Origin of the sequence: Curtobacterium sp. Leaf154, assembly GCF_001424595.1 — a bacterium.
Lineage (GTDB): Bacteria > Actinomycetota > Actinomycetes > Actinomycetales > Microbacteriaceae > Curtobacterium > Curtobacterium poinsettiae.
In genome coordinates, this window is the sequence record NZ_LMOS01000004.1 from 340,918 (window position 1) to 566,515 (window position 225,598).

The following is a 225,598-nucleotide window of genomic DNA, read 5'->3' on the forward strand; positions in this document are numbered from 1 at the left end:
GGTCTTGCCGGAGCCGTTGCTGCCGAGCAACCCGAACGTCTCACCGGGGGCGACGTCGAACGACAGCCCGTCGACCACGGTGCGGTCCCCGAACCGCATCACGAAGTCCTGCACGCCGATGCTCGCCCCGCTCATGCGGCGACCCTACCGGCAGCGGCTGACGTCTCGGATGCCGGTCGCGGCCCGAGATGGTGACCTCACGGCGGACGGGAGGCACGGTGCCCGCCTGCACCGCGCCTCCCGTCCGCCACCTGGTTCCGTCAGGAACGCAACCAAGCCGTCCCCACGCCCGACAGGGCGCCGTCGACCACCGGGGCCGAGGCGAGCAGCAGTTCGCCGGCCGGCAGCGCGAAGGGCTCGTCGCCGAAGACCGTCACGCTGGTCCATCCGTTCGGCCGACGGAACGCGAGCACGTCGTCGCGGCCGGTCTCGATCCACTCGAGCTGTTCCTCGGACTGCAGCTGGCCGCGCAGGCCGAGCGCCTTCCGGTACAGGTGCAGGGTGGAGTCGGGGTCGGCGTCCTCGGCCTCGACGCTGGAGTCGGCGAACCACGCCGGCTGCGGCAGGTGCGAACCGTCCGGACCGAAGCCGAACGACGAGCCGGTGCGCGTCCACGGGATCGGCACGCGGCAGCCGTCACGGCCGACGTCGACGCCCGGGTTGCGGAAGAACGCCGGGTCCTGGCGGTCGGCGTCCGGGATGTCGCCGACCTCGTGCAGGCCGAGCTCCTCGCCCTGGTACAGGTAGGCGGAGCCGGGCAGGGCGAGTTCGAGCAGTGTGGCGGCCTGTGCGCGGCGCAGGCCGAGCGACCGGTCGAGCGCGTCCTGCGAGCCGCCGGCGAGCAGCCAGGCGCTGCCCTGCTTGTCGGTGCCGCCGGCGCGCGGCGGCAGGGCGTAGCGGGTGGCGTGCCGGACGACGTCGTGGTTGGAGAACACCCACGTGGTCGACGAGCCGGACTGCTCGGCGAGGCCGAGGTTGAACTCGATGATCGTGCGGAACTGGCCGGCGTCGAAGTCGGCCTCGAGCAGGTCGAAGTTGAACGCCTGGCCGAGCCCCTCGGCGCTGGCGTAGCGGGCACGGCGGTGGGCGGGGACCCAGGCCTCGGCGACCGCGGTGCGGGCCGGTGTGTACTCGTTGAAGACCGTCCGCCACTCGGCGTAGATCTCGTGCACGTCGTCGCGGTCCCACAGCGGGTGCGTGCCGTCCTTCGGCATCTCGGCGAGCTCGGCCCAGGTGGGCAGGGTCTCGCCCAGGTCCTTCGCCAGGCCGTGGGCCACGTCGATGCGGAACCCGTCGACGCCGCGGTCGGACCAGAAACGCAGGGTGTGCAGGAAGTCGTCGCGGACCTCGCGGTTCGCCCAGTTCAGGTCGGGCTGCTCCTTCGCGAAGCTGTGCAGGTACCACTGGCCGTCGCCGACGGCGGTCCAGGCCGGCCCGCCGAAGATCGAGATCCAGTCGGCGGGGGCGTCCTCGCCGGACGGTCCACTGCCGTCGCGGAACACGTAGCGGTCGCGGGCGGGGGAGCCCTTCGGCGCTGCGAGCGCCTCGCGGAACCACTCGTGCCGGTCGCTCGTGTGGTTCGGGACGACGTCGACGATCACCCGGATGCCCGCGGCGTGCAGTGCCTCGACCATCCGGTCGAAGTCGTCGAGGGAGCCGAGGCGCGGGTCGACGTCGCGGTAGTCGTCGACGTCGTAGCCGCCGTCGGCCAGGGCGGACGGGTAGAAGGGGCTGAGCCAGACGGCCTCGATGCCGAGTGAGGCCAGGTACGGCACCCGCTCGGTGATGCCGGGCAGGTCGCCGATGCCGTCGCCGTTCGCGTCGGCGAACGAGCGGGGGTAGATCTGGTAGACGCTGGCCTGGCGCCACCAGGTCTCGTCGTTCGTGGTGGCGGCGGGCTGGGCGAGGGTGTCGGTCACGTCGGGCCTTTCGTTCGAGGGGTGTGTGTCGGTCACTTGATCGCGCCCTGCGTCACGCCCGCCATCACCCACCGCTGGGTGACGAGGTAGACGATGATCGCCGGGGCCATGGCCATCAGGTACGAGGCGAACGACACGTTGTAGTTGTTGCTGAACTGCGTCTGGAACATCTGCTGCAGCACCGGCAGGGTCTGCAAGCCCGGGTCGGAGGTGATCAGCGACGGCATCACGAAGTCGTTCCAGGACGCGAGGAACGCGAAGATGCCGACGGTGGCGCTCATCGGTGCCAGCAGCGGGAACACGAGTCGCCAGAACACCTGTCCCGTGCTCGCACCGTCGATGCGTGCACTCTCCTCCAGTTCCGCCGGGATCGAACGCAGGAAGGCCGTGAAGAGCAGCACGCTGAAGGACAGTTGGAACATGACGTGCAGGATCGCGACGCCGAGCGGGTTGTCCAGGTGCGCGAGCCCGGTGAGCTTCACCTGCGACAGCGCGAGCACCGGGAACGGCAGGAACATCGCGGCGAGCAGGTAGAAGAACGACCAGCGGAACAGCCGGCGGTCCCAGTTCCGGGCGATCGCGTAGGCCGTGAACGAGGCGAGCAGGATCGTGCCGACGACGGTGATCGCGGCGACGAACACCGAGACCCCGAACGCCCGGGGGAAGTCGGTCAGCTGCCACGCCTGCACGAAGCCGTCGACGCTGAACGGCGCCGGCAGAGAGAACGCGTTGCCGTCGACCGCCTGGCCGGTGGTCTTGAACGCCATCGTCAGGGTGACGTAGAGCGGCACGAGGACGGTCAGTGCGCAGAGGACGAGGACGACGGTGACGGGCCAGTTGGCGGTGCCGCCGCGCCGACCGGCGGATCGTCCGCCGGCGGATCGGTCGGCGTCGACGGACCGGATGCTGCCGGTCGCGGTGGTCCCCGGTCGCAGGGGTGCTTGCAGGGACATCAGAGCGCTGCCTTCCCGCGGGTCGCCCGCAGCTGGATCACGGCGATGACGACCGCGATGACGAAGAAGATCGTGGCGTTCGCCATCTGGTAGGCGTAGTCGCCGCCGTTGAAGCCCTTGAAGATCGACATCGCGACACTGGTGGTCGAGGTGCCGGGGCCGCCGTCGGTCAGGCCGACGATGATGTCGTACGAGTTCAGGAAGTTCTTGAACCCGATGACCAGGTTGATCAGGATGTAGCCCGCGGTCAGCGGTGCGGTGATCGAGACGAGTTGGCGCCAGGCACTGGCACCGTCGAGGGCCGCCGCCTCGTACACCTCGCCCGGGATCGAGAGCACCCCCGCGATGTAGATGAGGAGCGTCGAGGGGATCGCCTGCCACGCGGTGACGACCACGATCGCCAGCCAGGCCAGGTCGGGGTCCGCCAGGATGCTCTGCTCGAGCGGGCCGAACCCGATCGCCGTGGCGAAGGCCGGCAGGCTGTTCGCGAACAGGAACGAGAACACGTACGCGATGACGATGCCCGAGATCACCATGGGCAGCACGAACACCGCGCGCAGGGCGATCTTGCCGCGGATCTTCGACGTCAGCGCGATGGCGAGCAGGAACGCGATCGCGTTGACGACGATCACGGTGACGAGCGAGAACCCGAGCGTGAACAGGTACGCCTGCAGGATCGCCGGGTCGGAGAACACCGCGATGTAGTTGGTGAGCCCGGTGAAGCGGAACTCGCCGAAGCCGACGGAGTTCGTGAAGCTCAGCACGATGCCCATCACGGCCGGCAGCGTGATGGCGAGCGTGAAGAGCACCAGCGTGGGCAGCAGGAACGCCAGGAACAGTGGGTCGACGCGGGGCTTCCGGCGTCCGTCCCGCAGTCCCTTCCGTCGTCCGGCCTGGAGGCCCGGGGCGGCCCCGCCACGGCGGCGGCGGTCCGCCGTCGTGATCGATTCGGTGGTCGTGGTTGCCATTCGGACGTCTCCTTACGCGGCCGTGCGGAGCGCGAGACGCGCCCAGTCGGCGTCGAGGGTGCGGAGCTGGCGCTGCGGGTCGCCGCCGAAGGCGATCGACTGCGCGTAGTTCGCGACCGGGATCTCGGCGGGGATGAGCTGCGAGGCACCGAGGTAGAAGGCTGCGTCGTCGTAGTACGACTGCATGCCGCGCAGGGCGGGGTTCGACGCCGGGGGAGCGTCCTTGCGCACGCCGAAGCCGTTGTTGTCCGCGTTGTACTGGTCGTTGACCTTCGACTGCATCAGGAAGGTCAGGAACTCGCGGGCGGCCTCCTGCTTGCGCGACGCCTCCGGGATCCAGAGGGCCAGGTCGACGTTCACGCGCACCTTCCGGTCGGCCGGGTCGTCGGTGACGGGCAGCGGGAAGGTGCCGAGGTCCATGTCCTTGTTCGTCTTGGCGATCTCACCGAGCGCCCACGGTCCCTGCAGGTACATGCTCGCCTTGCCCTGGGCGAAGGCGAGGTTGCCGTCGCCGTACCCACGGCTCGCGGCGCCGTCCTGGTGCCAGGCGCGGAGTCGCACCATGCGCTCCATCGGCTCCCGCAGGTCGCGCTCGAACGAGACGGCCGATCCCGTTCCGACGTTCGTGCCCTCGCGCCGCAGGGCCTCGAAGGTCGCCGGGGTGTCGATCATGCCGCCGATCGAGTAGTCGAACATGCCCTGGGCGATCGTCCAGTTGTCCTTGAACGTGCCGTAGATCGGCGCGATGCCGGCCTTCGTCAGTCGTTCGCACACGTCGGCGAACTCGCTCCACGTCGTCGGGACCTCGAGCCCCTGCTCCGCGAACAGTGCCTTGTTGTAGATCACCGACGCCGCGGTCACCGAGTAGGGCAGGGCGCTCTTCCGGCCGGGGTAGTCGGCGGTCTGCTCCATGAGCGGCCACAGGTCGGGGTTGATGGTGTCGGCCTGCGGCAGGTCGGACAGGTCCGTCAGCGCACCGTGCTCGACGAACGGCACGACCGAGAAGTTGTAGTTCCAGCAGCCGAGGTCCGGCGGTCGGTTCCGGACGAAGTTCGCGGACATGCTCGAGGTCGAGTCGCGGACGACCCGGATCTTCGACTGGGTCTGGTGGAACCGTGCGATGAGCTCGTCGAAGTAGCCGATGACCTCGGGCTTCGACACGTAGAACGTGATGGTCTCCGGCCTGGCGCTCGAGGACCCGATCGGGGCGCACCCGGCGAGCGCGAGGCCCGCCCCGATGCCGCCCGCTCCCAGCAGGAACGAGCGTCGGCTGACCGAGGCTGCGTTCCCGGCGGTGGCGTGTGCTTGCACGTCGTCTCCGTCCGTCCGGACCCGGCGTCCCTGCCGTTCCGTCCCGCGAGCGGCTCCGATGCAGCCCGCGGAACTAAATGTAGCGAGAAAATCTAATTCTGCAAGGAACTCGTCGCACGATAGGGTCACGGCATGCCGCCACCCCGTGGAACGAGCGCAGAGACGCTGCTCGCGTACGCCTTCGACTCCGCGGCGTTCACCGCGACCGAGGCGATCGACGCCACCGGGCTGACCCGGTCGACCGTCCTGGGTGCGGCCGAGGAACTCGTCCGGCTCGGCTGGCTCCGCGAGCTCGACGACGCCCGTGCCGCGGGGGAGTACCGGATGGGACGCCCCGCCCGGCGCTACGAACTCGACACCGTCGCCGGGGTCGTCGTCGGCGTGGACGCCGGCCAGCACCGGGTCACCACCTTCGTCGCCGACCTGCGCGGCACCGTCCTGGGCCGTGCCGAGGGGGCGCTCGGTGCATCTGGCCTCGACGTGCCCGTGCGGCTCCGGGTCATCGCCGACACCGTGGCCGCTGCGCTCGCTTCGGCAGGCGTCGACCGCACCCGGGTCCTGGTCACCGTCGTGGGTGTCCCCGCACCGGTCGACGCCGCCGGTGCCTCGCCCGACGACGGCGGCTTCTGGGTCCGGATGAACCCGGGGTTCGACGGCACCGTGCCGGGCGGGATGGTGCTCGTCGAGAACGATGCGAACCTCGCCGCGCTCGCCGAACGGCCGTCCTCGGGTGACGCGTCCTTCGCGGCGCTGCTGTCCGGCGAACGCTACGGCGCGGGCCTCGTCGTCGACGGGGTCCTGCTGCGCGGCGCCCACGGCGGAGCGGGGGAGATGCGGGTGCTCGAGCTCGTCGAGGGCGTCGGTTCGTCCGCCGGCATCGGCGCCGTCGCCCGAACCTTCGTGGCCGACGCCGTCGCCGCGGGGCGCATCCCCGCGGACGCCGCGCTCGCCGCGGACGCCGCACTGGTGTTCGCGGCCGCACGGAGCGGTGATCCGGTCGCGCGCACCATCGTCGACCGCCTGGGCGACCGCCTGGCCCGGGTCTGCGTCCTGCTCGCGAGCCTGCTCGACATCGACCGCGTGGTGGTCGCCGGCGCGATCGCCCAACCGGCGGTCGCCGTCATTGACCGTGCCCGCGACCTGCTCGCCGAGGGGCACTTCGACCCGGTGCCCGAACTCGTCGCGTCGTCGCTCGGCGCCGACGTCGTCGTCATCGGGGCCGTGGCCCACGCGGTCGATGCGGTGCGGGCCGACCCGCTGTCCTTTCCGCTGCTCAGCCGGGCAGCGGCACCTCGTGGTCCCGGTCCCACGGTTCCGTCCAGCCGAGTCGGTCGAACAGTGCATCCAGCAGCATCGCGGTGAAGCCCCACACCAGGTGGTCGTCGCCGTCGGCCTCGATGGTGAACGCTGCTCCGCGCCACTCCTGACCACCGCGGCGGATCACCGTCACGCCGCGGTTCGCCGGGTCGAGCAGATCGGCAACGGGTACCCGGAACACCGCGGCCGACTCGTGCTCGTCGACGACGCGGATCGGTGACGGGTCCCGCCACCAGCCGATGACCGGCTGGACCAGGTGGTTCGAGAACGCCAGCGGTACGGCGGGCAGGGGGCCGAGCACCTCGACGCCAGCGGGATCGAGGCCCGTCTCCTCCTGCGCCTCGCGCAGTGCGGCGGCGACGGCGTCCACGTCGCCCGGGTCGATGCGCCCGCCGGGGAACGCGACCTCGCCGGCGTGGGCGCGCAGGGTCGTGGCCCGGGCGAGGAGCAGGACGTCGAGGTCGCGCGGGACCCCGGGTGCCGTCGCGGGTCGGTCGCTCGGGATGCGATCGAGGACGCCGAAGAGCATCAGGACGGCCGCCCGTCGCGGGGTAGACGTCCCGCCGGGTTCGCCGATCGGCCCGGCGTCGCCCCAGCCGTCCGCAGCGACCGCGGCGAGTGCTGCCCGTGCTGATCCGTCGTGCGTCACCCGTTCACCATAGATGCGGCCACCGGGAGCTCCGGTGACGCTGGCGCGCAGGAAGCTTCACTGGGGATTGTTCGGGCGTCTCCTGGGAGCGGGGCAGGTGGGAACTGTGGGAACCGGAAGCGCCTCGGTGCCCCGTTCGCAGCGGGCCACCGCCACGATGGCAACGTCCGCCGGGAGGCCCCATGTTCCACGATCTGCTCCGACCCCTGTTCCACATCGCCGTCGTCGCACCGTCCGTGCTCGTCCCGGTCGACGTCATCGCGGTGCTCCTCACCGTCGCCGCGCTCCTGCCCGCGTTCGGTCGTCGCTCCCGGCACCCGGTCCGGGGCCTGGTCTGGCGGCTCGGCGCCATGGCCGTCGGAGCCGTGCTCGGCTTGGTCGCGGTGTGGTGGTTCGGCGACGTGCAGGACCTGTACGGGGTGTCGTTCACGCCGGTCACCCGGATGTGGGTGGCCTTGGCCTTCGGCGGTGTCGGCCTGCTCGTCGTGGTCGTCGTCCAGGGCGGCTGGCTGCGCCGCGTCCTCGGCCTGCTCGCGGCGGTGGCGGTGGCGCTGGCCGCCGTCCTCGGCGTCAACGTCGACTTCGGCGCGTACCGCACGATCGAGCAGGCCGTGACGACGGATCCGTACCCATCCGGTCCGCTGGGACACGAGACGGGGGTGGGGCGCGCCTCCAGTCCGGTGGTGGACCCGGCCACCTGGCGGGCACCCGCCGGCATGCCGCGGCGTGGGAAGGTGCTCTCCGTCGACATCCCGTCGACCGTCTCCCACTTCCACGCACGGCCGGCGGTCGTGTACCTGCCGCCCGCAGCACTGACCGAACGACCGCCGACCCTGCCCGTCCTGATCAGCCTCGCCGGGCAACCAGGCCAGCCGAGCGACATGTTCCAGGCCGGCCGGCTCGGCGCGGTGATGGACGCCTTCGCTGCGGCACACCACGGGCTCGCCCCGATCGTCGTCGCACCCGACCAGCTCGGAGCGCCGGACCGCAACCCGATGTGCGTCGACTCGTCCCTCGGCCGCTCCGCGACGTACATCATGACCGACACCACGAACTGGATCCGGCAGCACCTGCGCGTCGGAGCGTCCCCCTCCGCCTGGGGCATCGTCGGGTTCTCGCAGGGCGCGACGTGCGCCATGCAGTTCTCCACCGCACACCCCGGCGTGTTCGGCACGACCTTCGCCATCTCGAGCGAGCTCGCACCCCTGAACGGCTCCGTCCAGCACAGCATCCAGTACGGGTTCGGCGGCTCGGCCTCGCGGTACGCCGCAGCGGCACCGCGGGCGATCATGCGTGCGCACGGTCCCTACCCCGGGCACCTGACGGTGTTCGCCTACGGCAGCGACGACGCCCCCTACGTCGCGTCGACCAGGGCACTCCGCGCCGCCGCGAACGCCGCCGGCATGCAGACCCGGCTGTTCGTGTCCGAGGGCTCCGCCCATGACTGGAACACCGTCCGCTACGCCCTGCGCGTCGGGATGCCCGGCGTCATCGCGCACCTGGGCCTCCGGTGAACGCGATGGCCGCGGCCTTCGCGTGGGCGAGACCGAAGCGTCTCGTGCCGGTGGCCCGTCGGTACCCGCTGACGAGCGTCGTCTCGGCCCTGACGGTCGTCGCCGGCATCGCCGCCGTGGTGCTCCGCTGCATCGGTGCGCACGACGGCCGGACGCCCGACTCCCTGGGCGGGACGATGGGTCCGCTCGGCGTGGTCGCGGTGACGAGCAGCGTCGTCGGGTTCCTCGTCACCTTCGTCGCCGTCGTGGTGTGCACCGGGGCGTCCGAACGGCTGCTCGGCTGGCGGCGCACCCTGCTCGCGATGGTCGTCACGACCGTCGTGGGGACCGGCCTCGGCGCCGTGCTGCAGCTGTTCGACGGCGCCCCGGCGAACCGCGGTTTCCTCGTGCACCTGGGGCACGTCGGACCCTGGACGTGGATCGTCGGCACCATCGTCACCGCGAGCGCGTTCGCCGGCGCCCTGTGGCGACGCCGGATCCGGGTCGTGTCGATCGCCGTCGTCGCGGCACTGCTGCTCTACGCCGGACACGCGTCCGACCTGCACGCGGCGCTCGCCCTGGTCGTCGGCCTGGTGCTCGGTCGCGTGCTGCGACGGTCCCCGGTGCGGAGCGGCTGGACGCGGAGCTCCTCACGCGAGACCCGGGTGCTGCTGGTGGCCGCGGTGACGGTGTCGGCGGTCGGACCCGTGCTCGCGCTCGTCACCGGCGCACAGTTCGGACTGCTCGCCCCGCTCGCCGTGGTGCTCGACACCGGGCCGACCGGGAGGATGCCGCACTGCTCGGTGACCGGGGTGACCGCCAGCTGTGTCCGGGCGCTCGCCGCGGTGCACCCGCACGGCCTGTTCCAGTCACTGCTGGCCGTGATGCCGCTCGTGGTCCTGGCGGTCGGCGCCGTGGGACTCCGGCGTGGCAGCCGGTTCGCGCTGTGGCTCGTGGTGACCGTCGACCTGATCACCGGCATCGCGACCGCCGTGTCGTACGGGGTGCTGCCCGAGCGGCACCACGCCGTCGTGCAGCGTCTGGCATCGGACCACCTCGCGGTCTCGCTCTCGCTCGTCGCATCGGTGCTGGTCCCGATCGCCACCGCCGTGGTGCTCGTCCTGCGCCGCGCCGACTTCCCGGTCCGGACCGACCGGCGACGACTGCTGACCTTCGCGATCACGGTCGCCGGCTCGGCCCTGGTGCTCGCGGTCGTCGTCGTCGGCGTCGCCGTTGCCTCGGGCGACAGCGTGCGGGAGCCCCTGCACCTGGCGCTCGCCGTGCTCGGCCCGATCGCCCCCGTGACCCTGCCCACACACCTGGCACTGGCCGAGCCGGCGCTGCGGTTCGTCGTGGGCATCTCGGGCCCACTCCTGTGGCTCGCGGTGGCGATCGCCGCGGTCCGGCCGACCGGTGCCGGACGCTCGGACAGCGACCTCGACGGGCAGGACGCCGACCGGGTGGCCGCTCGTGCCCTGCTGGTCGCGGGCGGTGGCGACACCTTCGGGTGGATGACGACCTGGCCCGGCAACGAGTACTGGTTCACCGAGGACGGCCGCGCCGGGGTCGCGTACCACCGCACCGGCAGCGTCGCCGTGACGACCGGCGGCCCCTTCGGCCACGAGGACGCACGGCTCGCAGCACTCGAGGGCTTCGCACGGGCCGCGGACGACCACGGTTGGACGCCCGTCTTCTACGGCATCGACGCCACCCTCGGTGCTGCACTCGCACGACTGGGCTGGACGACCCTTCCCGTCGCCGAGGACGCCGACCTCGACCCGCGCACCTGGACGACCACGGGCAAGCGCAAGCAAGACGTCCGCACGGCCGTCAACAAGGCCGCACGCTCCGGCACCACCGCGCTCTGGTCGGACTGGGCCTCGCTGCCCGGCTCGGTCACCCGCCAGATCGAGGCGATCTCGGAGGAGTGGGTCGCCGAGCGCGAACTGCCCGAGATGGGGTTCACCCTGGGCGGGATCGACGAGATGCGCGACCCCGCCGTCCGCACGCTCGTCGCTCTGGGCGAGGACGGCACCGTGCTCGCCGTCACCAGCTGGCTGCCCGCCTACCGCGCCGGCCAGGTGGTCGGCTGGACGCTCGACGTGATGCGCCGCGCCCCGGACGCCCCGAACGGCGTCATGGAGTTCCTGGTCGCGAGTGCGGTCGACCGGATGCGCGCCGACGGGGCCGAGCGGCTCAGCCTGTCCGCGGCACCGCTCGCGTCCTCGGCGGAACCGCAGACCGGCGGCCGGAGCGGCGTCGAATCGGTCCTCGACGTCGTCGGCGGAGCCCTCGAACCGGTCTACGGGTTCCGCTCCCTGCTGCGCTTCAAGGCGAAGTTCGGCCCCGACCTGCACCCACTGGTGATGGCGTACCCGGACCCGGTGGCGCTGCCCACGATCGGCGTCGCCATCGTCCGCACCTACCTGCCGGGGCTGTCGCTCCGCCAGGCGGTGGCGATCATGCGCGAACGGCGTCCGGCGCCCGCAGCCCGGGCCGAGCAGCCAGCCGCGCGCGTCGGCTGAACCGGACGGCTCCCCAGCGCCGTCGGTACGTTCGGTGCATGGGAACCGAACGCGCCGACGGACCGGCGGTGGACGAGCACGATCCGTACGAACGTCGCCCCGGCTACGTCACGAGCGTCGACGGCCGGACCGACCGGATGACCACGGACATGTTCGCGGGCGTCGTGGTCGGGTTCGTCCTGCTGCTCGTCTTCGGGTTCTTCCAGCTCGTCGAGTGGATCGCGATCGGAGCGGCCGTCGTCATCGGTGCGGCGGTGTGGTTGGTCCTGCGCAGCCGTCGACGGCGTGCAGATCGTCGCGCGGGTCGGTCCCCCGACGCCGTCCCACGTGCGCGTGACCGCGCCATCGCCGAGGCGAACGGTGGCCGCCGGTTCTTCGTCGCCCAGAACCCGGTCGTCGTCATCGTGATGGGCGCGATCTTCATCGCTGTTGCGGTCGCCCCACTGCTGTTCGGCGGGTTCTCCGTCGGCCGGATCGTGACCGGGGTCATCGTCGTCGCGAGCGGCGTCCTGTGCATCGTGCAGGGGATCGGCACGCTGCGGGTGCGCCGCCGGGAGCGCAGCGGCGGCTGAACCGCGGTCGGCGGCCCGCCCGAAGTGGGCGCATCGGCGTGGCCCGAAGGCCAATAAGCTCACTTCCGTGACTGCAGTGCAGACCGGTCGACGCTTCGGCGCGACCCGAGGCGAATTCGCGCTCCTGATGACCGTGACCGTCGTCCTCGGACTCGTGGTCCCGGCAGGCGGGCTGCTCGCCGCCTTCGGCTCGCTGCTGACCGGCGTCCGCGACGACCGTCGCCGCGTCCGCGCCCTGTTCATCGTCGGCCTGGGCATGTTGGTGCTACAGGTGGCGTTCGTCGCCGTCGCACTCTGGGGCCCGGTGCAGGTGTGCAACTCGACGAACGGCAGCCCCGAGACCTGCCAGACGTACTGGCCCTGGGAAGGCTGACGCGTCTTCGACGCGACCACAGGGCGGACGGGAGGCCCGGTGCCAGCTGGCACCGTCCCTCCCGGCACGGCCGTCGCCCCGCTGGCGCGGTGCGCCGGTACCGACACCGTGTCAGGATCGGCCGTCGCACGACATCTCTCAGTGAGCGACCCTGCTCCCACCGAAGGAGAGAACCGATGAACACACGAACCCGCTTCAGCCTCACCGCGGTGGCTGCCTGCGTCGTGGTCGCCGCCCTCAGCGGTTGTGCTGCGAGCACCCCGACTCCGGCGCCGTCCGCCACCACGGCGATGACCGGGGACAAGACCCCGCTCCCGTCCCCGTCCCCGACCGCGACGGACGCCGCGACCACGGACAACCAGACTCCGTCGACTCCGCCAACGTCCCCGTCGAAGGCCCCCGGGACGTCGGCGCTCGCGCAGCACATCTACGACGAGTGCAGCAAGGGGGCCGCGGACGCCGGGGTCACCCTGACCTTCACGGACGACCCGTCGGGGTACCCGGGCAGCGACGGGACCTACCAGCTCGTCTACCCCTTCACCTTCGACGACGGGCACACCGATCCGTACGCCGTCTACAACTGCACGCTCACCGACGACACGGTGGACTCCTCGTACGTCAGCAGCGGGATGACCGACAGCCACTGACCACGTGGAGGTCGCTCCGGACCTCGGACGTCAGGGTGACGACGCGGGGATCCCCCAGCGTGCCGGGCAGTCTGACGAACGGCGCGGGGCCCAGCGTCGTCGGCAGTTCGGCCGCGCGCACGCCCGGCAGCGGCTGTACGAACACGAGCGACCAGCAGCCGCTGTCCGGCCACGATCGCAGCCCGGCGGCAGCTCGGGCGCCCCGGCGTCATGCCGTCGAACCCGCTGGCACGGTGATCGAGCGGCGTTCCATGAGCCGCCACGATCCGCCGAGCAGCGGCGTGAGCGTCACGACGGTGTACACGACCGCGACGACGGCGAAGGTGGCCTCGACCCCCACTCCGTCGGCAGCGAGCCCGGCGAGCAGGCCGCCGACGGGGATGCCCGCCCACGCGCCGGCACCGAGCAGGCCGAACACCCGCGCGCGCATGTGCTCCGGGATCCGCTCGAGCTCGACGGCTCCGAGGATCGGGTTGATCGAACCGGCCGCGAGCCCGGAGAGTGCGGCGGACGCGAGCATCCACGGCAGGCCGAGCCCGAGCGCCGGAACGACCAGTGACGGCCCACCGGCGAGGACGAAGCACAGGGCGAAGACCACCCGTCGCGGCACGCGGTGCGCCACGTACCCGAAGGCGACGGAGCCGAGGAACGCCGCACCCCCGAAGACGCCGGTGACGAGCCCGAGCGCCTGCGCGCCGCCGAGCCGCTGGTCGGCGTAGAGCGGCAGGAGCGTGGTCGAGCGTGCGGCGTCGAGCAGGTTCGTCACGAGCACCAGCGCGACCACGAGCCGGAACAGGGGGTCGCGGACGCAGAACCGGAACCCGTCGGCGATGTCACGCCAGTACCCCTGCGACGCCACCGGCTCGGCGGATTCGACCGGTGCCGCTGCGCCACGGACCGTGACCGCCATCAGCAGCGCGGCTGCCCCGAAAGCGATCGCCACGCAGGCGAGGCCCGGCATCGGACCCGTGACGGCGACCAGGGTCCCGCCGAGCGGGGCGCCGATCAGCACCGACAGCCGTGACGACGCCTCGAAGTGGCCGACCGCGCGTTCCAGCGGCACCCCCGCCGTCGTCGCGAGCCCCGGCAGGAGCACCCGTCGCGCGGACTCGCCGGGGGTGTCGAACAGGCCGCTGACGAAGACGAGCGCGAGGAGTGCCCAGAACGGCAGCCCGATGGTCCAGGCGAGCACCGGCATCGCGAGCAGCGTGAGCCCACTGATGAGGTCGGAAGCGACGCTCGAGCGGACGAAGCCCACCCGCTCCACGAGGGCACCACCGAACGGGCCGCCGAGCACGATCGGGACCGTCGCCATGAACGCGGCGATGCCGACGTCGGTGGCGGAACCGCCGCGCGCCAGGACGGCGAACGGCACGGTGATGGTGGTGACGACGTTCCCGATCCGTGACACCACCTGCACCGCCAGCAGCGCGCGCAGTTGTGCGCGGGGGCTCAGCTGCGCGGCCATCGGTACGCCTGGTTCAGCACGAAGACCTGCTCGGAACCGTCGTCGGCGCTGTGCTCGGCGGCGACATCGGCCCAGCGGTCGACGACCTGACGGAGTTCCTCGCCCATGTCCTGGAGTTCAGCCGCCGTGAGCCGGAGCACTCGGTCGGTGCTCGAGGACGCCGCCACCCACTCGCGGCCGAACGTCGGCGCGTGGTCGACGAAGGCCTCGTAGTTCGCCGCGTACACACGGGCGACCGCGTGGTCGAGGGCGTTCGTGGCGAGCAACCGCTCCGGGTCGTCGAGCGCGTCGGCGAGCTCCCACACGGAGGCCTCGTGCGCGGCTCGCCACCAGCGCTCGCGGCGGTCCGTGCCGGCGTCCGGAGCGGGTTCGATGAAGCCTGCAGCCGCGAGTCTGGTGCAGTGGTAGCTGATCGTGCCCGGAGCCTCGTCGATGACGTCGCCCAGCGTCGCGGCGGTCTGCGGGCCGTTTGCCCGCAACAGGCCGAGGATGCGCAGGCGCGTCGGGTGGGCCAGGGCGCGCATCTGGGCGGGGTCGTCGATCCGTCCTGCAATCATGGTGCGACCCTACATGCACAAGGAGTGTTGTGGAGTTTCCCGGGGCGTATCCGTTCCCGAACCGTGAGGATTGCGGCGACGTGGAGCTCGAGACCGACGGCGCGCTCCCGGCTGAGAGTCTGCAGTGCCTGACGGACGCGAGCGGAGCCGGCAACGTGGCGTCACTCGCCTGGGTGCGGCGGACGACCGAGGGCGATCCGACCCCGTACTTCGTCCAGACGGACGGGGCAGGGGCGACGGTCGCGTCGACGGCGGCCTACGACACCTACGGCCAGGGCGGGTGGCGCGAGTACGGGCGTCCGCACAGTGGGTCGCACGAGCGGAGCGATCTGAACACCGTGTGAACGACCAAACCGGTCACCACGGTGGCCCCGAACGACTCCACGGTGGCCGAAGTCCGGCCGCCGACAGTCGACGAGGAGCTTCCCGTGAAGAAGAACACCCGCATCCTGAGCACCGCGACCATCGCCGTGGCGCTGACGCTCGGCGGTCTCGCAACGAACGCGACCGCTGCGAACGCCGCCGAAGACACCTCCACGAACGCGACGTCCCCGGCACTCATCCAGGGCCCCCTCGTCCAGGGCCCGCTCATCGACATCGGCGGGATCCTCGACTCGCTCCGCATCGGTCAGTTCCAGTAGCGCCCAGAGGAACCGGAACCAGCGGAACCGCGATCCGGCCCGGTAGCGGCCGCGTCCCGACAGGAAGAGTCTCTCTGTGACGAGCAAGCACCACCATGGCGACCGGGACGAGCAGGAGGCCGGCATCCGCGTCCCGTTGACCTCCGCGCAACGAGGCATCTGGTACGCCCAGCAGCTGGACCCGTCGAACGCGACGTACCAGATCGGGCAGTACCTCGACCTCCGGGGCGCGCTCGACCAGCGGCTCGTCCGGATCGCGCTGAACACGGTGGTCGCCGACCTCGACGCGCTGTCCATGCGCGTCCGGTCGGACGCGGACGGTCCCTACGGGGTCATCGTCCGTCCGCGTCCGACCGACGACGTCGTGCAGGTCGTCGATCTGCGTCACCTCGATCCGGAGGCGGCGCTCTCCGAGGCGATGGCGTCCATGGACCGGGCGATGGAGACCCCGCGCGATCTGCAGGGTGACGACCTATTCGGCGCGGTCCTGTTCCAGATCACGGACACCCGGTCCCTGCTCTTCCAACGGGTGCACCACCTGCTGCTCGACGGCTACTCGGCGGTCATCGCGCTGCGGTACATGGCCGAGGTGTACACGCGTCTTTCTCAGCCCGCACCGTCGAGCCGGGGCCTCGACGTCGCTGCCGAGCCCCGCGCACACCTCGCCGCCCGGCAGCCGTCGGTGCTTCCCGGGTTGGACGACCTCCACCGTGACATCGCCGAGTACGAAGCATCCGCGCAGCGTGACGCCGACGAGGCCTACTGGCGCAGCGCACTGGACGACGACGCAACGGTCGCCGGCCTCGAGGGCACCGCGAGGTCGGCAGCGAGCTCCATCGTGCGGGTCGCCGTGCCCCTCGACGACGCGCGTGCTGCACGCCTCACGGCACTCGGCCGGGACCTCCCCAAGACCGTCGTCGCCATCGTCGCCCTGTACATGGCGAAGATCACGGGGGAGGAGCGTGTCGCGCTCGGCCTCCCGGTCACCGCCCGACGGGGAAGAGTGGCGAAGAGCACCCCGTCCATGCTCTCGAACATCCTGCCGCTGCGGATCGACGTCCCCGCGAACGCCGAGATCTCGGACGTCATCGCCCATGCTGGCGACGTCGTCCGGAGCGCGGTCGGACACCAGCGTTTCCGCGTCGAGTCCCTCGCCGGGGCACCTCGGCATGCTGGGCCTTCGGTGAACCTGTTGCCCGTCATCGACGAGATCCGCTTCGGCGACGCCGTCGGCGCGGTGAACATCCTCTCGACGGGTCCGGTCCACGACCTCTCCATCGTCCTGTCGGGGCTGTCGAGCGACGCTGCCACCGCAACCCTGCAGCTCGAAGGCGACGCCGAGCTCCACACGACGGCGAGTCTCGCCGAGCACGCGGACCGGTTTCTCGCGTTCGTCGACCGTGTGGTCGGCTGCCCCGAGGGTCTCACCGTCACGGGCGCGACGATCCTCGACGAGGACGAGGTCCCGCTCCTCCTCGGCCAAGGCGCCGGGGAGACCGTCACCCTCGACCCGGAACCGGTCATGGAGGCGTTCGCCGACGTCGCCCGTCGACGCCCGGACGACCTCGCCGTCGTCGCCGAGGACGGCACGACGACGTTCGCGGCGCTCGACGCCGACGCGACACGACTCGCGCACCACCTGATCCGCGAAGGCGTGGTTCCCGGGAGCCGGGTGGCCGTCCGCATCGAGCGCAGTGCTCTCCTGCCGATGCTCGTCCTCGCCGTGCTGCGCGCCGGCGCGGTCTACGTCCCGCTCGACCCGGAGTACCCGACCGACCGGGTCGCCGGGATGATCGAGGACGCGAGTCCGACGCTGGTCCTCACGAGCAGCGCGCAGCTCGTCCGTGACCGGGCCGCCGGCGCCTCCTGGCAGGTTCCCTCGCTCCCTGTCGACGCCGACACCACGGTGTGGCGACGCCGGACGGACGACCCGAGTGCTCTGCCAGCGATCGCCCCGGACGCGCTCGCCTACATCGTCTTCACCTCCGGGAGCACCGGGCGCCCGAAGGGCGTCGGCGTGAACCGGGCCGCCCTGCGGAACCTGTTCCAGCACCACCGGGCCGAGATGTTCGACCCGGCCGAAGCGCGGCTCGGCCGGCCGCTCCGCGTCGCGCACACCGCTGGCCTGTCGTTCGACGCGGCGTGGGATCCGCTGCTCTGGCTCTTCGCCGGACATGAGCTGCACGTCGTCGCCGACGACGTGCGTCGTGACCCCGAGCGACTCGTCGAGTACTTCGTCCGCCACCGGATCGACGCCATCGAGACCACCCCGTCCTTCGCGGAGGCACTGCTCGCCGCGGGCATGCTCGACGCCGATGTCCACCCCACGGAGATCGCCGTCGGCGGCGAAGCGGTCGGCCCGGCCCTGTGGGACGCACTGGCCCACCGCGACGACGTGCACGCCATCAACCTCTACGGCCCCACCGAGGCCACGGTGGACAGTCTCACCGCAGTGCTGGAACCGGGACGCCCGCCGCACATCGGCTCGTCAGTGCGGAACACGCGGCACTACATCCTCGACGCTGCCCTCACACCGGTACCCGACCGCGCCGTCGGCGAGCTCTACCTCGCCGGGGCGAACGTGGCAGAGGGCTACGTGGGACAGCCCGGGCTCAGCGCCGAGCGGTTCGTGGCTGATCCGTTCTCCGCCGACGGTTCCCGCATGTACCGCACGGGAGACGTGGTCCGTCGTCGCCGTGACGGGTCCCTGCGGTTCGTGGGACGCATCGACGACCAGGTCAAGATCCGTGGCTACCGCGTGGAGCTCGCCGAGGTCGAGGCCGCGATGATCCGCCACCCCGGGGTGGACCTCGCAGCGGCCGTCGTGCTGGGCGAGGGTCCTTCCAGTCGCATCGTCGGCTACGTCACCTCCGACGGCGACCTCGGGAACCTCCCGGCGGCGGTCCGGGAGGGCATGCGCTCCGACGTCCCCGACTACATGGTCCCCTCGGTCGTCGTCGCGCTCCGCGAGATGCCCGTGACACCGAACGGCAAGCTCGATCGTCGCGCGCTGCCAGCACCGGAGCTGTCGGGTTCCGGCACGGTGCTGCCGCCACGGAACGACGACGAGCGCGTCGCCGCTGCGGTGTTCGCCGAGGTCCTCGGGGTCTCCGCGGTCGGGATCGACGACGACTTCTTCGCAGCGGGCGGCCACTCCCTGCTGGCAACCCGGCTCGCCGCGCGTCTGTCGGAACAGTTCGACCGGACGATCACCGTGCGGGACGTGTTCGAACGGCCGACCGTGGCTGCTCTCGTCGGAGCACTCGACACGGGCACGCCGACCGATCGCGCAGCCCGCCTGGCACGGAGGACGCGCCCGGACACGATGCCGTTGTCGCTCACGCAGCGGCGACTGTGGTTCCTGAACCGCCTCGAACCGGACTCCGCCGCCTACAACATCCCCGTCGTGCTCCGCCTCGACGGTCCCTTGTCCGCCGAGGCACTGCGCGCAGCGTTCGTGGACGTCGCGATGCGGCACGAGCCGCTCCGGACGATCGTCCCGTTCGTGGGCGACGGGCCGGTGCAGCAGGTCCTCGAGGGTGCTGCCGCCGAACCGCCGTTCCTGACGGTCACGGTCCCCGAGCACCGCATCGACGACGTCGTCCGCGCCGAGGCGACGCGTGGGTTCGACGTCACGAGCGAGACGCCACTCCGCGCGGTGCTGCTCCGCATCGACGACGACCACCACGTGCTCGTCGCGACGATGCACCACATCGCGTCGGACGGGTGGTCGCTCGCACCCTTCGCCCGCGACCTCGGGACCGCGTACGCGGCCCGTGTCGCCGGGACCGAACCAGCGTGGCTGCCGCTGCCGGTCGACTACGCCGACTTCACACTGTGGCAGCGGGAACAGCTCGGCGACGCCGAGGACCCCTCGAGCGAGCTCGCCCAGCAGCTGGCGTTCTGGCGGATGGCACTCGCGGGCGCGCCGGACGAGATCTCCCTGCCCCGGAACCGCGCACGTTCCGTCGACGACGGAACCGTCCGACAGGCCGTCGGTGCGGTGGAGCTGACCCTCGACCCCGCGCGGCACGCCGAGCTCCGCCGCTTCGCCGGGGACCACCGCACCAGTCTGTTCATCGTGCTGCACGCGGCCGTCGTCGCCGTGCTCCAGCAGCACGGCGCGGGTGAGGACGTCGTCATCGGGACCCCGGTCGCCGGACGGACGGACGCGCAGCTCGACGACCTGGTCGGTTTCTTCGTCAACACCGTCGCGCTCCGCACCTCGCTCGACGGTGATCCGAGCGTCGAGGACCTGCTCGAACGGATCCGATCGGGCAACTCCGCGGCGTACGCCCACCAGGATGTCCCGTTCGATGCTGTCGTCGACGCCGTCCGGCCACCCCGGTCGGTCGGTCGTCACCCGGTGTTCCAGGTGATGCTGACACTGCAGAACACCCGGCCGGCGGCCCTCGATCTCGGCGACGTCGCGGTGACGGTTCCCGCCCAGTCCACCAGTGCCGGGGTGAAGACGGACCTGCTCCTCGACGTGACGACCCCCGGTGGTGACGACGGTGGACTCGTCGTCACGTTCGGGTACGACGCGACACTGTTCGACGAGACGACCGTCACGCGGCTCCGCGACGCGCTCGACCGCGTGCTCACCGCCTTCGTCGAGGGTCCGCACCGTCGCCTGTCCGACATCCCGAACGTGGACGCTGAGACCGCCCTCGAACTCGACCACCAGTCGCGTGGCCGGACGTTCGTCGTGACGGGGACCGTGCTCGACCGCCTCGACACCACGGTTGCGAGCTCGCCCGACGCAGACGCACTCGTCGACACCGCCGGGACGGTGTCCTTCGCCGACCTGGCAGTGCAGACGACCGCGGTCGCGACCAACCTGGCGCGCCTCGGCGTGCGTCGGGGTGACCGCGTCGCCGTCGCGCTCCGGCGCAGTTCCGACGCGATCGCGGTGGTGCTCGGCGTCCTCCGGGCCGGTGCGGTGGCGGTGCCGATCGACGTCGCCTACCCGGACGCGCGCATCGGTCAGATCCTCGCCGGGGCGGAACCGACCGTCGTGGTCGCCCACGACGCGGAGCGCACCTGGTCGGTCGCCGACGCGGCAGGGGTGCCCGTGCAGGTCGTCGCGCCCTCGGCGCTCAACCGTGACGTCGGCGACGCCGCAGCTCCGGTCGCCCCTGCACCGGAGGACGTCGCCTACCTGGTCTACACGTCGGGGACCACCGGGGAGCCGAAGGGCGTGCAGGTGTCCCACGCGGCACTCGCCAACGTGCTCGCGCAGCACGAGGACGCGATGATCCGTCCGGTCCGCGACCGCGTCGGTGGTCGAGCCCCGCGGATGCTGCACCTGTCCGGGCTCGGCTTCGACGCGGCGTGGGACCCGATCGTGTGGCTCGTCGCCGGCACGACGCTCGAGGTGGCCGACGACGCCACCCGGACGAACGCGGAGACGGTCGTTCGAGACGTGGTCGAGCACGGCATCGACGTGATCGAGACCACGCCGTCGTACGCCCGTCAGCTGGCCGCGGTCGGACTCTTCGACGCCGTCGCGGAGCACGACGGTCACCTGACCGTCGCGGTGGGCGGAGAAGCCGTCCCCGCGGACTTCTGGAACGAGGTCGCCGAAGCCGACCACATCGACGGTTGGAACCTCTACGGACCGAGCGAGAGCACGGTCGACGCCGTCGTCGCGCGGATCGAGCCCGGCGCCGTCACCATCGGACGGCCGATCGCGAACGTGACGGCCCGCGTCCTGGACGACTTCCTGCAGCCGGTGCCGCCCGGAGTCGAGGGAGAGCTCTACCTGTCGGGCAGCTCCCTCGCGCACGGCTACCGCGGACGGTCCGCCGAGACCGCCAGCCGCTTCGTCGCCGACCCCCAGGGAGACGGCACCCGGATGTACCGCACCGGCGACGTCGTGCGTCGCCGCGTCACCGGGGAACTCGACTTCCTCCGCCGTGACGACGACCAGGTCAAGCTCCGCGGGTACCGGATCGAGCTGGCCGACGTCACCCAGGCCCTCGAACGGATCGACGGCGTCGAGGCTGCCGTTGCTCGTGTCGTCGTGCCCGGCGGACCGGACACCGCACGGCTCGTCGCGTGGGTCGTCGGGACCGTCGACGAACAGGGTGTCCGCCGATCCGTCGCCGCCGATCTCCCCGACTACATGGTCCCCTCGGCCATCGCCGTCGTCGACGCGATCCCGCTGACCCCCAACGGCAAGGTGGACACCGCCGCGCTGCCCGAACCGACCTCGACCGGCGGCGACGGCCAGCCCGTGAGCGACGACGAGCGGACGATGTCGCGGGTGTTCGGCGAAGTGCTCGGTGTGCGCGACGTCGGCATGCACGACGACTTCTTCGCGCTCGGTGGACACTCGCTGCTCGCGGTCGGGCTGATCGGGCGCGTCCGGGACGAACTCGGTGCCACGCTGCCCCTCCGCAGCATCTTCGACGCCCCCACCCCGGCAGGTCTCCTCGCCGCGGTCGGATCCGCGGGAGCCGCCACCCAGCAGGGCGACCGGCAGACCGACCCGGCGCTCCGCGCGTGGGCCGCGCAGCACCCGCGACGGGAAGGCGAGCAGCTGCCGCTGTCGCCGAACCAGGCGCGGCTGTGGTTCCTCAACCGGCTCGACCCCACCTCCACCGACTACTCCGTGCTGTTGCAGGCGACGTTCCGCGGCGATCTCGACACGGACGCGTTCGCCGACGCCGTCGACGACGTGGTCGTCCGGCACGAGATCCTCCGGACGACGTACCCGGAAGTCGACGGTCAGCCGGTCCAGCGCATCCACGACGTGGTGCCGGGCATCGTCACCAGCGCCGCGGTCGACACCTCAGCGGGCTTCGACCTCACGGTGGACCTGCCTGTCCGGGCCGGGCTCGTGGCGACGGGAGACCAGCAGTGGCGTCTCGACCTGTTGATCCACCACATCGCCACGGACGGGGCCTCGCTCGGCCCGCTGGCGCGCGACATCGCCACCGCGTACGCCGCGCGGACCGGGAGCACGGCGCGTGCGCAGCGTCCGCTCGAGGTGCAGTACGCCGACTTCGCGCGGATGCAGCGCGCCCTCCTGGAATCCGACGGTGGACGGCACGACGCGTCGTTGTCGGCGTGGGTCGAGCAGCTCGCCGGCATCCCGGACGAGCTCGCCCTGCCTGCTGACGGACGTCGGCCGGAGTCGGCGACCCGAGCTGCCCGGCAACTGCGATTCACACTGCCCGAGGACGTCGTCTCCGCGGTGCACGCCGCTGCCGGACAGGCGCAGGCCAGCAGCTTCCACGCGTGGCTCGCCGGGCTCGCCGGCTACCTGCACCGCATCGGTGCCGGTGACGACGTGGTGATCGGATCACCGTCCGCCGGGCGGTCCGACCCGGACACCGCTGACCTCGTGGGCTTCTTCGTGAACACGTTGCCGCTGCGCATCGGGATGACCGACGCACCGGACCTGGTCGCGACCATCGAACGGGCCCGAGCCGCAACACTCCACGCCATCGAGCACGAGTCGGTGCCGTTCGAGCGCATCGTCGAGGCGATGGCCCCCGAACGTCGACTCGGACGACACCCGCTCTTCCAGACCATGCTCTCGGTGGAGGAGGACAGCGGGGTCTCGATCTCGCTGCCCGGCGTGACGACCGACCGACTCGAGCCCGACAGCACCGGAGCAGCCAAGGTCGACCTGTCGTTCGTCCTGCGCCCGCGTTCCTCGGGAGAGGTCGACGGCGTCCTGGAGTACGACGCGTCGATGTTCAGCGATCGCGCGGCGCGAGGGTTCGTCGAACGGTGGACGGCGTTCCTGGCAGCAGCGGCCACCGCCCCCCGGCGGCCGCTCCTCGACGTCCCCGTGCAGGCCGGCACCGGGCGCCTCGATGCCTGGCCGGCCGCGACCGACCACCGGCAGCAGTCGATCCTCGAGGCGTTCGCCGACTCCGTCGCCGCCCGCCCGACCGCACCCGCCGTCGTGGCCGGAGGCGTCTCGCTCACCACGGCGGAACTCGACGCTCGCGTCGACGGGATCGCGGCCCGGATGATCGCCGCCGGGCTCCGACGCGGCGACGTCGTCGCGCTGCCCCTGGGCCGTGGCGTCGACACCGTCGCCGCGCTCCTCGCGGCGTGGCGCGCCGGCGCGGTCGCCGCTCCGATCGACGTCGAGCTGCCCCGCGACCGGATCGCCACGATGCTGCGGAGCGCCGACGTGCGTCTGGTGCTGCACCACGGCGTCGGCGGCGGGACGACGGACACCACACCTGCGGACGTGGCGACCCTCGCAGCGTCCGACGCGGGCGTGCCGTCGGACCGGCTGCTCCGGATCGACGACGATGCGGCATCGGGGCCCGCCGTGCCGGCGCGCGTCGAGCCGCCGCGGCTCGACGACCCCGCCTACCTGGTGTTCACGTCCGGTACGACGGGCGAGCCGAAGGCCGTGCAGGTGCCGCACCGCGCGCTGGCCGCGCTGTTGTCGAGCCACCGTGCGACGCTCCTGCCCGACCCCGAGGAACGACGCGTCCGCGTCGCGCACACCACCGGCGTCGGGTTCGACGCGGCGATGGACCCCGTGGTCTGGCTCGCAGCAGGCCACGAGGTGCACGTCGTCGACGACTCCACCCGGCGCGACCCCCAGGCCCTCGTCGCGCTCCTCGCCGAGCGTCGGATCAGTGCGTGGGAGACCACGCCGAGCTACGTCACCGCCCTCGCCGGACAGACGGAGCTCGAAGCGCTGTTCGATGACCGCGACGAGGCCGACCCGTTCGTGCTCCTGCTCGGTGGCGAACCGCTCGACGCAGGTCTCTGGTCGTGGCTGCGCGACCGGCCGGCCGTCGCAGCGTGGAACCTGTACGGTCCGACCGAGGTCGGCGTCGACTCCATGGTGGCGAGGGTGGCCGACAGCCCCGCCCCGGTACTCGGCGCGACGACGGTCGACACCGTCGGGTACGTCCTCGACTCCCGCCTGCGCCCGACCCCGGTCGGCAGCGTCGGTGAGCTGTGGCTGGCGGGCGAGCAGCTGGCGCACGGCTACCGCGGCCGGCCCGGCTCGAGCGCCGAGCGGTTCGTGGCCGACCCCTTCGCCTCGGACGGATCGCGGATGTACCGGACCGGTGACCTCGTCGTCCGACGAGACGCCGACGGGGACGAGCGTCCCGGCGTCGTCTCCCTGGGCCGCAGTGACGGGCAGGTGAAGATCCGTGGCCACCGTGTCGAACCCGGCGAGGTCGAGGCGGTCCTGCGCGGTGCCGGCGGCGTCACGCACGCCGTGGTCCGTCCGGTCGACACCGCACGCGGCACGGAACTCGGCGCCTGGGTCGTGACGGACGGAGTCGCCTCCGATGCGTTCCTCACCGCACTGTCCGACCGTCTCCGCTCCCGTGTACCCGACTACATGGTGCCCGCTGGGATCGCGGCGATCGACGCCGTCCCGCTGACGCCGAACGGGAAGGTCGACGTGCGGGCACTCCCCGAGCTCCGGATCGGTGGCGGTGCCGGGGCGGCTCCGAGCGGACCCGCGGAACTCGCGATCGCCGCGGCGTTCGCCGCGACACTCGGTGTCGACGGCGTCCGCGCCGACGATTCCTTCTTCGCGCTGGGCGGTCACTCGTTCGTCGCGCAGCCGACGATCCAGGCGGTCAACGAAGCCCTCGACGCGGACCTGCCCGTGCAGGCGCTCTTCCAAGCGCCGACCGTGGCCGGACTCGCCGCCTTGGTCGAGTCCGGCGGTGCGGACGTGGCGGAGTCGCTCCGGACGATCCTGCCCCTCCGGCCCACCGGGCAGGGTGCCCCCGTGTTCGCGGTGCACCCTGCGAGCGGCGTCGCGTGGAAGTTCTCCACGTTCGTCGCTCGTCTGGCCACGACCCGACCGATCCTCGGCGTCCAGATGCCCGGGATCGCGCCGGACCGTCCGGAACCCGCGACGGCCGGATCGTTGGACGAGCTGCTCACCGAGTACGTCACCGCCATCCGCGGCGAGCAACCCCACGGCCCCTACCTGCTCACCGGGTACTCGTTCGGCGGCCGGCTTGCGCACCACATCGCGGCGCGGCTGCAGGCCGAGGGCGAAGAGGTGGCGCTCCTCGCGGTGCTCGACGCGTACCCGACCGAAGCATCAGCGTTCGACGGTGTGGCCGACACCGATGACATGTGGCGCGGTTTCCTCGACGCGAACGGTGTGACGCCTCCTGCTGGCCACCTCGACGGCGAACGGGTGCTCTCCCTCCTCGCTGAGGCTGGCAACCCGCTGGCCGACGTTCCGGGCCCCGTCGTCGACCGCATGGTGCGGCGGTTCCGCCGGCTCGGGGAGCTCCTCGACGACGCTCCGGTCCCCGTCGTCCACGGTGATCTCCACGTGTTCGCCGCGACCGAGGACGTCCCCGCGAACCGTCCGGCCCCCGCGGTGTGGGAGCAGTTCGTCACCGGGACGGTGACGTCGAGTTCCGTGGGAGCCCGTCACCAGGACATGCTCACCGACCGGGCACTCGACGACGTCGCACCGGTGCTCGACCACCTCCTCGAGAACGTCCGACACACCGACGCACGCAGAGCGAACCGACTCGGCGCCGGCTCCGAAGACCCAGGTGGGAACACCCCTGCAGCTGACCCAGAGGAGCATCGACCGTGACGAACCCGTTCGACGATCAGGACGGCACCTTCCGGGTGCTCGTGAACGAAGCCGGACAGCACTCGCTCTGGCCCGAGTTCGCCGACGTTCCCCGAGGGTGGGTCGCCGTGTTCGGTCCCGCCGTCAAGACGGCGTGCACCGACTACGTGTCGGAGCACTGGCACGACATCACACCGTCCTTCGAGAGCACCCGCGTCGCGTCGTGATCTCCGTACGAGGGATCACGAAGCGGTTCGGGACCCACCAGGCGCTCGACGGCGTCGAACTCGAGGTGCCCGAGGGCACGGTGCAAGGGCTCCTCGGGCCCAACGGCGCCGGCAAGACGACGACCGTGCGCGTCCTCACGACGCTGCTGCAGCCCGACTCCGGCGACGCGTTCGTCGCCGGACGATCGGTGTTGACCGAAGGCCACGCCGTGCGACAGCGTCTCGGCGTGTCCGGCCAGTACGCAGCGGTCGACGAGAAGCTCACCGGCTTCGAGAACCTGACGATGGTCGGCGAGCTGTACGGCATGCGTCGGAAGGACGCGAAGGCTCGAGCACGTGAGCTCCTCCGGGAGTTCCGCCTCGACGACGTCCCCGACGACAAACGTGCGGGCACGTACTCGGGGGGGATGCGCCGCCGGCTCGACCTGGCCGGGGCGATCGTCGCCCGGCCCCCGGTCGTCATCCTCGACGAACCGACCACCGGGCTGGACCCCCGCGGTCGTCGCGACACCTGGGACGCGATCGAGTCGCTGGCATCAGGTGGGACCACCGTGCTCCTCACCACCCAGTACCTCGAGGAAGCCGACCAGCTCGCTGACTCCATCGCGGTGATCGACGGAGGACGCATCATCGCAGAGGGCACGGCCGCGCAACTCAAGGCCCAGACCGGCGGAGCACGGCTCGACATCGTGCTCGCCCCCGGTAGCGACATCGACCTTGCCGTGGACGCTGTCCGTCGGGTGGGTCACGAACCCGCCGTCGACAGGCGAGTGGGTCGCCTCACCGTCGGTGCCGGCGGAGGCAGCAGTGATCTCCTCGACGTCGTCGGCGCACTCCGAGCCGTCGGGCTCGAGACGTCCGAAGCGGCACTCCGGCAGCCGACGCTCGACGAGGTCTTCCTGCAGCTGACCGGGACGCCAGCTGATCCGGACGCGCCCGTCGCAGCGGTGGGGGCGAGGTCCTCCGAGCCCGACCCGGTGATCGCCGGGGGACCGACGGAGGCGAGCCGATGAGCATCGCGAGCGTCCTCCGCGACGGCCGGGTCATCGCCCGACGGAACATGCTCGGCGTCCGCCGAACGCCCGGGGCGCTGGTGACCGGTGTCGCGCAGCCCATCATCTTCGTGCTCATCCTCGGGTTCGTGTTCGCCGACGCACTCGGCGGAGACGACTACCGCGAGTTCCTCATCGGCGGTGTCCTCGCGCAGACGCTGACCTTCAACTCGTCCTTCACCGCCGTGTACCTGGCGAAGGACCTGCAGACGGGCCTCATCGACCGGTTCCGGGCCCTGCCGATGTCGCGGGTCGGGGTCATCCTCGGGCGCACGACCTCGGACCTCATGACGAACGCCATCTCGATCGTCGTCGTGATCGCGTGCGGCCTGGTGATCGGCTGGCGTGTGCACTCCGACATCGGGTCCGTGGTGCTGACGTTCGGGCTGCTGCTGCTCTTCGCGTTCGCGACGTCCTGGATCGGGGCGTTCATCGCGCTGACCGCTCGCAGCGTCGAGGTCGCACAGTCCCTCGGCCTGCTCTGGCTGTTCCCCGTGTGCTTCGTCTCCGGAGCGTTCGTGTCCGCCGACATGCTCCCCGGTCCGCTCCGGGTGGTCGCCGAGTGGAACCCCGTCACCGCCGTCGCCACCGCGGTGCGGCGGGGCTTCGGGAACGAACCGCCGTCCGGGTTCGCCGTCGGGCACGGATGGCCGGCCGACAACGCGCTGCTCTACGCGTCCTTGTGCTGCGTCGCCATCATCGCTGTCTTCGCACCCATCGCCGTCGTGCAGTACCGACGCATCAGCAAGCGGTGATCCATCTCCTGCTGACCACCGTCGACGACGTCCTCGCCACCGGGGATCGCCTGCTCGGATCGACGGGCGGCGCGGGTGCTGCCTCGCTCGTCAGCGCAGCCGATCGTGCCGCTGCCGACAGCAGGCGAGCAGACCTGGATCGACGGCGGACCCTCGCCGGGCGACTCGCGCTCCGGTTCCTGGCCTGCGCCGTGCAGGGCCGTTCGTGGTCCGACGCCGCGTCCGTCCCGGTGGACCGGACCTGCGAGCACTGCAGCGCGCCGCACGGTCGCCCTCGTATCGCTGGGTCCTCCGCGTCCACCTCGACCTCTGGACGACTGGTGCTCGTTGCTGTCGGCGATGACGCGGCTCGGCTCGGGGTCGACGTCGAGGAGTACCCCGAGACCCTGTGGGACGGGTTCGACGACTACGCGCTGCACCCGTCAGAGCGGGCGGCGATGCCGACCGGACGCGATGGCCTCGTCCACCGGGTCCAGGTGTGGACCGACAAGGAGGCACTCCTCAAGTCAGTCGGTGTCGGCTTGCGCGGCGAACCGTCGGGGCTCCGCGTCGCCGCGGCATCGGCCGGCGTCACGACGGCAGCTCCCCTCCTCGGATGGCGCCCCGTGGCGCAGTCAGCCGACCCGCGGCTCGCGACGGCGTGGACCGTCACCATCAACGCCGGTCGCCGGGCGGCTGCCTCGATCGCGGCGGCGCACCCGACCCCGATCCGCCCCTGGAGGATGGACCGACAGGGGGCCGAACCGGTGCAGCCGGACGTCCGCCGCGACACGGCAGCCAGCGTCCCTGCAGCGACAGCGTGAGCAGCCGGGCCTGGAGGGACGGTGCAAGCTGGCACCGGTCCTCCCGTCCGCCTCCTGGCGCACTCCACGACGGCAGCCCGCGCGCTCGTCACGTCGAGAGCACGGAATGCAGTTGCGGCTCGACCGCTGCGGCGAGGGCGGCGTGGCCGTGGTCGTTCGGGTGCACGCCATCGGAGCAGAGCAGCGCGGGGCTGCGGTTGATCGCCGTGGCGAGCCCGGGAACGAGCGAGAGACCCACTCGTCGGGTCTCCTCGTCCAGGATCCTCCTGACCGCCCGCCACCCCGGCGGGTAGTCCGTCCCGTACGGCGAGTACAGGTCCAGAACCGCGAGCCGACCGCTGGGGAATCGCCCGTGGAGAGCTTCCAGGTCCCGGGCGATCGCCGCGCGCACGTCGTCCTCCCGACCGAGAACGATCACCGAGTCGTTCACGCCGAGCGCGACGACACACGCGTCCGCGCCGGAGGCCAGGACATCGGAGAGCAGCCCGAGCGTCGCTCCGTCGTCCGATCGGTCGATCCCGCGACGTCGCACGAAGCCGACACCGTCGATCGCGAAGTGCAGCGCACCCCACCCGAGACGCTTCGCGACGATCGTCGACCACCGGTTCTCCGTCCTGCTGATCCCGCGCCACCCCGTGACGATGGAGTCTCCGTAGAACGCGACTGTCGGCACGACTGCAGCGTAGAGCGCAGCGTCGACGCCACGCGGAAACGTGACACCGATGCAGGCCCGGACGTCCACCGAGGGTCGTGCGTGCCCTGCGCGAATAGCCCCCTGGTCGTCCTCTCATGGCGCGGGGCGTCGTACCGACCTACCGTCTACTTGTCAGACGATCGTCTGTCGAATAGGCCCTCTGGAAGGAACCTGCTCCATGCGTCACGCTCCTCGCCTCCGCCGGACCAACGCGCTGCTGATCACCAGCGGTGTCCTCACGGCGGCAGCGCTCGCTGTCGGGGCAGCCGGGCCCGTCTCCGCGGCCAACGCCGACGGTACGGCGCCCACCCAGTCCGTGGCCGCCGCCAGCGGTGGGAACTACGTGGCCCTCGGCGACTCGTACGCGGGCGGCTTCGGCGTCGCCCCCTACAGCTCGGGTCCGGCGGCCGGCTGCTTCCAGTCCACCACCGACTACCCGCACCAGGTCGCAGCGTCGCTGGGACTCCAGCTCGACGACCGCGCCTGCGCCGGTGCCACCACCGGCAACATCTCCCGGGTCGCGCAGAAGACCGGAGCCGGAAGCGCCACTGCGCCCGTCCAGGCCGATGCGCTGTCCAAGGACACGGACGTCGTCACGGTGTCGATCGGCGGGAACGACCTGGGGTTCGCCGGAGTCATCGCGAACTGCGTCGCGCTGGACAAGGCCGGCCCGGTGTTCGCGGAGATCCACGGGAAGACCTACAACCACTGCAAGGACTACTACGCACCGGTCGTGCACGGGGTCGAGCGGGACCGTCTCGCAGCGCGCGTCCGCACCGTCGTGGCACCTCGGCTCGCGCAGACGTTCCGCGTGATCGCGCAGCGCGCGCCGCAGGCGAAGGTGTTCGTCGTCGGCTACCCGATGCTCGCGCCCGGCACGGCGCAGGCCCCGAAGGGATGCTTCTCGAGCCTCCTCGGTGACTCCGGACTCGAGCCGCCGTTCCCGCAGAACGCGTTCCCCTTCACCCCGACCGACACCGCTTACTTCCACCGCACCCAGAACGCGCTCGACGGAGCGGTCAAGGCTGCGGCGAAGGCTCGTGGGTTCACCTACGTCTCGACGCTCCAGGGCTCTGCTGCGCACACCCCCTGCGCTGCGTCGGGCTCGGCATGGATGTCGGGACTCACCCTGACCGATCGCGGTACCGCTGCGGACAGCACCCCGCTGGCCGGGACGAAGTACTCCATCCTGTTCGGCGCACTCCACCCGAACGCTGCCGGCATCGCGTACCTGCGTGACCAGACCAAGGCCGCGATCGTCGGATCGCGCTGACACTCCGACGGCGGATCTGGTCGCGTCGCTGACGCGACCACGAGACGGACGGGAGGAACGGTGCCAGCTGGCACCGGGCCTCCCGTCCGTCTGCTGGATGCAGCTTCCGTGCCCTCCTGACCGTCAGCACGGGTGGCGGTCGGTCTTCAGGCCGCCCGCGTGGCAGCGATCAGTCGGTGCGCTCGAAGAGCGCTCAGGCCGTCGCGGACACGGGTCTTGGCCGTCCCGACGGTGATGCCGAGCTGACTGGCGACTTCTGCGGTGCTCCGTTCGCCGAAGTACCGCAACACCACAGCGTCCCGCTGTTTGTCCGAGAGGTCAGCCAGAGCGATGCGCAGGGTGGGGCGGAGGAACAACGCGTCGCGCTGGTCGTCGTCGCGGTCGACGCTGTGGTGGTCACGAGTGCCGATGCGGAGCTCGCGTTTCCGCAGGGCTTCGAGACTGCGGATCCGGTCGATCGCCCGACGATGCGCCACGGTGCGCAACCACGACTGCAGATCGGCTCGGTCCGGATCGTACCGATCCGGGTGCTGCCAGAACTCGAGGAACGCTTCGTGCACGACGTCCTCCGCGAGGTGTCGGTCGACGATGACGGTCCCCACGAATCGTCGCAGTCCCGGAGCGTGCTGCTGGTACGCAGCGATGAAGGCGGCGGGTTCGGACTGATCGGCACTGTGTGTTCGACACATGTTGCCCCCTTGCGTTGCTTCAACGTAGATCGTTCTGGACGGATCCGTCTCCCCCCTTTCGGGGCGTGCGAGCAGGCGACGAAGCGCCGTGGGTGATCTGATCGTGGGGCGCGGGGGCGCGGGGGTGACGGCCGAGACGGGAGGCACGGTGCCAGCTGGCACCGTGCCTCCCGTCAGGTTCCGTGTGGGCTTCCGGGCCTCGGACTGCCCGCGCTCAGGCGGACTGGCCGAGGAGGCCTCCGGTGAACTCGCGCAGGGCCCGGGTCGCACGCTGCGACAGGGTTGCCTCCGGCATCATGCTGGTCGACCCGTGGAACGCTCCCGGCCAGACGTGCAGTTCCGCCTGGACACCAGCGGCCCAGAGCGCGCTGGCGTAGGCGACGGTCTCGTCGCGGAACACCTCGGTGCTGCCGCAGTCGACGTACGCGGGCGGGAGCCCGGCGAGGTCCCTCGCGCGGCCGGGGGCGGCGTAGATCGACACGTCCTCGCCACCCCGCCGGTCACCGAGGTAGGCGTCCCAGCCGAACCGTGTCATCTCCCGGTCGGCGACCCCGACACCGTCGAACTGCCGAGCCGACAGGGTCGCGTCGCGGTCGTCGAGCATGGGACTCACGAGCACCTGGCCGATCACGGTCGGCCCCTGTCGGTCGCGGGCGAGGAGGGCCGTGCCTGCGGCGAGACCGGCACCGGCGCTCTGCCCGACGAGGACGATGCGCTCCGGGTCGATGCCGAGTTCGTCGGCGTGCTCGGCAGCCCAGACGAGTCCGGCGTAGCAGTCCTCGACCGGGTAGGGGTCCGGGTGCTCCGGAGCCAGGCGGTAGTCGGGGCTGACCAGGACGACGTCGTGCACGAGCAGCCACTCGTCGTAGGAGTCGAGGTTGCCGAGGTGGTGGCCGAACATCATGCCGCCGCCGTGGATCGCGTAGGCCAGGGCGGCCGTGCCGGTGCGGCCGGTGCGCTGGATCACGGCGAGGTCGATCGGGTCGCCGCGGTGCCCCGGGACCGTGACGCTGCGGCGCTCGAGGCCGCGAGCACGCAGTCCTTCGTCGAGCTGCGCCTCGGTCATGTCCAGCTGTCGCATCTGCGGCAGCATCTGGGTCGTGAGGTGGAAGCGGCCGCGCGCGTCCATGGCGGTGAGGAAGGGGACGAACTCAGGATCGAACGGCGGGCGGGGGAGGGCGATGGTGTCAGACACGGGAGGGCTCCTCGGTGATGGTGGTCTGGTCGGTGTGTGCGGGGGTGGGGTCGGCGCGGATCGGACTTTCCCGGTCGTCGCTCGTCCGGGCTCGGAGCATGCCGACCACGACGAGCAGGGCTGCGATCACGGCGAGGCCGAGACCGGCGATGGTGAGAGCGTCCTGGAACCCCTCGAGCCGGGCGGCGGTCCAGATGGTCGTGGTGATGCTCCCGGCGACGAAGGCTGCGACGATCGTCCCCGCCGTGGCGACCGCAACACCGCTCGCGAGCTCGCTCGAGGTGTCGACGAGCGCGGCCCCGACCGACGTGCGGTCCGCGGGGAGACCGGTGAGGACGGAGGCGCCGGCGACGACGCCCACCACGCGCATGCCAGCAGCGACGAGCACGAGCGCGACGAGCACCCACGGGTACCCGTACCGGCTCAGGGTGCCGAAGACCACGAGGCCTGCGACGACCGAGACGGCGCTCGTCCAGGCGGCGCGGCCCAGGCCGACCCGCTGCACGATCGGTCCGACGAAGCGGCCTCCCACGAGCAGCACGACCACCTGCGGCAGCGTTCCGACCGCGGCCAGGGCCGGCGGCCAGCCCCAGGCGAACTGCAGCTGCAGGGTCACGAGGTACGACAGCCCCGCGACGGCGAGACCCGACGCGGCCTTGAACGCCAGTCCGCTCGAGACCAGTGGTCGAGCGAGCAGGTGCAGGTCGATCAGCGGGTGCCGGGCGGTCCGCTCCCGGACGACGAACCCCACCGCGCAGGCGACGGTCAGGGCGAGGGCGGCCCACCCCGACCAGTCAGCGGCTCCGGACTCGACCAGGATCGTCGGCGTCACGAGCGCCCCTGCGGTCGTCGCGGTGCCGAGCAGTGCCCCGATCACGTCGACCGGGTCGCGGCGGAGCCCTGCAGCATCGTCGCGGACGACACCGAACCGGATCCCGACGAGCGCGAGGACCGCGATCGGCACGTCGGCCAGCAGCAGCACCTGCCACGGCGCGACGGCGAGCACGAACCCGCCGACGGTCGGCCCGATGGCCAGACCCACGAGTCCAGCCGTCGAGATGACGGTGAGCGCCCGGACCCGGAGCCCTTCGTCGTCGAAGAGCCGGAACGCCAGCGCCATCGACCCGGGCGTCGTCATCGCCGCAGCGACGCCCATCGCGACCCGCACGGCGATCAGTTGCTCGGTCGACGTGACCACCGCCGTGGCGAGGCTCGCCAGGGCCAGCAGGACGAGCCCGGCGAGCATGACCCGGCGGCGACCGATGCGGTCGGCGACGGCGCCGAACAGGAGCATCAGCCCGCCGAAGGCGACCGAGTAGGCACCCGAGACCCACTGCAGGCCCGTCGTCGACGAGCCCAGGTCGCGACCGATCGTGGGCAGGGCGACGTTTAGCACGGAGTTGTCGAGCATCTCGAACAGGAACACCGCCGACAGTCCGGCGAGGGCGATCCATGCGTCGCGCAGACGAGGAGACAGGCCACCGGCGGGCACGTGCCCGGGGCTGCGAGGGGAACTGGGGGACACGATGGCGCACTCCTTCGAGGGAAGAAGTGGCGACTCGTTCGATGCCGCGTGCTGGTGCGTCGCAGATCGCGGCGCCTTTTACCTCAGTGATCCAGACCATACACGGACCGACCGGTCGACGGAAGTCCGCGCGCGGGAGCGGTCGCCGCAGGACCTACCCTGGACGGATGCTCTCCCGCCGCGAAGCCGCCGTCCGGCTCGACATCCCCCTCGAGATGGCGACCCGCCACGGCATCCCGTCGCGCCTGAGCGAAGCGGAGCTCGACGCGATCGAGCAGGACCCGCCCGCCTGGCTCGTGCAGTCCCGCGCCAACCGCACCGGCACCAAGAAGGTCTGGGTCCGTCTGGAGTGCGTGGTCTGCGGCTTCGACGAAGAGGCACGTCCGAAGAAGTGGTGGCCCGAGTGGGACTACCTGATGTGCGACTACCACGCCCCGTACCAGGCGCCCGAGCCCACCGCCGGGCTGACGCGGCGCGAGGTCGAGGGCATCGGCAGCCGTTTCATCGCCCTGGTCGACGAGAAGCCCTAGCCCACAGGCTCCGCAGGGCGCGCTGCGGCAAGCAGACGCGACCACGCAGACGGACGGGAGGCCCGGTGCCAGCTGGCACCGGGCCTCCCGTCCGTCGTGGTGCGGCCTGCGGACGCTACTCGGTCGTCGAGACCCAGTCGATGAGCAGGTTGCCCTGCTCGCCCCAGTTGCCGACCTGGAACATGAAGCGGTGCGGGGTGGTCGGCACGTCGTCCGTGACGGTGTCGAGGACCGTGCCGTCGACGCTGTAGGTCACGGATTCACCGGGCACCCAGTCCACCTTGTACGTGTGCCACTCGCGCCACGAGACACCGGTGCCGACCTGGACCCGGTCGGACTCCTTGCCCGGGGTCATCGAGTGGTGGAACGCCGAGGGGCTGTCCTCGAAGTTGCCCTCGGGGAAGTCGATCTCGCCGTCGGACCACACGTTCGACGTCGGCCACAGCATGAAGGCCGCGCCGTTGCCGTCGCCGCCGGTCGCCTTCGCGCGCACCGAGAACGAGCCGCCGACGTGGTCCCAGGCGCCGTCGGAGGAACCGAAGGTGCCGGCCGCTCCGGCACCGGTGCCGAGGGCGACGTCCATCACGCCGTCGTGGACCGAGACGGTCTTGCTCGGCGCGTAGATGTCCGAGGTGCCGTCGGGGTACGGGTGCCACGACTGCGGGTAGAGCGACTGGACCAGGCCGGTGACGGCGTTGGTGGTGAAGTCCTCGACGAACGGGGCGTCGGGCGCGAGTGCGGACAGGTCTGCGGGGGAGGCGTTGGCGTCCGGGGCAGCGTCCACTCCGGGTTCCGCATCGGGCGCGGGCGCGGACGCGGGTTCGGGTTCGACGACGGGCGCGGTGTCCTCGACCGGCGCGGAGTCCTGCGTGGGCTCCGCCTCCGGGGTCCACTCGTCGGTGGGGGCCGGGGCCTCCGTCTCGTCCGGGGCCGGGGCCGGGGCCGGCGTCGGGGTGGGGTCCACCGGGGCGTGGTGCCGGTGGCGCTCCCCGTCCCAGCCCCACCAGGTGCGGGCGGAAGCGGCGGTCGGGACGCCGAGGACCAGGGCGCCGGCGGTCGCGGCCGCCAGGATCGCGCGGTAGCGGATCATCGGGTGCGCCCGTCGGTGGGCGCAGAGGCGGTCGTGGACCGGGAAGTGGACGGGTGTCGTGGGGTCGTGCCGCGCGGCGGCGTGCACGTGCTTCGGGTCGAGATGTCGGGCTCCTCGTGGATGCTCGGGCGCAGGATGCGGGGAGGGACGGACGCACCAGCCGGCCGGGTGCCGAGGGTTTCGTTGAGGCGTCCACGCACATCTTGCATCATCTGTGACCCGTTCGGGGGGTGTCACGGAAATCGACCGACGAACATCCGGTGGCCGCAGTCGAACGCGCGATCAGGCCCGGGGGATCGGCTGCAGGCGCTGCAGCTGCGTCACGTGTCCCGGCTCGAGCTCGTCGAGCGATGCCACCCCGAGCAGCCGCATGGTCCGCTCGATCTGCTCGGACAGGATCTGGATCATCCGGTCCACCCCGGCCTCGCCGCCGGCCATCAGCCCGTACAGGTAGGCACGGCCGACCATCGTGAACGTCGCGCCGAGGGCCACGGCGGCGACGATGTCGGCGCCGGACATGATGCCCGTGTCGAGGTGCACCTCGGTGTCGTTGCCGACTTCCTTGACCACGGAGGGCAGCAGGTGGAAGGGCACCGGGGCGCGGTCGAGCTGCCGGCCGCCGTGGTTCGACAGCGTGATCCCGTCGACCCCCAGGTCGGCGAGGCGCTTCGCGTCCGCCAGGGACTGCACGCCCTTGACGACGACCTTGCCCTGCCACTGGTCGCGGATCCAGGCGAGGTCCTCGTAGGTGACCGTCGGGTCGAACATGTGGTCGAGGAGCTCGCCGACGGTGCCGGACCAGCGGTCGAGCGACGCGAACGCCAGCGGCTCGGTGGTCAGGAAGTCGAACCACCACCACGGCCGCGGGATGGCGTTCACCACGGTCCGAGCGCTCAACTGCGGCGGGATCGAGAACCCGTTCCGCTTGTCCCGCAGCCGCGCACCCGCGACGGGGACGTCCACGGTGACCAGGAGCGTGTCGAACCCGGCCTGCTGGGCCCGGGAGACCAGCGCCATCGACTTCTCGCGGTCCTTCCACATGTACAGCTGGAACCAGTTGCGGCCGTGCGGGTTGGCGTCGCGGACGTCCTCGATCGCGGTGGTGCCCATCGTGGACAGCGAGAACGGGATGCCCGCTCGCCCGGCCCCCCGGGCTCCGGCCCGCTCGCCCTCGGTCTGCATCATCCGCGTGAAGCCCGTCGGCGCGATGCCGAACGGGTACGACACCGGCGCCCCGAGCACCTGACGCGAGGTGTCCACCTTCGACACGTCCCGCAGGATCGCCGGGGTGAACTCGATGTCCTCGAACGCCTGCCGCGCACGGGCGAGCGAGATCTCCGCATCGGCCGCGCCCTCGGTGTAGTCGAACGCGGCCTTCGGGGTACGGCGGGCGGCGATGTCCCGCAGGTCCCAGATCGTCAAGGCCTGTTCGAGGCGCTGACGCCGACCCGGCAGCGACGGCTTCTTGAACTGCATGAGCGGCGCGAGGTCCCGCACCGTCGGCAGCTGCCGCTTGACCCGCGTGCGAGCGGCGGACGCAGGTCCGGTCGCGGGTGCCGGTGCCCCGGTGGCGGGGTCGATCCGGTGCTGGTCGTCCGTCGAGGTCATGCAGACATCCTACGTCTCCGGATCGATCGAGGGCAGAGACGATCTGCCGTGGCCGCCGCACCGGACTGACGGGGGCCGTGGCTACCGTGGACGCATGCAGCCGCCAGCAGCCGGGACCCTCCGCATCCTCCACCTCTCCGACACCCACCTGACCGGCGACGGGGCCCTGCACCAGGGCGCGGTCGACACCACGGTCGCGCTCGAACGGCTGCTCGCCCACGTCGACGACGTCCCCGGCATCGGGCTGGTGGTGGTCTCCGGCGACGTCTCCGAGGACGGCAGTCCCGAGTCCTACGCCACCGTGCGGGACCGCGTCGGCGGCTGGGCGCAACGGCACGGTGCAGCCCTCGTCGCGGTACCCGGCAACCACGACCTGCGCGAGGGCTTCCGTCAGGTCCTGACCAACGGGCACGTCCTGGGCGAGGGCGGCGCGGCGCTCGTGCACACCATGGAGTACCTGCCGCCGACGGTCCCGGTCTCCGGGCAGTCGGTCGTGGCCGGTTGCCGGATCGTGACCGTCGACACGAGCGTGCCGGGTGCCGGGTACGGCGAGCTCAGCGACACGGCGCTCGAGCACCTGCGCACGGCCCTCGCCGACGCGGACGGCGCAACCGACGCCCCGCACGGCACCGTCGTCGTGCTGCACCACCCACCGCTGCCCGCCCCGACCGAGCTGCACGAGGCACTCCGCCTGCAGAACCCCGAGGCGCTCGCCGACGTCATCCGCGGTTCCGACGTCCGCGTCGTCCTCGGCGGCCACTACCACCACCACTTCGCCGGGTCGCTCGCCGGCGTCCCGGTCCTCGTCGCCCCCGGCGTCGCGAACGACACCGACGTCGTCGGCCCCTACGACGAAGAGTCCGCCGTCGTCGACAGCGGCGCACTCGTCGTCGACGTCGCCGCGGACGGCTCGGTCTGGTCCACACCGGTCCGCGTACCGCGCGGGGCCGCCGACCCGCAGGCCTTCCACCTCGACGCCGAGACGGTCCGGTCCGTCATCGCGGCCGCCGGCAAGCACTGATCCGAGCGCCAGCAGGCGCCGCGCCCGGCCGTTGCGAGCGGTGCACGCGCGTCAGGACGGACGGGAGGCCCGTGGCGGGGCCGCCACGGGCCTCCCGTCCGTCGTCTGGTCGCGTCCACAGCCGCGGTACCCCGCGTCTTCGGGTTGCATGCGGGAACACCGAGTAGCACGGACGCACACCTGAGCGAAGGAGCACCCATGCGAGTCGGCAGTGCAGTGCAGTACGACCGGTACGGAGACTTCGACGTCGTCGAGCTCGTCCCCCAGGAGAAGCCCACGGCAGGTCCGGGCGAGATCGTCGTCGAGATCGTGGCCGCGGGCCTGAACCACATCGAGCGGTTCCTGCGCGAGGGGAAGCTCCGCGACCACGTCGACCTCGAGTTCCCCGCACACCAGGGCGTCGACTTCGCCGGCATCGTCCGCGCGCGTGGCGACGGCGTGAAGGACCTGCGCATCGGCGACGAGGTGATGGGGCACGCGCCGACCGGCGGCGCCCACGCCACCTGGATCGCGGTGCCGCGCGGCGCCGTCATCAAGAAGCCGGAGCACGTCGGGTGGGAGGTCGCCGGCGGCCTGTACCTGGCGGGCTGCACGGCGGTGTCGATCGTCCGGTCGCTGCGGCTCGGACCGCAGGACACCGTCGTCATCTCGGCCGCGGCGGGTGGCGTCGGGCACATCGAGTGCCAGTTGGCGCACGACGCCGGCGCGACCGTGATCGCCCTGGGCAGCCCGCGCAACCACGACTACCTGCGACAGATCGGGACGCTGCCCGTCGCGTACGGCGAGGGCGAGGAGGACCGCATCCGCGACATCGCCGACGGACGGCCCATCACCGCGTTCATCGACAACCACGGCGAGAGCAACGCCGAGCTGCTGGCCGAGCGCCTCGGCGTCGGGCAGGAGCGGTTCGTGTCGTCCGAGGAACGCCGGGACATCGAGGTCCGGTTCCTCCGCGCGCCCGCCGAGGACGAGGAGACCCGCGAGCTGCTGACCCTGCTGGCGAAGGCCGTGCAGGACCGTCGCGTGCAGGTCCTGATCTCGGGCTTCTACCCGTTCGAGTACATCGTCGAGGCGTACGAGGACCTGGCCGAGATGAAGTCCCGCGGCAAGGTCGTCATCGGGATGCAGACCGTGGAGACCGGGGCGCGGCTCGACTGGTACCGCTCCGAGAAGGCGCGTGACCTGCGCGACCGGTACGCCGACGCGCGGGGGACCGAAACGGAGACGATGGCCGGCGGATCGGCCTCGCCCGCGAGCTGAGCGAGCTGAGCGAGCTGAGCGTTGCCGGGGCCCGGCACCTTCGTGCCGGGCCCCGTCCGCGTCAGCTCAGGATGTCCTTCGAGGCGAACCGGCTGTACGCCAGCGCTCCGAACACCACGACGTACCCGAGCTGCAGCACCGCGTTCGACCCGAACGAGTCGAACGAGATCGGGTCGCGCAGCAGGTCGCCGAAGCCGAGCCACTGGTGCGAGAACAGGTACGGGTGCAGCCAGTCGAGCTGGGGGAGCTGGTCGAGCACCTGCGACGCCCCGGCGAGCACGACCGTCGCCGCCATCGCCCCGACCGGCACGTTCGTCAGGGTCGAGGCGAACATGCCGATCGCCACGAGCCCGAGCATCGACATCGCGACGTACAGCGCGAGCAGCAGGGCCCGGCCGGCGTACGACCAGCCGTCGACCTGCGTGCCGGACAGCAGCGTGACCGGCCCGATCGGGAACAGCACGGCACCGATCGCGGCGCCGACCAGCACGACCAGCAGCGTGGCGGCCAGGCAGAACGCGACGGCGCCGACGAACTTCACCAGGACGAACCGCACCCGGCCGGTCGGTGCGACGAGCAGGTAGCGGATCGTGCCGTGGCTGGCCTCGCCCGCGACGGTGTCCCCGGCCACCACACCCACGGTGAGCGGCAGGAACAGCGGGATCGACACGGTCAGCGCGGTGAACGCCACGAACAGCCCGTTGTTGGTGATGTCGCCGAGGAACGCCGGCCCGCCGTCGTCGCCGTCGGTGGTCAGCCGCACGGCGACCGCGATCAGGATCGGCACGAGCGCCAGCGCTCCGAGCATCGCCCAGGTGCGGCGTCGCCGGAACACCAGCGCGAGCTCCGAACCGAGCAGTGCGAACGTGCGCTGCCGACGGCGCACGGGCACCTCCCGCACGGCCACGTCAGGCTGCGACATCGAATCCCTCTCCGGTGAGTGCGACGAACAGGTCCTCGAGGGTGCCACCGCCGACGTCCAGGCCACGGACCCGGACGTCGGCGCGCACGAGTTCGGCGGTGATTGTCTCGGGCAGCAGCTCGTTCGGCAGGTCGGCCACGAGCACGTCGGCCCCGCCGTCGTGCCGAGGAGTCAGCCCGAGCCGCGTGAGGACGGTGCCGGCCTGGCCGACGTCGGGCGTCCGCACGGTCACGGTCCGGGCGCCGGCTGCGCGCAGCTCGTCGAGGGGGCCCTGCGCGACGATCTTGCCCGTCCGCATGACGGCCGCGTGCGTGCAGACCTGTTCGATCTCGGCCAGCAGGTGGCTCGACACGAACACCGTCGTGCCGTCGTCGGCCAGGGACCGGATCAGGTTGCGGACCTCGCGCGTGCCCTGCGGGTCGAGGCCGTTGGTCGGCTCGTCGAGCACCAGCAGGTCACGCGGCGACAGCAGGGCGTTCGCCAGGCCGAGCCGCTGCTTCATGCCGAGGGAGTACGCGTGCGCCTTCTTGTCGGCGGCGTGGGTCAGCCCGACGCGGTCGAGGGCACGGGCGACGCGGGCCTTGCGGGTGCGCGGGTCGGACGTGGGGTCGGCCGCGTCGAAGCGCTGCAGGTTCGCCCGACCGGACAGGTACGGGTAGAAGGCCGGCCCCTCGACGAGCGCGCCGACGCGGGGCAGGACGTCGTGCAGCGCCTTCGGCATCGGTTCACCGAGCAGTTCGATGGTGCCGCCGCTCGCGCTCGACAGACCGAGCAGCATCCGGATGGTGGTGGTCTTGCCGGAACCGTTCGGCCCGAGGAACCCGAACACCGCGCCGCGCGGCACCGCCAGGTCGATGCCGTCGACCGCGCGCTGCTTGCGGAACACCTTCTGGAGGCCCGTGGTGCGGATCGCCAGGTCGGGCGCCGGCCCGGCCGTGCTCACCTGGCGGTCGTCCGTGCTCACTTCGCGGCGTCGACCAGGGAGGCCACCGGCACGGCGCCCGCGAAGACGCGGCCGTCGTCGGTCAGGTAGACCGACACGAGCGACGTCTGCACCGCGCGGCCGCCGTCGACGGGCTTCGTCAGCTGGTCGAGCAGGCCCGAGGCGTCCCCGTCGAGCCCGGACTGGTCGGCGGTGCCCGTGGGGAGCTCGGCGATGGTGCCCCAGCCCGTGCCCGTGAAGGTCGGCTCGTCACCGCTCGGGGTGCCACGGCGGTCGCCGTGCTCGCCCTTCGTGTGGGTGCCGGCGTCGGACAGGTCCTTCTCCGTCACCTTCGCGTTCGACGGCGGGGTGAAGTCGAAGAGCCGGGCTGCCGGGGCGCCGTAGTCGAGGCTGGTGAACCCGACCTGCACCGCGGGCTGGTCCGCGCCGGCGGCCTGGACGCTCGCACGGAGCGGGAGCCCGGTCTGCTGGTCGACGGCCAACCGGACGGCTCCGACGAGGGTGTCGGACGACTTCGGGGTCAGGGTGATCTGCCAGGCGTCGTGGCCGGCGACGCTGACCTGGGTCGGCTTCGACACGGTGGTGGTCGGGGTGATGGCGTCGATGGCCTGCTCCGCGATGTCGGCCGGGGTCGCCGTGCCGTCCTGCGGGTCCTTCGCGGTGTCGCTCGGCAGCGTCACGTGCGTGGCGGTGCGCTCCTTCGAGTCCCAGGTCCAGACGTCGGAGCCGTTCCGGACGACGTCCTGCTCGGCGAGCTGCTGCGTCAGCTGGACGCGCTGCTTGTCGGGGCCGTCGACGTAGACACGGGCGGTGTGCGACGCGGTGAGGAGTCCGAGCACGTCGGAGGCGTCGCCTTCCACCGAGGAGCCGCCGGACCCGGTGGGCAGTTCGGGGAGCCCGAGCGCGCTCGTCTGCGAGAGCTTGCCCGAGTACTGGGCGTCCGACGACTTCGCGATGCTGGCGATGACGGCCGCCGCAGTGGGGTTCGTCCCCGCGATCGGGTCGTTCGCGGCGTTCGCGATCATCGGCGCGGCCACGGCGCCGGCGACGACGACCGGTGCGATGACGGCTGGCAGCCAGGCTGACTTCTTCATCGGGTTCCCCTCGTGGAGCATTCGAGTCGTGGGTACCGTACGTCCGGCCCCCGACAGGCAGCTGGGCGTCGCTCGTAGACTCGTGGGGCGACCGGCGGCGGTCGTGTGGCGGCGAAGGAGGCGGCATGCGCGCGGTGCTCGGTCTGGACATCGGGACGTCGAGCACGAAGGCGTTGCTGGCCCGGTTCGACGGCACCGTGCTCGCCGAGGTGAGCCGTCGCCACGAGGTCGACCGCCCCGAGCAGGGCCTGGTCGAGATGGACTCCGACGTCTGGTGGGAGGAGTTCACGTCGCTCACCCGCTCCCTGCTCGACCGTGTGCCCGACGTCGAGGTGCAGGCGGTCGGCGTGAGCGGCATCGGACCGTGCGCGCTGCTGACCGACGTCGACGGTTCGCCGCTCGGTCCGGCGATCCTGTACGGCATCGACACCCGGACGGCGACGCTGCTCGACGACGTCACGGCGGAGCTCGGCGGCGAGGGGGCGATCCGCGCCCGCTGCGGGTCCGCCCTGAGCACGCAGGCCGCCGGCGTGAAGCTCGCCTGGCTCGCGCGGCACGAACCCGACGTCTGGGCGCGGGCCGCCCGGTTCACGATGCCGTCGTCCCGCGTGGTCGAACGGCTGACGGGGGAGTACGTCCTCGACCACCACTCGGCCAGTCAGACGACACCCCTCTACGACGTGCACGCGAACGCCTGGATCCCGGAGTGGTGCGACCGACTGGCACCCGGTCTCGCGATGCCGCGCCTGCTGTGGTCCGGCGACCAGGCGGGCGTCGTGACGCCCGAGGCGGCCGCGGCCACGGGCCTCCCGGCCGGCATCCCCGTGACGGCCGGGACCATCGACGCCTGGGCCGAGGGCGTGAGCGTCGGCGAGTCCGTGCCGGGCCGGATGTTCCTGCAGTACGGCACCACGATGTTCATGATCGTGCCGACGGCCGAACCCACGTCGGTGCCGGGCATGTGGACGACCGTCGGCACGCACCCGGGGCAGCCGAGCGTGTCCGGTGGGATGGCGACCTCCGGGGCGATCACGGACTGGCTGCGACGGCTGGTCGACGGCGAGTGGTCGACCATGCTCGAGGAAGCGCGGTGCTCCGGCATCGGGGCGAACGGGCTGCTGATGCTGCCGTACTTCGCGGGGGAACGGACGCCGATCGCCGACCCGGACGCTCGCGGCGTGCTCGCGGGGTTGACAGTCCGGCACACGCGCGGCGACATCTACCGGGCGACGCTCGAGGCGACGGCGTACGCGGTACGGCACCACCTCGAGGCCCTCGGCGACGCGGGGGTCGAGGTCCGCGAACTCGTCGGGGCTGGCGGCGGGCTGCTCGGACGGCTGTGGCCCACGATCGTGTCGGACGTCACCGGGCTGCGGCAGACGGTGCCGAGCGTGACGATCGGTGCGTGCTTCGGCTCGGCGTTCCTGGCGGCCGAACTCGTCGCGGGGCCGGGCGACACCGTGGACATCGGTGCGTGGAACCCGCCGGCGACGGTGATCGAGCCGGACCCCGAGGCGACGGCGGCGTACGAGGCGGGGTACCGCGACTACCGCGACCTGTACGAGGCGACGAAGGCCGTCGTGCACCGCTTGGCCGCGCGGGGCTGATCGGCGGCGGCGCCGCTCCGCGGAACACCGGTGTTCGCGTGCCGAACACCCGAATGGGCGTGTTCAGTGCGCGAACACCGGTGTCGTGCGGAACCCTGCCTACGCCTGCGCGTCGACCCCGGCGGGAGCGCTGCCGTCGTACTCGCAGATCGCCTGCACCTTCGAAGCGCTGGCACTGGAACGGTCGAACTCGTAGCCGAGCCACTCCTTCGCCAGCCGACGGGCGAGCTCGACGCCGACGACGCGCTGCCCCATGCAGAGCACCTGGGCGTCGTTCGACAGGATCGAGCGCTCCACGCTGTACGAATCGTGCGCGGTGACGGCACGGATGCCCGGCACCTTGTTGGCGCTGATCGCCACACCGAGGCCGGTGCCGCAGATCAGGATCGCCCGGTCGGCCTCGCCGTTCGCCACCAGGCGCGCAGCGTCCACGGCGACGTGGGGGTAGGCGGTGTGGCCGTCCGCGTCGACGCCGACGTCGGTGACGTCCGACACCCGGTCGTCGGCGAGCAGGTCGGCCTTGATGATCTCCTTGTAGTCGAACCCGGCGTCGTCGGACCCGATCACGAGACGGTACGTCATGCGTGTGTTCCTTCCTTGTCAGCACGGGCGGCGAGGACCTCGCCGATCCGCGTGAGGATCATCCCCATCGAGGTGGCACCCGCGTCGGGTGTCCCCAGGCTCTTCTCGGCCAGCGGCCTGGCCCGTCCGACCTTCGGCGTGAGGTCGGCGGTCTTGTCGGCCTCGTCCCGAGCGACTTCCGCTGCAGCTTGCCACGCTCCGGCGAGTGGCTGACCAGCTTCGACCGAGGAACGCAACTGCTCCACGAACGGCAGCAGTGCGTCGAGCAGTGTCTTGTCACCGCGCGACGCCCCGCCCAGGTGGACGATCGAGTCGGCGAAGGCCTGCGCCGCGTCGACGACGTCGGCTGCCTGGTACGACTCGCGGTCGTCGCCGAGGGAGCGGCCGAACGCCTCGAGTGCGGCGCCCCACAGGACACCGGAGGTGCCGCCCGCGAACGCGGCCCACGCATCACCGGCGCGTCCGAGGACGAAGGCGACCCCGGCCTCCGGGCCGAGCCCGTCGACCGCCTTGCGCGCCGCACCGATCCCCTTGACCATGCCGCGGCCGTGGTCGCCGTCCCCGGCGACCGCGTCGATGCGGCCGAGCGTCTCCTCGTGCTCGCGCAGGAGCGCGTCCATCGCCTCGACGGCGGCTCGCGCCGTCTGCGCGGCCTGCCGGGAGGCATCGGTCGCCTCCGGCACGACCGTCGCCTCGTCCTCGGCGGCGTCCACCGCATCGGCCGGCACCAGCGCCGCGACCGGTGCCGCCACCTTGCGGTACGCGGGCGTGTAGGCGTCGGCGCGCCAGAGCCGTTCGAGTTCGTCGTCGAGCCACTGCAGCGTCAGCGAGCAGCCGCCCATGTCGAGGCTCGTGACGAGTTCGCCGACCTCGGGTTCGACGACCTCGAGCCCGGCGTCCTGCAGCAGCGGCAGCACCCGGCCCCAGAGCAGGAAGAGCTCCTCGTACTTGGTGTCACCGAGCCCGTTGAGGATCGGGGCGACCCGGGTGCCGGCCGTCGCGGGGCGGTCGGCGAGCAGTCGTTCGGCGAGCAGCGACGCCAGGTCCGTCGCACGGAGCAGCGGGACGTCCTGGATGCCCGGCTCGCCGTGGATGCCGAGCCCCAGGCCGAGGTGGCCGTCGGGGACGGTGAACAGCGGTTCGGTCGCGCCGGGCATGGTGCAGCCGGAGAACGCGACGCCGATGGTGCGGGTGGCGGCGTTCGACGCCCGGCCGATCCGTTCGACCTCGTCGAGGTCGGCGCCCTCGGCAGCGGCGGCGCCCATCGCCTTGAAGACGGAGAAGTCACCGGCGATGCCGCGGCGCTTCGTCTCGTCGTCGGCACTGGCGATGTCGTCGGTGACCACGACGATGCGGGTGTCGATGCCCTCGGCACGCAGCCGCTCGGCCGCGAGCCCGAAGTTCATGGTGTCACCGGCGTAGTTGCCGAACGACAGCACGACACCGCGGCCCTGGTCGGCGGCCTTGGCGACCGAGTAGACCTGCGCGGTCGACGGCGAGGTGAAGACGTTGCCGACGACGGCGCCGGTGGCGAAGCCCGGGCCGACGACGCCGCAGAACGCGGGGTAGTGGCCGGAGCCACCCCCGACGACGACGGCGACCTGCGGTGCGGCCCCCTCGGTGGTCAGGGTCACGACGCCGCCGTGGACGCCGCGGACCCGGTCGGCGTAGAGCGCGAGCCAGCCGCTCAGTTGGTCTTCGGCGAACTCGTCCGGGTCGTCGTGGATCGTGGTCATGGTGCGGGTCCTCCGGAGGTGGTGGTGGGGTGGTGCACCGGGCGACGACGGGACGACCGTCGTCGCCCGGATCTCAGTGTCCTCGGTCGCCCTGCGGGACCTTGAGGAAGTGGATCATCACGAACGCGCAGGCGTACAGGCCGACGAACGTCCACGTGGCGGCCTGGCCACCGCCGCCCAGGGCGAAGACCGCGGCGACGACACCGGTGCCGAGGAACGCGGCACCGCCGGCGGCCGTGGTGTACATCGCCATGGCGGCGCCCTTGTGCTCGGGAGCGAGCGCCGGCATGATCGCGCCCATCGGCACGAACCCGGCGAGCAGGCAGCCGAACACGCAGCCGGCGACGACGGAGAGCACGTAGCCCCAGTCCGAACCGGCGGGGACGAGCTGCGGCACGTACCACCAGGCGATGAGCCCGAGGGCGGAGCCGACGATGCCGAACCACTTGACGGTGCGCTGCCAGCCGATCTTGTCGCCGACCCAGCCGAACAGGGCGTTGACCAGGATGTTCGTGGCGTAGACGCAGACCGTCATGAGCAGCCAGCGGCTCTGGCCCCAGCCGCGCTCGTTCGCGATCACGGCGGGCAGGACGACGAACATGCCGAACTCGGGTGCGGTGTTGATGAGTCGGACGAGGAAGCCCATCAGGATCTTCGGCCGCGTGACCGTCAGGCGGATGCCGCTCGTCAGCACCTGCCAGGCGCTCTCACCGGCGGGGGCGATGCGCGTGAACCCGTTCGGCAGCCGGACGCCGAACAGCATGATGAGGAACCCGATCACGACGAGGGCGATCGAGGCGACCATGGCCCCGGTCTCGCCGACGGTCCCGCCGCCGAACACCGGGATCGCACCGATCGCGAACAGCGAGCCGAGGGTCGGCAGACCACCCGTGAAGGCGACGTAGAACCAGCCGACCGCGGAGCCGTTCCGTTCGACCGGGGTGGTGATGTTCACCCAGACCAGGAACGCGAAGGCGAACAGCGGGTACCCGAAGCCACGCAACGCGTACGTGACGGCGGCGAACGGGACGCTGCCGGCGCCGAGTGCCAGCAGGAACAGGACCTCGAACACGACCCAGACGGCGAAGCCGAGGATCATCACCCGGCGTGGCCCGACCAGGTCGGACAGGGCGCCCGAGACGTAGCTGCCGATCAGTGCGGCCAGGCTGTAGAACGTGACGATCGTCGCCACGGTGGCCTCGGGGCTGCCGAGCACGGCCACCATGTGCGGCGTGATGAAGTTCGACTCGACGCCGTTCCCGGTCATGAAGACCAGGACGGCGACGAACCCGAGGGCGAGCGGACGGGGGATGCCCATCCGGTCCAGGCGGCCCTCGGCGCGGGGGGTGGTCGTGCGGGCGCCGGTGGCGCGTGATGTCGTCGCTGACATGCTCGTTCTCTCCCTGCTGGTGGAGTCGGTCAGGCCTGCGGCGCGGCCGTGGTGGGGGCGGTCAGGGACGGGATGATCGACACCTTGACGCTGGCACCGGCTGAGTCGCCGACCAGGTCGAGCGCCTCCTGGAACTGCTCGAGCGGGAACTGGTGCGTGCAGATCTCCGACATCGGCAGGGTCTCGGCCTCGAGCAGCTTGATCGCCGCCGGCCAGGTGTGCGGGCCGAGGTGGGCGCCGCGGACGTCGAGCTCCTTGTCGTCGGAGATGATCGACCAGTCCACGGACACGTCGTCCTTGAACACCGAGTACTCGACGAAGGTCCCGAGCTTGCGGAGCAGGTTCAGTCCCTGCGGCACCGCGGACGGGTGCCCGGTCGCCTCGATGTAGACGTCGGCCCCGTAGCCGTCGGTGAGCTCCTTGACCCGGGCGACCGCGTCCTCCTGGGCGATGTTGATCGTCAGGTCGGCACCGACCTTGCGGGCCAGCTCGAGCTTCGCCTCGACCACGTCGAGCGCGATGATCCGGAGCGGGTTCTTCTGCCGCGCACCGGCGATGGCGGAGAGGCCGATCGGGCCGGCGCCGGCGATCACCACGGTGTCGCCGAACTTGATGTCACCGCGCTCGACGGCGTGGAAGGCGCACGACAGCGGCTCGGAGAACGCGGCGACCTGGCCGGGCAGGGCCTTCGACACCGGGTGGGTCAGTGCCTTGGCGGGCACGAGGACGTACTCGGCCATCGCGCCGTCGTAGCCCTTGAAGCCGAACATGTCGTGCACGTTGCACATCCAGTACGCGCCCTCGAGGCAGTAGCGGCACTCCCAGCACGGCACGATCTGCTCGCAGGCGATCCGGTCGCCGAGGTCGACGCCGCGCTTGGCCAGGGCGGCGTCGTCGCCGGCGACGATCGTGCCGACGAACTCGTGCCCGGGGATGCGGTCGCGCTCGGCCCAGGCCGCACGGTTCTCGTCGCCCCAGAACTTCGCGGCGCCGTGGTAGCACTTCAGGTCGCTCGCACAGATGCCGACGGCGTCGGTGCGGAGCAGGAGTTCCCCGGGGCCGGGCGTCGGCACCGGACGCTCCTCGAGCCGGTAGTCACCGGGGCCGTGGACGACGACGGCGCGCATCGTCGTGGGGATCGTGGTGGGGGCGGTCGTGGCCGCGTTCTCGGTCGTCGTCGACATGAGCTGTTCCTCCGTTGGGTGGCTTCGGCGATGACTGTACACCTTCGAGAACGTTTGTCCAGAACACAATTTCTGGTACGTTCGGCACCGAACGCAAGGGAGCGAACATGACGACGGACTTCGCCGCGGCCCTCCGACCGGGCCCCGACACGATCGACCTGACCAACGACTTCAGCGGCCGCACGGCGGTGGTCACCGGCGGGGCGTCCGGCATCGGCAACGCGATCGCCCGGGCCCTGGCGGCACGGGGCGCCCGCGTCGCCATCGTCGACGTCCGGGCCGACGGTGCCACGTCGGCCGCGGCCGACCTGCCCACGTCCGCCGTGCCGTCGACGGCCGCACCGGACACCGCCGCCGACGGGGCGGACGCGGCCACGAGCCTCCACGCCGGGTTCGCCTGCGACGTGACCGACGCCGACTCGGTGACCCGCACCGTGGCGGACGTCGTCCGGCACTTCGGCGGCGTCGACGTGCTGGTGAACTGCGCCGGCATCGCGGCCCTCGCCCCGGCCGAGGACCTGGCAGCCGACACCTGGGCGAAGACCATCGACGTCAACCTGACCGGCACGTTCCGCGTGGCGCAGGCCGTCGGCCGGCACATGCTCGACGCCGGGTACGGGCGGATCGTGAACATCGCGTCGCAGGCGGCCCACGTCGGCATCGACGGGCACGCCGCCTACTGCGCGTCGAAGGCCGGCGTCATCGGCCTGACGACGGTACTTGCGCTCGAGTGGGGCGGACGCGGCGTCACCGTGAACACCGTGTCGCCGACCGTCGTCCTGACCGACCTCGGCCGTGCTGCCTGGGCGAACGAGAACGGCATCCGGCACCAGGACGAGATCCCCACCGGCCGCTTCGCGACCCCCGACGAGATCGCCGCGGCCGTGCTGTTCCTGGCGGGGGAGTCGAGCGCGATGGTGAACGGCGCGGACCTCCGTGTGGACGGCGGGTTCACGATCCGCTGAGCCGTGCTCGGACTACGATCGCGGTGTCCGATCGAGTCGAAGGGTCCCGCTCCATGTCGTCCGAGAGCACTGCCGGCCCCGGTCCCGACTCGTCGCGGACCCGGTTCCCGCTGGACACCGTCTACCAGGCGGCGCGGATGTACTACCTCGAGGACGCCACCCAGGTCGAGATCGCCTCGCGCCTCGGGGTCTCGCGCCCGACCGTCTCGCGGCTCGTGGCCGAGGCCCGCAAGGCCGGACTCGTCCGCATCGAGGTCGTCGACCCGTTCCAGGACGAGACCGTGGCGCTCGCCGAACGCCTGCAGGTCGTGCTCGGGCTCCGCGCGGTGCACCTCGCTGCGGTCACCCACGCCGCGACGCTCGGCGCCGACCTGGCCGCACCGCTGGCCGCCGCGGTCGAGGGCATGGGACTCGTCCCCGGCGACGCCGTCCTGATGTCGTCCGGTCGCACCGTGTACGACGTCGCACGATCGGGCATGCCGACCATGCCCGGCGTCCAGCTCGTGCCGACCGTGGGTGGGCAGGCCGACCCGATGCCGTGGTTCCAGACGAACGAGATCACCCGGACGGCCGCGGAGCACTCCGGCGCGATCCCGGCGTTCCTGTTCGCCCAGGCGCTGCCGTCCCCGGCGATGCGGTCCACCCTCGACGAGGACCCGGCGTTCCAGCACGTCGTCGGACTCTGGAGCCGGGCGAAGGGCGCGATCCTCGGCATCGGTGCGCCGACCCACACCCGCGACGCGCTGGCCCGGGGCATCCCGGTCGAGGACGCCGCGTTCGACCGGGCCGCCGGTGACGTCTGCCTGAACTTCTACGCGGCCGACGGCTCGGCGATCGAGTTCCCCGGCAGCGACCGGATGGTGCGGACCTCGCGCGAGGTCCTGTCGACCGTTCCGCACGCCGTCGGGGTGGCCGTGGGCAGTGCGAAGGTCACGAGCATCGTCGCCGCGGTGCGGGGCGGGCTGGTCAACGAGCTGGTGACGGACGCCGCGACGGCACGTGCGGTGCTCGACGCACTCGCCTGAGTGACCGTTCCTTCCCATCACGCGCGCGATGGATGGTGCTTCCGGGCATCCCTGGTCGTTTGTTCGTGGCAGGTACGCCCGGTTCCGGCAGGGACGCCCGGTTCCGGGGGCGACCGCCTGCGGCCGGGAGGCGCGGGGCGGGCCGCACCGCGCCTCCCGACCGGTGGTCTCCACGTCTAGCGCGTGCGGCGCACGTCCCGCACGTGGGCGCCGTACTCGAGCGGTGACCACGTGTGGTCGTCCGGGCGGTCCCGGACGTCGTCGCGTCCGAGGACCTCGGGCCACCCTGCGGTGTTGTCGTCGATGATGCCCGGCACGTCGCGGATCGTCACGGCGCTGCCGTCGTAGCCGCACTCGGGGCACGCGGTCTCGATGACCCACGTCCAGCTCTTCGTCTCGGGTTCGATCGCCACGGGCCCGATGTTACGGCGTCGTTACTCAGTTCCGTCCTTCCGCGAGCTGGTGCGGATCGGGCGTGACCCCCGTCCGGGTGACACGCCGGTTCCTGAGAATCCCCGGCCAATGACATTTCGGTTGCTCGGTAACGTCGCTCGCTGTTCTGGGCCGGTACCCGACGGCCCACCGATCTTCTCGAGGAGCAAGGCATGGGTTCCGACCCCAGCAGTACCAACACCCGACCACACCGACGGCTGCGTGAGAGCGACGTCACCGTGGTCGACAAGAGCATGATGCGACGAGCCGTCAGCGGCATGGTCGTCGGCAACACCATGGAGTGGTACGACGTCGGCGTGTACGGCTACCTGGCCGTCACGATGGGGAAGGTCTTCCTGCCGACGGCCGAACCCTCGGTGCAGATCCTGTTCAGCCTCGGTGTCTTCGCGGCGACGTACATCGCACGGCCCCTGGGCGGCATCGTGTTCGGACGCCTGGGCGACAAGATCGGCCGCCAGAAGGTGCTCGCGACGACGCTGATCATGATGGCGGCGTCGACGTTCCTGATCGGTGCGCTGCCCGCGTACGCCACCATCGGCGTCTTCGGTCCGATCCTGCTCGTCGTGCTGAAGCTCGCGCAGGGCTTCTCGACCGGTGGCGAGTACGCCGGGGCCACGACCTTCGTCACCGAGTACGCCCCGGACCGCCGTCGCGGCTTCTTCGCGAGCATCCTCGACTTCGGCAGCTACCTGGGCTTCGCGCTCGGTGCAACCGTCGTGTCGGTGCTGCAGATCACCCTGGGCGACGAGGCGATGACCGCCTACGGCTGGCGCTTCCCGTTCCTGGCGGCCGGTGTGATCGGTGTCGTGGCCATCTACTTCCGTCTGCGCATCGAGGAGTCGCCGGTGTTCCAGGCGACCCAGGCCGCGCAGGAGGCCGCGAGCGAGTCCCGTGCGTCCTTCGACGGTGAGCGTCCGGCCAACGTCGTCGCGATGGTCCGCCAGCACTGGCGCCCGATCGTCATCGCGATCATGCTCGTCGCCGCGTCGAACACCGTGGGCTACGCCCTGACCTCGTACATGCCGACGTACCTGACCGACTCGCTCGGCTACTCCGCCATCGACGGCACCCTGCTGACGATCCCGGTGCTCCTGCTGCTCGCGGTGATGCTCCCGCTGACCGGCAAGCTCTCCGACCGCCTCGGCCGCCGTGTCGTGATGTGGATCGGTGCGGCCACCACGGTCGTGCTCGTCGTGCCGGCCTTCATGCTGATCGGGCACGGGGCGCAGTGGTCGACGCTCGCCGGCCTCGGGCTGCTCGCGCTGATGACCGCGCTGTGGGTGTCGAACCAGGCCGCGTCGCTGCCGGCGCTGTTCCCGACGTCGACGCGGTACGGCGGCATGGGCTTCGCCTACAACATCGCGATCGCGGTGTTCGGCGGGACCACCCCCCTGATCGTGCAGGCGCTGCTCACCGCGACGGGTGACGAGCTCGCCCCGGCGTACTTCCTGATGGCGATGAGCGTCGTCGGCGCGATCGGTGTCTTCTGCATGAAGGAGTCCTCGCAGCGCCCGCTGCCCGGCTCGATGCCGGCCGTGGAGACCGAGGACGAGGCGAAGGAGCTCGTGCTCACCCAGGACACGAACCCGCACCTGGACCTCGGCGACCTGCCGTTCGCCGCGCAGGACGCCGCGGCTGCCGCTGCGCGCGAGGCCGCCGCTGCGCGTGAGGCGTCACCGGCGCGTTGACGCTGCGGCTCTCGACGTGACCACGGACGGGAGGCGCGGTGCGGGTCCGACCCGCACCGCGCCTCCCGTGCGTGCGTGCGCTGCGACGATGCACGCGGCGATCGACTCGTGCTCTGTCGCAACCTGCGCACGCAGCGGATGTGTGCGCATGAGACGACGATGCACGCGGCGATCGACTCGTGCTCTGTCGCGAGACGTGTGCGTGCCCACGCGCGCCCTCACTCGTGCCGGTGCTCTGACGCCGGGTCCACCGCGGGCCACTCCGGGAACGGGTCCGCCCAGCTGCGCCACACGTCCGGCCCGGCGAGCAGCTCCGACGGCGTGAGCAGCGCCCCGTCGAGGGCCCGCTCGATCGCCCGGACGTCGAGCTGCTCGCCGACGAACCACAGCGCCTGCCCGATCGGGGCATCGGCGTCCCACGACGGGTTCGCGGTGGGGTCGAGCGCGAGCATCGACCCGAAGCTCGACCACGAGCCGACGTGGTCCGGCCGCGATGCCAGGCGGAAGAACCCCCGCGACCGCAGCACGCGACCGTTCACCCCGGCGGACAGGTCCTCGGCGATGACGGACGACAGTCGCCCGGGGTGGAACGGCAGCGGCTCCCGGTAGCGCATCGAGACCAGGGCGTCGCGGGCGTCGCGCCCGGTGTCCGCGCCGCTCGACAGTGCGCGCATCCAGCCGGCGCCGGTGGCGAGCACCCGTGCCGCGCCGCCGTTCGAGGCCGGCAGGTCGGCGGCGCTCCGGATCGCGGGCAGGGCGACGATCACGGCCTGGGGCGCCATCCGGTGCAGCAGGGACACGAGCGCCCGACGCCGACGGCCGGACAGCGGTTCGATGCGGTCGAGGGCGATCACCGTCGCGTACTCGACGAGTGCCGCCATCCGGTCCGCGGCCACGAAGGCGTCGTCGACGTCCGACCAGAGCAGGTGTGCGACGTCGTCGGCCCGCAGCACCCCGACGACGTGCCGGAGCACCCGGTCGTCGCCGGTCTCGGACCGTGCCGCGTTGGCGAGCAGCATGCCGACGGCGCGGGCATCGGCCCCCGGGTGCAGGGTGACGACGAGCCCGTGGTCGGCCTCGGGCCCGCAGAGCCGGTCGAGCTGGTCGGCGCGGTCCGCCACGGCACGGGCGGTGGCGAAGGCGCTCCCGGCGACGTGCATCCGGTGCCCGTCGGAGATCCGGGCGGCGACGCGGTCGGCGTCGACCTGGTGCAGGGCGGTGACGAGGGTGATGGCAGCAGCACGCATGTGGGCTACTGTAACTGAAAACCGTTATCAACAAGGAGGCTCGTCGTGAAGGTCCGCAACTCCCTCAAGGCGCTCAAGAAGATCCCCGGCTCCCAGGTCGTCCGGCGCCGCGGCCGCGTCTACGTCATCAACAAGAAGAACCCCCGCTGGAACACCCGGCAGGGCTGACGTCAGCGGCGGTCCGTAGGGTGGCGGCATGCGACTGCTGCTCATCCGCCACGGCCAGACCCCCGCGAACGTGCACGGCATCCTCGATGCCGTGGTGCCCGGACCAGGACTGACCGAGCTCGGGCAGCAGCAGGCCGACGCCCTGCCCGCAGCGCTCGCCGACCGTGGGATCGAGCGGTTGTTCGTGTCGTCGATGGTCCGCACGCAGGTCACGGCGGCACCCCTGGCGGCCTCGCTCGGCCTCGAGCCCGTGGTGCTGCCGGGCCTCCGCGAGATCGAGGCGGGCGACACCCAGGGCAAGAGCGACACGGTGTCCGTGCAGACCTACATCTCCACCGTGCACGGCTGGTCCGGCGGTGACCGGACGACTCGGATGCCCGGCGCCGAGAGCGGCGTCGAGTTCTTCGAGCGCTACGACGATGCCGTCCGCCAGATCGAGGCCACCGGGGTGGCGGTGGCCGCCGCCGTCAGTCACGGTGCCGCGATCCGCACGTGGGCGAGCGCAGCTGCGCAGAACACCCCCGACCACTTCGGCACAAAGCGCCACCTGGAGAACACCGGCATCGTCGAACTCGAGGGCTCGTTCGCCGACGGCTGGCGCCTGGTCGACTGGGAAGGCGAGCCCGTCGGCGGCGACCAGCTCATCGACCGCACGGCGCTCGACCCCACCGGCGAGCGTTTCTGACGCGACCAGCGGGCCGCCAACGCGACCCCGAACGGACGGGAGGCCCGGTACCAGCTGGTACCGGGCCTCCCGTCCGTCCGTCGGGGCGTCGACTACGCGAGCTGCGACGTCGGCGCCGAAGCGGACGTCAGCGGCACGATCACGCCGTGCGACTCGCGCAGGACGTCGAGCGTGCGCTGGACCTCGTCCGCGCGCTCCTCGGTCGTCCAGCCGAGCGCACCGGCGAGCACGTCGGCCAGCTCGTCGAGCAGGTCGATCGTGACCCCACCGACGAACGCCAGGTTCGTGCGGCGCAGGACGACGTCCACCAGGTGCACGGCCTGCTCGTGGCGGGCGAAGTAGGCGACCTCGGCGCGGGTGAGCGACGGGTCGGACTCGAGCGGCTCCACCGGGCCGTCGGTCAGGACGTCCACGACCTCGGCGGCACGGGTGCCGTAGCGCTCGAGCAGCCCCTCGACCAGGGACTCGTCCAGGCCGTCGCGGTGCGACTTGATCCACAGGGCGCGCTGGGCGTCGGTGGTCGGGAACTCCTTGCCACCGCCGATCGGCATGCCGGTGGTGTCGACCTTGCGGCTCATGCCGAGCTTGGTCGTCGCCTCGGTGGACAGGTGTGCAGCGAGGGCACGGAACGTCGTCCACTTGCCGCCGACGAGCGACAGCACGGTCGACTTCGGCAGGCCGGCGATCTGGGTGTCCACGATCCGGTAGTCACGCGACACGAAGCCGGGGGCGGTGTCCTCGTGGCGGGGGAGCGGGCGGATGCCGGAGTAGCTGTAGACGATGTGGTCGCGGGTGACCTCGATCTGCGGGAACACGTGCTTGACGAGCCCGAAGAAGTAGTCGATCTCCTCGTCGGTCGTCGTGACCGGCTTCGCGGGGTCGGCGTCGATGTCGGTCGTGCCGATGAGCACCCGGCCCTTGAGCGGGTAGATGAGGACGATGCGGCCGTCGTCGTTCTCGAAGAACAGCTCGCGGCCCTTGGTGGCTTCGAGCAGCTCGTCGTTGTGGACGACGATGTGCGAGCCCTTCGTGCCGCCCATGAACTTCGTCTCGCCGCCGAACGCCTCGTTCGTCAGGTCGGTCCAGGGGCCGGAGGCGTTGATCACGACGTCGGCCGTGAAGACGAACTCGTCGCCGGTCTCGCGGTCGCGCAGCAGGACGCCGCCGTCGCGGGTGCCGGCTGCCTCGACGTAGTTGACGGCGCGTGCCTTGTCGGCTCCCGCGGCCAGGCCGTCCTTGAGGACGTCGAGGGCCAGGCGCTCGGGCTCGTGCACGCTCGCGTCGTAGTAGGTGCCCGTGTACTTCAGGTCCTTGTTGAGGGCCGGCATGTCCTCGAGCGCCGCCTTCTTGGTGCGGAAGACGTGCTTCGGGACGGAGCCGCCGTCGCGCGAGAAGGAGTCGTAGATCGTCATGCCGATCTTGATGAGCATCGCGCCGCGCTCCTTGGTGGAGCGCTGCTTGTGCGTCAGCATGCGCAGCGGGGCGTTCATGATGCCGGAGAACGTCGAGAAGATCGGCATGGTCGTCTGCAGCGGCTTGACGTAGTGCGGGGCGATGCGGATCAGGCCGTTGCGCTCCTGCACGCTCTCGCGCACCAGGCGGAACTCGCCGTTCTCGAGGTAGCGGATGCCGCCGTGGATCATGTGGCTCGAGGCCGCGGAGGCGCCGGAGGCGTAGTCGCCACGCTCGACCAGGGCGACGTCGACGCCCTGGAGTGCGAGGTCACGGAACGTCGCGATGCCGTTGATGCCGCCGCCGACGACGAGGACCTGCGCGTTCGGGCGCTCGGTGAGGGCGGTCACCGTGTTCCGGGGCTGTGTCTTCTTCGACATGGTTCGTCGCTTCCTTCGTCTGTTCGTGGGGTCAGGATCGATCGTGCGCTCGTTCGACAGGGCGGGCAACTCGCGTGCACGAACGTGCAGCACACGTGTCGTCCAGGCCCGACACGGCGGTCTGGAGGCGCGGCCGGGGTTGCAGAGGCCCTGCACGTCCGTGCATGGTTGCGTTCGACAGATCGGAGCACCATGAGTGACGCGGCTCAGCCCATGCGCACGCAGCAGGCGCTGCGCGCCGCCCACCTGTACTACCTGCAGGACCTGACGATGGACGCGATCGCCGACGAACTCAGCACCTCGCGCTCGTCGGTGTCGCGGCTGCTGAAGTACGCCAGGGACACCGGGCTCGTCGACATCCAGATCCGGTCGCCCCTGGACCAGGCCGCCGCGCTGAGCCGGAGCATCCGATCCCGCTTCGGGGTACACGCGCACGTCGTCCCGGTGCCGGACCACACGAGCGACGTGGACCGGCTCGAGCGGGTCGCACTGTCCGCCGCCCGGATCCTGACGCAGTACGTCGAGTCGAACATGGTGATCGGGATCTCGTGGGGTTCGACCGTGAGCGCGGTCAGCCGGTACCTGGTGCCGAAGACCACCCACGGCTCGACGATCGTGCAGATCAACGGCGCCGCGAACACCCGCACCACCGGCATCGTCTACGCGTCCGAGATCCTGCGGCGGTTCGGCGAGGCGTACGGGGCGTTCGTGCAGCAGTTCCCGGTGCCGGCGTTCTTCGACGACCCCGCAACGAAGGAGGCGCTGTTCCGCGAGCGCTCGATCCGCCGCGTGCTCGACCTGCACGAGCGGATGGACCTCGTCGTGTTCGGTGTCGGCGCCCCGCAGGCCCCGGTCCCCTCGCACGTCTACTCCGGCGGGTACCTGGACCCCGAGGACCGCGACGAGCTCACGCACGCGGGGGTCGTCGGGGACGTCTCGACGGTGTTCTACCGGTCCGACGGCTCGTGGAAGGACATCGGCGTGAACGCACGGGCCGGCGCACCCGACCTCGACACGATCAAGCGCGCGCCCCGGCGGGTCTGCGTCGTCGCCGGGCGGTCGAAGGCGGCGTCGCTGCGGGGTGCGCTGGCCGCCGGGCTGATCACGGACCTGATCCTCGACGAGAGCGTGGGGCAGGCGATCCTGCAGCCCTGAGTCGGGATCTGACGCAGTTTGTCGGTGGTCCGTCCTACGTTCTGGTGCATGGTGCTTTCTCTCGAACGGCCCGGGCCGCGGTACTTCCGGCGGATGGTCGGCAGTGACGTCGACCAGGCCCTCGCGTTCTTCACGGGCGACTACGACTTCCGTGCTCCCGTCGTCCGGCGCACCCACGAGAACGCCCACTGGGACTTCGCGGGCGTCGGTGACGAGCGGATGTCCCTGCGCTCGTCGCGGTTCATGGTCGACCTGCGCAGCGAGAGCCAGGTCGACGACGAGTTCCTGGTCGCGTGGCTGCGCAGCGGTTCGAGCCGGATCACCACGGGCGGCGAGACGTTCGAGCTCCAGGCCGGGGTGCCGGTCGTGCTGCCGTTCGCCGAGCCGTACGCCCTGCACCACCACGACATCGCCCTGAACCTGGTGCAGCTCGACCGCGACTTCGTCCGTGCCGTCGCCGGTGACGACGACTTCGCGTTCGAACCGATGCGCCGCCCGACCGCCGACGGCATCGCGCTGTGGCGATCGGTGGTGCGGAAGTACTCGGCCGTCTGGCTCGACGTCGAACAGGCCATGAGCCCGATGGTCCAGCACGACATCGCCGAGGCGTTCGCGACCGCGGCGATCCGTGCGTTCCCGCGGCGCAACAAGTGGCGTGCGTCGGTGTCCGGCAGCGGCCCCGAGCACGACCGCCTGGGCCGGGCGCTCGAGTTCGTGCACGAGCACGCGCGTGAAGCGATCGGCACGCCGGACATCGCGGCGGCGGCCGGCCTCAGCCCCCGCGGGTTGCAGCAGTCGCTCCGTCGGCACCTCGACCAGACGCCGGGGGAACTCCTGCGCGGCGTGCGGCTCGACGGCGCCCGGACGGACCTGGTCGGCGGTGCGCTGCACGAGACGACCGTGGCCGAGATCGCGCGGACGTGGGGCTTCGGGCACCTCGGTCGCTTCTCGGCGACCTACCGCAGCCGCTTCGGTGAGCTGCCGAGCGAGTCGCTGCGCGGGCACTGACCGACTGCTGCTGCGGACGGTTCCGCCGAATCTCGTGACACGGATCGCGCTGCCGCTGTCCGGATGTTCGGCTCAGCGCTGCTGTGGGCGAATCCGGTGCTGAATGGACGGGACGAACGCACCGCCCACGAAGGAGTCCGCATGCGCATCGGCGTCCCCACCGAGATCAAGAACAACGAGTACCGCGTCGCGGCCACCCCCGCCGGTGTCGCCGAGCTCGCATCGCACGGCCACCAGGTCCTGGTGCAGGCCGGCGCCGGGTCCGGTTCGGCGTTCACCGACGACGAGTACCGCACCGCCGGCGCCACGATCGTCGACACCGCGGCCGAGGTGTGGGAACGCGCCGAGCTGATCCTCAAGGTGAAGGAGCCGGTCGCGTCGGAGTACCCGATGATCCGCCCGGGGCAGGTGCTCTTCACCTACCTGCACCTCGCCGCAGACCGCCCCCTGACCGACGCCCTCATCGACTCGGGTGCGACGGCCATCGCCTACGAGACCGTGCAGCTGCCGGACCGCTCGCTGCCCCTGCTGTCGCCGATGTCCGAGGTCGCCGGGCGGCTGTCCGCCCAGGTCGGCGCGTTCCACCTGATGCGGACGAACGGCGGACGCGGACTGCTGCTCGGCGGGGTCCCCGGCACGCCGAAGGGCCGCGTGGTCGTCATCGGCGGCGGCGTCGCGGGGGAGCACGCCGCGACGATGGCGCTCGGCATGGGGGCCGACGTCACCGTGTTCGACATCAGCCTGCCGCGGCTCCGGGCCCTGGACGCCCGGTTCGACGGGCGTGTCACGACCCTGCGGTCGTCGGCGCACGCCATCGCCGAGGCCCTGCGCGACGCGGACCTGGTCATCGGCTCGGTGCTGATCCCCGGGGCCTCGGCTCCCAAGCTCGTCACCGACGCCATGGTCGCCGACATGCGACCCGGCTCGGTGCTGGTCGACATCGCGATCGACCAGGGCGGCTGCTTCGAGGGTTCCCGCCCGACGACCCACGACGACCCCACGTTCGCCGTGCACGACACCGTGTACTACTGCGTGGCGAACATGCCCGGCGCCGTCCCGCGCACGAGCACGATCTCGCTGACGAACGCCACGCTGCCCTACGCCGTCGCGATCGCCGACCGCGGGTGGGAAGCCGCGCTCGAGGCCGACCCCGCCCTCGCCGGAGGCCTGAACGTGCACGCCGGCCGGGTCACGAACGCCGCGGTCGCCGCCGCGCACGGCCTGGTCGTGTCCGCGCGCTGATTCTTCGCGCTGAGCGACACCTCACGGCCCAATCGCTGCGTGAGGTGTCGCTCAGCCCGAAACGACGCGCAGGCAGTCGCGCGTCAGGCCGCCACCGGAGCCGCCGCCCGACCGGCACGGCCGCCGACCCAGCCGGCGCGGGCCCGCACCACCACGGTCACCACGACCACGGCCGCCGCAGCCACCACGGCCGCCACCGCCGTCGGGACGGAGACGAGCGGCCCGTCGAACCGGGCCACCGCGACCCACGCCAGGCCCCACGCGACCGAGGCCATCGGTGCCAGGCGTCCCCGGCCCCACAGCGCGATGAGCACCCCGACGAGCCCGGCCACCGCGGCGACGAGCACGCCCCACGGGTCCTGTCCGAGTCCGAAGCCACGGAAGCCCGCCGCCGTCAGCACCGCGGCGGTGTTGGCGGCCGTCGCGACACAGACCCACCCGAGGTACAGCCCGAACGTGCCGTCGGTCAGGATCGCCTCGACCACGCCCCGGGACGGGGTCCGGCGCAGGATCGTGAACGTCCAGATCAGCACGACGAGCAGTGCGACGATGATCGGTTCGCTCGCCCACAGGAACCCGAACTGCACCGACAGGATCCACGCGGCGTTGAGCAGCAGGGAGAGCACCGCCGGCACCACCAGCCGCTCGTGCCGTTCGTCGTTCGCGGTGCGGAAGAGCTGCAGCACCGCGTAGCCGATGAGCCCGGCGTAGACCACACTCCAGATCGAGAAGGCCGGGCCGTCCGGGGCGATCGCGGTCGAGGACGCCGACAGGGCGCCACCGGCGGCGTCCTGGATGGGCGTGCCGCCGGCAGCGCCCGACCCCACGTACGCGCCGATGACGGCGACGACCGCGCTCACGGCCACCGCGATGCGCTTCCAGATCCTCTTCATGACAGTCCCTTTCGTCAGCATGCTGATGACCTGCACCGTAGGCGGCCGGTGGCGGCGGTCGTGCAGCGCGCGTTCAGGCAGGACGCGGGGCGTGTGGCGGAGCCGGCACGGGCCTCCAGGCCGGAGACCGGCCACCCTGCGTACGGTGGGCGCGTGAGCGTCGAACTGAACACCGTCTACATCGACCGGATCGCCCCGATCGCGAGTCCGTCCCTCGACGACACCTTCCGGATGCTCGACGAGCAGGGCGCCAGTGCGTGCATCGTCCTGCACCAGCCCGACGCCCAGGAACTCGGCGACGTCGCGGTCGCCCTCGGTCTGCACGAGCTCGCCGTCGAGGACTCCGCCGAGGGGCACCAGCGACCGAAGCTCGAGCGCTACGGATCGACGCTGTTCGTGGTGCTCAAGCCCGCGCTGTACAACGACCAGCAGGAAGAGGTGGCGTTCGGCGAGGTGCACGCCTTCGTCGGTGAGACGTTCTTCCTCGTCGTGGTGAAGGCCGACCCGCGGGGCAAGCAGACCGTTCCCCGGGCACTGCAGCGGATGAGCGGCAAGCCGGGTCTGGTGACGGTCGGGCCGCAGGCGCAGCTCTGGGCGCTCATGGACTCCATCGTGGACGGCTACGTGCCGGTGATCGACGGGCTCGAAGAGGACATCAACCAGATCGAGGACCAGCTGTTCTCCGGCGAGGCCGGGGTGTCCCGCCGGGTGTACGAGCTGTTCGGCGAGGTCGTCGACTTCCAGCGTGCAGCGCGTCCACTCGTCTACATCATCGAGAACCTGCACCGCGGTGCCGAGAAGTACCACCTGCCGGTGGAGATGCAGCGCCGGTTCCGCGACGTCCTCGACCACTCGATCCGGGTGGTGGAGCGGCTCGACACCTTCCGGCAGCTGCTGCAGAACGCCCTGACCGTCGACTCCACCCTGGCGGCCCAGAAGCAGAACGACGACACGAAGAAGATCTCCGGCTGGGCGGCGATCCTGTTCGCACCGACGCTCATCGCCGCGATCTACGGGATGAACTTCACGCACATGCCCGAACTCGGCTGGACGTGGGGGTACCCGCTGTCGATCGTCGCGATGGTCCTGTTCGCGGCGATCCTGTACGTGGTGTTCAAGGTGAAGCGCTGGTTCTGAGCCGCGCCGCAGCCGGATTTGCAGCGGACGGCCCCGGACCGGAAAGCTCTGACGTGCAACGACGCCGACTGGAGCCCGCATGCCGCACGAACTCGTCCACCTGAGCGCCGGTGGCGTCTCGCTCGTCCTCGACTGCCGCGACGACGCGCTCCCCGCCGTCGTGCACTGGGGAGCGGCGCTCGGCCCGCTCGACACCGCCGCGCTGACGGCCCTCGCCGACGCCGACGTCACCCCGGTGTCCCCGAACGAGATGGACGCCCCCGTCCGCCTGTCGGTACTGCCCGAACCGCACCGGGGCTGGAGCGGCCGTCCGGGGCTCGCCGGGCACCGGGACGGTGCCGACTGGTCGCCGGCGTTCACGGTGACGGCCCTCGCGGTCACGGACACCACGGTCACCGCCGACGCCGCGGACACCACCGCCGGGCTCACGATCCGGGTGGTGGTCGAGATGCTCGGCTCCGGGCTCGTGCGGGCCCGGGCGAGCGTGACGAACACCGTCGACGGTGCCTACACCGTCGACGACCTGACGCTCGCGATGCCGATCCCGTCGGGGGCCCGCGAGATCCTGGACTTCGCCGGCCGCTGGGGCAAGGAACGGACCCCGCAGCGCCGGGAACTCGTCGTCGGCACCCACCAGCGCGAGGGACGGAAGGGCCGCACCGGCACCGACGCGGCGACCGTGCTGACGGTGGGGGAGCCGGGCTTCGGCTTCGCCCGCGGCCAGGTCTGGGGCGTCCACACCGCGTGGAGCGGGAACCACCGGCACCACGCCGAACGGCTCGCCACCGGCCGCCAGGTCATCGGCGGCGGCGAACTCCTGCTGCCCGGCGAGGTCCGGCTCGACACCGGTGCCACCTACGAGGGGCCGTGGGTGTACTTCGCGCACGGCGACGGACTCGACGACCAGGCCCGACGGTTCCACCGCTGGCTCCGCAGCCGCCCGCAGCACCCGACGACGCCGCGCCCGACGACGATCAACGTGTGGGAGGCCGTGTACTTCGACCACGACCTGGCCCGCCTCGTCGACCTCGCCGAGCGTGCTGCGGCCCTCGGCGTCGAACGCTACGTGCTCGACGACGGCTGGTTCCGCGGGCGCCGGGACGACCACGCCGGCCTCGGTGACTGGTACGTCGACGAGGACGTCTGGCCGGACGGGCTCGGACCCCTGGTCGACCGCGTCCGTGCACTCGGCATGGAGTTCGGCCTGTGGTTCGAACCCGAGATGGTGAACGAGGACAGCGACCTCGCCCGCGCCCACCCGGAGTGGATCCTGCAGGCCGACGGACGACTGCCCGCGCGCTCCCGCGACCAGCAGGTGCTCAACCTGGCGATCCCCGAGGCCTTCGCGTACGTGCTCGAGCGGATGACGGCGATCATCGGCGAGTACGGCATCGAGTACGTCAAGTGGGACCACAACCGCGACCTCGTCGAGGCGGGCTTCCCCGGTGGCGGTGCAGCGGTCCACGAGCAGACCCTCGCGGCGTACCGGTTGATGGCCACGCTCGGCGAGCGGTTCCCCGCGCTCGAGATCGAGTCGTGCTCGTCGGGTGGCGGCCGCGTCGACCTCGGCGTCATCGAGCACACCGCGCGGGTGTGGGTGTCCGACGACATCGACCCGCTCGAGCGTCAGCAGATGCACCGGTGGACGCAGCAGCTCCTGCCGCCGGAGCTGCTCGGCTCGCACATCGCCAGCGGCCGGAACCACACCACCGGTCGGGTCCACGACCTCGCCTTCCGCGCCGGTACCGCCCTGGTCGGGCACCTCGGCATCGAGTGGGACCTGGCCGGCGCGACCGCCGAGGAGTCCCGGGCGCTCACCGAGTGGATCGCGCTGTACCGGGAGCTCCGCCCAGTCCTGCACGGCGGCGACCTGGTGCGCTCGGACGAGGTCGACGACTCGCGGCTCGTGTACGGCACGGTCACGCCGGACCGGCAGCAGGCGGTCTTCTTCCTGGCGAGCATCGGGCGCTCCGAGGTGTCCGGCACCGGCCGGGTCACCTTCCGCGACCTCGACCCGGACACGTCGTACCGCGTCGACCCCGTGGTCATCGGGGCCGGTCATGACCTGGTTCGACCGGACTGGTGGTCCGGCCCGCGCGTCTTCAGCGGACGGGTGCTCGGCACCGTCGGCCTGCAGCCGCCGCTCATGCCGGCCGAGGGCGTGGTGCCGTTCCGGGTGACGGCCGTCTGACGGCGGGTGGTCGGGACACCCGGCCTGGAGGCCCGCCCCGCGTCCGGCGGGCCCGTCGCGGTCCGTCATCGGGTGCGTCCGGCCCGTTAGGCTTCCGGTCATGCCGCACTCCGGACACGCGACCCCGGTCTGGGCCCTCAAGCTCGCCGTCGTCACCGCCCTGGTGGGCGTCTCCGGCGGCATCGCCGGCATCGCGGTCTGGCTCGCGCTCCAGCTCATCCAGTTCGTCGCCTTCGGGTACGGGTTCGGTGGGCACCTCGAGGCGGCCGACGCCCCCTCCGGGCTGAACCGGTTCCTCGCGCTCACCGCCGCCGGGGTCCTGACCGGGTTCGCCTGGTGGGCGCTCCGTCGGTGGGGTCGTTCGATCGTCTCGGTCACCGCGGCCGTCGGCGGCAAGCGGATGCCCGCCCTGGCGACGCTCGCGAACGCCGGCGTCCAGATCCTGGCCGTGGGGCTCGGGGCGTCCATCGGCAAGGAAGTCGCGCCGCGCGAGGTCGGGGCCTGGCTCGCCCAGCTCGTCACCCGCCGTGCGGGGCTGACGGCGCGCGAGACGAAGATCCTCGTGGCCTGCGGTGCCGCGGCCGGCCTCGCCGCCGTGTACGACGTGCCCCTCGGCGGTGCCCTGTTCGCGGTCGAGGTCCTGCTCGGCGAGATCAGCTTCGCGACCGCGCTGCCCGCCTTCGCCACGAGTGCCGTCGCCGCCATCACCGCCCGGCTCGTGATCCCGGACGAGGTGCTCTACCACGTGCCCGCGATGCACCTGTCGCCGTCGCTGCTGGTCTGGGCGATCGTCGTGGGGCCGGTGCTCGGGCTCGCCGGGGTCGGGTTCGTGAAGCTGACCAACCGGCTGCAGGGCATCGCGCCGAAGGGCTGGCACCTGCTCGTCGTGCTGCCGCTGGTGTTCGCGATGGTCGGGCTCATCGCGATCCCGTTCCCGGAGATCCTCGGCAACGGGCGCGCGCTCGGCCTCGTCGCGATGAACAGTGCCCTGGACGATTCGTCGTTCGCCGGTCTCTCGCCGGTGGTGTTCCTGCTGCTGCTCGGTGTCCTGCGGACCGTGACCACCTCGGCCACCATCGGCGCTGGTGCGGTCGGTGGCACGCTGACGCCCTCGATCGCGATCGGTTCGGCGATCGGCGGCGGACTGGGTGGCGCGTGGCTGCTGCTCTGGCCGGCGGACGGCCCGAGCCTGGCGGCCTTCGCGTTCGTCGGCGCCGCGGCCTTCCTCGCCACCACCATGCGCGCACCGTTCACCGCGCTCGTGCTCGTCGTCGAGTTCACGCAGCAGGGCACCGACATCCTCGTGCCCTCGTTGCTCGCGGTGTCCGGTGCGGTCGCCGTCGGGTACGTCCTCGCCCGTCGTCGCAGCGCCCAGATGGTGTGAAGACCCCGGACGTTCCGGTGCGGACGGCGGCCCAGGGGCCTACTGTCGGCGCCAGGACGGAGCGACGGGCTCCGCACCGAGACGAGGAGCAGCCGATGGCGGGGTTCGACGACATCACGAAGAAGGCCCAGGAGTTCCTGAAGGACGGCAAGGTCCAGGACGCCCTGAAGAGCGAGAAGGCCGAGGACGTCAGCGACAAGGTGCTCGGCGGCGTGGCCGACGCGGTCAAGAAGGCCACGGGCGGCAAGTACGACGACAAGATCGACGGCGCCCGCGACGCAGCGGACGAGAAGATCGGCAACGAGTAACGAACGACGTGCGACGGCCCAGGACCCGGCGTGGTCCTGGGCCGTCACCGTGCCGACTGGACGCGGTCGGGAACAACGGACACCATGGACGGGTTGCTCCGGACAGCAGCACCAGGAGGACGAGACGTGACAGTCGTGGCGCCGAACCAGCCGCTCACCGAGACCGAGGTCGAGGCGATCAAGCAGGACTTCCCGATCCTCGCGCAGGACGTGAACGGGCAGCCGTTGGCGTACCTGGACTCCGGGGCGACGGCGGAACGCCCGCGTCAGGTCCTCGACGCTGAGCGACGCTTCCTCGAGCACGACAACGCCGCCGTCCACCGCGGTGCGCACACGCTCGCGGCGCTCAGCACCGACGCCTACGAGGACGCCCGTGCCACCGTCGCCGGGTTCATCGGCGCGGCTGCCCCGGCCGAGGTCGTCTGGACCGAGAACGCCACCGACGCCCTCAACCTCGTCGCCTACGGCATGGCCAACGCCAGCCGCGGTCGCGGGGGTGTCGACGCCGCACGCTTCCGGCTCGGCGCCGGCGACGAGATCCTGGTGACCGAGGCCGAGCACCACGCCAACCTCGTCCCGTGGCAGGAACTCGCAGGCCTGACCGGTGCGACGCTGCGCTGGATCCCGGTCGCCGACGACGGCACCTGGACCGCCGACGACGCCGCAGCGCTGATCACCGACCGCACGAGGGTCGTCGCGTTCTCGCACGTCTCGAACGTCACCGGGATGATCGCCCCCGTGGAGCAGGTCGTCGGCCTCGCCCACGCCCGCGGTGCCCTCGTGGTGCTCGACGCCTGCCAGTCCGCGCCGCACCGTCCCCTCGACGTGCAGCAGCTCGGTGTCGACTTCGCCGCGTTCTCCGGGCACAAGATGCTCGGCCCGAACGGCATCGGCGTGCTCTGGGGACGGAGCGAGCTGCTCAACGCCCTGCCGCCGTTCCGCACCGGCGGCTCGATGATCACCACCGTGACGATGGAGGGCTCCGAGTTCATGCCGGCGCCCGAGCGGTTCGAGGCCGGCACGCAGCCCGTGTCCCAGGCGGTCGCCCTGGCCGAGGCCGTGCGCTACCTGCAGGGCATCGGCATGGAACGGGTCCGCGCCCACGAGGAGCACCTCGCCCGCCGGATGCTCGTCGGCCTCGCTGCCGTGCCCGGCATCCGCCTGGTCGGCCCGCCCGCCGGTGTCCCGCGCTCCGGCCTGGTGTCCTTCGACGTCGACGGTGTGCACGCCCACGACGTCTCGCAGTACCTCGACGCGCAGGGCATCGCCGTGCGCTCCGGCCACCACTGCGCCCAGCCCCTGCACCGCCGGCTCGGCCTCGTCGCGACGAGCCGTGCCAGCACGTACGTGTACACGACCGAGCACGACGTCGACCGGTTCCTCGCAGCCGTCGCCGAGATCCGCGACTACTTCGGAGCGACCGCGTGAACGCCCTCGACAGCCTGTACCAGCAGGTCATCCTCGACCACGCGAAGGCGCGGCACGGCGACGGTGCGATGCCGGACGCGGACGCCTCGCACTTCGAGCGGAACCCCACGTGCGGCGACGAGATCACGGTCAGCCTGCGGCTCGAAGCCGGCACCGACCGCATCGCCGGGCTCGCCTGGCAGGGTGACGGCTGCTCGATCTCGATGGCCTCGGCATCGGTCCTCACCGACATGGCCGTCGGCCGCACGGTGCCCGAGTTCCTCGCACTGACCGAGGAGTTCCGCACCATGATGCGCTCACGCGGCGTCGGTGAGCCCGACGAGGACGTCCTCGAGGACCTCGTCGCCTTCCACGGCGTCTCCAAGTTCGTCATGCGCGTCAAGTGCGGCATGCTCGCCTGGGTCGCGGCGGAAGCCGCCGCGCGCGAGGCGACCGCGTCCCGCTGAGCCGGGTGCGGCCACGCAGGGGGCGCGATGATCTTCGAGACGGAGCGACCCGGCGCAGGCCGGGCCGACGCGATCGTGCGGGCCTACCTGACCGAGGTCGCGTCGCGGTGGTACGGGCGCGCGGCGACGTCGGCCGAGGTCGACCGTGCGCTCGACGAGGAGCCGTACGACGACCTGCAGGGTGACTCCGGGGTGTTCGTCGTCGCGAGTGAAGGGGAAGCCGCTGTCGCCTGCGCCGGCGTGCGCTTCGTCGGTGCCGTCGGCGAGCTGACGAAGGTGTTCACACTGCCGGAACACCGCGGCCGAGGCATCGGTTCGGCGCTCCTGCGCCACGTGGAGGACTTCTGCCGAGACCGCGGGACCACGTCGCTGCGGCTGGACACGCGGGCCGAGCTCGCCGAGGCCTGTGCGCTCTACGAACGGCTCGGTTTCGTCCGGGTGCCGCCGTTCAACGATGATCCGTACTCGGACCGCTGGTACGCCAAGCGGATCAGCTGATGACGCCGATCTCACGCAGCGCGTCACCGACGCTGATGCGCTCGTTCCGATCCTGCGCCTGCGCCCAGCGGGCCTCCGCGCGCGCGATGGCCTGCTCGTCGAGACCGAGGAGCTCGTAGAGCCCGTCGAGCTCACGCGGTGCGAGGTGCATGAACCGCAGCGGGAACTTCCGTTCGGGGCTCGCGTAGCTCTGCTGGGCGAGCTGGTCGAGGACGCCCGGATCGGTCTCTCGCTGTTCCATGAGCAGGACGACGGTTCGTGACCTCGTCGCCGTGAGGAAGGCCGACCGCACGTTCTCGTCCGGATCGGTCGCCAGTGCGATCTCGACGGCGAGGGGGAGGCCCTCTTCGCACGCGAGTTCCCACCGCTGCGAGGTGTCGCCGTGGATCGCCGTGAGCATGTCCGGATGGACGCCGAGGCCGCGCTCGCCGCGATCCGGTCGCAGCGAGGTCGGGCGGGGGCCGTCCCCGACGCGGGCTGTGGGGAAGCCGACGCCCGTGTACACGGTATGGGCGATCGGCAGGAACTGGAGCGCCTCGTGCAGTGCGGTCGCAGCGTCCTGCACCGCGGAGGCGGTCACGTCTCCGTCGGCGACCTGGAGCGCCGTGGCGTAGGCGGACAGTGCCGCGTGCTGCTGGTCGATGGCTCGGGCGAACATCTCCTTGCCCCTGGCGGCGTCGCCGAGGAGCCGCGGGTCCAGGTGCAGCGTGACGGCGCTCGGGTCCTGCAGGTGTCCCCGTGGCGTGCCACCGCCCGACATCGTGAAGCTGAAGGTCTCGTCGTCGGGCACGTCGGCATCGGTCATGCTGCCGACGCTACCGGCTCAGGGGAGCGTGACGACGAGCTTCCGGGCGGAGACACCGGCGCGGAGCCCGGCCAGGGCGTCGGGGATCGCGGCGAGTCCCGATCCGACGACGGACGCGGTCGGCGTCGCTCGGTACCGCCCGGTGCGGAGCGCCTCGGGCAGGAAGTCGCGGTAGATCGCGGGGCCGACCTCGGACTCCGTCGGGCGGCCACCCCAGATCGCAGTGACGTGGACCCCGTGTCGGCGCTCGAGCCGCGCACGGATCGTCGTCACCGGTGTCGGGTACGCGGATGCGAGCCGGCCGGAGCCGGTGGCCGTCCGGACGATCGGGAGCGTGCGGGTCAACGAACCCTGACCGAAGGCGAGGGTGCCGGCGAGCTCCCGGTCGGCGAGTGCGTCGAGGATGCGGCGTGCGGCACCGTCGTCGCGGTAGTCGAACACGGCCTCGGCCCCGAGGTCCTGCACGAACCCGTGGTTCTTCGGCGATGCGGTGCCGATCACGGCGTACCCGGCGGCCCGGGCGAGCTGGACGGCGTTGGCACCGACGCTCGTGGACGCACCCCACACCAGGACGACGCCGTCGCGGTCGACCGTGTCTGCCGTCGGCAGTGACAGCGCGAGCTGGTCCGGTTCGAAGAGACCGGCCGCTGCGGTCGAGACGGCGAGTGGCAGGACCGCCGCCTGCTCGGCGGACAGGTCGTCGGGCACCGGGGTCGTCACGCGTTCGAGCAGCAGGACCTGGTGCTGGAAGGCCCCCTCGGCAGCACTGTTCCGGTGCTGCTCCTGCCCCGCGGCGTGCCCGACGACCCGGTCGCCCACGCGGAAGCGCTCGACGTCCGGGCCGATCGCGACGACCGTGCCGGCGACGTCCGAGCCGAGGACCGCGGGGAACCGCAGCTTCGGGAACACCAGGTGCCGGAAGAGCCCGCCGACGGCGTCGACCGGGTTGACGGCGACGGCCTCGGCACGGACGACGAGTTCGCCGGGGCCGGGCTGGGGGACCGGTGCGGGCCCGACGGTGAACCGCCCGGTCGACGTGGTCCAGAGTGCTGCGTTGCCCGATGGCGACATGGTGTCCCGATCTCTTGCTCGAAGTGAGTCATGACACGACGTGTCATCGTCCAGTCAACCATGACACGACGTGTCATCACCACTACTGTGGACACATGCGTTGGTCTCCGGATGCCCGAGGGCGACTCGAGCGTGCGGCGTTCGAGCTCTTCGCCGAGCAGGGCTACCAGGCGACGACCGTGCCGCAGATCACCGCACGGGCCGGCCTGACGACCCGCACCTTCTTCCGGTACTTCGCCGACAAGCGCGAGGTGATCTTCGCCGGTGACGAGATCCCCGACCTCGCCCGGGCTGCCATCGAGGGCGCGCCGACCGGGATCGACCCGCTCGACATCGTCGTGCACGGCCTCTGCACCGTCGCCGACGAGCGGTTCGAGGGGCGGCACGGCGAGGTCGGCTCGGTGCGGCGGCTGGTGCTGTCCGAGCCGTCGCTCCGGGAGCGCGACGCCCGGAAGCGTGCCGACCTGACGGAAGCTGTTCGGGAGGCCTTCGTCGGCCGCGGGCTCGGCCCGTCCGAGGCGGCGGTGATCGCCGAGACGACCGTGATGCTGTTCCACCTGGCCCTCGAGGCCTGGCTCACCGGACCGGCCGAGCGCCGGATGGCCGACGTGGTCGACGAGCAGCTCAGTGCGCTCCGTGGGGTGCTCGATCGGCGGCCCGCAGCGTCATGAACACGTCGACGCCGTCGTCGGTGTCGAGCACGAAGCCGTGTCGTTCGTACAGTCGGCGGGCAGGGCTGCCCACCAGCACGTTGAGCCGCGTGGGGCCGTCGTGGGGCTCGTCGAGGACGGCGCGCAGCACGGTCGACCCGACCCCACGGCCCTGGACGTCGGGCGCGAGGTAGAAGTGCTCGACCCAGCGGACGCCGTCCTCGCTGCGCACGGTGATCGAGCCCACGTCGCGGCCGTCGACCACGACGATGCGGGTCAGCTCCGGCTGGAACGCGTCGCGGAGGCGCTGTCGGACGCGCGTCTCGTCGAACACCCCGAGGCGCATCAGGTCGTCGCGCAGCACCACGGCCCGGAGCTCGACGAGCCACTCGAGGTCTTCGGTGGTGCTGTCCCGCAGTGCGACGTCCATCCGCTCAGCCTACGAACCCCGCGAGCGCTCAGACCGCACTGCGGAGTGAAGCGACCATGCTCCGCAGGATCTGACGGGCCTCGGTCTGCTGGTCCGCGGTCAGGTCGGTGAGCATCCGCTGCTCGACCCCGCGGATCGCCGCACTCGCCTGCGCCAGACTCCGTCGTCCGCTGTCGGTCAGCTGCGTGGGGAGCGCCTTGCCGACCGACGGCTCGGTGGCACGGGTGACGAAGCCGTCCCGCTCCAGGGTCTGCAGCAGCACGTTCATCGACTGCCGGGTGACGAACGTGCCGCGCGCGAGCTCGGAGTTCGACAGGCCGGGTCGCTGCGCCAGCAGTTCGAGGCAGGAGTAGTGCGTCACCGTCATGCCGAGTGGGCGCAGCACGGCTTCCATCGAGGCACGGAGGGCGCTCGCGGTCTCCTTGAGCAGGTAGCCGATCGACGTCTCGAGGTGGATGCCGGTGTCGTCTTGACGCATGTCAGTAGTCTGACATAGGTTGTCCCGTGTCAGAAGACTGACACGAACCTGAGGAGCACCACATGCCCGTCACCGGCCCCGACTTCATCTCCCTGCAGACCCGCGACCTCGATGCCTCGCAGGCGTTCTACGAGCGGTACCTCGGTCTCGTCCCTTCCCAGGCCGGCCCGCCGCACGCCGTCGTGTTCGAGACGACGCCGATCGCCTTCGCCCTGCGTGACATCGTCCCCGGCACGGACCTCGACGCGGTGGCACAGCCCGGCATCGGTGCCGCGATCTGGCTGCACGCGACCGACGTCCAGGCGATCCACGACGCGCTGGTCGCCGACGGGCACCGGATCGTCTCGGCGCCGATCGACGGCCCGTTCGGCCGGACGTTCACGTTCGCCGACCCCGACGGCTACCACGTGACGCTCCACGACCGCGCCTGAGCCCCGGAGCCGGCCATGCGTCGGGCGCGGGCGGTGCGCCGGACGCGGGGCGGGCCTCCAGGCCGTCGCCGGAGCCGACCGTCACGCTTCGTCACGATCCGTGACGGTCCGAGGTGTCCGACGTAGCGTCTCGACCCGTGACCACCAGCAGCGAGCACCGGCAGATCCGCTTCAACGCGTTCGACATGAACTGCGTCGCGCACCAGTCCTCCGGACTGTGGCGGCACCCCCGCGACCGGTCGCGGGACTACCGCGACCTGACCTACTGGACCGACCTGGCGAAGACGCTCGAGCGCGGCGCGTTCGACGGCATCTTCATCGCCGACGTCCTGGGCACCTACGACGTGTACGGCGGCTCGAACGAGGCCGCGCTCCGCACCGGGTCGCAGGTGCCCGTGAACGACCCGATCCTGCTCGTCTCGGCGATGGCGTCGGTGACCGAGCACCTGGGCTTCGGCATCACGGCCGGCACCGCGTACGAGCACCCGTACCCGTTCGCCCGACGCATGTCGACGCTCGACCACCTGACGAAGGGCCGGGTCGGCTGGAACGTCGTCACCGGGTACCTGCCGAGCGCCGCACGCAACATGGGCCAGACGGACCAGCTGTCGCACGACGACCGGTACGACGTGGCGGACGAGTACCTCGAGGTCCTCTACAAGCTGTGGGAGGGCTCGTGGGAGGACGACGCCGTCGTCGCCGACCGCGAAGCCGGGGTCTTCACGGACCCGACGAAAGTGCACCCGATCGAGCACCACGGGACGCACTTCGACGTGCCGGGCATCCACCTGTCCGAACCGTCCGTGCAGCGCACGCCCGTCATCTACCAGGCGGGCGCGTCGCCGCGCGGCATCCGCTTCGCCGCGGAGAACGCGGAAGCGGTCTTCGTGGGTGCACCGACCGTCGAGCAGCTCGCGTCGACCGTCGCGAAGGTCCGGGACGCCCTGGAGGCAGCTGGTCGCGACCGGTACGCCGCCCGCGTCTACACGCTGCTCACCGTGATCACGGACGCCACCGACGAGCTGGCCCAGGCGAAGTACGAGGACTACCTGTCGTACGCGTCGGAGCTCGGTGCGCTGGTGCTCAACTCCGGCTGGATGGGCGTCGACCTGTCGCAGTGGGACCCGGACCAGCCCCTCGGCGACGTCGAGTCGAACGCGATCCAGTCGGCGGCGGCGAACATCGCGGCAGCGACCGGCGAGGACGGGTCGAAGTGGACGATCCGCGACCTGGCGCGGCAGACGGCGATCGGCGGGCTCGGCCCGGTGGCGGTCGGTGGGGGAGCGACCATCGCCGACCGGCTGCAGGAGATCCAGGAGCTGACCGACGTCGACGGCTTCAACCTGGCGTACGCGGTCACGCCGGGCACGTGGGAGGACGTCATCGAGTTCGTGATCCCGGAACTCCGTGCCCGCGGGGCCTACCCGGAGGAGTACGAGCCGGGTTCGCTCCGGCAGAAGCTGCACGGACGCGGGGACCGCCTGCCCGACGAGCACCGTGGGGCGTCGTTCAGGATCGGGAGCCGGGCGGTCGTAGGCTGATCGGGTGATCGAGTCGTCCGTGGTCGTGCGTCCTGCGACCCCGGAGGAGACCGACACCTGCATCGACCTGTGGGCTGCGGCCGTGGCGGCCCGTGACGGCGTCGCCGAGGACCCGGCGGTCCGGGAGCGCGCCCGGCAGAAGTTCGCCGCTGACCACGTCGCCTGGCTGGTGGCGCCCGGACCGGACGGTGCGGTGGATGGCTTCGTACTGGTCACGGCGCCCGGCACCGGACGGTCGACGGACCCGGCGGACGCCGCCTACCTGTCGTTGCTCGCGGTGCGTCCCGGCGTGCAGGCCCGCGGGGTCGGACGGTCGCTGCTGTCCGAGGCCGTGCACGATGCCCGGGTCGCCGGCCACCCGCGCGTGGTGCTGCACGTGCTCGGCGACAACGACCGGGCGGTGCGGCTGTACGAGGCGGGCGGCTTCGTGGCGACGGGCGACGAGTTCGCGCACGCGCTGAGCGGGGTCACCACCCGCGTGTACGTCGCGGGCTGATGCTGGCTACGCGTCCCGACCGTGCACCGGCGTCCACGTCGGGTAGGTCGCCGAACGCCCGTCGCCCGACGACGTGCGGGTGATCCGGCGCTGCAGCCACGGCAGGACGTACTCGCGGTAGTAGCGGAGCTCTTCTCCCAGGCGGGCCCGGGTGGCGCCGGCGTCCGCGGGCTCGAGCGGCGCGGGGCCGTCGAGGACCGCGTGCAGCGCCAGGTCCGCGACGCGCTGGTGCCCGGTGGCGTTCATGTGCAGCCGGTCGTCCGACCAGAACTCGGCGCGGCCGAGGTGCGGGTCGCGGGAGACGTCGACGAACGGCAGGCCGCGGCGTCGGGCGAGGGTGCCGAGCGCCTCGGCCCAGGCGTCACCGCGGCGGTTGATCAGGGAACCGAGGGGCAGGCGGGCGCTCGGGTCGGCCGGGCTGAGGAGCGCCAGGCGTGCGCCGGTGGCCTCGACCCGGTCGGCGGCGGCCTCGACCTGCCCGATCAGCGCGTCCACCTCGAAGCGCGGGCGCAGCAGGTCGTTGCCGCCGGCGCAGAAGGTGATCAGGGTCGGCGCCGGGTCGAGCGCGAGGGCGGCCTCGAGCTGACCGCCGAGGACCCCGGCGAGCAGTCGGCCGCGCACCGCGAGGTTGGCGTACGAGACGTGGGCGTCCGAGGCGCCCGCCATCGCGCTCGCGAGTCGTCCGGTCCAGCCGGGGAACGGAGCGGCCCCGGCGTCGCCGATGCCCTCCGAGAAGCTGTCGCCGATCGCGACGTAGCGGATGGTGTCGTGCATGCGCCCATCATCGTGCACATGCCTGTGCAGGTTCCCGGCACGACAGTCGTACCGGGAACCCGCATCAGCGAACCCTCACAGCACCGACTTCGGGACCCGGTGCAGGGTGACTGCGCCGACGGCGGCGAAGGGGTGCAACGGGTCCGGCGCGGTGGAGCCGGTCGGCCCGCCGAGCTTCGAGTCACCGACCGCGCTGAGCACCGCGTAGGCGTCCTCGGCGGTCCAGCCGTGCTCGTCGACGAGGAACGCGAAGGCGTCCTCGTACCCGCGCCGGACGCTCTCCTGCACGGGGTCGCCGAGACCGACGAACAGCCAGTCGTCAGCGGTCTCGATGCGGGGTGCGCGGAGCACGGGGCCGCCCTTGACCAGGTCGACGGAGACGATCGCGGTGCCCTGGGCCTCGATGGCGACGAACGACGACTCGCCCTCGGCCATGAGCGCGTGGATGTCGCCGATCGACAGCAGTGCGCCGGGGACCCGGACGGGCAGGGACACGGTCGAGCCGGGGCGGGCCTCGGTGACGTCCATGTTGCCGCCCTCCGGGTAGGCCGGCATGATCGTCGAGTTCTCACCCTCGGCCGGGGCCGTCCCGATGCACCCGATCATCGGCCGCACGGGGAACCGGTGCCGGTCGGACACCTGCACCGTGCCGTCCGAGATCGGGCATCGGCGGGCGAAGACCCGGTCGCCCATCACGTGCTGCAGGGCCCCGGAGCCGGGCAGGGACACCGACCACCCGTGCGTGGTCAGCTCGATGGCGTGGATGGTCACCACGAGGGTGTCGCCGGGTTCTGCCCCCTCGACGAACACCGGGCCGGTCACCGGGTTGATCGGTGCCTGCAGCTGCGCCATGTCGTGGTGCTGGTCGAGTTCGGCGTAGACGGCGTCGGTGGTCTCGAAGCCGATGGTCTCGCCGGTGCCGGGGCGGACCCGCAGCACGGGCTCCCGGTCTGCGGAGAACCCGGGGCGGCCGAGGGTGTTCGGCAGGAAGTGGTCCGGGGTCATCGTGCGTCCTCCGTCGTCGGTTCTGCTTCCGAGCCGACCTCGGTGGAACGGCCGGTGCGTCGGTAGTACAGGAACACGGCCGCGCCGACGATCAGCCAGACGATGCCGCCGACCTTCGCCTCGACCGCGGCGTTCAGCAGGACGTACCCGATGATCAGGAACCCGATCAGCGGCACGACCAGGTGCAGCAGCCAGTTGCGCGACTTCCCCTTGACGACGTGGTGCACGAAGACGGACACGTGCAGGAGCATGAAGCCGAACAGCGCGCCGAAGTTCACGAGCGACGAGATCGTGTCGATCTGCCCGACGAAGAACAGCACCAGGATCGCGGACAGCACCGAGACGACGATGATCGCGTTCTGCGGCACCTGGCGACCGTTGAGCTTGTGCAGGAACGCGGGCAGCTGACGGTCGCGGCTCATCGAGAAGAGGAGGCGGCTGGTCGCGGCCTGGGCGGCCATGGCGTTCGCGATGCCGACGGCGAGCACGTTGACGGCGAAGAACGCGGTGGCCCACCCGCTCGACGACGCCTGCTCGACGATGGTGAAGAAGGCGTTGCCGGCCTCACCCTTCGGGAACGCGTCACGACCCCCGGCGAGGGCGCTGGCGAGCCAGGTCTGCAGGATGAACAGGAACGCCACGATGACGAGCGCCAGGATCATCGCCGTGCCGGCTCCGCCACGACGGCCGGTGGACTCCTCGGACAGGGTGGAGATGCCGTCGAAGCCCAGGAAGCTCAACACCGCGATCGACAGCGCCGACGCGATGAGCGGGGCCGACACCTTGGCCGGGTCCCAGATCTGCGCGGTGCCGAAGGACGCGTCCGGGATCGTGCCGCCGGTCAGCGCGACGATCGCGATGACGACGAAGATCGCGACGAAGACGAGCTCGATGAGCAGGAAGATGCGGTTCGCGAGCTTGAGCGAGGACACCCCGGCCAGGTTGATGACGGTGTTGATCGCGACGAACACGAGCGCCCACAGCCAGCGGGGCGTGCCCGGGAAGATGCCGACCATGCTCTCGGCGGCGAACACGTAGAGCAGCGTCGGGACGAGCAGGTAGTCGAGCAGGATCGCCCAGCCGGCGAAGAACCCGGCGGTGGGGTGGATGCCGCGGCCGACGTACGAGAACACGCTGCCGGCGAGGGGGATCGACTTCGCCATCTGCGCGTAGGCCAGAGCGGTGAAGATCATCGCGACGAGGCCGACCAGGTACACCAGCGGCACCATGCCGCTGGAGGCGTTGTAGACGGTCCCGAAGATCGCCCACGGGGCGATCGGGACCATGAAGACCAGCCCGTAGATGAGCAGGTCGGTGGTGCTGACGGAGCGCTTGAGCTCCTGCTTGTAGCCGTAGGCCTCGAGCTGCTGCTGTGCGGAGAGCTCGCTGTGCTGCTGCGACATGTCGGGTTCCGTTTCGGGTGGAGGGACGGGTGCGGCTGTGGGGGTGGGGACTTCCGGTCTGGAGGCGCGGGGCGGGCCCGCCCCGCGCCTCCAGGGATGGTCGTGGCCGGGTCAGGCGTCGTCGTGCGCGGCCAGGAAGGCCGCGACGACCCGGCGGAACTCCGCCGGCTGCTCCAGGTGCGAGCAGTGGCTCGCGTCGGGGAAGACGTGCTGTCGGACGTCGGCGATCCGCTCGACGAACGGGGCCCACGTGGCGGGGGTGGCCTCGTCGTGCTCGCCGGCGACGACGAGCGTCGGCACGGCGACGCGGTCGAGCCGGTCGACGATGGTCCAGTCGCGCATCGTGCCGATGACGTGGAACTCGTTCGGGCCGTTCATCGTGTGGTAGACCGTCGGCTCGCGCTCCATCTGCTCCTCGGAGTCGACGAAGTCCGGATGGCTCGGGACCACGCGGCAGACGTGCCGCTCGTAGAAGACCTGCGTCGCCGCAAGGTACTCGGGGTCGTCGACGGTGCCGGCCGTCTCGTGCCGGGTCAGGGCGTCCTGCACGTCGGCGGGCAGCTGCGCGCGGAGCTCGGCGGCGCCGTCGACCCAGAGCTGCATCGACGCGGGGGAGTTGCAGATCGCCAGCGAGCGGAGGCCCGCGGGCTGCTGCACTGCGATCTCTGCGCCGAGCATGCCGCCCCACGACTGCCCGAGCACGTGGTGGTCGCCGAGCCCGAGGTGCTCGACCAGGGCGGCGTACTCGTCGACGAACAGCTGCGGCTGCCAGGTGTCGGCCGGGGCGTCCGGGCGGTGGGTGCTCCGGCCGCAGCCGAACTGGTCGTGGTGGACGACGGTCCGGCCGGTCTCGTCGGCTAGGGCCGCGAGGTTCCGGAGGTAGTCGTGGGCCATGCCGGGCCCGCCGTGCAGGACGACGAGGGGCAGCGCGCCGGCGACCGGGGTGTCGGGCGTGGTGACCCGGTACCAGGTCTCGCCGTCGCGGAACGGCATCGTGGATTCGGTGATGCTGGACATGGGGGTCAGCATGGAGCGGAAAAAGGTCCCACGCAATACCTTTTCTGCTGCCTTAACGTGGTCGTAACACCGTGAAGGGGGGTCCGTGTGTCCGATCGTGCGACCGAGACGCGCGTCGACGAGGTCGAGGACCGCCTCGTGACCGCCGTCGCCGTGGGCGAGTACCTGCCCGGCGCGAACCTGCCGCCGGAACGCGAACTGGCCGGCCTGCTCGGCGTCGCCCGGGTCACCGTTCGCAGTGCGATCGCCCGGCTCGTCGAACGGGGGCTGCTCGAGACCCGTCGAGGCCGGGGCGGTGGCACGTTCGTCCGCACCGAGTGGCCGGACAGCTCGTCGGACGCCGTCGGGCGGGTGCTGCTCGCCCGGTGGGAGGCGATCCAGGACACCGCCGACGCCATCGCGCTGCTGCACGGGGCGCTCGCCACGGCCGCCGCGGAACGGGTGACCCCGGAGGACGCCGCCCTGATCCGGGCACGGCTCGAGGTGTTCCGCGACGCCACCTCGGGCCTCGAGAAGCAGCAGGCCGACGCCGTGCTGCACCGGACGATCATCGACGCCGCGCGGAACGACGCCCTGCGGACGGCGCTCGCCGGGTTGGAGGCGCAGATCTCCATCGCCGCTCCGGCGCACCTGTGGGGCACGGCCGAGGGCATGGCGGAGATGGAGACCCGTGCGCTCCACGAGCACGAACGGCTGGTGGACGCGGTGTGTTCTGGCCGCGCACCCGAGGCGGGCGTGATCGCCCGGCAGCACGTCGGGATCGACGTCGAACTGCTCGAACGGGCCGTGCGGCGGACGGGGCAGGTGCCCCGGCACTGAGGGGCGGTCTGCTGGTCGGTGTGTTGCTTCTCGGTTGGTCGGTCGGTGCGGCGGTTGCTCGTCAGTGCACGGCTGGTGCCGGCACCGGGTAGACGTCGTCCGGCATCGGCCACGGCGCCCACTTCGGCCGCGGCGCGTACACCAGGTACGGCTGCGGCGTCGGGTAGCTGACGAGCTCGAGCGTCGACCCCCACGGCGTGCGGGTGTACACGAACCGGTTGCCGGGCCCCGCCTCGTCACCACGCAGGTCGCGCGGGTCGGAGTTCCGGGTGCCCCCGGCCGCCTCGACCCGGGCGAGCGTCTCGTCCAGGTCGTCGGCGTAGATCGCCAGGTGCTGCCACCCCAGGTCGGACGGGTGTGCGGCGTACCGCTGCTCGGGTCCCAGGTACTCGAACAGCTCGAGCCCCGGGCCTTCGGGCAGCGCGAGCATCCGCATGGCCCCCTGCGCCATGGTGCTCGGGATCCCGAGGTACCCGTGGGCCTCGGGACTGCTGTTCGGCATCTCGTCACGACGGCGCATGTCGTACAGGACGACGGCGTCGAACGCCGCCTCGAAGAACTCCGTGGCTGCGTCGATGTCCGGCACCGTGACGCCCACGTGATCGATCCTGATTCCCCTGCTCATGGTCGATTCGTACCACCGGCAGTCGCCGCCGCTCGGGCTCGTGCGGGGTGCGTGCGGGGTGCGTGCCCATCGATGCGGCAAGCCGCAGTGCGGGTCTCCTGCGACCTTCAGGAACGGTCGTTCCAGGACGGGGGCCGGGACACACGACCGTTACACGAGGGAAACGGCGGGGGCGAAGTCGCTCCGTAGCTTCGTGCTCAAGCACGCACCGCCCCGCTTCCCACTCCCTCGGAGGACGCCATGGCTACCGACATCGCGACACCAGTCGCCGCGCCCCACGCCCCCACCACGACCGCCGCTCCTGCCCCGGCGGGTGCCGGCGTCGTCAAGCCCGGGTACGACCCGGCGCTCACGAACGAGGACCTCGCCCCGCTCCGCGAACAGCGCTGGACGAGCTACAACTTCTTCGCCTTCTGGATGTCGGATGTGCACTCGGTCGGCGGCTACGTCACCGCCGGGTCGCTCTTCGCCCTCGGCATCGCGAGCTGGCAGGTGCTCATCGCCCTGGTGGTCGGCATCCTGATCGTGCAGGTCTTCGCGAACCTGGTCGCCAAGCCGTCGCAGCGCACGGGAGTGCCGTACCCCGTGATCAACCGCGCGGTGTTCGGAGTGCTCGGCGCGAACGTCCCCGCCATCATCCGCGGTCTCATCGCGATGGCCTGGTACGGCGTGCAGACCTTCCTGGCAGCACAGTCGCTGAACATCATCTTCCTCAAGCTCATCCCGGCGTCGGCGGGGCTGCTCGACCACTCGTTCCTCGGGCTGTCGGCCCTGGGGTGGATCTCGTACGCGATCCTCTGGGTGGCGCAGGGGGCGCTGTTCTGGATGGGCATGGAGGCCATCAAGCGGTTCATCGACTGGGCCGGACCGGCGGTCTACGTGGTGATGATCGTGCTCGCGGTCTACCTGGTCAGCCAGGCGGGCATCGGCAACATCTCGTTCACCCTGTCGGCGGGCGAGCCGCTGTCGTTCGGGGCGTCGATCCCGGTGATGCTGTCCGCGGTCGCCCTGGTGGTCAGCTACTTCTCCGGCCCGATGCTGAACTTCGGTGACTTCTCGCGCTACGGCCGGTCGTTCCGGGCGGTCAAGCGCGGCAACTTCTGGGGACTGCCGATCAACTTCCTGTTCTTCTCGGTCCTGACGGTGCTCTGCGCGAGTGCGACGGTGCCGGTGTTCGGCAAGCTCATCACCGACCCGATCGAGACCGTGCAGGCCATCGGAGCACCCTTCGCGATCCTGCTCGGTGGCCTGACGTTCGTCACCGCGACCGTCGGCATCAACATCGTCGCGAACTTCATCAGCCCCGCGTTCGACTTCTCGAACGTGGCGCCCCGGAAGATCTCGTGGCGTGCCGGCGGCATGATCGCCGCCGTCGGCTCGGTGCTCCTCACCCCGTGGAACTGGTACGGCAACGACCAGGCGATCCTGTACACGCTCGGTGTGCTCGGTGCGCTGATCGGCCCGCTGTTCGGCATCCTCATCGCGGGCTACTACATCGTCGGCAAGCAGCGCATCGCGATCGACGACATGTACTCCACCAGCCGCACTGCCCGGTACTGGTACCGCGGCGGCTTCAACCCGAACGCCATCTGGACCCTCGTGGTCACCGGCGCGGTCTCGGTCGCGAGCGCGGTCCTGCCCCCGACGCTGGGCGTGCTGCCGTGGCTGTCGAGCTACAGCTGGTTCATCGGCTGCGGCCTGGGCCTCGTCGTCTTCTGGGCACTCGAGCGCGCCCGGCCGAGCATGCCCGTGCTCGACGCGGACGACCCGACGGTCGACGACGGCGCGGCCGTCGGTCGCGCCTGACCGTCGGCGTCGCGGCCCGTCCTCCACAGGGCGGGTCGCGACGCTCGCTCGTCCACGGATCCACACCACGGCCGGGAGGTCCGCCCCGGCCCCGCCACGATGGTCACCACCCAGCACCACCGGTTCCACCGCTCCACTCGTTCCACCCGCTCCACCGGAAGGACCCCGATGCGCATCCGCGTCGTCAACCCCAACACCACCGCGTCGATGACGCGTTCGATCGGCGTCGCAGCCCAGGCCGTCGCCGCGCCCGGCACCCTGATCGAAGCGGTCGAGCCCACGATGGGGCCGGCCTCGATCGAGAGCCACTACGAAGAGGCCCTGGCCGTCCCCGGGTTGCTCGAGCAGATCGCCCGCGGTGAGCAGGACGGGGTGGACGCCTTCGTCGTCGCCTGCTTCGGGGACCCGGGGCTCGACGCCGCGCGGGAACTCGCGACGGTGCCGGTGATCGGGATCGCCGAGGCCGGGTTCCACGCCGCCGCGATGCTCGGCCGCCGGTTCGGCGTCGTCACCACCCTGACGCGGACGACCGGCCGCGCCCACGAGCTCGCCCAGCGCTACGGGTTCGCACCGCTCGTCACCGAGATCCGTGCGTGCGAGGTCCCGGTGCTCGAGCTCGACGACCCCGCGTCCGGTGCGCGGGCGCTCGTGACCGAGGAGTGCCGAGCCGTCATCGACGGGGGAGCCGATGCCGTCGTGCTCGGGTGTGCGGGCATGGCCGACTTCTGCGCCGAGATCTCGCTCGCAATCGGGGCGCCGGTCGTCGACGGTGTCGCGGCTGCCACGGTCCTGGCCGAGTCGCTCGTCCGCCTCGGGGTGTCCACGGGCAAGCGTGGTGAGTACGCCCTGCCGCCGACGAAGGCGATGTCGGGGCTGCTGGCCGGCTTCGAACGCCACCCGGTGGCGGTCGCGACGGCCGGGGCGGGCGCGTGACGGGCCTCCCGGCGGCGGCCGCCACCGCCGACCTCGTCGTCCGCGCGCACCGAGCCTGGGTCGACGGCACGTTCCGTCCGGCCGCGGTCGTCGTCCACGACGGACGGGTCACCGACGTCCTGCCGGTCGATGCGGTCGTCGACACCGTGCAGGACCACACCGTGCCGGACGGGCAGGTACTGCTCCCCGGGCTCGTCGACACCCACGTGCACGTCAACGAGCCCGGCCGCACCGAGTGGGAGGGCTTCGCATCCGCGACCCGGGCCGCTGCGATGGGCGGTGTCACCACGATCGTGGACATGCCGCTCAACTCGATCCCCGCGACGACCACGGTCGAGGCGCTCGCCGTCAAGCGGGCGAGCGCCGAGGGCCGGGTGGCGGTCGACGTCGGGTTCTGGGGCGGTGCGGTCCCCGCGAGCCTCGGGACGCTCGACGCCCTGCACGACGCCGGCGTCTTCGGCTTCAAGTGCTTCACGGCGCCGAGCGGTGTGGACGAGTTCCCGCACCTCGACCCCGAGCAGCTCCGCGCCGCGATCGCCGAGGTCGCGCGGATCGACGCCCTGCTGATCGTGCACGCCGAGGACCCGGAACACCTCGTGCCGCACCAGGCGCTCGGTGGCCGGTACGCGGACTTCCTGGCCACCCGGCCCGTCGCCGCCGAACGGTCCGCGATCGCGCAGGTCATCGACGGCGCACGGGCCACCGGGGCACGGGTGCACGTGCTGCACCTGTCCGACGCGGGCGCGCTGCCGATGCTCCGCGCGGCGAAGGACGACGGCGTGCGCATCACGGTCGAGACGTGTCCGCACTACCTGTCGTTCGAGGCGGGCACGATCCCGGACGGCGCGACCGCCTACAAGTGCTGTCCGCCGATCCGTGACGACGCCAACCGCGACGCGCTGTGGGCGGGCGTGCTCGACGGCACGATCGACCTCGTGGTGTCGGACCACTCGCCCTCCACCGCGGACCTGAAGACGAACGACTGGGGCCTGGCCTGGGGTGGGGTCGCCGGGCTGCAGGTCGGGTTCCGAGCGGTGTGGACCGAGGCCGAGCGCCGCGGAGTCCCGCTCCAGGCACTGCTGCCGCTGTTCACGACCGGTCCCGCCGCCCTGGTCGGGCTGCACGACCGCGGCGTGATCGCGCCCGGTGCGCTGGCCCACTTCGCCGTGTTCGACCCGGCTGCCCGGTCCGTGGTCGACGTCGCCGGGCTCGAGCACCGCAACCCGGTCTCGGCGTTCGACGGGCTCCGTGTGCGCGGCAGCGTCACCGAGACCTGGCTCCGTGGCCACCGCATCGCCACGGCCGACGGCGGCGTGGTGCGGGTCGAGGGTCAGCTGGCCAGTCGTCCCGTGCTCGCGTCGGAAACACCCCTGTAACGATCGTTCCGGTATCGTCGGGTCGGGAACGGAAGGAACCACCATGCTCCCAGTGAACCCACCTGCCCGTCTCCTCATGGGCCCGGGGCCGATCGACGCCGACCCGCGCGTGCTCCGGGCGCTGTCGACGCCGCTCGTCGGCCAGTACGACCCGTGGATGACCGCGACGATGAACGAGACGCAGGCGCTCTACCGCCGCGTGTTCGGCACGCAGAACGACGCCACGCTGCTCGTCGACGGCACCTCGCGCGCGGGCATCGAAGCGGTGCTCGTGTCCCTGCTCGCCCCGGGGGACCGCGTGCTCGTGCCGGTGTTCGGCCGGTTCGGACACCTGCTCGCCGAGATCGCCGGCCGTGCCGGTGCCGAAGTCCACACCATCCAGACCGAGTGGGGCCAGGTCTTCACGCCGTCCGCGATCGAGTCGGCGATCGCCCGCGTCCGGCCGAAGGTGCTGGCGGTCGTGCAGGGCGACACCTCGACCACGATGAACCAGCCCCTCGACGAGCTCGGTGTGATCTGCGAGCGGTACGGGGTCCTGCTCTACACCGACGCGACCGCGACCGTGGGCGGCAACCCGCTCGAGGTCGACGCCTGGGGGATCGACGCCGTGAGCGCCGGGCTGCAGAAGTGCCTCGGCGGCCCGTCCGGCAGTGCTCCCGTCACGCTGTCGCCGAAGGCCGTGGCGGTGCTCGACGAGCGGCGGAGCGTCGAGGCCGGCATCCGCGAACCCGGCGACGTCGTCGCCGACGAACCGATCCGCTCGAACTACCTCGACCTCGCGATGATCCTCGACTACTGGGGTCCGCGCCGACTCAACCACCACACCGAGGCCGCGTCGATGCTCTACGCCGCCCACGAGTGCGCCCGCATCCTGCTCGAAGAAGGCCGCGACGCCGTCGTCACCCGCCACGAGACCGCCGGGCGCGCGATGCTCGACGGCGTGCAGGCCCTCGGCCTCCGGGTCTTCGGCGACGTCGCCCACAAGATGCACAACGTCGTCGCCGTCGAGATCCCGTCCGACGTGGTCGGCGACCAGGTCCGCGCCGCGATGCTCGACGACCACGGCATCGAGATCGGCACGTCGTTCGGGCCGCTGCACGGGCGGGTCTGGCGCCTCGGCACCATGGGCTACAACGCGCGGAAGGACACCGTCGTCACGACCCTGGCCGCGCTCGAGCACGCCCTGCGTCGGGCAGGGCACGCGGTGCCGCACGGCGGCGGGGTCGACGCGGCCCTCGACGTCTTCCGCGACACCACCGCCACCGCCACCGCACGCGCCCAGGCCGAGGTGCTCGCGTGAGCGCCGTGCCCGTCCTGAACGCGACCGCCGTGGGCACCGCCGACGCCGAACTCGTCGCCGGCTGGTGCGACGAGCTCGCCGCCCTCAGCGCCGAACCGGGCCGGATCACCCGCGTCTACCTGTCGCCGGAGCACGCTCGGGCCAACGCCCTCGTCGCGGGCTGGATGCAGGACGCCGGACTGTCCACGTGGCAGGACGCCGCCGGCAACCTGCACGGTCGGGCCGCGGGCGCGACGCCCGACGCCCCCGTGCTGCTGCTCGGCTCCCACCTGGACACCGTGGTGGACGCCGGCCGGTACGACGGCATCGTCGGGGTGCTCATGGCGATCCGCACCGCCGCCCGGCTCACCGCCGACGGCCCGCTGCCCGTCGCACTCCAGGTCATCGCGTTCTCCGACGAAGAAGGCACCCGCTTCGGCAAGGCACTGCTCGGGTCGTCCGCCGTGGCCGGGGTCTGGGACGACGCCTGGTGGGACCTTGCCGACGATGACGGCACGACCCTGCGGCAGGCCTTCACCGACTTCGGCCTCGACCCGGAGCGTGTCGGCGACGCTGCGGTCGTCCCGGCCTCCGTGGTCGGCTACCTCGAAGCGCACATCGAGCAGGGGCCGCACCTGGAGCAGGCCGGCCAGGCCCTCGGGGTCGTCACGAGCATCGCGAGTGCCCGGCGGTTCTCGGTCGAGGCCGTGGGTGAAGCCCGGCACGCCGGCGGCACCCCCTACGAACGACGGCACGACGCCCTGCTCGCCGCTGCCGAAGCGGCGTTGGCGGTGGAACGGATCTGCCGGGCGTCGCACCAGGTCGGCACGGTCGGCACGATGACCGTCGAACCCGGAGCCGTCAACGTGGTCCCCGGACTCGCACGGTTCTCCGTCGACCTGCGGGGCGAGTTCGACGACGAGCGCGACGAGGTCTGGGACGAACTCACCAAGGCCTTCACGCTCATCGGTGAACGGCGCGGGGTGAGCGTCACCCCGACCGAGGTGCACCGTGCGCCCGCGGTGTTCTGCTCGCCCCGGCTGATGGACGCCGTCCGCGCCGGGATCGTGTCGACGGGCGAAGCCGCACCGATGGAGCTGTTCTCACGAGCCGGCCACGACGCGATGTCGCTCGGGCTCATCACCGACGTCGCGATGCTGTTCCTCCGCAACCCCGACGGCATCAGCCACCACCCGGACGAGTTCGTGTCGACGCCGGACATCGCCCTCGGCCTCGACGCCCTGGCCGTCGCCGTCGATCGGGTGGCACGCGCATGAGCACCGCCGGCCCCGACGTCCGCGCCCGGATCGACTCCGTCTGGGAACAGCTCTCGCCCGCGGAACGACGGGTCGCCGCCATGGTGCGGCACGACCCGGAACTCCTGCTCGTCGGCACCTCCGCCGAACTCGCGGCCGAGTCCGGCACCTCGAAGGCCACGGTCTCGCGACTCGTGCGGTCCCTGGGGTTCCAGGACGCCGCCGAGGTCCGGCAGAACCTGATGTCGGCGCGGGGCTCGGGCCTGCCGTGGGTCGCCGAGGACGCCGCCCACGTCGACCAGCGTGCGGTGGAGGCACGGAACCTCGACGCAGCCTTCGCGTCCCTCGGCCGAGCGGACCGCCCGCGGTTGGCCCGTCGGATCGTCCGTGCCCGCCGGGTGCTCGTCCTCGGCGAACGCGGGGCCTACCCGATCGCGCTGCAACTGCGGTCCCAGCTGGCGCAGGTGCGGTCCGACGTCCGGGTCGGTCCGTCGCCCGGGCAGCGGCTCGGCGAAGAGGTCGCCGACCTCGACCGGCACGACCTCGTCGTCCTGGTGACCGTGCGCCGGCACACCGCCGGGGTCGAACGGATCGTCCGGCACTGCGTCGACTCCGGCGCGGACGTCGTCGTGCTCGGCGACCCGACGGCCGCAGTCATCGCGGCGCCGGCGGCCACCGCGATCCTCTGCCCGGTCGATTCACCGTCGGCGTTCGACTCGATGGCCGCGCTGTTCGCCGTCGTCGCGGCGATCACGAACGACGTCTACGACGCCTCGGGTCCTGGTGGCCGGGTGCGGGTCGACGCCGTCGCCACCGCCTACGACGCCCTGGGGGAACTCGCAGCGCCCTGATCGCCGTCCCCGCCGCGCAGCTCGGCGGCGAGCGAGGCGTTGCGGTCGGCGATGAGCTTCGGCATGTACCGGGCCAACGCGAGCACCTCGGCCAGGCGGCCCAGCGGACCGAGCGGAGCGCGGAACGTGATGGTGTCGACCATGCGCGTCCCGCCGGCCGACGGCTCGAACCGGTGCTCGTGGTGGAAGCGGGCGAACGGCCCACGCACCTGTTCGTCGACGAACCGGTGGGGAGCCTCCAGGGCGGTGATGCCGCTCGTCATCTTCCAGACGATCCCGAAGTGCCGCGCCCGCCAGGTGACGGTCTCGCCCAGGCCGATCGTGCCGGTCGTCGTGCCGGCGACGGCGCGTTCGTCGGTGGCTGCCATCGAGCGCTCGTGCGCGCCGATGTCGAGCGACAGTGCGAAGGCGCGCTCCGGCGGCACCGGCAGCTCCGTCACGACACGGAACGAGACGGTCACGACGTCGGCCAGACCGTCGGGGCGGACCGGTCGTCGTCGGCATCGCTGATCTCGGGGACCGAGAGCACCAGGCGCTCGGTGCGGAGGGTGACGGGCTGCACAGAACGAGCCTAGCCACGACGGCGCGGGCGGTAGCGTCGGGGGATGACGTTCGACGCGCTCCCGTTCCCGGTCATCGACGGCCACAACGACCTGCCCTGGGAACGCCGTGACAGCCACGACTCCGGCGTCGACGGCATCGACACCGAGACCGACTCGCTGCACACCGACATCCCGAAGCTCCGTGCCGGCGGCGTGGTCGGGCAGTTCTGGTCGGTGTTCGTGCCCGCGGACGACCCGGACCCCGTGACGACCACCCTGCAGCAGGTCGATCTCGCACACCGGATCATCGAGCGTTACCCCGACGACCTCGCGCTCGCCCGCACCGCCGCCGAGGTCCGTGCGGCGGTCGACTCAGGCCGGATCGCGTCCCTGCTCGGCGCCGAGGGCGGGCACTCGATCGGCGACGACCTGGCCGTCCTCCGCACCCTCGCGCGGCTCGGCGTCCGCTACATGACGCTCACCCACAACGACGACACCCCCTGGGCCGACTCCGCGACCGGGGAACGGGCGCACGGCGGCCTGACCGACCGCGGGCGACAGGTCGTCGCCGAGATGGAGCGGATCGGCATGCTCGTCGACCTGTCCCACACCGCCCCGGCCACCATGCGGGACACCCTCGACATCGCGACCCAGCCCGTCGTGTTCAGCCACTCGTCGACCGTCGTGATAGACGACCACCCGCGGAACGTGCCCGACGACGTGCTCGCCCGGCTCGCCGACAACGGTGGCGTCGTGATGATCACCTTCGTGCCGAAGTTCGTGTCCCGGGCGTGGGCCGACTGGGAGGAGTCGGGCATGTCCGGCGAACCGCCCTTGGTCACGGTGGCTGACGTCGCCGACCACGTCGAGCACGCCCGTGACGTCGCCGGTGTGGCGCACCTGGGCCTCGGCGGTGACTACGACGGCACCCCGGTGCTGCCGCCGGACCTGCGCGACGTGTCGCGGTACCCGGTGCTCGCGGCGGAGCTGGTCCGCCGCGGCTGGGGCGAGTCGGACCTGCGTGCGCTGGCCGGCGGCAACGTGCTGCGGGTGCTCGAGGCGACCGACGAGCGGTTCGCCCGGACGGCGTTCGTGCGCTGACGCGGTGTATTTCGCGCCGCGAAAGCGACTCTCCTCGGCGCTGGTCGTGCTCACTCCCGCGAAAGCGACAGAACCCTGCGAACCTTCCGCGGGCATCTGTCGCTTTCGCAGGCCGGGGCAGGAAGGGCCTGGATGCGCGAATCGGGTCCGGCGCGCACGCGCCGTCACGGACAGGACCACCTGGGGTCCGGTGGCTAGGATCGGGCGCACACCGCGCCTCCAGGAAGAGCGATGCGCGACCTGAGCTGCGAAGGACGGACCGGATGAGCGGCACCATCTACGAGAACATCTCCCAGGCGTTCGGCAACACCCCCCTCGTCAAGTTGAACCGCCTGCCGAAGGCGGGCGGCGCCGAGGTGCTCGCGAAGCTCGAGTTCTACAACCCGGGCGCCAGCGTCAAGGACCGCTTGGGCGTCGCGATCATCGACGCCGCCGAGGCCTCCGGAGCGCTGCAGGCCGGCGGCACCATCGTCGAGGGCTCGTCCGGCAACACCGGGATCGCCCTGGCCCTGGTCGGCGCCGCCCGCGGGTACCGGGTCGTCATCACGATGCCCGAGACGATGAGCGTCGAACGCCGTGCGGTGATCCGTGCGTACGGGGCCGAGATCGTCCTGACCCCCGGGCCCGAGGGCATGAAGGGCGCGGTCGCCAAGGCCGAGTCGATCGTCGCGGAGACCCCCGGCGCCATCCTCGCCCACCAGTTCGAGACGGCCGCGAACGCCGAGATCCACCGGAAGACCACGGCGGAGGAGATCCTCCGCGACACCGAGGAGCACGTCGACGTGTTCGTCGCGGGTGTCGGCACCGGCGGCACGATCACCGGGGTCGGGCAGGTGCTCAAGGAGCGCGTGCCCGGCGTGCAGATCGTCGCCGTCGAGCCGAAGGACTCGCCCCTGCTCACCGAGGGCAAGGCCGGTCCGCACAAGATCCAGGGCATCGGCGCGAACTTCATCCCCGAGGTCCTCGACCAGAGCGTCATCGACGAGGTGTTCGACGTCGAGCTCGACGACGCACTCCGTGTCGCCCGCGCCCTGGCGACCGAGGAGGGCATCCTGTCGGGCATCTCGTCCGGCGCGATCATCCACGCGGCCCTCGAGATCGCCGCCCGCCCCGAGAACGCCGGCAAGCGGATCGTCGCCATCGTGTGCGACACCGGAGAGCGCTACCTGTCGACGGTGCTCTTCGAGGGACTCACTGCGTGAGTCGTCCCGTCCGACGAGGCGTGCTGCGGACCATCCGCGAGGACCTGGCCGCAGCACGCCGCGGTGACCCTGCTGCGCGCGGCGACCTGGAGAACGCGATCGTCTACTCCGGGTTGCACGCCATCTGGACGTACCGGGTGACCCACCGGCTCTGGAACGCACAGGGGTTGCCCGGGTCGCGGTTCGCGGCGCGGCTGCTCGGGCAGGTCGCGCGGTCGGTCACCGGGATCGAGATCCACCCGGGGGCGCGCATCGGCCGCCGGTTCTTCATCGACCACGGCATGGGTGTCGTCATCGGGGAGACCGCGGTCATCGGGGACGACGTGCTCGTGTTCCACGGTGTGACCCTGGGTGGACGCGGTGGCGACCACGGCCCGAGCGCCCGACGGCATCCGGTGGTGGGGGACCGCGTGGTGCTCGGCGCGGGGTCGTCGCTCATCGGGGCGATCACGATCGGTCCGGACTCCGTCGTCGGCGCCAACACCGTGGTCACGAAGGACGTACCGGCGGGGTCGGTGGTCACCGGGGTCGCCGGGACGCCTCGTCCCCGGTCCGGGCACGAGGGCGTCCCGTCGCTCTGAGCGCGTCGCACCGCGCCGGGCACGCAAAACACCGGTGTTCACGCATCGCACCCCGGCGTGCGGGTGTTCAGGACGCGAACACCGGTGTCTTGCCGGTGTCACCGAGCGAGCGGGAGCGTCAGCTCTTCTCGCAGGCGATGCCGTCCTTGTCGCGGTCGAGCTTGGTGTTCGCCCGGTACAGCGCGTCGTCCTTCTTCACCGTGCCCTTGAGCGCGCGGTAGGTGGCCTTGCCACCGGAGACGACCTTGTTCTTCTTGACGGACTTCTTCGCGATGCCGCCGGAGTAGACCTTGTGCACCGCGGTGCAGTTGGCGTAGGACTTCGGTGCTGCCTGGGCGGTCGAGGTCCCGCCGACGACGACGGTGGTCGCGAGGACGGCGGTGGCGGCGGCGATGCCGAGGGTACGGATGATGCGCACGGGTTCCCCCTGGAACTGGTGGTGATCGCGCGAGCGATCGCCGCGTCGGGTACGCGGCGTGGTGATCCTACGACGTGATCGACGCTCACGACCTGCCCCCGAACGGGGTGCGCTGTCGGCGGCCTCGGGCATCCTGGTCAGATGGACGGCGAGCAGTTGCACGAGATCGCGAGCCGCACGGCCCTGGCGCTGCCGGCGGCCGTCGAGACGCAGCCGTTCGGCGAGGGCTCCGTCGTCTACAAGGTCGTCGGCAAGATGTTCGTGATGGTCACCGAGGTACGCGGGACACCGATCGTCAACCTGAAGTGCGCGCCGCCGCACGGGGCGGCGCTGGTGCGCGACCACGACGAGATCACGCCGGGGTGGCACATGAACAAGCGGCACTGGATCACGCTGGCGCCGGGTGGCGGCATCGACGAGACCCTGGTCGAGGACCTCGTGGCGAACGCCTACGACCTGGTGGTCGCGGGACTGCCCGTGGCGAAGCGCCCGATCGACCCGTCGCGGGGCGCGCTGCCGGGCCGACCGGACGCAAGGAGCTGACCGGACGCAAGGAGCTGACCGGACGCAAGGAGCTGACAGGACGCACGGAGCGGCGCGGACGCACGCAGCTCGACGGGCTCAGGCCCGCGCGGCGACCTTCGACAGGTCCTGCACGACCTTCGGCGCCAGCCGTTCCCCCGACTCGAGCACGGCCCGTGCACGTCCGGGCGACAGGTCGCTGAAGATCTCGCCGATGGTCACCCCGTGCTCGGGCCGGTACGTCACCGCGATGGGGTCACCCGCTGTCACCGATCCGGACTTGACCACGCGGAAGTACGCGCCGGGTCGGCCCTCGTCGGCGAACCGCTTCACCCACTTGTCGATCCCCATGCGCCTGGCGAAGGTGCCGCACGGGATCCGGGGGATCGTGACCTCGAGTTCCAGGGTGTCGCCGATCCGCCAGCGTTCCCCGGTCACGGCACCGGTGACGTCGATGCCGCTGGTGCGCAGGTTCTCGCCGAACAGGCCGGGCGTGATCTCGCGGTCGAGCAGCTCGGCGAAGTACGCGGCGTCCTCGTCGGCGTAGGCGTACACGGCCTGGTCCAGACCGCCGTGGTACTTGCGGTTCGCCTGCACGTCCGCACGCAGGCCGAGGGGCCGGACGCGGACGCTGCCGGCGACCGGGCGCTTGTCGATCGCGGTGACGCCGATGATGCCGGAGTCCGGCAGCAGGCGGTCGACGCGGCAGACGGCGGTGACGAGCGGCATGGAGCCACTCTGGCGCACGCGGGGCCCGTGCGCCAAGCCGCGCTCGCACCCACCTGACACGTTGGTGCTAGCGGGTGAGCCTCCCTCGGAACTACGGTGAACGAGTTCCGGCCTCCCGCCGACGTGGAGGCAGCGGCCAGCCCGCGTCACGAGTGGAACAGACAACCAGGGAGGCACGAGATGGCGTTCGTCACCACGAGCGATGGGGCAGAGATCTTCTACAAGGACTGGGGGCCGCGCGACGCGCAGCCGATCGTCTTCCACCACGGCTGGCCCCTGTCTTCGGACGACTGGGACGCCCAGATGCTGTTCTTCCTCGGCAAGGGCTACCGCGTGATCGCGCACGACCGTCGCGGGCACGGGCGGTCATCGCAGATCGGCACCGGACACGACATGGACCACTACGCGAGCGACACGGATGCGCTCGTGCAGCACCTGGACCTGCGGAACGCGGTCCACATCGGCCACTCGACCGGCGGTGGCCAGGTCGCGCGGTACGTCGCACAGTACGGCGAGCCCCAGGGCCGGGTCGCCAAGGCGGTCCTGGTGTCCTCGGTGCCGCCGATCATGGTGCAGAGCGACTCGAACCCGGAAGGCACGCCCATCTCGGTGTTCGACGGGTTCCGGAGCGCGCTCGCCGCGAACCGCGCGGAGTTCTTCCAGGCCGTCGCCGAGGGGCCGTTCTACGGCTTCAACCGGCCGGGGGCAGAGGTGTCCGCCCCGGTGGTCGCCAACTGGTGGCGCCAGGGGATGACGGGCAGCGCCCTGGCCCACTACGAGGGCATCAAGGCGTTCTCCGAGACCGACCAGACCGAGGACCTCAAGGCGATCTCGGTCCCGGTCCTCGTGACCCAGGGCGACGACGACCAGGTCGTGCCCTACAAGGCCGCAGCCATCAAGCAGGCTGAGCTGCTGCCCAACGCGACGCTCAAGATCTACGAGGGCTACCCGCACGGGATGCTGACGACCCACGCGGACGTCATCAACCCCGACCTGCTCGCCTTCATCCAGCAGTAGGACCGCCCAGCAGACGAAGCGGCCCGGTCAGGGGCGCACACCGGCACCGTCCGGGTGCGTCCCTGACGTCGTGTGTGACGAAACGGGTCCGGCGTCCGTCTCATCGGTGACCACACCACGAGGAGCCGACGTGACCCGCACCGCTGCAGTCCCCTGGAACGCCCCCGCGCACGTGCTCGCCCTGGCGCGTGTCCGCTCGCTGGCCGCCCGACCGGTCGGACCGTTCACGGTCGTGCCGGCGCATCCGCGCACCCAGCCGTTCACCATCCACCACCAGTAGAAGGAACGCGTGCACCACCAGTCCCTCGCCGAGCTCGACGACGCGGTCCTCGCCGGCCGGTCGTCCGACGGCGACGTCCGGGCCTTCGAGGTCCTGATCCGTCGCCACACCCCGCTGCTCCGTGCCTACGCTCGTCGGACCCTCGGTTCCACCGACGAACTCGACGACGTCGTGCAGGAGACCTTCATCACCGCGTGGGACCGCCTCGACTCCCTCGACGACCTCGCCCGCGTGAAGTCGTGGTTGATGCGCATCCTCAGCCGGAAGTGCCTCGACCGCATCCGTGCGCGTCGCATCCACGACGACGTCACCGAGCTCGAGGTCGCCGCACCCGCGGACGACGCACCTGACCGGGTCGCTGAAGCGCGTTCCCGCGAGGACGCGGTGGAACGTGCACTGGCCGAACTGCCCGAAGCCCAACGACGGTGCTGGATCATGAAGGAGGTGCTCGAGTACCGGTACGAGGAGATCGCCGCCGAACTCGACCTGCCACCATCGACGGTCCGGGGACTGCTGTCCCGAGCGAGGAAGAACATGATCCGACTCATGGAGGGATGGCGATGACCGACCACGACGGCATCCGTCCGGACCTGCCCGACAGCTCCGAGGCGCTCGACGCCCTGGAGCCCGGCGACCTCGACGGTCACTCGATCGACGAGCTCACCGACTACCTCGACGCGGGGATGCAGCCGGCCGACCCGAGCATCGACGACTCACCCGCGTGCCAGAACGCCCTCGCGGCGATCATCCGGGTCCGTCACGCGTCGCTCCGATCACTCGAGGTGGCAGCGCGTGAGGAGGCCCCGGCCGACGAGTCGTGGATCAGTGGCGTCCTGGCGAACATCTCGATCGAGGCCCGATCCGGCCGCGACGTGCCGCTCCGCCCCCTGTCCGAGACGGAGCGCCCGGTGATGACCGAGGGCGCCATCCGTTCCCTGATCCGGCGGACCGGCGACGCCGTCACCGGCGTGCTCGTCGCCCGCTGTCAGCTGGAGGGCGACGTCACCGAGCTCGCGTCACCGGTGCGCGTGGTGGTCGAGATCGCGATCGCCCCGGGCCTGTCCATCCCGACGGCCGCCGACCTGGTCCGGACCGCGGTGGGCGAGGCGCTGGCGGAGCAGACCGACCTGCTCGTCGAGGCGATCGACGTGGTCGTCCGCGATCTGCTGCCGGAGCACGACGACGCGACCGGCACCGACCCGGAGGAGGCACGATGACGACCACCGACGAGGCCCTCGCGGCGATCGAGACCGCGGTGACCGAGGTCTCCGGGGTCACCGACCTCTACCGCTCCCGCCCTCTGGTCGCGAGCGCCGTGCAGGCGGTCCGGAGCATCGCCACGAACGCCGGCCCGCTCAGGATCGTCGTCGATGACGAAGGGGTCCTGCGCGTCGTCATCGGCACCGACGGCCTCCGCCCGGCCCCGGAGGTCGCCCGCGCCGTCCACGACGTCGCCCTGGCGACCGCCGCGGCCCACGACCTGGCGCTCAGCCGCGTCGACGTGCGCGTCGCGCGGGTGGGCTGACCGCGACCACACGACGAACGGGAGGCCCGTGGCGGATCCGCCACGGGCCTCCCGTTCGTCTGCCGGTCGCCGTCGCGACCCGCGCCGATCAGTAGAAGTTGCTCGCCTGCGAGTGCGCCCACGCCGCGCACGGGGTGCCGTACGCCGAGCTGATGTACCGCAGACCCCACGTGATCTGGGTGGTGGCGTTGGTGCGCCAGTCCGATCCGACCGTGGCCATCTTCGATCCGGGGAGCGCCTGCGGGATGCCGGTGGCACCGCCGTTGGCGTTGACGGCCTGGTAGTTCCAGCCGGACTCCTTGGTCCACAGGTTGTCCAGGCACTGGAACTGGTCGGCGCCCCAGCCGTACTCGGACGACGCGAGCGAGGTCGCCGTGGCCTTGGCTCCCGCGACGGTGTTGCCGGCGGCGAGCTTCTGGGCGGCCTCGGCTGCCTCGGCGGCGGCCTGCCGGTCGGCGGCGGCCTTCGCGGCGGCGGCTGCCTTCGCGTCGACGTCTCGCTTGTCCTGCGTCGCACTCGCCTCGGCGACGTGCGTGGCGGACGCGACGGTCGTCGAGATCCGGTTCGTCAGCGCCGCACCCGACAGTTCCGGGTAGTCGCTCAGGGCGTCGACCCGCTGCTCGAGCGACGAGGTGTCGACCTTGGCGTTCGCGGTCTGCATGACGGTCTTCGCCGTGGTGATCGTGGCGGCGGCCTGGGCGCGGTCGAGTGCGGTGCCGTGCAGCGCGGGCTGGGCGGTCGCCGAGGCACTCGGGGTGCCGGTCGGCATGCCGAGGGCTTCGCCGATCGCGGGCTGCGTGCCGACGGTCAACGCGCCACCGGCGACGGCGAGGACCGCGGCGCCGCCGGCGATCATCGTCGCCCGGTGTCGCAGGGCACGGCGCATCCGGCGGCTGGGGGTGTTCAGCGCCTCACGTCGGGTCGAGGCGGTGGGGGTGGGGAGCTCAGGGGTGTGTCGCATCGGTTCCGCAGGTCGGCGGCTCGGTGGGGACGGACTCCTGCTCGCACAACGGGTCGTGCGGGCGTGCCGGATGCTGGCGGTGTCGGTGACACCGTCGGCGACGACGGAGGAGTCCTCGAGCCGGTGAGGACCGGACGGTGGTGTGGGGCCCGTCCGTCCGCCGGGTACGCGGCCGTGGGGTGGCGGCGGTCAGGCGGAGCGGTCACTGTGACCGGTCCGACTGGGCAGCGCGTCCAGGAACGCTGGCAGAACGGTCCGTCCACCGCTTGGTAACGGTTCGGTAACGGTCCTGCGCGGGGCTAGAAGGTGTGAGGTTCCTGGGCGTGCTCGCCCTGGGCCACACGCTCGAGTGCAGCCAGGGCTCCGGCGATCGCCTCGACGTCCGGTTCGTCGAGCTCGGCGATGAGCTCGGCCACGATCCCGGTGCGGTTCGCGCGGGCCTGCTCGACCGCCTCGATGCCCTCCGGCGTCGCCGTGACCATGAATGCCCGACCGTCGCGCGGGTCGGCTTCGCGCTGGATGAACCCGCGCTGCTCGAGTTCGGTCAGGATGCGGGTCATCGTGGGCTTCGTGACCACCTCGATCCGCGACAGGTCGCCGGGGCGCAGGGGTCCGTGCCGCTGGATCGACGCGAGCGCGGAGACGATGCCGTACCCGAGCGAGGCCGAGTCGGTGCGGGCCCGTCGGTTGATCCGACCGACCGCTGCGGCCAGGCGTGCGGCGACCTCGGTACGGTCCGTCGGGCGGGGGTTCATGTGCTGCTCCGGGTGCCTGGTTCAGGTGGTCGCCAGCGATGCTATCGGTCCGTGCGGCCCCGGGACTGGGAGCGCCGGGCGCGTGGCCGGCGCTCCGGCCGGGAGGCCCGTGGAGCGCCGAGCGCCCGCCTCGCGTCGGCGAGACGGGCGGTTCCTGTACGCGGGTACAGGTGGACTCAGCGCTTCTCGCCCGGCAGCTGGTGGATCGCCTCGGTCGCGAGCTCGGCCGCGACGTTGTCGCCCGACTCGGTGGCCGCGCGCAGGCGTCGGAAGTCCTCGGTCATCCGGTCCCAGTCGACCAGTTCGTCGAGGTTCGGCAGCCGCAACCGGAACGCCAGGCCGTCCATCGTGTCGCGGCAGACGCGCTGCAGGTTCTCGTTGCCGCACTCGGCGACGTACAGGGCGAAGACGTCGAGGGCGTCGTGGTTGACGGCGGCGACCTCGTGCGCCTCGAGCTCGGTGATCGTCTTGTCGAGCTGGGCCAGGATCTTCTTCCGGCTCGCCGTGCCGAGGCGCGGGACCGCGAGCCGGACCACACCGCCGAACAGCACGCCGAGGGTCTGCATCGCCTCGATGACCTCGGCGGGGTCCGGCGTCGTGACGCGGGTGTACCGGTTCGGGGCCATCTCGATCAGGCCGGCGCGGGACAGCTGGCTCAGGGCCTCGCGGATGGGCGTGCGGGAGACGCCGAGCCACGAGATGAGCTCGTCGTCGTTCAGTCGTTCCCCGGGGAGCAGGGTGCCGTCCATGATCGCGTCGTGGATCTTGTGGCGGACGGTGTCACGGAGCAGCTGGTGCTCGGTCGGGGCGCTGCGGGGGACCGGCATGCGTTCTCCTTCGGGGGTGGCGGCGTCGGGGCGCCGGGCGAACGGGCACGGTCGACATCGCACGTGCTCGCATCACCGTACCTGATATGACAACGGCGTTGCGATCGGTTCAGCGCGTGTCAGTACCGGGGTGTCCGGTGCCGGTTCGGGCGGGTCCTCGATCGACGAGCAGGCGGATCGTGGCCGGGTCCTGGGCAGCGTCGTACCAGCGCTCCAGCACGGCGACGAACGGGCCCGGGTCGGCGGCGATCCGGGCGAAGAGCGTCATCGACGACCGGAGCTTCACCTCGACGACTTGCGGCCGCGGCGGAGTTCGTCGAGTGCGACGTCGTGCACCCCCTGCTGGGCGCGGACGAAGCGGTCGAGGTCGAACGGGTCGTCGGTCACCGGACGACCCCGCCCCAGCCGTACCGGACCGTCGTGCCGTCGACCACGAGCAGGGAGTCCGGCGCCCGGTCGAACAGCCCGGGCATCCCGACCGCGTCGGGCAGGTCGCCCTCGAGCCGGTCGAGCGTGGCCGCACGGGTGGTGAGCACCGGGTGCTGCCGCTGCCAGAACAACGTCTGCGCCAGGTACCGCGCGTGGATGCCGGCCCGGGTCGTGAGCTCCGCGGCCAGCGGGGTGTCGACGACCTCGCCCGCGGTCACCCGCACCGACGCTGCGTGCTTCGGCTTGGCCGCACCCGTCGGGCGTTCCTGCCGGAGCGACCGCGCCCACAGCACCGGGTGCAGTGCGCGGGTCGGGTGCCGGACGGAGCGGTGCGCGATCGCGTCACCCCGGCGCCGGGAGCGTGCGTGCGCGAACGTGTACGGCACGCCGAGCAGCGCGTGCGCCGCCACGATGGCGGGCACGTTCGCGGTGTCGACCGTGCGGTAGGTCACCCCGCGCCGCCCCTGGTCGTCGACCGTCAGGACCTCGATCGTGACCTCGGTCATGGTGCCGAGCCGCCCGGCGGACGGGAACGGCGGGACCCGGGTCTCACGGAACACGTACGCCGACAGTCCCACCCAGGCGCTGCCGTCGACGACGTCCGGGCGGGTGCCACGCGGCACGAGCCGCCGCAGCGACGCCGGGTCGTGCCGCCAGTGCGCGAAGACGATGTCCTCCCACGCGTGCTGGGTGACCGGGCGGTGCAGCAACGGCACCGCCGCGCGGGTCCACGACGGCTGGGTCACGGCTTCGGCGCGTGCCGACCGACCCGGATGCTCCAGAGGACCAGCGGCAGCTGCAGGGGGAGCCGCAGGACCCCGACCAGCCGCATCGCCCGGCTCGAGGTGGGGTGCTCGAGCAGGTCGTTCGCCATCTTCAGGTTCGCCGGGAACACCGCCGCGAACAGTGCCGCCGCAGCCCAGCCCGAAGCGCGGCGGGTCGCGGGGAACGCGAGCCCCGCGGCGATCCCGAGCTCGGCCACGCCGGAGGCCAGCGTGGTCAGCCGCGGCGGCAGGGCCTCCGGCACGATCCGGTCGAAGTGGGTGGGGCGCAGGAAGTGCATGGCACCCGCCCCGCCGAGGGCCACTGCCAGGATGGTGGCAGTGCGGTTGGCACGTCGGATCCGCTCACGTCGTCGCATGTGCCCATCGTGCCCGCTCGTCCTCGGAAGCAGCCGGAGGCGCGGCTCAGTTCAGTGCGCACGCACGGCAGTGCGCGTTCACGTCAGTGCGCGTTCACGTCAGTGCGGTCGCGACGAGGTCGAGGACCGCCGTCGCCACCTCGGCCTTCGTGCCGGAGGTCTCGCGGACGACCTGGCCACCGGGGACCAGGACCTCGATCGCGTTCTCCTCGCGCTCGAAGCCGGCCGACCAGCCGACGTGGTTCACGACGAGCAGGTCCGCGGGCTTCCGGCCGATCTTGGCGCGCCCGAGTTCGACCCGGGCATCGCGGTCGGGTTCGGTCTCGGCGGCGAACCCGACGATGACCTGCCCGGTCCGCCGTGCTGCGACGAGGTCGGCGAGCACGTCCGGGTTCCGCACCAGCTCGAGCGTCATGCGCTCGCCCTGCGCGTCCTTCTTGAGCTTCTCGGAGTGCACCTCGGCCGGTCGGTAGTCGGCGACCGCTGCGGTCATCACGACGACGTCGGCCTCGGCGGCGGCCGCGTGCACGGCGTCGGCGAGTTCGAGCGCGGACCCGACGGGCACCACGGTCGCGTCCAGTCCGGCGGTCAGCGAGCCGTCCACGTTCGCGGCGACGAGGGTCACGGACGCGCCACGACGGACGGCTTCGGCGGCGATCGCGATGCCCTGGCGGCCGCTGGAGCGGTTGCCGACGAACCGCACCGGGTCGAAGGGTTCGCGGGTGCCGCCGGCGCTGACGACGACGCGGACGCCGGCCAGGTCCCCCTGTTCACCGCGGGCACCGGTCCCCGCACCCGTGCTGGTCCCCCCACCGCGGCGGCCGGCCGGGGCGGGGTGCTCGTCGAGCACCGCGAGTGCCGCGACGACGATGTCCTCGGGCTCTGCCATCCGTCCGATGCCCGCGTCGTCGCCGGTGAGCGCGCCGACGACCGGTCCGACCAGGTGGACGCCGCGGTCACGCAGCGTGGCGACGTTCGCCCGGGTCGCGGGGTGCTCCCACATCTGCGGGTGCATCGCGGGGGCGACGACGACGGGTGCCTCGGTCGCGAGCAGCGTCGTACCGAGCAGGTCGCTCGCCAGGCCGTGCGCCATCCGGGCCAGCGAGTCCGCGGTGGCGGGGGCGATGACGACCAGGTCCGCCCGGCGACCGAGCGCGACGTGGCGCACCTCGGCGACGTCGTCCCACACGCTCGTGGTGACGGGGTTGCGGCTGAGGGCCTCGAGCGTGGGCAGACCGACGAAGCGCAGCGCGCCCTCGGTCGGGACGACGTGCACGTCGTGGCCACGCTTGACCAGGTCGCGGACGACCCCCACGGCCTTGTAGGCGGCGATGCCCCCGGTGATCCCCACGATGACGGTCAGGGCGCGCTCTGCTGCTGCGTTCACCTGGCTCACGCTACCGGGGCCACGTGCGAGGATCGACGGCATGTGCACCGTCGTCGTCCGCGTCGACCCCGGGTCCGCGTGGCCCGTCACCGTCCTGGCCCTGCGGGACGAGTCGCCCGAACGCCCGTGGGACCCGCCCGCCGCGTGGTGGCCGGACCGCGACCCCGAGGTCCGCGGTGTCCGTGACCGTTCCGCCGGTGGAGCCTGGCTCGCTGCGTCCGACCGTGCCGGACTGGCCGTGGTGCTCAACCGCGCCGAACCCGTCGCGAGCGCCGACGGGACCTGGACGACCCGCGGGGTGGTGCCGGTGGACGCCGTCGCCGACGACCTGCTGCCCGGACACGACGGCACGCTGCCGACCACCCGGGCCTTCAACCTGGTGCGCGCCACGGCCGAGGGCGCCTCGGTGCTGACCTGGGACGGCGATCGGGTCCGCACCACCGAGCTCGGTCCCGGCGTCCACATGGTCACCCACGGTGCGGCGGACGACCCCGCTGCACCGCGCATCGGTCGGTGGCTCGAGGCCTTCCGCTCGGTCGATGCGCCGACCGGCCCGCCGGTGCTCGGCCCCTTCGACGAACTCCGCACCGTGGACGCCGGTGCCGACGCCGGGGACGGGTGGGGTGGTTGGTTCGGCGTGCTTGCGGAGTCCGCAGCGCTGCCGAGCGACCACCCCGACGCGATCCTCCGCGACGTGCACGAGACCGAGGGGCACATGACGACGCTGTCGATCGTCGCGGCGGCGATAGCTCCGGGCCGCACCGTCCTGCAGCACGCCCGGCTGACCGAACCCGGTCGGCTGGACGGGTCGGTGGAGCTGCACCGCGCCTGACGCGCTCGGCGCGCCGGACCCGACCCGGGCCTCCCGGCTGCGCCCCGCGCCCGTCGCGAGACGCCGGCGTCTCGCCGAGACGCCGCCGAAAACGGCGGCGTCTCGTGCGTTCCGGGGCGTCTCGGGATGACGCCGGCGTGCAGCGTGCGCTCCCCACCACCGGACGGGAGGCCCGTGGTGGCGCGACCACGGGCCTCCCGTCCGCCTGTCCCTGCGTTCTCGAGCGCGCGAGACGCCGGTGTGCCTGTCAGGCGCCGCCAGGTGCGCGAGACGCCTCCGGATTCGGCGGCGTCTCGTGGAGCTGGAGGCGTCCTGGGGAGACGACGGCGTCTCGGCTAGAGCGGCGGGCGCGTCCCGGTGAGGTCCTCGGCGACCGCCCAGAGCGAGCGGGCGAGGTCGGCGCTCCGTGCGGAGCCCGGGATCGACACGGTGGTGGTCGGACCGGTCATGCCGAACGGACCGGAGGGCCCGTAGTACGCGCCACCCACGGCGTTCGGGCCGACCGCCGCGTAGAGCAGCGGTTCGGTGCCCTGCTCGACGGCCTGGGTGAAGGGCAGCGCGCGGTTGCTCGACCGCACCGGCTTCGACCGACCGAGCGAGCGCCCGGCGGCCTGCAGGTTCGTCCGGGTGTAGCCGGGGTGGGCGGCGGTGCTGACCAGGGGCACGTCGGCCTCGACCGTCAGGCGGTGCAGGTGCAGCGCGAGGAGCAGGTCGGCGAGCTTCGACTGCGCGTAGGCACGCCAGCCGTTGTAGCCGCGCTCCCACTGCAGGTCGGCGAAGCGGACCCGGCCGGGGATCGCGGCGAGGCTCGACATCGTCACGACACGGGGTGCCTCGGCCAGGGGTGCACCGGTCCGGGCTGTCCCGGCGCGGAGCAGCGACGGCAGCAGCAGGTTCGTCAGGGCGAACGGGCCGAGGAAGTTCGTGCCGAACTGCAGCTCGAAACCGTCGACGGTCTCGAAGCGCTCCGGCGGGGCCATCACGCCGGCGTTGTTGACCAGGACGTCGATCGGACGTTCCTCGTCCACGATGCCGCTCGCGAAGCGGCGGACGCTGGCCAGGTCGGCGAGGTCGAGTTCGCGGACCTCCACGTCGGCGCCGGGGTGGGCGGCGCGGATGCCGGAGGCGGCGGACTCGCCCTTCTCGGTGCTGCGGACGGCGAGCACGACGCTGGCGCCGGCTCCGGCGAGGCGCAGGGCGGCCTCTCGTCCGGTGCCGCTGTTGGATCCGGTGACGACGATGCGGCGTCCGGTCTGGTCGGGGAGGTTCGGCATGCGGGTGACCGTACTCGTCCGGGCTGGCCGACCCCGGCCGGGCCTGTGCCGGACCGGTCTCCGACCCCGGCCTGGGCCGTGCCGGACCGGTCGCCCACCCCGTGCGTGCTGGGGCGCATCGTGCTACATTGATGCAAACGCATGGAAATGCGATCAGGAGGACACCATGAGCAACGCATTCGGCACCGACCGTCCGTCGGACGTCCCGCCGCCCGCACCCGATCGGGTCGGGCCCCTGCAGCTCGGCCTCGACACCTTCGGCGACGTCACCGAACGCGCCGACGGCAGCCTGCAGTCCGACGCGCAGAGCATCCGCGACGTCGTCGAACAGGCCGTCCTCGCCGACCAGGTCGGCGTCGACTTCATCGGCGTCGGGGAGCACCACCGCGCCGACTTCGTCGTCAGCGCCCCCGAGGTCGTCCTCGCCGCCATCGCCGCCCGCACCGAGCGCATCCGCATCGGCTCGGCCGTCACAGTGCTGTCCTCCGACGACCCCGTCCGCGTGTACGAGCGCTTCGCCACCGTGGACGCGCTGTCGAACGGCCGCGCCGAGGTCATCCTGGGCCGCGGCTCCTTCACCGAGTCGTTCCCCCTGTTCGGCTACGAGCTGAGCGACTACGAGGTCCTGTTCGAGGAGAAGCTCCAGCTCTGGGCGGCCCTGCGCGGCGGCGACGCCGTCACCTGGTCCGGCACCAAGCGCGCGGGCCTGGTCGACCAGGACGTCTTCCCGAAGCTCGAGCACGGCGCCATCCCGACCTGGATCGGTGTCGGCGGGTCCCCGCAGTCGGTCATCCGTGCCGCGTCCTACGGGATGCCGCTCTTCCTCGCCATCATCGGCGGGCAGCCGGCACAGTTCGCCCCCTTCTCGCGCCTGTACCGCCAGGCCCTCGCCCAGCTCGACCTGCCGCAGCAGCCCATCGCGATGCACTCGCCGGGCTTCGTGGCGGCCACCGACGAAGAGGCCGCCGAGCGCTACTGGCCGTACCACAAGGCCGTCACCGACCAGCTCGGACGGGAGCGCGGCTGGCCGCCCCTCGACGTCGCCGGGTACCGTGCGAGCCTGTCTGCCGGCGGGTCGCTCTACGTCGGCTCGCCGGAGACCGTCGCCCGCAAGGTCGCACGCAACATGCGGATCCTCGGCGCCTCGCGCTTCGACATGCGGTACGCGACGGGTCGCCTGCCGCACGCCGACATGATGCGGTCGATCGAGCTCTACGGCTCCGAGGTCGCGCCCCGCGTGCGCGAACTGCTGGCGCAGCCCGTCCCCGTCGCCTGACGGACGCGGTCCCGGTCCCGGTCCGGGTCCGCAAAACACCGGTGTTCGCACTCCGCACCGCCCTTCGCGGGTGTTCGGAGCGTGAGCACCGGTGTCTTGCGGGCAGGTTCCGGCGGGCAGCGCTGCGCGCGGGCGACGGCCGGGAGGCCCGGGGCGGCCACCGAGATCGGCTCACGGGGGCCGCGGGTACGGTCCAGGGCATGCCGTCACACCCCGACCACGCCTCCGGTCCCGTTCCTGGTCACGCCTCCGACTCCGTCGTCGAGCGCCGGTTCCGCGGCCGGATCATGGGCGTCGGCACGACCTCGGGCGTCCGCATCGTCGTCGGCATGTGGGACCGCTCACCGTTCGGGCCGTTCACGGACGTGTTCCTCGAGCTCCCCGACGGCACCAGCGTGCTGCTCGCCCCGGACGAGATCGTCGCCGCGTACGTCTCCGGCACCTACCGCTTCGACACGGTCTCGGTCGTGGACGTCCACGCCCGCCGCACCGCCCGCGGCCTGGAGCTGAGCGCCGGTGCGCTGGAGGCCTCGATCGACGTCGGCGGGATCTCGCCGCTCGGCCGGATCCTGCGCATCGTGCCGAAGCCGATCGCCCGAGACCCGCGCTGGCTCGCTGCGATCGACCCCGTGGCACGCCTGCTCGCGCCTGGGTCGGGCACCGCGGGCTCGGCGGGCAACGGCCGCCGCGAGTACTACGGCGTGACCGGGGCGCACGACGTCACCGGTGTGCGCGGCACCTGGGCGGGGGAGTCCCTGGGGGACCTTGCGCCGCTCGACCCGCCCGTGGCGTTCGGCTTCGCCTCGATGCCGAGGATCCCGCAGGTCGTCGACGTCGAGACCACCATCCGCGAACCCGTCTGAGCCCGGCCGGCCGGGAGTCGGTTCCGTGCGTGTGCATGTTCCGACGATGCACGTGTCGAACGACTCGTGTCCGGTCGCTTGATGCACACGCATCCGGTGCGTGTGCATGCAACGACGTTCCACCTGTCGATCGACGCGTGTGGTGTCGCATCCTGCACACGCATGTGCGGCCCGACGGCCGGGATCTGCGGGGGCGGGGGCGGCGAGGCGGAGGTGCGCCGGGCCTCCAGGGCGACCTCGACCGGACCACCTCGACGCGCGGGGCTGACGCGTCCAGCGCCGGAGGGGCACACTGGTCGGAACGGTACGGCCCCGTGAACCGACGGTCGCACGTCGGGCGGATCGGGGCGCATGACGCAAAGGAGCACCATGACCGACACACAGACGGAGCAGCGCGCCGCGATCTCGGACATCGTCCACGGCGCCCACACGGCACTGCTCACCACGGTGAGCGAGGACGGGAACCTGCACGCCAGGCCCCTCGCGGTGCAGGACAAGACGTTCCACGGGACCCTGCGGTTCCTGGTGCAGGACGGCAGCGAGAAGGTCGAGGACATCGCGCGGAACCCGCACGTCAACGTCTCGATCGAGTCGCAGGGCGGGTACCTGTCCATCGCCGGGACCGCGACCGTGACCCAGGACGACTCGGTCGTCGACGAGCTGTGGTCGCCGTTCGCCGAAGCGTGGTTCCCGGAGGGGCGTCAGGACCCGACGATCCGGCTCCTGACGGTCGAGGGGGTCTCGGTCGAGTACTGGACCCAGGACACCGGGCCGGTCGGAAGCCTGGTGCAGATGTTCAAGGCGGCACTCGGCAAGCAGAGCCAGCCGGACACGGGCGACCACGGGACGCTCGAGCTCTGAGGCTCTGACGGCGTGGTGGGGCCGGCCCGGTGCGGGGCGGTGCTGTGGCGCCGGCTTGGTGCGCTGACGCCGTCGTGTTGCTGTGGCGCCGCCTCGCGCGCATGACGCCGCCGGATTCGGGGGCGTCATGCGCACGTGGCGGCGTCGTGACGAGACGACGGCGTCCTGCCGCGACGAGACGACGGCGTCGCGCGAAGACCAGCCCGGTCTGCGCGTCAGCTGCTCACGGCGGGCCGAGCAACCAGAGCACCGCGACCAGCACCGGCTGCCCCGCCAACGCCGCGGACACGAGCGTCCACCGCATCCAGGGCTTCGCGACCAGCTCGGGCGACCCGAACAGCGGCGCGAGCGGCATGAGCAGCCGCGGGGTCGAGGCCATCGGCAACGACACCGCGAACACGTACAGCGCGTACCCGGCCGAGTACAGCACCGTCGTGGGCCCGAGCCGGCGCGTCGACTTCCGGAGCAGCCAGATCGGGTACGAGACGAGCAGGAACACGACGATCAGGATCCCGCCCACGCCGAGCCAGCGGCCCGCGATGAGGAACCACGGCGTCAGCGGCACGAAGTCCACCCGGCCGATGAAGTTCACCCACCAGGACATCTCCGTCTCCAGGTACGCGTTCGGCGTCCCGGTGACGTGCGAGGCGATCACCGGCCAGGCGAGTCCGGCGGCGACCATGGTCAGGCCGGCGGCGACGACCCCGACCTGCTCGCGGAGCGGGAAGCCCTCGAACACGCGGCCGGTCTCCCGCCGCGCCCGGACCCACCGGACGAGCGCGACGACGCCGAGCACGAGCGGGATCGCCAGGGCGCCCGGGCGCGTGAACGCCGCGGCGACCCCGAGTGCGGTCAGGAGGGCGTACCGCCGACGTTCCAGCGCGAGCAGCGCCCCGAACGACAACACGAGGAACATGCTCTCCGCGTACCCGACCTGCAGCAGGAACGACAACGGACCGCAGCTGAAGAAGAAGACCGCCCACATCGCCGCTGCGTGCCCCGCCCGGTCCCGCACCAGCCGGTGCAGCAAGAAGGTGGCGATCAGGCCGGCGACGATCGCGACCAGCGGTGCGCCGAGGTCGAAGGGCACCCCGGTCGAGGCCGTCAGCGCCCGGATGGTGAAGGGGAACGCCGGCAGGAAGGCCCAGGCGTTCTGGGCGACGTTGCCGGCAGCGTCGAGGGGCAGGGCATCCGGGTAGCCGTGCAGCGAGATCTGCTCGTAGTACTGCCCGTCCCAGGCGACCAGGAACGCGCCGAACCCGTGTTCGTTGCCCCAGATCGCGTTGTCCGGCAGGGCACGACCGATGAGCGGGTACGCGAGCGCGAGCCACAGTGTGGACAGCACCCGGCCGCCGGTCCAGACGAGCAGGACCGCCGCCCACGCCGGCAGCGACGTCACGGTGTCGAGGGCACGCCGTCGGCCGGCGGACCACCGTCCGGCGAGCACGCCGGCACTGTCGGTGCGGCTCACGCGCGAGTTCCTCGGCGTTCGGGTGGTCGGGTCGGCACCCGGCCAGGGTAGTCGGCCCGAGCGTGAGGATCGCCCCGAACCGCGCCTGGAGGTCCGACCTGCGTCGTGCATCCCACCTCGCGCCCGGTGGACGGCCGGTGCCGAGTGCGGTGGGTGGCTCGTTCCACGCGCCGTCCAGACGCCTGGTTCCGCGTGGGGACGGGCGACGTCGTGACGACAGGGACGTCCGCGGGCATAGTCTCGATGGGCGATGACGACGACGGCGACGACACCCAGACGACGGACGGGCAGCACTGCGGTCGCCGTGCTGGTGGCCGGGGCCTACTTCATGGAGCTGCTGGACGGCACCATCCTGGCGACCGCCGCGCCGGCGATGGGGCGTGACCTCGGAGTCGACTCCGCCGCGGTCGGTGTCGCGATCACCGCCTACCTCGTCACCCTCGCGGTGTTCATCCCGGTGTCCGGCTGGCTCACCGACCGGATCGGTTCGCGGACCGTCTTCGCCGGGGCCATCGCGCTGTTCACGATCGCGTCCGCACTGTGCGCGCTGTCGACCGGGCTGGTGGAGCTGACGCTGTGGCGCATCCTGCAGGGCCTCGGCGGAGCGCTCATGGTGCCCGTCGGCCGGCTCGTCGTGCTCCGGAGCGCCGGGCGCGAACAACTCGTCACCGCCATCGCCATCCTGACCTGGCCGGCCCTCGCCGCCCCGATCATCGCGCCGTTCATCGGCGGCGTGCTCGTCGAGACGCTGTCGTGGCACTGGATCTTCCTCATCAACATCCCGCTCGGCGTCATCGCGTTCGTCGCCGCCCTGGTGCTCGTCCCGCAGGAGCGTGCGGCGCAGCGGGTGCCGTTCGACTGGTTCGGGTCGCTGCTCGCCTGCGTCGGGCTCGGCTCGCTCGTCGTGATGGCGTCCCTGCTCGCACTCGACGTCATCCCGGTCCTGGCCGTCGTCGTGTCCGGTGTCGTCGGAGCCGTCTGCTGCTGGTTCGCGATCCGGCACTTCCGTCGGGCGCCGCACCCGATCATGGGGCTCGACGCGTTCCGGCTCGAGACGTTCCGGGTGTCGCACGCCGGCGGCAGCCTGTTCCGTCTGGCGGTGTCCGCGGTGCCGTTCGTGCTCCCGCTGCTGTTCCAGGACGCCTGGGGCTGGAGCGCCGTGCTCGCCGGGTCAGCGGTGCTCTGGGTGTTCGTCGGCAACCTCGGCATCAAGCCGATGACGACCCCGTTCCTGCGCTGGTGGGGCTACCGCCCGGTCATCATCGTGTCGTCGGCCATCGCCGCGCTGACCGTGGTCGCGATGGCGTTCATGACCGAGGACACCCCGTTCTGGCTGCTCGCCGTGCTGCTCGTCGTCAGCGGTGCTGCCCGCTCCGTCGGCTTCACGGCCTACAACACCATTGCCTTCGCCGACGTCGAGCAAGCAGACATGACCCCGGCGAACACGCTGTCGTCGACCCTGCAGCAGACCGCCGCGGGCTTCGGGGTCGCCGTCGCCGCGGTGGTCATCCGCGCGGCCTCGGGGCTCGGGGGCGACGGACCGTACACGGTGGCCTTCTGGGTCATCGCCGCCCTGCTCGTGGTCGCCTGCGTCGAGGGCATCCTGATGAGTCGCTCAGCGGGCGACACCGTCCGTCCGGTCCGCCGTGTCCGCGCCTGATCCCGCCGCTGTCCGTTTCCGTCACGGTCACACGGACGAAACCCGGCAGGCGTTACAGTCTCAGCAACCGTCCGCGGTACCCGAGTACGGTGACCGCGGCAGGGTGACCGGAACACCCGGACAGGAAGGCAGCATGGCCGCGCCAGAGCAGCAGAGCACGATCGCATCGGACCAGACCGTGCAGCCCACGCAGCTCCGTGTCGTCAGCTACAACCTCCGCGAGCACACCGCCAACGGCGAGCTCGCCGCACTGGCCGAGGCATCCGACGCCGACGTCCTGTGCGTGCAGGAGTGCGACAGCAACGACCTCGCTCCGTCGATCGGTGGCCTGTCGCTCGCCGCGTCGACCCGCACCAACCGACTCGGGCTCGCGATCTACAAGCGCGACGACCGCTTCGAGGTGCAGGACTTCAGCATCCACTCGCTGCAGAAGTCGCTGCACGACCGGGTCCTCGCACCCGCGCACGAACGACTCATCGCGATGCACCTGCGCGACACCGAGGCCGACGCCGAGGTCGTCGTCGCGTCGTTCCACGCCTCACCGTTGACCGCGACGAACTCCCTGCGCCGCAAGCAGATCGAGGCGGCGCACCAGTTCCTGCGCGAGCTCGCGAAGGACGTCCCCGCGGTCATGGTCGGCGACTTCAACTACCCGTGGTTCCAGACGAACCTGCGTCGCAAGATCGAGCAGGGCGGGTTTGCACTGTCGCTGTCCGACCAGCCGACGTACCTGCGCTACCGAAAGTTCACGGGCCACTTCGACTTCGCGACGAGCGTCGGGCTGCACATCGCCGGCGTCGAGACCCTGCCGGCGGGCATCTCCGACCACCGTCCGATCCTGGTGCGAGCACACTACGAGCACCCCGGCGAGACCGGCGCCGTCACCACCGTCGAGGCTCCCGCCGCCTGACGGGTGCCCTCGGGCGCTGGCGGCTGGCGGCTGGCTGCCGTGGTCGTGCGACGTGCCGCGGATGTGCCGCCGGCTGGTCACGAAGTGTCGGCTGGCGGCCCGGCGGGCGACGGTTCGCGACCAGCCGGCGGACGTGAGCGGGGAGTCGTGACCGCTCGGCCGACGACGCTGGGCGCGCCCGTTCAGCCCGCAACGCACTGGAGGCCCGGTGCCGGTCTCGTGGACCGGTACCGGGCCTCCAGGCGGTTGCCCGCAGAGCCCGCGACCGCGGGTCAGCGGCGCAGGGTCGCCCGCGCCAAGCGGTTGCCGATGAACTGGCCGAGCTGCACGATGACGACGATCGCCGCCACCGAGACGTAGACCACCCACCAGTCGTAGCGCTGCGAGCCGTAGGTGATCGCGTACTCGCCGAGGCCGCCGCCACCGATCAACGCACCCTGCGCCGTCATGTCGACGATGCCGATGTAGATGAACGTGTAGCCGAGGATCAGGGGGCCGAGACCCTCGGGGATGAGCACGGTCAGCAGGATCGAGACGGGGTGCGCGCCCGAGGCCCGAGCAGCCTCGACGACGCCCGGGTCGACCGACAGCAGGTTCTGCTCGACGATCCGGGACACCGCGAAGGCCGCGGCCAGCGAGATCGCAAAGGTCACCGCGGGGACGCCGATCGTGGTCTGCACGACGACCCGCGACAACGGGGCGATCGCGGCGAGGAAGATCACGAACGGGATCGGGCGGATCAGGTTCACGAACACGTTGAGCACCGTGTACGCGGTGCGGTTGCCGAGCACGTTGCCCGGCCGGGTCGCATAGAGCAGCAGGCCGAGCGCGAGGCCGATGACCCCGGCGATGACCAGCGAGATCAGCGACATCACGATGGTGTCGCGGATCGCTGCCAGGAAGACGTCGAACGTGTCGATCACGCTCTGGAACGAGTTGTTGTTCACGCGGCGGCCTCCTCGTCGGTGGTGACGCCGTCGGCGCGGAGCGCGGCGATTGCCCGGTCGATGGCGTCGGAACCGCCGGTCACCCCGGGCCCGCCGGACGCTCCGGGCCCGCTGGGCACTCCGGGCCCGCTGGGCCCGCTGGGCCCGCCGGACGCGCCGCCCGCTGCGCTCAGCTCGTAGGTGAGCGAGCCGATCCGACGCTCCCGGATCTCGCCGACCCCGCCGTAGACCAGCTCTGCGGTGACCCCGGCGGCGCGGAACGCGGCGTCGATGCGGTTCTGCAGCCCGGCCTCGTCGGTGATCTGCACCGTGACGAGCCGACCCGGGTGCCGGTCCCGGAGACGCCGGAGCGTCTCGGGCGAGGGCCGGTCGTGCAGCGCGGTGCGGACGAAGCGCTGCGCGGCACCGGTCTTCGGGGCGGAGAACACGTCGTAGACGTCCCCGACCTCGACGACCCGGCCCTGCTCCATCACGGCGACCCGGTCGGCGATCTGCCGGACGGCGTCCATCTCGTGCGTGATGACGATGATCGTGACGCCGAGCTCCCGGTTCACCCGGCGCAGCAGCGCGAGCACCTCGGACGTGGTGTCCGGGTCGAGGGCGCTGGTGGCCTCGTCGGCGAGCAGCAGGTCGGGCGACGCCGCCAGGGCGCGGGCGATGCCGACGCGCTGCTTCTGGCCGCCGGACAGCTGTTCCGGGTAGGCGTGGGCACGCTCGAGCAGGCCGACGAAGTCGAGCAGCTCGGCGACACGGCGGTCCCGCTCGGCCTTCGGCACACCGGCGACCTTGAGCGGGTACGCGACGTTGCCGGCGATCGTGCGGGACCGGAACAGGTTGAACTGCTGGAAGATCATCCCGATGTTCCGACGTGCCAGACGGCGGTCCCGCTCGGGGATCGCCGTCAGCTCGCGGCCCGCGACGGTGACCGTGCCGGAGCTCGGCAGCTCGAGTGCGTTGACCAGGCGGACCAGGGTGGACTTGCCGGCACCGGAGTACCCGATGACGCCGAGGACCTCTCCCTGGTGCACGTCCAGGGAGACGTCCTCGACGGCCACCACGGTCTCGCCGGTGTCGGCGCGGCGGTAGTGCTTCGAGACGCCGCGGAGTTCGACGAGGACCGGCACTACTGCTTGGCCGCCTTCGCGTCCTGCTCGACCTGGGCGAGCTCATCCTGCAGCTTCGAGGCGCTCTCGTCGCGGGCGACGGCCTCGGGCAGGTCCTTCGCGAAGGCCTTCTGCACGGCGTCGTCCTGGAACAGCTCCGCCAGCTCGAGGTAGGTCTTGTTGCCCTTGTCCTCGTCGCGGACGGCGAACACGTTCACGTACGGGGCAGCGGTCGCGCTCGAGGGGTCGTCCTGGTAGATCGCGTCCGAGATCGGCAGGCCGGCCGCGGTGGCGAAGTTGTTGTTCACGACGGCGGCGGCGACGGAGCCCTGCTGCAGCGCGTTCGCGGTCTGCGAGGCGTCGAGGGGCTGGACGTCGACCTTCTTCGTCTCGATGTCGTCCGCGGTGGAGAACGCCGAGCCACCGTCCTTGAGCGTGATCAGGTCCGCCGCCTGCAGGATCAGGAGCGCACGGGCCTGGTTGATCGAGTCGTTCGGGATCGCGACCTTCGCGTTCGCGGGCAGCTCGGACGGCTTGTCGTACTTCGTCGCGTAGAGCGGCAGCGGGTACACGGCGGTGGAGCCGATGGGCTGCAGGTCGTCGTCGGACGTGACGTTGTAGTCCGCCAGGTACTGGATGTGCTGGAACTGGTTGATGTCCAGCTGGCCGTCCTTGAGCGCGGGGTTCGGCAGCGAGTAGTCCGAGAAGTTCGTCAGCTTGACCGTGACGTTGAGCTTCTCCTTCGCCAGCTTCGTGTACGTGCTCCAGTAGCCGAGCGACTTGTCCGAGACACCGATCGTGACGGTCTTCGGCGCGGCGTCGCCGGCGGCACCGGCCCCGTCGCTGCCGGAGCGCAGGGCTCCGACGACCACGGCGACGACGATGGCCACGACGACGATCGCGGCGGCGACGATCCAGCCGATCGGACGCCTGCCCTTCGGCTTCTCGGGCAGTGCTGGGGCTGCGGACATGCTGGTGCTCCTCGTGGGCCGTGCGTGCGGGGGAGCCGCGGTGGTCCGCGGCGTGGAGACGAGTGTGACCTGCGCCCCACCGCCGGAGCGAGTTCCGTTCCGTCGTGTTACGCAGCACTCGACCCGTGCCGCGTGCGTCGCAGGACGCGTCCCGACACGACTTGGTTGACTCGGACCGTGCGCAGCATCGAACTCGTCCTCGGCCCGGAGTCGGACGCCGGCGTGCGGTCGGCCTGGCAGGCCCTGATCGACGCCGACCTGCCGAGCCTGGGGCGACACCCCTCCCCGTCGAACGCGCCGCACGTCACCCTGGCCGCCGGGGAGACGCTGCCCGTGCCCGCCGGGTTCCGCACCTCGGTCCCGACGTCGATCCGGCTGGGCGGGCTGCTGCTCTTCCCCGCGGGCGCCGGCCGTTCGGTGCTCGTGCGCGCGGTGGTCCTCGACACGGCGCTCACCACCTTCCACGACGAGGTGCACGCGGTCGCCCCCGGCGGCGTCGAGACGTCGGTGCCCGGGCACTGGTCGCCGCACGTCACGCTGGCGCGCCGGGTGCGCGACGAGGACCTGCCACGGGCGGTCGCGGCACTGCGTGCCGTGCCGCTGCCGGAGACGCTGGACGTGGGCGGTGTCCGGCACTGGGACGGTGAGACGCGGACGATCACGCCGCTCGCGTTCACGTCGATCTGACCTCCGGCGGGGCGACGGCAGCACTGCCCGGCACTGCGCGGCACTGCGCGGCGCTGCGCTGCGCGGCCTGGAGGCCCGGGTCAGGTCCCGAGCACCCGCTCGCCGAATGCGGATGCGAACGTCCGACCCGGGTCGGCTCGGGCGACCAGGTCGCGGAAGTCCGCCAGCCGCGGGTACAGCGCGGCGATCGCCGCGTGGTCGAGCGAGCTCATCTTGCCCCAGTGCGGGCGGCCGTCGAAGGGCGCGAGCCGGGCCTCCAGGTCGGGCAGGAGCGCGGCGACCTCGGCCGGGTGCTTCTGCCAGGTGAACGCGATGCAGAGGACGTCCTCGCCCTGGGTCGGGCTGAGCCAGAGGTCGTCCGCGGCCATCGCCCGGAGTTCGCAGACGTGCAGGTGCGGCTGGATCCGGTCCGCCAGCCCTCGGAGCGCGTCGAGGGCTGCAGCGGCGTGCCGGAGCGGGACGAAGTGCTCGCTCTGCACTTCGGACCCGTGGCTCGGGACCGACCCGATCGGGAAGTGCGGCAGCCGGTCCCACCACGGGCCGACGGAGCCGTCGCGCGCGGTCCGGTGGTCGTCGCCGGGGGTGCCGGGCAGGCGGGGTGCCCCAGCCAGCGCGTCCGGAACCGGCACGTCCTCGGCCCCCTCGGGCACGCGCGACTTCACCAGGACCTCGGTGATCGCGTCACCGAACACCGTGTACGCGCACACCGAGTACGCGGCGGCGTGCACCTCGGCGACGTTCGCCGTGAAGGTGTCCCAGGGGATCGCGCCGTAGACGTCCTGACGCATCCGGTAGGTGGGCTCGACGCCGAGGGTCACCCGGGTCACGATGCCGAGCAGGCCGAGGTGCAGCACGGCACCGTCGAACCCCGGGTCCGTCCGGTCGATCGTCCGGGCGGAGCCGTCCGGACCGAGCACCTCGAACGCGCGCACGGCGGTGGCGAGTGACCCCAGCGCCGTGCCGGAGCCGTGGGTACCGGTCGCGACCGCGCCCCCGACGGAGATGTGCGGCAGTGATCCGGTGTTGTGCAGGGCGAACCCGGCGCGGTCGATGTCGGACGCGACGTCGCCGTACCGGGTGCCGGCACCGAGCGTCACCGTGCGGTGCTCGGCGTCGACGACCAGGTCGGTGGGGATCCCGGTCAGGTCGAGCAGGACGCCCGGGGAGTCGGCGACGTCGTTGAAGGAGTGCCGGGTGCCGAGTCCGTGCGCCCGTTCGGCGTCCGCCACGACCTGGGCGGCCTCGTCGATCGACGACGGACGGACGACCCGTTCGGCCGTGTACGTGACCGTGCCGGACCAGTTGAGCTCGCTCGTCGTCGACCGCATGGCGCCCACCCTGCCACGCAGTCCGGCGCCCGGCGCGAGCCGGGCGCCGGTCCCCGTCACGGGGTCGGCGCCCGGCGGGGTCCGTCGGTCAGTGCGCGGGCGGGGGCGTCGGTGCGCCCTCGGGCACCTCGGGTCGGCGGACGAACACCGACGCCAGGATGCCGAACAGCGAGATGATCGCACCGACCATGAAGGCGGTACCGACGCCCGACGCGGTGGCCACCTGGACCCCACGGGCACCGGAGCCCTCGACGGCGGTGGCCGCACCGATCGTCAGCAGTGTGACGAACAGGGCGGTGCCCGCTGCACCGGCGAGCTGCTGCGCCGTGCCGAGCACCGCGCTGCCGTGCGAGTACAGCTTCGGGGCCAGCCCGCCGAGCGCCGCGGTGAACAGCGGCGTGAAGGTCAGGGCCAGCCCGATGCTCAGCACCACGTGCGCACCGAGGACGAACCACACGCTCGTGTCGACGCCGACGGTGGAGAGCGCCCAGAGCACGGCGCTGACGATGATCGATCCGGGGATGAGCAGCACGCGCGGGCCGCGGCGGTCGTAGATGCGACCGACGATGGGGGAGAGCAGGCCCATCAACAGACCACCGGGGAGCAGCAGCAGGCCGACCTGCAGGACCTCGAGCCCGAGGACGCGCTCCAGGTAGATGGGCAGCAGAATGAGCGTGCCGAACATCGCCATGAAGCTCAGACCCATCGCGACGATCGGCACCGTGAAGCCGCGGGTGCGGAACGTGCGCAGGTCGAGCAGGGCGCTGTCGGTGCGCTGCAGGCGCGTCTGCCGGACGATGAACACCGCGAGGGCGACGGCGCCGACGACCAGGGCGGTCACCGGGACGAGCGGACCGGTCGCGCCGGCTTCACCGATGCTGGACAGGCCGTAGACGATGCCGCCGAACGCGAAGGCGGAGAGCACCACCGAGACGACGTCGATCGGCGCCTTGCGCGGCGTCGAGACGTTCTGCACCTTGACCATGCCGAGGATGAGCGCCGCGATCGCGATGGGCAGCACGAAGCCGAACAGCCAGCGCCACGAGAAGGCGTTGAGGATCAGGCCGGAGATCGTCGGGCCGATCGCCGGTGCGACCGAGATGACGATGGAGATGTTGCCCATGATGCGGCCACGGTGCGCGGGGTCGACGAGGGTCAGGACCGTCGTCATGAGCAGCGGCATCATGATCGCGGTGCCGCTGGCCTGCACGATGCGGCCGATGAGCAGCACCGTGAACCCGGGGGCGAGCAGGGCGATCAGCGTGCCGACCGAGAACAGGCCCATGGCCCAGACGAACACCGGGCGGGTGTTGAACCGCTGCAGCAGGAACCCGGTGATCGGGATGACGACCGCCATGGTGAGCAGGAAGCCGGTGGTCAGCCACTGACCGGTCGCGGCGCTGATGTCGAGGTCGTCCATGAGCCGGGGCAGCGCCACGCCCATGATCGTCTCGTTGAGGATGACGACGAACGCGGAGACGAGTAGCAGCCCGATCACGAGTCGGGTCTCGGCAGCGGACGGCTGCGAGACGCTTCCCGTGCGGGGGGCGGAATCGACGGCCTGGGTCATGCGGGTGCTCCTGGTGGGTCACGACGGGTGGAACGGGTGTGGCGCAGGGCGCGCAGACAGGCCAACTCCCTGAGTGGATGCGATTATTCCGCTTCGCTGGCGACGTCCGCAGGTGGACGATCGGCACCGCCCCCGACGTGCCCGCGCGACGTCGGGCGTGTCCGCTCAGTGCAGGATCGCGAACCCGTCGGCGTCCCCGTGCGGCACGACCGACCGCAGGGAGACGTCGGTCACGGTCGCCGACGGCGGCCCGGTGCGCAGGCACGCCATCAGCGAGTCGACCGCGACCGAGGGGCCCTCGGCCTCGACCTCGACCGTGCCGTCCCAGAGGTTCCTCGCGTAGCCGACCAGGTCGAGCCCGTCGGCCTTCCGAGCGGTCCAGTACCGGAAGCCGACCCCCTGGACGGTCCCCGACACCACGGCATGCACCCTCGTCACCGTCGTCATGCCCTCCACGCTAACCGCGGCGTGCTCCCGGGAGTTTTCGGCCCCGTGACGATCTGTTTCCGGCTCGTGACGAGCGCACCCCGTCGGCAGTGATAGTGTCATCCCAACCCGAACACTTCGAGTCAGATTGACACTATCTCCCTCATGGACGAACCAGGCATCCGCGTCGCGGTCTCCACCGTGATCGTGGCGCTGCGCCCGCACCCCGACACCGGTGCGCCGGCGCTGTGGATGCCACTCGTGCGTCGCGTCGCCGAACCGTTCGAGGGATCCTGGGCGCTCCCCGGCGGCTGGGTCGGCGACGACGAGGGGCTCGAGGACTCGGCGGCCGCCCGACTGCGCGAGACGACGAACGTCCAGCCGCGCTACCTCGAGCAGCTCTACGCGTTCGGCGACGTCGGACGCTCCCCGAGCCGGGTCGTGTCGATCGTGTACTGGGCGCTCGTGCACCCGGACGAGGCGAACGTCGTGCCCGACGACTGGAACGTCCGGTGGTTCCTGGCCGACGAGCACCCGCCGCTCGCCTTCGACCACGACCGCATCGTCGAGTACGCCCTGTGGCGGCTGCGCAACAAGATGTCGTACTCGCGGATCGCGCAGGCGTTCCTCGGTGACCGGTTCACCCTCGCCGAACTCCGCGGCGTGTACGAGGCGGTGCTCGGCCGAGCACTCGACCCCGCGAACTTCCGTCGGCAGGTCGAGAAGACCGACGCGGTCCTGCCGACCGACGAGACCACGAGCGGGGGCCGGCACCGTCCAGCTCGGCTGTACCGCTCGAACCCCGACCTGGCCTACGCGGACAACGGCCCGCTGCAGACCGGGGCCGATCAGCACCAGCAGCGGAACCGATAGGAAACCCCGTGTCCATCGCCACGACGATCGAGCTCATCTCCAACGGCAAGGCCGGCGGCAGCACCTGCACGCCCGACCTCGCGATGCCGACGTGGGACTTCGACTCCCGCCCCGGGTACGGCCCGGGATCGTCGATGTCCGACGTCATCCCGACGAGTGCCCCGCGCCAGGGCGTCCTGCCCGACGAGTACAAGACGGCCCCGACCGACGAGCTCCACGAGCGCATCGAGCGGGCGAAGGCCACCCTCGGCGACCGGGTCGTCGTCCTCGGGCACTTCTACCAGCGCGACGAGGTCGTCCGGCACGCGGACTTCCTCGGTGACTCGTTCCAGCTCGCGAACGCCGCCCTGACCAAGCCCGACGCCGAGGCGATCGTGTTCTGCGGCGTGCACTTCATGGCCGAGACCGCCGACATCCTGGCGCGCGACGACCAGCGCGTGATCCTGCCGAACCTGGCCGCCGGCTGCTCGATGGCGGACATGGCCGACATCGACAGCGTCGAGGCCGCGTGGGCCGAGCTCACCGCCGTGTACGGCACCGAGCCCGACGCCGACGGCCGCGTGCCCGTGATCCCGGTCACCTACATGAACTCCGCCGCCGACCTCAAGGCCTTCTGCGGGCGCAACGGCGGCATCGTCTGCACCTCGTCGAACGCAGCGACGGTGCTCGAGTGGGCCTTCGAGCGCGGGCAGCGCGTCCTGTTCTTCCCCGACCAGCACCTCGGCCGCAACACCGCGAAGGCGATGGGCATCAGCACCGACCTGATGCCGATGTGGAACCCCCGGAAGCCCCTCGGCGGCAACGAGACGAGTGACCTCGAAGCGGCGAAGGTCATCCTCTGGCACGGCTTCTGCTCGGTGCACCGTCGCTTCACGGTCGACCAGATCGACCAGGCCCGCCGCGAGCACCCGGGCGTGCGGGTCATCGTGCACCCGGAGTGCCCGATGGCCGTCGTCGACGCCGCCGACCACGCCGGCAGCACCGACCTGATCCGGAAGACCGTCGCTGCCGCCACCGAACCGACCACCTTCGCGATCGGCACCGAGATCAACATGGTCAACCGGCTCGCCGCCGAGTACCCGCAGCACACGATCTTCTGCCTCGACCCGGTCGTCTGCCCCTGCTCGACGATGTACCGGATCCACCCGGGCTACCTCGCCTGGGTGCTCGAGGCACTCGTCCGCGGCGAGGTCCTCAACGAGATCGTCGTCCCCGCCGACGTGCAGGCCGACGCCAAGGTCGCGCTCGAGCGCATGCTCGCGGCCAAGCCCCGCGGCTGACACACGAGTCCGACCGAACGAGGGAGACCACCGTGCACGTCGTCATCGTCGGCTCCGGCATCGCCGGGCTGACCGCAGCGATCCGCGCCAGTGCCCTGCACGACGTCACCCTCGTGACGAAGGGGGCGCTCGCCGACAGTGCCACCGCGTACGCCCAGGGCGGCATCGCGGTGGCGCTCGGTGCCGACGACTCCGCAGCACTGCACCAGGCAGACACCCACGTCGCCGCAGCCGGCAGCGCCGACGCGCGTGCCGTCGAGGTCCTGTGCACCGACGGCCCGGCCCGCGTCCGCGACCTGCTCGCCCTCGGCGTGCCCTTCGACCGGTCGTCGGACCCGGCGACCCTCGACCGGTACGGCGACGACCTGGCCCGCGGTCGTGAAGCCGCGCACGGCCGGTGGCGCGTCGTGCACGCCGACGGCGACGCGACCGGGGCCGCCGTCGAGCGCACCCTCATCGCGGCACTGCACCGACGGCACGTCACGATCCTGGAGCGCACCAGCCTGACCGACCTCGTCGTCCGTGACGGGGCAGTCGTCGGCGCCGACGTCCTGGACCTGCTCGGAGAACCCCGCCGGCTCGACGCGGACGCCGTCGTCATCGCGTCCGGGGGAGCGGGGCACCTGTACCGCGAGACGACGAACCCCCTGGTGGCGACGGGCGACGGGGTCGCCGCCGCCTGGCGAGCCGGCGCCGTCCTCGCCGACCTGGAGTTCGTCCAGTTCCACCCGACGCGGCTGGCGGTCCCCGGCGGCGGCCTGGTGTCCGAAGCCGTCCGCGGTGAAGGTGCCGTCCTCCGCGACGCCGCCGGACACCGCTTCATGACGGACGTGCACCCGGACGCCGAGCTCGCCCCGCGTGACGTCGTCGCCCGCGGGATCGCCGCGGCGGTGCGCGACCAGGGCGGCGCACCCGTGCTCCTCGACGCCACCGGCCTCGACGCCGGGTTCCTGGTCACGCGGTTCCCCGGACTCACCCGGGCCACCCGCGCCGCCGGCTTCGACTGGACCCGCGAGGGCGTCCCCGTCGCACCAGCCGCGCACTACTCGATGGGCGGCATCGCCACCGACGCCGAGGGTCGCACCAGCCTGCCCGGACTCCTCGCCGTCGGTGAAGCCGCCTGCACCGGGGTCCACGGCGCCAACCGGCTCGCCTCGAACTCCCTGCTCGAGGGGCTCGTCTTCGCGGTCCGCGCAGCGGACGCGGTCACCGCACCGCGACCCGGCCTGCTCCGCCTGCGCGGGGACGCCGGTCTCCACGTCACCAGCGTGCCCCGAGCGGCCGACGCAATCCGGGCCTCCCCCCAGCTGCTCGGCCGTCACGCCGCTCCGCAGGCTCCGCAGCGCGCCGGAACCGGCAGGCGTGGGCCCAGTCCGACCCTGCCTGGAGGCGCGACCCACCTCGACGACGTCGGTGCCGTCCGACAGGCGGTCCAGTCCGTCATGACGGACCGCGTCGGCCTGCTCCGTGACGCCGTCGGGCTGGCGAGCGCGCGCCGCGACCTCGACGCGCTGACCGCGCCGACCGGCGGCGGCGTGCGTGAGCACGAGGACCGTGCGCTCCTCGACCTGGCCCGACTCGTCGCGCTCGCCGCCGAGGCCCGCACCGAGTCCCGCGGGGCGCACGCCCGCACCGACCACCCCGACACCGACCCCACCGCCCCGGCTTCGTACGCCTGGGTCGCCGACCGCACCGACGCCGGTCCCGACCAGCACGCCCACGAACGCGCCGGCGGCTCCGCAGCCGTCCCGCAGGAGGTACCCGCATGACCACCGACCCCGGCACCATCCCGCCGCACGCGCTCCGTCGCGTGATCGAGACCGCGCTCGAGGAGGACGCGCCCTGGGGCGACGTCACCAGCGAGACCCTGATCCCCGTGGAGGCGACCGCGACGGCGACCCTCGGCGCGCGCGAGCCGGGCGTGCTGAGCGGCGGCGCGGTGTTCGTCGCCGTGATGCACGCCGTCGACCCATCGATCCAGGCCGTGGTGCACGTCGCCGACGGCACGCGCTTCGCGGCGGGCGACGTCCTCACGACCGTGACCGGGTCGGCGCGGGCCGTGCTGCGGGCCGAACGGGTCGCCCTCAACCTGGTGCAGCGGATGTCGGGCATCGCCACGGTCACCGCGGCCCACGTCGCCGCCGCCGCGGGCACCGCTGCGCGGATCGTCGACACCCGGAAGACGACGCCGGGCCTCCGGGCACTCGAGCGGTACGCCGTCCGGTGTGGTGGCGGACACAACCACCGCACCTCGCTCTCCGACGCCGTGCTCGCCAAGGACAACCACCTGGCGGTGCTCCTGGCCGGCGGGATCGGCATCGGCGACGCGATCGCCCAGGCCCGACAGCGGCTCGGGCACACCGTGCACGTGGAGGTCGAGGTGGACCGCATCGACCAGATCGAAGCAGTCGTCGCGGCCGGGGTCGACACGGTCATGCTCGACAACTTCACCCCCGACGACCTGGTGACCGGGGTCGGGATCGTCGCCGGGCGCGCGCTCGTCGAGGCCTCGGGAGGCGTGTCGCTCGACACCGTCGCGGCCATCGCGGCGACCGGCGTCGACGTCATCTCGGTCGGGGCGCTGACCCACTCGGCGCGGGCGCTCGACCTGGGGCTCGACATCGACGTCGCGGTGCCCGAGCACGTCGCGGTGCCCGTGCAGGACTAGTCGTGTTCTACCTGGACCGCGCGGCCACCACCCCGGTCCGCCGCGAGGTGCTCGAGGCGATGTGGCCCTACCTGACGGGGGTGTTCGGCAACCCCTCGTCGACGCACGGGGTCGGGGACGAGGCCGCGCGAGGACTCACCGCCGCACGGGCCGCCGTCGCCGCGGTGCTCGGGTGCCGGCCCGCCGAGGTCGTCTTCACCACCGGCGGCACCGAGGGGGCGAACACCGCGATCAAGGGGATCGCCCTCGCCGCGCCCCGCGGTCGGCACGTGGTCACGAGCGCCATCGAGCACGAGGCCGTGCTCGAGAGCTGCGCCTACCTCGCCCGCTTCCACGACTTCGACGTCACCGTGATGCCCGTCGGGCCGGACGGCCGCGTCGACCCGGCGGTGCTGCGCGCGGCGCTCCGCCCCGACACCACGCTCGTCTCGATCGCGCACGCCGACAACGAGATCGGCACCGTGCAGGACGTCCCCGTGCTCGCCGCGGTGGCGCACGAGGTCGGGGCGCGGTTCCACACCGACGCCGTGCAGTCCGCGCCCTGGCTGCCGATCGGCCTCGGGACCCTGGGCGTCGACGCGCTGTCGTTGTCCGGGCACAAGCTCGGTGCTCCGAAGGGCACCGGCGTGCTCGCCGTGGGTTCCGGCGTCCCGCTCGAGCCGCTGCTGCACGGCGGTGGTCAGGAACGGGGCCGGCGGTCCGGCACCGAGGACGTGGCCGGAGCGGTGGCGGTGGCCACGGCGCTCGGGCTGGCGGCGGAGACGGTGCGGTCGGGGGCAGGCACGGCGACCACGGTGCGCGACGCGGTGCTCGACGGCGTGCTCGCCGCCGTCCCCGGTGCGTTCGTCTCCGGGTCGCGGGAGCACCGGCTGCCCGGGCACGCGTCGTTCTGCTTCCCGGGCGTCAACGGCGAGACCGTCCTGCTCGAGCTCGAGCAGCGCGACGTCGTGTCGTCGTCGGGCAGCGCCTGCGCAGCGGGCAGCACGGAAGCCTCGCACGTGCTCACGGCGCTCGGGATCCCCGAGGACGTGGCCCGGACCGCGCTCCGTCTGACGTTCGACGCGACGCTCACGGCCGGCGATGTCCCGTTCGTCGTGGGGGCCGTGGCCGACGCCGTGGCGACCGTCCGCGCCCTCGGCTGAGGTGTACTAGACGTTCTACTCCATCTCTGGGTACGTGTCCCCTCTTCTGCGGACAACCGATCTGCGTCAGAGTGTCGTCATGGCGAACGTGATGGTGGCCCGGACACGACGGGACGACCGCTTCCGAGCGGTGCAGCTCCTGCCGGCGCCGGCCACCCTCGTCGCGCTCGCCCTGGCAGCGCAGCACGACCTCGGCACGGCCCCGCTCGGGCTCATCGCCGTGGTCGGAGCGCTCGCGACCGCCGGGAGTGCCCTGCTCCCGATGGTCCGGCCAGCCGCCGCCCACCGGTCGATGCCTGCACCGACCGAGACGGACCGGTACCGAGAGGACACCGAACACCCTTGAGGTCCACCACCGTGCGGTTCCCCTGAACCGAGCCGCGCGGTGGACCCAGACCGGATGTCGACCCCCTGATCGGCGTCCGGCGCGGGGCGCGACGTTCCCCTGTCGTCGTGTCCCGCCGTACACCGCGATCCCGCCGTGGGTCGACGTCCGCACCTCTCCAGCGGCGTCGGTTCCCCTGCAGCCCACGGCGGGTTCCGGTTGCCCGGTAGCGTCGGTGCATGCCCTCGTACCGCGTGACCCTGGCGATCGGTGCCCTGGCGTCCGGCACGGCCCCGGACGCCGTCCTGCCCGCCGCAGCATCCCTGGTACGCGAACACGCCGTGGTCGAGGCCGAGGACGTCCGACTGCTCCGCGGTGTGCCGTGCGCCGTCGTGCGCTTCGAGGCCGAGGACGAGCGGACCGCCGCAGCCGTGCGGGACGCCACCGTCGACGGGCTGCGCGACGTCGTCGAGATCCGCTCCGACGTGGTCACCCGGCGCGAGGGCGGCCGCTGGATCCCGGTCGCCTGAGAGCCGGGCGGTCGCCTGACGCTCAGACGGTGGGCGTCGCCGGCTCGGGGGTCCCCGGCCAGACGTAGTCCAGGTCGTCCGGCACGTCGGGGAACAGCTCCCGGTAGTGCTCCGGCGCCTTCTGCACGAGCTTCGACCGGTGCGAGACGTGCAGGGCCTCGTCGTCGTTCCACGGCGGGATCGGCACGTCGCCGCGCTCGTACGCCACCAGGTCCTCCGGCACGCGGCCCAGGTCGAGCAGGGTCTTCTCGAGACAGGTGTCTGCGTACCCGCGCTCGGCCCAGACGCGGCACGTGGCCTCCTGGTACGCCATCAGCGCCGGACGGTAGCCGCGCCACATCGCCGTCACCGGGTGGTGCTGCCAGCCGTAGTCGGGGAGCGTCAGTGCGCGCATCACCTGCAGTGTCTCGACCCGCTGCTTGCCGAGCCGCCGGTCGTCGAGGACCTCGGCGGATGCCCGGAAGTCGGCGTACGGCAGGAAGGTCTGCATGGCGCGGACGCTACCCCGACCGACTGGCACCCGACACATGTCGTCACGAACGTGCCGCCCGCCCCGGCAGCGTGTGAGCATCGACCGCATGAGCGGAGAACTGGTCGTCGGCGTCAGTGGCAGCCCATCGGACCCCTCGCGGACCTCGACCCTGGTCGCGGCGACGGTGGCCCGGCTCGCCGAGGAGATCGACGGCGCCCGGACCGAGACGATCGAGATCGGCCCGCTGCTGGCCGACCTCGGCGCGGCCTCGGGTCGCGAGACGATGTCCGACCGCACCCGCCGGGCCCTCGAGACGGTGGAGGCCGCGGACGTGCTCGTCGTCGGCAGCCCGGCCTTCCGCGCGGCCTACTCCGGCGCCTTCAAGCTGTTCTTCGACTGGGTCGGCCAGTACGACCTCGTCGACACCCCGGTGCTCCTCACCGCCACCGGTGGCAGCGACCGGCACGCCCTGCTCGTCGAGCACCAGATGCGCCCGTTGTTCGGCTTCTTCCAGTCCACGACGCTGCCGCTCGGGGTGTTCGGCAACGAGCGGGACTTCACCAAGCGCGAGGGTGGCTACGACATCGCGAGCGTCGACCTGGAGCTCCGCATCGACCAGGCCGTGCGCCGCGCCGTACCGCTGATCCGTGGCGGCTTCGCCACCGCAGGCCTCACCGACGTGCGGCGTCCCGCCGACTTCTGATCCGCGCGCGTGCGCTCGGTCCTTCCGGGCGTACCCGGTGCTTCCGGGTGTCCCTGGTCGGAAGTTCCCATCAGGGATGCCCGGAACCACCTCGCATCGCGCGTGCGATGGGAAGGAACGGGCGCGACCCGGCGTGAGCAGCAGGCGGACGGGAGGCCCGTGGCGGCGCCGCCACGGGCCTCCCGGTCTTCTGTGGGTCAGGCGAGCAGGGACGCGACGTGCGCGACCGCCAGTCGGTAGCCGTCGGCGCCCGCGCCGGCGATGACCGCCGTCGCGGCGGTGGCGACGTGGTCGACGTGGCGGAACGGCTCGCGCTTCCACGTGTTCGACAGGTGCACCTCGACGACGGGGACCCACAGGGCCTCCACCGCGTCGTGCAGTGCGACCGAGGTGTGCGCGTACGCGGCGGGGTTGATCACGACCGCGGCGAAGTCGTCGAGCGCCTCGTGCAGCCACTCCACCAGCTCGCCCTCGCGGTTGGTCTGGCGGAAGTCGGCCTCGAGCCCGTGCACCGCCGCCTCGGTGTGCACGATCGCCTCGATCTCGGCGAGCGTCACGGTGCCGTACTGCTCCGGGTCGCGGCGCCCGAGGATGTCGAGGTTCGGGCCGTTGAGGACGAGGATGCGCGACGCGTCGGTCATGGGCCGAGCGTAGCGAACCGGGGGAGCGATGCGCGGCGCGGACGATGCATGCGCGGGCTATGTGAACGGTCACAAACCGGTGTAACGTCTTCGTCCGGGTCGGCAGAGTTGTCGACTGCAACACACTGACGTGGAGATGTGAATGGTTCTCGCTGCAGCGAACGAAGGGATCCGGCTCGACTTGGGCTGGGTCGACTACCTGATGATCATCGTGTACTTCGCGGTCGTCATCGGGATCGGGTTCACCGCCCGCAAGCAGGTCCGGACGAGCATGGACTTCTTCCTGTCCGGCCGCTCGATGCCGGCGTGGATCACGGGCCTGGCGTTCGTGTCCGCGAACCTCGGTGCCACCGAGATCCTCGGCATGGCGGCGAACGGTGCCCAGATCGGCATGGCCACCCTGCACTACTACCTCGTCGGCGCCGTGCCCGCGATGGTGTTCCTCGGCCTCGTGATGATGCCGTTCTACTACGGCTCGAAGGTCCGCTCGGTGCCGGAGTTCATGCTGCGCCGCTTCGGCAAGGCGCCGCACCTGGTGAACGCGATCGCGTTCGCGGTGTCGAACGTGCTCATCGCGGGCATCAACCTGTACGCGATGGCCATCGTCATCGAGGCCATGCTCGGCTGGCCGGAGTGGCTGGCGATCATCGTCTCCGCGGGCTTCGTGCTCGTCTACATCACCCTCGGCGGACTCTCGAGCGCGATCTACAACGAGGTCATGCAGTTCTTCGTGATCATCGCCGGGCTCATCCCGCTGACGATCGTCGGTCTGCACCGCGTCGGCGGGTGGGACGGCCTGTCGAAGGCGATCACCAAGACCCAGGGTGTGCAGCACCTGCAGGCCTGGGCCGGCACCGGCTTCGGTGACGTCACCAACCCGATCGGTGCCAACTGGCTCGCCATCGTGCTCGGCCTGGGCTTCGTGCTCGGGTTCGGCTACTGGACCACCAACTTCACCGAGGTGCAGCGTGCATTCTCGGCGAAGAACATGTCCGCGGCCCGCCGCACCCCGCTCATCGCCGCGATCCCGAAGCTCTTCATCCCGGCCATCGTCGTCATCCCCGGCCTCATCGCCGCGGCCGTGGTGGGCAACCAGTTCGCCGACGGCACGCTGACCTACAACGACGCGATCCCGAAGCTCATCCAGATGTACCTGCCGACCGGTGTGCTCGGCATCGCGGTGACCGGTCTGCTGGCATCGTTCATGGCCGGCATGGCGGCGAACGTCTCGTCGTTCAACACCGTCTTCACCTACGACATCTGGCAGCGCTACATCCGCCCGAACATGCCCGACCTGCACTACCTGAAGACGGGCCGCTGGGTCACCGTCGTCGGCGTCGTGGTCGGCATCGCGACCGCGTTCATCGCGGCCCAGGCGTCGAACATCATGACCTACATGCAGACGCTGTTCTCGTTCTTCAACGCACCGCTGTTCGCCGTGTTCATCCTCGGCCTGCTGTGGAAGCGCATGACGACGCAGGGTGCGCTGTGGGGCTACGTCCTCGGCATCGTGACCCCGACGATCACCTGGATCGCGTACCTGGTGAACCCCGACCTGTTCGCCACGGCCACCGCGGAGACCCTGTACGGCGCGATCATCTCGTTCGTCACCGTGCTGGTCGTCGGCTTCGTCGTCTCGATGCTGACCAAGCCGAAGGACGAGAAGGAACTCGGCGGGCTCGTCTACGGCATCGGCAAGATCGACCTGCACGGCGACTCGGTTGCGACGGACACCGCCTGGTACCGCTCGCCCGCGCTGCTCGGCACCGTCGCGCTCGTGCTGTGCGTCGTCCTGTACCTCCCGTTCCTCTGATCCGCGAAGGAGACCACTGCTCATGAGTGACACCACCACCCCCGGCGCGATGACCGAGGAGCAGAAGGCAGCCCTGGTCCGCTCCACCCGCCGGCTCGACCTGCGCCGCATCCTCGGCGGCCTGTTCGTCCTGTACGGCGTGATCACCACCATCGTCGGGATCGTGCACTGGAACACCGACCCCGAGAAGACCGGCGGGATCCACATCAACCTGTGGGTCGGGATCTCGCTGCTCGTCGGCGGCGGGCTGTTCTTCCTCTGGGACCGCCTGAACCCCGTGCCCGCCGAGGACATCATCGGCCAGGCTGAGGCCGAGGCACACCAGCGTGCCGCGGGCGAGGGGCGCGAGCTGGCCTGAGCCCGTCTGGCTCGGGCGTCCCCGGCCGACGCAGAACGACGAAGTCGCTGTCGCACGACAGCGACTTCGTCGTTTCAGCCCTCGTCGTCGGACGCCCGTACCGGTTGGTTCCCCCACGAAACGATTGCGCGCTGATCCAGGTGGGTCCAGGTTGAGCGGAACGAAAGGAACCGCCATGGAAACGATGGTCTTCATCAACCTGCCCGTCACCGACCTCGAGCGCTCGAAGGCGTTCTACGAGGCGCTCGGGTACTCGATCAACCCGGCGTTCAGCGACGACACCGCGGCGTGCGTGGTGGTGAGCAACACGATCTCCGTCATGATCCTGACGACGGCGAAGTTCGCGGACTTCACCGACAAGACGATCGCCGGTCCTGACACGATCGAGGTCATCAACTCGCTCAGCGCACCGTCGAAGGAGGACGTCCACCGTGTCGTCGACGCCGCGGTGGCAGCCGGCGGCACCGAGGACCGCCCGGAGATGGACCTCGGCTTCATGTACCAGCGGAGCTTCACCGACCCGGACGGACACCGCTGGGAGTACGTGTGGATGGACGAGCAGGCGACGGAGGACGATCCGCCCGCCGAGTGAGTCCCGGGGTGTCGGGGGCGCCCGCCAGGATGGTCGCATGAGCACCGAGCCCGTCGACGCCCCGCCCGTGCCCGACCTCGTCACCGGTGACGACGGCCTGGCCCGGCCGGTCTGGGCGTCGTCGGACGACCTGCTGCGCGCCTACTACGACACCGAGTGGGGCATGCCCGTGCGCGATGAACGCGGGGTGTTCGAGCGGCTGTCGCTCGAGGCGTTCCAGTCCGGCCTGTCGTGGCGCACGATCCTGGCGAAGCGACCGGCGTTCCGTGCAGCCTTCGCCGACTTCGACGCCGACACCGTCGCGGCCTTCGGCGAGGACGACGTCGAGCGGCTGATGGCCGATGCCGGGATCGTCCGGAACCGCGCGAAGATCCTCGCGACGATCACCAACGCGAACGCCACGATCGCCCTGCGGCAGGACGGCGGGCTCGCCGGCTTCGTGTGGTCGTTCCGGCCGACGACCACGCCCGAGCCTCGGTCCTCCGCCGAGGTCCCGACGAAGTCGGACGAGTCCCTCGCGCTGTCGAAGGCGCTGCGGAAGCGCGGCTTCACCTTCGTCGGGCCGACGACGATGTACGCCCTGATGGAAGCGCTCGGCATCGTCGACACCCACCTGGTCGGCAGCCACCGGCGCGGGACCTCGGGCGTCTGGAACTGACGGCCGAGCCCACGAGCACGAGAACGAGAGCGCCGGGACTATGGTCACGACATGGCCGACGAGATCCGGATCGCGTTCCTGCTGTTCCCGCACCTGACCCAGCTGGACCTGACCGGTCCGGCCCAGGTGCTCAGCCGCGTGCCCGGCGCGCGCCTCGAGTACGTCGCGGCGACGCTCGACCCCGTGCCGAGCGACTGCGGCATCGCGCTCGTCCCCACCGTGACGATCCAGGATGCAGGCGCCGCGGACGTGCTGGTCGTCCCCGGCGGTGACGGTGCCTTCGACGCGATGCTCGACCCGGACGTCGTGGCCTTCGTCCGGCGCCAGGCCGAGGACGCCACGTGGATGACGTCGGTGTGCACCGGGGCCTTCGTGCTCGGCGCCGCCGGGCTGCTCGCCGGCCGACGCGCGACGACCCACTGGGCCTCGAAGCCGATGCTCGAGGCCTTCGGTGCGCAGCCGGTCGACGCCCGGATCGCTCGGGACGGCGCCGTCGTCACCGCCGCCGGGGTGAGCGCGGGCATCGACATGGCGCTGTGGCTCGCGGCCGAGCTCGCCGGACGCCCCGCGGCCGAGGCGATCCAGCTGCAGATCGAGTACGACCCGCAGCCACCGTTCGACCACGGATCAGCCGAGCGCGCCGACGCCGTCGTCATCGCCCGGGCCCGTGCAGCAGCCGAGGAATCGCGCGGCGACCGGGTGACCCGCGCCGCCGCAGCCGTCCTGCGCTGACGCGGACCTCCACACGGTCACGAATCCCCGCTGGTCTCCGCCGAGTGGTCACGACACGTCGTTCCGGGCGCGGCCAGCCGACACTTCGTGACCGCTCGGGGCCATGCAGGCGGGGGGGTGTGACCGGCGCCGCGCCCGCGGCCGTCCTGCGCTAGCGCAGCGGCTTCCGCATCTGCGCCGACGTCACCTGGTACCCGAGGGCCGCGTACAGCTCCTGCGCTCCCGTGTTGTAGCCGAACACGTTCAGCCCGATGCTCGTCGCACCGCGTTCGGCAGCGGCGCGGTGCCCGAGCTCGAGCGCGCGACGGGCGTGCCCGCGACGCCGGTGCGCCTCGTCGATCTCGACGTCGAACACCCACCAGTCGGTGCTGCCCGTCGTGAACGGCCCGATCCAGAGCGACCCGACGACGGTGTCGTCCTGGTCGAGGACCTCCCACACCAGGTGGCCGTCAGCGGGGGAGCCGTCCGGGAACCAGCGGTCCCGCGACTGCTGCTCGTTCGCCTCGGCCTGCTCGCGGCTCTCGCCCGCCTGCATCCGCGACTCGACGTACTCGGCCATCGTGCGGTGGAGCCAGGCCGGGAGGCGCGTGGTCGGCATCGCGACGAGCCGCGTGTCGGTCATCGGTTGCCCTTGGAACCCCGGCTCGGCTTGCCGCGCATCTTGCCGCGTCCGGGCGTGGGCCCCTTGCCGGTGTTGGACTTCTTGCCGGCGCCGGACTTGCCGCTGCCGGGTGACTTCGCCTTGGCCTTGCCGCCGGCGCCGCCGGCGCCCTTGGACCCCGACGCACCCGACCCGCCCGACGCGCCCTTGACGCCCGAGCCGGCCTTGGCGCCGCCACGAGCCGGACGCGAGTCGTCGTCGCCGTCGCGATCCGGGCCTCCTGGCTGGCGCGAACTGTTGGCGGTCCGCCCGCGCACCACGCCGATGAACTCCTCGGTGGTCTCGGTGGCGTCCTCGTCCCGCCAGACCAGCGCGATGCGCGTGCCCTCGGCGTCCATGAGCGGACGACCGACCAGGTCCTTGCGGCTGGCGGCGCGGAACAGCGACTGGGGGAGCACCACGACGCCGACGTTCGCCTCGACCAGGTCGAGCGATCCGTCGATGTCGGCGGGCACCGGGCCCGCGTCGATCACGTGGACCTCGGCGTCGGCGAGGTCGACCTCGGCGAGTTCGGCGAGGGGGGAGTCCTTGGGCATCGCGACGACGGCCGTCTCGGTCCAGAGCGGGATGGTGTTGTGCCGCTCGGACACGGGCATGCGTGCGAAGACCATGTCAGCCTCGCCCGCCAGCGTGTCGTCGACGTCGTCGGCACCGATCGGCCGCAGCCGGAGCTCGATGGAGGGGAAGCGATCCCGCCAGACACGGGCCCACTTTGCGGGGGAGACCCCCGGCACGAAGGCGATGGTGAGAGCCGCGGTCATGCAGACGAGCATAGGGGCCGTACCCTTGTCCTCATGGCGCAGGAACAGACCATGAAGCCCGAGACGGCTGCGAAGAAGCTCGGCATCTTGCTGACGGCCGCTCCGGAGTCCTTCCAGAGCGCTCCCCTCACGCGGACCGCCTTCGACGAGCTCCGGACCGAACCCCCGACCTGGCTCGAGGACCTCCGACGCGACGGCCCGCACCCGCGACCCGTCGTGGCGCAGAAGCTCGGCATCTCGATCTCGGGTCTGAGCCGCGCCGGGATCGACGACGCGCTGACGACGGCGGACATCAAGACGCTGCTCGAGCAGAAGCCCGAGTGGCTCGTCCGTGAGCGTGCGACGCAGGCCGCCGTGCACGCCGAGAACGCCCGCGTGAAGCAGGAGCGTGCCGCCAAGGCCGCTGCCCGCGCCGAGGACTGACCCCACCCGCACCGAGGACGCCCCACGTGCACGAGACCGTCGCCGACGCCATGCTGGTCGTGCCGCAGTTCGCGTCCGTGTGCTGCATCGTCGGTGACGGCTACCGGCCGCGTCCGGGCGTGATCGTGCCGGCGGGCGTGATGCTCGTCGCGATGCTCATGCCCGTCGTCGACGCCGGCGCCGTGTGGACCCTGTTCGCCGCCACCCTGCTGCTGTTGCTCGCACCGCTGCCCGTCATGCGTCGACGCCGCGCCGACGGCCGCCGTGCGGAGCCGATGGACGTGCACCGCGCGCTCTCCGCCGTCGTGATGGCGGGGATGCTGCTGATGGGCCACGCCTCGGGCGTCGCCGGTGACCACGCCGGGCACGGCATCGCGCTGTCCGCGGTGCTCGGTGCCGGCGTGATCGGCTACTGCGCCTTCAGTGGCTGGCTGCTCCGGTACGAGTGGGGGCGCGAGGACCGGCGAGCCGTCCGCAGCGGCGAGGTCTTCGCGATGACCGTCGCCGTGGTCGGCATGACCCTGGCGATGTAGCCCAGCCCAGCCCGCGCCGGCAGCAGCGGCCGCGCCGGCAGCGGCGGCGGCTGCGCTGACAGCGACGGCGGGAGCGGGTCCGTCAGTCGCGCGCGGCGCTGTCCGCCGGGGCGTCCGCCGCGTGCGTCACCCGCTGCTTGGCCGCCTGGATCGTGTCCTTCGGCACCGGCGGTACCCCGCGCCGGATCCCGCGCAGGCCGACGACGAACAGGATCGCGGTGACGATCGCGAACGCCGCGAACGTGATCCCGGTCGCCGCCCACAGCGGCAGGGCCAGGGCCAACAGCGCCACCGCGAAGCCCGCCAGTGCGACCAGGGTCGTCAGGGCGAACCCGACGGCCACCCCGGTGAGCACCAGCCCGGTCTTCGCACCGCTGGCGCGCTCGCCGATCTCGCGTCGCGCGGAGGCGACCTCCTCACGTACCGCGCGCAGCACCGGCTCGAGGGCCTTCTGCACGAGTCCGGCGGTCACGGTGTCGCGGAACGACGGCCGGCCGGGTGCGGTGGTGTCGTCGTGGTCGGTGCTGCTCATGAGGGTCTCCTGTCCGGGCGCGGCGGTCCGCGTCCCCTGACAGGACGCGACCGACCCGATGATCGTCACGCCGCCGCGCGTGCGTGCGGTGCGTTCCCAGGTTGTGCAACGGACGCGGAGGCCCGCCCCGCGTCGACGACGCAGGACGGGCCTGGCGGGGTGGCCGGGTCCACCGCGCTACTCGGTGACCTCCTCGAGGTCGTCGATCCCGCGGGCGGCGGCCGCTGCGCGGCGGGCACGCATCGACGGGGCGACGAGTGCTGCGAGCACGGCCACGACCGCGACCCCGGTGCACGCCCAGAACCCGATCGTGAAGGCGTCGTCGGTCGGCAGACCCTGCGGCGTGCTGTGCGAGGTGATGAGCGCGGCGATGACGGCGGTGCCGACGCTCGAGCCGATGGTGCGGACGACCGTGTTGGCGCTGATGGCCTCGCCGGTCTGGTTCGCGGGGACGCTCTCGATGATCGCGTTCGAGCAGGCTGCCAGGGCCATGCCGATGCCGATGCCGGTCAGGACGCCGGAGGCCACCACATGCCACAGCTCGGCGTGTGCGATGGCTGGCAGCACGAACGCGGCGACGATGGCGAACCCGCCGATGAGCATCGGCGGCTTCGGGCCGACCTTGCGCACCAGGACGCCGGCGATCGGCCCGGCGACCACCATCATCACGACGGTCGGCAGCAGGAAGAGCCCGGCCTGGGTGACGCCCTTGCCGAAGCCGTAGCCGAGCGCCGTCGGGAGCTGCAGGAGCGTCGGGACGAGGACGAAGGTGCCGAACATCGCGAACCCGAAGACCAGTGCGACGACGTGGGCGGTCCAGACGCCGCGGACGGCGAAGAGCCGCACGTCGATGAGCGGCTCGGCGACCCGCAGCTCGACGAGGACGAACACGACCAGTGCGACGGCGCCGAGGACCAGCAGGCCGATGGTCTTGGCGTCGCCCCAGCCCCAGGTCTCGCCCTCGCTGACGGCGAGCAGGATCGCGACGAGCGACACCGCCAGGACGAACGTGCCGGCCATGTCGAGGCGTCCGGGCTTCCGCACCGGGGACTCCGGCATGCCGAAGACCGCCCCGAGCAGCGCGATGACGACGAGCACGGCGGGGAGCCAGAACAGCCAGTGCCAGGACAGGTGCTCGACGATGGGTCCGGCCGCGACGATGCCGACACCGGCACCGATCCCGAAGATCGCCGACAGCAGACCGATCGTGACGCTGACCTTCTCCTTCGGCAGCTCGTCCCGCACGATGCCGATCGACAGCGGCATCACGGCACCGGCGGCGCCCTGCAGTGCCCGTCCGACGATCAGCACGCCGAGGTTCGGCGCGAGCGCGGCGAGCACGGCCCCGACGAGCAGGATCGACAGCACGACGATCAGGACCTTGCGCTTGCCTATCATGTCGCCGAGGCGACCGAGGATCGGCGTGAGCACCGAGGCGGAGAGCAGGTAGGCCGTGAGCACCCAGCTCGTCGCACTGGTGGAGGCGCCGAGGTCCTGGCCGATGGTCGACAGCGCCGGGGCGACCAGCGACTGCAGGACCGCGAAGGACAGGCCGCCGAGGGACAGGGAGACGATGATCGCCGTGCTGTTCGGCCGGCGCCCGTTCGTGGTGCGGTGCGAGCCGGTCCGTGGGCTCTGCATGGTGTCGGTCATCGTGCTCCGTGTCCTCGTGGTCGATGGCGATGTAAACAACTGCTGACATCACGAGCGTACGCCGGAACGACCGCATGTCAACGCTTGCTTACATCCCTGTGAGGACCGCTAGGCTGCGCTCCATGAGCAAGGACGCCGCGGCCACCCGACTCCTGCTCGTGCAGGCCGCCCGCCGACGGTTCGCCTTCGACGGGTACCGCGCGACGACCGTGCGCGAGATCGCCGGGGACGCCGGGGTCAACGTCGCCCTGATCAACCGGTACTTCGGGTCGAAGGAAGGGCTGTTCCGCGCCTGCCTCGACCGCGTCGTCCGTGACCTGGGCGCCGAGGAGACGAGCGAACAGGGGCTCGAGCGGGCGCTCACGGGGATCATCACCCACATCGTGCGGACGCCCACCGACGACGACTCGCTGCAGCTGATGCTGCTGCTCCGGTCCTCCGGCGACGACGGTGCCGACGCCATCCGCCGCGAGACGCTGCGTCGCTACGCCGAACGGCTCGCGGGCACCGTCGGCGGTGCCGGGTCCGACGCGCTGCTCGTCCGGGCCGAGATCGCGCTCGCGGTGGTGCTCGGGATGTCGATGCTCCGGCAGTCCACCGCGGTGGAACCCCTGGCATCCGCCGACGACGCCGTCGTGTCGGCGGCGCTCGAGGACGCCCTCCGCGCCCTGCTCGCGCCGCCGCGGTAGCGTCGAGGGGTGTCCGACCGACCCGCACGTCGCCCCGACCCCGCTCCGCGCCTGGACGAGGTCGACGAGCGCATCCTCTGGACCCTCGCCGCGGACGCCCGGATCCCGAACAACCGGCTCGCGGCCGCGGTCGGCATCGCGCCCTCGACGTGCCTCGCCCGGGTCCGTGCCCTCGAGGACGCCGGGGTGATCCGCGGCTACCGGGCCGAGGTGGACGTCGCGCGCCTGGGGTTCTCGATCGAGGCGATGGTGTCCGTCCGCGTGCACGCCGCCGCTCGCCACGAACTGCGGGACTTCGCGAAGCGCCTGCTGCGGGTGCCGGTCGTGCAGGACGTGTCGTTCCTGGCCGGGGACAAGGACTTCCTCGTGCACATCGCGTGCGAGTCGACGGAGCAGCTCCGGGACTTCGTCGCCGACGAGCTCAGCGGTGACCCCTCGGTGGCGACGACGCAGACGAACATCGTGTTCGAACGCCTCGTCGCCGACCGTGCCACCCAGGGCCGCTCGTTCGACGAACTGCGGCGCTGGCGGGCCTGAGGCACGAACCCCGCGTCAGGGGCCCCGGGGCAGTAGCTCCGGGTCAGCGCTTCCGCGTCATCGGGATGTGCGGGATGCGGTCCTCGAGGTACTCGTCCCCGGAACGCACGAATCCGAAGCGGCCGTACCACTGCTCCAGGTGGGACTGGGCGCCGAGGGCGATGCTCGGCGAGCGCGACTCGGCGATCGCCGCCTCCATGAGCTGCCCGGCGAGTCCCTGCCCGCGGGCATGCTGCGCGGTGGCGACCCGGCCGATGCGCTCGGTGCCGTCGGGCTCGCGGAGCAGACGCAGGGTCGCGTCCACCGAGCCGTTGCCGGCCCAGAACTGCACCGTCCCCGGCTCGAGGTCGCGGCCGTCGATGTCGCCGTACGCGGCCTCCTGCTCGACGACGAAGACATCCTGCCGGAGCCGCAGGATCTCGTGCAGCGTGACGATGTCCAGGTTGCGGGTCGGAGCGTTGAAGATCGAGACCACGGACGGCCCTTCCTGAGTATTTCTTCCGAAACAGGGTGTGTTCCGGACCGGATCGGCGTACATTGCCGGTCAACCACTCTACGTGCGCAGCCGAGATCAGGAGGTGAGCGCATGGACAACCCGTTGCGCGCACCCTGGCGCGCCGCACTCCGCATCGTCCTGCTGGGCGTCGGGACCCTCGCTGCCCTCGTGCTGCTGTCCCTGCTGCTCGGCGCGCGCCCGGCATCCGCCGCCACGACCGCCCCGGCTGCTGCCGAGCAGCGCGGACTCGTCGGCAACGTGGTCGAGGGCGTCGGTGGCACCGTGCAGGGGGTGACCGGCGAGGTCGGCAAGGTCGTCGGCGGCGTGACGGACCCCGTCCGCAAGGCCGTCGTGCCGGCACCCGCGGCACCGGCACCTGCTCCCGCAGCCCCGGCACCGGCACCGGCAACATCGGCGCCTGCTCCCGCAGCCCCGGCGCCTGCCGCGGTCCCCGCCGCACCTGCTCCCGCCGCTCCCGCGCCTGCCGCCCCGGCCCCGTCGAGCCCCGCTCCGGTCGCCTCCACACCGGCTGCCCAGCCGACCACGACCGCCCCCGCGGCCGACCCGGCCACGCGCCCGGTGCGACAGGTCGTCGACCAGGTGACCAGTGCCTCCCGGCCGGTCACCGACACCGTCGCGAACGTCCTGCGTCCCGTCACCGGCACCGTGGAACACGTCACCGGCGCACGCCCCGTGACCGCCGTCGTCGACACCGTCGACGACGTGGTCGGCAGCGTCCCGGTGGTCGGGACGGTCCTCGGCGACGACACCCTCGGCACCGCCACCGGTCCGGTCACGGGCCTGGTCGACGACACGCTCGGCTCGGTCGGCACCACCGTCGGCACCGTCCCCGCCGTGGTCGAGGGCGTCGTCCCGTCCGTCGGCGGCGCCCTGCCAGGAGGCACGGATCCCGTCGTCGACGTCCCCGCACTCCCGGTGGGCGGCGGCTCGAACCCGCCCGCCGGGCCCGTCCCGTCGGCGCCGGTCGCCGACGTCCCCGTCCGGCCCGGAACCGCGCCCGCGCAGGGCACCGCGGTGTCCACCGCTCCGGCTCGTGTCGGCACCGGCGACGACTCGGGTGCTCGCTCCGGCATGTTCGGCTCGCCCGACCACGCCGTTGCGGCGACCCCTGCGGCGCCGGTCGGCCCGGTGCTTGCAGCCGTCGACGTGCAGGACGCGACCCTCGGCGGCCACGCGCTGCTCCTCCCCGCGGACGGCAAGGGCCACGGGGTCCCGTTCGACGGCACCGACGCCGGCGTGCTCGGTGGCAGCGCCTCCACGAACTCCGGCGGCGCAGCTGCCGTCGGCATCGTCGGTACGACCGACGACATCGTCTCCCTCGCCGCGGGGTCTCGCGGCACGCTCTCCGACGACGCGGTCCCCGCATCGGTCGTCGGCGAGCACGACGTCGCCCCTGACTGAGATCGGTGCGCCTGCCCGGCACGGCAGGCACGCACACATCCCGGCTGCGTCCGCGGTCGGTGACGATCTCGATCAGGGAGCACGACCATGAACAAGTACGTCTCCAGAGGGCTCTGGTTCGCCCTCTTCGTCGGCGGGCTCACGCTCGGCGGCACGGCTGCGGCGAACGCGGCCACGACCTCGGGTGCCGACGGCACCGTCTCGGGCACCCAGGTGGCGCCCTCCGTGGACGCTCCGGTGTCCCTCGGCGGCAACGCGATCGGCGTGCTCGGTGACGCGGTGTCCACCGTGACCGGCTCGGCCGGGGCTGCCCCGGCCCCGGCGGCTGTTCCGGCACCCGCCGCCGTGTCCCCGAGCACCTCGGGCGAGGACGGCACGCTCTCCGGCACGCAGGTGGTGCCGGACGTCGCAGCACCGGTGACGGTCGGCGGCAACGCCGTGGCCGTCGGCGGCGACGCGGTCTCGACGAGCGCCCCCGCGGCTGCTCCGGCCCCGGCTCCGGCCCCGGCTCCTGCGGCTCCGGCTCCGGCCCCGGCTCCGGCCCCGGCTCCTGCGGCTCCCGCTCCGAGCACCTCGGGGCAGGACGGCACTGCCTCCGGCACCCAGGTCGCCCCGACCGTGACGGCCCCGGTGACGGTGTCCGGCAACGGCATCGGCGTCCTGGGTGACGGCACGTCGACATCGACCGCCCCCGAGGCAACGGCACCGACGACCCCGACGGCCCCGGCCGCCGAGGCCCCGGCAGCGCCGACCACCTCGGGCACCGACGGACTGCTCTCCGGCACCCAGGTGACCGGGCTGGTCGACGTCCCGGTGACGATCGGTGGCAACGGCATCGGCGTCCTCGGTGACGGCAGCTCGACGAGCACGGCTCCGGCCGCAGGCACGAGCACGGGCACCGGGACCGCCGCGGCGGCCGGTGGCTCGACCTCGGGTTCGGACGGGACGGCCTCGGGCACGCAGGTGTCCCCGGTGGTCTCGATCCCGGTCACGGTGGCGGACAACGGCATCGGACTGCTCGGGACGGGTACCTCGACGAGCACGGCTCCGGCCGCAAGCACGACCACGGGCACCGGGACCGCTCCGGCCGCCGGTGGTTCGACCTCGGGTTCGGACGGCACAGCGTCGGGCACGCAGGTCAGCCCGGTCGTCGCCGTCCCGGTCACCATCGGTGGCAACGGGATCGGCATCGTCGGTGACGGCACGAGCACCGGCACGACGGCTCCGGCCACCGGTACCGGCTCCACGACACCGACGACCGGCGGCACGACCTCCGGTGACGGCGGTCTGCTCTCCGGCACGCAGGTGACCCCCGTGATCAGCCTGCCGGTCACCATCGGTGGCAACGGGATCGGCATCGTCGGTGACGGCGTCAGCACCACCCCGGGCACCGGCACCGGCACCGGCACGGACCCCGGGACCGACCCCGGGACCGACCCGGGTACTGACCCCGGGACCGACCCGGGTACTGACCCCGGGACCGACCCGGGCACGGACCCCGGAACCGACCCCGGCACGGATCCCGGCACCGACCCCGGGACCGACCCGGGAACCGTCCCCACCGGGACGGACCCCGGAACCGGCACCGAGCCCGGCACCGTGACCACCCCCGTGGGTGTGGTCGACGTCGTCGAGCCGACCCGGGCCTCCACAGCGGGCGTGGCGACCACCACGACCGCCGCCACCAGCGGGGTCCGGACCAGCGCCGGGACCGTCGCGGCAGCCGCCGCGGCCGGTGACGGCCAGCCGGAGCTCGCGTACACGGGAGCCGGCTCGCCGGTCCTGCCGGCAGGGTTCGCGCTCCTGCTGCTCCTCGCCGGAGTCGGCACGCTCGTGCTCCGTCGCCGGCACTGACCGCCGGGTGATCGAGGGGCGTCACGCCGTGGCGCCCCTCGTCACCGTGCCCGGGGAGACCTCCGGTCACGTCAGCGCATCGGATGCGTGTGCAAGTTCCGACGGACCGCTCGTCGATCGACTCGTGGATCGTCGCGGTCTGGACGACGGACACCGCGGACGCAGGACCCGTCCGGGGGAGACGCCCGGTTACGACGGCGCTCACGAGCAGAGCGCGGCCGTCAGCGGCCTGGGGTATCGTTCCGACTACGCAAGCGCTCCGGGGTCGGTGGAAATCCGAGCCGGTGGTGACAGTCCACGAACTGACGACGGGTGCGAACCCGCCAGATGTTGACCCGGTGGAAATCCGGGACCGACGGTGAAAGTCCGGATGGGAGGCGCGCTGGGCGGACAGGACGACCCCACGACCCGTGGGGTGCGACCCGTCCGTCGATGCCGACGATCGTCGAACGCCCCCGGAGTCCCGTTGAGAGGACACCAGTGTTCACCGGCATCATCGAGGAACTCGGCACCGTCACCGCCGTCGAGCAGCAGGGCGACTCCGTCGCGCTCACCGTGCACGGCCCCGTCGTCGTGCAGGACGCCCGGCACGGCGACTCGATCGCCACGAGCGGTGTCTGCCTGACCGTCGTCGAGCAGACCCCCGAGACCTTCACCGCCTTCGTCATGAAGCAGACCCTCGACATGAGCGCCCACGGCACACTCCGGGTGGGGGACCGCCTGAACCTCGAGCGCGCTGCGTCGGTCGGCGACCGCCTGGGCGGACACATCGTGCAGGGCCACATCGACGGCACCGCCGCGGTGCTCGAGACCTCCGACGGCGACGGCTGGCGGCGTGTGCGGTTCTCGCTCGCGCCGGCGCTCAGCCCGCTCGTGGTCGACAAGGGCTCCGTCGCGCTCGACGGCGTCTCGCTCACGGTCAGCGCCGTCTCCCCGGAGGACACCCACCCCGACGCCGCCTGGTTCGAGGTGAGCCTGATCCCCGAGACGCTCGAGGCCACGACGCTCGGGCTCCGTGTGCCGGGTGACCGTGTGAACGTCGAGACCGACGTGCTGGCCCGGCACGTCCGCCGAATGCTGCGGCTCGACGCCGCGGCGCAGTCCCTCGAGACCGCCGCGCAGCCGCTCGAGACCGCCGGATCGGAGGCCCGGTGATGGTCGCCGAGGCCGGCGCCGTCCCGCAGGCGCTCGGCTCGTCGAGCATCGAGACCGCGATCGCGTCGATCGCGGCGGGCCGCCCCGTCATCGTCGTCGACGACGAGGACCGTGAGAACGAGGGCGACGTCATCCTGTCCGCCGAGCTCGCGTCGCCGGAGTGGATCGCCTGGACGGTCGCGCACTCGTCCGGGTTCATCTGCGCGCCGGTCAGCACCGAGATCGCCGATGCGCTCGACCTGCCGCCGATGGTGGCGCACAACGAGGACGTCCGCGGTACGGCCTACACGGTCACCGTCGACGCGGCCGTCGGTGTGACCACGGGCATCAGCGCCCACGACCGCGCCCGCACCCTGCGGGTCCTCGCCGACCCGGACTCGGTGCGCGACGACCTGCACCGACCCGGCCACGTGGTGCCCCTGCGCGCCCGACCGGGTGGGGTCCGCGAGCGCGCCGGGCACACCGAAGCAGCGATCGAGCTCGTCACCGCGGCCGGACTCCGTCCCGCTGCGGCGATCTGCGAGATCGTCGACGAGGACGGCAGCATGATGCGACTGCCGGCGCTCGTCGCACTCGGGGCGCGCGAAGGCGTGCCCGTCATCACCATCGCTGCGCTCGCCGAGTGGCTGGACGCGGCAGACCGGGCGGCGGCAGCGACTGCCGCGCCCACGGAAGGAACGACACGATGAGCGGAGCAGGCGCGGCGGACCGCGACCAGGTCGACGGCACCGGGATCCGGGTGGCCATCATCGCCGGACAGTGGCACGACACGATCGCTGCGGGACTGCTGGCCGGGGCGCAGCGCGAGGTCGAGCGGCTCGGGGCGACGGCCGACGTCATCCCCGTCCCCGGCAGCTTCGAGTTGCCCGTGGTCGCGAAGACCGCGCTCGGCGCCGGTTTCGACGCCGCGGTCGCGCTCGGCGTCATCATCCGCGGTGGCACCCCGCACTTCGAGTACGTCTCGGGCGCCGCGACGACCGGGCTGACGCAGGTCGCGATCGACACCGGCAAGCCCGTCGGGTTCGGTGTGCTCACCCTGGACGACGAGCAGCAGGGCCTCGACCGTGCGGGGCTGCCCGGCTCCAAGGAGGACAAGGGCGCCGAGGCCGCCCACGCCGCGATCAGCACCGCGGTGACGTTGCGGTCGCTGCGCGTCCTGGCCTGAGCCGCTCTCGGCCTGACGCTCCACGCAGAACGGCCCCGCACCGGTGAGGTGCGGGGCCGTTCTGTCTGCGCTCGTCGAGCGGCTGCGCTCGCTAGCGCTTGCCGAACACGTGGATCGGCAGGAAGAAGGAGAGGCTCATCAGGAGCACACCCGCCATGAAGACGAAGGCCTGGCCCGACTCGACCTGGAAGGCGAACCCGAACAGGTACATCGACACCAGCAGCAGCAGGATCGAGAAAACAGCGGCGATGACGCGGCCCACGGGATACCTCCGGGTGTCGACGAGTGGATCGTTCCCCAGTCTATCCCCAGCAGGGGGTGTGCCGGTTCACGCGCCGGGTCGGGTCGCGATCAGCCGGTCGACGACGGCGAGCAGGGTCTCCATGTCGACGCTGCCGCGCTTCGGTCGGACCTCGCTCGCGGCCCCGAGTGAGGCCTGGTGGTACAGCCCGTCGCCGAGGAGCTTGACGGCCTGCGCGGTCGGCTCGTCACCCAGGGCGTCGACGAGTGTCGTGAGCCAGGCGTTCTCGGTGTCGTCGAGGGTGCGACCCGCCTCTTCGTAGCCGGCCTGCTGCAGGCGGCTCGCGGCGAGCAGGGCGAGGTCGAGCTCGCTGCCGACGAACAGGCAGTTGCGGACGAAGTAGCGCGCGGCGCCGTCCTCGGCGTCCTGCATGCGCTCGACGTCGATCGCGGACAGGTCCGACAGTCGTTCGCAGAGCCCCTCGACCAGGGCGGCCTTCGAGCCGAAGTGGTAGAGCAGCCCACCCTTCGAGACACCGGCGCGCGCGGCGACGGCGTCGAGGGTGGCGGGGCGCTCGCCCTCTTCGCACACGATGGCGACGAAGCTGTCGAGGACACGGTCGCGGGCACTGGCCATGCCGAGAGTCTAGGAGCAGTTCCCGGGGGCGCGGACGCCAGCACGGCCGCGGTCGCCGTGAACGCTCACGAAGTGCCGTGTGCCCGTTGCTGATCGCGCCCGCAGGGGCTACGGTCGGAGCGACCGTGAAGGTTCACGAGACGACAAGGATCCGCATGTCAGCGCAGACGGCGAACACCGCCACCACCCCGACCCCGACCACCACGGACCGCCCCGGGTGGGCCGTCCTCGGCCCCGGCGGCATCGCCCGACGCTTCCTCTCGCAGCTGCCCGCCAGCGGGGGCGTCCTGGTGGCGGCCGGTAGTTCCTCGAGCGAACGCGCACAGGTCTTCGCCGACGAGGCTGCCGGGTACGGGTTCGCCGACGTGACCGCCGGCACCTACGACGAGGTCCTCGCCGACCCGCGCGTCGACGCCGTCTACGTGTCGACCGTGCACACCGGGCACGCCCGGCTCGTGCTCGCCGCACTCCAGGCCGGCAAGGCCGTGCTGTGCGAGAAGCCCCTCGCCGTGAACCACGGCACCGCGATGGCGCTGACCGATGCCGCTCGCCAGGCCGGCCTGCCGCTCGTCGAGGCGTTCATGTACCGCTTCCACCCGCAGACCGCGGCGCTGGTCGACCTGGTCCGCGACGGCGTGATCGGCGACGTGACCCACATCGACGCCTCGTTCGCGTTCCGGACGGGGGAGCGCACGGGGCGGCTGTTCGACGTCGACACCGCCGGCGGCGGGATCCTCGACGTCGGCGGCTACCCGGTGACGATGGCCGCGGCGATCGTGCAGGCCGCCACCGGGGTCGCGGTCGCCGAGCCCGTGGACCTCACCGCCACCGGCACGCTCGGACCGACCGGCGTCGACGAGTGGACGGTGGCGCAGCTCACCTACCGGGGCGGGGTCACAGCCTCGGTCCGCACCGGCGTCTCCGTGCAGGACGACAACGCGGTGTCGGTGCACGGCACGCGCGGCCGCATCGTCCTCACCGACCCCTGGACGCTCGGCGACGACCCCACGATCGAGATCCGCACCGTCGACGAACCCCCTCGTTCGCTGTCCTTCGCGGGGGAGCACCCCTACGCCCGGGAGGCCGACGCCACCACCGACGCCCTGCGTGCCGGTGCGGTCGAGGCAGCGCAGATGACCATCGACGAGACCCTCGCCACCGCGCGCACGCTCGACCGGTGGCGCGCGGCGATCGGCTTGCGCTACCCGTTCGAGGCCGAGTCCGCCGACATCCCGACGGTGTCCGGCCGACCGCTCGCCGTGCAGGACGGCAACCCGATGCGGTACGGCGAGGTGCCGGGGGTCGGCAAGCGGATGTCCCGCCTGGTGATGGGCGTCGACAACCAGCCCGACCTGGCCCACGCCAGCGCGATCTTCGACCTGTTCGTCGACCAGGGCGGCAACGTCTTCGACACCGGGTACATCTACGGCGGCGGGGTGCTCGAGGGGCGGCTCGGGAAGTGGATCCAGAACCGGGGGATCCGCGAGGACGTGGTCGTCATCACGAAGGGGGCCCACACCCCGCACTGCGACCCGGAGTCGATCACCCGGCAGCTGCTCGAGAGCCTGGACCGACAGGGCACCGACTACGCGGACATCTACATGATGCACCGGGACAACCCGGACATCCCGGTGGGGGAGTTCGTCGACGTGCTCGACGAGCACCGTCGTGCCGGCCGCATCCGCGTCTACGGCGGCTCGAACTGGACCCCCGCGCGCTTCGACGAGGCGAACGCCTACGCCCGGGCCAACGGGAAGCACGGGTTCGAGGTCCTGAGCAACCACTTCGGCCTCGCCGAGGCGTACGACGTGCCGTGGGACGGCTGCGAGCACGCGACCGACGCCGCGTCGAAGGCCTGGCTCGAGGAGCGCCAGGTCCCGCTGCTGCCGTGGTCGTCGCAGGCCCGCGGCTTCTTCACCGGCCGCGCGACGCCCGAGGACACCAGTGACGCCGAGCTCGTCCGCTGCTACTACTCGGACGACAACTTCGAGCGGCTCCGGCGTGCACGCGAACTCGGGGAGCAGTTCGGCGTCCCGGCGACGGCGATCGCCCTGGCGTACGTGCTCCACCAGCCGTTCCCGACGTTCCCGCTCTTCGGACCCCGTACGATCGCGGAGGCCCGGTCGTCCATGACCGGCCTCTCCGTCGACCTCACCCCGGAACAGGTGGCATGGCTGGACCTCCGCGCCTGACCCCGGGCGGCCGCGCGACGATCATCGACGTCGCCGCGGCCGCCGGGGTGTCCCGGCAGACCGTCACCCGCGCGATGAACAGCATGTCCGGCATCAGCGCGGCGACCAAGGACCGCGTGCTCCAGGCCGCGGCGGCGCTCGACTACCGGCCGTCGCGGTTCGGCCGCGGGCTCGTCACCGGCGGCGACCACCAGCTCGGACTCGTCGTCAACGACCTGCGGAACCCCTACGCCCCCGCGCTCGCGTCGGCGGTGCTCGGCCTGGCCGCCGCTCGCGGGTGGAACGTCATGCTCGCGGACGTCGGGCTCGCGAGCGACTCGGACCGGATGGTGGAGTCCCTCGGCGCGCAGACCGACGTCGTGATCGGCTACCTCGGGTCCCGGGCGCCGGAGTGGATCGAACGGCTCGGCTCGGTCCCCGTCGTCGAGCTCGACCCCTCGGGCCCGGTGACCCGCGCCGCGGTCCGGATCGACCCGACCGCCGCGATCGAGGACCTCGCCGACCACCTCGTCGACACCGGGGCGAAGCACCCCGTCGTGGTCGACGCCGCCGCCGACGGTGTGCCGAGCCAGCGGGGGGAGCGCATGGTCGCGGCGCTGCGGCACCGCGGGTACCTGCCCGACCTCGTCGCCGCGTCCGTGCCCACCGCCGAGGCCGGTGCCGAGCAGACCGAGCGGATCCTCGCCGAGCACCGCCGTGTGGACGCGGTACTGGCGTTCAACGACGTGCTGGCCCTCGGCGTGCTGTCGGCGTGCCGTCGTGCCGGCGTCGACGTCCCCGGTGACGTCCGCGTGGTCGGTGTCGACGGCCTGCCGCTCGGGACGCTCGTCGCGCCGACACTCACCACGCTGGCCGTCGACCTGGACGAGGTCGCCGGCCAGGCCCTCGACCTCGCGCTCGGCATGCTCGCGGGCGAGCTGCCGCGCTCCGGCGCAGCCGTGGAGCGCACGGTGCGACACCGGTTGCTGCTCCGCGAATCGGCGTAGGTCCGAGAACGCGACCAGAGGACGGCCCGACGGCAGACGGCACGACCGCCACGGGCCTCCCGGCCGTCGTCAGTTGCACTTGCAACCAAAACCGTCCGGACGGTACACTAACGGAGTCCTGACGGGGCGCGTGTCCATCCCGCGTCCCGTCTCGTCTGCCCCACGTACCACCCGCCGTCGACCTGGTCCGGCTCGAAGTCCCAGGAGTCCGCCGTGTCCGCACTGCTCACCAGCCCCGTCGCCACCCGCGTCACCGGGAGCCGCGCCCGACGGTTCCTGGCGCTCGCCGTGCTCATGCTGCCGGTGCTGCTCATCTCGGTGGACAACACCATCCTGAGCTTCGCGCTGCCGTCGATCAGCCGCGCGCTGAACCCGGACGCCACCACGCAGCTCTGGATCGTGGACGCGTACCCGCTCGTGCTCGCCGGACTGCTCGTCGTCATGGGCAGCATCGGCGACCGGATCGGCCGCAGGCGGATCCTGGTGATCGGCGCGACCGGCTTCGCCCTGTTCTCGGTGGCCGCGGCCTTCGCGACCGACGCCTGGATGCTCGTCGCGGCACGGATCGCGATGGGGGTCTTCGGCGCGATGCTCATGCCCGCCACGCTGTCGATCATCCGCAACGTGTTCGTCGACGCGGGGGAGCGGCGGATGGCGCTCGCCGTCTGGTCGACGATGTTCGCCGCCGGCAACGCGCTCGGCCCGCTCGTCGGTGGCGCCCTGCTCGCGCACTTCCACTGGGGCAGCGTGTTCCTGGTCGCGGTGCCGATCCTCGTGCTCATGCTCGTCGGTGTGCCGTTCTGCGTGCCGGAGTCCCGCGACCCGCTGCCCGGGCCGGTCGACCTGCCGAGCATGTTCCTGTCCCTCGGAGCCCTCGCACCGATCGCCTGGGCCATCAAGTCCGTCGTGCACCCCGAGGAGCGGGGGCTCGCGATCGCCATGCTCGCCGTCGGTGTCGTCTGCGGCATCGCGTTCGTCCGCCGGCAGCTGCGGTCCCGCACGCCGATGCTCGACCTGCGGCTGTTCCGCAGCACGGCCTTCACCGGCAGCGTGCTGATGAACCTGGCGGCGATGTTCTCGCTCACCGGGTTCCTGTTCTTCATCGCCCAGCACCTGCAGCTCGTGGCCGGGCTCGACCCGTTCGCGTCCGGCGTCGTGCTCATCCCGGGGTCGGTGCTGACCATCGTCGCCGGGCTCGCGGTCGTGCCGGTCGTCGCCCGGGTCGCACCGCGGTGGGTCGTGTCGGTGGCCCTGCTGTTCTCGGCGGCGGCGTACGCCCTCGTCGCGGTCCTCGGACACCACGCGTCCATCGCGGCCCTGGCGTTCGCGTTCGTGCTGCTCGGCATCGGCATCGGGGCGTCCGAGACGGTGACGAACGACCTCATCATCTCGACGGCACCGGCGGACAAGGCCGGTGCGGCATCGGCGATGTCCGAGACGGCGTACGAGATCGGCGCCGTGCTCGGCACCGCGGTCCTCGGCACGATCCTGGCGACGACCTACCGGGCGCACGTCGTGGTGCCCGACGGGTTGTCCTCGTCGGCGCACGTCGCGGCACAGGAGACCCTCGGTGGCGCGGTCGCCGCGGCCGGTCAGCTCGGTGGTGGCGCCGGGCAGGCACTGCTCGAGTCGGCACGGGCGGCGTTCGACTCCGGCGTGACGATCACCGCGGGCGTCGCGGCGGTGCTCATGGTCGTGGCGGCAGCGGGTGCGCTCGTCATGCTCAAGCGCCGCTGAGCGGGCGCGGAGTCGTCGCCACGGCGCGCCCGGCCGTCCCCGAACCTGTGAATCGTTGACCTCAACCAGGGTTCAGGTCATACGTTGGGTGACAGCCGCCGAGTGACGGCAGCCCCTCCCGAAGGAACGACCACGATCACCATGCCCGACGAAGCACCGGCCACCATCGCCGACGCGTACAAGTCCGCGTTCCGCGGGCACCCTGCCGGCGTCGCCGTCATCACGGCCGAAGGCCCGGACGGACCGACCGGCCTCACCGCCTCGAGCGTCGCGAGCGTCGCCGTCGACCCACCCGTCCTCGTCTTCTCGCTCTCCACCAACTCCGGCTCGGCCGGGGTCGTGCTCGGTGCGCCGATCTTCGTCGTGCACCTGGTCGACTCCCTCGGGGTCGCACTGGCCAAGCGCTTCGCCTCGACGGGCAGCCCGGCGGCCGACGACCCGATCTGGGGAACCCTGCCGTCCGGCGACCGCTACCTGCCGAGTGCGGCGAGTGCCCTCCGCTGCCGACCGCTGTCGACGACCCCGATCGGCAGCTCGACCGTCGTCGTCGCCGAGGTGCTCGACATCATCGTCGGCGCCGACCGTGGCGAGCCGCTGGTCTACCACAACCGGGAATTCCACTCCCTCACCGATCGTTCCCGGCTCTCGTGAGCCGCGGAGCCGCGTCCACAACCCACTGATCGAAAGGACCTCACATGGCTGAGTACACCCTGCCGGAACTGCCGTACGACTACGCCGCGCTCGAGCCGCACATCAGCGGCAAGATCATGCAGCTGCACCACGACAAGCACCACCAGGCCTACGTCACCGGTGCCAACACCGCGCTGCAGCAGCTCGGTGAGGCCCGTGAGTCGGGCAACTTCGGTGCGATCAACAAGCTCGAGAAGGACCTCGCGTTCCACCTCGGTGGTCACGTGAACCACTCGATCTTCTGGACCAACCTCGGTCCGGACACGAAGGTCCCCGAGGGCGAGCTCGCCGCGGCGATCGACGAGTTCTTCGGTTCGTTCGAGCAGTTCCAGGCGCAGTTCGCCGCCGTCGCGAACGGCATCCAGGGCTCCGGCTGGTCCGTGCTGGCCTGGGACACCGTGGGCCAGAAGCTCACCACGTTCCAGCTCTTCGACCAGCAGGGCAACATCCCGTTCGGTCTCGTCCCGATCTTCATGCTCGACATGTGGGAGCACGCCTTCTACCTCGACTACCTCAACGTCAAGGCGGACTACGTCAAGGCCGTCTGGAACATCGTCGACTGGGAGAACGTCGCCGCTCGTTTCGAGAACGCGAAGTCGCAGCGGTTCGTCACGCTCTGATCCGCGTCGGCGGGTCACCACGGTGACGACCTGACGAACGGGAGGCACGGTGCCAGCTGGCAGCGTGCCTCCCGTTCGTGGTCCCGGGGCGCTCCGGGCCGGGCGCGACTGCCGGGGACGCGATCGGTTGGTCGTGGGGACGCCGCCATGTGGGCTCAGCGCACGGCGTCGCGGCCGGGCGCACTGGTGGCGAGGTCGTGGGCGATGCGACGCAGTGCGGCGTCGACGTCGGTCTGGGCACGGTCGACCAGCGCGCTCCACTGGGCTCCGCGTGCGGCCATCACCGTGCGTTGGGCAGCTCGTTCGGCGAGGACGGGGTCGGCACCGTGTTCGCGGCACCACGCCCGGATGGCCGCGACGTGGCAGCGGTGCGCACGGCGCTGTCGGTCGCGCCCGTCGAGGGACTCGACCGATCCGAGTTCGAAGGTGAGTCGTGCGGCCAACGCGCGGTGCGGGTCGTCGAGTCCGCCGAAGGTCGCGACCAGGTGATCGGCGAGGGCATCCACATCGGATGCCGGATCGAGCGCCGTCGCCGGGCGGTTGGCCGCGAGGTGCTCGACGACGGAGTCGATCAGGGCGTCCCGCGAGCCGAAGTGGTACACGACGGGGTAGGCGCTCGTCCCGAGCACACGGCCGAGGCCCCGGACCGTGACGTCCTCGATCTTGGTCTCGACGAAGTGGTCGACCACCTTCTCGAGGATCGCGGGTTTGCGGGTCGGGTCGGGCTTCCTGGGCATGGCATCTCCGTCGTCTTGGCGGTGGTCGCGCGACCGTTCACATACTAACATCGGTATATCAGTTTCGGGAGCGGACCTGACAGGAGGCATATCCTTGGTGCACCCTCCGTTTCCACCGATAGAAACGGAGAAATACTCGTTTCCAAGTACACTGTTGCGGATGTCCATGCCGTTCGAGCGCGCTCTGCCGCCGTCACGGCCCGAGGGGACCCCCGCTGGACGGGTGGTCGCGGGCCGTCGCCGTGGCGCCGGAAAACGCTTCCTGGTCGTCGGCGACGTCCTGGACGGCGTCCTCGTGCACACCACCGCGCACCGGATCGGGGTGCACGACCCGGCAGCGCAGATCCGCCACCGTCCGACCGGGGCCGGCGGCAACACGGCCACCTGGCTCGGCTGGCTCGGGGCCGAGGTCGACGTCGTCGCCCGGGTCGGGGTCGACGACGTCTACCGGCACGAGCGTGCGCTCGAGGACGCCGGGGTCCGAGCCCACCTGCGCTACGACGCGATGACGTCCACCGGCGTCGTTGTCTCCGTCCGCAACGACCACGGCCGCACCGCGATGTCCGATCCGGCGGCGAGCGGGAAGATCAGCGCGGCCGACGTCCCGCCCTCGTTGGTCGCACGTGCTGACATCGTGCACCTGACGGGTGCCGCCATGCTCGGCGGCGGGGTCGACCGGCTCGCCGCACTCGTCGCGTGCGCCCGGACAGGGCCGGCGCGCGTCGCGGTGGACCCCTCGTCGGTCGCGGTGATCGAGACCGTCGGCGCGGACCGGTTCCTCCAGGCGCTGCGGGGCGTCGACGTGCTCTTCCCCGACCAGCAGGAGGCGCTCGCCCTCGGCGGAGGGGACGACCTCGACGCCGCGGTGCGCCGGCTGACCGAGCACGTCCCGCTGGTCGTCGTCACGGCGGGGGCGGACGGCGCACTGATCGGGCGCCGGGGGCGGAGCGTCCAACGGGTCCCTGCGACGCACGCGACCGTCGTCGACACCATCGGCGCCGGGGACGCCTTCGTCGCCGGGTTCGTCCGCGCCTGGGCGACCGACCCGGTGCGGGTCGGTGCGGCGGCACGCGAGGGCACCCGGGTCGCCGCTCGGGCACTCGGTTTCGTGGGCGGTCGGCCGCCGGTCTGAGCGACCTGAGCGACCTGGGTGATCTGCGCGATCTGACCGGCGGTGCTGCCTGCGGGTCAGCGCTCCGACGGCTCGGCGACCACGTTCAGGGTCTGGACGAGTCCGGCACCCACGGGTGCGAGCCGGATCTCGACGCGCAGCCGCCCGCACGCGCCGGGCATCCACCAGCGCAGGTGCGACGGTGCGGAAGAGGACTCGGCCACCGGTGTCGCAGCGAGGTCGGCGTCGACCTCGGACACGGCCTGGGCGACCGCGCGCCGTCGACGGTCGTAGGGCACGTCCATCGCCACGTTGGGCGTGCAGATCGCGTCCGCCAGGTCGTCGCGCCAGTCGGCCAGGAGGCGCATCACCGCGGCCTGCGCGGCTCGCGTCGCGCGGCTGGTCACCGCCGCCCCGGTGCTCGGTCCGGTCGCCGCGGGTGCGTCCGTCGTCAGCGCCGCCCCGAGCACGAGGTCGTGCGCCTGCTGCGCGGCAGCGGAGACCTTGGCCTGGGTGGCGTTCTCGAACGCGACGACCCCGAGGCCGTCGCGCACGGACCACCGCATGTGGGCGGAGAAGCCCGGGTAGCCGCCGGAGTGGGACACGAGTTCGCCGAAGCGGTCGTCCTGCTCGACGAACAGCCCGAAGCCGTACGCGGTTGCGCGGGGCGAACCCGGGACGACCGACGGGGGGACGACCCGCATCGCCTGCTGCATGAGCCGGCGGTCGGCGGGGGAGACCGGACCGGGTTCGGGCGCGCCGGAGAAGCCAGAGCCGAGGTGGGTCGCCCAGCGAGCCAGGTCGCGCACGGTCGAGAACAGTCCACCGATCGACGAGAACGCGCCGGGCCCGGTCATCGGCAGGGGTTCCCAGTCGCCCTCGTGCCCGCGGACACCGGTGACCACGAACCCGCTGGACTCGTCGGCGCGGAACACCGTGTCGGCCAGTCCGAGGGGACGCAGCACGATCTCGCTGGCGGCCTGGGTGAAGGGCTGCCCCGTCACGACGGCGACGACCCGGCCGAGCAGTGCGTACCCCAGGTTCGAGTAAGCGAAGCGGGTGCCGGGCAGGGAGTCGAACAGCAGGCCAGCACGCAGGACCTGGTCGAGCTCGGCGTCCGAGATGGACTCCTGGCGGTCGGCCCAGGGATCGTCAGTGGGGAACCCGGCCGACATCGTCAGCAGCATCCGCACCGTGGGGACGGGAGAGTCCGGGGCCGGCAGGGCGACGGCGTCGAAGGCCGGCACGAAGTCGGTGATCGGGGCGTCGAGGTCGAGCAAGCCCCGGGCGACGAGCGTCAGCAGGGTCGCGGCCGTGACGCTCTTGGTGCACGAGGCGATGCGGTACACGGTGTCCGCGTCCGGCCGCTGACCGTCACCGCGGTCGCCGTGCCCGCCGGAGGCGACGAGCCCGGAACGGTCGAACACACCCCACACACTGCTCGGCGCGATGCCCTGTTCGACACGAGCGCGGAACAGCTCGTCGACCTGGTCGACGACCGCAGCCACCGCGGGGTGCGCATCGTTCGCGAGCGGCGCATCCTTCACGAGCGGCGCATCCGCTCGTAGGCGTCCAGCGCCCGCTGGCGTGACGCCTTCAGGTCGACCATCGGCTCGGGGCGCAGCTCGTCGGCGGGAACCCAGCGGTGGACGTACTCGCGGTGCGGGTCGAACCGCTCGAGCTGCCGATCGGGGTTGAAGACACGGAAGTACGGTGCGGCGTCGAAGCCGGAACCCGCGACCCACTGCCAGTTCGCCGCGTTGTTCGCGGGGTCGGCGTCGACCAGCGTGTCCCAGAACCACTGCTCCCCGACGCGCCAGTCGACGAGCAGGTTCTTCACCAGGAAGCTCCCGGCGGCCAGCCGCACCCGGTTGTGCATCGCACCGCTGTGCCAGAGCTCGCGCATGCCGGCGTCGACCAGGTCGAAGCCGGTCAGGCCCTGTCGCCAGCGCTCGAGCTCGGCTTCCTCGGGGTCACGCCAGGGGAACGCGTCGAAGTTCCGACGGACGTTGACGGTGGCGATGTCGTCGCAGTGGAAGTACTCGTTCCAGTTGAACTCACGCCATGCCAGCTGCCGGAGGAACGCCGAGGCGTTCTGGCGCTGCGCGGGCTCGAGCCGCTCGTGCAGGCGGTGCCACACCTGGTACGGGCTGATCTCGCCCCACCGCAGGAACGGGGAGAGGCTGCTCGTGGCCTCCATCGCGGGCTCGTCCCGCTGGTCGTAGTCCTCGAGCGCGTGCTCGACGAAGTGCTCGAGCTGCTGCTGGGCGCCGTGCTCGCCCGGGGTCCAGGCGTCGCGGAGCCCACCGGCCCAGTCGGGCTTCGTCGGCAGCAGCGCCCAGTCGGACAGTGCGTCACCGGTGACGTCGGCCGCAGCGGGCAGGTCGTCCGGGTCCGGCAGAGGGTGCCGTGGCTCGGGCAGTGCCTGGACGGCGTTCCAGAACGGCGTGAACACCTTGTACGGCTCGCCCTGGCCGGTGAGCACCGTCCACGGTTCCCAGAGCAGGTTCGCGGCGAAGCTGTGTGCCTCGATGCCGCGATCGTGCAGTGCGCCCTTGATCCCGGCGTCGATGTCGCGCTCGACGGCGCCGTACCGACGGTTCCAGTACACGGCGTCCGCGCCCGTCTCGGCGACGAGCTGGTCGATGGTCTGCGCCGCGGCACCGCGTCGCAGGACCAGCCGGGAACCCCGCTCGCACAGGTCGGCGTCGAGCGCGGTCAGGGAGTGGTGCAGCCACCAGCGGCTCGCCGCACCGATCGGACGGAGTCCGGGGGACTGCTCGTCGAGGACGACCACCACGGTGACGTCGCCGCCGTGGTCGATCGCCGCACGGAGCGCCGGGTTGTCGGACAGCCGCAGGTCGTCACGGAGCCAGACGATCGCGCCGGTCACACCGTCGCCGAATCCAGCGTGGTGACCGCTCGGGGCGTCGACCGCCGGCCCGGTGCCGTGCCGACTGCCAGCCGGAGCTTGGTGCAGAGTTCGGTGAGGGTGCGGAGCTCGGGGTCGGACAGGCCGGCGCCCACCTGCTGGGCGATGCTCGCCGCGTGCTGCACGGCGACCTGCCGGTAGACGTCGAAGCCGTGCGGGGTCAGCGCCACGATCACGCCGCGGGCATCGGTGGGGTCCGGCTGCTTCTCGACGATGCCGCGGGCGAGCAGTCGGTCGACCAGACGGCTGACGCTCGGCTGGGTGAGCAGCAGGTGCCCGGTGAGGTCGCGCATCCGGCAGCGTCGACCGGGCTGGGTCGACAGGTTGAAGCACACGTCGTACTCGTTGAACGAGATCTCGTCGCCGGGGAAGTCCGCGTTGAGACTCCGCATCACGGCGACCTGGGCGCGGAACAGCGCTTCCCAGGCGGCCACGGCGGTCGCCTTCTCACTGCGGCGTGTCTCGCTCACGTTCGCGTTCCCTCCGGTCGTCGGACTGACCACACTACCGACGGGCTCCGACAGGAGCCGGGCGACATGCACGAGGGCCGGCCACCTGTCGGCGACCGGCCCTCTCCCTTGCACCAAGAGTTTCCTGCAATCACATTCCGCAGGCGGTGCCACAGCAAACACCGTCTGCACCACCGACTGTATAACGAAGCGGTAACGGAGCGCCAGCCTCTCCGGGCCCGGTTCGCTGCGAGTTCACCAAGAGCAGTCGGAGCGTTTCAGAAGAGGTCGGGTGACGGGGTCGACGCGTACCGCACTGCGACGTCCGCGTGCCGGTCGAAGCGGTAGCCGACGCCGCGCACGGTCCGGACGATCTCCTCGAAGGCGCCGAGCTTGGAGCGGAGGCGACGGACGTGCACGTCGATGGTGCGCTCGTTCGGGGTCTCGTCCTCGCCGTCGGACCACAGGCCCTCGATGATCGCGGAGCGGTCGACGGTCTGGCCCTCGCGGAGGACCAGGAACTGCAGGAGCTCGAACTCCTTGTAGGTCAGGGGCGCGGCTTCACCGTCGAGGGTCACGCGCTTCCGGGAGATGTCGATGACGACGCCCGTCTCCTCGGGTTCGGGCTTCTCGGCCTGCTTGCGGGCGGCCACCGCGGAGCGGTCCTGCAGCGCGAGGCGGACGACGTCGACGTCGCGGCCACCGGAGTGCTCGGCGGCGACGGCGACGGCCGCGTAGGTCTCGGACGACGGGACGAGCTGGGCGGTGAGTGCCTTGAGCTGCTCGACGACCGCGGCCAGGGTCGTGCCGGCGGCCGCGGCCTTGGCTTCGTCGATGCCGACGTACAGGGCGAAGCCGCGAGCCTCGGTGCCCTCCGGCAGGGCGCGGTTCCGCTGCGGCGCGACCACCGGGCTCGTCGGCGCGGTGGCCGGTCCGCTCGCCGCCGGGGAGACGGGTCGCGGGCGGATCGGCGTCACGGTGCCGAGGTCGGTCGGGGTCGGTACTGAGCGGAGCGCGGTGCGGGGCTGGGCGATGGTGAGCGACATGGTGGTTCTCCGGGCGGTGTGGCCGGTGCGCGGGTGGGCGGCGGCCGGTGTCGAATGCGTCATCCCGGGTACGGCGGTACGCCGATGTGCCCTGCGGTCCTGCTGCGGACCGGGGCCGACCCGGGGGAACGGGAGACAGACCTCGTGACGTGGTGCGCGTCGCCGACGGTGTCCGTCACCCGGGGATCACGCTCGCGCGACGGGGGTGGTGTCGCGGGGGATCCGGCTGGAACGGGTGCCGATCAGGCACACATTCGACAACGCATGACCGACATGGTCGGCATCATCGTGCCGACGGTCCCCACTGCCCCTGCGGAGGAGCACGCCTCGGAGAGGACGCGGGTGGACACGGTTGCAGTCATGTGACGAGTATCTGCGGTATACCAACGCGGTGTCAACCGTCCGCACGGACGGTGCGGTGAGCGCGACCGCACGGACGACAGGAGGCGCGGTGCCGACCGGCACCGCGCCTCCTGTCCGTGGGGTGGTCGCTACTCGGCCAGGCCGTAGAGCCGGTCGCCGGCGTCGCCGAGACCCGGGACGATGTAGCCGTTCTCGTCGAGCTTCTCGTCCAGCGCGCCGAGGACGATCGAGACGTTGCGGTCGCCGACGGCCTGCTCGACCATCGCGAGGCCCTCTGGCGCGCCGAGGATGCACACGCACGTGACCTCCTGCGCACCGCGGGCGAAGAGGAAGTCGATCGCAGCAGCCAGGGTGCCACCGGTGGCGAGCATCGGGTCGAGCACGAAGCACTGGCGCCCGGTCAGGTCGTCGGGCAGGCGCTCGGCGTAGGTCTGCGGCTCGAGGGTCTCCTCGTTGCGGGCCATGCCGAGGAAGCCGACCTCGGCCGTCGGGACGAGCTTGACCATGCCCTCGAGCATGCCGAGTCCGGCACGGAGGATCGGGACGACGAGCGGGCGCGGCTTGGCGATCGCGACGCCCATGGTGTGCGCGACCGGTGTGTCGATCGGCGTCGCCGTGACCCGGACGCCCCGCGTGGCCTCGTACGCGAGGAGCGTGACGAGCTCCTCGGTCAGGGCGCGGAACGTGGGGGAGGGCGTCGTACGGTCGCGGAGCACCGAGAGCTTGTGGGTGATGAGCGGGTGGTCGGCGACGTGGACTCGCATAGGGTCGAGCCTAGCGTGCCGTCGACCGTCAGGAGGTCCCGTGGAGGAGCCCGCAGCCCGCCCGTTCGTCCCGGCGATGGAGCGCGCGCTCGACGAGGCTCGACGGTGCCTGGAGACCGACGACGTGCCGGTCGGCGCCGTGGTGCTCGACCGCGACGGGGCCGTGGTCGCCACCGGCCGGAACGAGCGCGAGGCGCGGCAGGACCCGACCGCCCATGCCGAGGTCCTCGCACTGCGTGCTGCCGCGGCGGTGACGGGGGACTGGCACCTCGAGCAGCACACGCTCGTGGTGACGCTCGAACCGTGCCCGATGTGCGCCGGCGCGGTCATGGCCGCGCGGGTGCCCCGGGTCGTGTTCGGCGCGTGGGACCCGAAGGCCGGTGCCAGCGGCAGCGTCTACGACATCGCCAGGGACCGCCGGCTGCCGCACCGCTCCGAGGTCATCGGCGGGGTGCTCGAGGCGGCCTGCGCCGAGTTGCTCGACGACTTCTTCAGTCCGCGGCGAGGATGACGATCGCCTCGGTCGGCGGCTGCGGACCGGTGCGCAGGACGTCCGGCTCGACGTAGATCACCCGGGCGATCGGCACGGCGCTCCGGACCCGCTGCTCGACGGTGTCGATCCCCGCGGCGACGTCACCGAGCCGGCGGTCCCCGTCGACGGCGACCTTCACGCCGACCATGAGCTCGTCCGGCCCGAGGTACAGGGTCTTCAGGTGGATGATCGCGTCGACCTCGGGGCCGTCGAGCACCGCCTGCTTGATGCGCTCGACGTCGGCGGCTGTGGCGCCCTCGCCGACGAGCAGGCTCTTCGTCTCGATGCCGAGCACCACTGCGACGGCGATGAGCAGCGCCGCGATGAGCATGGTGCCGATCGCGTCGAACACCCCGTTGCCGGTGATCGCGGTCAGGCCGACGCCGAACAGGGCGAACACCAGGCCGAACAGGGCAGCGGTGTCCTCGAGCATCACGACGGGCAGCTCCGGGGCCTTCGCGCGCCGGACGAACTGCACCCAGCTCTGCGAGCCCTTCTGCGGCCGGGCTTCCTTCAGGGCGGTGCGGAGCGAGAAGCCCTCGAGCCCGATGGCGATGACGAGCACCACGAGGGGCAGCCACCAGTTCTCGAGCGGGTGCGGGTGGGCGAGCTTCTCGATGCCCTCGTAGAGCGAGAACACACCGCCGACCGAGAACAGGATGATCGAGACGACGAACGCGTACACGTAGCGTTCACGGCCGTAGCCGAAGGGGTGCTCTTGATCCGCGGCGCGTCGGGCCTTGCGGCCACCGAGCAGCAGCAGGAGCTGGTTCGCCGAGTCGGCCAGGGAGTGCACACCCTCGGCCAGCATCGACGCGGAGCCGCTGATCGCCGCGGCGATGAACTTCACGATCGCGATGCCGATGTTGGCACCGAGTGCGGCGAAGATCGCCTTCGTGCCTCCGGAAGCGCTCACAGCTGTCCCCTTCTCGTGGTCTGCGACACGATCCTAGGCGGGTGGCGTCGGTAGGGTCGGGAGCATGACGATCGACCTGCCCCGCACCGCCCTGCTCGGGGTCGGTTCCATGTCCGGCGCGGTCCTCGACGGCCTGCTCGCCGCGGGACTCGACCCGGCCACCGTGACCCTGACCACCAAGTCCGAGGCGTCCGCAGCGGCCCACCGTGAGCGCGGTCTCGACGCCACGGCGAGCGACACCGACCCGGACGCCAACCGGGCGGCGGTCCGCGGAGCCGCCCTCGTCGTGGTCGGCGTGAAGCCGTACATGATCGCGGACCTGCTCGACGAGGTCGCCGGTGTCCTGGAGCCCGGCTCCGTCCTGGTCAGCGTCGCCGTCGGCACCACCACCGCGAGCATGGAGGCACGGGTGCCCGCCGGTGTCCGGGTCGTCCGTGCCCTGCCGAACACCCCGATCGGCGTCGGCCACGGCGTCACCGGCATCAGCGCGGGTACTTCGGCCGACGCCGAGGCCGTCGCGCTGGCGTCGTCGGTGTTCACCGCCTCGGGCCAGGTCATCGAGGTGCCCGAGTCGCAACTCGACGCGCTGTCCGCGGTGTCCGGCTCCGGACCCGCCTACGTCTTCCTGCTGGTCGAACAGTGGCAGCGTGCCGCCGAGGAGCTCGGGTTCAGCCACGAACAGGCGGCGACGATGGTGCAGGGCACGGTCCGGGGCGCCGTCGAGTTGCTCGAGCGCTCCGGCCGCGAGCCCGCCGACCTGCGCCGTGCGGTCACCAGCCCGAAGGGCACGACGGAGCGTGCCGTCGCGGTGCTGCAGGACGCCGACCTTGCGGACACGCTGCTGCGCGCGTCGCGCGCCGCGATCGCACGTGCCGAGGAGATCGCCGCGTCGTAGCGCAGCGCCGGGGTGCGGTGCGGACGCTGCCCCTCCCTCGCAGGCTCGGTCGGCGCGGCCCGCGTGCCGCTGGCGCGGCACCGCTGAGCGGGCCGCGCTATTCGTACGCGGCGAAGCGCTCCAGGTCGCTCTCGGAACCCGAGACGATGATGACGTCGTCCTCGCCGATGACGCTGTCCGGCGTCGCCGGCACGAACGGGCTGCCGGGCGGCTTGATGCCGAGCACCGTCAGGCCGAAGCGGGTCCGGATGACCGTGGTGGCGAGGTCCTTGCCGCGGACCGCGCGCGGCGGGAACATCTTGACCACGGCAAAGTCGTCGTCGAACTCGATGAAGTCGAGCATCCGGCCGGAGACCAGGTGCGCCGTGCGCTCGCCGGCCTCACGCTCCGGGTAGACGACGTGGTTCGCGCCGATGCGGGACAGGATCGTGCCGTGCGACCGGCTGATGGCCTTCGCCCAGATCTGCGGGACGCCGAGGTCGACCAGGTTCGCCGTGATCAGGACGCTCGACTCCAGGTCACTACCGGTGCCGACGACGGCGATGGCGAAGTCCTGTGCGCCGATCTGGCGGAGCGCGTCGATGTCGGTGGCGTCCGCCTGCACCGCGTGGGTGACCCGGTCGGACCACTTCTGCACCAGCCCGGCGTCGGTGTCGACGACCAGCACCTCGCGGTCCTGGCGTTCGAGCTGGCCGGCGGTGGCGGCACCGAAGCGACCGAGCCCGATGACCAGGACGGGAGCGTCGTGACTGATGGCACCGTGCTGGTGCGACGAACGGGTGCGGTCAGCCAACGATCGGCCTCTCCTCGGGACGGCGGAACAGTTGCCGGCTCTGGCTGGCGGCCAGGGCAGCGGCGATGGTCACTGTACCGACCCGGCCGAGGAACATGGTGGCGGCGAGGACGTACTTGCCCGGTTCGGGCAGGTCCGCGGACACACCGGAGGACAGGCCACTGGTCGAGAACGCCGAGATCACCTCGAAGAGCACGCGGTCGAGCGAGTCGTCGGTGATCTGCAGGAGCACCACCGTCGCGACCGCCACGATCGTCGCGCCCCAGAGCACGATGGCCACCGCGACCCGCAGGACGTCGCTCGGGATCCGGCGGCCGAAGGCCTCCATGCTCTGACGACCGCGGGCCTCGGCGACGGCGGCCAGGAACAGCACCGCGAGGGTCGTGACCTTGATGCCACCGGCGGTCGAGGCGGACCCGCCGCCGATGAACATGAGCATGTCGGTGACGAGCAGGCTCGAGCCGTTGAGCTGGTCGAAGTCGACGAGCGAGAAGCCACCCGACCGGGTCATGGTCGACAGGAAGAGCGCCTGGAACGCGGTGCGCCCGGCGCCTTCCTCGCCGAAGGTCGTCGGGTTCGAGGCCTCGAGCGCGATGTAGACGGCCGCGCCGCCGAGGAGCAGGACCGCGCTCGTCGCCAGGGTGAGCTTGACGTGGATCGGCCAGCGGCGCGGGGTGCGCAGCTGCTTCGTCAGGGCACGGATCACCGGGAACCCGATGGACCCCGCCACGACCCCCACCATCAGGAGCGACAGGAACCAGTAGTCGTGGGCGAACGGGTCCAGGCCGTCGGCGTTGGGCGAGAACCCGGTGTTCGTGAAGGCCATGGCCGCGTAGTAGAAGGAGTCGCCGACCGCGGTCCAGAACGGGATGCCGGCGATGAGCACCGACGGCAGGAGCAGCAGCCCGAGGACGATCTCGATGGACAGCGTGCTCACCGCCACGGTCGCGAGCAGGGTGCCGACCTCGCCGAGCCGGACGGCCTGGCCCTCGGGCACGGCGCCGTGGTGGGTGCGGAGCGGGTTCGAGTCGCCGGCTGCCATCAGCTTGGCGCGCAGGCCGAGCTTGCGGGTGACGAACAAGCCGAGGATCGACGCGAAGGTCAGCACGCCGACGGCGCCGATCTGGGTGCCGATGACCACCAGGACCTTGCCGAACACCGACCAGTGCGTCGCCATGTCGACCGTGGACAACCCCGTGACGCAGACCACCGACGCGGCGGTGAACAGGGCGTCCGCGAAGTGGGTGCTGCTGCGGTCCGCCGTGGCCCACGGCGTCATGAAGAGCACCGTGAACAGGAAGATCAGCGCGATGAACACGACGATCGCCAGCCGGGACGGCGACGAGCGGAGCACCGTCGCGATCCGGCTCGCCCGTCGTCGGCCGACACCCACGTGGTGCGGGATCGGCTCGGTTCGGTCGAGCATGCGTATGCCTCCGAGGACATGGGCCGGGACGGTTCGTCATGGTACATCCGTGGCGCCCCGGCTAGCCTTGCCACCATGGCCGACATCTTCTCCGTCGTGGCGGACCCGACCCGGCGCGAGCTGCTCGGCACCCTGCTGTCCGCCTACGGTTCGGACGTCACCGGCGGGGAGCTCAGCGTCGGCCAGCTCGTCGAACGCCTCGGGGTCAGCCAGCCAACGGTGTCGAAGCACCTGCGTGTCCTGCGTGACATCGGTCTCGTCACCAGCCGTGAAGAAGGGCAGCACCGCTACTACCGACTCGACCCGGAGCCGCTCGTGCGCCTGGAGGAGTGGGTCCTGCCGTTCACGGGGGCGGTCGACGCCGACGGCACCCCGGCCACCACGGCGTGGACGCCGGACGGCCAGCCCGTGTCGATCCGCCGGAACGGTGCGGCCGGCAAGGCGACGGTGGAGGTCGGCACCGAACTCGGTCGCGTCATGGCGGAGGCGTCGTACCGGGCGACCGCCGCGATCTCCGGCGCGCAGCAGGGCTGGGAGCGCGTCGTCGACCGCAGCCGCAAGCGCTTCACCCGTCGGGGCGACGAGGACTGAGTCCCGTCACACCCGCCGGCGAGCACCTGGCGAGGGTCGGTGCGCGCTGCTCGGACTGATCCTGGACACCGGGTCGCACGCGCCTCTACAGTTGCCACTGACCACACAGGTCACACCACTGGCGTGCGCAGCGCGTGCGAGCCCCGAAGGCGGACCATGACCGGCAGTTTCGACGATGTGCGCTTCCTCACCGTCGCTGAGGTCGCCGAGATGATGCGCGTCTCGAAGATGACCGTCTACCGGATGGTGCACGCCGGGGAGCTCCCCGCGATCCGCTTCGGCCGCTCCTTCCGCGTCCCCGAGTCAGCCGTCGCCGACGTGCTGCGCGGTGGTGTGGCGGACGTCGGCTGAGCGCGCGTTCGACATCACAGCGGGCAGCCGGTAGACTCGGGCAGGTTGATTTTCCGCGGTCTCTTCGGCCCGGTGTCCGTACATCAGCATCAGTCCGAGCGAGGTCCACATGGGTTCTGTCATCAAGAAGCGTCGTAAGCGCATGGCGAAGAAGAAGCACCGCAAGCTCCTTCGCAAGACGCGTCACCAGCGACGCAACAAGAAGTAGATCCTCAACAGGTCTGCGCAGGTCGAAGGACCTGCACGAGAAGCCCCGGTTCGCCGGGGCTTTTGCGTTCCCGGGCTACGCTGGGACCATGCCCGCAGTGACGTTCCTGACGAAGCCCGGATGCCACCTGTGCGACGACGCCCGGCCCGTGGTCGAACGCGTCGTCGCCGACCACCCGGGGGTCACCCTGCAGGAACGCTCGATCCTCGACGACGACGCCCTCCGCCAGGAGTACGCGGAGGACATCCCCGTGGTGCTCATCGACGGGCGCGTCCACAGCAACTGGCACGTCGACGCCGACCGGCTCGCACGTGCCCTCGAGAAGGCCGGTTCCCCCGCATGATCTCCCACGTCGTCGCCTGGACCCTGCGCGAGGACCTCGACCGCGCCGCGTCCATCGCCCGGATCCGTGAGCTCCTGACCGGCCTCACCGGCACCATCGGGTCGATCCGTTCGCTCGAGGTCGTCGAGAACGTCGCCTACCCGGAGAAGAACAGCGACGTCGCGGTCGTCGCCACCTTCGACGACCTCGCCGGACTCGACGAGTACCAGGTGCATCCGGCGCACCAGGCCGCGGCAGCCGAGATCCGCGACCTGGTCACCGCGCGGGCCGCCATCGACTGGCAGAGCTGAGCCGGGCCTCCCGTCCCGCCCCGGCGCTTCGTGCGTTGCGTGCGTCCAGTGAGCAGAAGAGGTCGCCTCCGATTTCCGGAGGCGACCTCTTCTGCTCACTCGCTGGTGACTACGGGGTCAGGCGCGTCGGGCCACGGAACAGGTACGTGACCTCGCGGATCGACGGCTCACCGAGCATCAGCATCAGCACGCGCGCGAGGCCCATGCCGAAGCCGCCGTGCGGCGGGACGCCGTAGCGGAAGAAGTCGAGGTACCAGCCGAGCTCCTCCGGGTCGAGACCCTTCTCGACGGCCTGCGCCTCGAGCACGTCGACACGGTGCTCGCGCTGGGCACCCGTGGAGATCTCGGCGCCGTTGAAGATGAGGTCGTAGCTGTTGGTGACCGACGGGTCGCCGGGCTTCCGCATGTGGTAGTACGGCCGGATCGAGGCGTCGTACTCCGTGACGAAGACGAACTCGGAGCCGTGGTGCTCCTTCGCCCAGGCGGCGACGCGGCGCTCGCCCTCGGGGTCCAGGTCGCCGTCGGCGCGGACGACGTCGTAGCCGCTGTCGGCGACGATCTTGCGCGCGTCGGCCAGGGTCACGCGGGGGAACGGCGTCGCGGGGACCTGCAGCTCGAAGCCGAAGACCTCTTCGATGTCCTTGCCGTACTTCTCCTTGACGGCGGTGATGCCGGCGACCAGGACCGCTTCGTGCATCGCCATGACGTCCTCGTGGGACTCGATCCACGAGAACTCGGCGTCGACGCTGGTGAACTCGGTGGCGTGACGGCTCGTGAACGAGGGGTCGGCGCGGAAGGCGTCGGCGATCTCGAACACGGCACCGAAGCCGGCCGGCTGCGCCATCTGCTTGAAGTTCTGCGGCGACTGGGCCAGGTAGGCGGTGGTCTCGAAGTACTCGAGCTGGAACAGTTCGGCGCGCGACTCGGACGCCGACGCCATCAGCTTCGGGGTGTGGATCTCGATGTAGTCGCGGTCGACCCAGTACGTGCGGAACGCGTGCTCGAGCGTCGTCTGGATGCGGAAGATCAGGTTCTGCTTGCGGTTGCGCAGGTCGAGGAAGCGCCAGTCGAGACGCTTGTCGAGCGACGAGTCGTCGGCGATCGGGGTCTCCGGGATCGCGGCGCTCACCACCTGCAGCGCACCGATCTTGACCTCGAGCCCGCCGAGCTTCACGCGCTCGTCGTGCTTCAGCGTGCCGGTGACGTGCACGAAGGTGCCGTGCGCCAGGCCGGAGATCTCGTTGGTGGTCGCGAGCGCGGACTGTGCGGCGTCGTCGCCGTCCTCGGCCTCGCGCGTCGCCGGGTTCACGAGCTGGACGGCGCCGGTCTCGTCGCGCAGCACGACGAACTGCACCTTCTTCTGGTCTCGGACGGTCTCGACCCATCCGGCCACGGAGACGGGACCGTCGGGGAGGGCTGCCAGGTCGGCGATGCGGGTGCGTTCGATCACGGTGGTCGAGTCTAACCGCCTGCGTCCGGGGGCGTGGGCGGCAGCGCTCCTCCCTCCACAGGGCCGCCCGCGTCCGGCGTTCTCCACCGATGGCCGGGAGGCCCGTGGCGGCGTGCGAGGACTCCCTAGCGTTGTCGACGTGGCCGGGTCGCGGGACGAGAGGGGGACCGGGTGGGGACGGGGACGGGGGAGCTCGCGACCTGGCCGCCTGCGGCGGTCAAGGTGGTGGTGGCGGCGCTCTGCACTGCGGCGTTCACACTGCTCGCGGCGTTCGTCGGTGGGCTGTGGGCGGTCATCCGGTGGCGGCGGGACGTCGGGCGGGAGCAACGGGACCGCTACTGGGCGCGGTTGACCGTGGTGTTCGACCTGATCACCGCGGCCGAGGTCGGGCGTCGCGAGATCGGCCGGAATCTGGCGCAGGCGATGTACGACATGCAGAAAGTCCCCGCCGGAGAAGAACCCGCTGCAAGGGTGTTGGCGGAACTGTTCATCGAGAAGAGGAGACAGTGATGACGACTCGTCTGCGCCGTGCCTGGCGAGAGCTGGTGCGGAAGGAGGACACGGTTCCCGTGGAGCGGCCGTACATCGGTCCTGCGCCGGGCGAGAGCCCGTGGGACTGGGCGCAACGCGGGGCGATCGACTGGCAGCTCCATGTCGAAGAAGGGGAGCTGAAGCTCGAACTCGAGCGGCAGCGCATGCGTGCCAGGGTGCTCGCCGAAGACGGCGCGACGTCAGGGGAGCGAAGCGCGGAGTGACCCGAGGGTGCCGATGAACTCCTCGGCCATGCCGGCGCGCTCGACGAGCTTCGCGTGGCGGGTGCGGGCGTCGTCCAGGTACGCATCGAGACGTGCAGCCAGCGCGGGTTCGTCCTCGGGGTCCTTCGCCGCGAGGGCGTCGACCACACGGAGCAGCTCGGCCATCTCGTCGAGCGTGAACCCGAGCGGCTTCATCCGGCGGATCACGAGCAGTCGTTCCAGGTCCTGCGTGGTGTACACCCGGAACCCGCCGGTGGTGCGGCCGCTCGGCACGAGCAGCCCGACCTCGTCGTAGTGCCGGATCGTGCGCAGGGACATGCCGGCGCGGTCGGCGAGTTCGCCGATGTGCATCGTGTCGGGGACGTCGCTGGTGCTCACGGAGCGCGACTCTACCCTCACGTGAAGGTAGAGTTCCGAACGATGTCCGTGATCACACACGCGCCGACGGCCCCGAGCGTCCTCGCCGCCCTCCGCTCGCCCCGCATGCTCACCCGGGAGGTCCTGGCCGGCATCGTCACCGCGCTGGCCCTCATCCCCGAGGCGATCTCGTTCTCCGTCGTCGCCGGCGTCGATCCCGCGGTCGGCCTCTTCTCGAGCGTCATCATCGCGATCGTGATCTCGATCGTGGGCGGTCGACCCGCCATGGTGTCCGCCGCCGCCGGTTCGGTGGCGCTCGTCATCGCGCCGCTCGTCCGACAGCACGGGATCGAGTACCTGGTGCCCGCGATCGTCCTGGGCGGTGTGTTCCAGCTCCTGCTCGGGTTCCTCGGGGTGGCGCGGCTGATGCGCTTCATCCCGCGCAGCGTCAACGTCGCGTTCGTGAACGCCCTGGCCATCCTCATCTTCACCGCCCAGCTGCCGAACCTGCTCGGCGACGACGTCCCGTTCATCGTCTGGCCGCTGACGGCACTCGGCATCGCGATCATCGTCGGGTTCCCGTTCCTGACGAAGGCGATCCCCGCGCCGCTCATCGCGGTGGTCGTCATCACCGGCATCACGATGGTGTTCAGCGTGGCCGTGCCGACGGTCGGCGACGAGGGGGCACTGCCGACGGCACTCCCCGGCTTCAACGGCATCGTGACGCCGTTCAGCTTCGAGACCCTGCAGATCATCGCGCCCTACGCGTTCGGCGTCGCGATCGTCGGCCTGATCGAGACGCTGCTCACCGCGCAGCTCGTCGACTCCATCACCGAGACCGGGTCGAGCAAGTGGCGCGAGTCGTGGGGCCAGGGCGTCGCGAACATCGCGTCGGCGTTCTTCGGGGGGACCGGTGGGTGTGCGATGATCGGCCAGACGGTGATCAACGTGAAGACCGCGGGCGCCCGGACGCGCATCTCGACCTTCACTGCCGGCGTCTCGGTGCTCGTCCTGACGATCGTGCTCCACGACCTCGTCGCCCAGATCCCGATGGCGGCCCTGACGGCGGTCATGCTCATGGTCTGCGTCGCGACCTTCGACTGGCACAGCATCCGGCCGCGCACCCTGCGGCGGATGCCGCTCGGTGAGACCGCGGTCATGCTCATCACCGTCGTGGTGGTCGTCGTGACCGAGAACCTCGCCACCGGGGTGCTCGTCGGTGTGGTCGTGGCGGCCCTGGTCTTCGCCCGACGGGTGGCGCACGTGGTGACCGTGGTGCGCGAGCCGGTCGACGACCGCACCGTGCGGTACCGGGTCCGCGGGGCGCTGTTCTTCGCCTCGTCGAACGACCTCGTCACGCGGTTCTCCTACGCAGAGGACCCGGAGCACATCATCATCGACATGGCCGACGCCCACGTGTTCGACGCGTCCACGGTCGCGGCGCTCGACGGTGTCGAACAGCGGTTCGCCAAGCACGGCTCGACGGTCGAGGTGGTGAACCTCAACACGGGGTCGATCGCGCTGCACGGACGGCTGTCCGGAGAGCTCGGCGGCTGAGTGCTTCCGCATCCGGTGAATCTCCTGAGGGGGCGGTGGGAACCGCGGGCGACCTACACTGGAACCCATGCCCGCGACCCGTCTCCACCTCGTCCGGCACGGAGAGGTGCACAACCCGGGCCGCGTCCTCTACGGCCGGCTCCCGGGCTTCGGGCTGAGTGACCTCGGCGCGCAGATGGCCGAGGCCTCAGCGACCGCCTGGAAGGACGCTGGCATCGACGTCCGTCGGGTCGTCGCGTCCCCGCTGCAGCGCACGCAGGAGTCCGCCGCGCCCTGGTCGGCGGCCTACGGGCTCGACGTGACGCTCGACGAGCGGCTGATCGAGCCGACCAACCGCTACGAGGGGCAGCCCCCCGGGTTCACGAAGCGCTCGCTCGGCCGTCCGGCGGAGTGGCCGTGGATTGCGAACCCCCTGCGCCCCAGCTGGGGCGAGGCGTACGAGTCGATCGCGAACCGCATGCTCGCGGCGATGACCACGGCGTGGGAGAGCGTCGACGAGGGCGACGTCGTCCTGGTCAGCCACCAGCTGCCGATCTGGATGGTCCACCGGAAGCTCGCGGGGGAGCCCCTGTGGCACGACCCGCGCAAGCGTCGCTGCGACCTGTCGAGCATCACCACCGTCGAGCGTGTGCCCGCCACGTCGAGCGGTCGGTTCACCGAGGTCGGGTACGCGGACCCCGCGCAGGAACTGCGCGCGACCGCCGTCGACGAAGGAGCAGTGTGAAGACCACGACCAGCAGGAAGCGCATCGCGACGATCGCGGCGACGGTCGTCGTGGCCGCCCTCGCCCTGGCGGGGTGCTCGACGGACAACAGCGACCTCGCGAAGCAGTACGGCAACGGCACGACCCAGAACTACATCTCCGGTGACGGCGCGGTGACCGAGGTCTCCGCGAAGGACCGCACCGACCCGGTGACCTTCCGGGCCGAGGACTCGAACGGCGACACCGTCTCGTCGAAGGACCTCCGGGGCAAGGTCGTCGTCCTGAACTTCTGGTACGCCAGCTGCCCGCCCTGCCGTGCCGAGGCGAAGTACCTCAACGAGGTGCACGACGAGTACGCCGACTCGGACGACGTCGCGTTCATCGGCGTCAACGTCCGCGACGAAGCAGCGACCGCGGCCGCCTTCGAGCGCACCTTCGACGTGCAGTACCCGACCGTCCTCGACCAGCGCACGGGCACGATGCAGCTCGCGATGTCCGGGCAGATCGCGCCGAACGCGGTGCCTGCGACGATCGTCCTCGACACCAAGGGGCGCGTCGCTGCCCGCGTCCTCGGTGCGGTCGACGGCACGGGCATCCTGAAGACCCTGGTCAGCGACGAGCTCGACGCCGGCAAGGCCTCCTGACCCGTGGCCTCCAACCCCTTCGCCGACGCGATCCTGAGCGGCCAGATGGCCGTGGCGCTGCCCGTGGCGGCGCTCGCCGGGCTCGTGTCGTTCCTGTCCCCGTGCGTGCTGCCGCTCGTGCCGGGGTACCTCGGGTACGTTGGCGGTGTCGCCGAGGGCGGGCAGCGTCGGGGTCGTGTGGTGCTCGGTGTGCTGCTGTTCATCGTCGGGTTCACCGCGGTGTTCGTGGCGTACACGACGGTGTTCGGGGCACTCGGCTTCTGGCTCGTCCGCTGGCGTGACCTCATCACGCAGGTCCTCGGGGTCGTCGTCATCGCGATGGGCCTGGTGTTCGTCGGACGGTTCACGTTCCTGCAGCGCACCATCAAGCCCAGCTGGACCCCCGCGACGGGGCTGCTGGGCGCACCGCTGCTCGGCATCGTGTTCGGCCTCGGCTGGACGCCGTGCCTCGGCCCGACCCTCGCGGCCATCAACCTGCTCAGCGTGCAGTCGGGCAGTGCCTGGCAGGGCATGTGGCTCGGTGTGGCGTACTGCCTCGGGCTCGGCATCCCGTTCGTCCTCGTCGCGCTCGGCGCCGGCTGGGCCACGGGAGCCATCTCGGCGGTGAAGCGTCACATGCGCACCGTCAACATCATCGGAGGAGCGATCCTGATCGTCATCGGTCTGCTCATGGTCACCGGAATCTGGTCGGCCGTCATGTCGAGCGTCGGGGCGGTGATCCAGAGCTTTGTCCCCGCGGTCTGACCCGAACGAGCACATCCCGACGGGTGCAGGCGACGGAGCCGACACCGCTTCGGACCCGCAGCGACCGTCCGACCACGTCGACGGCTCCGGCCCCACCGACGGCGGCGTCAACCAGCCGAAGCTCGGCTTCGTCGGGTACCTCCGGTTCTTCTGGCGGCAGCTGACGAGCATGCGCACGGCGCTGTTCCTGCTCATGCTGCTGGCCCTCGCGGCGATCCCGGGTTCGCTCGTGCCGCAGCGCACCGCCGACCCGAACGGCGTCGTGCAGTACAAGGCGGACCACCCGCAGCTCTTCCCGGTCCTCGACAAGCTCCAGGTCTTCGACACCTACACCTCGGTGTGGTTCTCGGCGATCTACCTGCTGCTCTTCGTCTCGCTCATCGGCTGCATCGTGCCCCGCACGAAGCACCACTGGCAGGCCCTGCGCACCCGTCCGCCGAAGACGCCCGCGCGTCTGACGCGACTGGCGGGATTCCGCACCGTGGCGGTGCAACCGGACGCGATGATCGACGGCACCACCGGGATCGACCCGGCCACGGGCCTCCCGTCCGCCGAGCACGCGGTGACGCGCGCGATGGCGATCCTGAAGCGGTCCGGGTACCGCGTCGAGCGGTTCGGTGACTCGGTGAGCGCGGAGCGCGGCTACCTGCGCGAGACCGGCAACCTGGTGTTCCACTCGGCCCTCGTCGGGGTGCTCCTGGCGGTCGGTGTCGGCGGTGGCTTCGGCTTCACCGGTCAGCGTCTGCTGGTCGAGGGCCAGACGTTCTCCAACGTGCTCGGCTCGTACGACTCGTTCAACCCCGGGCGCTGGTTCCAGCAGACCGACCTCAAGGGCTACAACCTGACCCTCGACAAGTTCGTGACGAAGTACGAGGAGCGGAACCTCGACGCCCTCGGTCAGGCGCTCGACTACTCGGCCACCGTCACGAGCACCGAGAAGGGCGGCGAGCCGAAGACCAGCCGTCTCGGCGTGAACGACCCGCTGCACGTGGGTGGCACCAACGTCTACCTGCTCGGCAACGGCTACGCGATGCAGGTCACGGTGCGCGACGGCGACGGCAACGTGGCGTTCAAGGACGTCGTGCCGTTCCTGCCGCAGGACGCGAACTACACCTCGCTCGGCGTGATCAAGGCCCCGGACGCCAAGCCGGACCAGCTCGGGATCCGCGGGTTCTTCTACCCCACCGCGGTGAAGAACGCGAGCGGCGCCTACACGTCCTCGTACCCGGACACCGAGAACCCGCTCCTGACGCTGCAGGTCTACACCGGTGACCTCGGCCTCGACGACGGCGTGCCGCAGAGCGTGTACACGCTCAACACCGGCGGCCTGAAGCAGATCGCCGGCACCGACGCATCGACGGCGAGCCTCGCGCTGAAGCCGGGGCAGACGAAGAAGCTCCCGGACGGTGCCGGATCGATCACGTTCGACGGCGTCAAGCGGTACGTCTCCCTCGACGTGCACCACGACCCGTCGCAGCTGTGGGTGGGCGGGTTCGCCCTGCTCTCCACCCTCGGTCTGCTCACCTCGCTGTTCGTCCCGCGCCGTCGCGTCTGGGTGAAGGTCGTCCCGCGCAAGGACACGCAGGGCGGCGAGTACGACCTCGAGTACGCCGGCCTCGCACGCGGCGAGGACCCGAACCTCGAACGGGCCGTCGCGGACATCGCACAGCGCCACACGTCGGACCTCGGAGTTAGGATGCCCCAGTGAACGACATGACCACGAACCTCGCGACCTACTCGGTCGTGCTCACGTACTCCGCGATGGCGGTGTACGTGGTCGCGTTCATCTCGTTCGCCCTCGACATGGCCAAACGCTCCGGTGAGGTCACGGCCGCCGCGAAGAACGCGGGCGCCGACGACAGCTCGGCGGGTGCGGCCAGCGCTTCTTCCGCACGCGCGGCGAAGACCGTCGCGACCGTCCGGGGCGGCACCGTCGTGCTCGAGCAGGTCGCCGCGCCGCCAGTGGGCGGTTCGTCCGGCCGCAGCACGAAGTTCGAACGCGTCGGCATGGCGATGACGATCCTCGCGCTCGTCCTGCACGTCGCCTCGGTCGTCCTCCGCGGCATCGCGGCCGACCGTGTCCCGTGGGGCAACATGTTCGAGTTCTCGCTGACGGGCACGGCGCTGATCACGCTGATCTTCCTGCTCGTGCAGTTCTGGCAGAACCTGAAGTTCCTCGGCGTCTTCATCACGGGCCTGACGATCATCCTGCTCGGCATCGCGACGGTGAACTACTGGGTCCCCGTCGTCCCGCTGCAGCCGGCCCTGCAGTCGTACTGGCTCGTCATCCACGTCTTTGTGGCGATCTCCGGCACCGGGTTCTTCGCGCTCGGGGCGGGGCTCGCGGTGGCGCAGCTCGTGCAGACGTACCGCCAGGGCCGCACCGCCTCCGGCAAGCTCCGCTTCATGGCGACCCTGCCCGACGCCGACCGGCTCGAGGTCCTGACCTACCGCGTCCTGCTCGTCGGCTTCGTCCTCTGGACCTTCACCCTGATCGCCGGTGCGATCTGGGCCGAGCGTGCCTGGGGTCGGTACTGGGGCTGGGACACGAAAGAGGTCTGGACCTTCATCATCTGGGTCGTCTACGCGGGCTACATCCACGCCCGTGCGACCCGCGGCTGGCGCGGTGCGCGGTCGTCCTGGCTGGCCTTGATCGGCTTCGCCGCGGTGATGTTCAACTTCTCGGTCGTGAACGTCTTCTTCAAGGGCCTGCACAGCTACTCGGGTCTGTGAACCACGCGGCTCGCTGATGCGGCCCTGGTCGCGACCACGGCCGGACGGGAGGCGCGGTGCCAGCTGGCACCGCGCCTCCCGTCCGTCGTTCGGTCGCGTCCACGGACAGGAAGACGCCGTCGTGTCGGCTGGACGCCGCGTCCTCGGCGAGACGCCGCCGTTCCCGGCGGCGTCTCGCCGACTCGGCGGCGCCGAACGGAGACGACGGCGTTCTGCGGAGACGACGGCGTCTTGCGGAGACGGCGGCGTCTTGCGGAGACGACGGCGTTCTGCGGAGACGACGGCGTCCCGCGCCCGGAGCTACTCGGCAGCAGCTGCGGCCAGCACGGTGTGCACACGTGCCACCCGCTCGCGCCACCACGCGGTGCGTTCCGGCGACGCGGCGTACCGCTCGACCATCTCCGCCGCGACGTCCACCCGACGCACCGGCACGCGGCCGTCCACCGGCAGCAGGGGCTCCGCCGTCACGTCCCCGGCGAACATCGCCGCCGTCCCGAGGCCCGCGGCGTACCCCGGGGTCATCGCCGCGGCGGCCAGGAACGCCCCCATCCCGAGTCCGACCGACGTGTCGAGCGCACTCGAGACGACGCACGGCAGCCCGGCGTCGGCGATGACCGCGCCCGCCGCGGTGATGCCCCCGAGCGGCTGGGCCTTGACCACCAGGACGTCGGCTGCGCCGGCCCGGGCGACCGCGAGGGGGTCGCTCGCCTTCCGGACGCTCTCGTCCGCGGCGATCCGCACCCCGAGGCCGGCGATCCGCGTCCGGAGCTCGGCGAGCTCGGGCACCGTGGCGCAGGGCTGCTCGGCGTACTGCAGGTCGAACGGTGCGAGCCGCTCGAGTGCCGCGGCTGCCTGCTCGACGCTCCACAGCCCGTTCGCGTCGACGCGGATGGCAGCATCGGACCCCATCACCCGGCGGACGGCCGCGACACGGGCGACGTCGTCGTCGACGGTGGTGCCGGGCTCCGCGACCTTGACCTTCGCGGTGGCGCAGCCGGGGTAGCGGGCGAGCAGGTCGGCGACGTCGTCGGCGGCGATCGCCGGGACGGTGGCGTTGACCGGCACGGAGTCGGCGGCCGGCTCGTGGTCGGTCCACCCGAAGTCGACGGTGGCGCGCAGCCATGCCGCTGCCTCGGCGTCGTCGTACTCGACGAACGGCGAGAACTCCGTCCAGCCTGCGGGGCCACGCAGCACGACCGCCTCGCGCGTGGTGATGCCGCGGAACCGCACCCGCATGGGCAGGGCCACCACGTGCGCGTCGGCGAGGAGTTCGGCGAGGTCGGGGAGCACGTCCGCCATCCTCCCACCGCACCCAGGTCGCCCGCCGGTTCCTCGGAGGGGACCGCCAGGGCAGGGCACTAGCATGCATCGGTCGGCTCCGGTCGGCGAGGGGAACGACCCGGAACGAGGGAGGCTCGGTGGCGGTGGATCCGCGGCAGCGCGCAGCACAGCAGCGGGCAGCACAGCGCCAGGCCGATCCGTCGAGCGCCGGCGCTCGTCCGGCAGCCCGTCCGGCGTCTGCAGCCCGTCCGAGCGCGGATGCGCGACCCGCGGCGAACCCGTCCCGAGCGACGGCGCGTCCGACAGCCGGGTCCGACGACTTCGCCCGGCTCATGCAGCGCAACACCGTCGACGTGCGGCAGGCGGCCTCCAAGAAGCACCGCAACCCCGTCGTCGGCAAGATCGCCCTGGGCCTCGCCGTGGTCTCCGCTGCGGTCGACGCCAGCGCGTTCGCCGTGTTCATGGGCGGTGACACGAACTTCGCGTTCGGCATCTGCTTCGTCGTCGTGTTCCTGACGCTCATCGCCGCCGTGCTCGGGTTCGTCGCCGCCGTCGGATCCTTCGGCCGCTGGTACGGCGCCATCGGGGTCGTCCTGGCGTTCTTCGCGAACCCCGTGATCCTCATCGTGATCATGGTGTTCGTCGCGCCGGAGCTCCTGACCGACATGGGCGCCTGACCCGGCAGACGCCCGGCGGTACGTTGGGGGCATGGCTGCTCCCGTCTCCGACCTGTTCGACCCCGACGTCTGGACCACCGCTCCGATCGCGGAGCAGTTCACCGACATCACGTACCACAAGCACGTCTCCAAGGGGATCGTCCGTGTCGCCTTCGACCGTCCGGAGGTCCGGAACGCCTTCCGCCCGCGCACGGTCGACGAGCTCTACCGCGCCCTCGACGACGCCCGGCAGGACCCCCGTGTCGGTGTCGTCCTGCTCACGGGCAACGGCCCGAGCCCGAAGGACGGCGGGTGGGCGTTCTGCTCCGGCGGCGACCAGCGCATCCGTGGACGGAGCGGCTACCAGTACGTCGGTGACGAGGGTGCACCGCCCGAGGGCGTCGACCCCGCGGCCGCGCAGGCGTCGATGGGGCGGCTCCACATCCTCGAGGTCCAGCGCCTCATCCGGATGATGCCCAAGGTCGTCATCGCGGTCGTCCCCGGCTGGGCCGCCGGCGGTGGGCACTCCCTGCACGCCATCTGCGACCTCACCATCGCGAGTGCCGAGCACGGCAGGTTCAAGCAGACCGACGCCGACGTCGGCTCGTTCGACGGCGGGTACGGCAGCGCCTACTACGCCAAGCAGATCGGGCAGAAGTTCGCCCGCGAGGTCTTCTTCCTCGCGCAGGAGTACTCCGCCCAGCGCGCCTACGAGATGGGTGCGGTGAACGCCGTGGTCCGCCACGAGGACCTCGAGCGTGAGGCGATCCGCTGGGGCGAGATCGTGCTCGGCAAGTCCCCGACGGCGATCCGGATGCTCAAGTACGCGTTCAACGCCGTCGACGACGGCATGGTCGGTCAGCAGGTCTTCGCGGGCGAGGCGACGCGGTTGGCGTACGGCACCGACGAGGCGGTCGAGGGTCGCGACTCGTTCCTCGAGAAGCGCGCTCCCGAGTGGACCGCGTTCCCCTGGCACTACTGATGCCCCGTCCGCTGGTCGCGACCGGTACGTCGGACCCGTCGGCCGTGCTGCGCGCCCTGGAGGCAGCGCTCGCCGGCGGCCCCGCGCTGCTCCCCGTCGCCGAGGGGGCTCCGGCGCTGCCGAAGGCACCTCCGGCCGAGGTCCGGCAGGCGGTCGCCCTGGTGGTCGAGACGAGCGGGTCCACCGGGACCGGCAAGCGCGTGGCGCTGTCGTCCGAGGCGCTCCTCGCCGGTGCGGCGGCGGCCGACGCGGCGCTCGGTGGTCCGGGGCGCTGGGTGCTCGCGCTGCCGACGCACTACATCGCCGGCCTCAACGTCCTGACCCGCTCGATCACCGCCGGCACCGAGCCCGTCGTCGTGGCACCCGGGCACTTCGCGGCCGCCGCGTTCACCGAGGCGGCCGAACGGCTCGTCACCGGTCCGGCCGCGCCCCGTCGGTACACCTCGCTGGTGCCGGTCCAGCTCGCCCGGGTCCTCGACGACCCGGACGCCACCCGCGCCCTCGCCAGGTTCGACGCGGTCCTGGTCGGCGGACAGGCGACCCCCGCGCCGCTCCGGCAGCGCGCGCGCGACGCCGGGGTCCGGATCGTGACGACGTACGGCGCGAGCGAGACGAGCGGCGGGTGCGTGTACGACGGCGTCCCGTTCGGCACGGTGCGCACCGCACTGGTCGACGACGAGCTGTACCTGGCCGGGCCGATGCTCGCCGAGGGGTACCTCGACGACGACGACCGCACGGCGTCGGCCTTCGTCGAGCGGGACGGGCTGCGGTGGTACCGGACCGGGGACACCGCGACCCTGTCCGGCGGGGTCGTCCGCGTGCTCGGACGCCTCGACGACGTGGTGATCTCCGGTGGCGAGAAGGTCCAGCTCGGGGCGGTCGAACGGCTCGTCCGGGGGCTGTCCGGGCAGCAGAGCGCCGTCGTCGTGCGGCGCTCGGCGGGGGAGTGGGGCGAGGTCCCCGTCGTCGTCACCGAGCAACCGCTCGACCCGGACACCGTGCGTGCCCACGTCGGAGCAGCCCTCGGCCGTGCCGCCCGGCCGGCCGACGTGGTCCTGGTGGACCGGATCCCGATGCTGACGTCCGGCAAACCCGACCGGCGGGCCGTGCAGGCGCTCGTCGACCCGGCAGGGCCGTAGGGGCGAGCCGGCGGGCGCCGCATCGGCAATAAGATCGGTGCTCGTGGCACGAACGAAGAACTCGACGCAGAAGCAGGGCCGGTCCGGCAACCCGGCGAAGGCCGCTGCCCCCGCCCGCACCAAGCGGAAGGCGACCGCACGCGACTGGATCGGCGGCGCGCGTCTGCGCACCCTGACCCTCGGCGTCGTCCCGGTCGTGCTGGGCACCGCCGTCGCGTTCGTCGACAGCGGTGAGCCCGGGGACTTCGGCGACTACCTGGCGAAGGGCAGCCACCTCGCCGTCGCGCTGCTCGCCCTGGCCGTGGCGCTGTTCCTGCAGATCGGCGTGAACTACAGCAACGACTACTCCGACGGGGTCCGCGGCACCGACGAGTACCGCGTCGGACCCGCACGGCTCACGGGTGCCGGGCTGGCCAAGCCCCGGACGGTGCTCACGGTCGCCCTGACGTTCTTCGGCCTGGCAGCCGTCGCCGGCCTGGTCATCGTGCTGCTCACCCAGCTGTGGTGGCTGCTGCTCGTCGGGGCCGCCGCCATCGTCGCCGCCTGGTTCTACACGGGCGGCAAGAAGCCGTACGGGTACAACGCCCTCGGCGAGGTGTTCGTGTTCGTGTTCTTCGGACTCGTCGCCGTGCTCGGTACGCAGTTCGTGCAGATCCGCGAGGTCACGCTGAGTGGCTGGGCAGCTGCGGTGGCCGCCGGGTTCTTCGCCTGCGCGGTCCTGATGGTGAACAACATCCGCGACATCGACGAGGACCAGCTGGCGGGCAAGCGGACACTCGCCGTGGTCGTCGGCCGTCCGGTCGCCCGCGTGCTCTTCGGCCTGTTCCTGATGCTGCCGTACGTCGTGCTGCTCTGGTTCGTGCTGCTGTACTTCCGCACGGGCTTCACGTACTTCTCGCTGCTGCTGGCGCTGCCGGCCCTGGCGATCGGGGTGTCGTCGCGGAAGCCCCGCGAGCTCATCACGGCGCTGCAGCTGTCGTCGTTCGCGTCGCTCGCCTTCGGCGTGGTGCTCGGGATCACCCTGGCCGTGCAGCCGTAACCGTTCCGGCTCCGACCTGACGACCCCATGCCCGGGGTCAGTCGGCGTCGGCGTCCCGGCGTGCTTCGTGCCGGTCCGCGTCGGACACCGGACGGACGACGGGAGCGGCCGCGGCATCCGAGTCGGCGGCGTCGACGAAGTCGTCCTCGAAGTCCGAGTCGGCGTCGCGCTCGGGGACGCCGCGGCGGTTCGCCAGGCTCAGGGCGACCTGCGTGCGGAGTCCGGACAGTGCGATGTACGAGATGAGCAGACCCACCAGGGCGGCGATGATCGTCGCCCAGTACCACTTCAGCGGCGTCAGGAGCAGGAGGAGCACGAGCGCCACCACGAAGATGCCGAGCCGAGCCAGGGTGTACAGGAGCCACGCTTTCACACGGTGAGTCTACGGAAGCGCCGACCGGCAGGGGCATCACAGGGTCGCGACCTAGACTTCACCGCATGGTCCGCTTGTGGTTGATCGTCGTCGTGGCCGCCGTTGCCTTCACGGTGTACGCGGCCATCGACTGCGGCACGATGCCCCGTCAGCGCATCCGTTCCCTGCGTCGCGGTGTGTGGCTGCTGCTCGTCATCATCCTGCCCGTGCTGGGCGGCGTCCTGTGGTTCCTGCTCGGTCGCACCCCCGCGACGGACCCCGGTGCATCCGCCCGGTACCGTGGACCCGAAGACGACCCGGACTTCCTCGGCACCACGCCGGAGCCGGGCGACACCCTCACGGACAAGGACCAGGACGACGCGACCCTCCGAGACCTCGAAGACCAGTTCCACGAGCGCGACGACGACGGCCGCACCGATCGCTGACGGCCCCGCCGGCTCGGGCAGCCCGGCGACCGACACCGCGCTCGCGCTCCTGCAGGAACTCGTCCGCGCCGGCGTCACCGACGTCGTGGTCAGCCCCGGTTCCCGGTCCCAGGCGCTCGCGCTCGCCGCGGTCGCCCTCGAACGTGCCGGCGGACTGACCGTGCACGTCCGGTTGGACGAACGGACCGCCGGGTTCTTCGCGCTCGGGCTCGCGGTCGAGACGCACCGACCCGCCGCGGTCGCGACCACGTCGGGCACCGCGGTGGCGAACCTGCACCCCGCCGTGCTCGAGGCGCACCACTCGGGCGTGCCGATGATCGTGCTGAGTGCGGACCGCCCCGACGAGCTCCGCGGCATCGGGAGCAACCAGACCACGGTGCAACCGGGGATCTTCGGCGAGGCCGTCGCCTTCGTCCGCGACGTCGAGGCCCCGTCGGCGCACGGCGTCGACGCCTCGGTCCGCGACACCCTGCGCGCCCTCGCCCGACAGACGGTCGCCGCCGCAGCCGGGCACACCGGGCAGCCGGGGCCCGCACAGCTCAACGTCGCGTTCCGTGAGCCGCTCTCCGCCGGGCTCACCCCGGAGCACGTCACCGCCGTCCCCGACGACGAGATCGACCTCGCCTTCGCCACCCGCCGCGCCCACACCGGTCTGCCGGTCGCCGAACTCACCCCGGACGACGAGCCGGCCACCGTCGTCATCGCCGGGCACGACGCCGGCGAGGAAGCTGAGCGGATCGCCTGGGAACTCGGGGCGCCGCTCCTCGCCGAGGTCTCCAGCGGCGCGCGCTTCGGCCGCAACCTGGTCGTGGCCTACCGTGAACTCCTGCGCGACGCGGACCACGGTGGCGCCGTCCGCCGCGCCGTCGTGCTCGGCCACCCGACCCTCAGCAGAGAGGTCCCCGCGCTCCTGCAGCGCGACGGGGTCGAGACGATCGTCGTCCGCGGACCGGCGGCCGACCCCTTCGACCCGGCCCGTGCCTCCCGACCGGACGCCGCGACCACCTTCGTGTCCGACGTCCGCGTGACGGGCCGCACCCGCCCGGAGCACCGTGCGTGGGTCGGCCGCTGGGTGGGTGCCAGCCGACGGATCCTGGGGGACGGCGACGCCGGCCCGGACCTCGACGCCAAGCGCTCCGCCGACCGCGCCGAGCGGAACAAGTTCCTGCGTGACGAGGTCGCGCTCCGTCGCCGACCCGTCGACCGGGCCATGCTCGCCGACGCCGTCTGGGGGGTGACCTGGCCGCACGACCGCCTGGTCCTCGGCGCCTCGCAGCTCATCCGCGAAGCCGATGCCCGGGTGCTCGGCAAGAAGATCCGGGTGCACGCGAACCGCGGACTGGCCGGCATCGACGGCACCGTCTCGACCGCGCTCGGCATCGCCGCGGGACTCGAGCAGTCCTCCGCCTCGGTGGGCACCACGCGCGTGCTCCTCGGCGACCTGACGCTGCTGCACGACCTCGGCGCGTTCGTCACCGGCACCGAGGAACGCACCCACCGGGTGCAGGTCGTCGTCGGCAACGACCACGGTGGCGCCATCTTCCGCGGGCTCGAGGTCGCGAAGACCACGCCGGACGCCGACATGCGCCGGATGATGTCGACCCCGCAGCACGTCGACGTCGAACGGGTCGTCACGGGTCTCGGGTGGGAGTACCGCCGGGCGGCCACGTGGGGCGACCTCGAACGGGTGCTGACGGACCCCGCCGAGCGCGTCGTGATCGAAGTACCGCTGGCCGACTGACCGGCCACGGGTGCCCCGGCCTCGCCGCGACCCGGTCTCCGCGCGGCCCCTGGGTGCTTCAGGCCAGGGCGTCGGTGATCGGTCGGAACTTCAAGGCCGTCTCGGCGACCTCGCGCTCGGGCTCCGAGCCGGCGACGATCCCGGCGCCCGCCCAGGCGCGGACGCTGCCGTCGTCGTCGATCCGTGCGCTGCGCAGCGCGAGCATCCACTCACCGTCGCCCGTCGCGCTCATCCAGCCGACCGGCCCGGCGTAGCGACCGCGGTCGACGCCCTCGAGCTCGGCGACGAGCCGCACCGCGACGTCGGTCGGGGTGCCCGCGACCGCGGCCGTCGGGTGCAGCGCGTCGGCGACGTCGAGCGAGGTCGTGTCGGGCGGCAGCGTCGCCTGCACGTCCGTCGCCAGGTGCCACAGGTTCGGCAGCTGCAGCCGGAACGGTTCGGCGTCGGCGCGCAGGTCCGTGGCGAGCGGTGCGAGGGCCGCGAGCAGGCTGTCGATCGCGAAGGCGTGCTCCTCGACGTCCTTGGCGCTGCTGGCCAGGGCCTCGGCGGCGGCACGGTCGGAGACCTCGTCGGTGCCGCGTGCGGCGCTGCCGGCGAGCACCCGCGCGGTCAGTCGCGTGCCGTCGGTGCGGGCGAGGGTCTCCGGCGTGGCACCGACCAGCCCGTCCACTGCGAAGGTCACGCACTGCGGGTAGGCGGCGGCGAGGTCGAGCAGGACGGCTCGTCGATCGGCCCCCGACGGCAGCGTGCCGACCAGGTCGCGGGCGAGCACCACCTTCTGGGCGCTCCCGGCCACGATGCGGCGGACGGCCTCGGACACGTTGGCGGCGTAGGTGGCTTCGTCGATCTGCCCGGGACGCAGCTCGACGGAGACGTGCGGTCCGACCCGGGGGACCGGGACCGAGGTCCGGGTGAAGGCCAGGGGCTCCGCGCCGGCCGTGGTGTCGATGGCCGTCAGCCAGGCCTTGCCCCGACGGCGGCCGAGGACCACCCGGGGCACGATGAGCACGCTCTCGTCGGCGGAGTCGTCGGCGAACGCGAACGACCCGAAGGCGACGAGCCCCGAGCCGCGCAGCTGGACGGGGTCGTCGACGACGGCGGTCGCGACGACACTGCGCCAGAGCGCGGCCGCGTCACGCATCCGGTCGGGGCCGGTGAAGGTGAACCGAAGCGCCTCACCGATGCCGACGATGCCGTCGCCGTTCCGGACGAAGGCGAGGGGTCGATCGCGGAGCGTGTGGCGGAGGACGGTGCCCGGGTCGTCGAGGATCCGGGTCGAGACCGTCAGCGGGGGCGCCGCCGTGGTGGTTCGGGTCACGGCTCCGATGCTACGCGCCGATCCCGCACCGCCCGGGTGGCTGCGAGTCCGGTGAACGCTCGGTCGGGACCTCTAGGATTGACCACGTGAGCAGAGCGGACCTGAACAAGCGCCCGGACGAGGTGGCGGCGATGTTCGACGACGTCGCGGCCAAGTACGACCTCACGAACGACATCCTGTCGGCGGGCAACGCCCCGCTGTGGCGTGTCGCCACCGTCCGCGCGGTCGACCCCCAGCCCGGCGAGAAGGTCCTCGACATCGCCGCGGGCACGGGCACCAGCGCGGCGGCCTTCGCCAAGAAGGGCGCCGAGGTCACCGCGCTCGACCTGTCCGCGGGCATGATCGCCGTCGGCCGTGAGCGTCACCCCGAGATCACCTTCGTCGAGGGCGACGCCGAGCAGCTGCCCTTCGACGACGACACGTTCGACGCCGTCACGATCTCGTTCGGACTGCGCAACGTCAACGACCCGAAGCAGGCGCTCGCCGAGATGCTCCGCGTCCTGAAGCCCGGTGGCCGCGTCGTCATCTGTGAGTTCTCGACGCCGCCGCGTGCGCTGCTGCGCTTCGGCTACGGCACCTACCTGAAGCGCGTGCTCCCGGGCATCGCGCGGCTCTCGAGCAGCAACCCGGCTGCCTACCGGTACCTCGCCGAGTCCATCGACGCGTGGCCCGACCAGCAGGTGCTGACCCAGTGGCTCCGCGGTGTCGGCTTCTCGGTGGTCGCCTACCGCAACCTGACGGCCGGTATCGTCGCACTGCACCGTGGCCGCAAGCCCGTCGCCGACACGGTGCGCGAGTCCGCGGCACGGCGTGCGAAGGCCCGCCGTGACCACCAGAACACCGGCGAGCAGCCGCGCGTCGACCCGGCCGCCGACTGACCGGTCACCACCCCCGAAGACGGAGCAGCACTTGAATCCGAGCGTCCCGGTCGCACGTCGCGCGCCGAGCCTGCGCGCGTCGCTGGGCATCGGCGAGCGGTTGTTCGCCACGCCCGCCGACCGTCGCTTCATCTCCGCGGTCGACGACGGGCTCGAGCTCGTCGAGCAGGGGCTCGAGGACGCCATGCGCTCCACTGACACCCTCGCCGACACCACCAGCCGGTACCTGCTCTCCGCCGGGGGCAAGCGCATCCGTCCGACGCTGACGCTCCTCATCGCGCAGCTCGGCGACGGCGTGACCGACGCGGTGGTCAAGGCCGCGGTGAGCATCGAGACCACCCACTTGGCGTCGCTGTACCACGACGACGTCATGGACGAAGCCCCGGTGCGCCGCGGGGTCCCCGCCGCGCAGATCACCTACGGCAACAACGTGGCGATCCTGACCGGCGACCTGCTCTTCGCCCGCGCCAGCCTGATCACCGCGGACCTCGGCACCGAGGGCATCCGGATGCAGGCCGAGACGTTCCAGCGCCTCTGCATGGGCCAGCTGCACGAGACCACCGGTCCGCAGTCGCACGACGACCCGCTGGAGCACTACATCCAGGTGCTCAGCGACAAGACCGGTTCGCTCATCGCCACCGCCGCTCGCGCGGGTGTGATGTTCTCCGGTGCCGACCGGGCCTACCTCGACGCCGTCGGCACGTTCGGCGAGAAGGTCGGTGTGGCCTTCCAGCTCGTCGACGACGTCATCGACCTCGCCCCCGCGACGGACAAGACCGGCAAGATCGCCGGCAACGACCTGCGCGCAGGCGTCGACACCCTGCCGATGCTGCAACTGCGGCGGATGGCCGTGACGGACCCCTCCGCGCAGCACCTGGTCGAGCGCATCGAGCGCGACGTCAACGGCGCCCCCGACGACGTGGTCGACTCCGCTCCGTACCAGTCGGCCGTCTCCGCCCTCCGTGAGCACGAGGCCACCGCAGCGACCCGTGCGGTCGCCGTCGCCTGGGCCCGCGAAGCCGTCGACGCCCTCGCTCCGCTGCCCGACGGCATCGTGAAACGGGCGCTCACCCGCTTCGCGGACTCCGTCGTCGACCGAAGCCGCTGAACACCCCTCCCGACACGGCACGCCCACCGCGGCACGGTCGGGAGGCACCCCCGGGAACCCCCACCCGAACGAACTGGAGACGATCAGTGCCCACCCTCCGACTCGCCATCGTCGGCGCCGGCCCGGCCGGCATCTACGCCGCGGACATCCTGCTGCGCGAGGCCCGCGGTTACGACGTGTCGATCGACCTGTTCGAGCAGCTCCCGGCGCCCTACGGCCTGGTCCGGTACGGCGTCGCCCCCGACCACCCGCGGATCAAGGGCATCATCAACGCCCTGCGCGACGTCCTCGACCGCGGGGTCGTCCGGCTGTTCGGCAACGTCCGCTACGGCGAGGACATCACCCTCGACGACCTCAAGAAGCACTACAACGCCGTCGTCTTCTCGACGGGTGCGATCAAGGACGCCGACCTCGACATCCCCGGCGTCGACCTCGACGGCTCGTACGGTGCAGCCGAGTTCGTGAGCTGGTTCGACGGCCACCCCGACGTCCCGCGCACCTGGCCGCTCGAGGCCGAGAGCGTCGCGGTCATCGGCGTCGGCAACGTGGCCCTCGACGTGTCGCGCATCCTGGCGAAGCACGCCGACGACCTGCTGCCGACCGAGATCCCCGCGAACGTGTACCAGGGACTCAAGGCCTCGCCGGTCACGGACGTGCACGTCTTCGGCCGCCGTGGCCCGGCGCAGGTGAAGTTCACACCCCTCGAGCTCCGTGAGCTCGGCGAGGTCCGCGACGTCGACATGGTCGTCTACGACGAGGACTTCGACCACGACGAGGCATCGAAGACCGCGATCGCGACGAACAAGCAGGTCATGGTCATCAACCGTGTCCTCGAGCAGTGGCGCACGCGCGAGGTCGGCCAGGCCAGCCGTCGGCTCCACCTGCACTTCTACGCGAAGCCGATCGAGTTCGTCGGCGACGAGCAGGGCAAGCTGACCGCCATCCGTTACGAGCGCACCCGTCCGAACGGCGAGGGCGGCGTCGAGGGCACCGGCGAGATCCGCGAGATCCCGATCCAGGCCGCCTACCGCGCCGTCGGGTACTTCGGTTCCCCGCTGCCCGGTGTCCCGTTCGACGAGCGGCACGGCGTCATCCCGAACCACGAGGGCCAGGTCCTCGACGACGACAACCAGCAGATCCCCGGTGTGTACGCCACCGGCTGGATCAAGCGTGGTCCGGTCGGGCTCATCGGGCACACCAAGTCCGACGCCATGGAGACCGTGCAGCACATCGTCAACGACCAGGCGAGCTGGTGGACGCCGGAGGACCCCTCGGACGAGGCGATCCCGGCCCTGCTCCGCGAGCGCGGTGTCGAGTACACCGACCTCGAGGGCTGGCACCACCTCGACACCCACGAGCAGGCCCTCGGGTCGATCGACGGCCGTGAGCGCATCAAGGTCGTCCCGCGCGACGAGATGATCGACGTCTCGCTCGGCCGCGTCGACGCACCGACGAGCTGACTGCCGTGACCGGCACGCGCCCCGTCCCGCCCACCGCGGTGCGGGGCGCGTCTGCGTCGGGGGTCCGGTTGCAGGGCGTCGACGTGGCGCGCGCGATCGCGCTGCTCGGCATGGTGGCCGCCCACGTCGGCGGCATCGCGGAGCAGCTCGAGTGGACCGACCCGGCGACCTGGACCGCCCTCGCCCACGGCCGCCCGTCGACCCTGTTCGCAGTCCTGGCCGGTGTCTCGATCGGCTTGACGAGCGGCCGCACGGACCCGCCCGGCCCGCCGACGATCGGACGGATCCGCGCCCGGCTCGCGATCCGTGCGGTGGTGGTGGTCGTCATCGGCTTCGCGCTGATGGCGCTCGACACCCCGGTCTACGTGATCCTGCCGACGTACGGGGTGCTGTTCCTGCTCGTGGTCCCGGTGCTCCGCCTCCGGCCGGCGGCGCTGCTCGGCATCGCCGCCGTCTGCGCGCTGCTGTCGCCCGTCGCCGCGCTGGCGATCGCCCCCGCCTACGCGGATGCGGGCATGGTCGGTGTCCAGCTCGGCCTGGTCTACCCCGTGGTCACCTTCCTGGCGTACGTCCTGGTGGGGCTCGCGGTCGCCCGGGTCGGCCTGGAGGACCGTGGCCGGCAGGTCGCGCTCCTCGTGTCCGGCGCACTGGTCGCCGCCACCGCGTACGTCGCGGGCTCGTTCCTCGCCCCGCTGCCGGACGACGCGGCCCTGGCGTTCCCCGGCGTGCCGTACGCGGGCGAGGGCTCGACCCCCGGCCAGGCGCTCGCCCAGCTGTTCCTGTCTCCGCGTGACCACTCGTCGTCGGTCGTCGACGTGCTCGGGACGGCCGGCGTCGCGGTCGCGCTCATCGCGCTCTGCGTCCTCGTGTTCGACGGCCGCGGGCGGGTCGCCGAGCGGATCGCGTTCCCGCTCGCCGCTGTCGGGTCGATGCCCCTGACGGTGTACTCGGGGCACCTCGTGGTCCTCGCGACGCTGCCGACGTACCCCGAGTCGGCCGAGGCCTGGGGCTGGTTCGCCCTCGGCTCGGTGGTCTTCGCGATGCTGTGGCGGCGGTTCCTCGGCCGCGGCCCGCTCGAGCGGGTGGTGGGAGCCCTGGCGTCCCTCGTCCCGCTGCGCTGAGCGCACCTGGCGGACCCGCACCGGCCACGGAACGCTTACCGCACGGTGCAGGGTTGTCCGTTCACCGCGGGCTTGCTCGCCGGGTGCCCCGCTGTCGCGACGCACGGTGCGGCCAAGGTCGCACCGGGTGCAGAACGACGCACGGTGCGCGACGGAGGCGACCCGCGCCTCCCCTTCGCACCGTGCGTGGTTGGTTGTGCGACGCGGGGCGCACGGCATCCTGAACCGGCCCCGAACGCCACGCACGGTGCAGGGTTGTCCGTTCGCCGCGGGCTTGCTCGCCGGATGCCCCGCTGTTGCGACGCACGGTGCGGCCAAGGTCGCACCGGGTGGAGGACGACGCACGGTGCGCGCCGCCACGGTGCGCGCTGCGACGCTGCGACGCTGCGACGGCGTCGGCTACTGCAGCGCCGCCGTGAGCCGCGCGACGTTGTCGAGCACCTTGGAACGGCGCGGACGGTCGACCCACTCGTCGAGCGTGAGTTCGAAGCTGTGCTCCTTGTACGCTTCCTGCACCTCGCGCAGGGCGTCGACGAAGCGGTGACCGCGCACCATCACGGAGACCTCGAGGTTCAGGCTGAACGAGCGCATGTCCATGTTGCTCGAGCCGATCACCGACACCTCGTCGTCGATCGTGAAGTGCTTGGCGTGCAGGATCGTCGGCGCGCGGTAGAGCCAGATCTTCACGCCGGCCCGCAGGAGTCCCTCGTAGTAGGAGCGCTGCGCGTGCCAGGTCATCGTGTGGTCGCCCATCTCGCCGACGAACAGTTCGACCTCGACCCCACGCTGCGCCGTCGTGGTGATGGCGTAGAGCATCGAGTCGTCCGGCACGAAGTACGGCGAGGTGATCGACACCTTCTGCTGCGCGGAGTAGAGCAGCGCGTTGAACAGGCGCAGGTTGTTCTCGCCGTCGAACCCCGGCCCGGACGGCACCACCTGGCAGTCGAGCGCGTCGCCGCGGTCGGCCCGCTGGACGGGGTCGCTCTCACGCAGCAGCAGCTCGTCGGTCTCGCTGTACCAGTCGGTGACGAACAGGGCGTTGAGCCCGGCGACGACCGGCCCCTCGAACCGGGCGAACAGGTCCTTGTAGACCATGCCCTTCTCGACGTGGGACCTGATGTCGTAGGAGGCGTCGATCAGGTTCTGCGAGCCGGTGAACGCGACCGAGCCGTCGAGCACCATGATCTTCCGGTGGTTGCGGAGGTCGGGACGCTGGAACTTGCCCTGCAGCGGCAGGAGCGGGAGCATCAGGTGCCACTCGATGCCCGCCTGGTCCATGAACGCCAGGGTGTCCTTGTACCCCGGGTACCCGCGGCTGGCCCAGTGGTCGAGCAGGAACCGCACGGTCACACCGCGGGACTGTGCCCGCGCGAGCGCCTCGAAGAAGGGCCGGGTGGTGTCGTCGAGCGTCGCGATGTAGAACTCGACGTGCACGAAGCGGCGGGACTGGTCGATCGCCCGGGTCATCTCGGCGATGGACTCCTCGGAGTCGGGGTAGAGCTCCGCCGAGTTGCCCCCGACCAACGGCATCGCTCCGAGCTCGCGGTTCAGCCGTGTGACGCTCTCCAGCCACGCGGGCCACGGGTGGTCACGGCGGACCCGCTCGATGCCCTCGGTCTGCTCGAGGATGTACGCGTTGATCTCGGTCTGCTTCTCGCGTCGGGCGCGCGGGAGCTTCGTCGACCCGATGACCAGGAAGACGATGAAGCCGATGTAGGGGATGAGGAAGATCGCGAGCAGCCACGCCGTCGCGGTCTGCGGCTTCCGGTTGATCGGGACGTAGATGATCGAGAAGACGCGGATCGCCAGGTCCAGCAGGACGAGCAGGACGGTGATGACGACGGTGAGCCAGTGCTCCACGGGGTGCCGGTGTCGGGTGTCGTTCGCAGGGGCCGCGGGTCAGCGGAAGTTGATGAACTGCAACGGGACGTCGAACTCTTCACCCTTGAGGAGCTGGATCGTGTTCTGCAGGTCGTCACGGCTCTTCGACGAGACGCGGAGCTCGTCACCCTGGATCTGGCTCTTCACGGTCTTCGGGGCGTTGGCACGCAGGAACGCACCGATCTTCTTCGCCACGTCCTGCTCAATGCCGTTCTTGAACTTGACCTCGATGCGGTACTCCTTGCCCGAGGGGTACGGGTCGCCGGCGTCCAGGCTCTTCAGGCTGATGTTGCGCTTGATCGCCTTGCTCTGCAGCACGTCGAGGACCGCCTTGGCGCGCTCTTCCGAGTTCGCCTTGATCAGGACGTCCTCACCGCTGAACGCGACCGAGGCGTCGGCACCCTTGAAGTCGTACCGCTGCTCGATCTCCTTGGCCGCCTGGTTGAGGGCGTTCTCCGCCTCCATCTTGTCGACCTTGCTGACCACGTCGAAGGAACTGTCTGCCATGCGGAACAGCCTAACGGCGGAGGGCCCGCGTCGCCGGTTCCCGGGCGACGCGCCAGCGGCGTCCGGGCCGTGCCGATGGGGAGAGAGGCCCGGTTCCGGTCGCGCGGATCGGCTGACGGTGGTCACGACCACCGTCAGCGATCCGCTATGCTTTTGTGCGCGCCTTCGGTTGGTGATCACACCGGCTGGGTGCGCATGGCAAGTTACCCAAGCGGCCAAAGGGATCTGACTGTAAATCAGCCGGCGTAGCCTTCGGGGGTTCGAATCCCTCACTTGCCACCATCTGATCGGCCCCGTCCACTGCGGACGGGGCCGACGGTGTTTCCGGGAGGATGGGTGCATGGCCTCCGACCTCACCCCCGCCCAGTTCGCCGACCTCGCCGAGTCGATCGCCCGTGACGCCGCGGCGCTGGCCGCACGGCGCCGCGCCGAGGGGGTCGAGGTCGCGGACCGGAAGTCGAGCATCGTCGACGTGGTCACGGCCGCTGACCGCGAGGTCGAGGCGCTCATCCGTGCCCGCATCGCCGAGGCCCGTCCCGACGACGCCTTCCACGGCGAGGAGTCCGGATCCGCCTCGGGTGCCTCGGGCATCACGTGGGTGGTGGACCCGATCGACGGCACGGTCAACTACCTGTACGGCAGCGACGAGTACGGCGTGAGCATCGGTGTCGTCCGCGGCGGGGCCGACCCGATGACCTGGGAGCCGATCGCGGGCGTCGTCGTGGCACCGGCGACGGGCACCGTCTTCCGCGCGGCCGCCGGACAGGGCGCGACGCGCGACGGGGAGCCGTTGTCCGTCGCCGCGCCCGGGTCGCTGGCGGAGACGCTCGTCGCCACCGGGTTCGGGTACACGGCGGACCGTCGTCGCGAGCAGGTGGCGGTGCTCGCCGGCCTCATCGGCGAGGTGCGGGACATCCGCCGTGGGGGAGCGGCGTCGCTCGACTGCTGCGCGGTCGGGGCGGGGACGGTGGACGCCTACTACGAACGCGGGATCAACCCGTGGGACATGGCGGGCGGGGCCCTCGTGGCACAGGAGGCCGGCGCGGCGATCCGCATCTGGGAGGCCGGGGGGACCCGCTCCTTCCTGTTCGCGAGCCCCGCCGTCGCCGACGAACTCGAGGCGCTGGTGCGTCGGCTCGAGGCCGGTGCGCTCGGATCCGTGCCGGCCTGACGACCCGCCGGGCACCACCTCCGGGGGTGCTGGGTGGACATGACCACGACTGGCGACCTGGGACGTCGCCTGCTAGCGTGCTCAGGTCCCGTTATCTGCTCGTTACCAACGAGTGGGCCCTTCTCCGATCAGGATCGCCACCGCACGCATGCCCCGTACTCCTCTGTCGTCCGCTCCCACCGACGGTTCCGTCGACGCCGCCACCCCGGTCGTCCACCAGACCCGACGCGCTCGGATCGAGGCAGAACGAGCGGCGGTCAAGGGCTCGACCGCGGCGCAGGACTCGACGGGTCCCAGCTTCGACGACGTCATCGGAGCGGCCACGCCGGGGACCCCTGCGGCCCCCGTGTCGCCGATCGACTTCGCGCCGGCGTCGCCCGCGCGCCCGGCCTCGCGCATCCAGACGCCGCCGGCACCCACCTCGCCCGACGTGCAGGCGCAGTCCGTCGCCCCCGTCGTTCCAGTGTCCGAGCCCCGCCGCGTGGCCGGTCAGGTCCCCGCCTCACGCCGCCGCAACGGCCGTGCAGTCACTACGGCCCCGGCCCCGGTCGACCGCGCGACGCGCCACATCCCCTCCACCAGCACACCCGTCGCAGCGCCGACCCGGAAGCGGGGCGCGTCGTTCCGCCGGTCGGCCTCGCGCGTGACCGCCGTCGGCGCCCTGCTCTTCGCGGCCGGCCTGGTCGTCTCGACCTCCCTGCCGGCGCAGGCCCTCTGGGTGCCCGAGTCCGGGTCGACCGCGGCTCGTGCCACCTCCGGTGGTGCCACCCAGTCGATGCAGGTCGGGGCCGCCGCCGATGGTTCCACCGCCCGAGACCAGTTCACGGTGTCCGACGCCACGCAGTACGCCAACGTCGACTCCTCGAGCTTCACGAACGACCCGACGGGCACGATCCAGTGGCCGTTCCTGACCGGCGTCCCGATCACCTCGGGCTTCGGTGGCCGCCAGGTCGCCGGGTGCTCGTTCTGCTCGACGAACCACATGGGCGTCGACTTCGCACCGGGTGAGGGCACCCCGATCGGTGTCATCGCCGCCGGCACCGTGATCAAGGTGCAGGCGAACGACGGCGGCTTCGGCAACGACGTCTGGGTGGAGCACGACGTCGACGGCAAGCAGTTCGTCAGCGTCTACGGCCACATGGAGGACAACTCCTTCAAGGTGGTCACCGGCCAGCACGTCGAGGTCGGCGACATCCTCGGTCTCGTCGGCAGCACGGGCAACTCCACGGGCCCGCACCTGCACCTCGAGGTCCACGTCGACGGAGTCCCGGTGGACCCGCTGGCGTGGCTCAAGGCCAACGCGAACTAGCGGCCCACGACGCGGCACGCCCGGGCGTCTCGTCCGGTTCCGGAGCAGCGTCGGAGGTCTGCTATCCTCGTGTGGTGCCGTTCGCGGCACATCGCCCCGATAGCTCAGTGGTAGAGCACCTCCATGGTAAGGAGGGGGTCGTCAGTTCAATCCTGACTCGGGGCTCCGACCCGGTGCGCACGCCGCTCCGGATCTCTGGCGGGGTAGCTCAGTTGGTTAGAGCACACGACTCATAATCGTGGGGTCGCGGGTTCAAGTCCCGCCCTCGCTACGCGCAAGGCCCTCTCGTCCAAGATCATCTGGGTCAGGGGGCCTTCTCTGTTGGTGGCGGCGCAGACCCCTGCTGCGCCGCCCGACTGCCCGACCGACCGCTCAGTCCACCGCTGCTTCCGCGTCGGTATCGACGTTCTCCTGCGCGGCGAACTGGGTCCGGTGCAGCTCCTCGTACCGCCCACCGGCGGCCAGCAGCTCGTCGTGCGTACCGCGCTCCGCGATCGAGCCGTCCTCGACCACCAGGATCAGGTCCGCGCTGCGGATGGTGGAGAGTCGGTGGGCGATCACCATCGCGGTCCGTCCCTCGAGCGCCTCGCCGAGTGCGGCCTGCACGGCGGCCTCGGACGTCGAGTCCAGCGCTGCCGTCGCCTCGTCGAGGATGACGACGCGCGGCTGGGCGAGCAGGAGCCGCGCGATGGTCATGCGCTGCCGCTCACCGCCGGACAGCCGGTAGCCGCGTTCTCCCACCATCGTGTCCAGCTGGTCGGGCAGGGACCGGATGAGCGGTTCGAGACGAGCGCGACGGACGGCGTCCCACACCTCGTCCTCGGCCGCCTCGGGCCGCGCGAACCGCAGGTTGGAGCGGATGGTCTCGTGGAACAGGTGGCCGTCCTGCGTCACCATGCCGAGGGTGTGCCGCATCGAGGCGAAGGTGACGTCGCGGACGTCCGTGCCCGCCAGGCGGACGGTGCCGCTGTCGACGTCGTACAGGCGCGAGAGCAACTGCGCGACCGTGGACTTGCCCGCACCCGACGTCCCGACGAGGGCGACGGTCTGGCCCGGCTCGATCCGGAAGGACAGCCCGTGCAGGACCTCCTCGCCGCCGCGGGTGTCGAGCGTCGCGACCTCCTCGAGCGAGGCGAGGGACACCTTGTCGGCGGACGGGTAGGCGAACCGGACGTCGTCGAACTCGACGGACACCGGCCCGTCGGGGATGGTGACCGCGTCCGGCTGCTCCTGGATGAGCGGTTCGAGGTCCAGGACCTCGAAGACGCGCTCGAAGCTGACCACGGCGCTCATGATCTCCACCCGGGCGTTCGCCAGACTGGTCAGCGGCGCGTACAGGCGGGTGAGCAGGAGCGCCAGGGTGACGACCTCGCCGGTGTCCAGCCGCCCGGCGAGCGCGAGGAAGCCGCCGAGCCCGTACACGAGCGCCAGGGCGAGTGCGGAGACGAGCATCAGTGCGGTGAAGAAGACGAACTGCAGCATCGCGGTCCGGACCCCGATGTCGCGGACGCGGGCAGCGCGGACGCGGAACTCCTCGGCCTCCTCGTCGGGCCGGCCGAACAGCTTGACGAGGGTGGCGCCGGGTGCCGAGAAGCGCTCGGTCATCTGGGTGCTCATCGCGGAGTTGTGGTCGGCGGCCTCGCGGCGCAGCGCGGCCAGGCGGCTGCCCATCCGGCGCGCGGGGACCAGGAAGAGCGGCAGCATCACCACGGCGAGGACCGTCACGAGCCACGAGGTGCTGAGCATGACGATCAGGGTGAGGACCAGCGCCACCAGGTTCGTGACGACGCCGGACAGGGTGCCGCTGAAGGCCTGCTGCGCACCGATCACGTCGTTGTTCAGGCGGCTCACGAGCGCGCCGGTCCGGGTGCGGGTGAAGAACGCGATCGGCATCTTCTGCACGTGGTCGAAGACGGCGGTGCGGAGGTCCAGGATCACGCCCTCGCCGATCCGTGCCGAGTACCAGCGTGTCGTCAGCGACACGGCGGCGTCGGCGACGGCGACCAGGGCGATGACCAAGGCCAGCCGGACGATGGTGGCGACCTCGCCCCGGGCGACGATGACGTCGACCACCTGTCCCGCGAGCACCGGCGTCGCGACGGCGAGGAAGGCACCGACGACGGAGAGGGCGATGAACACCAGCAGCTTCGCCCGGTACGGCACCGCGAACGTCAGGATCCGTCTAACGGTCGCGCGGGAGAACCCGTGCTTGCCGCCCTGCGCGGACGAGATCTTGTACAGCGAGCTCCAGGCAGCGCTCTCCATGCTCATGGCGGTTCCTTTCCCGGGCCCCGCGCCCAACCTAGATGGCCGACGGGGTCATCGGTGACCGATCCGGGCACGGTGCGCCGGGCGGCCACGTGCTGCAGCCCGCTACCGGGTGCGGTGGGAGCCGGTGTCGGTCCGCGTCGCGAGCACCCCGGCGGTGCGGAACGCGTCCTCGACGGCGGCGGTGACCTCGTGCCAGGCGGCCCGACGCCGGTTCGCTCCGATGCTGCCGCCGGACACGGCCGTGCCGTGCCCGGCCCGGCGCAGCGAGATCGTCGTGGTGGCACCGTCCACGACGGTGGACAGCTCGTACCGGCGGTACTCCCGGGCCGGCTGCACGAGCGCGCCGAGCAGGATGGTGAGCGCCCGGCTGCCTGCCGTCGCGGTCATCGTGCCACCGGTCGACTCGACGTGGTGACCGGTGCGGCGCAGCGCGGCGGCGGCGACCTCCATGGCGGTGCACCGGTCGCCCGTGTGCACGGCGAACTCCGTCGTGGTGTCCATCGGCCCTCCCCGTCCCGAACGAACGCGTGCCGAACGGCACGCACCGATTCCCCCGAATCGGTCTCAGACAGTCTAACTGATGCGTTCTCATGGACGACAGTGCGGCCCGAGCGCCAGACGGACCCGCCCGGACGGACCCGCCCGCACGGGCCTTCAGTAGACTGCCGTGGTGTCAGTGAACCCCGAGCTCGTCGGCAGGACGTTCCCGCCGGCCCAGCCCTACCTGGTCGGCCGCGAGAAGGTGCGCGAGTTCTCTCGTGCGGTGTTCGCGACCAACCCCGTCCACCACGATCCGGACGCCGCCCGCGCCGCCGGGTACGCCGACGTGGTCGCACCCCCGACGTTCGCCGTCGTCGTGCAGGAAGCCACGCTCGCGCAGCTCCTGAACGAGCCCGACGCCGGCATCGACTTCTCCCGCGTGGTCCACGGCGAGCAGTCCTTCACCTACGACCGTCCGATCGTCGCCGGTGACGAGCTCACCGCGACCCTGACGGTGACCAGCGTGAAGACCCTCGGCGGCAACGCGATGGTCACGGCCCAGAGCACCATGAACGACGCCGAGGGGGAGCACGTCGTCACGGCGACCTCCACCCTCGTGGTCCGAGGAGACGACGCATGACCGCCGCACCCGCCACCGCGCTCGAGGTCGGCACCGTCGTCGCCGAACGTGCCGTGCACCTCACCCGTGATTCGCTCGTCCGGTACGCCGGCGCCTCGGGCGACTTCAACCCGATCCACTACCGCGACGACGTCGCCGCCTCGGTCGGTCTGCCCGGCGTCCTCGCCCACGGCATGCTCACCATGGGGATCGCCGTGCAGCCGGTGGCCGAGTGGCTCGGCGACCGCGGCTGGGTCGCGGGCTACGGCGTCCGTTTCACGCGCCCCGTCGTCGTCGACCCGGAGCAGGGTGCCACGGTCGGCATCGTCGCGAAGGTCGGCACCGTCGACGAGGACGGCCGTCCGAAGCGCATCGACCTCACCGTGACCGCCGCCGGGCAGACCGTGCTCGGCAAGGCGCAGGTCACGGTGGTGTTCCACTGACCGTGTCCGAGCCGGTGCTGGCCGACCTGACGACGCTCCGCGTCGGCGGGCCCGCCACCCGGCTGCTGACGGCGACGACGACCGACGAGCTCGTCGCCCACGCGACCGACGCCTTCGACGACCACGAGTGGCTCGTCCTCGGCGGCGGCAGCAACCTGCTGGTCGCCGACCAGGGCTTCGACGGCACCGTCGTGCTGGTCCGCACGACGGGCGTCGACGCGGACCGCGACGCCGACGGCGTCACCGTCCGCGTCGCCGCCGGTGAACCGTGGGACCCGTTCGTCGCCACGACGGTCGCGAACGGCTGGACCGGCCTGGAGGCCCTCAGCGGCATCCCGGGCACGGTCGGTGCATCCCCCGTGCAGAACATCGGCGCCTACGGGGTCGAACTCGCCGACGTGCTCACCCGCGTCGAGTTCCTGGATGCGGCCACGGGGGAGCGCGCGTGGGTCCCGGCAGCCGAGCTGGCGCTCGGCTACCGCACGTCGACCCTCAAGCACGGTCGGCGCGGTGTCGTGCTGACGGTCGAGTTCCGGCTCGGACTCGCGGGGGAGCACGGCGTGCCCGTGCAGTACGCGCAGCTCGCCGGTTCGCTCGGGGTCGACCTCGGCGCGCTCGTGCCGCCCACGACCGTCCGCGACGAGGTCCTGCGGCTGCGCGGTTCCAAGGGCATGGTGCTCGACGGGGACGACCACGACACCTGGAGCGCCGGATCGTTCTTCACGAACCCGATCGTCTCGCCCGCGTTCGCCGAGACCCTGCCAGCTGATGCTCCGCGCTGGCCCGCGGGCGACGACGTCAAGCTCAGTGCGGCCTGGCTCATCGAGCACGCCGGCGTCCACCGGGGGTACGCGGTGCCGGGTTCGCGCGCGGCGATCTCGTCGAAGCACACCCTCGCACTGACGAACCGCGGCGGGGCGACGGCCGCGCAGGTGGCCGAGCTCGCCCGGTACGTGCAGGTGAGCGTCCTGAACCGCTTCGGTGTCTCGCTCGTCCCGGAACCCGTGGTGGTGGGGGACCTGCTCGGCTGAGCGTCCGCGCGACGGGACCGACGAGCACGACGCTCCACGGGCCTCCCGGAACGGGAAGAACGGGCCACCTCGACGAGGTGGCCCGTTCCGTGTCCGGCAGTGTCTACGCGAAGAACTCCGCCAGTCGGGCGACGCCCTCGGCGATGTCCTCGTCGCCCAGCGCGTACGACAGACGCAGGTAGCCGGACGGACCGAAGGCCTCACCGGGGACGACCGCGACCTCGGCGTGCTCGAGGATCAGGTCCGCCAGCTCGAGCGTGGTGGTCGGGGTTGCGCCGGCCCATTCGCGGCCGAGCAGTTCGGTGACGTCCGGGTAGACGTAGAAGGCACCCTGCGGGGTCGGCGTCCGGAACCCCGGGATCGCGTTGAGGCCGTCCACGATCGACCGACGTCGACGATCGAAGGCCTCGCGCATCGCGGCGACGGGTTCCTGGGGACCGGTCAGCGCGGCGATGGCGGCGCGCTGCGACACGTTCGAGACGTTGGACGACAGGTGCGACTGCAGGTTGGAAGCGGCCTTGACGGCGTCGGTCGGGCCGATGAACCACCCGACGCGCCAGCCCGTCATGGCGTAGGTCTTCGCGACGCCGTTCACCAGGATCGTGGTGTCGGCGAGGGCGGGGACCTCGGCCAGGATGCCGGCGAAGCGGACGCCGTCGTACACCAGGTCCTGGTAGATCTCGTCGCTGATGACCCAGATGCCGTGCTCGAGCGCCCACTCGCCGATCGCCCGGGTCTGCTCGGCCGAGTACACCGCGCCGGTGGGGTTCGACGGCGAGCAGAACAGCAGTGCCTTGGTCTTCGGGGTGCGCGCTGCCTCGAGCTGCTCGACGGTCACCAGGTAGTCCTGGTCGCTGCCGGCGAAGACCTCGACCGGCTCGCCACCGGCCAGGCGGATGGCCTCGGGGTAGGTGGTCCAGTACGGCGCGGGCAGCAGGACCTCGTCACCGGCGTCGACGATGGTCTGGAACGCCTGGTACACCGCCTGCTTGCCGCCGTTCGTCACGATGACCTGCGACGGCTCGACCGTGACGCCGGACACCCGGGCGGTCTTGTCCGCGATGGCCTGCTTCAGTTCGGGCAGGCCGGTCGCGGGGGTGTAGCGGTGGTTCTTCGGGTCCCGCGCCGCGGCGACGGCGGCATCGACGACGTGCTGCGGGGTCGCGAAGTCGGGCTCGCCGGCGGCGAACGAGATCACCGGGCGCCCGGCGGCCTTGAGCGCCTTGGCCTTGGCATCGACCTTGAGCGTCGCGGACTCGGCGATGGCGGCGATGCGGGACGCGATGCGCGGGCGATCGGCCGACGCGGTGGCGAGGGTGTCGGGGGACACGTGGGCGGTGGACTCGGGGCCTGGGGCTGAGGTGCTCACGGGGCTCAGCCTACCGGCGCGGCACGCCGTGCAAGGGGTCAAGTGGACACCGTGTGACGGACTCCCGTAGACTCGTCCACCGGAACGCGGATCGGTGACGAACCGTGTTGCGAAGGGCGGTGGCTCAATTGGTAGAGCAGCGGTCTCCAAAACCGCAGGTTGCAGGTTCGAGTCCTGTCCGCCCTGCAACTCTGGAAGGGTAGAAGTTGGCGAGCAAAGACATGGAGACGACGGCGGACGACGTCGTCGCCCAGGCGAAGCAGGACCGGGCCGAGCGCCGCGGGCCCATCGCTGCCATCGTGCTCTTCATCCGTCAGGTGATCGGCGAGCTGCGCAAGGTCGTGACGCCGACCCGCAAGGAACTCTTCAGCTACACGGGTGTCGTGCTCGTGTTCGTCGTCGTCATGATGATCCTGGTGTCGATCCTCGACTTCGTGTTCGGTCTCGGCGTCGGGTACGTCTTCGGCAACGGGCCCACGGCCTGACCCCGACGTCGGTTGCCGTGCGCAGCCGTTCCGAGGAGTACGGTCGCCCGAGACGGCGTCGATCGTGACGGCGTCGATCGTGACCATGACCGACCGCCAACCCGACCCGAACCACCGAACGGAAAGAATCGACTGTGTCTGACAACTCCCGCGATGACATCGACCTCGCGACGGCTGCCGAGCAGTCCTCCGAGGTCGAGGAGAACCAGGAAGGCGACGTCGAGACCGGCGAAGGACGCTCCGTCGAGTCCGCTGAAGAGCGTGCGATCTCGATCGAGGGCGACGACGACGAGTCGCTCGGCCTCAGCTCCGAGCCCGACGACGGCACCGTCGACGCCGGCCTCGACGAAGCGCTGACGGCTCTGCAGGAGTCCCGCGACCCCGAAGCCGACGCCGTCGTGGACGACGCCCTCGAGATCGACTCCGCCGACGAGGCCGAGGCCGCCGTCGAGGCCGTCGAGGACGAGGAAGAAGTCGAGCTCGAATCCGAGACCGCCGCCGAGGCCAACGAGACGCTCGCTGCCGACGAGGCACTCGACGCCGAGGACGAGGACGACGAACCCGCCGAGGTCGACCCGTACGAGGCCTTCAAGGCCGAGCTGCGGATGAAGCCGGGCAAGTGGTATGTCATCCACTCCTACGCGGGCTTCGAGCGCCGCGTGAAGTCGAACATCGAGAACCGCATGGTCTCGATGTCGATGGAGGACTACATCTACCAGGTCGAGGTCCCGATGGAGGACGTCGTCGAGATCAAGAACGGGCAGCGCAAGCTGGTCACCCGCGTCCGGATCCCCTCGTACGTGCTCGTCCGCATGGACCTCAACGAGGACTCGTGGTCGGTCGTCCGCCACACCCCGGGTGTCACCGGCTTCGTCGGCAACGCCCACAACCCGACCCCGCTCCGCTTCGACGAGGCGTTCGGGATGCTCAAGTCCCTGGTGCAGGTGGCCGAGGCCGCCCCGACCAAGGGCGGCGCGAAGGGCAGCGGCTCGCTGCAGGCACAGCCCGCGGCCGAGGTCGACTTCGAGATCGGCGAGACGATCACCATCAAGGAAGGCTCGTTCGCGGGTCTTCCGGGTTCGATCTCCGAGATCAAGCCGGAGAGCGGCAAGCTCACCGTCCTCGTCTCGCTGTTCGAGCGCGAAACCCCGGTCGAGCTCAGCTTCGACCAGGTCACCAAGCTCTAACGACCACCACGCTGTAGCGATCACCGAGATCGACTACACTGAACGGGTTTGGGCCCGCGCGCCTCGTGCGAGCGGGCCTTCACCGCTGTCCGGAACGGCCGGACCAGCGGGAGAGTGCACGGATCCCCGTGTGTTCGATTCCAGGAGGAAGACAAGTCATGGCACCGAAGAAGAAGGTCACGGGCCTGATCAAGCTGCAGATCAACGCGGGAGCCGCCAACCCGGCACCCCCGATCGGTCCGGCGCTCGGTCAGCACGGCGTCAACATCATGGAGTTCTGCAAGGCGTACAACGCGGCGACCGAGTCGCAGCGTGGCAACGTCGTGCCGGTCGAGATCACCGTCTACGAGGACCGTTCGTTCACGTTCGTCCTGAAGACCCCGCCGGCCGCCGAGCTCATCAAGAAGGCTGCTGGTGTGCAGAAGGGGTCCTCGACCCCGCACACGGTCAAGGTCGCGAAGATCTCGATGGACCAGGTCCGTCAGATCGCCGAGACCAAGCAGGCCGACCTGAACGCCAACGACATCGAGCAGGCCGCGAAGATCATCGCCGGCACCGCACGCTCGATGGGCATCACGGTCGAGGCCTAAGCACCGATCGGGCTCCGGCCCACCACCAGACACCTTTCCGTGGGAGAGCCTCGCCGGCTCGCCAACCACGTATCTCGCAAGGAGACCACCATGGCGAAGAAGTCCAAGGCCTACCAGGCCGCGGCCGCGAAGATCGAGGCCGACAAGTTCTACACCCCGACCGAGGCCGTCGCCCTGGCCAAGGAGACCGGTTCCTCGAAGACCGACTCCACGGTCGAGGTCGCGCTCAAGCTCGGCGTCGACCCCCGCAAGGCCGACCAGATGGTCCGCGGCACGGTCATCCTGCCGCACGGCACGGGCAAGACCGCCCGCGTCATCGTCTTCGCGACGGGCGCGGCTGCTGAGGCCGCCATCGCCGCCGGCGCCGACGAGGTCGGTGGCGACGAGCTCATCGCGAAGGTCGCCGAGGGCTACACCTCGTTCGACTCCGCCGTCTCGACCCCGGAGCTCATGGGCAAGGTCGGTCGTCTCGGCAAGGTGCTCGGCCCGCGTGGCCTCATGCCCAACCCGAAGACCGGCACCGTGACCCCGAACGTCGCGCAGGCAGTCAACGACATCAAGGGCGGCAAGATCGAGTTCCGCGTCGACAAGCACGCCAACGTGCACTTCGTCGTCGGCAAGGCCTCGTTCACGCCGGAGCAGCTCGACGAAAACATCTCGACCGCGCTCGAGGAGATCAACCGCCTCAAGCCGTCGTCCTCGAAGGGCCGTTACGTCATGAAGGGCGCCGTCTCGACGACCTTCGGTCCCGGCATCCCGCTGGACGTCAACAGCATCTGAGTCCACTGACTCGTGGAAGGACCCGCACCGGCAACGGTGCGGGTCCTTTCCGCATGTGGGGCGCGTGTCCCGATAACGTGGTGTGGTGCGCACCCTCGTGAACTCGCTCCGGCTGATCGCCGTCATCGCCATCGTCGTCGCGGTCGTCGCGCAGTGGCTCGAGAGCGCGAAGTCCCCGACCTACTCGTTCTGGAACTTCTTCGGCTACTTCACGATCCAGTCGAACCTGATCATCGCCGTGGCCCTCGCGGTGACGCTCGTCGCCGCGGCACGTCGCAAGCGGGCGGACCTCGCCGTCTCGGTGCTCCGCGGTGCCGCCACGGTGTACATCGCGACGACGGGCATCGTCTACAACACGCTGCTCACGGGCGCGAACGTGTCGGCCTCGGTGCCGTGGTCGAACGACATCGTGCACAAGATCATCCCGGTGTACGCGGTGCTCGACTGGCTGCTGTTCTCGGACCGAGCACGGCTGCTGCTCCGGCACGTGTGGTGGTTCCTGCTCTACCCGGCGGTCTGGACCACCGTGGTGCTCGTCCGCGGTGCGACCGACGGGTGGGTGCCGTACCCGTTCCTCGACCCCGCGCAGGGCTACGGTGTCGTCGCGATCTACGTCGTCGGGATCGCGGTGTCGATCACCTTGCTCGGGATCCTGGTCGTGGGGATGAGCCGGTTGCGGCTGGTGAAGGTCTAGCTGGTGACGGTCCAGCAGACGGTCCAGCTGACGGTCTAGGAGCGGAAGCCGCGCAGTTTGTCGAGCACCAGGTCGGCGAGCTGCACCAGCCCCCGGATCTGGTCGTCGTCGCGGTCGACCCAGCGGCACTCGGGTTCGTCGGCCACCGGGACGAACCCGTCGTGGCGTTCCCAGACGAACAGGGTGCGGTCGGCGCCGAGCACGTACTGCTGCCACCAGATCTGCCGCAGGTAGTGCCGGGGGATGCTCCGCCAGCCCTTGCCGGTGGTCTTGATCTCGGCGAGCACCACACGGGACGACTCGTCGACCCCGACGCCGTCCGGGGTGGCGAGGTGCGCGCGGTTCGCGGCGGCGTGGAACAGGTGCGCCGAGGGCTGGATGCCGTGTGTGGCGGCCACCCAGGCGGCGATGACCGGTTCGCGGTCCTTCCCGTGCTCGGTGAACGCGTTGCCGGAGAACCGGGAGCCGTAGCGCTTCTCGGTGACGACGGCCTCGACGGCGCGCAGGGAGGCGAGCCGGGCGACGTCGGTGGCGGTGATGCCCATGGCGCGGGCGCGGAGCCACGCGACGCGGTCCGAGGAGTGCGCGACGATGCGCTCGGTGTGGCCGCGCAGGGCGGTGAACGCGTCACGCGCGGCCGGGACCGGCGTACCGGGGGCGGGATACGCCTCCAGACCGGGGTCCAGGTCGCCCCACAGGGTGGGCTGCACGATCGTCACCCCATGATTGTCCCCCCGACCACCGGCAGGACCGAAACCGACGCGCTCACGCGGCGGGCGGGTGTGCGTCAGGAGGCCAGTTCGCGGCCCTCGGCGAAGGCGACGAGCTCGTCGACCCCGGCGGGGGAGAGGGCGTAGCCGATGGCGAGGGCCGCGGCACCCTGCAGCGCTGCGAGGGAGCCCGCACGGGACTGCACGATGACGAGGTGCTCGCTGGCGAGGGGCATCGAGCGGGAGTAGACGACCTCACGGACGCCGGCGAGCAGGTGCTCACCCGCCTGCGTGATCGATCCGCCGAGCGCGATGACGGACGGGTTGATGAGCGAGATGCACGTCGCCAGCACTTCGCCGATGTCACGGCCCGCCTGCCGGACGGCGTAGATCGCGTCGAGGTCCGATCGGTTCACCAGGTCGATGACGTCGGCTCCGGTGTGCACGTCGTGCCCCTTCGCGCGGAGGGCCCGGGCGATGGCCGGACCGGAGGCGACGGCCTCGAGGCAGCCGGTGTTGCCGCAGTGGCAGGGGACGTCGCCGGCGCGTGAGACGCGCACGTGCCCGATGTCCCCGGCGGTGCCCTGGGCACCGCGCTGCAGCCGGCCCTCGGACACGATGCCGGAACCGATGCCGGTGGCGACCTTCACGAACAGCAGGTGGTCGATGTCCGGCCAGCCGTGCTCCCGTTCGCCGAGCGCGGCGATGTTCACGTCGTTGTCGAGCAGGACGTGGGCGGCGATGTGCTGGCGGAGCCACGAGGGCACGTCGAAGCCGTCCCAGCCGGGCATGATCGGCGGGTTGGCCGGTCGTCCGGTGGAGAACTCGACGGGTCCGGGGACGCCGATGCCGATCGCGATGACGTCCTGTCGGCTGCGCCCGACCTCGGCGAGCAGGTCGTCGATCGTCTCGACGAGCCACGACAGCGTCGGCACCGGGCCGGCCGCGATGTCGATCCGGGCATCACGGGTGGCGAGCGGTGCCGCGACCAGGTCGGTGACGGCGACGCGGCCGTGCGACGCACCGAGGTCGGCGGCGATGACGAGCCGGGCGCGGGGCTTCAGCGCCACCTGGGCGGGCGGACGGCCGCCGGTGGAGACGGCGGTGTCGACGGCACCGACGAGTCCGATGTCGATCAGGGAGTCGAGGCGCACGCCGACGGTGGAGCGTGCGAGTCCTGTCAGTGCGGCGAGCTCGGCCCTGGTGCGCGGCACGCCGTCGCGGAGGATCTGGAAGAGCTCGCTCGTCCCGACCGGAGGCGACGCTGCCGTCCGGTTCAAGTCGACCATGTGGGGAGTGAAGCACACATCGTTCGCGCCACGCAATGAAGTCCGTCGACATTCCTTCGACTTCTGCTTGACCGCCGACAAAAGTGCTCGTAGTGTGACGATCGGTCACTGACGACCGCACCATCTCGACGAGGAGAACCCTGGTGACCCAACCGCTCTCGGTCCAGCTCTATACGGTCCGCGATGCCCTCAGCGCCGATCTGCCCGGCACCCTGCAGCGCATCGCCGACATCGGCTACACGAACGTCGAGGCCTTCGGCTTCGTCGACGACGCCGACGAACTCGCCGCCGCCCTGCGGAGCGCAGGCCTCGCCGCCCCGAGCGGCCACGCCCGGCTGCTCGACGCCGGCGAGCAGGACCTCGAGCGCATCTTCCACGCGTCCACCACCCTCGGGTTCGGGACGCTCATCGACCCGCACATCGACGAGGCTCGCTGGACCACCCGCGAGGACGTCGAGGCGATCGCCCGCGAACTCAGCGCGCTCGCCCCGCGGGCGGCCGACCACGGTCTGGTGCTCGGCTACCACAACCACGCGTTCGAGTTCTCGAACCGCATCGACGGCGTCAGCGCCTACGAGGTCTTCGCCGACGCCCTGTCCGACGACGTCGTGCTCGAGCTCGACACCTACTGGGTGCAGGTCGGCGGGGACGACCCGGTCGCGGTCATCGGCAAGTACGGCGACAAGGTCCGGTTCCTGCACGTCAAGGACGGCGACGGCTCGCACGACGACAAGCAGCAGGTCGCCGTCGGCAACGGCATCATGCCGATCCGCGACATCATCGCCGCCGCACCCGACGCCCTGCACGTCGTCGAGCTCGACGACCACGACGGTGACGTCCTCCAGGCCGTCGCCGACTCCTACACGTTCCTCGAGGGGGCCCGCGCATGACCGACACCACGACCGCCGCTGCGACGGCGACCGACAGCACGCTGCGCACCGGCCCGGTCGGCGTCGGCGTCATCGGCGCCGGGGTCATCTCGGACCAGTACCTGTCGAACCTCACGGTCTTCCCCGACGTGACGGTCCGCTTCATCGCCGACATCGACCTGCCGCGCGCTGCCGCCCAGGCCGAGAAGTGGGGCGTCCCCGGCTCGGGCACCGTCGAGGAGCTCCTGGCCGACGACGACATCGAGATCGTCGTGAACCTGACGATCCCGGCTGCCCACGTCGAGGTCGCGCTGCAGGCCCTGGCCGCAGGCAAGCACGTCTGGGGCGAGAAGCCCTACGCCCTCGACCGTGCCAGCGCCGCGGAGCTCCGTGACGCCGCGGCCGCCGCGGGCAAGACGGTCAGCGTCGCCCCGGACACGTTCCTCGGCGCCGGCCTGCAGACCGCGCTCCGCACCATCCGCGAGGGCCGCATCGGCACGCCGCTCAACGGCCTGACGCTGTTCCAGAGCCCCGGACCCGAGTCGTGGCACCCGAGCCCCGAGTTCCTCTTCGCGTACGGCGCCGGTCCGCTGTTCGACATCGGCCCGTACTACATCACCACCCTCGTCCAGGCGTTCGGACCGGTGAAGAAGGTCACGGCGACGGCGTCGAAGTCCCGCGCCACCCGCACCATCGGCTCCGGACCGAAGGCCGGCACCGAGTTCCCGGTGGACGTCCCGACGAACCACTCCGCGCTCATCGAGTTCGAGAACGGCGGGAGCGCGCAGAGCGTCTTCTCGTTCGAGTCCGACCGGGGCCGGACCGGCTTCGTCGAGATCGCGGGGGAGACCGGCACCGTCGTGTTCCCCGACCCGAACAACTTCGACGGCGGCACCGAGCTGTACCTGCTCGGTGCCGAAGAGCCCGAGACGATCCCCGCGGTCGGCTCCACCTCCTCGCGCGGCACCGGCGTGGTCGACCTGGCCCGCTCGCTGCGGGCCGGCGAGACGAACCGCGTCCCCGGTGCGCTCGCCTTCCACGTCCTCGACGTGATGGTCTCCATCGCCGAGGCAGCAGAACGTGGCGAGGCGGTGCTCGTCGAGAGCACCGTGTCGCCCTCCCCGACCCTCCCCGAGGGCTGGGACCCCGCGGAACGCACCCTGGCCTGACCGCCGGGGCGCTGCCCGCAACCCACAGCAGCACCCGACCAGCACCATCCGCAGCACCAGCTCCACCTCTGCACCATCCCTGCACCATCTCAACGACGAGAAAGTAGAGAGTCATGCGCACTGCCATCCGCGCACTGGCCATCACCGCGGCCGCCGCACTCACCGTGTCCGGCCTCGCAGCCTGCTCCTCCGGATCGTCCGGCGGCGCCGGCGACTCCAAGACGCTCACCTACTGGGCGTCCAACCAGGGCACGTCCCTGCAGAACGACAAGGAGGTGCTGACCCCCGTCCTCGAGAAGTTCACCAAGGAGACCGGGATCAAGGTCGACCTCCAGGTCATCGGCTGGAACGACCTGCAGAACAAGATCCAGACCGCCGTCACCTCGGGCCAGGGCCCGGACGTCGTCAACATCGGCAACACCTGGGCGACCTCGCTCCAGGCCACCGGCGCCTTCCAGGAGTTCGGTGACGCCGAGATGAAGGCGATCGGCGGCGCGGACAAGTTCGGCAAGGTCGCCCTGTCCACCGGTGGCGCGCCCGACAAGACGGTCACGAGCGTCCCGCTCTACGGCCTCGCCTACGGCCTGTACTACAACAAGAAGATGCTGTCCGACGCCGGCATCACCCCGCCCACCACGTGGGAGGAGATGGTCTCGGACGCCGAGAAGCTGACCAAGGGTGACACCTACGGCTTCAGCCTCGCAGGCGGTTCGTACACCGAGAACTCGCACTTCGCGTTCATCAACTCGGCGCAGAACGGTGGCGAGTGGTTCGACAAGGACGGCAAGCCGACCTTCACCTCGAAGGCCAACGTCGACGGCATCAAGCGGTACCTCGACCTCATGCAGGACTCGAAGGTCGCCAACCCGTCGAACGCGCAGTACGACAACGCCACGCAGTCCACCACGGACTTCGCGAAGAAGAAGGCCGCGTTCATCCTCAACCAGAACAACGCGAACGCGACCATCGAGTCGCTCGGCATGAAGTCGTCCGAGTACGGCGTCGTGGCCCTGCCCGCCCCGAGCGGTGGCGAGCAGATCGCCTCGTTCCCCGCTGGCATCAACCTGTCGGTCTTCAAGAACACGAAGAACAAGGACGGCGCGCTCGAGTTCGTCAAGTACATGACGAGCATGGACACGCAGACGACGCTGGACAAGCCGTACTCGGCCCTGCCGGTGCTCGCCAAGGCTGCTGACTCCGTCACGGACGAGCAGACGAAGACGTTCCTCGACATCTACAACAACAAGGCGAAGCCGCTCCCGCTGGTGCCCGCCGAGGACCAGTTCGAGTCCACGGTCGGCAAGGCGATGAACGACATGTTCGCCAAGATCGCGACCGGTTCCAAGGTCTCCGAGGCCGACATCAAGTCGGCTCTGCAGACCGCCCAGGACCAGGTGTCCCAGGCCGCCGGTTGATCCACCCTGGAGGCCCGGGTCGCGTCCGCAGGACGCGCCCGGGCCTCCAGCCCCTGACGCTCCAGAGCCGACCACCCGTCGGCCGTGAGGCACACGCCCCACGCACCCCGCGCCTCCCGGCTGCCACGGCACGCGCGGACCGCACCTGCACGCCCCTCCTGCCGAAAGGCCCCACCAGATGTCCACGACGGTCCTGCCCGACTCGGAGCGCATCGACCTGACGCACACGAAGGCCCCGACGATGTCGGGCCGTCCGCCAGGTCGCAAGCGCAAGACCCACTGGCTGCCCTACGCGCTCGTCGCGCCGGCCATCCTGTTCGAGCTGCTCATCCACATCGTCCCGATGCTCACCGGCATCTGGATCTCGTTCATCCAGCTCACCAAGTACTTCATCGCGAACTGGGGCGCCGCGCCCTTCGCCGGGTTCCGGAACTACCAGGTGGTCGTCGACTTCGACCAGGCGATCGGCCGCGGGGTCCTCAACTCGTTCCTCATCACGTGCGCCTTCACGGTCCTCGTGGTCGGGCTCTCCTGGACCTTCGGCATGGCCGCAGCGGTCGCGCTGCAGAAGCCGTTCGCCGGACGCGGGCTCTTCCGCACCCTGTTCCTCGTGCCCTACGCGCTGCCGATGTACGCCGGCGTCATCACCTGGAAGTTCATGTTCCAGCGGGACTCGGGGGCACTGAACCACCTGCTGGTCGACCAGCTCGGACTGTTCGGTGGCAACGCCCCGTTCTGGCTCATCGGCAACAACGCCTTCGTCGCGGTCGTCGTCGTGGCCATCTGGAAGACCTGGCCGTTCGCGTTCCTGATGCTGATGGCCGGCCTGCAGTCCGTGCCGAACGACGTGTACGAGGCCGCCTCGGTCGACGGCGCGAAGCCGTTCCGGCAGTGGCGCTCGATCACGCTGCCGATGGTCCGTCCGGTCAACGTGACGCTCGTGCTCGTGATGTTCCTGTGGACGTTCAACGACTTCAACACCCCGTTCGTGCTGTTCGGCTCGACCGCGCAGCCACCGGCCGCGGACCTGCTGAGCTTCCACATCTACAACGCGTCGTTCATCACCTGGAACTTCGGTTCCGGCGCCGCGATGAGCGTCCTGCTCCTGCTCTTCCTGCTCGTCGTCACCGGCATCTACCTCGCCGTGACCAACCGGAGGTCCGTCCGTGCGTGAGACAACTGGCGCCAAGTCCTTCAAGATCATCACCCTGGTCGTCCTGACGCTGTTCACGGTCGTGCCGCTCTACGTGATGATCACCACGGCCATCAAGCCCCTCGGCGACGTGCAGGACAACTTCACGTGGATCCCGTCGCGGATCACCTTCCAGCCGTTCATCGACATGTGGTCGACGGTGCCGCTCGGCCGGTACTTCATCAACTCGCTCGTCGTGTGCACGGTGGCGACGGTGTTCTCGCTGATCATCGCGACGTTCGCCGCCTACGGTGTCTCGCGCTGGAACTTCAAGGGCAAGAGCACCTTCACCACCGCGGTGCTCTCCACCCAGATGTTCCCCGGCGTGCTGTTCCTGCTGCCGCTGTTCCTGATCTTCACGAACCTCGGCAACACCCTGGGGATCCAGCTCGTCGGGTCGTGGCTCGGGCTGATCATCACGTACCTGACGTTCACGCTCCCGTTCTCGATCTGGATGCTCGCCGGGTACTTCGAGACCATCCCGCGCGAGCTCGACGAGGCCGCGATGGTCGACGGTTCGGGTCCGATGGGTGCCCTGTTCCGGGTCATCCTGCCGTCGGCCCGTCCGGGTCTGGTGGCGGTCGGGATCTACTCGTTCATGACGGCCTGGGGTGAGGTCCTCTTCGCCTCGGTCATGACGAACGGGCTCGGTTCGACCCTGGCGGTCGGTCTGCAGCAGTACTCGACGCAGACGAACGTGTACTGGAACCAGGTCATGGCGGCGTCGCTCGTCGTGTCGATCCCGGTCGTGGCCGCGTTCCTCGTGGTCCAGCGCCAGTTCGTGGCCGGCCTGACCGCGGGCGCCGTGAAGTAGGCGGAGCCCCTTTCCGCAAGACACCGGTGTTCACGCTCGACACCCCCGCATCACGCGGTGCGCAGCGTGAACACCGGTGTTCTGCCGTTCCCCACCGACCCCGACCACCCGACGACCGACAGGATGGAAGCATGAGCGACGAGACCCGGGGGCGGCAGCTGCTGCCCGGACAGACCAGCCGCGTGCACGTGTACGACGTCGGGTCACGGACCGCGCGGCTCGTGTTCGAGTCGGCAACGGTGCTCGTCGAGGCGCCGAACGTCCTGGACGCCGACACCCTGGTGCTGAACGGCGACGGCGACCTCTGGCTGCTGCGGTTGCCGTCGGCCGACAGCGGCACCGTGCTCGACGAGACCGCGCTCGTGCCGGTGCCGATGGACGGCGTCGACGAGATCAACAACGACCACGTGCTCGACCCGTCCGGCACCTCGATCGTGGTGAGCGCCCGCGACGGCGAGCTGTACCGGGTCCCGTTGCCGGACGGCGGCCCCGCGACCCGGATCACCGACGTCGCTGCGGCCCTGCCGACCAAGCGGAAGTTCTACCTGCACGGCATCGCCCCGGACGGCAGCGCGCTCGCCGCGATCGTGGGGGAGCTGTCCGAGGACGGCGTCTGGACGACCGACGTCGCGATGGTCGACCCCGCGACCGGTGAGCCGACGTTCGTCACGCGGGACGAGCACCCCGACGACGGCTGCACGATCACCGCCGACGGCACGCTGCTCTGGAACACCGAGCGCTTCACACCGGGGACCGCGCAGCTCGCGTCACTCCGGCCCGGCGCCGACGACCCCGTGCGGATCACGAACGACGAGCGGGTGAACTGGTTCCCGCACCTGTCGCCCGACGGCGCACACCTGCTGTCCCTGTCGTACGAGCCCGGCGTGCAGGGCCACCCGGCCGACCACCGCGTCGAGCTCCGGCTGCTGCCCGGCTCGCTCGTCCGCGGCGCCCGGATCGCCGTGCAGCCGGAGACCCTGGTGGCGCTCGACGGCGGGCAGGGGACGGTCAACGTGCCGCCGTGGGCGCCGGACTCGACGTGGTTCGCGTACTGCGACTACCCGGTGGCGCGGTAGCGGGAGCGCCGGGGGGATCGGCGGCGTCCTCACGCGCTGAGCGACAGCCCACGCGCTCCTGGAGGCGTGGACTGTCGCTCAGCGCGGAACGCGGACGGACGCCCCGCGCCTGCCCGCGCACCCGCCTGCCCCGCTAGACCTCGCACACCTGCCCCTGCTTGATGTGCAGGCGCCGCTCGGCCCGCTTCGCAACCCACGAGTCGTGCGTGACGATGACGACGGTCAGCCCGCGCTCCCGCCACTGCTTCTCGATGAGCGCCATGATCTCGTCGCGGGTCGACTCGTCGAGCGCACCCGTCGGCTCGTCGGCGAGCAGCACGCTCGGGTTCTTCACCAGCGCCCGGGCGATCGCCACCCGCTGCTGCTGTCCGCCGGAGAGCTCGGCCGGCAGGTGCTCCATCCGCTCACCCAGCCCGACCTCGCGGAGGGCAGCCACCGCACGCTCGCGGACCTCGGTCCGGGACCGGTTCGCGAGCGACCCCGCGAACGCCGTCTCGACGTTCTCGAGCGCCGTCAGCGTCGGTATCAGGTTGAAGCTCTGGAACACGAAGCCGATCTCGGTCGCGCGCAGGTCGGTCAGCGCGCCGTCGCCGAGCTTCGCCACGTCGCGGTCGCCACCGAGGTGGATCGACCCGGCACTCGGCCGGTCGAGCGCTCCGAGCATCTGCAGCAGCGTCGACTTCCCGCCGCCGGTCGGCCCCTGGACGGCCACGAGCTGCCCCTGCGGGATCGTCAGGTGGACGTTCGTCAGGGCGGTGACGGTCCGGTTCTTCTGCTGGTAGGTCTTGCTGACGTTCGTCAGCCGGTACATCGGACTGGAGGCACGGCTCGCCTCCGCCTCGCCGGTCGCGGTGTCGGTGCTGGTCACGGTTGCTCCTGTCGTCGGTTCGGTCGTGTCGGTGCGGCCGGGCATCAGGCCACGCTCCGGAGCGCCTCGGCCGGACGGAGCCGGCTCGCACGCCAGCCGCCGAGCGCGCCGGCGGTGAGGCCGCCGAGGATCGCGAGGCCGATCGCCAGCAGGATGATCTCGACGGTCACCGGGGCGTGCAGGACCACGTCGGTCGTCGACGCGGTGCTCGCGCCGCCGCCGAAGCCCCCGGCCGGTGCACCGCCCGTCGTGCCGCTGCCTGCAGCCGCGGTCGCTGCGCCGCCGGGCATGCCACCACCGCCACCGGCGCCGGCGCCGGCGCCGCCCCCGGTCGTGCTCGAGGCGCTCGCCGAGATCGTCGGACTGATGACGTTCACGACGAGGATGCCGATCAGGCCGGCCGTGGCGCCGAGCACGCCGCCGATCAGGCCCTGCACCAGGGACTCGCCGGCCACCTGTCGGGTGATGCGGCCGTTCGACCAGCCGATCGCCTTGAGGGTCCCGAACTCGCGGGTGCGGCGGGTCACGCCGGAGATCGTGAAGAGGATCGCGATGAGGAACGCCGCGGCGAGCACCACGATCGACAGCCACGTGCCGAGGTTCGAGACCAGGCTCGACGCGGTGCTGAGCGACCCGGACACGCTCGAGGCCAGGTCGGCCTCGGTGGAGACGGTGGCGCTCGTCAGCTTCGCCTGCAGCGCGGACTTGATGGTGCTGACGTCGGAGGACGACTCGGCGGAGACGGAGATGGAGGTGACCTTGCCGTCGAGGTCGGCCAGCGCCTGCGCGCTGTCGAGCGGGATGTAGGTGTTCGAGCCCGTGGTCGAGGCCGAGCCGGTGGAGCTGACGATGCCGATGACGGTGAAGTCGGTGCCGCCGATGTCGACGGAGTCGCCGACCGCCTTCGACTCGCTCTTCGCGTACGACGCGTCGAGCACGACGACGTCCTTGCCCGCGTCCTTCGCGGCGAAGGTGCGTCCCTTCGTGAGCTCGGTGCTCGTGAGCGGACCGACCGTCGCGCCGGACACCGGGATGCCGGTCACCGTGAACGAGTCGACGCTGAACGACCCACCGCCGAACCCGCCGCCACCGCCGGTGTCCCCGCTCGGTGGGCCCTGCTGGGTCGTGCTGTCGCTGCTGGAGTCGCTGCTGCCGCCCGTGCTGCTGTCGTCGGTCGACTGCTGCTGGACCTGGCCGGAGAACGTGCTGTTCTCGAGGGTCAGGACACCCGTCGCGGCCTTGACGCCGTCGGTGCTCGTGATCGTCGACAGGTTCGCGGCGTCCAGGGTGCTCGTGCCGCGCGCGACCGCGAGCCGCGACTGCGACAGGTCGGTCGAACCGCTGTCGTCGTCGCTGTCGCCCCGGCTGCCGAAGTCGAAGCTCGGACGCCCGCCGTTCGTCGACGCCGTCGCGGTCTTGGTGACGGTGATGTCGGTGCCGACGCCGTAGACGGACTGCAGGACGCTCGACTGCGCGGCCTGCACGCCACCCGAGATCGACGACACGATCACCACGAGGGCGATGGCCAGGGCCATCCCGATCGCGATGATGACCGTCTGCTTCTTGCGGTTCGTGAGTTCGCGCCTGAGGTAGGTCAGGAACATGGTTCTCCTCGGTGGTGGCCGGCTGGGGTCACCGGCCGCGCAGAGCACGCGGCGGGGCCGACGGAGGAGAACCTAGGCAGCGTGGTTGTGGCGGTCACTGCTGCTTCCGATGAACCGCGTAAGCGACCCCCGGCAAAGGATGACACGTGATATTCTGGATGCGTGGCGATCGTGCGGAGTGGGGTGTTCAGCATCGCCGCGACCGCTTTCCGGGCCTCCGTGCAGATCGTCTCGAACGTCGTCGTGGCACGCGTCTTGGGGCCGGACGCCTACGGGGTCGCCGCGGCGGTGCTCGCGCTCGGTGTCGTCCTCGAGCTGGTCCGCAACAGCGGGTTCGCTGCGGTCGTCCTGCGTTCGGGTGCGCTCCCGGCGGACGTCCACGTCGCGCTCCACCGGGCGAGCTCCCTGACTGGGATCCTGCTGGGGGCCCTCGTCGCCGCCGCCGGTCTCCTCGTCCTCCGGGCGCTGCCGTCGTCGCCGTCCGGCGGGCTGCTCCTGGCGATCGCAGTGGCCTTCCCGCTCGCCGGCCTCGTCGCCGTCCCGATCGCCTCGATGGTGCGCCAGCACGAGATGGGACGGGTCGCACTCGTCGAGTCGATCGCCGTGGTGCTCGGTTCCACCCTGTCGATCGGTCTCGCGCTCGTCGGCGCCGGATCCGTCGCGATGGTGGCGCAGGTGGTGGCCCTGTGGATCGTGATCACGGTCGGCGTCGTCGTCCTGCGCCGCGTGCCCCGCGGCACGGCAGCACCGTGGCGTTCGGTCCGCACCATGGCCGCGCTCGCGCGGGACGTGTCCTTGGTCCAGCTGGTCTCGCTCGTCGCCAGGGCAGGGGACCGCGTGCTGGTGGCGGCGCTCTTCGGCCCGGCGGCGTCCGGCTTGTGGGTCCAGGCCGTGCAGCTGATGACCCTGCCGCTGGACCAGATCGGGGCGGCTGTCCAACGGATCGCGGTCCCGGCGATGGCGGGCGTCGACGCCGTGGTGCTCCGTGAGCGGTTCCGGCGACTCGTCGGCACGGTGACGCTCCTGGCGTGGCCGGTCCTCGCCGTGCTCGGGGTGCTCGCCGGCCCGATCGTCCACCTGCTGTTCGGTGACGACTGGCTCGGCTCCGCGGCACTCCTGCCGTTCCTCGTCGTCGCGGGCGGGGCGCAGGCGCTCGGGTTCGCGGCCGTCTGGTACTTCATCGCCAGTGGCCGCGCCGGGCGACAGGTCCGTTGGGCGCTGGTCACCCAGCCGGTCCTCGTCGGCGCCCTCGTCGTCGGCACCGTCTGGGGGCCGCAGGGCATGGCTGCCGCGTACGCGGTGGCCTGCTCCGGGCTCGTGGTGCCGGCCTTCCTGGTGGCGACGAAGGGATCCGGTCTGCGGTTGCGCGACCTCGGACTCCCGGTCCTCCCCGCGGCCGCGGCCACGAGCGCCGCGGTCCTCGTGTCGGCCGTGGTCCGAAGCGGGTTCGGTGCTGATCCGATCGGCTCCGTGCTCGTGCCGGGCATCCTGGCAGCACTGGCGGCACTGCTCGTCGCCCTCGTGTTCCCCGACGTCCGATCGGCCCTGCCCCGTCGGCGCCGACGACCTCCCCGTCCCCGTCCCAGGAAGGCGCTCGCCCGTGGCCCGGTTCCCTGATCCCGTCCCCCCGGTCCCACCCGTGCGGACGGCTGTCATCCCCGCCGCCGGTCGCGGCACCCGACTCGGTCGCCTGACGCAAGCGATCCCGAAGGAGCTGCTGCCACTCGGCGACCGGCCGACGCTGGACATCGTGGTCGACGAACTGATCGGCGCCGGGATCGAGCGCATCGTCCTCGTCACCCGGCCGGACAAGACGGCCTTGAACGACTACGTCACGGACGTCCTCCGGCCGGACGCCCGAGCCCGGGGTGTCGAGTTGGAGACCTGTCTCCAGACTGCCGGGCCGGGCAACGGGGGAGCGATCCTGTCGGCTGCGACCCGCGTGCGCGATGAGTCCTTCCTCGTGCTCTGGGGTGACGAGGTCGTCTTCGGTGAGAACCGCAGCGCCGTCGTGCTCGACCGTCACCGCAGGACCGGACTGCCCGTCATCGCCGTCGTGCGTGCTCCGCGTGCGGCGCTCCGACGCTGCGGTGTCGCTCGTGTGGACGCCAGCGGGAGGGTCGTCGAACTCGTCGAGAAGCCGGTCGACCCGCCCGTCGACGGGCTCGCTTCGGTCGGTGGGTACGTGGTCACGCCAGCGGTGCTCGGAGCGCTGCGCGCCGTGGCCCCCGCGGCCGACGGGGAGCTCTACCTCAGTGCTGCGCTCGGCGCGCTCGCACTCGACGGGGGCGTGCAGGCCGCACGGATCCACGGCGACTGGCACGAGACCGGGTCGATCGACGGCTACACGACCGCGTTCGCCGCAGCGGTTGCCCTCCACCGTTGATATTTCGCATGTGTAATGGGTATGCTGGTCGTCGACACCGAACGAAGGACAGCCATGCTCACCACCACAGCCCCTGACCTGCGGGCCGCCGCGCAGATCGTCGAGGCGTACTCCGTCCAGGTCGACCGGTTCGCCCGTCGGTTCCCCGTCGACGAGATCGCGCGCATCGCGGCCGTGCTCGTCGACGCCCACCGCGACGGACGCTCGGTCTTCGTCTTCGGCAACGGGGCCTGCGCGGCGTTGGCGAGCCACATGGCGGCCGACCTCGCGAAGAGCCTGGCTCCGTCCCGGCAGGCCGACCCGCTCGCTCCGGTCGCCGAGCGGCTGCGGATCCTCGCCCTGACCGACAACGCCGCAATGATGACCGCCGTCGGCAACGACTTCGACTACGACGACGTCTTCCTCGAGCAGCTGCGGGTCCTCATGCGCACCGGGGACGTCGTGTTCGGGCTCAGCGCCTCCGGGGGATCCGCCAACGTGCTGCGCGCGCTCGACTTCGCCCGCGACCGCGGCGCCGTCACGCTCGCCTTCACCGGGGCGATGCAGGGACTCCCGCCGATCCTCGACCTCGTCGACGTCGCCGCCGTGGTGCCGTCGTGTGACATCGACGTCATCGAGGACTTCCACGTCGCGTACCACCACGCGCTCACCCGTGCCTTCGTCGCCGGCGTCCAGGTCGCCCGCTCGTGATCATCGCCCGCTCCCCGCTCCGCGTCTCCTTCTTCGGTGGGGGCAGCGACCTCCCCGCGTACTTCTCCGAGCAGCCCGGGTGCGTGGTCAGCACCACGATCGACCTGGCCGTCGAGACCGTCGTCCGCCCCCGTGCACGTGGTGGGATCCGCGTCGTGACCGACGGCGTGCAGACGGCGGACTCCCCGGCAGCCATCGAGCACGACTTCGTGCGCGAAGCCCTGCTGCACGACACCCCGGCGGTCCCGGTCGACGTCTCGATCCACTCCGACGTCCGGAGCTCCGGGACCGGCCTCGGCACCTCCGGCGCGGTCGTCACCAGCCTGGTGGCGGCGTTGGCGGCACTCCGCGGTGCCGACCTCGAGCCGAGCGCGCTCGCCGCCACGGCCAGTGAGATCGAGATGATCCGCTGCGCGCGTCCGGTGGGCCTGCAGGACCAGACCGCGTCCGCCCACGGGGGACTCCGTCGCTACGACTTCGGCACCGACGGCTCGACGGTCGCGACGCCCATCGACATGCCGGAGCGTGCCAGGCAGGACCTCGAATCGTCGCTCGTGCTGGTCGACACCCTGATCGGGCGGGACGCCGGACAGCAACTCGGCCGCCAGTCCCGCACGATGTCGCGGCCGGGCGGAGCGCGGGACCGCGTGACACGGATGGTGGAGCTCGCCCGGGTGATGGGCGACGAGCTCGCCGCCGGTCGCACCGACTCGTTCGGCCCGGCCCTGCACGAGGCATGGACGCTCAAGGCCGCGGTGCTCGGAACGACGGCGAGCCCCGTCGTCGAGCTGTACGAGCACGGACGCACGCTCGGGGCCACCGGCGGGAAACTGCTCGGTGCCGGCGGAGGCGGGCACATGCTGTTCGTCGTGCCCCCGTCCGAGCGTGCTGCGTTCGTCCGGGCCCTCGGCCCCGAACGCGTCGTCCCGTTCGCCTTCTCGGAGACCGGGACCCGTGTCCGCGTCGCGTGACCGCCACCGGTCGTTGGAACGGCTCTCCGAACGGCCGCTCGACGGCGTCGATGCACTGTTCCTCGACCGGGACGGTGTGCTCATCGTCGACCACGGACACGTCGGGTCGCTCGACCGCACCGAGCTCGTCCCCGACGCCATCGAATCGGCTGCTGCGGCCTGGCACGACGGCGTCCCGGTGGTCGTCGTGACGAACCAGAGCGGCATCGCCCGGGGCTGGTACGACTGGTCCGGCTTCGACACCGTGAACGGGCGCATCCGCCGAGCCATGCAGTCCCACGGCGCGGACGTCGACGTGATCGTCGGGAGTGCTCGACTGCCCGGTGACCCGGACCCGTGGCGGAAGCCCGGACCCGGCATGGTCCTCGCGGCGGCAGCGACGTTCGGCATCCGGCTCGCCGGGTCCTGGATCGTCGGTGACCGTCCGTCCGACCTCGCCTGTGGTCGGACCGCCGGGCTCGCCGGCGGTGTCCTCGTCGGCGACCTCCACGCCACGGGGGTGACCCCCGCCGCCGGGATCACCACGGCGGCCACGATGATCGGCGCGACGGCCGGACGACGGGAACCCGCACGATGAGCGGCGTCGCACCCCAGCCCACGGTCGGCGTGGTCATCCCGGTCGGACAGCGCACCACTGTCGAGCTCGGCCCCCAGTTCGCAGCGCTCGCCCGGCAGACGTGGACCGGACCCGTCGAGATCGTGGTCAGTTGTAACGGTGAACCCCGTCACCTGGTCGATGCGCGGATCGCTGCAGAGGAGTGGCCGCGCGGCTGGACGGTCCGCTCCATCGACTCGTCCGCGATCCGAGGCGCTGCCCCGGCGCGGAACGCCGGTTGGCGGGCACTCCGCTCCGACATCGTGCTGTTCTGCGACGCTGACGACGTCGTCGCGGACACCTGGATCGCGGGGATGGTGCGCGGGCTGGCCGATGCCGGTGTCTGCACAGGTCCGCTGCTGCACGACGCGCTCAACGAGCCGTGGATGTGGGAAGGGCCCGAGCAGGCGTGGCCGATCGTGCGGTTCGGGCACCTCCCGCACACGTCCGCAGCCAACCTCGGCATGCGGCGCACCGTCCTCGAGGCCACCGGGGGCTTCGACACGTCGCTCGGTGCCGCCGAGGACATCGACCTGGCATGGCGTGCGACCTACCTCGGGTTCCCGACCCACTTCGAACCGTCCGCATCGGTGCAGTACCGACTCCGCCGGGGCACCCGGGAGCTGTTCCGGAACAACCGGCACTACGCGCGCTGGGACCGTGTCCTCGTCGACAAGCACCGAGCGCACGGCGCCGCCTGGCGTCCCCGCGAGGTCCTCCGTCACCTCCTGGCGACCGGATGGGCGCTCGTGGGCGCACCGTTCGGCCGACGGCGACGACGTGCTGCGGCGATCCGCCTCGGGACGGTCGCCGGCTGGGTGGAGCGGTTCACCGGCCGACGCCCCACCTCCACCTAGGACGGTCAGCCGACGTCGCCGTACTGCTGGCGCAGGTGTTCGGCGTACCCGCCCGGGGTCCTGCCGGCGAAGCGCCCGCTCGTCACCACCGGCAGCTCGACGGTCGCGTCCACGCGGAACCCGAGTGCTCGGGCCCGGGTGACCAGGCGGGCGTCCTCGTGTTCGGGGACGGGGTCGAACCCGCCGAGCGTGACGTACGCCGCGGCGAGCACGCCGAGGTTGGCGCCGTGCACGTGACCGAGCGCGGCGCCCGGCGGGTGCGCCCGCGTCCACCGGTCGATCACCGCGGGCGCCAGGTCGTCCGGGTCCGGGACGACGGCGCCGACGAGCACCTGCGCGCCGGATTCCAGTGCGTCGGACTGCTGGACGAGCCACCGCTCGTGCACGCGCGAATCGGCGTCAGTGTGCGCGAGCCACCGAGCCACCGGGTCGCCGTCGTGCGCTCGCAGCGCGTGCGTCGCCCCGATGGACCGTGCCCGACCGACCCCGACACGGTCCGTGGTCAGGACGTCGACCGGGTACCGATCGACCACGGCAGCGGTGTCGTCCGTGCAACCGTCCAGCACCACCATGATCGCCGCGTCGACCCCGGGCCGCTCCGTGGCGAGCCGGTCGACCGCCACCAGGAGCGATCCGAGGCACGCGGCGATCCGGTCGGCCTCGTCGTGCGCCGGGACGACCACGTCGATGCGCGGTCGGTGGTGGGGTCCGGTCACCGGATGATCCCCTCGGCCCGGGCCACCGAGGTGACCGCCGGGCCGGGCAGCACGCTCAGCACGAAGTCCGCTTCCACGTGCCGGAGCAGGGCGGGACGCGGCCAGCGTTCGGTCAGCCGCGCGTCCACCGCGTCGCCGCTCGACACGGCCTCGTCGTCGGGGTGCCGCCAGTGACAGGCGACGAGCACGCCGTCGTCGTCGAGCGAGGCGAGCACGCGGTCGATCGTGGCGTCGAGGTCGGCCGGGGACAGGTAGTATCCGACCTCGGACATCACCACCAGGTCCCAGCGGCCCTCCGGCCACTCGGACGGCAGGGCCGCCTGCAGGAACCGCGCGGTCGGGGCACGGCGGGCGGCACGCTCGAGCGGTGCCGCCGAGATGTCGGTGCCGAGCACGTCGTCCGCGCGTTCGGCCAGGGCGGCGGTCAGGACACCGGTCGCACAACCGAGCTCGAGCGCCGAGCGGAAACGCGGGCGGGGGAGCGCCGCCAGTGTCACGGCCCGCTTGCGCTGCTCGTACCAGGACCCGTCGAAGTCCCACCCCTCGGGCTTCCGGTCGTAGTGCGCGTCGAACGACTCGCGAGACCGCGACGCGGCGGACTCCGGCACGAAGAACCACTCGGTCGTCCGCAGGTGGTGTGCGGCGTGCCGGTCGTCGACGATCGCCTCGTCGCCGACCGCGGGCGAGAGCGGCCGGGTCTGCGACGGGTAGGCATCGAGGGCGGCACGCTTCCGGGCGACGAGGCCCTCGGTCAGCGGCAGCGCTCGAGCGCGGTCCCACGGGGCGACGGAATGCTCCGGCTCGTCCCAGTGCCACGCCCAGATCGGGTACGCGAGCAGGTCGACATCGGTGGCGCTCGCCGCGGCGGCCTCGGCGACCTCGCCGGCGATGCGGTGGTCACGGTGCCCGTCTCCACGCCACGGTGCGACGAGGAGCACCGGGTGCGCGGCCGCGGCCAGCGCCTGGTCGACGGCCTCCGTCACGCGGTCGCGGTGTTCGCGGGCCGTGCCGTCCGGGATCCCGACCGAGGTCGACGTGACGTCGGGGTGCAGGACGCGCACGGCCGCAACGAACTCCGCGTCGCGTGCGGCGGCGAGCGCCTCCGCGGTCGTCGTGGGGGAGTCCGGGTGCGAGCGCTCGCCGCGGGTGAGGAGCAGCACGTGCACGGGGGTGCCGGCCTGCGCAGCCGCCGCGATCAGGCCACCGGCACCGAGGGTCTCGTCGTCGGGGTGCGGTGCGACGACGAGCACGGACCCGGTGTCGGCCAGGTCGATCGCCGGTGCGTCCACGCCGTCGAGGAACCGTGTCCACGCCGCCGGGTCGGTCCCCGGTTCGCGGTGGTCGAAGTTCACCACGCGACACCGCCGCGCTCGAGCACCATCCGGCCGATGCGGGCGAGGTCGCGTGCGCCGTGGTCCTGCAGGACGTAGAGCTCGAGGTCGGCGACCCGCGCGGCGACGGCGGCATCGGCGGTCAGCGGTGCCGGGCCGATCGTCGCGACCACCCGTTCGCGCACCGCGTCGACCGACCGGCGCACCCGCGATCGCACCGTCTGGGCGAGCAGCCGCCAGTCGGTGTCGTCGGAGGCCGGGTCGGAGCCGTCGATCCGGGCAGCGGCGTCGGCGAGGGCGTCCTCGGCGTCGGCGAGGTCGGCGACGGTGGCACCGAGGGCCGCCTGCAGCAGCTCGGACTCCGGGTGCGCGGCCGCGGCGTCGCGGAGCACCCGTGCAAGCCCGACCGCGCCGCCCCACCAGCAGGCCGCGACGCCGATGCCGCCCCACGCGAAGCCCGGACGCTCCAGGTACCAGCCGGGGGCGCCGACGGGCCGTGCCCGGACACCGTCGAAGTCGACCGGTCCGCTCGGCACGTCGGGCATGCCGCGTGCGACCCAGGCCTCGTCGTGCACGGTGACGCCCGGCTGTCGCAGGTCCACGGCGACCAGGACGCGTTCGTCACCCAGGTGCGCGGTGACCAGGGCGTGCGAGAGCGTCGAGGCGAGCGAGCACCACGGCTTCCTGCCGTGGAGCAGGACCGTGCCGTCGTCCTGTGGTGCGGCGTCGAGCCGCAGCCCCAGGCCCTCGGCGGCGAAGACGCCCCAGGTGGAACCGTCCGGGGCGTCGACCCCGGCTTGCGCCAGGATCCCGAGGGCGTCCAGGTGCGGTTCGACGGTGCGGGCAGTGGCGACGTCCGCTGCGGCGACCGCGGCGAGCGTGCCGAAGAAGCCGCCGGCCGTGCCGGCGGACAGGGGCGGGGTGGCGGCGGCGACCGCCTGCGCGACCGCCAGGCGGTCCGTCGGTGTCGAGCCGGGCCTCCCGGTCGTCCGTTCGATCCGCGCGGTTTCCAGGTGCCGGGCCGACGACGGCCAGGCTGCAGATCGCAACATGCTCCCAACGTACGGAGCGTCGGGCCGTGGACGTGTCCTCGATCCACAGAACGCACTGGGCTGGGCCACAGACGACTCATAGGAACTTCTCGATACTCGAAGACGTGACCATCTCCCAGCCCGCAGCAGCCCCGCGCCTCACACGTGCCGACGGAACCCCGTTGCGCATCCTGGTCGTCGACGACGAAGCCAGCCTCACCGACCTGTTGTCCATGGCGCTGCGGTACGAGGGCTGGGACGTGAAGAGCGCGAACGGCGGGCAGGACGCCCTGACGACCGCGCGGGAGTTCAAGCCCGACGCGATGGTGCTCGACGTGATGATGCCCGACCTCGACGGGCTGCAGGTGCTGAGCCGGCTGCGGCAGAACAACGACGACACCCCGGTGCTGTTCCTCACCGCCAAGGACTCCGTCGAGGACCGTGTCACCGGACTCACCGCCGGTGGTGACGACTACGTCACGAAGCCGTTCTCCCTGGAAGAGGTCGTGGCGCGTCTGCGCGGGCTCATCCGCCGCTCGCAGATCTCGATCTCCGAGGCCGGAGACTCCCGCATCGTCGTCGGTGACCTGGTGCTCGACGAGGAGTCGTACGAGGTGCACCGCGCCGGCCGGCCGATCGAACTGACGGCCACCGAGTTCGAACTCCTTCGCTTCCTGATGCGGAACCCCCGTCGCGTGCTCTCGAAGGCGCAGATCCTGGACCGCGTGTGGTCGTACGACTTCGGCGGCAAGTCCTCGGTCGTCGAGATCTACATCTCCTACCTGCGCAAGAAGATCGACGCCGGCGAGACGCCGATGATCCACACGGTGCGCGGCGTCGGGTACGTCATCAAGCCGACCTCGTGACCCTGCGGCGTCGGCTCGTCCTGAGCATCGTCGCCCTCGTCGTCGCCGTGAGTGCGGTGATCGGGGCGGGGAGCATCATCGCGTTGTTCTCGATCCAGCGCTCCGCGATCGACGAGCAGCTGCAGTTCGCCACGAACCGTGCGCAGCGATCCGTCGAGCAGCAGGGCGGGAGCGGCCCGGGTCTGGACATCGGCCGCCCGTCCGGACAAGCGTCCGGGACCCTGACGGTCTACTTCCTCAACGGGGACGTCATCGTCGGGAGCGTGCTGGACAACGCCGGGGGGATCGAGCGTCTCTCGGCGCCGGTGGTCGCGCCGCTCGGCGGGGTGCACGTCGACGGGCGTCCACACACCATCGACCTCGGCGGTGACCTCGGTCGCTACCGGGTGACCGCGGCGACCGTCGGGCCTGCCGTGCTCGTGGTCGGCCTGCCGATGGCACCCGTCTACGAGAGCGTCTGGAAGCTCCTGGGCGTCGTGCTGGTCGTCACCGGACTCGCACTCCTCGCCGCCTCACTGGTCGCCGCCCTCGTGGTCCGGCGCTCCCTGCGGCCGCTCGACCGCGTCGCCGAGACCGCCTCGACCGTCGCGCGCATGCCGCTCGACCGCAGTGACGCCCTCGACGGTGTCCGTGTGCCGGACACCGACCCCCGCACCGAGGTCGGCCGGGTCGGCAGCGCCTTCAACCGGATGCTCGGGCACATCGGCAGTGCGATGCAGGCGCGGGAACGCTCGGAGCAGAAGGTGCGCCAGTTCGTCGCCGACGCCTCGCACGAGCTCCGGACCCCGCTCGCCTCGGTGCGCGGGTACGCCGAGCTCACCCGGCGCATGGGCGGCGACCTGCCGAGGGACGTCGTCTACGCGATGAGCCGCATCGAGTCCGAGTCCATCCGGATGACCTCGATGGTGGAGGACCTGCTGCTCCTCGCCCGACTCGACGAGGGCCGCGAGATCCAGTTCGCCGAGGTCGACCTGACCGGCCTGGTGCTCGACGCCGTGAACGACGCCCACGCTGCCTCACCCGAACACCCCATCGAGGTCGACGTCCCACCGGAGCCGGTCACCATCACGGGGGACGCCGCACGCCTGCACCAGGTCATCGTCAACCTCGTCACGAACGCCCGGACCCACACGCCCGAGGGCACCCGCATCACGGTCGGGCTCGCCCCGGTCGACGGCGGCGTGGACCTGACCGTGCGCGACACCGGCCAGGGCATCGACCCGGAGTTCCTGCCGAAGCTGTTCGAGCGGTTCGCCCGTGCCGACAGCTCGCGCTCCCGCACGGTCGGGTCGACCGGGCTCGGGCTCGCCATCGTCGCCGCGGTCGTGCAGGCGCACGGCGGGCGGGTCGAGGTCACGAGCGAGCCCGGGGACACGGTGTTCACGGTGCACCTGCCGCGCGACCCCGCTGCGGCTGCTGCCGCGGCGGGGTCGGTCGCGTCGTCGTCGTCGTCGGCCGAGCCGGCCGAGGGGGCCGGGTCCGCCGACTGGTCGGCGACGCCCGCTGCGGTGGACCGCACCCACTGACGGAGGGGAGGCGCGGGGCGGGCCCGCACCGCGCCTCCCGACCGCTGTTTGGTCTCGTCCACGGCATCTGCTACTCTTGTCGAAGCCAAAGACCGCCGGATGTCGTGCTGCTTGCAACGTGTTTGTGAACATCGTGACCGAAGGTCCTCACTCGTGAGGCATCCCGCGCAGGTGTTCCGAACCACTCCCACCATCTGGTGAGAGCAGCTCCGAGCCTCTGCGCCGGAGCTTTTTTCGTTCGTGGACCTGGGGCTGCCGGCAAGACCCCCAAGGAGAACCATGGCGAACAAGGAAGCTGCGGTCGCCGAGCTCACGGAGTCCTTCCGTAGCTCGAACGCCGTTCTGCTCACCGAGTACCGCGGTCTCACGGTCGCGCAGCTCAAGGAGCTCCGCAACTCGATCCGTGAGCACGCCACGTACGCCGTGGTGAAGAACACGCTGACCAAGATCGCGGCGAACAACGCCGGCATCTCGTCGTTCGACGACGAACTCGCCGGTCCGTCCGCTCTCGCCTTCGTCCACGGTGACACCGTCGCCGTCGCGAAGTCGCTGCGTGCATTCGCCAAGGCGAACCCCGAGCTCGTGGTGAAGGGCGGTTACTTCGACGGTAACCCGCTCACCGCGACCGAGGTGGACAAGCTCGCCGACCTCGAGTCCCGTGAAGTGCTGCTCGGCAAGCTCGCCGGCGCACTCAAGGCCTCGCTGTTCGGTGCTGCGTACCTGTTCCAGGCACCCCTCTCGCAGGCCGTCCGCACCGTGGACGCCCTTCGCGAGAAGCAGGAGTCCGCGGCCTGATCAGGCTCGCGTTCATCAACCACACGTACTAGCTAGTAGTAGGAGAAAATCATGGCGAAGCTTTCGCAGGACGAGCTCATCGAGGCCTTCAAGGAGCTCACGCTCATCGAGCTCTCGGACTTCGTGAAGAAGTTCGAAGAGGTCTTCGAGGTCACCGCTGCTGCCCCGGCCGCTGCTGCCGCTCCGGCCGCCGCTGCCCCGGCCGAGGCCGCTGAGGAGAAGACCGAGTTCGACGTCATCCTCAAGTCCGCTGGTGACAAGAAGATCCAGGTCATCAAGGAGGTCCGTGGCCTGACGTCGCTCGGCCTCGGTGAGGCCAAGGCGCTCGTCGAGACCGCCGACGCCAAGATCCTCGAGGGTGCGAACAAGGAGACCGCCGACAAGGCGAAGGCGACCCTCGAGGCCGCTGGCGCCACGATCGAGCTCGCGTAGTCTCGACCGTTCCGGTCACGAAGGCCGCTGCCCCTCGGGGTGGCGGCCTTCGTCGTGTGCGGGGTGGGGGCTGTGTGCGGCTTGCGGGGGTGCTCCGCGATAGCGACAGAGTGGCGCCAACTGTTCGCAGGATTCTGTCGTGATGGCAGCACAATCGGTCGGGGACTGCTGAGATCTGTCGCTTTGCCAGGACACTGTTGACCGCCGGGAGGCGCGGCGGTTGTCCACAGATTGGCGCAGGCTCCTGAGACCGGTCGTTCCGAGCGACAGTGTGCTGTCATGCACCCCGCCAACGCCGTCAAGATCCTCCGCACGAACGACCTCGACCGGGCTGGCGCCCGCCACCTCCAGCGACGGCAGCGGGCCCATGAGCTCGTGCGCGTCCGGCATGGCGTCTACGTCGAACGCGCACCGTGGGAAGCTCTGGACGGTCGCTCGCGACACCTCGTCCGGATGCGGGCCGTCATCCCGTTGCTCCGGACCGACGCGGTGTTCGCTCTCGACTCGGCTGCCGCGGTGCTCGGTCTGCCACGACTCGATCCGTGGCCCGATCGTGTCCAGGCCGTCGACGCCGGGATCGAGCACGACCAGCACCGGGTGAGCCTGACCGTCCACGCCGGTGTGCCCGAACGATCGGGGAAGCTGTTCCACGGTGTCCCGTTCACGTCTCTGGCGCAGACCACCGTCGAGAACGCTCGGCGGGGCACCCTCGCCGACGCAGTCGTCGGGTTGGACCACGCATTACGGAGCGGTGTCGGACGCGGGGAACTCGAGCACATGTGCGCCGCCGGAGGTCCGTGGGGTGCGGTGCGGGTCGAGCAGGCCCTGGCGATCTGTGATGCGCGCCACGAGTCGGTCGGGGAGTCGTACCTGGCCGTCCGCGCTGCCGAGTTGCACTGTCCAGACTGGGAGCCTCAGCACGAGTTCCGCTCGCCGGACGGCCGTGTCGACCGCGTGGACTTCTGGCTGCCACGCCAGGGCATCGTCGTGGAGTTCGACGGTCGGCAGAAGTACGAGGACCCCGGGATGCTCGGAGGGCGGACCGGCGCTGAAGCGGTGTGGAGCGAGAAGCAGCGCGAAGACCGTGTCCGGGGTCAATCGGAGGTGAACGGCTTCGTTCGTGTCTACTGGGAGCACGTCGTGGCACCGGAACGGCTCCGTTCGCTGTTCCGACAGCACGGCGTGCCGTGCCGCTGACCGCTGCGGTCGTCGGTTGCACGGCGGAGGTGAGACCGATCGTGTTGCCAAAGCGACGCTTCTTACCGGCGTCCAGCCGGGCCTCCTGGCAGAGCGACAGATGTCTGCGAACAGTTGGCGGCACCCTGTCGCTTTGGCGGCTGGGCGGCGCTGGGCGGGTCGGGGCGGCGGCGCGGAGGCGCGGCCGCGGGGCGGGGCAGGGGGCGCGTCAGCGCAGCGTGCTGTGGCGGCGGCCGTAGGCCAGGTAGAGCAGGGCGCCGGCGACCATCCAGATGCCGAACGCGATCCAGGTGGTGGCGCCGAGGAACACCGCGAGCAGCACGCAGCTCAGGGCGCCGAGGATCGGGACGACGGGGAACAGCGGCACCCGGTACGAGCGCTCCAGGTCGGGCTGCGAGCGACGGAGCACGATGACGGAGACGTTCACCAGGGCGAAGGCGACCAGGGTCCCGATGCTCGTGGCGTCGGCGAGCTCCCCGAGGGGCACGAGCGCGGCGACGATCGTCACGGCGATGCCGATGATCAGCGTGTTCGCGATCGGGGTGCCGGTGCGGCGGGAGACCCGGCCGAAGACCTTCGGAACCAGGCCGTCGCGGGACATCGTGAGCAGGATGCGGGTCTGGCCGTACAGGACGGTGAGCACGACACTGGCGATGGCGACGACCGCCCCGATCGAGAACACGAGGGCGACGAGCGGCTGCCCCGTGACGTCGACCACGATGCGGACGAGCGACGCCTCGGACGACGAGAACGCCGTCCACGAGCGGGCCCCGATGGCGGCGATCGCGACCAGGATGTACAGCGCCGTGATGAGCGCGATGGAGCCGATGATCGCCCGTGGCAGGTCACGGCGGGGGTTCTTCGCCTCTTCACCTGCGGTCGAG

The 225,598-nt window shown here is 71.6% G+C and carries 228 protein-coding genes, 4 tRNA genes, 1 pseudogene and 1 riboswitch (2 of these 234 running past the window's edge); of the genes and pseudogenes, 144 read left to right on the forward strand and 89 right to left on the reverse strand.

Features of this window, described 5'->3' with window-relative positions:
• The 5 genes from ASF75_RS08075 to ASF75_RS08095 form a co-directional block, all read right to left on the reverse strand.
• Positions 1–135, reverse strand: partial view of an ABC transporter ATP-binding protein gene (locus ASF75_RS08075; protein WP_056070397.1) — the 5' end (the start) only. It extends 801 nt beyond the left edge of the window; the window shows 135 of its 936 coding nt (coding positions 1–135); it begins with the start codon at positions 133–135; its stop codon lies beyond the left edge, outside the window.
• A 125-nt stretch (positions 136–260) separates the two neighbouring features.
• Complete coding sequence (locus ASF75_RS08080) at positions 261–1,919, reverse strand: glycoside hydrolase family 13 protein (RefSeq protein ID WP_056070400.1); 1,659 nt, start codon at positions 1,917–1,919, stop codon at positions 261–263.
• Between the two features lie 32 nt (positions 1,920–1,951).
• Complete coding sequence (locus tag ASF75_RS08085) at positions 1,952–2,872, reverse strand: carbohydrate ABC transporter permease (protein ID WP_017888419.1); 921 nt, start codon at positions 2,870–2,872, stop codon at positions 1,952–1,954.
• Positions 2,872–3,840, reverse strand: coding sequence for a carbohydrate ABC transporter permease (locus tag ASF75_RS08090; RefSeq protein WP_017888420.1), 969 nt, complete (start codon positions 3,838–3,840; stop codon positions 2,872–2,874). Before ASF75_RS08090 ends, ASF75_RS08085 begins: the two co-directional genes overlap by 1 nt.
• 12 nt (positions 3,841–3,852) lie before the next feature.
• Complete coding sequence (locus ASF75_RS08095; RefSeq protein WP_056070402.1) at positions 3,853–5,151, reverse strand: ABC transporter substrate-binding protein; 1,299 nt, start codon at positions 5,149–5,151, stop codon at positions 3,853–3,855.
• 132 nt (positions 5,152–5,283) lie between these two features.
• Here ASF75_RS08095 and ASF75_RS08100 point away from each other — a divergent pair, with 132 nt between their 5' ends.
• The gene (locus ASF75_RS08100; protein ID WP_082509556.1) at positions 5,284–6,513 is read left to right on the forward strand and encodes an ROK family protein; all 1,230 of its coding nucleotides are present in this window, start codon (positions 5,284–5,286) and stop codon (positions 6,511–6,513) included.
• Here the strand turns inward: ASF75_RS08100 and ASF75_RS17300 are convergent.
• Positions 6,425–7,117 carry an NUDIX hydrolase gene (locus tag ASF75_RS17300; RefSeq protein ID WP_082509558.1) on the reverse strand — a complete coding sequence of 231 codons (693 nt, stop codon included), beginning with the start codon at positions 7,115–7,117 and terminating at the stop codon, positions 6,425–6,427. The two genes, ASF75_RS08100 and ASF75_RS17300, sit on opposite strands and share 89 nt — an antisense overlap.
• 182 nt (positions 7,118–7,299) lie before the next feature.
• Between ASF75_RS17300 and ASF75_RS08110 the strand changes: the two genes are divergently transcribed.
• The 5 genes from ASF75_RS08110 to ASF75_RS08130 all read left to right on the forward strand — a co-directional run bounded on the left by ASF75_RS08110 (position 7,300) and on the right by ASF75_RS08130 (position 12,727).
• Positions 7,300–8,631, forward strand: coding sequence for an alpha/beta hydrolase (locus ASF75_RS08110; protein WP_017888425.1), 1,332 nt, complete (start codon positions 7,300–7,302; stop codon positions 8,629–8,631).
• Positions 8,632–8,636: 5 nt separating this feature from the next.
• Positions 8,637–11,135, forward strand: a complete 2,499-nt coding sequence (locus ASF75_RS08115) for a bifunctional lysylphosphatidylglycerol flippase/synthetase MprF (protein ID WP_156463827.1) — start codon at positions 8,637–8,639, stop codon at positions 11,133–11,135.
• A gap of 38 nt (positions 11,136–11,173) precedes the next feature.
• The gene (locus tag ASF75_RS08120) at positions 11,174–11,707 is read left to right on the forward strand and encodes a hypothetical protein (protein ID WP_056070413.1); all 534 of its coding nucleotides are present in this window, start codon (positions 11,174–11,176) and stop codon (positions 11,705–11,707) included.
• Positions 11,708–11,774: 67 nt separating this feature from the next.
• Complete coding sequence (locus ASF75_RS08125) at positions 11,775–12,080, forward strand: hypothetical protein (RefSeq protein ID WP_139179816.1); 306 nt, start codon at positions 11,775–11,777, stop codon at positions 12,078–12,080.
• Positions 12,081–12,256: 176 nt separating this feature from the next.
• Positions 12,257–12,727: a hypothetical protein gene (locus tag ASF75_RS08130; RefSeq protein WP_056070415.1), complete on the forward strand. Its 471-nt coding sequence runs from the start codon at positions 12,257–12,259 to the stop codon at positions 12,725–12,727.
• A 208-nt stretch (positions 12,728–12,935) separates the two neighbouring features.
• Here the strand turns inward: ASF75_RS08130 and ASF75_RS08135 are convergent, their stop codons facing one another.
• Positions 12,936–14,195: an MFS transporter gene (locus ASF75_RS08135; RefSeq protein WP_056070419.1), complete on the reverse strand. Its 1,260-nt coding sequence runs from the start codon at positions 14,193–14,195 to the stop codon at positions 12,936–12,938.
• A complete protein-coding gene (locus ASF75_RS08140) occupies positions 14,180–14,752 on the reverse strand; it encodes an ArsR/SmtB family transcription factor (protein ID WP_031260402.1) in 573 nt (190 codons plus the stop codon). Before ASF75_RS08140 ends, ASF75_RS08135 begins: the two co-directional genes overlap by 16 nt.
• 80 nt (positions 14,753–14,832) lie before the next feature.
• On the opposite strand from ASF75_RS08140, the gene ASF75_RS08145 reads away from it, so the two are divergent.
• The 7 genes from ASF75_RS08145 (at position 14,833) to ASF75_RS08175 (ending at position 28,779) form a co-directional block, all read left to right on the forward strand.
• Positions 14,833–15,096, forward strand: coding sequence for a hypothetical protein (locus ASF75_RS08145; RefSeq protein WP_042538212.1), 264 nt, complete (start codon positions 14,833–14,835; stop codon positions 15,094–15,096).
• An 84-nt stretch (positions 15,097–15,180) separates the two neighbouring features.
• On the forward strand, positions 15,181–15,393 hold the full coding sequence (locus ASF75_RS08150; protein ID WP_139179817.1) for a hypothetical protein: 213 nt from the start codon (positions 15,181–15,183) through the stop codon (positions 15,391–15,393).
• A 76-nt stretch (positions 15,394–15,469) separates the two neighbouring features.
• Entirely contained in the window at positions 15,470–25,963 is a 10,494-nt protein-coding gene (locus ASF75_RS08155) for a non-ribosomal peptide synthetase (protein WP_056070423.1), read from the forward strand.
• On the forward strand, positions 25,960–26,169 hold the full coding sequence (locus ASF75_RS08160; protein WP_017888435.1) for an MbtH family protein: 210 nt from the start codon (positions 25,960–25,962) through the stop codon (positions 26,167–26,169). Before ASF75_RS08155 ends, ASF75_RS08160 begins: the two co-directional genes overlap by 4 nt.
• Positions 26,166–27,182, forward strand: a complete 1,017-nt coding sequence (locus tag ASF75_RS08165; protein WP_017888436.1) for a daunorubicin resistance protein DrrA family ABC transporter ATP-binding protein — start codon at positions 26,166–26,168, stop codon at positions 27,180–27,182. Before ASF75_RS08160 ends, ASF75_RS08165 begins: the two co-directional genes overlap by 4 nt.
• The gene (locus ASF75_RS08170; protein ID WP_017888437.1) at positions 27,179–27,976 is read left to right on the forward strand and encodes an ABC transporter permease; all 798 of its coding nucleotides are present in this window, start codon (positions 27,179–27,181) and stop codon (positions 27,974–27,976) included. The genes ASF75_RS08165 and ASF75_RS08170 overlap by 4 nt, the downstream gene beginning before the upstream one ends.
• Positions 27,973–28,779, forward strand: a complete 807-nt coding sequence (locus ASF75_RS08175) for a 4'-phosphopantetheinyl transferase family protein (RefSeq protein WP_056070424.1) — start codon at positions 27,973–27,975, stop codon at positions 28,777–28,779. The genes ASF75_RS08170 and ASF75_RS08175 overlap by 4 nt, the downstream gene beginning before the upstream one ends.
• Before the next feature lie 88 nt (positions 28,780–28,867).
• Here ASF75_RS08175 and ASF75_RS08180 read toward each other — a convergent pair whose 3' ends face one another.
• Entirely contained in the window at positions 28,868–29,452 is a 585-nt protein-coding gene (locus tag ASF75_RS08180) for an SGNH/GDSL hydrolase family protein (RefSeq protein ID WP_162243012.1), read from the reverse strand.
• Positions 29,453–29,651: 199 nt separating this feature from the next.
• Between ASF75_RS08180 and ASF75_RS08185 the strand changes: the two genes are divergently transcribed.
• The gene (locus ASF75_RS08185) at positions 29,652–30,746 is read left to right on the forward strand and encodes an SGNH/GDSL hydrolase family protein (protein ID WP_056070429.1); all 1,095 of its coding nucleotides are present in this window, start codon (positions 29,652–29,654) and stop codon (positions 30,744–30,746) included.
• A gap of 146 nt (positions 30,747–30,892) precedes the next feature.
• On the opposite strand, the gene ASF75_RS18315 is transcribed toward ASF75_RS08185, so the two are convergent.
• From ASF75_RS18315 to ASF75_RS08200, 3 genes are all read right to left on the reverse strand, one after another.
• Complete coding sequence (locus tag ASF75_RS18315; RefSeq protein ID WP_052481708.1) at positions 30,893–31,435, reverse strand: sigma-70 family RNA polymerase sigma factor; 543 nt, start codon at positions 31,433–31,435, stop codon at positions 30,893–30,895.
• Positions 31,436–31,649: 214 nt separating this feature from the next.
• Entirely contained in the window at positions 31,650–32,630 is a 981-nt protein-coding gene (locus ASF75_RS08195) for an alpha/beta hydrolase (RefSeq protein WP_017888441.1), read from the reverse strand.
• Positions 32,623–34,155, reverse strand: a complete 1,533-nt coding sequence (locus tag ASF75_RS08200; protein WP_317629831.1) for an MFS transporter — start codon at positions 34,153–34,155, stop codon at positions 32,623–32,625. The genes ASF75_RS08195 and ASF75_RS08200 overlap by 8 nt, the downstream gene beginning before the upstream one ends.
• A 167-nt stretch (positions 34,156–34,322) precedes the next feature.
• Here ASF75_RS08200 and ASF75_RS08205 point away from each other — a divergent pair, with 167 nt between their 5' ends.
• Positions 34,323–34,685, forward strand: a complete 363-nt coding sequence (locus ASF75_RS08205) for a hypothetical protein (RefSeq protein ID WP_017888443.1) — start codon at positions 34,323–34,325, stop codon at positions 34,683–34,685.
• A 115-nt stretch (positions 34,686–34,800) separates the two neighbouring features.
• Here the strand turns inward: ASF75_RS08205 and ASF75_RS18120 are convergent, their stop codons facing one another.
• Both ASF75_RS18120 and ASF75_RS08215 read right to left on the reverse strand, forming a co-directional pair.
• On the reverse strand, positions 34,801–35,775 hold the full coding sequence (locus tag ASF75_RS18120) for a glycoside hydrolase family 16 protein (RefSeq protein WP_235517587.1): 975 nt from the start codon (positions 35,773–35,775) through the stop codon (positions 34,801–34,803).
• A 282-nt stretch (positions 35,776–36,057) separates the two neighbouring features.
• The gene (locus ASF75_RS08215; protein WP_056071039.1) at positions 36,058–37,251 is read right to left on the reverse strand and encodes an alpha-hydroxy acid oxidase; all 1,194 of its coding nucleotides are present in this window, start codon (positions 37,249–37,251) and stop codon (positions 36,058–36,060) included.
• Between the two features lie 226 nt (positions 37,252–37,477).
• Here ASF75_RS08215 and ASF75_RS08220 point away from each other — a divergent pair, with 226 nt between their 5' ends.
• Complete coding sequence (locus ASF75_RS08220; RefSeq protein ID WP_056071042.1) at positions 37,478–38,404, forward strand: metallophosphoesterase; 927 nt, start codon at positions 37,478–37,480, stop codon at positions 38,402–38,404.
• Between the two features lie 198 nt (positions 38,405–38,602).
• A complete protein-coding gene (locus ASF75_RS08225) occupies positions 38,603–39,664 on the forward strand; it encodes an NADP-dependent oxidoreductase (protein ID WP_082046853.1) in 1,062 nt (353 codons plus the stop codon).
• A gap of 61 nt (positions 39,665–39,725) precedes the next feature.
• Here ASF75_RS08225 and ASF75_RS08230 read toward each other — a convergent pair whose 3' ends face one another.
• The 3 genes from ASF75_RS08230 to ASF75_RS08240 are packed head-to-tail and all read right to left on the reverse strand — an operon-like array spanning position 39,726 to position 42,623.
• Entirely contained in the window at positions 39,726–40,586 is an 861-nt protein-coding gene (locus ASF75_RS08230; RefSeq protein ID WP_017888447.1) for an ABC transporter permease, read from the reverse strand.
• Positions 40,573–41,550 (reverse strand): ABC transporter ATP-binding protein, encoded by a 978-nt coding sequence (locus tag ASF75_RS08235; RefSeq protein ID WP_056070439.1) that lies wholly within the window; start codon positions 41,548–41,550, stop codon positions 40,573–40,575. Before ASF75_RS08235 ends, ASF75_RS08230 begins: the two co-directional genes overlap by 14 nt.
• Positions 41,547–42,623 carry a LolA family protein gene (locus ASF75_RS08240; RefSeq protein WP_056071044.1) on the reverse strand — a complete coding sequence of 359 codons (1,077 nt, stop codon included), beginning with the start codon at positions 42,621–42,623 and terminating at the stop codon, positions 41,547–41,549. Before ASF75_RS08240 ends, ASF75_RS08235 begins: the two co-directional genes overlap by 4 nt.
• A 125-nt stretch (positions 42,624–42,748) precedes the next feature.
• On the opposite strand from ASF75_RS08240, the gene ASF75_RS08245 reads away from it, so the two are divergent.
• Positions 42,749–44,230 (forward strand): FGGY-family carbohydrate kinase, encoded by a 1,482-nt coding sequence (locus tag ASF75_RS08245; protein ID WP_056070441.1) that lies wholly within the window; start codon positions 42,749–42,751, stop codon positions 44,228–44,230.
• Between the two features lie 99 nt (positions 44,231–44,329).
• Here the strand turns inward: ASF75_RS08245 and ASF75_RS08250 are convergent, their stop codons facing one another.
• The 4 genes from ASF75_RS08250 to ASF75_RS08265 form a co-directional block, all read right to left on the reverse strand.
• Positions 44,330–44,812, reverse strand: a complete 483-nt coding sequence (locus tag ASF75_RS08250; protein ID WP_017888451.1) for a ribose-5-phosphate isomerase — start codon at positions 44,810–44,812, stop codon at positions 44,330–44,332.
• Entirely contained in the window at positions 44,809–46,548 is a 1,740-nt protein-coding gene (locus ASF75_RS08255; RefSeq protein ID WP_056070444.1) for a dihydroxyacetone kinase family protein, read from the reverse strand. The genes ASF75_RS08250 and ASF75_RS08255 overlap by 4 nt, the downstream gene beginning before the upstream one ends.
• A 73-nt stretch (positions 46,549–46,621) precedes the next feature.
• Entirely contained in the window at positions 46,622–47,938 is a 1,317-nt protein-coding gene (locus ASF75_RS08260; protein WP_042538194.1) for an MFS transporter, read from the reverse strand.
• A gap of 29 nt (positions 47,939–47,967) precedes the next feature.
• The gene (locus ASF75_RS08265; protein WP_017888454.1) at positions 47,968–49,122 is read right to left on the reverse strand and encodes an erythritol/L-threitol dehydrogenase; all 1,155 of its coding nucleotides are present in this window, start codon (positions 49,120–49,122) and stop codon (positions 47,968–47,970) included.
• A gap of 107 nt (positions 49,123–49,229) precedes the next feature.
• Between ASF75_RS08265 and ASF75_RS08270 the strand changes: the two genes are divergently transcribed.
• Positions 49,230–50,087, forward strand: coding sequence for a GolD/DthD family dehydrogenase (locus ASF75_RS08270; protein ID WP_056070448.1), 858 nt, complete (start codon positions 49,230–49,232; stop codon positions 50,085–50,087).
• A 53-nt stretch (positions 50,088–50,140) separates the two neighbouring features.
• Positions 50,141–51,112, forward strand: a complete 972-nt coding sequence (locus tag ASF75_RS08275; RefSeq protein WP_017888456.1) for a sugar-binding transcriptional regulator — start codon at positions 50,141–50,143, stop codon at positions 51,110–51,112.
• A gap of 176 nt (positions 51,113–51,288) precedes the next feature.
• Here ASF75_RS08275 and ASF75_RS08280 read toward each other — a convergent pair whose 3' ends face one another.
• Complete coding sequence (locus tag ASF75_RS08280; RefSeq protein WP_056070451.1) at positions 51,289–51,525, reverse strand: hypothetical protein; 237 nt, start codon at positions 51,523–51,525, stop codon at positions 51,289–51,291.
• Positions 51,526–51,717: 192 nt separating this feature from the next.
• Here ASF75_RS08280 and ASF75_RS08285 point away from each other — a divergent pair, with 192 nt between their 5' ends.
• Entirely contained in the window at positions 51,718–53,253 is a 1,536-nt protein-coding gene (locus tag ASF75_RS08285; RefSeq protein ID WP_042538189.1) for an MFS transporter, read from the forward strand.
• A gap of 218 nt (positions 53,254–53,471) precedes the next feature.
• On the opposite strand, the gene ASF75_RS08290 is transcribed toward ASF75_RS08285, so the two are convergent.
• Complete coding sequence (locus ASF75_RS08290; RefSeq protein ID WP_017888459.1) at positions 53,472–54,500, reverse strand: GTP-binding protein; 1,029 nt, start codon at positions 54,498–54,500, stop codon at positions 53,472–53,474.
• Between the two features lie 45 nt (positions 54,501–54,545).
• Here ASF75_RS08290 and ykgO point away from each other — a divergent pair, with 45 nt between their 5' ends.
• Together ykgO and ASF75_RS08300 are read left to right on the forward strand one after the other, a co-directional pair.
• Entirely contained in the window at positions 54,546–54,668 is a 123-nt protein-coding gene (ykgO, locus tag ASF75_RS08295) for a type B 50S ribosomal protein L36 (RefSeq protein WP_017888460.1), read from the forward strand.
• 28 nt (positions 54,669–54,696) lie between these two features.
• Positions 54,697–55,353, forward strand: coding sequence for a histidine phosphatase family protein (locus ASF75_RS08300; RefSeq protein WP_017888461.1), 657 nt, complete (start codon positions 54,697–54,699; stop codon positions 55,351–55,353).
• Between the two features lie 92 nt (positions 55,354–55,445).
• Here ASF75_RS08300 and ASF75_RS08305 read toward each other — a convergent pair whose 3' ends face one another.
• Positions 55,446–57,185 (reverse strand): glycerol-3-phosphate dehydrogenase/oxidase, encoded by a 1,740-nt coding sequence (locus tag ASF75_RS08305; protein WP_017888462.1) that lies wholly within the window; start codon positions 57,183–57,185, stop codon positions 55,446–55,448.
• Between the two features lie 192 nt (positions 57,186–57,377).
• Between ASF75_RS08305 and ASF75_RS08310 the strand changes: the two genes are divergently transcribed.
• The 3 genes from ASF75_RS08310 to ald all read left to right on the forward strand — a co-directional run bounded on the left by ASF75_RS08310 (position 57,378) and on the right by ald (position 60,590).
• Positions 57,378–58,340 (forward strand): sugar-binding transcriptional regulator, encoded by a 963-nt coding sequence (locus ASF75_RS08310; RefSeq protein WP_056070454.1) that lies wholly within the window; start codon positions 57,378–57,380, stop codon positions 58,338–58,340.
• Positions 58,341–58,388: 48 nt separating this feature from the next.
• Positions 58,389–59,348: a helix-turn-helix transcriptional regulator gene (locus tag ASF75_RS08315; RefSeq protein ID WP_082509567.1), complete on the forward strand. Its 960-nt coding sequence runs from the start codon at positions 58,389–58,391 to the stop codon at positions 59,346–59,348.
• A 141-nt stretch (positions 59,349–59,489) separates the two neighbouring features.
• On the forward strand, positions 59,490–60,590 hold the full coding sequence (ald, locus tag ASF75_RS08320) for an alanine dehydrogenase (protein WP_017888465.1): 1,101 nt from the start codon (positions 59,490–59,492) through the stop codon (positions 60,588–60,590).
• 83 nt (positions 60,591–60,673) lie between these two features.
• Here the strand turns inward: ald and ASF75_RS08325 are convergent, their stop codons facing one another.
• Positions 60,674–61,483 (reverse strand): tryptophan-rich sensory protein, encoded by an 810-nt coding sequence (locus tag ASF75_RS08325; protein WP_017888466.1) that lies wholly within the window; start codon positions 61,481–61,483, stop codon positions 60,674–60,676.
• A gap of 153 nt (positions 61,484–61,636) precedes the next feature.
• Here ASF75_RS08325 and ASF75_RS08330 point away from each other — a divergent pair, with 153 nt between their 5' ends.
• From ASF75_RS08330 to ASF75_RS08360, 7 genes are all read left to right on the forward strand, one after another.
• Entirely contained in the window at positions 61,637–62,620 is a 984-nt protein-coding gene (locus tag ASF75_RS08330; protein WP_017888467.1) for a magnesium and cobalt transport protein CorA, read from the forward strand.
• A gap of 79 nt (positions 62,621–62,699) precedes the next feature.
• Complete coding sequence (locus ASF75_RS08335) at positions 62,700–64,811, forward strand: alpha-galactosidase (RefSeq protein ID WP_056070460.1); 2,112 nt, start codon at positions 62,700–62,702, stop codon at positions 64,809–64,811.
• A gap of 100 nt (positions 64,812–64,911) precedes the next feature.
• Positions 64,912–66,195, forward strand: coding sequence for a chloride channel protein (locus ASF75_RS08340; RefSeq protein ID WP_056070462.1), 1,284 nt, complete (start codon positions 64,912–64,914; stop codon positions 66,193–66,195).
• 95 nt (positions 66,196–66,290) lie between these two features.
• Positions 66,291–66,503: an antitoxin gene (locus ASF75_RS08345; protein WP_017888470.1), complete on the forward strand. Its 213-nt coding sequence runs from the start codon at positions 66,291–66,293 to the stop codon at positions 66,501–66,503.
• A gap of 135 nt (positions 66,504–66,638) precedes the next feature.
• The gene (locus ASF75_RS08350; protein WP_056070465.1) at positions 66,639–67,931 is read left to right on the forward strand and encodes an aminotransferase class V-fold PLP-dependent enzyme; all 1,293 of its coding nucleotides are present in this window, start codon (positions 66,639–66,641) and stop codon (positions 67,929–67,931) included.
• Positions 67,928–68,377 (forward strand): Fe-S cluster assembly sulfur transfer protein SufU, encoded by a 450-nt coding sequence (gene sufU, locus ASF75_RS08355; RefSeq protein WP_042538174.1) that lies wholly within the window; start codon positions 67,928–67,930, stop codon positions 68,375–68,377. The genes ASF75_RS08350 and sufU overlap by 4 nt, the downstream gene beginning before the upstream one ends.
• 27 nt (positions 68,378–68,404) lie before the next feature.
• Positions 68,405–68,875 carry a GNAT family N-acetyltransferase gene (locus ASF75_RS08360; RefSeq protein ID WP_056070467.1) on the forward strand — a complete coding sequence of 157 codons (471 nt, stop codon included), beginning with the start codon at positions 68,405–68,407 and terminating at the stop codon, positions 68,873–68,875.
• On the opposite strand, the gene ASF75_RS08365 is transcribed toward ASF75_RS08360, so the two are convergent.
• Positions 68,868–69,680 carry a hypothetical protein gene (locus ASF75_RS08365; protein ID WP_056070471.1) on the reverse strand — a complete coding sequence of 271 codons (813 nt, stop codon included), beginning with the start codon at positions 69,678–69,680 and terminating at the stop codon, positions 68,868–68,870. The two genes, ASF75_RS08360 and ASF75_RS08365, sit on opposite strands and share 8 nt — an antisense overlap.
• 18 nt (positions 69,681–69,698) lie before the next feature.
• The gene (locus ASF75_RS08370) at positions 69,699–70,751 is read right to left on the reverse strand and encodes a zinc-binding alcohol dehydrogenase family protein (RefSeq protein WP_056070474.1); all 1,053 of its coding nucleotides are present in this window, start codon (positions 70,749–70,751) and stop codon (positions 69,699–69,701) included.
• 95 nt (positions 70,752–70,846) lie between these two features.
• On the opposite strand from ASF75_RS08370, the gene ASF75_RS08375 reads away from it, so the two are divergent.
• Complete coding sequence (locus ASF75_RS08375) at positions 70,847–71,422, forward strand: TetR family transcriptional regulator (RefSeq protein ID WP_056070477.1); 576 nt, start codon at positions 70,847–70,849, stop codon at positions 71,420–71,422.
• Here ASF75_RS08375 and ASF75_RS08380 read toward each other — a convergent pair.
• Positions 71,376–71,831, reverse strand: coding sequence for a GNAT family N-acetyltransferase (locus tag ASF75_RS08380; protein WP_056070480.1), 456 nt, complete (start codon positions 71,829–71,831; stop codon positions 71,376–71,378). The genes ASF75_RS08375 and ASF75_RS08380 overlap by 47 nt on opposite strands.
• A gap of 28 nt (positions 71,832–71,859) precedes the next feature.
• Positions 71,860–72,309, reverse strand: coding sequence for a MarR family winged helix-turn-helix transcriptional regulator (locus ASF75_RS08385; protein ID WP_056070483.1), 450 nt, complete (start codon positions 72,307–72,309; stop codon positions 71,860–71,862).
• A 62-nt stretch (positions 72,310–72,371) separates the two neighbouring features.
• Here ASF75_RS08385 and ASF75_RS08390 point away from each other — a divergent pair, with 62 nt between their 5' ends.
• The 3 genes from ASF75_RS08390 to ASF75_RS08400 all read left to right on the forward strand — a co-directional run bounded on the left by ASF75_RS08390 (position 72,372) and on the right by ASF75_RS08400 (position 74,777).
• Positions 72,372–72,740, forward strand: coding sequence for a VOC family protein (locus tag ASF75_RS08390; RefSeq protein WP_056070486.1), 369 nt, complete (start codon positions 72,372–72,374; stop codon positions 72,738–72,740).
• A gap of 137 nt (positions 72,741–72,877) precedes the next feature.
• Complete coding sequence (locus ASF75_RS08395) at positions 72,878–74,281, forward strand: LLM class flavin-dependent oxidoreductase (RefSeq protein ID WP_056070490.1); 1,404 nt, start codon at positions 72,878–72,880, stop codon at positions 74,279–74,281.
• A gap of 4 nt (positions 74,282–74,285) precedes the next feature.
• A complete protein-coding gene (locus tag ASF75_RS08400) occupies positions 74,286–74,777 on the forward strand; it encodes a GNAT family N-acetyltransferase (protein ID WP_056070493.1) in 492 nt (163 codons plus the stop codon).
• Between the two features lie 6 nt (positions 74,778–74,783).
• Here ASF75_RS08400 and ASF75_RS08405 read toward each other — a convergent pair whose 3' ends face one another.
• The 4 genes from ASF75_RS08405 to ASF75_RS08420 all read right to left on the reverse strand — a co-directional run bounded on the left by ASF75_RS08405 (position 74,784) and on the right by ASF75_RS08420 (position 78,976).
• Positions 74,784–75,551, reverse strand: coding sequence for an SGNH/GDSL hydrolase family protein (locus ASF75_RS08405; protein WP_235517588.1), 768 nt, complete (start codon positions 75,549–75,551; stop codon positions 74,784–74,786).
• 75 nt (positions 75,552–75,626) lie between these two features.
• On the reverse strand, positions 75,627–76,556 hold the full coding sequence (locus ASF75_RS08410; RefSeq protein ID WP_042538158.1) for an acetamidase/formamidase family protein: 930 nt from the start codon (positions 76,554–76,556) through the stop codon (positions 75,627–75,629).
• A complete protein-coding gene (locus tag ASF75_RS08415; RefSeq protein WP_056070496.1) occupies positions 76,553–77,959 on the reverse strand; it encodes an APC family permease in 1,407 nt (468 codons plus the stop codon). Before ASF75_RS08415 ends, ASF75_RS08410 begins: the two co-directional genes overlap by 4 nt.
• A gap of 111 nt (positions 77,960–78,070) precedes the next feature.
• A complete protein-coding gene (locus tag ASF75_RS08420; RefSeq protein ID WP_235517589.1) occupies positions 78,071–78,976 on the reverse strand; it encodes a proline iminopeptidase-family hydrolase in 906 nt (301 codons plus the stop codon).
• 87 nt (positions 78,977–79,063) lie between these two features.
• Between ASF75_RS08420 and ASF75_RS08425 the strand changes: the two genes are divergently transcribed.
• On the forward strand, positions 79,064–79,795 hold the full coding sequence (locus ASF75_RS08425; protein WP_017888487.1) for a FadR/GntR family transcriptional regulator: 732 nt from the start codon (positions 79,064–79,066) through the stop codon (positions 79,793–79,795).
• Between the two features lie 61 nt (positions 79,796–79,856).
• Here ASF75_RS08425 and ASF75_RS08430 read toward each other — a convergent pair whose 3' ends face one another.
• Positions 79,857–80,420, reverse strand: a complete 564-nt coding sequence (locus ASF75_RS08430) for a VOC family protein (protein ID WP_056070501.1) — start codon at positions 80,418–80,420, stop codon at positions 79,857–79,859.
• A gap of 240 nt (positions 80,421–80,660) precedes the next feature.
• Between ASF75_RS08430 and ASF75_RS08435 the strand changes: the two genes are divergently transcribed.
• The 6 genes from ASF75_RS08435 to ASF75_RS08460 all read left to right on the forward strand — a co-directional run bounded on the left by ASF75_RS08435 (position 80,661) and on the right by ASF75_RS08460 (position 87,921).
• Positions 80,661–82,226, forward strand: coding sequence for an NCS1 family nucleobase:cation symporter-1 (locus ASF75_RS08435; RefSeq protein WP_056070504.1), 1,566 nt, complete (start codon positions 80,661–80,663; stop codon positions 82,224–82,226).
• Positions 82,227–82,394: 168 nt separating this feature from the next.
• Positions 82,395–83,159, forward strand: a complete 765-nt coding sequence (locus ASF75_RS08440) for an aspartate/glutamate racemase family protein (protein WP_056070507.1) — start codon at positions 82,395–82,397, stop codon at positions 83,157–83,159.
• Positions 83,156–84,535, forward strand: a complete 1,380-nt coding sequence (allB, locus tag ASF75_RS08445) for an allantoinase AllB (protein WP_056070510.1) — start codon at positions 83,156–83,158, stop codon at positions 84,533–84,535. Before ASF75_RS08440 ends, allB begins: the two co-directional genes overlap by 4 nt.
• A gap of 43 nt (positions 84,536–84,578) precedes the next feature.
• Positions 84,579–85,835 carry a pyridoxal-phosphate-dependent aminotransferase family protein gene (locus ASF75_RS08450; protein WP_056070513.1) on the forward strand — a complete coding sequence of 419 codons (1,257 nt, stop codon included), beginning with the start codon at positions 84,579–84,581 and terminating at the stop codon, positions 85,833–85,835.
• Entirely contained in the window at positions 85,832–87,091 is a 1,260-nt protein-coding gene (locus tag ASF75_RS08455; RefSeq protein ID WP_056070515.1) for an allantoate amidohydrolase, read from the forward strand. Before ASF75_RS08450 ends, ASF75_RS08455 begins: the two co-directional genes overlap by 4 nt.
• Entirely contained in the window at positions 87,088–87,921 is an 834-nt protein-coding gene (locus tag ASF75_RS08460) for a MurR/RpiR family transcriptional regulator (RefSeq protein WP_056070518.1), read from the forward strand. Before ASF75_RS08455 ends, ASF75_RS08460 begins: the two co-directional genes overlap by 4 nt.
• Here ASF75_RS08460 and ASF75_RS08465 read toward each other — a convergent pair.
• Positions 87,888–88,382 (reverse strand): SRPBCC family protein, encoded by a 495-nt coding sequence (locus ASF75_RS08465; RefSeq protein ID WP_056070522.1) that lies wholly within the window; start codon positions 88,380–88,382, stop codon positions 87,888–87,890. The two genes, ASF75_RS08460 and ASF75_RS08465, sit on opposite strands and share 34 nt — an antisense overlap.
• 144 nt (positions 88,383–88,526) lie before the next feature.
• Here ASF75_RS08465 and ASF75_RS08470 point away from each other — a divergent pair, with 144 nt between their 5' ends.
• From ASF75_RS08470 to epsC, 3 genes are all read left to right on the forward strand, one after another.
• Positions 88,527–89,564: a dipeptidase gene (locus tag ASF75_RS08470; protein WP_056070525.1), complete on the forward strand. Its 1,038-nt coding sequence runs from the start codon at positions 88,527–88,529 to the stop codon at positions 89,562–89,564.
• 263 nt (positions 89,565–89,827) lie between these two features.
• The gene (gene cysK, locus ASF75_RS08475) at positions 89,828–90,766 is read left to right on the forward strand and encodes a cysteine synthase A (RefSeq protein ID WP_017888498.1); all 939 of its coding nucleotides are present in this window, start codon (positions 89,828–89,830) and stop codon (positions 90,764–90,766) included.
• The gene (gene epsC, locus ASF75_RS08480) at positions 90,763–91,347 is read left to right on the forward strand and encodes a serine O-acetyltransferase EpsC (RefSeq protein WP_235045701.1); all 585 of its coding nucleotides are present in this window, start codon (positions 90,763–90,765) and stop codon (positions 91,345–91,347) included. The genes cysK and epsC overlap by 4 nt, the downstream gene beginning before the upstream one ends.
• A gap of 118 nt (positions 91,348–91,465) precedes the next feature.
• Here the strand turns inward: epsC and ASF75_RS17310 are convergent, their stop codons facing one another.
• Positions 91,466–91,765: an excalibur calcium-binding domain-containing protein gene (locus ASF75_RS17310; protein WP_017888500.1), complete on the reverse strand. Its 300-nt coding sequence runs from the start codon at positions 91,763–91,765 to the stop codon at positions 91,466–91,468.
• A gap of 141 nt (positions 91,766–91,906) precedes the next feature.
• Here ASF75_RS17310 and ASF75_RS08490 point away from each other — a divergent pair, with 141 nt between their 5' ends.
• Positions 91,907–92,308: an MmcQ/YjbR family DNA-binding protein gene (locus tag ASF75_RS08490; protein ID WP_017888501.1), complete on the forward strand. Its 402-nt coding sequence runs from the start codon at positions 91,907–91,909 to the stop codon at positions 92,306–92,308.
• 78 nt (positions 92,309–92,386) lie between these two features.
• On the opposite strand, the gene ASF75_RS08495 is transcribed toward ASF75_RS08490, so the two are convergent.
• A complete protein-coding gene (locus tag ASF75_RS08495) occupies positions 92,387–93,016 on the reverse strand; it encodes an MOSC domain-containing protein (protein ID WP_042538266.1) in 630 nt (209 codons plus the stop codon).
• A gap of 180 nt (positions 93,017–93,196) precedes the next feature.
• Here ASF75_RS08495 and ASF75_RS08500 point away from each other — a divergent pair, with 180 nt between their 5' ends.
• From ASF75_RS08500 to ASF75_RS08515, 5 genes are all read left to right on the forward strand, one after another.
• Positions 93,197–94,033, forward strand: coding sequence for an alpha/beta fold hydrolase (locus tag ASF75_RS08500; protein ID WP_017888503.1), 837 nt, complete (start codon positions 93,197–93,199; stop codon positions 94,031–94,033).
• A 130-nt stretch (positions 94,034–94,163) separates the two neighbouring features.
• Positions 94,164–94,313 carry a hypothetical protein gene (locus ASF75_RS17645; protein WP_156463829.1) on the forward strand — a complete coding sequence of 50 codons (150 nt, stop codon included), beginning with the start codon at positions 94,164–94,166 and terminating at the stop codon, positions 94,311–94,313.
• Positions 94,314–94,322: 9 nt separating this feature from the next.
• Positions 94,323–94,877, forward strand: coding sequence for an RNA polymerase sigma factor (locus ASF75_RS08505; protein WP_017888505.1), 555 nt, complete (start codon positions 94,323–94,325; stop codon positions 94,875–94,877).
• The gene (locus ASF75_RS08510) at positions 94,874–95,530 is read left to right on the forward strand and encodes a hypothetical protein (RefSeq protein ID WP_139179820.1); all 657 of its coding nucleotides are present in this window, start codon (positions 94,874–94,876) and stop codon (positions 95,528–95,530) included. Before ASF75_RS08505 ends, ASF75_RS08510 begins: the two co-directional genes overlap by 4 nt.
• Entirely contained in the window at positions 95,527–95,838 is a 312-nt protein-coding gene (locus ASF75_RS08515; protein ID WP_056070528.1) for a hypothetical protein, read from the forward strand. Before ASF75_RS08510 ends, ASF75_RS08515 begins: the two co-directional genes overlap by 4 nt.
• A gap of 88 nt (positions 95,839–95,926) precedes the next feature.
• On the opposite strand, the gene ASF75_RS08520 is transcribed toward ASF75_RS08515, so the two are convergent.
• The 8 genes from ASF75_RS08520 to ASF75_RS08545 all read right to left on the reverse strand — a co-directional run bounded on the left by ASF75_RS08520 (position 95,927) and on the right by ASF75_RS08545 (position 101,314).
• Positions 95,927–96,799, reverse strand: a complete 873-nt coding sequence (locus tag ASF75_RS08520) for a hypothetical protein (protein ID WP_156463830.1) — start codon at positions 96,797–96,799, stop codon at positions 95,927–95,929.
• A 299-nt stretch (positions 96,800–97,098) separates the two neighbouring features.
• On the reverse strand, positions 97,099–97,554 hold the full coding sequence (locus ASF75_RS08525; RefSeq protein ID WP_017888509.1) for a MarR family winged helix-turn-helix transcriptional regulator: 456 nt from the start codon (positions 97,552–97,554) through the stop codon (positions 97,099–97,101).
• Between the two features lie 176 nt (positions 97,555–97,730).
• Positions 97,731–98,381: a GntR family transcriptional regulator gene (locus tag ASF75_RS08530; protein ID WP_017888510.1), complete on the reverse strand. Its 651-nt coding sequence runs from the start codon at positions 98,379–98,381 to the stop codon at positions 97,731–97,733.
• A 109-nt stretch (positions 98,382–98,490) separates the two neighbouring features.
• Positions 98,491–98,649 (reverse strand): hypothetical protein, encoded by a 159-nt coding sequence (locus ASF75_RS17985; protein ID WP_200942683.1) that lies wholly within the window; start codon positions 98,647–98,649, stop codon positions 98,491–98,493.
• A gap of 14 nt (positions 98,650–98,663) precedes the next feature.
• Positions 98,664–98,768, reverse strand: a complete 105-nt coding sequence (locus ASF75_RS17990; protein ID WP_017888512.1) for a DUF1810 family protein — start codon at positions 98,766–98,768, stop codon at positions 98,664–98,666.
• Positions 98,765–99,556, reverse strand: a complete 792-nt coding sequence (locus ASF75_RS08535) for a YqjF family protein (RefSeq protein ID WP_056070536.1) — start codon at positions 99,554–99,556, stop codon at positions 98,765–98,767. The genes ASF75_RS17990 and ASF75_RS08535 overlap by 4 nt, the downstream gene beginning before the upstream one ends.
• Positions 99,553–99,951 carry a hypothetical protein gene (locus tag ASF75_RS08540; RefSeq protein WP_017888514.1) on the reverse strand — a complete coding sequence of 133 codons (399 nt, stop codon included), beginning with the start codon at positions 99,949–99,951 and terminating at the stop codon, positions 99,553–99,555. The genes ASF75_RS08535 and ASF75_RS08540 overlap by 4 nt, the downstream gene beginning before the upstream one ends.
• Before the next feature lie 94 nt (positions 99,952–100,045).
• Entirely contained in the window at positions 100,046–101,314 is a 1,269-nt protein-coding gene (locus ASF75_RS08545; protein WP_031260447.1) for a bifunctional phosphopantothenoylcysteine decarboxylase/phosphopantothenate synthase, read from the reverse strand.
• A gap of 64 nt (positions 101,315–101,378) precedes the next feature.
• Between ASF75_RS08545 and ASF75_RS08550 the strand changes: the two genes are divergently transcribed.
• On the forward strand, positions 101,379–102,170 hold the full coding sequence (locus ASF75_RS08550; RefSeq protein WP_042538123.1) for an NRDE family protein: 792 nt from the start codon (positions 101,379–101,381) through the stop codon (positions 102,168–102,170).
• A 335-nt stretch (positions 102,171–102,505) separates the two neighbouring features.
• Here ASF75_RS08550 and ASF75_RS08555 read toward each other — a convergent pair whose 3' ends face one another.
• Positions 102,506–103,444, reverse strand: coding sequence for an SDR family oxidoreductase (locus tag ASF75_RS08555; protein WP_056070539.1), 939 nt, complete (start codon positions 103,442–103,444; stop codon positions 102,506–102,508).
• A gap of 166 nt (positions 103,445–103,610) precedes the next feature.
• Here ASF75_RS08555 and ASF75_RS08560 point away from each other — a divergent pair, with 166 nt between their 5' ends.
• The 3 genes from ASF75_RS08560 to ASF75_RS08570 all read left to right on the forward strand — a co-directional run bounded on the left by ASF75_RS08560 (position 103,611) and on the right by ASF75_RS08570 (position 106,444).
• Positions 103,611–104,720 carry an LLM class flavin-dependent oxidoreductase gene (locus tag ASF75_RS08560; RefSeq protein WP_082509571.1) on the forward strand — a complete coding sequence of 370 codons (1,110 nt, stop codon included), beginning with the start codon at positions 103,611–103,613 and terminating at the stop codon, positions 104,718–104,720.
• 200 nt (positions 104,721–104,920) lie between these two features.
• Complete coding sequence (locus ASF75_RS08565; protein WP_082509572.1) at positions 104,921–105,583, forward strand: hypothetical protein; 663 nt, start codon at positions 104,921–104,923, stop codon at positions 105,581–105,583.
• Positions 105,584–105,952: 369 nt separating this feature from the next.
• On the forward strand, positions 105,953–106,444 hold the full coding sequence (locus ASF75_RS08570) for a pyridoxamine 5'-phosphate oxidase family protein (protein ID WP_017888520.1): 492 nt from the start codon (positions 105,953–105,955) through the stop codon (positions 106,442–106,444).
• Positions 106,445–106,667: 223 nt separating this feature from the next.
• Here ASF75_RS08570 and ASF75_RS08575 read toward each other — a convergent pair whose 3' ends face one another.
• Complete coding sequence (locus ASF75_RS08575; protein ID WP_056070542.1) at positions 106,668–107,915, reverse strand: hypothetical protein; 1,248 nt, start codon at positions 107,913–107,915, stop codon at positions 106,668–106,670.
• Between the two features lie 250 nt (positions 107,916–108,165).
• Here ASF75_RS08575 and ASF75_RS08580 point away from each other — a divergent pair, with 250 nt between their 5' ends.
• Complete coding sequence (locus tag ASF75_RS08580; protein ID WP_017888522.1) at positions 108,166–109,575, forward strand: MFS transporter; 1,410 nt, start codon at positions 108,166–108,168, stop codon at positions 109,573–109,575.
• Positions 109,576–109,708: 133 nt separating this feature from the next.
• Positions 109,709–110,485 carry an endonuclease/exonuclease/phosphatase family protein gene (locus ASF75_RS08585; protein ID WP_017888523.1) on the forward strand — a complete coding sequence of 259 codons (777 nt, stop codon included), beginning with the start codon at positions 109,709–109,711 and terminating at the stop codon, positions 110,483–110,485.
• A 272-nt stretch (positions 110,486–110,757) separates the two neighbouring features.
• Here the strand turns inward: ASF75_RS08585 and ASF75_RS08590 are convergent, their stop codons facing one another.
• The 3 genes from ASF75_RS08590 to ASF75_RS08600 are packed head-to-tail and all read right to left on the reverse strand — an operon-like array spanning position 110,758 to position 113,506.
• Positions 110,758–111,432: a methionine ABC transporter permease gene (locus ASF75_RS08590; protein ID WP_017888525.1), complete on the reverse strand. Its 675-nt coding sequence runs from the start codon at positions 111,430–111,432 to the stop codon at positions 110,758–110,760.
• A complete protein-coding gene (locus tag ASF75_RS08595; RefSeq protein WP_056070546.1) occupies positions 111,429–112,556 on the reverse strand; it encodes a methionine ABC transporter ATP-binding protein in 1,128 nt (375 codons plus the stop codon). Before ASF75_RS08595 ends, ASF75_RS08590 begins: the two co-directional genes overlap by 4 nt.
• On the reverse strand, positions 112,556–113,506 hold the full coding sequence (locus ASF75_RS08600) for a MetQ/NlpA family ABC transporter substrate-binding protein (protein ID WP_056070549.1): 951 nt from the start codon (positions 113,504–113,506) through the stop codon (positions 112,556–112,558). The genes ASF75_RS08595 and ASF75_RS08600 overlap by 1 nt, the downstream gene beginning before the upstream one ends.
• 177 nt (positions 113,507–113,683) lie before the next feature.
• Between ASF75_RS08600 and ASF75_RS08605 the strand changes: the two genes are divergently transcribed.
• Positions 113,684–114,193 carry a 2'-5' RNA ligase family protein gene (locus ASF75_RS08605; RefSeq protein ID WP_056070552.1) on the forward strand — a complete coding sequence of 170 codons (510 nt, stop codon included), beginning with the start codon at positions 113,684–113,686 and terminating at the stop codon, positions 114,191–114,193.
• An 80-nt stretch (positions 114,194–114,273) separates the two neighbouring features.
• Here ASF75_RS08605 and ASF75_RS08610 read toward each other — a convergent pair whose 3' ends face one another.
• From ASF75_RS08610 to ASF75_RS08620, 3 genes are all read right to left on the reverse strand, one after another.
• On the reverse strand, positions 114,274–115,521 hold the full coding sequence (locus ASF75_RS08610) for a D-arabinono-1,4-lactone oxidase (protein WP_082509614.1): 1,248 nt from the start codon (positions 115,519–115,521) through the stop codon (positions 114,274–114,276).
• Between the two features lie 88 nt (positions 115,522–115,609).
• The gene (locus ASF75_RS08615; RefSeq protein WP_056070558.1) at positions 115,610–117,091 is read right to left on the reverse strand and encodes an MDR family MFS transporter; all 1,482 of its coding nucleotides are present in this window, start codon (positions 117,089–117,091) and stop codon (positions 115,610–115,612) included.
• Positions 117,092–117,256: 165 nt separating this feature from the next.
• The gene (locus ASF75_RS08620; protein WP_052481700.1) at positions 117,257–117,538 is read right to left on the reverse strand and encodes an acylphosphatase; all 282 of its coding nucleotides are present in this window, start codon (positions 117,536–117,538) and stop codon (positions 117,257–117,259) included.
• 144 nt (positions 117,539–117,682) lie between these two features.
• On the opposite strand from ASF75_RS08620, the gene ASF75_RS08625 reads away from it, so the two are divergent.
• The 7 genes from ASF75_RS08625 (at position 117,683) to ASF75_RS08655 (ending at position 124,335) form a co-directional block, all read left to right on the forward strand.
• Complete coding sequence (locus ASF75_RS08625) at positions 117,683–118,390, forward strand: NUDIX hydrolase (protein WP_017888532.1); 708 nt, start codon at positions 117,683–117,685, stop codon at positions 118,388–118,390.
• Positions 118,391–118,398: 8 nt separating this feature from the next.
• Positions 118,399–119,670: a quinolinate synthase NadA gene (gene nadA / locus ASF75_RS08630; RefSeq protein WP_056070561.1), complete on the forward strand. Its 1,272-nt coding sequence runs from the start codon at positions 118,399–118,401 to the stop codon at positions 119,668–119,670.
• 32 nt (positions 119,671–119,702) lie between these two features.
• On the forward strand, positions 119,703–121,439 hold the full coding sequence (locus ASF75_RS08635; RefSeq protein WP_056070564.1) for an L-aspartate oxidase: 1,737 nt from the start codon (positions 119,703–119,705) through the stop codon (positions 121,437–121,439).
• Positions 121,436–122,338, forward strand: coding sequence for a carboxylating nicotinate-nucleotide diphosphorylase (nadC, locus tag ASF75_RS08640; RefSeq protein ID WP_056070567.1), 903 nt, complete (start codon positions 121,436–121,438; stop codon positions 122,336–122,338). Before ASF75_RS08635 ends, nadC begins: the two co-directional genes overlap by 4 nt.
• Positions 122,339–122,340: 2 nt before the next feature.
• A complete protein-coding gene (locus ASF75_RS08645) occupies positions 122,341–123,480 on the forward strand; it encodes a cysteine desulfurase family protein (RefSeq protein WP_056070570.1) in 1,140 nt (379 codons plus the stop codon).
• A 79-nt stretch (positions 123,481–123,559) separates the two neighbouring features.
• Positions 123,560–123,826: a hypothetical protein gene (locus ASF75_RS08650; protein ID WP_017888537.1), complete on the forward strand. Its 267-nt coding sequence runs from the start codon at positions 123,560–123,562 to the stop codon at positions 123,824–123,826.
• A gap of 218 nt (positions 123,827–124,044) precedes the next feature.
• A complete protein-coding gene (locus ASF75_RS08655) occupies positions 124,045–124,335 on the forward strand; it encodes a hypothetical protein (protein ID WP_042538100.1) in 291 nt (96 codons plus the stop codon).
• 22 nt (positions 124,336–124,357) lie between these two features.
• Here ASF75_RS08655 and ASF75_RS08660 read toward each other — a convergent pair whose 3' ends face one another.
• Positions 124,358–124,825, reverse strand: a complete 468-nt coding sequence (locus ASF75_RS08660; protein WP_056070572.1) for an MSMEG_6728 family protein — start codon at positions 124,823–124,825, stop codon at positions 124,358–124,360.
• An 88-nt stretch (positions 124,826–124,913) separates the two neighbouring features.
• On the opposite strand from ASF75_RS08660, the gene ASF75_RS08665 reads away from it, so the two are divergent.
• Positions 124,914–125,510, forward strand: coding sequence for an NAD(P)H-dependent oxidoreductase (locus tag ASF75_RS08665; RefSeq protein WP_056071056.1), 597 nt, complete (start codon positions 124,914–124,916; stop codon positions 125,508–125,510).
• 197 nt (positions 125,511–125,707) lie between these two features.
• Here ASF75_RS08665 and aroQ read toward each other — a convergent pair whose 3' ends face one another.
• Positions 125,708–126,151, reverse strand: a complete 444-nt coding sequence (gene aroQ, locus ASF75_RS08670; protein ID WP_017888541.1) for a type II 3-dehydroquinate dehydratase — start codon at positions 126,149–126,151, stop codon at positions 125,708–125,710.
• Between the two features lie 142 nt (positions 126,152–126,293).
• Between aroQ and ASF75_RS08675 the strand changes: the two genes are divergently transcribed.
• The 5 genes from ASF75_RS08675 (at position 126,294) to ASF75_RS08695 (ending at position 130,304) form a co-directional block, all read left to right on the forward strand.
• Positions 126,294–127,964: a sodium:solute symporter family protein gene (locus tag ASF75_RS08675; protein ID WP_017888542.1), complete on the forward strand. Its 1,671-nt coding sequence runs from the start codon at positions 126,294–126,296 to the stop codon at positions 127,962–127,964.
• 22 nt (positions 127,965–127,986) lie between these two features.
• Complete coding sequence (locus ASF75_RS08680; RefSeq protein WP_017888543.1) at positions 127,987–128,322, forward strand: hypothetical protein; 336 nt, start codon at positions 127,987–127,989, stop codon at positions 128,320–128,322.
• Between the two features lie 175 nt (positions 128,323–128,497).
• Positions 128,498–128,914 (forward strand): VOC family protein, encoded by a 417-nt coding sequence (locus ASF75_RS08685; protein WP_056070574.1) that lies wholly within the window; start codon positions 128,498–128,500, stop codon positions 128,912–128,914.
• Between the two features lie 37 nt (positions 128,915–128,951).
• Positions 128,952–129,572: a DNA-3-methyladenine glycosylase I gene (locus ASF75_RS08690; RefSeq protein ID WP_056070577.1), complete on the forward strand. Its 621-nt coding sequence runs from the start codon at positions 128,952–128,954 to the stop codon at positions 129,570–129,572.
• 51 nt (positions 129,573–129,623) lie between these two features.
• On the forward strand, positions 129,624–130,304 hold the full coding sequence (locus ASF75_RS08695) for a DJ-1/PfpI family protein (RefSeq protein WP_056070581.1): 681 nt from the start codon (positions 129,624–129,626) through the stop codon (positions 130,302–130,304).
• A gap of 151 nt (positions 130,305–130,455) precedes the next feature.
• Here the strand turns inward: ASF75_RS08695 and ASF75_RS08700 are convergent, their stop codons facing one another.
• Positions 130,456–130,926, reverse strand: a complete 471-nt coding sequence (locus tag ASF75_RS08700; protein WP_056070584.1) for a GNAT family N-acetyltransferase — start codon at positions 130,924–130,926, stop codon at positions 130,456–130,458.
• Positions 130,923–131,726: a LysR family transcriptional regulator substrate-binding protein gene (locus ASF75_RS08705; protein WP_162243013.1), complete on the reverse strand. Its 804-nt coding sequence runs from the start codon at positions 131,724–131,726 to the stop codon at positions 130,923–130,925. The genes ASF75_RS08700 and ASF75_RS08705 overlap by 4 nt, the downstream gene beginning before the upstream one ends.
• Before the next feature lie 33 nt (positions 131,727–131,759).
• On the opposite strand from ASF75_RS08705, the gene ASF75_RS08710 reads away from it, so the two are divergent.
• Positions 131,760–132,149: a DUF5997 family protein gene (locus ASF75_RS08710; protein WP_017888549.1), complete on the forward strand. Its 390-nt coding sequence runs from the start codon at positions 131,760–131,762 to the stop codon at positions 132,147–132,149.
• Between the two features lie 26 nt (positions 132,150–132,175).
• Positions 132,176–132,682 carry a hypothetical protein gene (locus ASF75_RS08715; RefSeq protein WP_056070590.1) on the forward strand — a complete coding sequence of 169 codons (507 nt, stop codon included), beginning with the start codon at positions 132,176–132,178 and terminating at the stop codon, positions 132,680–132,682.
• 82 nt (positions 132,683–132,764) lie between these two features.
• Here the strand turns inward: ASF75_RS08715 and ASF75_RS08720 are convergent, their stop codons facing one another.
• Positions 132,765–133,214 carry a phage holin family protein gene (locus ASF75_RS08720; protein ID WP_042538095.1) on the reverse strand — a complete coding sequence of 150 codons (450 nt, stop codon included), beginning with the start codon at positions 133,212–133,214 and terminating at the stop codon, positions 132,765–132,767.
• Positions 133,215–133,391: 177 nt separating this feature from the next.
• Positions 133,392–134,867 (reverse strand): MFS transporter, encoded by a 1,476-nt coding sequence (locus ASF75_RS08725; RefSeq protein ID WP_056070593.1) that lies wholly within the window; start codon positions 134,865–134,867, stop codon positions 133,392–133,394.
• A gap of 122 nt (positions 134,868–134,989) precedes the next feature.
• Here ASF75_RS08725 and ASF75_RS18245 point away from each other — a divergent pair, with 122 nt between their 5' ends.
• Positions 134,990–135,556, forward strand: a complete 567-nt coding sequence (locus ASF75_RS18245; protein ID WP_017888553.1) for a TetR/AcrR family transcriptional regulator — start codon at positions 134,990–134,992, stop codon at positions 135,554–135,556.
• A gap of 9 nt (positions 135,557–135,565) precedes the next feature.
• Entirely contained in the window at positions 135,566–136,093 is a 528-nt protein-coding gene (locus ASF75_RS08735) for an Lrp/AsnC family transcriptional regulator (protein WP_056070596.1), read from the forward strand.
• 43 nt (positions 136,094–136,136) lie between these two features.
• Here ASF75_RS08735 and ASF75_RS08740 read toward each other — a convergent pair whose 3' ends face one another.
• On the reverse strand, positions 136,137–136,568 hold the full coding sequence (locus ASF75_RS08740; protein ID WP_017888555.1) for a GNAT family N-acetyltransferase: 432 nt from the start codon (positions 136,566–136,568) through the stop codon (positions 136,137–136,139).
• A gap of 111 nt (positions 136,569–136,679) precedes the next feature.
• Here ASF75_RS08740 and ASF75_RS17995 point away from each other — a divergent pair, with 111 nt between their 5' ends.
• The 5 genes and pseudogenes from ASF75_RS17995 to ribH all read left to right on the forward strand — a co-directional run bounded on the left by ASF75_RS17995 (position 136,680) and on the right by ribH (position 142,185).
• Entirely contained in the window at positions 136,680–138,011 is a 1,332-nt protein-coding gene (locus tag ASF75_RS17995) for a hypothetical protein (RefSeq protein ID WP_056070600.1), read from the forward strand.
• 87 nt (positions 138,012–138,098) lie between these two features.
• Positions 138,099–139,865: a hypothetical protein gene (locus ASF75_RS18000; RefSeq protein ID WP_056070603.1), complete on the forward strand. Its 1,767-nt coding sequence runs from the start codon at positions 138,099–138,101 to the stop codon at positions 139,863–139,865.
• Positions 139,866–140,116: 251 nt separating this feature from the next.
• Positions 140,117–140,251, forward strand: a riboswitch (FMN riboswitch).
• A gap of 94 nt (positions 140,252–140,345) precedes the next feature.
• A complete protein-coding gene (locus ASF75_RS08755) occupies positions 140,346–141,020 on the forward strand; it encodes a riboflavin synthase (RefSeq protein WP_056070606.1) in 675 nt (224 codons plus the stop codon).
• A pseudogene (gene ribB, locus ASF75_RS08760) lies at positions 141,020–141,682 on the forward strand (3,4-dihydroxy-2-butanone-4-phosphate synthase); the annotation flags it as partial. The gene ASF75_RS08755 and the pseudogene ribB, both read left to right, overlap by 1 nt.
• Before the next feature lie 23 nt (positions 141,683–141,705).
• Positions 141,706–142,185: a 6,7-dimethyl-8-ribityllumazine synthase gene (gene ribH, locus ASF75_RS08765; RefSeq protein WP_017888558.1), complete on the forward strand. Its 480-nt coding sequence runs from the start codon at positions 141,706–141,708 to the stop codon at positions 142,183–142,185.
• Positions 142,186–142,276: 91 nt separating this feature from the next.
• Here the strand turns inward: ribH and ASF75_RS17650 are convergent, their stop codons facing one another.
• Both ASF75_RS17650 and ASF75_RS08770 read right to left on the reverse strand, forming a co-directional pair.
• Positions 142,277–142,447: a hypothetical protein gene (locus ASF75_RS17650; RefSeq protein ID WP_017888559.1), complete on the reverse strand. Its 171-nt coding sequence runs from the start codon at positions 142,445–142,447 to the stop codon at positions 142,277–142,279.
• A 66-nt stretch (positions 142,448–142,513) separates the two neighbouring features.
• A complete protein-coding gene (locus ASF75_RS08770) occupies positions 142,514–143,062 on the reverse strand; it encodes a TetR/AcrR family transcriptional regulator (RefSeq protein ID WP_017888560.1) in 549 nt (182 codons plus the stop codon).
• Between the two features lie 155 nt (positions 143,063–143,217).
• Between ASF75_RS08770 and ASF75_RS08775 the strand changes: the two genes are divergently transcribed.
• From ASF75_RS08775 to ASF75_RS08795, 5 genes are all read left to right on the forward strand, one after another.
• The gene (locus ASF75_RS08775) at positions 143,218–145,254 is read left to right on the forward strand and encodes an aldo/keto reductase (RefSeq protein WP_056070609.1); all 2,037 of its coding nucleotides are present in this window, start codon (positions 143,218–143,220) and stop codon (positions 145,252–145,254) included.
• The gene (locus ASF75_RS08780; RefSeq protein WP_056070612.1) at positions 145,233–146,240 is read left to right on the forward strand and encodes a LacI family DNA-binding transcriptional regulator; all 1,008 of its coding nucleotides are present in this window, start codon (positions 145,233–145,235) and stop codon (positions 146,238–146,240) included. The genes ASF75_RS08775 and ASF75_RS08780 overlap by 22 nt, the downstream gene beginning before the upstream one ends.
• A 213-nt stretch (positions 146,241–146,453) precedes the next feature.
• On the forward strand, positions 146,454–147,977 hold the full coding sequence (locus ASF75_RS08785) for an MFS transporter (RefSeq protein ID WP_017888563.1): 1,524 nt from the start codon (positions 146,454–146,456) through the stop codon (positions 147,975–147,977).
• A 141-nt stretch (positions 147,978–148,118) separates the two neighbouring features.
• Positions 148,119–148,628, forward strand: coding sequence for a flavin reductase family protein (locus ASF75_RS08790; protein ID WP_042538085.1), 510 nt, complete (start codon positions 148,119–148,121; stop codon positions 148,626–148,628).
• Positions 148,629–148,672: 44 nt separating this feature from the next.
• Positions 148,673–149,287 (forward strand): superoxide dismutase, encoded by a 615-nt coding sequence (locus tag ASF75_RS08795; RefSeq protein WP_017888565.1) that lies wholly within the window; start codon positions 148,673–148,675, stop codon positions 149,285–149,287.
• A 155-nt stretch (positions 149,288–149,442) separates the two neighbouring features.
• On the opposite strand, the gene ASF75_RS08800 is transcribed toward ASF75_RS08795, so the two are convergent.
• Positions 149,443–150,024 (reverse strand): TetR/AcrR family transcriptional regulator, encoded by a 582-nt coding sequence (locus tag ASF75_RS08800; RefSeq protein ID WP_056070615.1) that lies wholly within the window; start codon positions 150,022–150,024, stop codon positions 149,443–149,445.
• A 160-nt stretch (positions 150,025–150,184) separates the two neighbouring features.
• Between ASF75_RS08800 and ASF75_RS08805 the strand changes: the two genes are divergently transcribed.
• The gene (locus ASF75_RS08805) at positions 150,185–151,156 is read left to right on the forward strand and encodes a carbohydrate kinase family protein (RefSeq protein ID WP_162243014.1); all 972 of its coding nucleotides are present in this window, start codon (positions 150,185–150,187) and stop codon (positions 151,154–151,156) included.
• Positions 151,157–151,212: 56 nt separating this feature from the next.
• On the opposite strand, the gene ASF75_RS08810 is transcribed toward ASF75_RS08805, so the two are convergent.
• The 5 genes from ASF75_RS08810 to upp form a co-directional block, all read right to left on the reverse strand.
• Positions 151,213–152,682, reverse strand: a complete 1,470-nt coding sequence (locus ASF75_RS08810) for a serine hydrolase domain-containing protein (protein ID WP_056070621.1) — start codon at positions 152,680–152,682, stop codon at positions 151,213–151,215.
• A complete protein-coding gene (locus ASF75_RS08815; RefSeq protein WP_056070624.1) occupies positions 152,679–154,028 on the reverse strand; it encodes a cryptochrome/photolyase family protein in 1,350 nt (449 codons plus the stop codon). The genes ASF75_RS08810 and ASF75_RS08815 overlap by 4 nt, the downstream gene beginning before the upstream one ends.
• Positions 154,025–154,537, reverse strand: a complete 513-nt coding sequence (locus tag ASF75_RS08820; RefSeq protein ID WP_235045702.1) for a MarR family winged helix-turn-helix transcriptional regulator — start codon at positions 154,535–154,537, stop codon at positions 154,025–154,027. Before ASF75_RS08820 ends, ASF75_RS08815 begins: the two co-directional genes overlap by 4 nt.
• 257 nt (positions 154,538–154,794) lie before the next feature.
• The gene (locus tag ASF75_RS08825) at positions 154,795–155,562 is read right to left on the reverse strand and encodes a winged helix-turn-helix domain-containing protein (RefSeq protein WP_017888571.1); all 768 of its coding nucleotides are present in this window, start codon (positions 155,560–155,562) and stop codon (positions 154,795–154,797) included.
• A gap of 491 nt (positions 155,563–156,053) precedes the next feature.
• Positions 156,054–156,689: a uracil phosphoribosyltransferase gene (upp, locus tag ASF75_RS08830; RefSeq protein WP_017888572.1), complete on the reverse strand. Its 636-nt coding sequence runs from the start codon at positions 156,687–156,689 to the stop codon at positions 156,054–156,056.
• Between the two features lie 76 nt (positions 156,690–156,765).
• Here upp and ASF75_RS08835 point away from each other — a divergent pair, with 76 nt between their 5' ends.
• Positions 156,766–157,200, forward strand: a complete 435-nt coding sequence (locus ASF75_RS08835; protein WP_031260478.1) for a nucleoside deaminase — start codon at positions 156,766–156,768, stop codon at positions 157,198–157,200.
• Here the strand turns inward: ASF75_RS08835 and ASF75_RS08840 are convergent.
• Positions 157,181–158,137 (reverse strand): cation diffusion facilitator family transporter, encoded by a 957-nt coding sequence (locus tag ASF75_RS08840; protein ID WP_017888574.1) that lies wholly within the window; start codon positions 158,135–158,137, stop codon positions 157,181–157,183. The genes ASF75_RS08835 and ASF75_RS08840 overlap by 20 nt on opposite strands.
• 64 nt (positions 158,138–158,201) lie before the next feature.
• On the opposite strand from ASF75_RS08840, the gene proC reads away from it, so the two are divergent.
• Complete coding sequence (gene proC, locus ASF75_RS08845) at positions 158,202–159,032, forward strand: pyrroline-5-carboxylate reductase (protein WP_056070627.1); 831 nt, start codon at positions 158,202–158,204, stop codon at positions 159,030–159,032.
• Between the two features lie 97 nt (positions 159,033–159,129).
• Here the strand turns inward: proC and ASF75_RS08850 are convergent, their stop codons facing one another.
• The gene (locus ASF75_RS08850; RefSeq protein WP_017888576.1) at positions 159,130–159,825 is read right to left on the reverse strand and encodes a potassium channel family protein; all 696 of its coding nucleotides are present in this window, start codon (positions 159,823–159,825) and stop codon (positions 159,130–159,132) included.
• The gene (locus ASF75_RS08855) at positions 159,818–161,251 is read right to left on the reverse strand and encodes a TrkH family potassium uptake protein (protein ID WP_017888577.1); all 1,434 of its coding nucleotides are present in this window, start codon (positions 161,249–161,251) and stop codon (positions 159,818–159,820) included. Before ASF75_RS08855 ends, ASF75_RS08850 begins: the two co-directional genes overlap by 8 nt.
• A gap of 75 nt (positions 161,252–161,326) precedes the next feature.
• On the opposite strand from ASF75_RS08855, the gene ASF75_RS08860 reads away from it, so the two are divergent.
• From ASF75_RS08860 to ASF75_RS08875, 5 genes are all read left to right on the forward strand, one after another.
• Positions 161,327–161,842 (forward strand): ArsR/SmtB family transcription factor, encoded by a 516-nt coding sequence (locus ASF75_RS08860; RefSeq protein ID WP_017888578.1) that lies wholly within the window; start codon positions 161,327–161,329, stop codon positions 161,840–161,842.
• 156 nt (positions 161,843–161,998) lie between these two features.
• On the forward strand, positions 161,999–162,193 hold the full coding sequence (locus ASF75_RS08865; protein ID WP_017888579.1) for a helix-turn-helix domain-containing protein: 195 nt from the start codon (positions 161,999–162,001) through the stop codon (positions 162,191–162,193).
• Between the two features lie 109 nt (positions 162,194–162,302).
• Positions 162,303–162,401, forward strand: a complete 99-nt coding sequence (locus ASF75_RS17330) for a 30S ribosomal protein bS22 (protein WP_003792170.1) — start codon at positions 162,303–162,305, stop codon at positions 162,399–162,401.
• Positions 162,402–162,489: 88 nt separating this feature from the next.
• Positions 162,490–162,744, forward strand: a complete 255-nt coding sequence (locus ASF75_RS08870; protein ID WP_042538082.1) for a glutaredoxin family protein — start codon at positions 162,490–162,492, stop codon at positions 162,742–162,744.
• Entirely contained in the window at positions 162,741–163,034 is a 294-nt protein-coding gene (locus ASF75_RS08875) for a Dabb family protein (protein ID WP_017888581.1), read from the forward strand. The genes ASF75_RS08870 and ASF75_RS08875 overlap by 4 nt, the downstream gene beginning before the upstream one ends.
• A 109-nt stretch (positions 163,035–163,143) precedes the next feature.
• Here ASF75_RS08875 and aspS read toward each other — a convergent pair whose 3' ends face one another.
• Positions 163,144–164,484 (reverse strand): aspartate--tRNA(Asn) ligase, encoded by a 1,341-nt coding sequence (gene aspS, locus ASF75_RS08880; protein WP_017888582.1) that lies wholly within the window; start codon positions 164,482–164,484, stop codon positions 163,144–163,146.
• 171 nt (positions 164,485–164,655) lie between these two features.
• Here aspS and ASF75_RS08885 point away from each other — a divergent pair, with 171 nt between their 5' ends.
• Both ASF75_RS08885 and ASF75_RS08890 read left to right on the forward strand, forming a co-directional pair.
• On the forward strand, positions 164,656–164,994 hold the full coding sequence (locus ASF75_RS08885; RefSeq protein ID WP_056070628.1) for a hypothetical protein: 339 nt from the start codon (positions 164,656–164,658) through the stop codon (positions 164,992–164,994).
• Positions 164,994–165,239, forward strand: coding sequence for a hypothetical protein (locus tag ASF75_RS08890; RefSeq protein ID WP_139179824.1), 246 nt, complete (start codon positions 164,994–164,996; stop codon positions 165,237–165,239). The genes ASF75_RS08885 and ASF75_RS08890 overlap by 1 nt, the downstream gene beginning before the upstream one ends.
• Here the strand turns inward: ASF75_RS08890 and ASF75_RS08895 are convergent.
• Positions 165,216–165,617 (reverse strand): MerR family transcriptional regulator, encoded by a 402-nt coding sequence (locus ASF75_RS08895; protein WP_414835789.1) that lies wholly within the window; start codon positions 165,615–165,617, stop codon positions 165,216–165,218. The two genes, ASF75_RS08890 and ASF75_RS08895, sit on opposite strands and share 24 nt — an antisense overlap.
• 42 nt (positions 165,618–165,659) lie before the next feature.
• Here ASF75_RS08895 and ASF75_RS08900 point away from each other — a divergent pair, with 42 nt between their 5' ends.
• The 6 genes from ASF75_RS08900 to ccsB all read left to right on the forward strand — a co-directional run bounded on the left by ASF75_RS08900 (position 165,660) and on the right by ccsB (position 171,977).
• Positions 165,660–167,153 carry a SulP family inorganic anion transporter gene (locus ASF75_RS08900; RefSeq protein WP_017888586.1) on the forward strand — a complete coding sequence of 498 codons (1,494 nt, stop codon included), beginning with the start codon at positions 165,660–165,662 and terminating at the stop codon, positions 167,151–167,153.
• Positions 167,154–167,220: 67 nt separating this feature from the next.
• Complete coding sequence (locus ASF75_RS08905; RefSeq protein ID WP_017888587.1) at positions 167,221–167,877, forward strand: histidine phosphatase family protein; 657 nt, start codon at positions 167,221–167,223, stop codon at positions 167,875–167,877.
• Positions 167,874–168,500: a TlpA family protein disulfide reductase gene (locus ASF75_RS08910; protein ID WP_017888588.1), complete on the forward strand. Its 627-nt coding sequence runs from the start codon at positions 167,874–167,876 to the stop codon at positions 168,498–168,500. The genes ASF75_RS08905 and ASF75_RS08910 overlap by 4 nt, the downstream gene beginning before the upstream one ends.
• Positions 168,501–168,545: 45 nt before the next feature.
• Positions 168,546–169,244: a cytochrome c biogenesis CcdA family protein gene (locus ASF75_RS08915; RefSeq protein WP_042538234.1), complete on the forward strand. Its 699-nt coding sequence runs from the start codon at positions 168,546–168,548 to the stop codon at positions 169,242–169,244.
• On the forward strand, positions 169,228–170,952 hold the full coding sequence (locus ASF75_RS08920; protein WP_235517590.1) for a cytochrome c biogenesis protein ResB: 1,725 nt from the start codon (positions 169,228–169,230) through the stop codon (positions 170,950–170,952). The genes ASF75_RS08915 and ASF75_RS08920 overlap by 17 nt, the downstream gene beginning before the upstream one ends.
• A 5-nt stretch (positions 170,953–170,957) precedes the next feature.
• Positions 170,958–171,977, forward strand: coding sequence for a c-type cytochrome biogenesis protein CcsB (gene ccsB, locus ASF75_RS08925; protein WP_042538230.1), 1,020 nt, complete (start codon positions 170,958–170,960; stop codon positions 171,975–171,977).
• Positions 171,978–172,277: 300 nt separating this feature from the next.
• Here ccsB and ASF75_RS08930 read toward each other — a convergent pair whose 3' ends face one another.
• Positions 172,278–173,276 (reverse strand): o-succinylbenzoate synthase, encoded by a 999-nt coding sequence (locus tag ASF75_RS08930; protein WP_056070630.1) that lies wholly within the window; start codon positions 173,274–173,276, stop codon positions 172,278–172,280.
• A 119-nt stretch (positions 173,277–173,395) separates the two neighbouring features.
• On the opposite strand from ASF75_RS08930, the gene ASF75_RS08935 reads away from it, so the two are divergent.
• From ASF75_RS08935 to ASF75_RS08950, 4 genes are read left to right on the forward strand one after another with little or no spacing between them, the layout of a single operon-like run.
• Entirely contained in the window at positions 173,396–173,935 is a 540-nt protein-coding gene (locus ASF75_RS08935) for a hypothetical protein (RefSeq protein WP_156463831.1), read from the forward strand.
• A gap of 31 nt (positions 173,936–173,966) precedes the next feature.
• Positions 173,967–174,896, forward strand: coding sequence for a 1,4-dihydroxy-2-naphthoyl-CoA synthase (locus ASF75_RS08940; RefSeq protein ID WP_056070635.1), 930 nt, complete (start codon positions 173,967–173,969; stop codon positions 174,894–174,896).
• Entirely contained in the window at positions 174,896–176,035 is a 1,140-nt protein-coding gene (locus tag ASF75_RS08945; protein ID WP_056070638.1) for an AMP-binding protein, read from the forward strand. Before ASF75_RS08940 ends, ASF75_RS08945 begins: the two co-directional genes overlap by 1 nt.
• A gap of 37 nt (positions 176,036–176,072) precedes the next feature.
• On the forward strand, positions 176,073–177,074 hold the full coding sequence (locus ASF75_RS08950) for a 1,4-dihydroxy-2-naphthoate polyprenyltransferase (RefSeq protein WP_042541197.1): 1,002 nt from the start codon (positions 176,073–176,075) through the stop codon (positions 177,072–177,074).
• A gap of 37 nt (positions 177,075–177,111) precedes the next feature.
• Here the strand turns inward: ASF75_RS08950 and ASF75_RS08955 are convergent, their stop codons facing one another.
• Positions 177,112–177,447 carry a DUF4229 domain-containing protein gene (locus ASF75_RS08955; RefSeq protein ID WP_017888618.1) on the reverse strand — a complete coding sequence of 112 codons (336 nt, stop codon included), beginning with the start codon at positions 177,445–177,447 and terminating at the stop codon, positions 177,112–177,114.
• A 65-nt stretch (positions 177,448–177,512) separates the two neighbouring features.
• On the opposite strand from ASF75_RS08955, the gene ASF75_RS08960 reads away from it, so the two are divergent.
• Both ASF75_RS08960 and menD read left to right on the forward strand, forming a co-directional pair.
• Complete coding sequence (locus ASF75_RS08960) at positions 177,513–177,872, forward strand: PLDc N-terminal domain-containing protein (RefSeq protein WP_017888619.1); 360 nt, start codon at positions 177,513–177,515, stop codon at positions 177,870–177,872.
• A gap of 49 nt (positions 177,873–177,921) precedes the next feature.
• Positions 177,922–179,613: a 2-succinyl-5-enolpyruvyl-6-hydroxy-3-cyclohexene-1-carboxylic-acid synthase gene (gene menD, locus ASF75_RS08965; protein ID WP_250891582.1), complete on the forward strand. Its 1,692-nt coding sequence runs from the start codon at positions 177,922–177,924 to the stop codon at positions 179,611–179,613.
• A gap of 58 nt (positions 179,614–179,671) precedes the next feature.
• On the opposite strand, the gene ASF75_RS08970 is transcribed toward menD, so the two are convergent.
• Positions 179,672–180,931, reverse strand: coding sequence for an isochorismate synthase MenF (locus ASF75_RS08970; RefSeq protein ID WP_017888621.1), 1,260 nt, complete (start codon positions 180,929–180,931; stop codon positions 179,672–179,674).
• An 86-nt stretch (positions 180,932–181,017) separates the two neighbouring features.
• Here ASF75_RS08970 and ASF75_RS08975 point away from each other — a divergent pair, with 86 nt between their 5' ends.
• From ASF75_RS08975 to ASF75_RS08990, 4 genes are all read left to right on the forward strand, one after another.
• On the forward strand, positions 181,018–181,809 hold the full coding sequence (locus ASF75_RS08975) for a demethylmenaquinone methyltransferase (protein ID WP_017888622.1): 792 nt from the start codon (positions 181,018–181,020) through the stop codon (positions 181,807–181,809).
• A 31-nt stretch (positions 181,810–181,840) separates the two neighbouring features.
• Positions 181,841–182,917: a polyprenyl synthetase family protein gene (locus tag ASF75_RS08980; protein ID WP_017888623.1), complete on the forward strand. Its 1,077-nt coding sequence runs from the start codon at positions 181,841–181,843 to the stop codon at positions 182,915–182,917.
• A gap of 86 nt (positions 182,918–183,003) precedes the next feature.
• Positions 183,004–184,377, forward strand: coding sequence for an FAD-dependent oxidoreductase (locus tag ASF75_RS08985; protein WP_017888624.1), 1,374 nt, complete (start codon positions 183,004–183,006; stop codon positions 184,375–184,377).
• Positions 184,378–184,382: 5 nt separating this feature from the next.
• Positions 184,383–185,498 (forward strand): heparan-alpha-glucosaminide N-acetyltransferase domain-containing protein, encoded by a 1,116-nt coding sequence (locus ASF75_RS08990; RefSeq protein WP_056070641.1) that lies wholly within the window; start codon positions 184,383–184,385, stop codon positions 185,496–185,498.
• 399 nt (positions 185,499–185,897) lie between these two features.
• On the opposite strand, the gene cls is transcribed toward ASF75_RS08990, so the two are convergent.
• The gene (gene cls / locus ASF75_RS08995) at positions 185,898–187,358 is read right to left on the reverse strand and encodes a cardiolipin synthase (RefSeq protein WP_017888626.1); all 1,461 of its coding nucleotides are present in this window, start codon (positions 187,356–187,358) and stop codon (positions 185,898–185,900) included.
• Positions 187,359–187,397: 39 nt separating this feature from the next.
• Complete coding sequence (locus tag ASF75_RS09000; protein WP_017888627.1) at positions 187,398–187,886, reverse strand: YajQ family cyclic di-GMP-binding protein; 489 nt, start codon at positions 187,884–187,886, stop codon at positions 187,398–187,400.
• Positions 187,887–188,083: 197 nt separating this feature from the next.
• Between ASF75_RS09000 and ASF75_RS09005 the strand changes: the two genes are divergently transcribed.
• The 5 genes from ASF75_RS09005 to ASF75_RS09025 all read left to right on the forward strand — a co-directional run bounded on the left by ASF75_RS09005 (position 188,084) and on the right by ASF75_RS09025 (position 190,637).
• Positions 188,084–188,168, forward strand: a tRNA-Tyr gene (locus tag ASF75_RS09005).
• Positions 188,169–188,226: 58 nt separating this feature from the next.
• Positions 188,227–189,057, forward strand: coding sequence for an inositol monophosphatase family protein (locus ASF75_RS09010; RefSeq protein WP_056070644.1), 831 nt, complete (start codon positions 188,227–188,229; stop codon positions 189,055–189,057).
• 148 nt (positions 189,058–189,205) lie between these two features.
• Positions 189,206–190,366, forward strand: a complete 1,161-nt coding sequence (locus tag ASF75_RS09015; protein WP_056070648.1) for a M23 family metallopeptidase — start codon at positions 189,206–189,208, stop codon at positions 190,364–190,366.
• A 93-nt stretch (positions 190,367–190,459) separates the two neighbouring features.
• A tRNA-Thr gene (locus ASF75_RS09020) sits at positions 190,460–190,531 on the forward strand.
• 32 nt (positions 190,532–190,563) lie between these two features.
• Positions 190,564–190,637, forward strand: a tRNA-Met gene (locus ASF75_RS09025).
• Positions 190,638–190,738: 101 nt separating this feature from the next.
• Here the strand turns inward: ASF75_RS09025 and ASF75_RS09030 are convergent.
• Both ASF75_RS09030 and ASF75_RS09035 read right to left on the reverse strand, forming a co-directional pair.
• A complete protein-coding gene (locus tag ASF75_RS09030; protein ID WP_056070650.1) occupies positions 190,739–192,637 on the reverse strand; it encodes an ABC transporter ATP-binding protein in 1,899 nt (632 codons plus the stop codon).
• Between the two features lie 102 nt (positions 192,638–192,739).
• A complete protein-coding gene (locus ASF75_RS09035) occupies positions 192,740–193,138 on the reverse strand; it encodes a hypothetical protein (protein ID WP_017888631.1) in 399 nt (132 codons plus the stop codon).
• A 169-nt stretch (positions 193,139–193,307) separates the two neighbouring features.
• On the opposite strand from ASF75_RS09035, the gene ASF75_RS09040 reads away from it, so the two are divergent.
• The 3 genes from ASF75_RS09040 to ASF75_RS09050 are packed head-to-tail and all read left to right on the forward strand — an operon-like array spanning position 193,308 to position 195,210.
• A complete protein-coding gene (locus tag ASF75_RS09040; RefSeq protein WP_082047026.1) occupies positions 193,308–193,757 on the forward strand; it encodes an FAS1-like dehydratase domain-containing protein in 450 nt (149 codons plus the stop codon).
• Positions 193,754–194,179, forward strand: coding sequence for a MaoC/PaaZ C-terminal domain-containing protein (locus ASF75_RS09045; protein WP_042541105.1), 426 nt, complete (start codon positions 193,754–193,756; stop codon positions 194,177–194,179). Before ASF75_RS09040 ends, ASF75_RS09045 begins: the two co-directional genes overlap by 4 nt.
• A 2-nt stretch (positions 194,180–194,181) precedes the next feature.
• Complete coding sequence (locus tag ASF75_RS09050; protein WP_017888634.1) at positions 194,182–195,210, forward strand: UDP-N-acetylmuramate dehydrogenase; 1,029 nt, start codon at positions 194,182–194,184, stop codon at positions 195,208–195,210.
• Positions 195,211–195,313: 103 nt separating this feature from the next.
• Here the strand turns inward: ASF75_RS09050 and ASF75_RS09055 are convergent, their stop codons facing one another.
• A complete protein-coding gene (locus tag ASF75_RS09055) occupies positions 195,314–196,540 on the reverse strand; it encodes a pyridoxal phosphate-dependent aminotransferase (protein WP_056070653.1) in 1,227 nt (408 codons plus the stop codon).
• 152 nt (positions 196,541–196,692) lie between these two features.
• On the opposite strand from ASF75_RS09055, the gene ASF75_RS09060 reads away from it, so the two are divergent.
• From ASF75_RS09060 to ASF75_RS09085, 6 genes are all read left to right on the forward strand, one after another.
• A tRNA-Trp gene (locus ASF75_RS09060) sits at positions 196,693–196,765 on the forward strand.
• A 35-nt stretch (positions 196,766–196,800) separates the two neighbouring features.
• Entirely contained in the window at positions 196,801–197,064 is a 264-nt protein-coding gene (secE, locus tag ASF75_RS09065; protein WP_017888636.1) for a preprotein translocase subunit SecE, read from the forward strand.
• 134 nt (positions 197,065–197,198) lie between these two features.
• The gene (gene nusG, locus ASF75_RS09070; protein WP_017888637.1) at positions 197,199–198,251 is read left to right on the forward strand and encodes a transcription termination/antitermination protein NusG; all 1,053 of its coding nucleotides are present in this window, start codon (positions 197,199–197,201) and stop codon (positions 198,249–198,251) included.
• 158 nt (positions 198,252–198,409) lie between these two features.
• On the forward strand, positions 198,410–198,841 hold the full coding sequence (rplK, locus tag ASF75_RS09075; RefSeq protein ID WP_017888638.1) for a 50S ribosomal protein L11: 432 nt from the start codon (positions 198,410–198,412) through the stop codon (positions 198,839–198,841).
• A gap of 90 nt (positions 198,842–198,931) precedes the next feature.
• Positions 198,932–199,621: a 50S ribosomal protein L1 gene (rplA, locus tag ASF75_RS09080; RefSeq protein WP_017888639.1), complete on the forward strand. Its 690-nt coding sequence runs from the start codon at positions 198,932–198,934 to the stop codon at positions 199,619–199,621.
• 85 nt (positions 199,622–199,706) lie between these two features.
• The gene (locus ASF75_RS09085; protein ID WP_139179796.1) at positions 199,707–200,315 is read left to right on the forward strand and encodes a Pr6Pr family membrane protein; all 609 of its coding nucleotides are present in this window, start codon (positions 199,707–199,709) and stop codon (positions 200,313–200,315) included.
• 35 nt (positions 200,316–200,350) lie between these two features.
• On the opposite strand, the gene ASF75_RS09090 is transcribed toward ASF75_RS09085, so the two are convergent.
• The gene (locus ASF75_RS09090; RefSeq protein ID WP_017888641.1) at positions 200,351–201,034 is read right to left on the reverse strand and encodes a YqaJ viral recombinase family protein; all 684 of its coding nucleotides are present in this window, start codon (positions 201,032–201,034) and stop codon (positions 200,351–200,353) included.
• Between the two features lie 68 nt (positions 201,035–201,102).
• The gene (locus ASF75_RS09095; protein WP_056070656.1) at positions 201,103–202,314 is read right to left on the reverse strand and encodes an ROK family transcriptional regulator; all 1,212 of its coding nucleotides are present in this window, start codon (positions 202,312–202,314) and stop codon (positions 201,103–201,105) included.
• Between the two features lie 143 nt (positions 202,315–202,457).
• Between ASF75_RS09095 and ASF75_RS09100 the strand changes: the two genes are divergently transcribed.
• The 6 genes from ASF75_RS09100 to ASF75_RS09125 all read left to right on the forward strand — a co-directional run bounded on the left by ASF75_RS09100 (position 202,458) and on the right by ASF75_RS09125 (position 208,849).
• A complete protein-coding gene (locus ASF75_RS09100) occupies positions 202,458–203,204 on the forward strand; it encodes a sugar phosphate isomerase/epimerase family protein (RefSeq protein ID WP_042541083.1) in 747 nt (248 codons plus the stop codon).
• Positions 203,201–204,352, forward strand: coding sequence for a Gfo/Idh/MocA family protein (locus tag ASF75_RS09105; RefSeq protein ID WP_056070659.1), 1,152 nt, complete (start codon positions 203,201–203,203; stop codon positions 204,350–204,352). Before ASF75_RS09100 ends, ASF75_RS09105 begins: the two co-directional genes overlap by 4 nt.
• A 113-nt stretch (positions 204,353–204,465) precedes the next feature.
• Positions 204,466–205,767 carry an extracellular solute-binding protein gene (locus ASF75_RS09110; protein ID WP_056070662.1) on the forward strand — a complete coding sequence of 434 codons (1,302 nt, stop codon included), beginning with the start codon at positions 204,466–204,468 and terminating at the stop codon, positions 205,765–205,767.
• Positions 205,768–205,945: 178 nt separating this feature from the next.
• Positions 205,946–206,941, forward strand: a complete 996-nt coding sequence (locus ASF75_RS09115) for a carbohydrate ABC transporter permease (RefSeq protein WP_017888646.1) — start codon at positions 205,946–205,948, stop codon at positions 206,939–206,941.
• Positions 206,934–207,773 (forward strand): carbohydrate ABC transporter permease, encoded by an 840-nt coding sequence (locus ASF75_RS09120; RefSeq protein ID WP_017888647.1) that lies wholly within the window; start codon positions 206,934–206,936, stop codon positions 207,771–207,773. The genes ASF75_RS09115 and ASF75_RS09120 overlap by 8 nt, the downstream gene beginning before the upstream one ends.
• A 131-nt stretch (positions 207,774–207,904) precedes the next feature.
• Positions 207,905–208,849 (forward strand): TolB family protein, encoded by a 945-nt coding sequence (locus tag ASF75_RS09125; RefSeq protein WP_056070664.1) that lies wholly within the window; start codon positions 207,905–207,907, stop codon positions 208,847–208,849.
• Positions 208,850–208,982: 133 nt separating this feature from the next.
• Here the strand turns inward: ASF75_RS09125 and ASF75_RS09130 are convergent, their stop codons facing one another.
• A complete protein-coding gene (locus tag ASF75_RS09130; protein ID WP_031260507.1) occupies positions 208,983–209,660 on the reverse strand; it encodes an ABC transporter ATP-binding protein in 678 nt (225 codons plus the stop codon).
• A gap of 101 nt (positions 209,661–209,761) precedes the next feature.
• Positions 209,762–211,321, reverse strand: coding sequence for an ABC transporter permease (locus ASF75_RS09135; protein ID WP_056070668.1), 1,560 nt, complete (start codon positions 211,319–211,321; stop codon positions 209,762–209,764).
• 162 nt (positions 211,322–211,483) lie between these two features.
• Here ASF75_RS09135 and ASF75_RS09140 point away from each other — a divergent pair, with 162 nt between their 5' ends.
• The 6 genes from ASF75_RS09140 to ASF75_RS09165 are packed head-to-tail and all read left to right on the forward strand — an operon-like array spanning position 211,484 to position 216,820.
• Positions 211,484–212,938, forward strand: a complete 1,455-nt coding sequence (locus ASF75_RS09140; protein ID WP_056070671.1) for an oligosaccharide flippase family protein — start codon at positions 211,484–211,486, stop codon at positions 212,936–212,938.
• Between the two features lie 22 nt (positions 212,939–212,960).
• Positions 212,961–213,707, forward strand: a complete 747-nt coding sequence (locus tag ASF75_RS17875; RefSeq protein ID WP_056070674.1) for a sugar phosphate nucleotidyltransferase — start codon at positions 212,961–212,963, stop codon at positions 213,705–213,707.
• A 54-nt stretch (positions 213,708–213,761) separates the two neighbouring features.
• On the forward strand, positions 213,762–214,397 hold the full coding sequence (locus ASF75_RS09150) for an SIS domain-containing protein (RefSeq protein WP_017888653.1): 636 nt from the start codon (positions 213,762–213,764) through the stop codon (positions 214,395–214,397).
• The gene (locus ASF75_RS09155; protein WP_017888654.1) at positions 214,394–215,368 is read left to right on the forward strand and encodes a hypothetical protein; all 975 of its coding nucleotides are present in this window, start codon (positions 214,394–214,396) and stop codon (positions 215,366–215,368) included. Before ASF75_RS09150 ends, ASF75_RS09155 begins: the two co-directional genes overlap by 4 nt.
• Positions 215,352–215,945, forward strand: coding sequence for a D-glycero-alpha-D-manno-heptose-1,7-bisphosphate 7-phosphatase (locus ASF75_RS09160; RefSeq protein WP_056070677.1), 594 nt, complete (start codon positions 215,352–215,354; stop codon positions 215,943–215,945). Before ASF75_RS09155 ends, ASF75_RS09160 begins: the two co-directional genes overlap by 17 nt.
• Entirely contained in the window at positions 215,942–216,820 is an 879-nt protein-coding gene (locus tag ASF75_RS09165) for a glycosyltransferase family 2 protein (RefSeq protein WP_056070680.1), read from the forward strand. Before ASF75_RS09160 ends, ASF75_RS09165 begins: the two co-directional genes overlap by 4 nt.
• A 5-nt stretch (positions 216,821–216,825) precedes the next feature.
• Here ASF75_RS09165 and ASF75_RS09170 read toward each other — a convergent pair whose 3' ends face one another.
• From ASF75_RS09170 to ASF75_RS09180, 3 genes are read right to left on the reverse strand one after another with little or no spacing between them, the layout of a single operon-like run.
• Positions 216,826–217,536 carry a glycosyltransferase gene (locus ASF75_RS09170; protein ID WP_056070683.1) on the reverse strand — a complete coding sequence of 237 codons (711 nt, stop codon included), beginning with the start codon at positions 217,534–217,536 and terminating at the stop codon, positions 216,826–216,828.
• Complete coding sequence (locus ASF75_RS09175; RefSeq protein WP_235517596.1) at positions 217,533–218,888, reverse strand: bifunctional PIG-L family deacetylase/class I SAM-dependent methyltransferase; 1,356 nt, start codon at positions 218,886–218,888, stop codon at positions 217,533–217,535. The genes ASF75_RS09170 and ASF75_RS09175 overlap by 4 nt, the downstream gene beginning before the upstream one ends.
• Complete coding sequence (locus tag ASF75_RS09180; RefSeq protein ID WP_056070689.1) at positions 218,885–219,919, reverse strand: acyl-CoA dehydrogenase family protein; 1,035 nt, start codon at positions 219,917–219,919, stop codon at positions 218,885–218,887. The genes ASF75_RS09175 and ASF75_RS09180 overlap by 4 nt, the downstream gene beginning before the upstream one ends.
• 104 nt (positions 219,920–220,023) lie before the next feature.
• On the opposite strand from ASF75_RS09180, the gene ASF75_RS09185 reads away from it, so the two are divergent.
• The 5 genes from ASF75_RS09185 to ASF75_RS09205 all read left to right on the forward strand — a co-directional run bounded on the left by ASF75_RS09185 (position 220,024) and on the right by ASF75_RS09205 (position 224,714).
• Complete coding sequence (locus tag ASF75_RS09185; RefSeq protein WP_017888661.1) at positions 220,024–220,764, forward strand: response regulator transcription factor; 741 nt, start codon at positions 220,024–220,026, stop codon at positions 220,762–220,764.
• A complete protein-coding gene (locus ASF75_RS09190; RefSeq protein ID WP_082509581.1) occupies positions 220,761–222,290 on the forward strand; it encodes a sensor histidine kinase in 1,530 nt (509 codons plus the stop codon). Before ASF75_RS09185 ends, ASF75_RS09190 begins: the two co-directional genes overlap by 4 nt.
• Before the next feature lie 279 nt (positions 222,291–222,569).
• A complete protein-coding gene (gene rplJ / locus ASF75_RS09195; RefSeq protein ID WP_017888663.1) occupies positions 222,570–223,085 on the forward strand; it encodes a 50S ribosomal protein L10 in 516 nt (171 codons plus the stop codon).
• A gap of 51 nt (positions 223,086–223,136) precedes the next feature.
• Complete coding sequence (gene rplL / locus ASF75_RS09200) at positions 223,137–223,517, forward strand: 50S ribosomal protein L7/L12 (protein ID WP_017888664.1); 381 nt, start codon at positions 223,137–223,139, stop codon at positions 223,515–223,517.
• A gap of 279 nt (positions 223,518–223,796) precedes the next feature.
• Positions 223,797–224,714 carry a type IV toxin-antitoxin system AbiEi family antitoxin domain-containing protein gene (locus tag ASF75_RS09205; RefSeq protein WP_056070692.1) on the forward strand — a complete coding sequence of 306 codons (918 nt, stop codon included), beginning with the start codon at positions 223,797–223,799 and terminating at the stop codon, positions 224,712–224,714.
• A gap of 208 nt (positions 224,715–224,922) precedes the next feature.
• On the opposite strand, the gene ASF75_RS09210 is transcribed toward ASF75_RS09205, so the two are convergent.
• On the reverse strand, positions 224,923–225,598 hold the final stretch of the coding sequence (locus ASF75_RS09210) for an amino acid permease (protein WP_056070694.1). The gene runs 749 nt beyond the window's last position; only the last 676 of its 1,425 coding nucleotides appear in the window; the start codon falls outside the window, past its right edge; the stop codon is at positions 224,923–224,925.

Coding starts and splice junctions, on each gene's coding strand:
- ASF75_RS08690 (WP_056070577.1), top strand. CDS start 128,952: ATGAGCACCGAGCCCGTCGACGCCCCGCCCGTGCCCGACCTCGTCACC.
- ASF75_RS08870 (WP_042538082.1), top strand. CDS start 162,490: ATGCCCGCAGTGACGTTCCTGACGAAGCCCGGATGCCACCTGTGCGAC.
- ASF75_RS08270 (WP_056070448.1), top strand. CDS start 49,230: ATGACGACGGACTTCGCCGCGGCCCTCCGACCGGGCCCCGACACGATC.
- ASF75_RS08890 (WP_139179824.1), top strand. CDS start 164,994: ATGACGACTCGTCTGCGCCGTGCCTGGCGAGAGCTGGTGCGGAAGGAG.
- ASF75_RS08340 (WP_056070462.1), top strand. CDS start 64,912: ATGCCGCACTCCGGACACGCGACCCCGGTCTGGGCCCTCAAGCTCGCC.
- ribH (WP_017888558.1), top strand. CDS start 141,706: ATGAGCGGAGCAGGCGCGGCGGACCGCGACCAGGTCGACGGCACCGGG.
- ASF75_RS08390 (WP_056070486.1), top strand. CDS start 72,372: ATGCCCGTCACCGGCCCCGACTTCATCTCCCTGCAGACCCGCGACCTC.
- ASF75_RS08135 (WP_056070419.1), bottom strand. CDS start 14,195: ATGGCCGCGCAGCTGAGCCCCCGCGCACAACTGCGCGCGCTGCTGGCG.
- ASF75_RS08260 (WP_042538194.1), bottom strand. CDS start 47,938: ATGTCAGCGACGACATCACGCGCCACCGGCGCCCGCACGACCACCCCC.
- ASF75_RS08380 (WP_056070480.1), bottom strand. CDS start 71,831: ATGGACGTCGCACTGCGGGACAGCACCACCGAAGACCTCGAGTGGCTC.
- ASF75_RS08420 (WP_235517589.1), bottom strand. CDS start 78,976: ATGTCCAGCATCACCGAATCCACGATGCCGTTCCGCGACGGCGAGACC.
- ASF75_RS08790 (WP_042538085.1), top strand. CDS start 148,119: ATGCCCGACGAAGCACCGGCCACCATCGCCGACGCGTACAAGTCCGCG.
- ASF75_RS08265 (WP_017888454.1), bottom strand. CDS start 49,122: ATGTCGACGACGACCGAGAACGCGGCCACGACCGCCCCCACCACGATC.
- ASF75_RS09205 (WP_056070692.1), top strand. CDS start 223,797: ATGCACCCCGCCAACGCCGTCAAGATCCTCCGCACGAACGACCTCGAC.
- ASF75_RS08695 (WP_056070581.1), top strand. CDS start 129,624: ATGGCCGACGAGATCCGGATCGCGTTCCTGCTGTTCCCGCACCTGACC.
- ASF75_RS08215 (WP_056071039.1), bottom strand. CDS start 37,251: ATGCAGTTCAAGAAGCCGTCGCTGCCGGGTCGGCGTCAGCGCCTCGAA.
- ASF75_RS08120 (WP_056070413.1), top strand. CDS start 11,174: ATGGGAACCGAACGCGCCGACGGACCGGCGGTGGACGAGCACGATCCG.
- ASF75_RS08560 (WP_082509571.1), top strand. CDS start 103,611: ATGAGCAACGCATTCGGCACCGACCGTCCGTCGGACGTCCCGCCGCCC.
- ASF75_RS08805 (WP_162243014.1), top strand. CDS start 150,185: ATGTCCATGCCGTTCGAGCGCGCTCTGCCGCCGTCACGGCCCGAGGGG.
- ASF75_RS08285 (WP_042538189.1), top strand. CDS start 51,718: ATGGGTTCCGACCCCAGCAGTACCAACACCCGACCACACCGACGGCTG.
- ASF75_RS09165 (WP_056070680.1), top strand. CDS start 215,942: ATGAGCGGCGTCGCACCCCAGCCCACGGTCGGCGTGGTCATCCCGGTC.
- ASF75_RS08360 (WP_056070467.1), top strand. CDS start 68,405: ATGATCTTCGAGACGGAGCGACCCGGCGCAGGCCGGGCCGACGCGATC.
- ASF75_RS17985 (WP_200942683.1), bottom strand. CDS start 98,649: ATGACGCTCTTCGCCCGGATCGCCGCCGACCCGGGCCCGTTCGTCGCC.
- ASF75_RS08375 (WP_056070477.1), top strand. CDS start 70,847: ATGCGTTGGTCTCCGGATGCCCGAGGGCGACTCGAGCGTGCGGCGTTC.
- ASF75_RS08370 (WP_056070474.1), bottom strand. CDS start 70,751: ATGTCGCCATCGGGCAACGCAGCACTCTGGACCACGTCGACCGGGCGG.
- ASF75_RS08665 (WP_056071056.1), top strand. CDS start 124,914: ATGAGCGGAGAACTGGTCGTCGGCGTCAGTGGCAGCCCATCGGACCCC.
- ASF75_RS09125 (WP_056070664.1), top strand. CDS start 207,905: ATGAGCGACGAGACCCGGGGGCGGCAGCTGCTGCCCGGACAGACCAGC.
- ccsB (WP_042538230.1), top strand. CDS start 170,958: ATGACCACGAACCTCGCGACCTACTCGGTCGTGCTCACGTACTCCGCG.
- ASF75_RS09000 (WP_017888627.1), bottom strand. CDS start 187,886: ATGGCAGACAGTTCCTTCGACGTGGTCAGCAAGGTCGACAAGATGGAG.
- rplK (WP_017888638.1), top strand. CDS start 198,410: ATGGCACCGAAGAAGAAGGTCACGGGCCTGATCAAGCTGCAGATCAAC.
- ASF75_RS08615 (WP_056070558.1), bottom strand. CDS start 117,091: ATGACCCAGGCCGTCGATTCCGCCCCCCGCACGGGAAGCGTCTCGCAG.
- ASF75_RS08405 (WP_235517588.1), bottom strand. CDS start 75,551: ATGCACGACACCATCCGCTACGTCGCGATCGGCGACAGCTTCTCGGAG.
- ASF75_RS08130 (WP_056070415.1), top strand. CDS start 12,257: ATGAACACACGAACCCGCTTCAGCCTCACCGCGGTGGCTGCCTGCGTC.
- ASF75_RS08430 (WP_056070501.1), bottom strand. CDS start 80,420: ATGAGCAGGGGAATCAGGATCGATCACGTGGGCGTCACGGTGCCGGAC.
- ASF75_RS08860 (WP_017888578.1), top strand. CDS start 161,327: ATGGCCGACATCTTCTCCGTCGTGGCGGACCCGACCCGGCGCGAGCTG.
- ASF75_RS09150 (WP_017888653.1), top strand. CDS start 213,762: ATGCTCACCACCACAGCCCCTGACCTGCGGGCCGCCGCGCAGATCGTC.
- ASF75_RS08460 (WP_056070518.1), top strand. CDS start 87,088: ATGAGCACCGCCGGCCCCGACGTCCGCGCCCGGATCGACTCCGTCTGG.
- ASF75_RS09115 (WP_017888646.1), top strand. CDS start 205,946: ATGTCCACGACGGTCCTGCCCGACTCGGAGCGCATCGACCTGACGCAC.
- ASF75_RS09010 (WP_056070644.1), top strand. CDS start 188,227: ATGGCCTCCGACCTCACCCCCGCCCAGTTCGCCGACCTCGCCGAGTCG.
- ASF75_RS08525 (WP_017888509.1), bottom strand. CDS start 97,554: ATGAACCCCCGCCCGACGGACCGTACCGAGGTCGCCGCACGCCTGGCC.
- proC (WP_056070627.1), top strand. CDS start 158,202: ATGACGATCGACCTGCCCCGCACCGCCCTGCTCGGGGTCGGTTCCATG.
- ASF75_RS18120 (WP_235517587.1), bottom strand. CDS start 35,775: ATGATCCGCTACCGCGCGATCCTGGCGGCCGCGACCGCCGGCGCCCTG.
- ASF75_RS08435 (WP_056070504.1), top strand. CDS start 80,661: ATGGCTACCGACATCGCGACACCAGTCGCCGCGCCCCACGCCCCCACC.
- ASF75_RS08915 (WP_042538234.1), top strand. CDS start 168,546: ATGGCCGTGGCGCTGCCCGTGGCGGCGCTCGCCGGGCTCGTGTCGTTC.
- ASF75_RS08140 (WP_031260402.1), bottom strand. CDS start 14,752: ATGATTGCAGGACGGATCGACGACCCCGCCCAGATGCGCGCCCTGGCC.
- ASF75_RS08410 (WP_042538158.1), bottom strand. CDS start 76,556: ATGACCCCGGACCACTTCCTGCCGAACACCCTCGGCCGCCCCGGGTTC.
- ASF75_RS09045 (WP_042541105.1), top strand. CDS start 193,754: ATGACCGCCGCACCCGCCACCGCGCTCGAGGTCGGCACCGTCGTCGCC.
- ASF75_RS08655 (WP_042538100.1), top strand. CDS start 124,045: ATGCCCTCGTACCGCGTGACCCTGGCGATCGGTGCCCTGGCGTCCGGC.
- ASF75_RS08710 (WP_017888549.1), top strand. CDS start 131,760: ATGGCGCAGGAACAGACCATGAAGCCCGAGACGGCTGCGAAGAAGCTC.
- ASF75_RS08685 (WP_056070574.1), top strand. CDS start 128,498: ATGGAAACGATGGTCTTCATCAACCTGCCCGTCACCGACCTCGAGCGC.
- ASF75_RS08100 (WP_082509556.1), top strand. CDS start 5,284: ATGCCGCCACCCCGTGGAACGAGCGCAGAGACGCTGCTCGCGTACGCC.
- ASF75_RS08680 (WP_017888543.1), top strand. CDS start 127,987: ATGAGTGACACCACCACCCCCGGCGCGATGACCGAGGAGCAGAAGGCA.
- ASF75_RS08960 (WP_017888619.1), top strand. CDS start 177,513: ATGGTCCGCTTGTGGTTGATCGTCGTCGTGGCCGCCGTTGCCTTCACG.
- ASF75_RS08620 (WP_052481700.1), bottom strand. CDS start 117,538: ATGACGACGGTGACGAGGGTGCATGCCGTGGTGTCGGGGACCGTCCAG.
- ASF75_RS08725 (WP_056070593.1), bottom strand. CDS start 134,867: ATGACCGACACCATGCAGAGCCCACGGACCGGCTCGCACCGCACCACG.
- rplJ (WP_017888663.1), top strand. CDS start 222,570: ATGGCGAACAAGGAAGCTGCGGTCGCCGAGCTCACGGAGTCCTTCCGT.
- ASF75_RS08565 (WP_082509572.1), top strand. CDS start 104,921: ATGCCGTCACACCCCGACCACGCCTCCGGTCCCGTTCCTGGTCACGCC.
- ASF75_RS17330 (WP_003792170.1), top strand. CDS start 162,303: ATGGGTTCTGTCATCAAGAAGCGTCGTAAGCGCATGGCGAAGAAGAAG.
- ASF75_RS08205 (WP_017888443.1), top strand. CDS start 34,323: ATGCTCTCCCGCCGCGAAGCCGCCGTCCGGCTCGACATCCCCCTCGAG.
- ASF75_RS09095 (WP_056070656.1), bottom strand. CDS start 202,314: ATGGTCGACTTGAACCGGACGGCAGCGTCGCCTCCGGTCGGGACGAGC.
- ASF75_RS08275 (WP_017888456.1), top strand. CDS start 50,141: ATGTCGTCCGAGAGCACTGCCGGCCCCGGTCCCGACTCGTCGCGGACC.
- ASF75_RS08875 (WP_017888581.1), top strand. CDS start 162,741: ATGATCTCCCACGTCGTCGCCTGGACCCTGCGCGAGGACCTCGACCGC.
- ASF75_RS08795 (WP_017888565.1), top strand. CDS start 148,673: ATGGCTGAGTACACCCTGCCGGAACTGCCGTACGACTACGCCGCGCTC.
- ASF75_RS08775 (WP_056070609.1), top strand. CDS start 143,218: ATGTCAGCGCAGACGGCGAACACCGCCACCACCCCGACCCCGACCACC.
- ASF75_RS08225 (WP_082046853.1), top strand. CDS start 38,603: ATGCGAGTCGGCAGTGCAGTGCAGTACGACCGGTACGGAGACTTCGAC.
- ASF75_RS08255 (WP_056070444.1), bottom strand. CDS start 46,548: ATGACCACGATCCACGACGACCCGGACGAGTTCGCCGAAGACCAACTG.
- ASF75_RS09105 (WP_056070659.1), top strand. CDS start 203,201: ATGACCGACACCACGACCGCCGCTGCGACGGCGACCGACAGCACGCTG.
- ASF75_RS08345 (WP_017888470.1), top strand. CDS start 66,291: ATGGCGGGGTTCGACGACATCACGAAGAAGGCCCAGGAGTTCCTGAAG.
- ASF75_RS18315 (WP_052481708.1), bottom strand. CDS start 31,435: ATGTGTCGAACACACAGTGCCGATCAGTCCGAACCCGCCGCCTTCATC.
- ASF75_RS08310 (WP_056070454.1), top strand. CDS start 57,378: ATGAGTGACGCGGCTCAGCCCATGCGCACGCAGCAGGCGCTGCGCGCC.
- ASF75_RS08800 (WP_056070615.1), bottom strand. CDS start 150,024: ATGCCCAGGAAGCCCGACCCGACCCGCAAACCCGCGATCCTCGAGAAG.
- ASF75_RS08440 (WP_056070507.1), top strand. CDS start 82,395: ATGCGCATCCGCGTCGTCAACCCCAACACCACCGCGTCGATGACGCGT.
- ASF75_RS08335 (WP_056070460.1), top strand. CDS start 62,700: ATGCCGCACGAACTCGTCCACCTGAGCGCCGGTGGCGTCTCGCTCGTC.
- ASF75_RS08600 (WP_056070549.1), bottom strand. CDS start 113,506: ATGTCCGCAGCCCCAGCACTGCCCGAGAAGCCGAAGGGCAGGCGTCCG.
- ASF75_RS08495 (WP_042538266.1), bottom strand. CDS start 93,016: ATGCCGCTCGTCACCGCCGTCTGCCGCGTCGACCGCCTGCTGCCGGAC.
- ASF75_RS08770 (WP_017888560.1), bottom strand. CDS start 143,062: ATGGCCAGTGCCCGCGACCGTGTCCTCGACAGCTTCGTCGCCATCGTG.
- ASF75_RS08305 (WP_017888462.1), bottom strand. CDS start 57,185: ATGTCGAAGAAGACACAGCCCCGGAACACGGTGACCGCCCTCACCGAG.
- ASF75_RS08570 (WP_017888520.1), top strand. CDS start 105,953: ATGACCGACACACAGACGGAGCAGCGCGCCGCGATCTCGGACATCGTC.
- secE (WP_017888636.1), top strand. CDS start 196,801: ATGGAGACGACGGCGGACGACGTCGTCGCCCAGGCGAAGCAGGACCGG.
- ASF75_RS08825 (WP_017888571.1), bottom strand. CDS start 155,562: ATGTCGCTCACCATCGCCCAGCCCCGCACCGCGCTCCGCTCAGTACCG.
- ASF75_RS08835 (WP_031260478.1), top strand. CDS start 156,766: ATGGAGCGCGCGCTCGACGAGGCTCGACGGTGCCTGGAGACCGACGAC.
- ASF75_RS08555 (WP_056070539.1), bottom strand. CDS start 103,444: ATGCCGAACCTCCCCGACCAGACCGGACGCCGCATCGTCGTCACCGGA.
- ASF75_RS08240 (WP_056071044.1), bottom strand. CDS start 42,623: ATGAAGAAGTCAGCCTGGCTGCCAGCCGTCATCGCACCGGTCGTCGTC.
- ASF75_RS08540 (WP_017888514.1), bottom strand. CDS start 99,951: ATGCGACGACGTGAGCGGATCCGACGTGCCAACCGCACTGCCACCATC.
- ASF75_RS08650 (WP_017888537.1), top strand. CDS start 123,560: ATGGCGAACGTGATGGTGGCCCGGACACGACGGGACGACCGCTTCCGA.
- ASF75_RS08500 (WP_017888503.1), top strand. CDS start 93,197: ATGGCGTTCGTCACCACGAGCGATGGGGCAGAGATCTTCTACAAGGAC.
- ASF75_RS08515 (WP_056070528.1), top strand. CDS start 95,527: ATGACGACCACCGACGAGGCCCTCGCGGCGATCGAGACCGCGGTGACC.
- ASF75_RS08510 (WP_139179820.1), top strand. CDS start 94,874: ATGACCGACCACGACGGCATCCGTCCGGACCTGCCCGACAGCTCCGAG.
- ASF75_RS08365 (WP_056070471.1), bottom strand. CDS start 69,680: ATGACCGATGCCGACGTGCCCGACGACGAGACCTTCAGCTTCACGATG.
- ASF75_RS08945 (WP_056070638.1), top strand. CDS start 174,896: ATGCCCCGTCCGCTGGTCGCGACCGGTACGTCGGACCCGTCGGCCGTG.
- ASF75_RS08625 (WP_017888532.1), top strand. CDS start 117,683: ATGGACGAACCAGGCATCCGCGTCGCGGTCTCCACCGTGATCGTGGCG.
- ASF75_RS08940 (WP_056070635.1), top strand. CDS start 173,967: ATGGCTGCTCCCGTCTCCGACCTGTTCGACCCCGACGTCTGGACCACC.
- ASF75_RS08450 (WP_056070513.1), top strand. CDS start 84,579: ATGCTCCCAGTGAACCCACCTGCCCGTCTCCTCATGGGCCCGGGGCCG.
- ASF75_RS08170 (WP_017888437.1), top strand. CDS start 27,179: ATGAGCATCGCGAGCGTCCTCCGCGACGGCCGGGTCATCGCCCGACGG.
- ASF75_RS09130 (WP_031260507.1), bottom strand. CDS start 209,660: ATGTACCGGCTGACGAACGTCAGCAAGACCTACCAGCAGAAGAACCGG.
- ASF75_RS08855 (WP_017888577.1), bottom strand. CDS start 161,251: ATGCTCGACCGAACCGAGCCGATCCCGCACCACGTGGGTGTCGGCCGA.
- ASF75_RS17995 (WP_056070600.1), top strand. CDS start 136,680: ATGGACAACCCGTTGCGCGCACCCTGGCGCGCCGCACTCCGCATCGTC.
- ASF75_RS09135 (WP_056070668.1), bottom strand. CDS start 211,321: ATGTTCCTGACCTACCTCAGGCGCGAACTCACGAACCGCAAGAAGCAG.
- ald (WP_017888465.1), top strand. CDS start 59,490: ATGCGCATCGGCGTCCCCACCGAGATCAAGAACAACGAGTACCGCGTC.
- ASF75_RS08520 (WP_156463830.1), bottom strand. CDS start 96,799: ATGCGACACACCCCTGAGCTCCCCACCCCCACCGCCTCGACCCGACGT.
- ASF75_RS09015 (WP_056070648.1), top strand. CDS start 189,206: ATGCCCCGTACTCCTCTGTCGTCCGCTCCCACCGACGGTTCCGTCGAC.
- cysK (WP_017888498.1), top strand. CDS start 89,828: ATGAGCGGCACCATCTACGAGAACATCTCCCAGGCGTTCGGCAACACC.
- ASF75_RS09180 (WP_056070689.1), bottom strand. CDS start 219,919: ATGTTGCGATCTGCAGCCTGGCCGTCGTCGGCCCGGCACCTGGAAACC.
- ASF75_RS08675 (WP_017888542.1), top strand. CDS start 126,294: ATGGTTCTCGCTGCAGCGAACGAAGGGATCCGGCTCGACTTGGGCTGG.
- ASF75_RS08780 (WP_056070612.1), top strand. CDS start 145,233: ATGGCTGGACCTCCGCGCCTGACCCCGGGCGGCCGCGCGACGATCATC.
- ASF75_RS08415 (WP_056070496.1), bottom strand. CDS start 77,959: ATGTCGCAGCAGCACAGCGAGCTCTCCGCACAGCAGCAGCTCGAGGCC.
- ASF75_RS08085 (WP_017888419.1), bottom strand. CDS start 2,872: ATGTCCCTGCAAGCACCCCTGCGACCGGGGACCACCGCGACCGGCAGC.
- ASF75_RS08660 (WP_056070572.1), bottom strand. CDS start 124,825: ATGCAGACCTTCCTGCCGTACGCCGACTTCCGGGCATCCGCCGAGGTC.
- ASF75_RS08110 (WP_017888425.1), top strand. CDS start 7,300: ATGTTCCACGATCTGCTCCGACCCCTGTTCCACATCGCCGTCGTCGCA.
- ASF75_RS08220 (WP_056071042.1), top strand. CDS start 37,478: ATGCAGCCGCCAGCAGCCGGGACCCTCCGCATCCTCCACCTCTCCGAC.
- ASF75_RS08720 (WP_042538095.1), bottom strand. CDS start 133,214: ATGAGCAGCACCGACCACGACGACACCACCGCACCCGGCCGGCCGTCG.
- ASF75_RS08315 (WP_082509567.1), top strand. CDS start 58,389: ATGGTGCTTTCTCTCGAACGGCCCGGGCCGCGGTACTTCCGGCGGATG.
- ASF75_RS08550 (WP_042538123.1), top strand. CDS start 101,379: ATGTGCACCGTCGTCGTCCGCGTCGACCCCGGGTCCGCGTGGCCCGTC.
- ASF75_RS18245 (WP_017888553.1), top strand. CDS start 134,990: ATGAGCAAGGACGCCGCGGCCACCCGACTCCTGCTCGTGCAGGCCGCC.
- ASF75_RS08585 (WP_017888523.1), top strand. CDS start 109,709: ATGGCCGCGCCAGAGCAGCAGAGCACGATCGCATCGGACCAGACCGTG.
- ASF75_RS09030 (WP_056070650.1), bottom strand. CDS start 192,637: ATGAGCATGGAGAGCGCTGCCTGGAGCTCGCTGTACAAGATCTCGTCC.
- ASF75_RS09035 (WP_017888631.1), bottom strand. CDS start 193,138: ATGGACACCACGACGGAGTTCGCCGTGCACACGGGCGACCGGTGCACC.
- nadC (WP_056070567.1), top strand. CDS start 121,436: ATGACCACCGACCCCGGCACCATCCCGCCGCACGCGCTCCGTCGCGTG.
- ASF75_RS08865 (WP_017888579.1), top strand. CDS start 161,999: ATGACCGGCAGTTTCGACGATGTGCGCTTCCTCACCGTCGCTGAGGTC.
- ASF75_RS18000 (WP_056070603.1), top strand. CDS start 138,099: ATGAACAAGTACGTCTCCAGAGGGCTCTGGTTCGCCCTCTTCGTCGGC.
- ASF75_RS08245 (WP_056070441.1), top strand. CDS start 42,749: ATGCGCGCGGTGCTCGGTCTGGACATCGGGACGTCGAGCACGAAGGCG.
- ASF75_RS09110 (WP_056070662.1), top strand. CDS start 204,466: ATGCGCACTGCCATCCGCGCACTGGCCATCACCGCGGCCGCCGCACTC.
- ASF75_RS08090 (WP_017888420.1), bottom strand. CDS start 3,840: ATGGCAACCACGACCACCGAATCGATCACGACGGCGGACCGCCGCCGC.
- ASF75_RS08470 (WP_056070525.1), top strand. CDS start 88,527: ATGACGTTCGACGCGCTCCCGTTCCCGGTCATCGACGGCCACAACGAC.
- ASF75_RS08230 (WP_017888447.1), bottom strand. CDS start 40,586: ATGTCGCAGCCTGACGTGGCCGTGCGGGAGGTGCCCGTGCGCCGTCGG.
- ASF75_RS08490 (WP_017888501.1), top strand. CDS start 91,907: ATGGACGGCGAGCAGTTGCACGAGATCGCGAGCCGCACGGCCCTGGCG.
- ASF75_RS08300 (WP_017888461.1), top strand. CDS start 54,697: ATGCGACTGCTGCTCATCCGCCACGGCCAGACCCCCGCGAACGTGCAC.
- aroQ (WP_017888541.1), bottom strand. CDS start 126,151: ATGACCGACGCGTCGCGCATCCTCGTCCTCAACGGCCCGAACCTCGAC.
- ASF75_RS08930 (WP_056070630.1), bottom strand. CDS start 173,276: ATGGCGGACGTGCTCCCCGACCTCGCCGAACTCCTCGCCGACGCGCAC.
- ASF75_RS08610 (WP_082509614.1), bottom strand. CDS start 115,521: ATGCGGTCGACGACGAGCGAGCTCAACTGGTCCGGCACGGTCACGTAC.
- ASF75_RS08185 (WP_056070429.1), top strand. CDS start 29,652: ATGCGTCACGCTCCTCGCCTCCGCCGGACCAACGCGCTGCTGATCACC.
- ASF75_RS08250 (WP_017888451.1), bottom strand. CDS start 44,812: ATGACGTACCGTCTCGTGATCGGGTCCGACGACGCCGGGTTCGACTAC.
- ASF75_RS08115 (WP_156463827.1), top strand. CDS start 8,637: ATGGCCGCGGCCTTCGCGTGGGCGAGACCGAAGCGTCTCGTGCCGGTG.
- ASF75_RS08325 (WP_017888466.1), bottom strand. CDS start 61,483: ATGAAGAGGATCTGGAAGCGCATCGCGGTGGCCGTGAGCGCGGTCGTC.
- upp (WP_017888572.1), bottom strand. CDS start 156,689: ATGCGAGTCCACGTCGCCGACCACCCGCTCATCACCCACAAGCTCTCG.
- ASF75_RS08700 (WP_056070584.1), bottom strand. CDS start 130,926: ATGACCGACACGCGGCTCGTCGCGATGCCGACCACGCGCCTCCCGGCC.
- ASF75_RS08905 (WP_017888587.1), top strand. CDS start 167,221: ATGCCCGCGACCCGTCTCCACCTCGTCCGGCACGGAGAGGTGCACAAC.
- ASF75_RS08530 (WP_017888510.1), bottom strand. CDS start 98,381: ATGCCGGTCCCCCGCAGCGCCCCGACCGAGCACCAGCTGCTCCGTGAC.
- ASF75_RS08385 (WP_056070483.1), bottom strand. CDS start 72,309: ATGCGTCAAGACGACACCGGCATCCACCTCGAGACGTCGATCGGCTAC.
- ASF75_RS08290 (WP_017888459.1), bottom strand. CDS start 54,500: ATGCGTGCTGCTGCCATCACCCTCGTCACCGCCCTGCACCAGGTCGAC.
- ASF75_RS08705 (WP_162243013.1), bottom strand. CDS start 131,726: ATGACCGCGGCTCTCACCATCGCCTTCGTGCCGGGGGTCTCCCCCGCA.
- rplL (WP_017888664.1), top strand. CDS start 223,137: ATGGCGAAGCTTTCGCAGGACGAGCTCATCGAGGCCTTCAAGGAGCTC.
- ASF75_RS08900 (WP_017888586.1), top strand. CDS start 165,660: ATGTCCGTGATCACACACGCGCCGACGGCCCCGAGCGTCCTCGCCGCC.
- rplA (WP_017888639.1), top strand. CDS start 198,932: ATGGCGAAGAAGTCCAAGGCCTACCAGGCCGCGGCCGCGAAGATCGAG.
- ASF75_RS08580 (WP_017888522.1), top strand. CDS start 108,166: ATGACGACGACGGCGACGACACCCAGACGACGGACGGGCAGCACTGCG.